Origin of the sequence: Brevundimonas faecalis (assembly GCF_040549405.1) — a bacterium.
GTDB classification, from domain to species: domain Bacteria; phylum Pseudomonadota; class Alphaproteobacteria; order Caulobacterales; family Caulobacteraceae; genus Brevundimonas; species Brevundimonas faecalis.
In genome coordinates, this window is sequence record NZ_JBEPTF010000001.1 from 1,002,086 (window position 1) to 1,220,018 (window position 217,933).

Here is a 217,933-nt window from a genome sequence, read left to right on the forward strand (position 1 = left end):
CGAAGAGCTGCTCGAGCTGGTCGAGATGGAAGTTCGCGAACTGCTGTCGTCGTACCAGTTCCCGGGTGACGACATCCCGGTCGTCAAGGGTTCGGCCCTGGCCGCTGTCGAAGGCCGCGACGCCGCGATCGGCGAAGAAGCCATCCTGAAGCTGATGCAGGCCGTGGACGACTACATCCCGCAGCCGGAGCGTCCGATCGACCAGGCCTTCCTGATGCCGGTCGAAGACGTCTTCTCGATCTCGGGCCGCGGCACCGTGGTCACGGGTCGCGTCGAGCGCGGCATCGTCAAGGTCGGTGAAGAAGTCGAGATCGTCGGCATCCGTCCGGTCCAGAAGACGACCTGCACGGGCGTTGAAATGTTCCGCAAGCTGCTGGACCAGGGTCAGGCCGGCGACAACGTGGGCGTGCTGCTGCGCGGCACCAAGCGTGAAGACGTCGAGCGCGGCCAGGTGCTGTGCAAGCCGGGTTCGATCACGCCGCACACGAAGTTCGTGGCCGAAGCCTACATCCTGACGAAGGAAGAGGGCGGCCGTCACACGCCGTTCTTCACCAACTACCGTCCGCAGTTCTACTTCCGCACGACCGACGTGACGGGCATCGTGAAGCTGAAGGAAGGCGTTGAGATGATCATGCCCGGCGACAACGCCGAGCTGGACGTCGAGCTGATCACCCCGATCGCGATGGAAGAGAAGCTGCGCTTCGCCATCCGCGAAGGCGGCCGCACGGTCGGCGCCGGCGTGGTGTCCAAGATCGTCGAGTAATCGATCGATCCGGCCCTTAACGGCCGAACAGTAAGCGTACCGGCCTCAAGCAGCGCGAAAGCGCGGTAGGCCAGAGTAAAGCGTAACAGAGCGGCCTCCGGGGAAACCCGGGGGCCGTTTTGCCGTCCGGCCTCGGGCCGGCAGGACCAAGAAGGAACAGGCGCCGGGGCTCTCTAAAGGGACTGGGGTTTCGTTCACCATGGCGGTAAACCGTGCTGAAACGGGCCTGATGTAGAGGTTTCAGGCGGAACGGAACTTGCTGTCCGATCCGGCCTGAAGGGGATCCAGAAGACGACATGACCGGCGAACTGACCGTTGATATCCGCGACATCGGCGAGCTGACGCCCGAGGACCGCGCGCAATGGTCGGCCTGGCAGGCGGCGGATCCCGATCTGGACAGCCCCTATTTCCGGGTGGAGTTCGCGGAGATTGCAGCGCGGATCGGCTTCGGCTGCAAGCTGGCGATCTTTCGGCGGGACGGGGTCCCGGCGGGCTACTTCCCCTATCAGCGGCGCGGCGGGACCGTGCTGCCGATCGCGGCGCCGATGAACGACTATCACGGCGTGATCGGCCCCAGGGACATCCGACCGTCCCTGTATGAGACGGCCTATCTGCTGGACGGGGCGCGGTTCAGCGTCAACGGGTGGGTGGGACTGGCGCCCGGGATCACGCCCAATGAAAGCTTCCGCACCACCATCCCGGACGAGGGCGGATACGACGCCTGGTACGCAGGGCGACGTGCGGCCTACGGCAAGTATTTCAAGGACAAGGAACGCGCGCGTCGCAGCATGGAGACCGAGTTCGGCGAGGTCCAGGTGCGGATGGGCGTCCGCGATCCGGTCATGCTGGACGAACTGATCCGGCTGAAGAGCGAGCAGTACCGGCGCACCAATCGCCATGACATCTTCGCCTGCGGCTGGACGCGCGAGCTGCTGCACGCCCTGATGGCGGCGGATCATCCCGACTTCGGGGCCTCCATGGCCGTGCTGACGGCGGGCGGCCAGGTGGCGGCGATCGAGTATTCGCTGCACGCCGGCAAGCGCTACCATTTCTGGTTCCCGGCCTATGTGCCGTCGCTGGCGCGCTGCTCGCCCGGCATCCTGCTGAGCATGGAGACGATCCGCATGGGGTCGGAGCAGGGATACCGGGACTTCGACTACGGCTTCGGCGGCGAGGCCTACAAGCGCTACTTCTGCGACACGGTGCAGCCGGTGGCGGAGGCCACGGTCTTCCGCCACGGCCTGTCGGAGACCATGGGCCGGGCCGCCGCCTCGCTGATGTCCCTGGCCGGCGAGGAGAGGGGGCGGCGACTGCGCCAGAGCGTGCGTCGCCGCTGGAACGTGATTGAAGCCTGCGAGCCGACGGCGACCGGTCGGCTGCGCGGCGTGGCCCAGGCGGCGAGCGCCGCCCTGGCCAAGGCCAACGGTCGCGCCAAGACGGCTTCCTGAGGAAGGGAACATCCATGTCTGAACGACGCACGCGTTATCCGGGCCCCATCGCCCAGGCGGGAACCATCCCGCACAGCCTGATCGAGCAGGGCTTCGCCGAGGACGAGGCCCTGGCGGGCGTGCTGGACCGCTATCCGGCCGAACTCTTCGACATCAACCTGTACGACTATGACGAGGAAGGTCAGGTCTCGCTGCGCACGGGCGCGCGGGGGCGGCTGAACGGCGCCGAACTGCTGGAAGCGATCAAGCAGGGCCGCCTGTGGGTCAATCTACGGGGGGTCGAGACGGGCTGGCCGGAACTGTGGGCCGCCGCCATGGCCGAGTTCCGCAAGGTGGAGACGGCCTATCCGGGCCTGAAGGCGGTGAAGAACGCCGGGCAGTTGATCCTGTCCTCGCCCAAGGCGCGGGTGCCCTATCATTTCGACGCGGCGGGGGTGGTGCTGTTCCACCTGCGCGGACGCAAGCGCATCTATGTCTATCCGGGCGACGAGGCCCATCTGCCTGAGCGGGCGATGGAGCAGGTGGTGTCGCGCCAGACGACGGAAGAACTGCCCTATACCCTGGCCTTCGAGAGCGACGCCCAGGTGATGGACCTGGAGCCGGGACAGGCCCTGACCTGGCCGCTGTATGCTCCGCACCGGGTGGAGAACCTGGACCGGTTCTGCGTCTCCCTGTCGATGGACTTCCAGACCTGGCCGTCGCGGTTCCGCAACGGCGCCCTCTACACCAACGCCGTGATGCGCAGCCGGGGCGGGGCGCCGCGCCAGACCGATTCCATGGGGCAGGCCGAGCTGGCGCTGCGCTGGGCGGCCTCATTGGGCTTGAAGCGGGCGGGCGCGCTGAAGAGCAAGATCGCCCACTATGAGCGGCAGTTCGAGCCGGAGGTCGGGGCGACCGACGGAGCGGGTGCGTTGAACAACTGACGGGGCGTGACGAAGCCCGGCGGTGCGAGGAAGGGAAGACCGTTTTCTTACAACGACTTCATGACCTCGATTTAAAATGACTTGAGACGGGCGCGGCGTCACCTTCCCCTCGAACCTTGGAGAGGGACCCCGCCATGAAGATCGCCGTTTACGCCGCCGCCTCCGCCGCCGTTCTGGTCGCCCTGGCCGCCGCCCAGCCCGCCTCGGCCCAGGACGCCGAGATCCGCCACGCCGTGGCGCGAGTCATCGTCATCCCCGAAGATCGCGCCGACATCGGCGTGGAGATCACGCAGGGTTCGGCCAACCTGCCGCAACTGCGCGTCGAGCGCCGGGGAAGCAAGGTGATGATCGACGGCGGCCTGGGCCGTCGCCGCAACCTGAACCCCTTCTCGGACAGCGGCATCCGCAACTGCAACAACGGCCCGGCCGACGCCCGTCAGCCCGGAGACGGCGCGACGATCGAGGTGCGGAGCGTGGGACGCATCCGCCTGGAGGACGCCCCCCTGATCGTGCTGCGTACGCCCCGGGACGTGGACGTCAACGCCGGCGACGGCGTCTTCGGCTCGGTCGGCCGCGGGGCGCGGTCCGTGGAACTGGGGGCGGGCGGCTGCGGCGGCTGGACGGTGGCCAATGTCGACGGGCGGCTGGAGATCAATGTCGGCGGTTCGGGTTCGGTGCGGGCGGGAACCTCGCGCAGCCTGGAGGCCAATGTCGGCGGATCCGGCTCCATCATCGCCGGAGCGACGGGTGCGCTGGACGCCGGCATCGGCGGTTCGGGCGATATCGTGGTGGCCCGCGCGGACGGAGCCGTCGACATCGCCATCGGCGGATCGGGCAGCGTGCGGGTGAGGGGCGGCTCGGCCACCTCGCTGGAGGTCGCGATCGGCGGTTCGGGCGACGTCCGCTTCGACGGAACGGCCGCCAGCCTGGATGCTTCTATCGCCGGCTCGGGCGACGTGCGGGTGCGTGAAGTGACCGGCCCGGTGTCGCGCGCCATCGTCGGATCGGGAGAAGTGCTGATCGGGCGCTGATCCACGAGGACAGCCCGATCAGGAGAAGGCCCGGGAGCGTGGAACCCCCCGGGCCTTTTTCCTGTCCGCCATCCGGGGAAGAGCGGCGAGCGCGTCATGTTGCGGCGGACATAGAAAAAGCCCCGGCGGATCGCTCCGCCGGGGCCTTCTCTTAGTACCGGTCGGGACCGGCGGCTCGATTAGAAGCCGCGGATCGCCGGGACGCCGGCCAGGGTGCGGCCGAGGTTGGCGCCGGCGCGGTCCAGCGACTGCAGGGTGCCGCCGAAGTTGTAGCGGGCGCCGATCATGAAGGTGTCGACATCCAGGTCTGTGTCGCTGATCGACGTGCGCTGGTACGAGCCGTAGACGCTGAACGGGCTGTTGGCGAACTGGTACTCGGCGCCGGCGCCGTAGTTCCAGGCGTCAGCGTCGTTCGAGTTGACCGACACGTTGTTGTACGACACGCCGGCGTTCAGGCGCAGCGACGGGTTGACGTAGTAGGCAGCGTCGCCGCCGAAGGTCCAGACGTCGGCGCCGTCCAGGTCCGTGTAGGCCACGACGCCCGTCAGGGTCGCCGAAGCCAGGTACTTCTGCACTTCGCCGCCGACCGAGAAGTAGTTCTCGCCGCCCAGGTCCGTGACGCCGACGAAGCCGCCGGCGCGCAGGTCGGAACCGAAGGTGCGGGTGGCGTGGACGGCCGCGGCGGCGGTCGTGTCGTCACCGATGTCGCTGTCCGAGTAGTTGACAGCGCCGTTCAGCGTGACGGTCCATTCCGGCGAAACCTTGAAGGCGCCGACGCCGTCCAGCACAGCGCCGTCCGACTTGAAGCCGTCAGCGTCGTTGTGGACGTAGCCGATGCCGGCCGAGCCGACAGCGTCTTGAGCGAAGGCGGGGGCGGCGATCAGGGTCGCGGCGGCGACCGAAGCGAGAAAGACGGTTTTCATTATCGTTGTCCTTTTTTCGTTTACCGAGACTCGCGTCCCGGTGACCCGACCGAGATAATGCGCCGTCGCCGGATTTGCCGTAACGAACTTGTCATCTTCAGGCGGTTTGGGGGCGATGTTGCCGACGGGTGACGCATTGAGGCACGATTGCGTCGTCAAGCGGGGCGGGAATGGGGCCGGCCCCTAACAGGGCTGTCATATGGCCTTGATCGCGCCTCAGGCGTTAAGAGGCGCGGGCTGATTCCGGCGGCGAGGACCGCCGTCGACGAAGAGGTCCGGCGGCCGTTCGTCCCACGCGCCATTCCGGATCGCCATATATATGGTGTCGCCGAACCACGGCGGGCGTCGGCGGGGCGATGAGTCCGAAACCCTTATGCGGCGGGCTTTCTGCGCTTGACGGAAACGGAATCGGCAGGCATAAGCGCCCCTCTTGTTGGACCGGCTGTGCGCTCTCGGGCGCAGACGCGGTTCGCAGGAACGACCTAAGTTACTGTTCTTTGCAGCTTCTTGGGAACTTACGGCCTTCGCGGGGGACTGCGGGGGCCAATCGTTTTTGCGGATTTGCGTTTCCTGGGGGCGTCGCCCCGAGGCTCTGGTCTTTGAAATGGTTCACAGGGACGCGGTTCCGACCGCTTGGGAATAACAACCGATATGGATCAAAGCATCCGCATCAGGCTCAAGGCCTTCGACCATCGCGTCCTCGACTTTTCGACGCGCGAGATCGTCAATACCGCCAAGCGCACCGGGGCGACCGTTCGTGGTCCGATCCCGCTGCCGACCCTGATCGAAAAGTTCACCGTGAACCGCTCGCCGCACGTCGACAAGAAGTCGCGTGAGCAGTTTGAAATCCGCACGCACAAGCGCGTGCTCGACATCATCGACCCCACCCCGCAGACCGTGGACGCGCTCATGAAGCTCGACCTGTCCGCCGGCGTGGACGTCGAGATCAAGATTTAAGAAAGAAAGAGGCGGGATCCGACATGCGCACGGGCGTGATCGCCAAGAAGCTGGGGATGACCCGCGTGTTCGCCGATGACGGCGCACACGTTCCGGTCACTGTCCTTCAGCTCGACGGCTGCCAAGTCGTCGGCCAACGAACCCAGGAGCGGGACGGCTACGTCGCCCTGCAGTTGGGCGCTGGCGTTAAGAAGGCCAAGAACACGGCCAAGGCTCAACGCGAAGTCTTCGCGAAGGCCGAGGTTGAACCTAAGGCCTATGTGACCGAGTTCCGCGTCGATGCGGAAGGTCTGCTGGATGTGGGCGCCGAGCTGTCGGCCGACCACTTCCTGGCCGGCCAGAAGGTCGACATCCAGGGCGAAACCATCGGTAAGGGTTTCGCCGGCGCCATGAAGCGCTGGAACTTCGGCGGTCTGCGCGCCACGCACGGCGTGTCGATCTCGCACCGCTCGCACGGCTCGACGGGTAACCGTCAGGACCCGGGCAAGACGTTCAAGGGCAAGAAGATGGCCGGCCACTACGGCCAGGAAGTCGTCACCCAGCAGAACCTGACCGTCGTCCGCGTGGACGCCGAGCGCGGCCTGATCCTGATCAAGGGCGCTGTCCCGGGTCACGACGGCAGCTACGTCAAGGTTCGCGACGCCATCAAGAAGACTCGTCCGGCCGACGCTCCCTTCCCGGGCGCCGTCAAGTCGACGAAGGCTGCTCAACCCGCCTCGACCCCGGCTGAAGAAGCCCCGGCCGTCGAAGCGACCGAAGGCGGTGAAGCGTAATGAAACTCTCGGTCATCAAACTCGACGGCAAGGCTGCTGGCGACGTTGAGCTGTCGGACGCCGTCTTCGGCATCGCCGACATCCGCGGCGACCTGCTGGCCCGCACCGTCAACTGGCAACTGGCCAAGCGCCGCGCCGGTACGCACAAGGTCCAGACCCGCAACGAGAATTCTCGTACGGGCAAGAAGATGTACAAGCAAAAGGGCACCGGCTCTGCTCGTCACGGTTCGCGCCGTGCGCCGCAGTTCGTCGGCGGCTCGCGCGCCTTCGGTCCGGTCGTTCGCGACCACGGCTTCTCGCTGCCGAAGAAGATCCGCGCCCTGGCTCTGCGTCACGCTCTCAGCTCGAAGGTCAAGGCCGGCGATCTGGTCGTGGTCGACAGCGTTTCGGTCAAGGAAGCCAAGACGGCCTCGCTGCGCGAGACCTTCGGCAAGCTCGGCTGGACCAAGGCCCTGATCATCGCGGGTCCGGAAGTCGACGCCAACTTCGGCCTGGCCGCCCGCAACATCCCGCACATCGACGTCCTGCCGAACGCCGGCCTGAACGTCTATGACATCCTGCGGGCCGACAAACTGGTGCTGACCAAGGCCGCCGTCGAGGCGATCGAGGCGCGCTTCGCTGAGAAGGAAGCCGCGTAATGGCCGCCGCTCAACCCACCGCCAAGCACTACGACACGATCCTGGCTCCGATCATCACGGAAAAAGCCACGATCCTGTCGGAGCAGAACAAGGTCGTCTTCCGCGTCGCCGGCACGGCGACCAAGGACGAGATCGCCGCTGCGGTCGAAAGCCTGTTCAAAGTCAACGTCCTCAAGGTCAACACCCTGGTTCAAAAGGGTAAGACCAAGCGCTTCCGTGGCATCCAGGGTCGTCGCGTGGACATCAAGAAAGCGATCGTGACGCTGGCTGACGGCCAGTCGATCGACGTCACGACGGGGCTCTAAGACGATGGCCTTGAAAACCTACAATCCGACGTCGCCGGGCCGCCGCGCCCTGGTTCTGGTCGACCGGTCCGAGCTCCACAAGGGCCGTCCCGAGAAGTCGCTCGTCGAAGGCCTGACCAAGTCGGGCGGTCGCGGGCAGGGCGGTCGCATCGCTGTTCGCTTCCGCGGCGGCGGCGCCAAGACCCTGTATCGCAAGATCGACTTCAAGCGTCGCAAATGGGACGTGGTGGGTACGGTCGAGCGTCTGGAATACGACCCGAACCGCACCGCCTTCATCGCCCTGGTGTCCTATCCGGACGGCGAGAAGACCTACATCATCGCGCCGCAACGCCTGAAGGCCGGGGACGTCATCGTCGCCGGTGAGAAGGTCGACGTGAAGCCGGGCAACGCCATGCCCCTGCGTTCGATGCCGGTCGGCACCATCATCCACAACGTGGAGATGAAGCCGGGCAAGGGCGCTCAGTTGGCCCGTTCGGCCGGCGCCTATGCTCAACTGGTCGGTCGCGATCAGGGCTACGCCCAGATCCGCCTCGGCTCGGGCGAGCTGCGCATGGTCATGGACTCGTGCATCGCCACCGTCGGCGCCGTGTCCAACCCCGACCACATGAACCAGAACCTGGGCAAGGCCGGTCGCAAGCGTCACATGGGCTGGCGTCCGCACGTTCGCGGCGTCGCCATGAACCCGATCGACCACCCGCATGGTGGTGGTGAAGGCCGTACCTCGGGCGGTCGTACCCCGGTTACGCCGTGGGGTAAGGACACCAAGGGCACCCGCACCCGCAAGAACAAGGCCACGGACAAGTTCATCATCCGTAGCCGTCACGTGAAGAAGGCTCGCTAAGAATGGCCCGCTCCTCCTGGAAAGGCCCGTTTGTCGACGGGTATCTGCTCAAGAAGGCCGACGCCGTTCAAACGTCGGGCCGCAAGGATGTGATCAAGACCTGGTCGCGTCGCTCCACCATCCTGCCGCAGTTCGTCGGCCTGACCTTCGGTGTCCACAACGGCCAGAAGCATGTGCCGGTGATGGTCAACGAAGACATGGTCGGCATGAAGTTCGGCGAGTTCGCCCCGACCCGGAACTTCCCGGGTCACGCGGCGGACAAGAAGGCCAAGAGGAAGTAATCCATGGCCCAGACCAAAAACGCCCGTCGCGTCGGGGCTACCGAAGCCCGCGCCAAGCTGGTCAATGTTCGCATCAGCCCGCAAAAGCTGAACCTGGTCGCCGCCTCGATCCGCGGTCTGCCGGTCCAGAAGGCGCTGAACGAGCTGGAATTCAGCCACAAGCGCATCGCCGGCGACGTCCGCAAGGTCCTGTACTCGGCGATCTCCAACGCCGAGAACAACCACAACCTCGACATCGACAACCTGTTCGTCGCCGAGGCCTTCGTGGGCAAGAACCTGGTGATGAAGCGCTTCGCGAGCCGTGCTCGCGGTCGCTCGTCGCGTATCCTGAAACCGTTCAGCGAGATCACCATCGTGGTCCGTGAAGCCGGCGAGGCCGCCTGATGGGTCAGAAAGTCAATCCGGTCGGGCTGCGGCTCGGCGTCAACCGCACGTGGGACAGCCGCTGGTTCGCCGGCGGCGCCGACTACGCCCGCCTGCTGCACCAGGACCTGAAGCTGCGCACGTGGCTCAAGGAACGCCTGGCCGCCGCCGGCGTGTCGCGCGTCATCATCGAGCGCCCGCACAAGAAGTGCCGCGTCACCATCTACGCCGCCCGTCCGGGCGTCGTGATCGGTAAGAAGGGCGCCGACATCGAGAAGCTCCGCAAGGACATCTCGGCTCGCACCGAAGGCGAAGTTCACCTGAACATCGTCGAAGTCCGCAAGCCGGAAACCGACGCGCAGCTGATCGCTGAAAACATCGCTCAGCAGCTGGAGCGCCGGATCGCCTTCCGTCGCGCCATGAAGCGTTCGATGCAGTCGGCCATGCGCCTCGGCGCCAAGGGCGTCCGCATCAACGTCTCGGGCCGTCTGGGCGGCGCCGAAATCGCTCGTATGGAGTGGTACCGCGAAGGTCGCGTGCCGCTGCACACCCTGCGCGCCGACATCGACTACGGCTTCTACGAAGCCAAGACGACCTACGGCATCATCGGCGTGAAGGTCTGGGTGTTTAAGGGTGAAGTGCTCGAGCACGACCCGATGGCCCAGGACAAGCGCTGGGCCCAGGAAGCTTCGGGTCCGTCGTCCAACGAAGGCCGTGAGCGCGGCCCCCGCGGTGATCGCGGTCCGCGCCGTGGTCGTGAGGGCTGATAGGCCATGTTGCAACCGAAAAAGACCAAGTACCGCAAGGCCTTCAAGGGCCGCATCCACGGTTCCGCCAAGGGCGGTTTCGCCCTGAACTTCGGTTCCTACGGCCTGAAGGCCATGGAGCCGGAACGCATCACCGCGCGTCAGATCGAAGCGGCTCGCCGCGCGATCACTCGCCAGATGAAGCGTCAGGGCCGCGTCTGGATCCGCGTCTTCCCCGACCTGCCCGTCACGGGCAAGCCGGCCGAAGTCCGGATGGGTAAGGGCAAGGGTGCGGTGGACTACTGGGCCGCTCGCGTGGCTCCGGGCCGCATCATGTTCGAAATCGACGGCGTGCCGGACGACGTGGCTCGCGAAGCCCTGCGCCTGGGCGCCGCCAAGCTGCCGATCCGGACCAAGGTGGTCACCCGCCTCGACGCCGGCGTCGCTCACCTTGAGGAAGCCGCCTGATGACCAAGATCGCTGATCTGCGGGCCCAAACCCCGGACCAACTGTCCGAAGAGCTGCTGAAGCTCAAGAAGGAACAGTTCAACCTGCGCTTCCAGGCCGCCACCGGCCAGATGGAAAAGACCCATCGGGTCTCGGAAGTGCGCAAGGACATCGCCCGTATTTCCACGCTTCTGCGTGCGAACCGCGCGGCGGGTTAAGGAAACACCTATGCCCAAACGTATTCTCGAAGGCGTGGTCGTGTCCGACAAGGGCGACAAGACCGTCGTTGTGAAGGTCGAGCGCACCCTGCTGCACCCGGTCCTGAAAAAGACGGTTCGTCTGTCCAAGAAGTACCACGCCCACGATGAGGCCAACGGCCTCAAAGTCGGCGACGTCGCGCGCATCGTCGAGTGCGCCCCCAAGTCCAAGCTGAAGCGTTGGGAAGTTCTTTCCAACGGTTCGGCTTCCTAAAGAAAAGGATCGGATCCCATGATCCAGATGCAAACTAACCTGGAGGTGGCCGATAACTCGGGCGCTCGCCGGGTCATGTGCATCAAGGTGCTCGGCGGCTCCAAGCGCCGCTACGCCTCGGTGGGCGACACGATCGTCGCCTCGGTGAAGGAAGCTATCCCGCGCGGCCGCGTGAAGAAGGGCGACGTCGTTCGCGCCATCGTCGTGCGCACCGCCAAGGACATCCAGCGCAAGGACGGCTCTGTCATTCGTTTCGACAAGTCGGCCGCCGTCATCGTCAACAAGCAGAACGAGCCCGTCGGCACGCGTATCTTCGGCCCGGTTCCGCGCGAACTGCGCGCCAAGAACCACATGAAGATCATCTCGCTGGCTCCGGAGGTCCTGTAACATGGCCGCCAAGATCAAGAAGGGCGACAAGGTCGTCGTCCTGACCGGCAAGGACAAGGGACGCACCGGCCAGGTGCTGAAGGTCCTGCCGACCGAAAACCGCGTCGTCGTGCAAGGCGTCAACATGGTTCAGCGCCACACGCGCCCGACCCAGGCTGACCCGCAAGGCGGCATCAAGAACAAGGAAGCCTCGCTTCACCTGTCGAACGTCGCGATCGCCGACGCCAACGGCAAGGCGAGCCGCGTCGGCTTCAAGGTCGAAGACGGCAAGAAGGTTCGCTTCGCCAAGACGACGGGAGACGTCATCTGATGGCCGACACCAAGTACACGCCTCGTCTGAAGACGGACTATGAGACCCGCATCCGCGGCGCTCTCAAGGAACAGTTCGGCTACACGAACGAGATGCAGATCCCCAAGCTGGACAAGATCGTCCTGAACATGGGCGTCGGCGAAGCCGTTGCGGACTCCAAGAAGGTCAATGCGGCCCTCAAGGACATGACCGCCATCGCCGGTCAGAAGGCCGTTCCGACCAAGGCTCGTAACTCCATCGCCGGCTTCAAGCTGCGCGAAGGCATGACCATCGGCGCCAAGGTCACTCTGCGCGGCGCCCAGATGTACGAGTTCCTGGACCGCTTCATCACGATCGCTCTGCCGCGCGTGAAGGACTTCCGGGGCCTGAAGGGCACTTCGTTCGACGGTCGCGGCAACTACGCCACGGGTCTGAAGGAACACATCGTGTTCCCCGAGATCAACTACGACCAGATCGATCAGATGTGGGGCATGGACATCGTCGTCTGCACCACGGCCAAGACCGATGAGGAAGCCAAGGCTCTCCTCACCGAGTTCAAGTTCCCGTTCATCAAGAACTGAGCGGGAAGGGAAGAGAACAATGGCTAAGAAAAGCGCCGTAAACCGCAACGAAGCCGTCAAGGCCCTGGTTGCGAAGTATGCCGCGAAGCGGGAAGCCCTGAAGGCTATCGCCAACGATGAGAGCCTGCCGCTGGAGGAGCGCTTCGACGCGCGCCTGAAGCTGGCGGCTCTGCCGCGTAACTCCGCGCCGACCCGCATTCGCAACCGTTGCGAAGTCACGGGCCGCCCGCGGGCTTACTACCGCAAGCTCAAGATGAGCCGTATCGCCCTGCGCGAACTCGGCAATCTGGGCCAGGTCCCCGGCCTGACGAAGTCGAGCTGGTAAGGGGAGCGAACAGACATGATGATCAACGATCCCCTGAGCGACATGATCGCTCGCATCAAGAACGCGGCGACCCGCAAGCGTTCCAAGGTGCTGACCCCCGCCTCGCGTCTGCGTCAGCGCGTCCTCGACGTGCTGCAGGACGAAGGCTACATCCGCGGCTATTCGCTGGTTCAGAACCCCGGTGAATTCCCGCAGTTCGAGATCGAGCTGAAGTACTTCGACGGCCAGCCGGTGATCGCCGAGATCGCCCGCGTGTCGAAGCCCGGCCGTCGCGTCTATTCGGCCATCGGCGATCTGAAGCCGGTCAAGAACGGCCTCGGCATCTCGATCCTTTCGACTTCGAAGGGCGTCATGTCCGACGCCGCCGCTCGCGACGCCAACGTCGGCGGCGAAGTCCTCTGCAGGGTCTACTGATATGTCTCGTATCGGCAAGAAAACCATCGCTGTGCCGAAGGGCGTGACTGTCACGCTCAACGGCCAGGACGTCACCGTGAAGGGTCCGAAGGGCGAACGCTCCTGGACCGTCGCCGAAGAAATCGAAGTCAAGCAGGAAGGCGACGAACTGTCGCTGACCCCGCGCCTGGACACCGCTCGCGCCCGCGCGATGTGGGGTCTGTCGCGCACCCTGGTCTCCAACATGGTGACCGGCGTGACCGACGGCTTCGACAAGACCTTGGAACTGGTCGGCGTGGGTTACCGCGCCGCCCTGAAGGGTCAGGCCCTGTCGCTGCAACTCGGCTTCTCGCATGAAGTCGACATCGCGCCGCCGGCCGGCATCACCTTCGCCGTGCCGAAGCAGACCGAGATCAAGATCTCGGGCAACGACAAGCAGGCCGTGGGCGAAATCGCCGCCGTCATCCGCAAGCTGCGTCCGCCGGAACCCTACAAGGGCAAGGGCGTGCGCTATCAGGGCGAAACCGTCCGGCGCAAGGAAGGCAAGAAGAAGTAAGTCATGGCACTTTCTCTGCAACAACAAGCCAAGCGTCGCGCCGAGCGCAACCGTCGTCGCCTCAAGGCTGTCGCCAACGGCCGCCTGCGTCTGTCGGTCTACCGTTCGGACAAGAACATCTCGGCCCAGATCATCGACGACGCCCAGGGCGTCACGGTGGCCGCCGCCTCGTCGCTGGAAGGCGGCAAGGGCTCCAAGGGTTCGGATGTCGCCGCTGCCGCCAAGATCGGCAAGCTCATCGCCGAGCGCGCCATCGAGAAGGGCGTCAAGGACGTCGTCTTCGACCGTGGCGGCTACATCTATCACGGCCGCGTCAAGGCGCTGGCGGAGGCCGCGCGCGAAGCCGGCCTGAACTTCTAAGGGATCGAGAAGCATGGCTCGTGAACCCCAACGCGGCGGCGGCGATCGCAACCGTCGCGACCGCAACGCTCCGGCGGCCGAGGCTCCGGAAAGCGACATCATCGAGAAGCTGGTGCACATCAACCGCGTCGCCGCCACGGTTAAGGGCGGTCGTCGTTTCTCGTTCGCGGCCCTGATGGTCGTCGGCGACGGCAAGGGCCGCGTCGGCTTCGGTCACGGCAAGGCGCGCGAAGTGCCGGAAGCCATCCGTAAGGCGACCGAAGAAGCCAAGAAGACGATGATCAAGGTTCCGCTGCGCGAGAACCGCACCCTGCACCACGACGGCAACGGCCGTTGGGGCGCCGGCAAGATCATGATGCGCGCTGCCCCTCCCGGCACCGGCGTCATCGCCGGCGGTCCGATGCGTGCGGTCCTCGAAACCCTCGGCGTCCAGGACGTCGTGGGCAAGTCGACCGGCTCGTCGAACCCCTACAACATGATCCGCGCGACCTTCGAAGCTCTGAAGGTTCAATCGTCGCCGCGTCAGGTTGCTTCGAAGCGTGGCAAGAAGGTCGCCGACCTGATGGGCCGCCGCAACGACGGCGCTTCGGCGCCTGAAGCTGTCGAGGGCTGATAGACATGGCCAAGAAAGACAAAGCCACCGTCACGCTCCGCCAGACGGGCAGCCCGATCCGCCGCACGGCCGATCAGCGCGCCACTCTGTCGGGCCTGGGTCTGAACCGCATCGGCCGCGAGTCGACGCTGGAAGACACCCCCTCGGTCCGTGGGATGATCGCCAAGGTCGCTCACCTGATCGAAGTGGTCGAAAAGTAAGTCGTTTCGCCCTCTCCCGTTCGCGGGGGAGGGCGTTTCGCACTAAAGAAGCATCTTGCGATGCAGCGAAGGGCCGCTTAGAAGCGGCCCTTCTGTTTTTCCAAACGCCGAGTCAGCGTCGTCCTCTGACGGCCTGGCGCTAGCACCCGAAAGGATCAGGCACATGAAGCTGAACGAAATTCGCGACAACGAAGGCGCTCACAAGAAGCGCATGCGCGTCGGCCGCGGCCCGGGCTCGGGCAAGGGCAAGACCGCCGGTCGCGGCGTCAAGGGTCAGAAGTCGCGCACCGGCGTCGCCATCGGCGGATTCGAAGGCGGCCAGATGCCCCTGTACATGCGTATGCCGAAGCGCGGCTTCAACAACCCGAACGCGCTGAAGCTGGCCGAAGTGAACCTGTGGCGTGTGCAAGAAGCCATCGACGCCGGCAAGCTGGACGCCAAGGCTGAGATCAACGGCGCCGCCCTGGTGGCCGCCGGCGTGATCCGTCGCGTCAAGGACGGCGTCCGCGTCCTGGGCGAAGGCGAGCTGAAGGCCAAGCTGAACCTGGTCGTCTGGTCGGCCTCGGCCGGCGCGATCAAGGCCATCGAAGCCGCCGGCGGTTCGGTCGAGCAACAGCGCATCGCCGCTGAAGCCAAGGCCGCCGCTCGCGTCGAGAAGCGCAACGCCGCCAAGGGCAAGGCTCCGGCTCCGAAGGCTCCGCTGGGCGACGCCAACAAGATCTCGGCCCGCGCCAAGCGCGCTGCGGCCAAGGCCTAAATCGATATCGTCATCCTGTGCGGGCGTCGCTGACGCGGCGCTCGCCGGGATTGTCCGCATCGGGATGACGAAAATCATGAAAGCGGCCCTCGCAAGACGGCCGCTTTCCGCCTATCTGACGACGGGCATAGTCGTGGGGACCGCCTAATGGCTTCGGCCGCTGAACAACTCGCCGCCAATATGAACATGGGCTCGTTCGCGAAAGCGACCGAGCTGCACAAACGCCTGCTGTTCACGCTGGGCGCGCTGCTGGTCTACCGGATCGGCACCTATGTTCCGATTCCGGGCATCAATTCCGAGGCCTTCCTGGCCTTCTTCCAGAACCCGGACGGCCAGCGCGGCATCCTGGACATGTTCAACATGTTCTCGGGCGGCGCCGTCGAGCGGATGGCCGTCTTCGCGTTGAACGTGATGCCGTACATCTCGGCCTCGATCATCGTCCAACTGATGGGCGCGGTCTATCCGCCGTGGGAGAAGCTGAAGAAGGAAGGCGGCGAAAGCGGCCGCAAGCAGCTGAACCAGTACACCCGTTACCTGACGGTCTTCCTGGCCCTGGCCCAGTCCTTCGGCATCGCCGCGGGCCTGAACGCCCAGGCCGGCCTGATCGACCAGCCGGGGATCTTCTTCATCATCTCGACGGTCACCACCCTGACCGGCGGCACCATGTTCCTGATGTGGCTGGGCGAGCAGGTGACGGCGCGCGGCGTCGGCAACGGCATCTCCCTGATCATCTTTGCGGGCATCGTGGCGGTTCTGCCGTCGACGGTGGCGCGTCTGCTGGGCTTGGCCCAGCAGGGTCAGATGTCGGCCTTCATCCTCTTCTTCATCGCCATCCTGGCCGTCGTGACGATCGTCTTCATCGTCTTCATGGAACGCGCCCAGCGCCGCCTGCTGATCCAGTATCCGAAGCGCCAGGAAGGCAACCGCATGACGGGCGGGGAGCGCAGCTTCCTGCCGCTGAAGGTGAACACCGCTGGCGTCATCCCGGCCATCTTCGCCTCGTCGCTGCTGATGCTGCCGACCACGGTGGCCCAGTTCACGGCCAACGCCAACCTGCCCGAGTGGCTGAGCTGGCTGCCCCTGGTCACGGCCCAACTGACGCACGGCCAGCCGGTGTTCATGATCCTGTACGCCGTCCTGATCGTCTTCTTCTGCTTCTTCTACACCTCGATCACCTTCAACCCCGAGGACACGGCCGAGAACCTGCGCAAGTACGGCGGCTTCCTGCCGGGCATCCGTCCGGGCAAGCGCACGGCCGAGTACCTGGACTACGTCCTGACGCGCCTGACCGTGATCGGCGCCGCCTACATCACCGCCGTCTGCCTGCTGCCCGAGTTCCTGGTCAGCCAACTGGGCAACAGCCTGTACTTTGGCGGAACGTCTATCTTGATCGTGGTCTCGGTGACGATGGACACTGTGGCCCAGATTCAGTCCCAACTGCTGGCGCACCAGTATGAGGGACTGATCAAGAAGGCCAAGCTGCGCGGACGCGGCCGGGGCGGTCCCGCCGCCCCCGCACGCCGCTGATGATCGGGTAGGGGAGCCCGCATAATGAATCTGATCCTGTTCGGGCCGCCCGCGGCCGGCAAGGGCACGCAAGCCAAGCGCCTGGTCGAGGAGCGGGGCATGGTCCAGCTTTCGACCGGCGACATGCTTCGCGCGGCCATCGCCTCGGGCTCGGAACTGGGCCTGAAGGTCAAGGACGTGCTGGCGCGCGGCGACCTCGTCACCGACGAGATCGTCATCGCCCTGATCGAAGCCCGCCTGCCGGAGGCCGAGGCCGCCGGCGGCGCCATCTTCGACGGCTTCCCCCGCACGGTGGCCCAGGCCGAGGCCCTGGACGCCATGCTGGCCAAGCGCGGCGCCCAGATCGACAGCGTGGTCCGTCTGAAGGTGGACGACGCCGCCCTGACCGACCGGATCGGCAAGCGTTTCGCCGAGCAGGGCCGTCCGGACGACAATCCCGAGACCTTCAAGGACCGTCTGGCCGTCTACAACCGCCAGACCGCCCCGCTGCTTCCCTATTATGAAGCCCAGGGCAAGCTGACCGAGATTGACGGCATGGGCGACATCGCCACGGTCGCCGCCGCCATCGACGGCGCCCTGGCCTGATCGGTCGAGCGTCGATCTGAAGCAAGATTGTCGGCCCGGGTGCGGAATCGCATCCGGGCCGATTTCGTTCTAGGGCACTTGAAACGCAGGTTCGGGCGTTGATGGATCGGATCTCGTTTCGACCGGAGCCTTCATGAGCCGCAGCCCGTCCCGCAATCTCCGTTTCGCCCGACTGGCGGCGGCGGTCGGCGTGTCGACCGGAGCCTTCATGAGCCGCAGCCCGTCCCGCAATCTCCGTTTCGCCCGACTGGCGGCGGCGGTCGGCGTGGGCGCAGGGCATCTGGCGCTCTTCTTCCTGCTGGGGCGGCTCCAGCCCGAACACGACAGTCCGGACGTCATGCAGCCGATCGAGGTGGAGTTGGTCCGGCCGTCGCCCGTTCCGCCGCCCGTCGCGCCGCCTCGTGCCGAATCTCAGCCTGTTAAGGCTGCGGGGGGAGGGGCGCCCGCCGCGCCCTCCGTGGTGCGGACGCCGCCGTTGAAGCGGCCGCGTCCGGCGGAGATCACGGCGCCGCCCACGCCTGCGCCGGAGCAATCCCTGATCGTGGGGGCGGCCGCCGCGAGCGATCCGACGCCCGGCCTGGGCCAGGGCGGGCAGGGGACCGGAACGGGGGGCGGCGTCGGCGCAGGTTCCGGACCGGGCGTCGGGGACGGCCCGCCGCGCCTGCTGCAGGGGCCGACGCGAGGACAGTTGCGCGACCTTCATCCGCGCGAGGCCTTTCGGCGGCGCCTGGGCGGGCGGGCGACCCTGGTGTGCCGGGTGCGGCTGGATACGCGCCTGGAAGCCTGTCGCGTGACGGAGGAGACGCCGCCGGGGCTGGGCTTCGGGCAGGCGGCCCTGGCGGCCTCGGCTCATTTCCGGTTCCGGCCGCCGACACGTGATGGGCGCCCGGTCGCGGGAGCGGAGGTCACGGTCGGGGTCGATTTCGGACCCTGACGAAAGGGCCGGCGAAGGGACCGCGGCGAACGCCGAAACGCGGCCTGCGTTGACGTAGCCAGAATCCTATGTATAAGGGCCGCTTCCGCGAAGGGCGCACACGTTCCAGGTCTGTTGACCGGAGCGGTTTCTGCGTCTGTTGAAGCGTATCTGGAGATTCTCGTGGCCCGTATCGCAGGCGTCAACATCCCGACCAACAAGCGCGTCGAAATCGCGCTTCAGTACATCCATGGCATCGGCGCGCACGTCGCCAAGGAAATCACCGAGAAGGTCGGCATCGAGCCTGCTCGCCGCGTGAACCAACTGACGGACGCCGAGATCCTGCAGATCCGTGAAGCCATCGACCGCGACTACACCGTGGAAGGCGACCTGCGTCGCGAGACCTCGATGAACATCAAGCGTCTGATGGACCTGGCTTGCTACCGCGGCCTGCGTCACCGCAAGGGCCTGCCGGTCCGCGGCCAGCGCACGCACACCAACGCCCGCACCCGCAAGGGTCCGGCCAAGCCGATCGCCGGCAAGAAGAAGTAAGAGAAAGAGCTGACCGATGGCTAAGGAACCGGGTCGCGTTAAGCGCCGCGAACGCAAGAACATCACGTCGGGCGTCGCCCACGTGAACGCCTCTTTCAACAACACCATGATCACGATCACGGACGCTCAGGGGAACGCGATTTCCTGGTCGTCGGCCGGTCACATGGGCTTCAAGGGTTCGCGCAAGTCGACCCCGTTCGCCGCCCAGATGGCTGCCGAAGACGCCGGCAAGAAGGCTGCGGAACACGGCGTGAAGACGCTGGAAGTGAACGTCTCGGGTCCGGGTTCGGGCCGTGAGTCGGCTCTGCGCGCCCTGCAGGCCGTCGGCATGACGATCACGACCATCCGCGACGTCACTCCGATGCCGCACAATGGTTGCCGTCCGCCCAAGCGCCGCCGCGTCTAAGCGAACCGCCTACCCCTTTTCCCGCTGGCTCCATCTGTCCTGAACGTGAGGACACGGAGCCGGCGAAACCCGTTCGAGGGACTCTATGATCGAAAGAAACTGGCAAGAGCTGATCCGTCCCGAGAAGCCGCAAGTCGAGGCCGGCTCCGACCCGCTGCGCAAGGCGCGCCTGGTCGCTGAGCCCCTCGAGCGCGGTTTCGGCGTGACGCTCGGCAACGCGCTTCGTCGCGTTCTGCTGTCCTCGCTCCAAGGCGCGGCGGTCACGGCCATCCAGATCGACGGCGTCGTTCATGAATTCTCGTCGCTGGAAGGCGTGCGCGAAGACGTGGTCGACATCGTGCTGAACATCAAGCAACTGGCGCTGCGCATGCACGCCGAAGGTCCGAAGCGCATGACCCTGCGCGCCACGGGCCCCGGCCCCGTGACCGCTGGTCAGATCGAAACCCCGGCCGACATCGAGGTTCTGAACCCCGATCACGTCATCTGCACCCTGGACGACGGCGCCTCGGTCCGCATGGAACTGACCGTGCAGAACGGCAAGGGCTATGTCGCCGCCGAGCACAACCGTCCGGAAGACGCGCCGATCGGCCTGATCGCCGTCGACGCCCTGTATTCGCCGGTCAAGCGCGTCGCCTATCGCGTCGAGCCGACCCGTCAGGGCCAGTCGATGGATTACGACAAGCTGATCCTGGAAGTCGAAACCAACGGCGCGGTCTCGCCGGTCGACGCGGTGGCCTACGCCGCCCGTATCCTGCAAGACCAGCTGCAGATCTTCATCACCTTCGACGAGCCCACCAAGGCGGTCGAGGCCTCGGACGGCAAGCCTGACCTGCCGTTCAACCCGGCCCTGCTGAAGAAGGTCGACGAACTGGAACTGTCGGTCCGCTCGGCCAACTGCCTGAAGAACGACAACATCGTCTACATCGGCGACCTGATCCAGAAGACCGAGGGCGAAATGCTTCGCACCCCGAACTTCGGCCGCAAGTCGCTGAACGAGATCAAGGAAGTTCTCGCGACGATGGGCCTGTCGCTCGGCATGGACGTGCCGAACTGGCCGCCCGAAAACATCGAAGATCTGGCCAAGAAGTTCGACGACCAGATCTGATCATCAACCCTCCGCCCAGCGCCCTTCGGGGCGCGGATGGGGCGGTTAGAATGAAAAGGCCCCAGGTCCCGCCCCTTTAGTTCAAGGCCGGAAACCAGGGTTGAGTAGGAGAGACCCCGATGCGCCACGGCGCCGCCTATCGTAAGCTCGGCCGCACGGTCAGCCACCGCCAGGCCATGTTCGCCAACATGGCTGCCTCGCTGATCAAGCACGAGCAGATCACCACCACCCTGCCGAAGGCGAAGGAACTGCGTCCCTTCGTCGAGAAGCTGGTCACGCTCGCCAAGCGCGGCGACCTGCACGCCCGTCGTCAGGCCATCAGCGCCGTTCGCGACGTGCCGCAAGTCGGCAAGCTGTTCGAAACGCTCGGCCCGCGCTACGCCGAACGTTCGGGCGGTTACATCCGCATCATGAAGGCCGGCTTCCGCCACGGCGACAACGCCGCCATGGCCGTGATCGAGTTCGTCGATCGCGACGTCGACGCCAAGGGCCAGGACTCGGGTCCGGTCTTCGCCATCGAAGGCGACGAGGCCTGATCGGCTTCACCGGTTTCGGTGTATGACAAAGGGGCGGCGGGTTTCAGACCCGCCGCCCTTTTTGCTTCTGGGGGCGGTCATGGACGATGAAATCCGGATGCTGGCGGGGCGGTCCGTGCTGGTCTGCGCCGAGGACGGCCCGGTGATCGCCGGCGAGGCGGACGCCCTGGACCTGATGAGCCGTCTGTGGGGGCTGGAGGGGCAGGAGGTCGAGTGGGTCGCCGTGCCGGTCGGGCGCCTGTCCGACGCCTTCTTGGACCTGAAGACGGGCCTGCTGGGCGCCGTGGTGCAGAAGTTCGTCAACTATCGGCTGCGTCTGGCCGTGGTGGGGGACGTGACGGCCCAGGTCGCGGCGAGCAAGGCGCTGCGGGACTATGTCCACGAGGCGAACCTGGGCGCCCATGTCCGGTTCGCGCCGAATCTGGCGGAACTGGAGCTCGGCCTGACGGACAAGCGGCGCAGTTGACGCATTGTCAGCGGCCGGGCGCGACGCGATACAGGCGTCATGACCCAGTTCCATGACCAGATCGTCGCCTATACGCCCGCTCACCGTGAAGCCTGGAAGACGCTGAACGAGGAATGGCTGGTCGCCGACGGCTTCGTGCTTGAGGAAAAGGACCACCGCACCCTGGGCGATCCGGAGGGCGAGATCCTGTCCAAGGGCGGGCGCATCTTCTTCGCGGAAAGGGACGGCGCGGCGGTCGGCTGCTGCGGCCTGATCGCCATGGCGGACGGCGGCTATGAGGTCACCAAGATGACCATCCGGCCCGAGGCGCGGGGCGGGGGCCTGGCCATCCGCCTGCTGGAGGCCTGTGAGGCGGCGGCGCGGGCGGAAGGGGCGCACCGCCTGTATCTGGAGACCAATTCGGCCTTGGCGCCGGCCCTGGCCCTCTACGCCCGCTTCGGCTTCGTCCACCTGCCCCCGCGTGAGACGCCCTATGCGCGCGCCGACGTGTGGATGGAGAAGCGGCTGTAGAGGCCGCTACTCCTTCGACAGGTCCTGGCGCTGGAACCAGGCCAGGGCCAGAAGGAAGGGCCCCACGGCCCAAAGAGCCAGGCCGGCCAGGGCGCGCCAGACCGCGCCGTCAGGCATGACGGCGGCGGGCATGCCGCCCAGGACGGCGGTCTTCAACACCTCATAGGCGTCGCCGGGCAGGAGCAGCATGGGCGTCAGGTCGGCTGGGCCCCAGCCGAACAGGACGCCGGCCTTGGACAGGAAGAACTGGCCCGTTCCGATCGTCAGGGGAACGAAGAGGGCCGCCAGCAGGGATCGGGTCACCACCGCCGCCAGCAGGCCGACCAGCAGGAACTGCACCACGCGGATATAGGACAGCAGGAACAGAAGGCCGAACTGACGGGCCTCTTCCCCGCCGAGGCCGAAGGCCAGGGGGCGATCGAAGATGACGCCCTTGGCGACCTCCGACAGCATGGCGGCGACCAGGAAGAGGATCAGCCCGGTCAGGGTCATCAGCTTGACCGCCCCGGCCTTGCCCATGAGCAGGTTGGGCCGGGTGTTGCGGGCCGTGATCAGGCGCCAGGTCTCCCACCGGTAGTCGCCGGCGAAGACGGTGGCGGCGCCGATCAGCAGAAAGGCGAGCAGGGCGGGGTTGGCCAGGTTCCCGGCGTTCTCGACCAGGGACCGGCCGAGATCCAGCGCACCGCCGCCCAGCGCCAGCTGCGGGGGCAGTCCGCCCTTCACGTCGGCCATCTTGGCCTGGATGAACCAGTGGCCCACGACGGTCAGGACCAGGGAGACGGCGGGGACGAAGACCAGGCTCCAGAACAGGGCGGTCCGGTTCCACAGCAGGCGTCGGGTTTCGGATCGGATGGCGTCGACCAGCATCATGGGCGATCTCCTGTCGGCGCGGCGGCGGTTTCGGTCATGAAGACGCTTTCCAGGTCGGCGCCGACCCAGCGGGCTTCGTCCACGTCCACGCCCTGTTCGATCAGGGCGCGCAGCAGGGCGGGGCCCTCGGCGCGGGGGATGGCGGCCAGGACGGCGTCGCCGTCCATGCTGCCCCTGTCGCCCAGGACGCCCATGATCTTGGCCAAGGGGGTGGCGGACAGGCGCAGGCGCTCGCCCGAGGCGGTCAGGTCGGACACCTTGCCTTCGGCGGCCAGCCTGCCCCGGTTCATGATGGCGACGCGGTCGCAGACGCGCTGGACCTCAAGCAACTGGTGGCTGGCCAGGATGATGGTCACGCCGTCGTCGTCGGCCAGGGAGCGGATCAGGGCGCGCATCTCCTGGATGCCGGGCGGGTCCATGCCGCTGGTCGGTTCGTCCAGGATGACGAGGTCGGGCCTGGTCATCAGGGCGGCGGCGACGCCCAGCCTCTGGGCCATGCCGACGGAGAAGCCCCGGACCTTGCGGTTCGCCGCCTCGGTCAGGCCGACCCGGTCCAGCCAGCGGTCGATCTCGGCCTCCGCGGCCATGCCGTGGGCCTGGGCCAGCCAGGTCAGGGTCTGGCGCGCGGTCAGATAGGGCGGGAAGCGCGGGGTCTCGATCATGGAGCCCATGCGGCGCGTCACGGCCGGGTCGCCCGTGGGCTGTCCCAGGACGCGAACCTCGCCCGCCGTGGGACGGATCAGGCCCAGCAGGATGCGGAACAGGGTGGACTTGCCCGCCCCGTTCGGCCCCAGGACGCCGTAGACCCCGCCGCGCGGGATGGAGAGGTTCAACCCGTCCAGGGCGCGCACGGCGCCATAGGTCTTGGTCAGGCCGGTCGTTTCGATAACTGCGGTCATGACGTCGAGCTTGGCCTGAGGCGGATAAGCCGACAAGCCGTCTTCTGCCTGTCGCAGATTAAGCTTAGGCAACCTTCTCAAAGCCGTCGGGAGTGTCTCTTCATGCTGAACCGTCTCGCGGGCCTGTGCCTGGCCCTGCTGTTGGCCGCCTGCGCCACGACGCCGGTCACGGTTTCGGACGAGCGGCCGCTGGTCATGCTGGTCTCCATAGACGGCTTCCGCGCCGACTATCTGGACCGGGGGATCACGCCCAACCTGTCGCGCCTGGCGGCGGAGGGGGCGACGGGGCCGATGCGGCCGTCCTTTCCCAGCGTGACCTTCCCCAACCACTACACCCTGGTCACGGGCCTGCATCCCGACCACCACGGCATCGTCGGCAACACCATGATCGACGCCGAGTTGGGCCGCTTCAGTCTGGGGAACCAGCAGGCGGTCACGGATCGGCGCTGGTGGGACCAGGGCGAGCCCATCTGGGTCACGGCCGAGCGTCAGGGCGTGAAGACGGCCACCATGTTCTGGCCGGGCTCGGAGGCCGACATTCGCGGCGTCCGGCCCAGCCTGTGGGCGCCCTTCGACAAGTCCATGACGGGCGACGCGCGCGTGGACCAGGTCCTGGCCTGGATGGACCTGCCGCAGGATCGGCGGCCGCAGCTGACCACCCTCTATTTCGACATCGTCGATACGGCGGGTCACCACAACGGTCCCGATGCGCCGGAAACCGCCGAGGCGATCCGCTCCGTCGACGCCTCCATCGGCCGCCTGGGCGAAGGGCTGAAGGCGCGGGGCCTGTACGAGCGGACGGTGATCGTCGTGGTGTCCGACCACGGCATGGCGGCGACCTCGCCGGAGCGGGTTCTGGTTCTGGACGACATCCTCGATCCGGCGGCGGTGCAGATCGTCTACGGCGGGGCCGTGACCTTCCTGAACCCGGTCGAAGGCCGTGAGGCCGAGGTCGAGCGGGCCCTGCTGGGCTCGCGACCGCACCTGGACTGCTGGCGCAAGAGCGAGATTCCGGCGCGTTTCGTCCTGGGCTCGAACCCCCGGGTTCCGGCCATCCTCTGCGCGGCCGAGCCGGGCTGGCTGTTGGCGACCCGCGACTGGCCCGTGACCAAGCCGGGCGGGGCGCATGGTTACGACAACCAGGCGCCCGAGATGCAGGCGATCTTCATCGCCCACGGGCCGGGGGTGGTCCGGGGGCGGCGCCTGCGCGACCTGGACAGCGTGGACGTCCAGCCCTTCCTGGCCCGCCTGCTGGGCGTGCAGGCGCCGCGCGGCGACGGCCGTCCGAAGGACACCGAGGCCGTGACCCGGCGCTGACCCGAAGGGGCGACGTCGGTTCAAAACTAATCGTCGCGCCTGCGCGCGCCTGCGTCTAGAACGACGGACCCCTTTCGCGAGCGCCCCATGTCCCTGCATCAGCCCAAGGTTCGTCGCGCGGCGATCGCCTTCATTCTTGTGACCGCGGTGCTGGACATCGTGGCCATGGGGATCGTCATTCCCGTCCTGCCGCACCTGATCGAGGAGTTCGTCGGATCGAACGCGCGGGCGGGCCTGTTGAACGGGGTCTTCGTGGCGCTGTGGGCGGGGATGCAGTTCCTGGCCTCGCCGGTGATCGGCTCCCTGTCGGACCAGTACGGGCGTCGGCCGGTCATCCTGATCAGCTGCGCGGGCCTGGCAGCGGACTATGTGCTGATGGCCCTGGCGCCCAACCTGTGGTGGTTGGCGGCCGGGCGGCTGATCGCGGGCGTGACCTCGTCCAGCTTCACCACCATCTACGCCTATATGGCGGACATCACCGAGCCTGAGAAACGCGCCCGCGCCTATGGCCTGATCGGCGCGGCCTTCTCGGGCGGGTTCGTCCTGGGGCCGGTGCTGGGGGGCTTCCTGGGCGAGTTCGGGCCGCGCGTGCCCTTCTGGGTCGCCGCCGGCCTGTCGGGCGTGGCCTTCCTCTACGGCCTGTTCATCCTGCCCGAGAGCCTGACGCCGGAGAAGCGGATGAAGTTCAGCTGGCGGCGCGCCAATCCGGTCGGGGCCATGATCCTGTTGAAGCGGCACGCGGAGCTGACCGGCCTCGCGGTCGTGAACTTCCTGCTCTACTTCGCCCACCACGTCTTCTCGGCGGTCTTCGTCCTCTATGCGGGACTGAGGTACGACTGGGGACCGTGGCAGGTCGGCGCCCTGCTGGCCTTGGTGGGCGTGCTGGACATGGTCGTCCAGGGCGGCCTGGTCGGGCCGATTTCCAAGAAGCTGGGCGACCGGATGACCATGATCCTGGGCCTGTGCGGAGGGACGGTCGGCATCGCCCTGATGGGGTGGGCGCCGACGGGCGTCGCCTTTATCGCCGCCATGCTGCCCAACGCCCTGTGGGGTCTGGCCATGCCGACCCTGCAGTCCCTGATGACGCGCCGGGTCAGCGAGAGCGAGCAGGGGCAACTGCAGGGCGCGAACATGAGCGTCGCCTCCATCGCAGGGGTGGCGTCGCCTCTCTTCTTCGGCTGGGTCTACTCGGTGTCGGTGGGCGAGGGAGGCGGCGCGGCGGCGAGCTGGTTGGCCACGCACGGCCTGAACGCTTTCGCTACAACAGTTGATGCGGCGCTTTCTGATCCCGGCCTGGCCTTCTACATGGCCGCCGTCGTCCTGGCCCTGGCCGCGCTGATCGGCTGGATCACGGCGCGCAAGGCGGAACGGGACGAGGTCACGTCCGTTTGATCGCGGCGACGCCCCGGGGCGCTCGACGGCCTTGATCCTGTCGAAAAGCCGGGGCGGAATGGGATGAACGCCCAAGCTTGTAGAACCGGGACGAGATGAAGACTTCCAGACTGGCCATCGCCGCCGCCCTGATGCTGTCCGCCTGCGGGCAGCCGCAACCGTCCAAGGCGCAGGAAGGCGTCTTTTCAGAGCAGCCGCGCGCCGCGCCGCGCGACGCCGCCGCCATGAAGTCCAGCTTCGCCCCCGTGGTGCGCGAGGCGGCGCCGGCCGTGGTCAACATCTCGGCGCGGGGCGTGCAGCAGGTGCGCGATCCCTTCTTCGAACTGTTCGGCGGCGGCCCGCAGTCGCGCGTGACGGGCTCCATCGGCTCGGGCGTCATCGTGCGGCCCGACGGGGTGGTGGTGACGAACAACCACGTCATCCAGAACATGCAGGAGATCCGCGTCACCCTGAACGACCGGCGCGAGTTCCCCGCAAGGGTCCTGCTGGCCGACGAGCGGTCGGACATCGCCGTGCTTCAGCTGGAACAGGTCGACGGCTCCCTGCCGACGCTGCGCATCGACGACCAGGAGCAGCAGCAGGTCGGGGACCTGGTCCTGGCCATCGGCAACCCCTTCGGCGTGGGCCAGACCGTGACCAACGGCATCATCTCGGCCCTGAACCGGACCGAGACGGGGATCAGCGATTCCGGCTCCTTCATCCAGACCGACGCGGCGATCAATCCCGGCAACTCGGGCGGAGCCCTGGTGGACATGGACGGCGATCTGATCGGCATCAACACCGCCATCTTCTCGCGCACCGGCTCCTCGACCGGGGTGGGGTTCGCCGTGCCGGCGGCCATGGTCAAGCGAGTGGTGGATTCAGCGGTCGGCGGGGCCAAGTCGGTGGTGCGGCCCTGGCTGGGCGTGAAGGGCGACACCGTCAGCGCCGACATCGCCCGCAGCCTGGGTCTGTCGCGGCCCCAGGGCCTGATCATCACCGAGGTCTATCCTCAGGGGCCGGGCGCTCGCGCCGGACTGGAGCAGGGCGACGTCATCACCGCCGTGGACGGGGCCGAGATCAATGATCAGGGCGGGCTGAACTTCCGCATCGGCACCCGGTCGCCGAACGACACGGTGGCCGTGACCATCCTGCGCGACGGCCGCAGCCAGACCGTCAACGCCCGCATCGCGGCCCTGCCGGGCGACGCCGATCCCGGGCAGGGAACCGTGGTGGGGCAGGGCGCCCTGACCGGGGTCCAGGGCGTGGCCCTGAACCCGGCGCTGGCCGACCGGCTGGGCGGAGACCCCTTCACCAGCGGGGTGGTGGTGACGGGCCTGCAGCGCAACAGCATCGCCGCCCGCATCGGCCTGCGTCCCAACGACCTGATCGTCCAACTGGACGGCCGGCCGGCCAATTCGGTCGCGAATCTGGGCCGGGCGCAGCGGGGTTCGGAACTGGTGATCGTCCGCGGCGGCCGCCGCCTGACGGGCCGGTTGCCGTAGTCTATCCTGGGGATAGCATCGCCTTTCTGTTTGCGGACGGCGGCGCCTCATGTCGAATGGCGGGATGACCTTCACGCCGTTCGCCGCCGCTCTCGCCTTGATGTCCGTCGGGGGCGTCGTTCATGATGACCCGCTGACGCAGCCGATCCCCGGCAATGCCGACTGGGTGAAACCGCAGGCGCCGCTGAAGCTCTACGGGAACACCTATTTCGTCGGTACTGGCGGCCTCAGCCTGGTGCTGATCGACACCGGAGACGGTCTGATCCTGATCGACGGCGCCCTGCCTCAGACGGTGGCGACGACGGAGGCGAACATTCGCCAGCTGGGATACCGGGTCGAAGACATCCGCTACATCCTGAACACGGAGGCCCACTACGATCATTCCGGGGGGCTGGCGGCTCTGGCGCGCGACAGCGGGGCCGAGGTGATCACCAGTCCCGTCGGCGCAGCGGCGCTGCGGACGGGTCAGGCCGACGCCCATGATCCCCAGGCCGCCAGCGTCGCCGCGCACCCGCCTGTTCCCAATGCGCGAGGGATCGGAGACGGCGAGACCGTGCGTCTGGGCGATACGGTTGTGACGGCGGTCTTCACGCCCGGTCATACGCCCGGAAGCGTCAGCTGGACCTGGAAGTCCTGCGAAGGCGCGGCCTGCGCGGACGTGGTGTTCGCGTCCAGCCTCAATGCGGTGGCCAGCGGGACCTTCACCTACAGGGCGCATCAGGATGTGACGGCGACGCTGCGGGCTTCCATCGACCGGATGGAGAGGCTGCCGTGCGACCTGCTGATCTCGGCCCATCCCGACAACTCGGGCGGCGATGTCAAGATTGCGGCCTTGCAGGCTGGGGCGACGCCCAATCCCTTCCTCGATCCGTCAGCCTGTCGCGCCTATGCCGAAAGAGCGCGGCAACGGCTTCAGGCGCGACTGGATCGCGAAGCGTCCTAGGCCTTGATCGGGCCGCCGATGGACCAGGTGTGGCCGAAGGGGTCGCGGACCTGGCCGTAGCGGTCGCCCCAGAACTGGTTCTCCAGCGGCATGACGGGGACGGCGCCGTTCGCCAGGGCGCGGTTCCACCATTCGTCGGCGTCGTCGACTTGAAGATGCAGGCTGACGCCCTTGGGCGTGATGTCGGCCTCGCCGGTCCATTCGGGGAATTCGTCGGCCAGCATCAGGCTGGCGCCGTTGATGCGCAGATGGGCGTGCATCAGCCGCTCGCCGTCCTCGGCGGGCATGCGCATCACCTCCTCGGCGCCGAAGGCGCGGGCGTAGAAGTCGACGGCGGCGGCGCCCCCGCGCGAAGGAATGGTCAGGTGCGGCGTCAGCCCGCCGCGCGGCCCCTGCTCCGACTTGGCCTGGGTCATGAGATTCCTCCTGGGGACGCCCTAGTATCGGGTGCAGTCGCTCGAACGAACGCCTATCTAGAGTGTTCCATGACTGATTTGTTCGAAGCTTCCGGCATTCATCCGCCCGACGCGCCCCTGGCCGATCGCCTGCGCCCGCAGGCGCTGGATCAGGTCGTGGGCCAGGATCACCTGCTGGGACCCGGCGGGCCGATCCGCCGCATGATCGAGGCCGGGCGCCTGGGCTCCATGATCCTGTGGGGGCCGCCCGGTACGGGCAAGACCACGATCGCCCGCCTGCTGGCCAAGGCGGCGGGCTATGAATACCAGTCGATCAGCGCGGTCTTTTCCGGCGTCGCCGACCTGAAGAAGGCGTTCGAGGCTGCAAGGATGCGACGGTCGGCGGGGCAGCAGACCCTGTTGTTCGTGGACGAGATCCATCGCTTCAACCGCGCCCAGCAGGACGGCTTCCTGCCCTTCGTGGAGGAGGGGATCGTCACCCTGGTGGGGGCCACGACCGAAAATCCCAGCTTCGAACTGAACGGCGCACTGCTGTCCCGGTCGCAGGTCTATGTGCTGAAGCGGCTGGACGACGCCTCGCTGGACCAGTTGCTGTCCCGCGCGGAAACCCTGATGGAGCGTTCGCTGCCGCTGACGCCGGAGGCGCGCCAGGCCATGCTGGCCCTGGCCGACGGCGACGGCCGCTATCTGCTGACCATGTCGGAGGTGCTGTTCGACCTGCCGCAGAGCGAGCCCCTGGACGTTCAGGCCCTGGCGGGCGTGCTGCAGAAGCGGGCCCCCGCCTACGACAAGAGCCGGGAAGAGCACTACAACCTCATCTCCGCCCTGCATAAGTCGGTGCGCGGATCGGACCCGGACGCGGCCCTCTACTGGCTGGCGCGGATGCTGAACGGGGGCGAGGACCCGCTCTATCTGGCGCGGCGCATCGTGCGGATGGCGGTCGAGGACATCGGCCAAGCCGACCCCCTGTCCCTGCTGGTCGCCAATGCGGCCAAGGACACCTATGACTTCCTGGGATCGCCCGAGGGCGAACTGGCCCTGGCCCAGGCGGTGGTTCATCTGGCGACCGCGCCCAAGTCGGTGGGGGTCTACGAAGCCTTCAAGGCGGCCAAGCGCGCGGCGCACGAGACCGGCTCCCTGATGCCCCCCGCCCATATCCGCAACGCCCCGACGAAGCTGATGAAGCAACTCGGCTACGGCAAGGGCTATCAGTACGATCCCTCGACGCCTGAGGGCTTTTCCGGCGCGAACTTTTTCCCCGACGAGATGGAGCGTCGCACCTTCTACCAGCCCAAGGGCGAAGGGCATGAGGAGAAGGTCAAGGCGCGGCTGGAACGCTGGGCGGCGATGCGCGACCGCGTGCAGGGCGAGAAGGGGTAGTCCCTTCTTCTCCTCCCCCGTTTACGGGGGAGGGGGACCGCGAAGCGGTGGAGGGGGCGACCACAGGCGCGACCGTTTGCCTGGTTTGGACCGCCGTCCCGCCCTGATCCGGAAATCGCAGCCCGAGTTTTCGCCCCCTCCACCACGCTTCGCGCGGTCCCCTCCCCCGCTTTGCAGGGGAGGAGAGGGAGGGGTCTGTCCAGCGCGGCTGTTCACGCCTAGGTTCGCGCGGAGCAATCCTCGGGAGGAATCAATGACCGACATCGTCAAGCGCGGGACGCCCTGGCATCTGTGGGCGGTCGCCGTGGTCTCGGTCGTCTGGAACGGGATCGGCGTCTGGCAATGGTATCAGAAGGTCACGGGTTCCCCGGCCTATTGGGACGCCCTGACGATGCAGCAGGTCGTCTATCTGCGCGGCGCGCCCTTGTGGACCGACGTGGCCTTCGGCGTGGCGGTCTGGTGCGGTCTCCTGGGCGCGCTGATGTTGCTGCTGCGGCGACGGCTGGCCTTCAACGCCTTCGTCGCGGGCCTGATCGCCATGCTGGCGGACAGCGTCTATGTCCATGTCCTCAGCAACGGGCGCGAGGTCATGGGAACGGCGGGCGTCCTGTTCGGCGTCCTGATCATCCTGATCTTCGCGGCCCAGATCGCCTATTCCCATTGGGCGCGGCGCAAGGGCGTGATCCGCTGAGCGCCTGATCGGCGATCATTGTTAAGGACGTCCGTTCGGGTTTAGCCTCCCTGCCATCGGCAACCTGGGGAGGGAAAAATGACCGATATCGCAAGGCGTCAGCCGACGCCCTGGCATCTGTGGCTGGTCGGCGTCCTGTCGCTGCTGTGGAACGGCTTCGGCGGCTATGACTTCATCCAGACCACGACGCGCGGGGAAACCTACATGCGCGAGTCCGGCTTCGGCGACGAGATGATCGCCTATTTCAACGCCATGCCGACGTGGATGTACGTGCCCTGGACCCTGGGCGTCTGGGGCGGGGTGATCGGATCCCTGTTGCTTCTGGCGCGCAGCCGCTGGGCGGTTCACGCCTTCGCCCTGTCGTTGCTAGGGGCGGTGGTCAGCCTGGTCTACTCCAAGTTCATCAGCCCGCCGCCGGCCCTGCCGCCCGAAATGGCGATGATGGAGTGGATGCCCTACGTCATCACCGCCATCGCAGCCTTCCTGCTCTGGTACGCTTGGGCCATAGCGAAGAAGGCGGTCCTCCGCTAAAGGCTCGGCGGGTGAAAACCCGCCAGCCCGCTTCCCTGACCGAAGAAGACATCGCCGCCGTCCGTTCGTGGGTCATCCACGAGGACGCGCACATCATCGCCTTCAACAAGCCGTCGGGCCTGTCGAGCCAGGGCGGCCGCATCCAGGCCCATACCCTGGACGACCTTTTGTGGGCCTTCGCCCGTTCAAACGGCAAGCGGCCGGAGCTGGTGCATCGGCTGGACCGGGACACCTCGGGCGTCATCCTGGCGGCCAAGACCAAGCCGGCGGCGGGCTTCCTGGGCAAGGCCATGCAGATGCGGCGGTTCCAGAAAACCTATCTGGCCCTGGTTTCCGCCGCGCCCGAGCCGAAGTCGGGCCGCATCACCGCCGCTCTGCGCCGCGAAGAGATCGGCCGTGAAAGCTATATGCGGGTGGTCGAGTTCGATGCGCCGGGCGCGCAAGGCGCCGTTAGCGGCTATCGCACCCTGGCGGCGAGCGAGGACGGCGCCCTGGTCGAGCTGTCGCCCGAGACGGGACGGATGCACCAGTTGCGGGTCCACATGGCCTCCATCGGTCGGCCTCTGGTCGGCGACGTGCGCTACGGCGGGGCGCTGACCTTCGCCGGCCGCGCCGCGCCGCGCCTGATGCTGCACGCCGCCAAGCTGTCCTTCCCGCACCCCGAAGGCGGGGAGCGCGTGACGCTGGAGGCGCCCCCGCCCGAGGACTTCGCGGCCTTGAAGGCGGCGGCGGGCCTCTAGGGCTTCGTAGAACGTCGCTTCATCTCCGGTTCAGCTTCGTCGGGGAACGATAGGGGCCGCCCGCGCGCTTTTCGGGCGTGGGAGAGATGCGATGAAACCTTTCGCCGTCGGACTGATCGCCTTTTCGGCCCTGACCCTGGGCGCCTGCGCCAGCCTGGCCCCCTATGGCCCGCAGCAGTCGGCGCGCGGGCAGGGTTTTTCCGAGCAGCGGATCGAGGGGGACCGTTTCCGCGTCACCTATAACGGCGTCGGCGCGCCCGGACCGGTGGTCGATCGCGCCCTGTTCCGCGCGGCTCAGCTGACGGTCGATCAGGGCTATGACTGGTTCGAGGTGACGCAGCGCTGGATCGACGGCCGTCCCGACAGCGCGGGCGGCGTGCGCCCCAGCGTCTCGATCGGCGCCGGTTCCGGTCGCTACGGCGGCTATCGCGCGTCCGGCGTCGGGGTCGGCCTGGGTCTGGACCTCAGCGGGCCGCAGCCGACCTCCACCACCCTGGAGATCGTCATGGGTCGGGGCCAGCGCCCGGATCGCCCGGGCGCCTATGACGCGCGCGGGGTTCAGGACGCCGTCCGGCCTCGTCTCTAGGCTCTAGAAGGGCCAGCGCGCCATGGCGGCGGCGAAGCCCAGCAGCGGAAGCAGCAGCAGGATCTCGATCCCCACGGCGCGCCGAGCGGCCGCGCGTTCGCCTTCGGGCGGGACGTAGGCGGGCGCATCGCGCCCGGCCTTGCGCCATTTCAGGATGAGCAAGGTCGGTCGGATCGAGATCAGGCCGATCAGGGAGAAGGTCGCGATCTTGGCCCAGAAGAAGGGATTGGCTTCGTAGAAGGCCCAGCCCTTGCCGCCCCACAGGACGCGGGCGGCGCCCACGGCCAGGATCAGCAGGGCCGTGGTCCCGTATCCGGCGTCCAGTCCGGCCAGACGCGCCGTCGGCGGCGCGGGCAGGCGCAGCAGGGCCAGTTCCATCGCTAGCATGGCGATCAGGCCCGCGAAGAGCAGGTGATGCGCCACGGCCAGGATCAGGTCGAGCATCAGGCGTCCCTTCGCAATCGGATGCGGAACAGTATATGTCCCCGCATCATGACACGTTTCCTGCTGGTTGCGAGCGGCGGCGCCCTTGGGGCGATGGCGCGCTATGGCCTGGGGCTGGCCGTCGGACGGCTGGCCCCCGGCTCGGCCTGGCCCTGGGCGACCCTGACGGCCAATACGGCGGGCGGGCTGCTGATGGGTCTGCTGGCCGGCTGGCTGGCGCTGAAGGCCGGCGCCCAGCAGGAGAGCATCCGCCTGTTCGCCGCCGTCGGCGTCCTGGGCGGCTTCACTACCTTTTCGGCCTTCTCGCTGGAGACGGCCCTGATGATCGAGCGACGCGAACTGGGTCTGGCCTTGGCCTATGCCCTGGGGTCGGTCGTCCTGGCGGTCGGGGCACTGTTCGTCGGCCTGATCGTCGCGCGTAAACTGTTTATCGGAGCGGGCCTATGAGCCGCGAAGTCCAGACCCTCTATGTCGCCGAGGATGAGCACGACATCCGCCTGGACCGGTGGTTCAAGCGCCGCTGGCCGCACCTGTCGCACATCCAGGTCGAGAAGATGGCCCGCAGCGGCCAGATCCGCGTCGACGGTTCGCGGGTCAAGCCGCAGGATCGCCTGACCGCCGGCGCCGCCGTGCGCGTGCCGCCGCTGCCGGAGGCCAATCCGCGCAAGCCCGGCGACGCGCACGAACTGTCGGAACGCGACGTGGCCTACGCCAAGTCCCTGGTCCTCTATGAAGACGAGATGGTCATCGCCCTGAACAAGCCGCACGGCCTGGCCGTGCAGGGCGGCACCAAGACGACCAAGCACGTCGATCGCCTGCTGTCGGCCTGGGGCGAGGGGCTGGACCGGCCGCGTCTGGTCCACCGCCTGGACCGCGATACCTCGGGCGTCCTGCTGCTGGGCAAGGGGCCGGAGGCGGCCAAGCGTCTGGCCGGCGCCTTCGCCCGGCGTCAGGCCAAGAAGACCTATTGGGCCATCGTCATCGGCAACCCCAAGCCCTCGGCGGGCCAGATCGACATGGCGCTGAAGAAGACCGGCATCAACGACTTCGAGATGATGCGTCCCGCCGATCCCAAGGACCCCAAGGGCGAACCGGCCGAAACCGCCTTCGCCACCGTCAGCCGCGCCGCCCATCGCGCGGCCTGGATGGCGCTGCGTCCCTTCACCGGCCGGACGCACCAGTTGCGCGCCCACATGGCGGCCATCGGCCACCCCATCCTGGGCGATCCCAAGTACGGCGACGAGAAGTCGCGCGAACTGTCCGGCGTGCTGAAGCTGCAATTGCACGCCCGCCGGATCGAGCTGGACCATCCGCGCGGCGGCAAGCTGATCGTCGAGGCGCCGTTGAGTCCCGAGATGAAGGCCGGATTCGCCCACTTCGGCTTCTCCGAGGACGAGGCGGAGGAAGACCCCTTCCTGGGCGTGAAGCGCCTGAGATGACCCGGTCGGGCGACCTGCGTCATGACCGCGCCGTTGTGGACGGCCTGATCGCCGCGGGTCGGTATCAGGAGGCGCAGCGTCGGCTGTCGTCCGCGTCGGGCGCGCAGGAGCAAGCCCTGGTCGCGTATCTGGCCCAGGTCGAGGCGCGACCGGCCAGCAGCGTGGCCGAACACAATCTGGCGGCCTTCCTGGGCGATCAGGGTCTGCATGCGGCGTCGGAAGGCGCCGCGCGACGGGCCTTCGCCAAGGGCGGGGATGCGCCGGAGACCTGGCTGGTTCTGGGTCGCGCTCTGGTCAATCAGTATGGTTTCGACGCGGCGGAGCAGGCCCTGCGCGGGGCGATCGCGCGGCGGCCGACCTATGGCGAGGCCCTGCGCGAACTGGCCCAGTTGATCTGGATGCGGACGGCGGATGCGGAGGCGGCGACCGCCCCCGTCCGCGCGGCCCTGGATCAGGCGCCGGGCGATGCTGGCCTGAAGCGTCTGCTGGGCCTGGTGATGGAGTTCGCGGGGGCCGATCCACGCGAGATATGGCGTGTCCTGGCCGAGGGCGGGCCGATCCAGGACCCGCAGTTGCATCTGTCGGCGGTCGGCGCAGCCCTGGGCTTCGACCGCGACCTGGCGCTGCGTCACGCCCTGGCCGCCTTCGCCGGGGCGCCGGATCATCCGGTGATCGCGCTGAAGCTGGCGGAGGTCCTGATGATGCGCGGCGACCTCGAGCGGGCGGCGACCGTCCTGGCCGACGTCCGCTTGCCGCCTGAGGATCAGAACCTGCTGGCCCATCGGGCGACGCTGGAGCGGCTGGCGGGCGCGCCGACCGGCGCCGGGTTGAACGACTACGACGCCTTCGTGCAGGGGGCGCCGATCGACGCGCCGCCCGGCTGGTCCGACCTAGCCGCCTATCTGCGCGATCTGGCGACGGCCCTGCGCGCCATGCACCGCCTGCGGACCCATCCGATCGGTCAGAGCCTGAGGCACGGCTCCCAGACTCCGGTCAACCTGACCCAGGTGGACGATCCGGCGGTCCAGGCCTTCTTCACGGCCGTGGACGGGCCGATCCGGCGCTATATGGCGCGGCTGGGCGCCGGGACGGACCCCTTGAGGCGTCGCAACACCGGGGATTATCGCATCATCGGCTGCTGGTCGGTGCTGTTGTCGCCCGGCGGCTTTCACGCCTCGCACGTCCACCCGCAAGGCTGGCTGTCCTCGGCCTGTCACATCGAGCTGCCAGAGGCGACGCAGGCGGGCGGGCGAGAGGGATGGCTGGCCCTGGGATCGCCGCCCGGCGCCTACGCCGTTCCGACCCCGCCCGAGCGGCATGAGCGGCCCGAGCCGGGTCGGCTGGTGCTCTTCCCCTCCTATATGTGGCATCAGACGCTTCCCTTCGCCGGGCCGGACGACCGTCTGACCATCGCCTTCGACCTGATTCCCACATGACCCGACCGCTCGCAGTCTTCGACATCGATGGAACCCTGGTGGACAGCCGGGCCTCGATACACCGCGCGGCGGGGGAGGCGGCCCGCGCCCTGGGCCTGCCCGAACCCAGCTATGACCGGGTGCGCCAGATCGTCGGCCTGACCCTGGACAAGGCCCTGCACGTGTTGGAGCCCGGTCTGACGACGGCCGAGCTGGCGGATTTCGTCGCCGCCTTTCAGGCCAGCTTCCGCGCCATGTACGAGGCGGGCCACGAGGAGCCCCTCTATCCCGGCGTGATGGAGAGCCTGCGACGGCTGAAGCGCGACGGCTGGCGTCTGTCGCTGGCGACGGGTCAGAACCGGCGCGGCGTGGCCCGCAACCTTGCCCGGCCGGAATGGAGCGCCCTGTTCATGTCCAGCCACTGCGCGGCGGACGGGCCGGGCAAGCCCGATCCGGCCATGCTGTTCGCCGCCATGGCCGCCTGCGGGGCGGATGCGGCCTCGACCGTCATGATCGGCGACACCAGCCACGACATGGCCATGGCCGTGAACGCCGGGGTCCACGCCCAGGGCGTCGGCTGGGGCTTTCATACCCATGAGGAGCAGATGTCGGCGGGCGCCCGCCACGTCGCCCGCGACTTTCCCGACCTGGAGGCGGCGCTGGACCGCTTCGCCTCCGCCGCCGTTCTCGCTTAGAAGCCCGCCATGTCCCATATCCCTCCGCTTGATCCCAATGTCGCCGCCCGCAAGGGCTTTCGTGAATCCGAGGAGCGCATCAAGCGCTTCTGGAAGACGGTCGAGGTCACGCAGGACGAGGGCGGCTGGACCGTGCGCCTGGACGGCCGTGCGCCCAAGACGCCGGCTGGAAACACCCTGACCCTGCCGACCGAGGCCGCTGCGCAGCTTGTCGCCGACGAATGGGCGGCACAGGAGGCGTTCCTGTCGCTGGGGACCATGCCGGCCACGCGCCTGGCCTCGACCGCCATCGACCGGGTCAGCCAGACCCGCGAGCCCGTGGCGGCCGAGATCGCCGCCTACGCCGGGTCGGACGTCACCTGCTATCTGGCCGAGACCCCGGCCTCGCTGGTCGCGCGCCAGCAGGCCGAGTGGGGACCGTGGCGGGACTGGGCGGCCAGGGAGCTGGGCGTGGCCCTGCACACGGCCGAGGGGATCGTGCATCGGCCGCAGTCGGCCGAGGCCCTGGAGCGGGTGAAGGCCCTGGCGTTGGAGCTGGACGATTTCAGCCTGACCGGCTTGGCCACGGCCGTGCCCCTGTTCGGGTCGGCGGTGCTGGGTCTGGCGGTGCAGCGCGGCGCCCTGGGCGGCGAGGCGGCCCTGGACCTGTCGCGCCTCGACGAGGCCTTCACCGAGGAACGCTGGGGCGTGGACGAGGAAGCCGCCGCCCGCGTTGCGGCCCACCGCGCCGAGGCGGCCTTGCTGCAACTCTGGTTCGAGGCGCTTTAGAGAAACTCGCTCCTCCCCTGCGGAGCGGGGGAGGGGGGCCGCGCGCAGCGTGGTGGAGGGGGCGAAGGGGCGGACCTGCGGTGTCCGGGTTGGAGCAGGAGGTCGGTGGAAGCTGGCTGGCGTGGCGGATGTGGTCGCCCCCTCCACCGCTTCGCGGTCCCCCTCCCCCGCAGGCGGGGGAGGAGTTTGGGCGCTGGCCTTACCCCTTGATCAGGGCTTCTCGCTCTTCGGCCGTGATCATGCGCCATCTGCCTTCGGGCAGGTTGTCCAGGCGGATGGGGCCGACGCGGATGCGCAGCAGGTCCGTGACCTCCAGGTCGACCATTTCGCACATGCGGCGGATCTGGCGGTTGCGGCCTTCGGTCAGGATGAAGCGCAGACGGTTCTGCTCCATGCGCGAGACCTTGGCGTATTTCAGCACCCGTCCGTCCAGCATCAGGCCGCGGCGCAGCAGGGCCAGCTTCTTCTCGGTCACGTCGCCGGCGACGCGGACCAGGTATTCCTTGTCCAGGTGCGACTGGGGTCCGATCACGGCCTTGGCCACCACGCCGTCCGAGGACAGCAACAGCAGGCCGCGTGAATCCTCGTCCAGGCGGCCGATGGGGGGCAGGGAGGCGTCCTCGTCGGGGACGGCGCCCTCGCCGACGCGGGCGGCCTCGGTCAGCAGGCGGACGGCCGGGATCTTGTCCGGCTCGGGCTGGCCCGAGACATAGCCCAGCGGCTTGTGGATCAGGATGGTGACGCCGGAGGCCAGGGCGGCCTCGGCCTTGTCGTTCAGGGTCAGGGTCTGGCCCGGCTCGATCTTCCGGCCCGCGTCTGTGACACTCTCGCCGTCGATGCTGACCATGCCGGCGGCGATCAAGGCTTCGGCCTCGCGGCGCGAGCAGACGCCGGTCTGGCCCAGCCATTTGTTGATGCGGACCGGCTCGGGGCCGTCATAGGTGCGGGTGAAAGCCATGCGGCTCTGTAGAGGGCCGGGCGGGCGGCGGGCAAGCCTCACACGCGGCGGAAGACCAGGCTGAGGTTCTGGGCCGGCATTTCGGCCCGCAGCGTCAGGGCCAGACCGTGGGCGCGGGCCAGGGCGACGACTTCGTCACGGTCGCGCAGGCCCCAGGCCGGATCGCGGGCCTTCAGGCTGTCGTCGAAGGCGGCGTTCGACGGCGCCAGGGGCCGATCTGCTTCGCGATAGGGACCATAGAGATAGAGCAGGCCGCCGGGGGCGGGCAGGACGCGTTCGGCCAGGCCCATCAGTCCCTCGGTCGCGGTCCAGGGGCTGATGTGGATCATGTTGATGCAGACCAGGGCGTCGAAGTCCTGCGTCGGCCAGGAGCCCTGATCCAGGCAATCCAGGGCCAGCGGCGGCCGCAGATTGGTCGGGCCGGCCTCGGCGGCCCAGGCGGCGATGCTGGCGCGGGCTTCGGGGCTGGGGTCGCTGGGCGTCCATTCCAGGCCGGGCAGGGCGGTGGAGAAGGCGACCGCGTGCTGGCCCGATCCGGCGGCGATTTCAAGCACGCGGCCCGTGCGCGGCAGATGGGCCCGCAGTCGCGTCAGGATGGGCTCGACATTGCGGGCGGCCGCAGGCGAGACCAGGGCCCCGGAAGGGCGTTCAGCTTGAGCGTCCATCGTCTTCACGCCTTTCCGATACCGCCTGGAGACGAGGACGGCGACCGCATTATCTATTGCGCCGCACCAAATTTATTCAGGCAGAAGTGAATTTAAGCAATGGTTGACCTAGCGTCGTCTCCGGGGCATTGCGCCTGTAACAGGGCGTGAACGCCGCCCGACTCGTCACGACGGCGGCAGATCGGCGGACGATCCGGTTTCAGGAGACCAAGAGTAGTGACTGCAGACGTATCGATTCCCGGACTACGTCCGGCGCCGACCGACCACCAGGGCCTGATCGCCTGGGTCGAACAGATCGCCGCCCTGACCAAGCCGGATCGCGTCCACTGGTGCGACGGTTCCGAAGCCGAGAAGTCGGCCATCATCGCCGACCTGATCGCCAAGGGCACGCTGAAGGAGCTGGATCAGGTCAAGCGCCCCGGCTGCTACTACGCCGCCTCTGATCCCAAGGACGTGGCCCGCGTCGAGAGCCGCACCTTCATCTGCTCGGAAGACGAAGCCGACGCCGGCCCGACCAACAACTGGTCCGACCCGGTCGAGATGCGCGACCGCCTGGACGGCCTGTTCGACGGCTGCATGAAGGGCCGGACGATGTATGTCGTCCCGTTCTGCATGGGTCCGCTGGGCTCCAGGATCTCCGCTCTGGGCGTCGAGATCACCGACAGCGGCTATGTCGCCGTGTCGATGGGCGTCATGACCCGCATGGGCAAGGGCGCGCTGGACATGCTGGGCGCCGACGGCGTCTTCGTTCCGGCCGTGCACACCCTGGGCGCGCCGCTGGCCGAAGGTCAGGCCGATGTGCCGTGGCCCTGCAACGACGACAAGTGGATCGTCCACTTCCCCGAAACGCGCGAAATCTGGTCCTACGGCTCGGGCTACGGCGGCAACGCCCTGCTGGGCAAGAAGTGCTACGCCCTGCGCATCGCCTCGATCATGGCCCGCGACGAGGGCTGGCTGGCCGAGCACATGCTGATCCTCAAGCTGACCAGCCCCGAGGGCGTGTCCAAGTATGTGGCCGCCGCCTTCCCCTCGGCTTGCGGCAAGACCAACCTGGCCATGCTGCAACCGGCGCTGGACGGCTGGAAGGCCGAGACGGTCGGCGACGACATCGCCTGGATGCGCTTCGGCGACGACGGTCGCCTGTACGCCGTGAACCCGGAAGCGGGCTTCTTCGGCGTGGCGCCGGGCACCAGCCGCAACACCAACAAGAACGCGCTCGAGACCCTGGCGACGAACACCGTCTTCACCAACGTCGCCCTGACCGCAGACGGCGACGTCTGGTGGGAAGGCCTGACGAAGGAGGCGCCGGAAGGTCTGACCAACTGGAAGGGTCAGCCGCACGATCCGGCCTCTGGCGAGCCCGCCGCCCACCCGAACGCCCGCTTCGCCGTTCACGCCGGTCAGTGCCCGTCCATCGCGCCCGAGTGGGAAGACCCCAAGGGCGTGCCGATCGACGCCATCCTGTTCGGCGGCCGCCGCGCCTCGGCCGTGCCGCTGGTGACGGAAGCCTTCGACTGGGAGCACGGCGTCTTCATGGGCTCGACCGTGGCCTCGGAAGGCACCGCCGCCGCGGAGAACAAGGTCGGCGAGCTGCGCCGCGACCCCTTCGCCATGCTGCCCTTCTGCGGCTACAACATGGGCGACTATTTCGGTCACTGGCTGAAGATGGGCGAGAAGGCCGAGGCGTCGAAGCTGCCGCGTCTCTTCTTCGTCAACTGGTTCCGCAAGGGCGAAGACGGCAAGTTCGTCTGGCCGGGCTTCGGCGACAACGCCCGCGTCCTGAAGTGGATCGTCGAGCGCCTGGACGACAAGGTCGAGGCCGTGGACACCCCGGTCGGCCGCGTGCCGTCCAAGGCCGCTCTGGACCTGTCGGGCCTGACGCTGTCGGACGCCGATCTGAAGACCCTGCTGGAGGTCGACGCCGAGGTCTGGACCGAGGAAGCCGCTCTGATCCCCGCCTTCTACGAGAAGTTCGGTGATCGCCTGCCCAAGGCCCTGTGGGGCCAGCACGCGGCCCTGACCAAGCGTCTGGAAGAGGCGCGTGCGGCCAAGCTGGCGGCCGAGTAGGACAAAAGCCGGGTTGAAATCGGGGCGCGGGCGGTCGAAGGACGGTCCGTGTCCCTTTTCAATTCCCAAGACATCCTGGTGGTCGGCGCAGGCGCGCTGGGCCTGTGCACGGCGGCGGAACTGGCCCGGCGCGGCCACGGCGTGACCGTGGTCGATCCGGGCGGGACGAACGCCTCGGCCGTCGCGGCGGGGATGATCGCCCCGGCCATGGAAAGCGCCGTCGACGCCCTGTCGCCGGATCAGGCCGAACTGCTGCGGCGCGGCCGCGATCTCTGGCCCGCGTTCGCGCAGGCGGCGGGCGTGGCGCTGGATCGCGATCCGGCCGAATGGCGGGGCGGGGACGCCGCAGGCATGGCCGCGCGGCTGGCCGCGCTGGGCTTTCGCCGGGACTTCGATCCCGTCCGCAACCGCGTGACGACGGACGAGGACTGGAAGGTCGATCCGACCCAGGCCCTGGCCGCCCTGTCGCGCGGGGTCCGCCGGATCGAGGCCCGCGCCGAGGCCCTGTGGTTCGAGGAAGACGGTCTTCGCCTGGAGACGACGGCCGGACCGGTCCGTGGGGATCAGGTCGTGCTGGCGACGGGGGCGGCCGCGCCCCTGGCCGGCCTGCCGGAGGAGGTCGGGCGCCTGCTGGACCTGGTGACGCCGATCCGGGGGCAGATCGGCCTGGTGCAGGAACGGTTGACGGATCGGGTGCTGCGCGGCCCCGGCGCCTATGTCGCGCCCATGGGAGCGGGCTCGGTCATCGGAGCGACGATGGAGCCGGGCGAGCGGTCCCTGGTTCCGGATCCGGAGCGATGCGCGCGGATGCTGGAGGCCGCCTGGGCGGTGCTGGGCGAGACGCCGCGGCCGCTGCGGATAGACTGGCGCGCGGGCGTGCGCGGGACGACGCCGGACGGCCTGCCGATGGCCGGATCGGTCGGGCGGGGGTTGCACCTGGCCGTGGGGCCGCGTCGCAACGGCTGGTTGCTGGGGCCGCTGGTCGCGGCGACGGTCGCGGACGAGATCGAGGGCCGGCCCTCGAAAGAGCCGGCCCTCGCGCCCCGTCGCTTCGCGCGAGTCTCTTAGTCCTCGGGCAGATTGAAGCGAATGGCGATGGAGACCCGGCCGCCGTCGACGGCCTGTCCGTCCACGGTGCGGGGGCTCATGCGGAAGTAGCGGCTGAGACTGACGGCCGCCCGGCCGAAGCCTTGATTGCCCGGCGTCTCGGAAACGACCGAGCAGCTGGTCAGGCCGCCGTCCACCTTGACCAGGCAACTGATGTTGGCGACGCCGCTGACGCCGCGCGACTCGGCGGCGGAGGGATAGGCGCGCATCAACTGCTCCGCCGTCGGCCGACGAACCCAGTCGGGATCGGTGATCACCGGCGGGGACCGCGGAGGATCGGCGGCGACCGCCGTCCCGGTCGACGGCGTATCGGCCGGAGCGGTGATGTTGATCGCCGGGCCCGGGTCGGTGGTGGTCACGGGCGCCTCGGGCGCCAGCAGCGGCGGCACGTCGGACGGGATGACCGTCGTCGGCCGATGAATCGGCGCCGTGGCGGCGGGCGGGACCCTGGGCGTCTCAAGCGGCTTGGGTTTCGGGCGCGGGATCAGCTCGATGATCGTGGGCCGACTTTCCACCGGCGGGGCAGGAATATCCGCCAACTGGAACTTCTGCTGATAGAGCCAGATCCCGGCGCCGACATGGACCAGGGCCGAGACCCCGATGGCCGCCCACATCCAGCGCGGCATGGGTTTCTTACGCTGACTGAAGTCTAGGGAACTGACGACGCCGTGTCCCCCGGCGATACGCATCATCATGACTTACGCGCCTCCTGTCGCAGGCCCTCCCCAGCACCCACGGAACGAAGTTCGCGCTCGCCTTGCGGCCTTATTGTGGCGCTTGGAATTCTTAACGCCGATCTCCTGTGTTAGGGTTTCGTTTACCTTGGTTAGCGACCGTCAACCTTATGAGCGTCGGAGCGATTCCATCGTCGAACGGGGTAGAGGCCGCCATCCGGCGCGCCTCCAACACCACGGGCGTGGACTTTGATTTCCTGATGAAGACGGCGCGCCGCGAGAGCGCGCTGAACCCTTCGGCGCGGGCGCCGACGTCCAGCGCCTCGGGCCTGTTCCAGTTCATCGAGCAGACCTGGCTGGCCACGGTGAAGCAGCACGGCGCCAAGCACGGCTATGGCCAGTACGCCGACCTGATCCAGCGCGGCGACGACGGGCGGTGGCGCGTGCGCGGCTCGGCCCGCAACGTGGTGCTGGACCTGCGGTTCGACCCGCAGGCGGCCTCGACCATGGCGGCGGAGCTGACGGCGTCCAACGCCGCCTATCTGCGCGGCCGGACGGGGCGGGAGCCGGGCGCGGGCGATCTCTACGCCGCCCACTTCCTGGGACCGGCGGGGGCGGCCAAGCTGATGGAGGCCATGCAGTCGCGGCCGGGCGCCAGCGCGGCGGCGCTTTTCCCTGAGGCGGCCTCGGCCAACCGATCCATCTTCTATCGCAACGGCCGCCACGCCACGGTGGCCGAGGTCCACGCCAATCTGCAAAGAACGGCAGGCGAGGGCGCGCCGGCGGCCAGTGCGGGAAGCTTCATGACGGCCAATGCGGCGCCGGACATGAGCGAGAAGGACAGGATGCTGGCGGCGCGGCTGGATCGGCTGAAACAGGACCAGAGTTTGCTGGCCCTGCTGCTCGGCCAGGACGGGCAGGGGTCCGGCGGCGGCTTCGGCGGGGCCTTCGCGCCGCCGTCCGAAACGACATCGTGAATGAACATGGTTTCGCCGCACTCCTAACGCGGCGTTAACTGTGTAACGTTAAGCGTGACGATTGATTCTTCGCCCCGCCTAGCCGCACGAGCCCTCCATGACCGCCTACCGCGCCCGATTGACGGAAAGCGACATCAGGCGACTGATCAAGTCCGACGCCGAGGACGAGCGCGCGGCCGTGGCGCACAAGCTGTGCCGCAGCATCGACCGCATGCCTCTGGACGACGCTGACCGGGCGGCGGCGCAAAAGATTCTGGCCCTGATGGCCGCCGACGCGGCGGAGTTGGTGCGCCGGGCCCTGGCGGTGACGCTGAAGGCCTCGGACCTGATGCCGCGCGACATCGCGCGTCGCCTGATCGCGGATGCGGACAGCGTGGCCCTGCCGATCATCGCCAGTTCGCCGGCCTTCACCGATGAAGACCTGATCGAGATCGTCCGCGCTGGATCGGCCGTGCGCCAGAACGCCGTGGCGGCCCGGCCCAACGTGCCGCGCGACGTGGCGACCGTCCTGGCGGCCGAGGGCTGCGAGTCCGCCGTCCGCACCCTGGCGGCCAACGACAACGCCGATATCTCCGAGGCCGCGCTGGGCGTGGTCGTCGACCGGTTCGGCCAGTCGGCGGAGGTGGTGGCCGCCGTCGCCTATCGTCAGGTCCTGCCTCTTTCGATCACCGAGCGCCTGGTGGCCCTGGCCAGCGACGCGGTGCGCGAGCACTTGGTGACGCGCCACGCCCTGGCGCCGGAAGTCGCCATCCAGTTCGCCGATTTCGCGCGCGAGCGGGCGACGATCGACCTGATCGACCAGGCGAGGGTCAGCAATGATCTGCCGGCCTTCGTCGTCGGACTGCGGGCGCGCAAGGCGCTGAACGGCTCCCTGCTGCTGCGGGCCCTGGCGCGGGGGCAGATGGCCCTGTTCGAGCACGCCCTGGCCGAGTTGGCGGGCACGCCGCATCATCGCGCCTGGCTGATGGTCCATGACGCCGGCCCTCTGGGGCTGAAGGCCATCTATGACCGCGCGGGCCTGCCGCCGCGCCTGTTCCAGGCCTTCCGCGCCGGGGTGGACACCTGGCGCGCCCTTCAGGCCGAGGGCGGCGACGTCGGCGGCGACGTCTTCCGCCAGCGCATGCTGGAGCGTTTCCTGAGCCAGCGGCCCAATGCGGCGCGCGAGGACCTGAACTACCTGATGGAGCGGCTGGACCGTGCGCCGAAGGACGAGGGCGAGGCGGCGATCCACGCCGCCTGATCGGGTTCATCGCTATCCGCTGAAATGAAAAAAGGGGCGTCCCGTGCGGGGCGCCCCTTTCGCTTTCGGCCTGTTCGATTTCTAGCCCAGATGTTCGGTCACGCGGGCTTCCAGTTCCTCGGCCAGGGAGCGGCCGACGGGATGGTCGTCGGTCTGGATCTGGTCGCGGACCACGGCGCGGATGGCGTCCACATGGGCGTCGATCAGGGAGAGGGGCGCCTTCATCCGCTTGTCGGCGTCGTCGAGGATGCGGCACAGGGAGCCGGCGATGCGCGTCACCAGCGGGTATTGGTAGGTGGCGCCCAGCCCCTTCAGGTCGTGCGCGCGAAAATACAGGGCCTCGGCCGTTTCGGGGGTGTAGCCCTTGGCGCGGATGTCCGCCTGGGCGGCGTCCAGCTTGACGATTTCATCCTGAAGCCACTGGCCGAACTGGGCGGACATGGCCTTCAGGGCTTCTTCAGCCTTGGCCACGGCGTCGGCGTTGATGCCCCCGAAACCGCCGCCGACCTTGGCGCGGAGGGGATTGGGCGGGCGGATCACTTGAGGAGGATTGCTCACTGGGGACTCCTGAATACCGACCCAGCCTAGACGGGCGAGGTTTAAAAACCCGTGACGTTCAACTGGCGAATTGTTCGGCCATGACCCGTTCCTCGTAGGAGCGGTTGGCGTCGAACAGCATGACCAGGCTGATATCGCGCCGTTCGCGCACGTCGACCCGGCTGACGCGTCGGACCTCGAAATTGTCAGCGGTGGCGCTGACGGGCCGCTTGTCCGGCTCCAGGATGTCGAAGCGGACCTTGGCCGTGTGGGACAGCAGGGCACCGCGCCAGCGACGCGGACGGAAGGCGCTGATCGGCGTCAGGGCCAGGCTGGGCGCGTCCAGGGGAATGATGGGGCCATGCGCGGACAGGTTGTAGGCCGTGGAGCCGGCGGGGGTCGCCACCATGCAGCCGTCGCAGGTCAGTTCCTCCATCCGCACCTTGTCATTGATGCTGATGCGCAGCTTGGCGCTCTGCCGCGTCTGGCGCAGCAGGGAGATTTCGTTGATGGCCAGGCCGCTGTGCACCTGGCCGCTGTCGGTCCAGGCGTCCATCTGCAGCGGATGGATGACGGTGCGGTCCGCCTCGGCCAGTCGTTGCGGCAGGTCGTCCTCCTCGTAGTCGTTCATCAGGAAGCCGACCGAACCCCGGTTCATGCCGTAGACGGGCGTTCGCAACTGCAGGTTGTTGTGCAGGGTCTCCAGCATGAAACCGTCGCCGCCCAGGGCCACGACCACGTCGGCCTGGGCCACCGGGACCGCGCCATAGCGCTCGCTGAGCCGCGCCCGCGCCTCTTCGGCTTCGGGGCGGTCGCTGGCGACGAAGGCCAGGGAAAGGGAGGCGGAGGCGGCGCGGGTCACGACGCTAGGCAAGCGGAGCAGAGGCCGCGTGTCAAACAGGAAGCGTCAGACGGAGGGCTGATCGTCGTCGATCATCAACAGGCGGAACTCATAGGCGGCCTGATCGGCGGAACGATCGGCCAGACGCCAGGCCGTTCCGTCGGGATCGAGAGGGAAGCCTTTGTTCAGCTTGCGGATTTCAGTCAGAAGCGCCGGGAAGGCCGCGCGATCCAGTCCGACGGCCAGGCAGGCCAGGAACAGGGGCCGGGCCGTGGCGCCCGACAAGGCGCGGCGTACATGGATCACGTCGAACCCGCCCAGGGTCGCCATGCCGTGGATGAAGACGCCCAGCTTCTCCTCGCGAAGGGCGCGGATCAGGTAAGCAGGGCGCAACTGACCGGCCGAATGCAGCTTGGCCGTCAGGCGGGCGTCGGCCTCGTCGGCGGCGGGATCGGCGGGGGCGCTTCCATCCAGACCCGCGACCTGCCGGGCGGCGGCCACGGCGGCCTCGGTCAGGCGTACAGGATTGATGTCGAAGCGTTCGCCGATGGCCTGGCGCAGGGCGTCGCCGACCCAGTGATAGAGGCGCAGGGCTAGGGCTTCGTCCAGGGCCGGGTGACGGGCCAGGGGCGCGCGCAGGGCGGCGGCGTGTCGGGAGTGCTCGACCAGCGCGGCGAAGTCGTCGTCGGCGATGCGGGCGCTGCGGTTCGTGGCCAGGGCGGTCATCACCGTGGGGTCGCGGCGCTCGACGATGCGGCGGGCGACGGCGGCGCCCAGGCCGGGACGCAGCGCCACCTGGATTTGATGATCCAGCGAGCAGTCGGCCAGGAGTTGCAGCAAATCCTGATCCTGCAACAGGGGGCTGGAGGCGATCACGGGGCGGGCGATCTCGATCTCGTCCGCAGCCAGCATCTTCACGAGGTCGGCGGGCGCCCAGTCGGCCTCGGACAGACGTACGGCCAGGACGCGTCGAATCTCATGCTCGGCGTCGCGGGTCAGGGCGATGAAGACGTCGGCCAGGGCGGAGGGCGCGCCGCCGACAGCCTGGGCCGCCGTGCGATAGAGGTCGGCCACGCCCAGGATCAGCCGGCCCCGATCCTGGGGCGTCCGGGCGCGCGCCAGGTTCAGGAGCTGGTCCAGCCCCTGGGGCAGGGGGTTCTGCTCCGGGATCGGTTCTGGTGCGACGACTGTGGGCACCGGCGGCTCCGCGCATCATGGAGGCGGCGACTCGGCCGCGCAGGGCATCATGGTCGTGGGACGTGAAAACAGGGTTAACGAAACCTTCCGACCGCATTTCGCCGCCGCTTGACGCGAAGCGCCGACGGGGCGACCTTCGGCGATAAGAGAACAATGATAAGGGAGGCGGAGATGGCGGACGGATCGGTTGCGTCGCTGAAATCGCGGGTGTCCGAGGCGGAGTGGAACACCCGCGTCGAGCTGGCCGCCCTCTATCGACTGGTGGCGCTGCACGGGTGGGACGACATGATCTTCACCCATATCTCGGCCCGCGTCCCGGGGCCGGAACACCACTTCCTGATCAATCCTTACGGCTGGTATTTCGATGAAATTACAGCCTCTTCCCTGGTGAAGGTCGATCTGGACGGCAATGTGGTTCAGGAAACGACCAACTTCATCAATCCGGCGGGCTTCACCATTCATTCGGCCGTCCACGCCGCGCGCGAGGACGCCAAGTTCGTCATTCACCTGCATACGGTGAACGGGGTGGGCGTGGCGGCGCAGAGGGACGGCCTGCTGCCCATCAGTCAGAACGCCTGCCTGTTGCAGCATCAGGTCGCCTATCACGGCTATGAAGGCCTGGCCCTGAACCACGACGAGCGCGAGCGCCTGGTCGCCGATCTGGGCGACAAGCCGCTGATGCTGCTGCGCAATCACGGCACCCTGGCGGTCGGCGAGACGGCGGCCCAGGCCTGGGTCGGGATCTTCTTCCTGGAACGGGCCTGCGCCCAGCAGACGGCGGCCCTGTCGGCGGGGCGGGACAATGTCCTGATCGCGCCCGATGCGGCCCAGGCCGAGACCAGGGAGCAGGGCCGAGGCATCGGCTTCGTCTCCGCCCTGGCCTGGCCCGGCGCCCTGCGCCAGCTCGCGCGCAAGTCGCCCGGCTACGACGTCTAAAGGTAAAGGGGCAGGCATGTGAGAGCGGTCGGGGGGCTGCTGATCGCACTGGGTTTCCTGGGGGGAACGACGGCGGGCGCCGCGCCCGCCTTCGCCGGAGCCTGGAACCTGCCGAAGGGGCAGGGGCAGGCGATCGTCAAATACGAGGACATGCGCGCCGATCAGGGGTTCGACCCGAACGGCGACCGCGTCGATCTGTCCGTCGAGCGGCGGGACCAGACGGCCTCCGTCTACGCCGAATACGGCCTGACGGATCGCCTGACGCTGCAGTTCAAGGGCGAGTGGCAGAGGGGACGCGACTCCTTCGTCGATTTCGAGGGAAGAGGTCCGGTGGAGATCGGGGCGCGCTGGCAGGTCTGGCGCGACGAAAGAAGCGTCGTGGCCGTCTATGGCGGCTATGCCGACGGCGGCGAGGGGCGCAACGCCGGCTACGCCCCGCCGGGCGCCGGGAACGCCGACTGGGAGGCTCGCCTCATGGCCGGTCGTTCGATGGACAGGGCCTTGGGCGGTTTGATCCAGGGAGGCTTCGTCGAGGCCCAGGTCGCGCGGCGCTGGCGTCAGGGTCTGCCGGACGAGGTGCGCCTGGATCTGACCATGGGGACGCGCATGAACCAGGATTGGACCTTCATGACCCAGGCTTTCGGCGGCCTGACGGACGGCGACGGGGCGCGCTGGCTTTCGCTTGAAACCTCGGTCGTGCGCGACTTCGGCGACTGGAGCCTTCAGGCCGGTTGGCGGCAGTCCGTGGCGGGACGTGAAACTCCTGCGGCCGGCGGGCCAGTCATCGGAATTTGGCGACGTTTTTGACGCGATTTTCCGCGACGGAAACCAAAGTTCGGCGCGTTACAGATACTTTATTTGCCTATCGCCCGTGACCCGCTAAGCGGGGCCGCTGTAAGTCGGGGAGATTGCGTCGCGTGCTCAAGCGCCATTTTTTCATTATCGCAGCGGCCTGTCTGGTCGGGCTCATGGTCGTCGCCGCGGTGCTGAAGATCGCCTTCGCCGACGACAAGGGCGGTCAGGGCGGACCGGGCCGGGGGCCGGGCGGCGGACGCGGCCAGGCCGTGGCCGAGGCGGTGGCGGCCCCGCGTGAATTCGCCGATCAGATCCGGGTACTGGGCGTGGCGCGCAGCAAGCGCTCGGTCAACATCACCTCCAATACGACCGAACTGATCACGCGGGTCATGTTCGTCGACGGCCAGCGGGTCGCGGCGGGCGCGCCCCTCGTCGAGCTACAGGCGCGGGAAGAGGACGCGGACCTGATCCAGGCGCGGGCCCAACTGGCCCAGGCCCAGCGCGAGTACGACCGCTACAAGCTGCTGGCCGAGCGGGGCGTGGCGCCGCGCGTCACGGCGGAGCAGGCCGAGACTTCCCTTCAGACCGCCCGCGCCGCCGTGGCCGCGTCGGAAGCCCGTCGCGGGGATCGCGTCCTGCGCGCGCCCTTCGCCGGGGTCCTGGGCCTGACGACGGTGACGCCGGGCACCCTGATCTCGCCAGGATCGGTCATCACCACCCTGGACGACACCAGCGCCATTCGCGTCGATTTCCCGCTGCCCGAACGCTATCTGGGCGTTCTGCAGGTGGGCACGCCCCTGATCGCCACGGCCGACGCATTCGCCGGGGAGACGTTCAACGGTCGGATCGCCCTGCTGGATACGCGGGTCAATGAACAGACCCGCGCCGTCATCGCCCGCGCCGAGTTCGCCAATCCGGGCAATCGCATCCGCCCCGGCATGATGATGCGTGTCGCCGTTCAGCAAGGACGCCGCCAGAGCCTGTCGGTGCCCGAGGCCGCCGTCCAGTACGAGGGGCAGGGCGCCTTCGTCTATCGCATCGCGCGCGGCGAGAACGGTTCGACCGCCCAGCGGGTGGAGGTCCAGGCTGGCGCAGTCGAAGGCGGCTTCGTCGAAATCCTGTCGGGCCTGAGCAACAACGACCATGTGGTCGCTTCCGGCCTGAACCGCATCCAGCCCGGCGCCCCCGTCACCGTGGGCGGCGGCGACAGCGACAAGAAGGGCGGCGCGCGCGCGGCTCAGGCGGCGCGCTGATGATGCTGTCCGATGTTTCGGTCCGCCGTCCCGTCTTCGCGGCGGTCGGGGCCATCGTCCTGTGCGTCATCGGCCTGGCGGCCTTCTTCTTCCTGCCTGTCCGGGAACTGCCGGACGTCGATCCGCCCATTGTTTCGGTCAACACCACCTATTCCGGCGCCTCGGCCGAGGTGATCGAGAGCCGGATCACGGAGCCGATCGAGCAGCAGATCGCCGGCATCCAGGGCGTCCAGCGCATCAACTCGACCAGCCGCGACGGCCGATCCAGCGTCAACATCGAGTTCTCGCTGGACCGCAACATCGACGACGCCGCCAACGATGTGCGCGACCGGGTCTCGCGGGTTCAGGGCCGTCTGCCGGACCAGGCGGACCCGCCGGAAGTGGCCAAGGCCGATTCCGACAGCCAGCCGATCATGGTCATGTTCCTGCGCTCCACGACGATGAACCGTCTGGAACTGACCGACTACGCCGACCGCTATCTGGTGGATCGCTTCGCGACCGTGCCGGGCGTGGCCCAGGTGCAGATCTACGGCGAGCAGCGCTACGCCATGCGCATCTGGCTGGACGCCGCCGCCATGGCCGCGCGCGGCCTGACCGTCAACGACGTCGAGACGGCCCTGACCAACCAGAACGTCGAACTGCCCGCCGGCTCGCTGGAGTCGACGCAGAAGGACTACACCGTCCGCGTGGCCCGTACCTATGCGCGGCCGGCCGACTTCGCCCAACTGCCGATCGGCACGCGCGGTTCGGCCTCGACCGCGACCGGCGCCCAGTCGTCGGGCACGCTCGGCGCCGCATCCGCCGCCATGACCAACGGCGTGACCGGCGCCCTGCTGGGCAACGCCGCCTATGTCACTCGCCTGGGCGACATCGCCCGGATCGAGGAGGCGCCGGCGGAGGACCGCCGCCTGTTCCGCGGCAACGGCATCGACCAGATCGGCCTGGCCGTCACCCGCCAGGCCCAGTCCAACGACCTGGCCATTTCCGAAGGGGCGCGCGCCCTGATGGAGCAGATCAAGCCGACCCTGCCGCCCGGCACCACGCTGGAAGTCGGATCCGACAACTCGGTCTTCACCTCTCACGCCATCGACGAGGTCTGGATCACCATCGGCATCTCCATGGCCCTGGTGGCCCTGGTGAACTTCATCTTCCTGGGCAGCCTGCGGGCGGCGATCATCCCCTCGGTGGTGGCGCCCATCTGCCTGCTGGCGACCTTCATCGTCCTGGCGCCGCTCGGCTTTTCGCTGAACCTGCTGACGCTGCTGGCCCTGGTGCTGGCCATCGGCCTGGTGGTGGACGACGCCATCGTGGTGGTCGAGAACATCCAGCGCCGTCTGGACCACGGCGAGCCGCCGCTGGTGGCCGCCGAACGCGGCGCGCGCCAGGTCTTCTTCGCCGTCGTGGCGACGACGGTGGTGCTCCTGTCGGTGTTCGCGCCCCTGCTGTTCCTGCCCGGATACGTCGGGCGGCTGTTCGTCGAACTGGCGGCGGCCATCGCGGCGGCCGTGGCCTTCTCGGCCTTCCTGGCGCTGAGCCTGTCGCCCATGCTGGCGTCCAAGATCCTGAAGCCGGCCGAGAGCAACGGCTGGCTGGCGCACCGGGTCGATCGGGCCATGGACGCGCTGAAGACCTCCTACGCCAACACGCTGGACGCCCTGTTGGGGCGTCGCGTCGCCGTCGGCGGCGTGGTCGCCCTGATCGTCCTGGTGGCGGCGGGGGCGACGGGCATCTTCCTGACCCTGCCCAACGAACTGGTGCCGAACGAAGACCGGGGGCGCGTAACCCTGCGGATCGCCGGGCCGGAAGGGGCGGGCTTCGACTACACCCGCAAGATCATGTTGGGGCTGGAGCCCATCCTGGCCGAGTATCGCGACAGCGGCGAGGCCAGCAACTTCCTGATTTCCGCGCCCGGCTTCGGCGGTTCGGGCTTCAGCTCGGGCAGCGCGGTCCTGAACCTGGCCGACTGGTCCGAACGCAATCGCTCGGCCGATGAGATCGCGCAGGAGCTGAACGGCAAGCTGCGCAGCCAGACGGACGCCCAGGTCAACGCCTCGACCCCCGGCGCCTTCCAGCGCGGCGGCGGCAATTCCAACTCGGTCGAGATGATCGTGACGGGGTCCGAATACGGCCCCATCTACAACTGGTTGCAGCCCATCCTGGCCGCGGCGCAGGAGTATCCGGGCTTCTCGCGTCCTCGTCTGAACTATGAGCCGAACGCGCCGCGCCTGCTGGTCGATGTCGATCCGCAGAAGGCGGCCGCCCTGGGCGTCTCGTCGCAACAGATCGGCCGGGCGCTCGAGACCATGTTCGGCTCGCGTCGCGCCACCACCTACATCAAGGGCGGTCAGGAATACGACGTCATCCTGCAGACGAACCGCGACAACCGTCGCGGCGTGTCCGACCTGGAGGCGCTCTATGTCTCGACCGGCGCGGGTCAACTGGTGCCGTTGTCGGCCGTGGTCACGACCCAGACCTCGGGCGACACGCCTGATCGTCGTCGTCTGGACCGTCAGCGTGCCATCACGCTTCAGGCCGACCTGAGCCCGGGCACCACCATCGACGACGCCGTCGCATTCCTGAACGCCGAGGTCGCCAAGCAGCCGCAAGGCCTGGCCACGATCCGCTGGGGCGGGGCGGCGCGCGATCAGCAGGAGGCGGGCAGCGCCGTGGGCTGGGCCTTCGCCCTGGCTCTGCTGCTGGTCTTCCTGGTGCTGGCGGCCCAGTTCGAAAGCTGGATCACCCCGGCGGTCATCATGCTGACCGTGCCCCTGGCGGCCGCGGGCGGCCTGTTCGGCCTGCTGATGGCGGGGTCCAGCCTGAACATCTACAGCCAGATCGGCCTGATCATCCTGATCGGCGTCGCCGCGAAGAACGGCATCCTGATCGTCGAGTTCGCCAACCAGTTGCGCGACCAGGGTCGAACGATCCGCGAGGCCATCATCGAGTCGTCGAGCCTGCGTCTGCGGCCGATCATCATGACCTCCATCGCCACGGCCTTCGGCGCGCTACCGCTGGTGCTGTGGCAGGGCGCGGGGGCGGGCAGCCGTCAGACGATCGGCGTGGTCATCTTCACCGGCGCCATGTTCGCCACCATGCTGACCCTGTTCGTGGTGCCGGTGATCTATGGCGTGCTGGCGCGCTTCACCAAGTCGCCGGAATGGACCGCCCGCAGGATCGAGGCGTGGGAGGCCCAGGAAATGGCGGACGGCAAGACGCCGGACATGAGCCCGGCGGAGTAGGAATGGAGCGGGGCGGGGCGGTTACGGCTCCGCCCTGTAGCCCGTCTCCACCTTCAGGAAGGCGATGACGTCGCGGCGGTCCGTGGCGTCGCGCAGGCCGGCGAAGGTCATCTTGTTGCCCGGCAGGAAGGACTTGGGATTCTGGAGCCAGTGATCCAGCTTCTCGGCGTCCCAGGCGAAGCCGGCGTTCCGCACGGCGTGGGAATAGCTGTACTTGGGGTCCGATCCGGCCTGACGGCCGAAGACGCCGTAGAGGTTGGGGCCGGCCATGTGCGGTCCGTTCGGCGTGATGGTGTGGCATGACCGGCAGCGGGCGAAGGCGCGCCGCCCATTCTCCAGATCTCCGGCGTCATAGGGGGCGGGCAGGGCAGCCAGCAGAGCCGCCTTTTCCGCATCCGTCAGGGCCGGAGGCGGCGGGGCCTTGGGCGCTTCGTCGGCGGCGGGCGTAGAGGCGTCTCCGCAGGCGGCGAGGGCCAGGGGAGCGATCAGGGCGGCGGTCAGGACGAGAAGGCTGCGCATGACGGCCTTCATAGGCCATGCCGCCTGGATCGCCGATGGGCATTTGGTCTCAGCATCGACGGTTATCATTACTGGACGCAGGGTCTTCGCGCCTGATAATCGCTGTCAAGAACAGTATGAGCGGCGCCGGGCGCCGTCGTAACGAGCGCCATGACCGACACCATCAAACTGAGCCAGGCCCGACGCGGCGACTGCGGCGTCATCACCCAGGTCGGCGACCACCGCCATCACATGGAGCACGAGGTCGAGCTGGAGCGCCGCCTGCTGGAGCTGGGCTTCGTCGAGGGCGCGCGAGTGGAACTGCTGCACGAAGGTCTGTTCGGCCGCGATCCCATCGCGGTGAAGGTGGACGACATGCGCGTGGCCCTGCGTCGGCACGAGGCGGCCAGCCTGACGGTTCGACTGGACGGGAGGGCCGGCTGATGGACATGGCCGTGCGCCCCGCTCGCCTTGACGTGGCTCGTTTTGCTCTGGTCGGCAATCCCAACAGCGGCAAGACCGCCCTGTTCAACGCCCTGACCGGCGCCCATCAGAAGGTCGCCAACTACGCCGGGGTCACGGTCGAGCGGAAGGAGGGGCGGGTTCACGCCGCCGACGGTCGCACCCTGTCGGTGCTGGACCTGCCGGGCACCTATTCCCTGCGGGCGCGCAGCCTGGACGAGGAAGTCACGCGCGACGCCGTCCTGGGCGCCCTGCCGGGCGAGACCCCGCCGGACGTGGTGGTCTGCGTGGCCGACGCCACCAATCTGCGTCTTGTCCTGAAGCTGGCGCTGGAGCTGAAGCAGGTCGGGCGGCCCATGGTCCTGGCCCTCAACATGTACGACATCGCCCAACGGCAGGGCCTGCGCATCGACCTGGAGAAGCTGTCGGCCGAGATCGGTGCTCCGGTCGTCACCACGGTCGCGACCCGCAAGCGCGGGATCGGCGAACTGGTCGAGGCCGTCCAGGCCCAGGCGGACCTGGCGGTCGGCGAGACCCGCAGCGAGTGGCACGCGCCGTCGGCGGCTGAAATCCGCGCCGCCCACCGCGAGGCCGAGCGCATCATGAAGGCCTGCGTCCGCCCGCCCGAGCGGCCGGACACCCTGACCGGCAGGATCGACAGCGTCCTGCTGCATCCGGTCGCCGGCCTGGCCATCCTGCTGGCCGTGCTGTTCGTCATGTTCCAGGCTGTCTTCACCTGGGCCACGCCGGCGATGGACGGGATCGAGGCGGTCTTCGCCATGATCGGCGGCTGGATCGCCGGCGTCCTTCCCGACACAGGCGTCATGGGCCTGGTGCAGAGCCTGATCGTCGACGGTCTGATCGGCGGGGTCGGCAGCGTCCTGGTCTTCCTGCCTCAGATCCTGATCATCTTCCTGTTCATCATCGTTCTGGAAGACTTCGGCTACATGGCCCGGGCGGCTTTCCTGATGGACAAGATCATGGGCGGGGCGGGGCTGCACGGCCGCGCCTTCATCCCTCTGTTGTCCAGTTTCGCCTGCGCCATTCCGGGCATCATGGCGACGCGGGTGATCGAGGCGAAGCGCGACCGTCTGACCACCATACTGATCGCGCCGCTGATGACCTGTTCGGCGCGCATTCCCGTCTACACCCTGATCATCGCGGCCTTCATTCCGAACGAGACGGTCTGGGGCTGGGCCAGCCTGCAGGGCCTGGTCATGTTCGGCCTCTATACGGCGGGCATTGTCAGCGCCCTTCTGGTCTCGCTGGTGATCCGCCGCGTCTTCTGGCGCGGGGCGGTCGAGCCCTTCATGATGGAGTTGCCGGCCTACAAGCTGCCGGATGTGAAGAGCGTCCTGTTCAATCTGTGGCTGCGGGCCAAGATCTTCATCCGCCGCGCGGGCAAGATCATCCTGCCGCTGATGATCATCGTCTGGGCCCTGGCGACCTTCCCCTATCCGCCGGAAGGGGCGACGGGACCGGCCATCGACTATTCCTTCGCCGGCATGATCGGCAAGGCGCTGGAGCCGGTCTTCGCCCCCATCGGCTTCAGTTGGCAGATGGTGGTGGCCCTGGTGCCCGGCATGGCGGCGCGCGAGGTGGCGGTGGCCGTCCTGGGCACTGTCTACTCGGTCGCAGGCGCGGAGGAGAACGTCGGCGCCCTGGCCTCGATCCTGTCGGCGGACTGGTCGCTGGCCACCGGCCTGGCCTTTCTGGCCTGGTACGTCTTCGCGCCGCAATGCTTGCCGACGCTGGGTGTGGTGCGGCGCGAGACGGGGTCGATGAAGTGGACCATGATCATGGTCGGCTATCTGTTCGGCCTGGCCTATCTGGCCGCCTTCATCGTCTACCACGTCGCCGTGGCGCTGGGCGCGGGGTAGGGGGCAGATGCTTCCTTCCTGCTGTGCGGGGAGGAAAGGCCGGGGCTCACCGCCCTGTGGTCAGCTTCACGACGATGTGCGCCGTGGTGTCGATGATGGCTTCGGCCGTATCGGCGCGGCGCATCAGGGCGAAGCCGGCGGCGACCGACTCGACCAGGTTGGCGGTTTCATAGGAAGTCAGACGGGGCGACAGGCCTTCGGGGTGATAGCCGCCCGCCTTGGCCTGGGCGATGCGGCGCTCCAGGGCCAGGTGCAGACGTCGCATCCGTTTGATCCGGCTCTCGGCGAAGCCGGGCTCGCCCTTGTCCGCCAGCATGTGCTCGACCCGCAGCACCGGGCCGTGGTCGTTCCACAGGGACAGGACTTCCAGCACATAGGCCCGGACGGATTCGAAGGCGCGATCGGCGGTCCAGTCAGCGTGGATATGCCGGGCCAGGCGCTGGAAGTCTTCGCCGGCCTCTTCGCACAGGAGCAGCAGGCCCTCTTCGACGGACTTGAAATAGGTGTAGAAGGTCGGCGCCGAGACCCCTGCGGCCTGGGCCACGTCCGCCGCGCGGATCTCGCCCAGATGCCTCTGGTTCAGCAGTTCGCGCAGGGCGTCGAGGATCGCCCGGCGGGTCCGCGCCCCGCGCGCGCCGATCTTATGGCCTAGCTTGTTGGTCGTCTCGGACATCGGCGGAAGGGCGAGGGGAAGGGGAGGGCCAAGGCCTAGTCGCTTCCCTTGTCGGTCACAAGCGCAGCTTGGCCGAGAGCTGGTCTAGAGGGCGACGCGGACCTCGACCTCGTCGCCGAAACAGCCGCCGGTCGGAATGAAGCCGAGCGCCTTGTAGAAGGCTTCAGGACTGCCTTCGCCCAGGCCGTAGCTGGTGTAGAGGGCGTCGTAGCCGCGTCGACGCAGTCTCTGCTTCACCATCTCGACTACGCGGCGACCGACGCCCGCGCCCTGATGGGGACCGGCGATCATCAGCCGCCACAGATAGGGCCCGTCGCATTCGATGCCGTCGTCCCATTCATCGCCGTCGTTGACCATGACGAAGCCGACCAGGGTTTCATCCAGGTAGATCGCCCGGAACCAGGCGGCTTCGGAACAGAAGCCTTCGGCGATGGAGACGCCGTTGTCGGCCACCTTGCCGCGTTGCCCGGGCGACAGGGTCTCGCTGAGTTCGCAGACTTCGGACACGTTTTCCGAGGTGATGCGGCGGAAGGTGATTTCACGTTCGGAAGACATGGCGGCAGGCCGATGAAGCGCCCGCGACCGTGCAGGCGGCGACATATTGCAACGCTTGCGCGCAACGCGCCTTGCGGCCGATGGCCACTCTTGGCCAGGGGACGGCGCGGATGTCGAGCGAGTAGAACGACCGCAGCGGGCGAACCTCTAGGCGGTGAACGTGGCGGCATCTGAAGGCCCGGCTCTTCGATGGGCGGGCCTTCCTTCGTGCTGTCTATAGAAGCTGTAACCCTGGGAAATGAATGCTCCCGGAAAAGATGCATTCAGGATAGGGCGGTCCAATCAGCATGTTGTCGAAGGATAGCGTTTCAGTCGAGTTGTCCCAATTGGCGACAATGGTGCCATCGCAGTTTGCAATGAGATGGGCGATTCCAATGTTCAGGAATACGGATGTCGTTGATCCTGAAATTCGACTAATTGACCAGCTTCCAGTCGTTATCATTGCGTGTCCGCAAATAATATGACCTGGCGAAAGGGATGCGGATGGAAGTGAAACTGATGTTGATGAAACGAATCCGGAGACATTTACCACGCAGGTTCCAGGCCCTTGCGTAATTGTACCAGAGCCAGAAGTTGGCCCCGTAGGTGTAAAAGTCTGTGCCTCTACACCAGTGCTAATCATTGTGATCGCTGTGATCAGACTCGCGCCAATTAGGTTACGCATCACCACCGGCCTCCCGACCCCATAGCTATCCCTAGCGGATGCACAATGAACTTTTATGTAAATATAACGGGAGTCAACGGGGCGGCGGGGTGGGGGCCAAATCTCGATCCTCTCACCCGAGTTGAGGAGGTATTCGCTTCAAACAAGCGCGGCGCAATTCAGGTGAAATGCTCTTCATTGACGATGAACTCGTGCAACTCGGGGTCTTTCGGTTGAAGGACCTCTCGCACGGATGTGAAGGCCAGGCGCTCAAACGCGGCGCGCCAGAAGGCCAGAGCCTGCCTGTCCTCGCGAAAGACGCAGACCAGCCATGGCTCGTTCGAACTCAGCATGGTCTGGCGGATCGCCTCAGATGCGACGCCCTTGCCTCGATATTTTGGAAGAACATAGAGGTCTGCGAACTCCATGATCGAACGGCCTCCAAAATTCTGATGTCCGACAATCAGAAGTCCGGCCAATTTCCCTTCGTAGCGAATAATATAGGCCCAGTCGAAGGGATCGGGCTGGCCTAATCTGCTGAGAAATCCCGATAGAGATGTGAACCTGCCTGCGTCGTCAGTGTCGTTTCCTGACCAAAAAGAAGATTCCAGTTCGTAGAACTGCCAGATTTGATCCAATAGGGATGCATCAGAGATCAGCGCGCGGATCAATTTTATTGAATTGTCCACGGCGATCCCAGTGTCTGAGCTAAGCAAAGGATGTCGAGCGAATAAGCTCGTTCCAGGCAAGGGTGAGAACCTACTTCTTCGGGGCCGTCCGCCAGCGGATAGGTGGAACGAGGTGGCCAGCTTGTCAGCTGAAGACCTCGGATTGAAGCCGAAACGACAGGCAGACGCGACCCTGCATTGAAACTGTGGGGCGGCTCTCGGGCCGCCCTTTTTCACGAGCTCATCGATCCTAGGTGATCTTCTTCGCTGCGAACACACCCATGGCGAGGAAGACCATGAAGATCACAACAGCGAGGGCTTCTCATCTGGGGGCCTTGTGGGCCTGTCTCTGCCGGCGCTGAGCTTGCCGGGAGGCGGAGGAAGCGTGGCCAAGCCCCAGCGAGTCTATGTCGAGGTCGGCGTGAACGATGATCGCTTCAACGCCTACGTGGACGGTCGTTCTGCTCCGATGGCGGCCCATGCAGGGCAGGCGGCTCTATCAGGCGCCCGTAGCCAGGTGCCGGCCTACGCTGGTGCCTTGGCGTTTGCCTTCATGCGGATGCCTGGTCCCGGAGCTTGCCCGTACAGGTTAGCGTGAGGCTGTCCTTTGATACTTCCCAGCCAAATCGTGAACGCGAGCGAAGCCAGCGTCACTAGGCCGAACCCGATCTGGTGTAGGCTCGCGTCAGCGAAAATAACTGCAATCCCGGCTGCAAACTGGACAGCGAATACCAGTAGCACCCATTTTCCAGTCCTGCCCAAGTCATGCAAGCGCATGATGTAGGCCATCGCAACAACTACCCACGTGCCGCCGCCCGCTGCATTGAAAAAGCTTATAACAAACGCAAACGCCATGATTAAGGCGATGAACAGCCAGTATGTGGCGCGATTGATGCGCTGGTTAAGAAAACTCATTCCGCCCTACGGTGAAGGTTGAGAGGGCAGGCTGCCTGGATCACTTGTCAGTGTCACCCTGAACAGAATTCGAACATGGCTCGCTTCGGCGGGCCTTTTTCTTTGCGCCCTTCAACCCTTCAGGCCCCCAGCACCGCTGGTGGGCCGTTTTCTATGGAGGCTCCATGAGCTGCAACGGAGCGGAAGCGATCCGCACGGCTGATTTCGTGCGGTCGTACATCGACCAGACCGGCAGGCTGGATTTCACCGACTACACCGCGTCCTTTCGAATCGCCGCGAGTTTCGAGGTGGTGTTGCAGACATTCGTCGTCCCGCCGTCAGGCCCCATCTTCAGAAGGTGGTCGAAATCCACCTCCTTCCCCTTGGCGCGGAGCTTGTCGGCGCGCTTGGTCGCCGCGTCGAAAATGGCCTTGGCAGACGATGGCATGCCCCAGCGGGCGGTTGTCAGGATGCGCTCTGATCATTCGCGTCCTGAGACGGCGCAGCGGCGTCAGCTTCATCGCTTGAGGCCATAGACCCCAGGAAGGCGTCGACTTGTGACCGCAGCTGCAGATGATTTCGAACTGGTCGCAGGTTAGCTTGTCGTCGATTGTCGCATCATCATCGTAGTTGCGCGCGGCCCTAACTGCCTGGATCGCTCAGGGCCTCGAAGGTCTGCCGAGCCCTGGCCGCGGCGCCTGGCGCCAGCCGTTGCAGTTCGGCCGTAGCCCGTGCCTGCATGCTGATCAGCAGAGGATCACGGCGCCCGGCCTCGCCGCAACGCCAGACCGACACCAGGCGCGCGAGCGCCGCATCAGCTTCGATAGGTAGCGCAGTCATTGCGGCCGTCCGACCAAGCGCATCCCAGCGAGCAGCCCGGTGATCAGATCGACCGTCTTTGCCGGCACATTAGGCCGCTGGCGCTGTTCTAGGTCGCGGTCGAGTTGTTCCAGATCGCGGGCGAAGGCCTCATCAGGGCCGTCAGATTGATCGTCCATATCCATCCTCCGTTGCCCGACCCGGAGCGGACTCATGCACGAGAACGAAAAGAGAACGACGATTGATTCTAGTTCGGGGCGATTTCGGGAATAGGAGCGAAATCGTCCACCATGTCCTGCATTTGTTCCGTTCACCACCCTCTCCGTAGAGGCGGCAAATGGTGTTGAAATGTAAGGGAAAAGATGGTGCCGGATGCAGGATTTGAACCCGCGACCTTCGGTTTACAAAACCGCTGCACTACCACTGTGCTAATCCGGCGCAGCCCGCCTTATGCTGGTGGAATCTCTCGAACGCAAGCATGGTTCGCCCATGCCGACGACGCCCTATCTCGCGCCCATACTGATGCTTCTGGCCTCGAACGTCTTCATGACCTTCGCCTGGTACGGCCATCTGAAATTCGGCGCCAAGCCCCTGTGGATCGTGGTCCTGGTCAGCTGGGGGATCGCCTTCTTCGAGTACTGGCTGGCCGTGCCGGCCAACCGCATCGGCCATCAGGTCTATTCGGCCGCCGAGCTGAAGACCATGCAGGAGGTGATCACCCTGCTGGTCTTTGCCGTCTTCTCGGTTTTGTATCTGGGCGAGAAGCTGACGGTGAATCACCTGATCGGCTTCTCCCTGATCGCGGGCGGCGCCTTCTTCATCTTCAAGGGACCGCTGTAGAGGCTCAGTCCAGTTCGGCTGCGATGCGGGCGGCCAGGTCCTTCAGGTGATCGGCGTCGGCCATGGGGGCGTGGCCGTGGCCCTTCATCGCGCGGTCAGCCCAGCGCGGCACGATGTGGAAATGCAGGTGGAAGACGGTCTGACCGCCGGCGTCGCCGTTGAACTGCATCAGGCTGAGGCCGTCGGGCTTCAGCGCCTTCTCCACCGCGCGGGCGGTGCGCTGGACGGCGGCGGTCAGCCTGGCCAGGGCCTCGGGCTCGATCTCCAGGATGTTGCGGGCCTGGGAGGTCTTGGACACGACCAGGACGTGGCCTTCCGACTGAGGAAAGACGTCCATGAAGGCCATGACGTCGTCGTCTTCCCACACCTTCACGCTGGGCATGTCGCCGCGCAGGATCTTGGCGAAGATGTTGTCCGGGTCGTAGGCGTCGTGCAGGCTCATGGGGAGGCTCCATCTGAGTTCGGCTCAAGCTAGCAGGGCGGAACGCGTTTCGCACGGGAGCGGAACACGGCGCCGTGCGCTATATGGTCAAGGTCAGCCGTTCGGAGGTTTCCATGCTGCGTTTCATCATCCAGGCCCTGGTCACGGCCGCGGGTCTGTGGCTGTCGGCCAAGGTCGTGCCTGGCGTGGACTTCACCTCCACCGGCTCCCTGGTCGCGGCGGCCGTCGTCCTGGGCCTGGTCAACGCCGTCGTGCGGCCGATCATGGTGATCCTGACCCTGCCGCTGACCCTGGTGACCTTCGGCCTGTTCCTGCTGGTGGTGAACGCCGCCATGATCGGGCTGACGGCCTGGTTCCTGGGCGGGTTTGCGGTGAACGGCCTGTGGGCCGGAATCGGAGCGGCTATCGTGACGGGCGTGGTCAGCTGGATCGCGGGCTCACTGTTCGGCGAAGGCGAGCGAGGCTGATCGGTCGGATTGACCTTCTTATTTTACCCGGATAAATCATCTTCATCCTGAAAGAGGAGAGGATGATGACCCAGACCTGCACCGCCTTCGCGGGACGCCGCATGATCGCCGCGGGCGCGCCGTCGGTCGTCGCCGCCGCGATCAAGCCGGCCCATGACGCGGGCGAGCAGGTTCTGGTGTTCAACGACGCCGACGCGCGACCGGTGGAGTTCGACCTGCGCGGGACCCTGGACGAGGTCGTCGCGCGATTACCCGCCGCGCCGGTCGAGAAGCGGGGGCCTGGACGGCCGAAGCTGGGGGTGACGGCGCGGGAAGTGACCCTGCTGCCGCGTCACTGGGATTGGCTGGCTTCCCAGCCGGGCGGGGCCTCGGTCGCTTTGCGCAAGCTGGTGGAGAGCGCCCTGCGCGAGGCCGAGGGGCCCGACCGCGTCCGTCGCAGCCGGGAGGCGGCCTATCGTTTCATGACCGCCATGGCCGGCGACCTGCCCCATTACGAGGAGGCGACGCGGATGCTGTTCGCCGGCGACTGGGCGGCCTTCGACGCGGCGATCGAGGCCTGGCCCGAGGATGTGCGCGACTACGCCCGGCGGCTGTCGGAAGCGTCGTGGCGCAACGGCCAAGGGCGCGTGGAAGAGAGGCGTGACGGGGGCGAGGTCAGCTCGGCCGGATGACCATGCAGGTGACGCGCCGCGCGCTCAGGGTTTCGCAGGCGGCCTGGGCGGAGGCTTCCGTCATGCCGGTGAAGCGTGAGCGATACCAGCCGTCGGCGTTCTGAACGTCGCGCTGGGCGTCGGTGAACTGGGTGCGGAAGCGGCGGCTGACTTCGTTCAGCCAGTTGCGGGCCACGGTTTCCTCGCGGAAGGCGCCGACCTGGACGGTCCAGCGACCGGCGGGCTGTCGAGCCGCGGCGCGGGTCGGGGCGGGGGGTGTGGCGTTGCGGCGAGGCGCGGCGGTCGTCGTCGCGCCCGAACCGCCGTTCAGGGCGGCCGTCATGCCCTCTGGCGTGCGGGCCTCGGCGCGCTGGGCCGAGGCGGGCGCGCGGGGCGCGGGAGGGGGCGGCGCGGCGCGGGCCGACGGGGGCGGAGTGATTTCGGTCGGCAGGGCGGCCGGCGGCGGGCCCGCGACATAGGCGACGGCGGTCGAGGAGCCGACGCCTTCGCCGTCTTCGTCCGAAAGGGAAGCGTAGGCGACCGGCGGATTGGGATCGACGCTGACGCCGTAGCCGCGTTGCTCGAAGAAGGCCTGGGCCACCTGGATCCGCTCGCCCTGGCCGCGACGACGCTGGACCTCGAAGCCGGTGTCCATCAGTTCCGCCACATGGGCGTTGCGACTGGCCGTCGAACGGCCGCCCATGACGATGGTGATGATCCGCTTGCCGTCCCGCACCGAGGAGGCGGCGAGGTTGTAGCCCGAGGCGTTGGTGAAGCCGGTCTTGATGCCGTCATAGCCGCGGCCCGTGGCCAGCAGGCCGTTGGTGTTGCGGTAGTCGCGGCCGTTGTAGAACCAGTCGTGCAGGCCCAGGTAGCGATAGTATTGCGGATAGTCGCGCATGACCGCGCGGCTCAGGATCGACAGGTCGCGGGCGGTCGTCGCCTGGCGCGTGTCGGGCAGGCCGTTGGCGGTGGTGAAGCGGGTCTGCTCCATCCCCAGTTCGCGCGCCTTGTCCGTCATCATCTGGGTGAAGCGGCCCTCGGAGCCGCCGATATGCTCGGCGATGACCACGGCCATGTCGTTGGCGCTGCGCACGGCGGTGGCGCGCATGGCGTCATCCAGGCTGATGGTCTGACCGGCGGCCAGGCCCAGCTTCGACGGCGGCTGCGAGGCCGCGCGGGGGGAGACGGTCAGGTTGTCGGTCAGCTTGACCTTGCCGGACTCCAGCGCCTCGAACGCCAGATAGAGGGTCATGACCTTGGTGATCGAGGCCGGATAGCGGCGGGCGTCGGCGAAGCGCGAGAACAGCACCTCGCCCGAGGCGGCGTCGACCACGATGGCGGCGTAGCGCGAGTTGTCGGAAGACTGGGCGACCGGCGGCGCGACGCCGACGGCGGGCGTCAGCACGACGCCCCCCACTACGAGGGCGGCCAGGAAGCGTCGGGCGAATACGGCGTTCATGGGCAGTTACTAGCCTCGTCACTATGGCGCGAAGACGACCTAAGATCACCGCGCGTTACAAAGGCTAACATCCGACTCGCGGGTTTCGGGAGGGTTAACAAGCCGTCAACGAGGTTGTGATCGCGGCGGAGGGGCAGGTGATCGACGTTAATATTGTGCATCGCACAAATTTCACTTGAAGTCATTTCGCAGATGCACCATATGCCGGTCGTCGCGATGGACCTCCCCCGTCGCGAACCCTTTTATCGCTTCAGGAGAGTCCCAATGGCCGACGCCGCCGAGACCGTGAAGAAGACCGTTGAACAAACCGCCGCCAAGGCCAAGGCCCAGGCCGAGACCTTCCAGGCCGCTGGCGCCAAGGCGTTCCGCGAAGGCGTGGACAAGTCCGTCGCCTCGCTGACTGAGCTGAACGCTCACGGCAAGAAGAACCTCGAAGCCGTGGTCGAGTCGGCCGCCGCCGCCCAGAAGGGCGTCGAGGCCCTGTCGCAGGAAGCCATCGCCTTCTCGAAGAAGTCCTGGGAAGACGGCGTGGCCGCCGCCCAGTCGCTGAGCCAGGCCCGTTCGGTTCAGGAAGTGGTCGAACTGCAGACCTCGTGGGCCAAGTCGGCCGCCGAGGCCTATCTGGCCCAGTTCGGCAAGACGACCGAAATCCTGACCGCCTCGGTGAAGGACAGCTTCAAGCCGATCAACGAGCGCGTCGCCGCGACCGTCGAGAGCTTCCAGGCCGCCCGCTAAGGCTGACCTGAGTTTCAGTAAGCGTACAGTAGCGTACGATCAGGCCCCGGCGGAGACGCCGGGGCCTTTTCGCGTCCGGTGTCAACGGCCGTCGGCGGAAACGGGCGCGTGGTCGATGCTGAAGGCGCGGGCCAGCCGCCAACGGCCGTCCTCCCATCGCCACAGGACGGAAAAGCGCGCCCGCCCGACCAGGGTTTCGGGCCCGTCGCCCTGGCGTTCGTAGAAGACGTGCCCGCCTTCCTCGACGGCGCCGACGCCGGGAATGGGGTAGACCCGCATCGTGCCGGTGACGAGTTCGCGGCGCGACCGCCAGGCGTCGGGGGCGCGGCGGGCCTCGCAGTTCTTGCGATAGTCCGCGATGAAGGCGGCGCGGGTCGCGATCAGCCCGCCCTTGTCGTGATAGAATTCGACGTCTTCCGTCACCAGATCGGCCAGGGCGGCGGGATCGCACCCGTCGAACATGACGGAGAACAGGGTCGCGTCGCGCTCGGCGATCGCCGCCTCCAGCGCGGTCTGGTCGGGAAGTGCGACGGGCGGGGAGGCGGGCGACTGATGCAGGGCGAGAGCGGCGATCAGTCCGGCGACGAAGGGCATGGGCGCGTCCAGGGGCGAAACGGGGCCTCATGGGTGCGACGGTTGCGGCGTCATGTCCCGTGAATCTTTGGTCACCCGAGCCTGCTCACGCAACGCGTGACTGGACGGACCTACAAATCAGGCCATCATCACCTATCTGATACAGGGACAACTCCCCCTCCCAAGACGGACGACGAATGCCAACCAGACGGCCAGGTGAACAAGGCGGAGGCGCAGGCGCCGCCGTCGTCGCCGAAACAAAGCCGAAGCTTCAGCGGCCCTCGCTTTATCGAGTGCTGATCCTGAATGACGACTACACGCCGATGGAGTTCGTCATCTATGTGCTGGAGCGGTTCTTCCAGAAGAGCCGCGAGGACGCGACCCGCATCATGCTGCATGTGCACCAGCATGGCGTCGGGGTGTGCGGCGTCTACACCTATGAAGTGGCCGAGACCAAGGTCGCCCAGGTCGTGGAGACGGCGCGCCGTCACCAGCACCCCCTGCAATGCACGATGGAAAAGGACTGAGAGGAACCCCCCATGCCCTCGTTTTCCCGTCCTCTCGAAGAGACCCTGCACCGCGCGGTCCACTACGCCAATGAGCGCCGGCACGAATACGCCACGCTCGAACACCTGCTTCTGGCCCTGATCGACGACGTCGACGCCTCGGCCGTGATGTCGGCCTGCAATGTCGATCTCGGCGCGTTGAAGACGGCCCTGACCCTCTATGTCGACAACGACCTGGCCGCCCTGGCCACGGCGGACGGCGACGACGCCAAGCCCACGGCGGGTTTCCAGCGCGTGATCCAGCGCGCGGTCATCCATGTCCAGTCGTCGGGCCGCGAAGAGGTGACGGGCGCCAATGTCCTGGTCGCCATCTTCTCCGAGCGCGAAAGCCACGCCGCCTACTTCCTGCAGGAGCAGGACATGACGCGCTATGACGCGGTCAACTTCATCGCCCACGGCATCGCCAAGAAGCCCGGCGCTGGAGAGACGCGTCCGGCGCGCGGCGCCAGCCCGGAGGACGCCGAGGACGCGGCCGCCGCCAAGACCGGCGGCGAGGCGCTGGAAGCCTATTGCATCGACCTGAACGAGAAGGCCCGCAACGGCAAGATCGATCCCCTGATCGGTCGTCAGGCCGAGGTCGAGCGCTCGATCCAGATCCTGTGCCGCCGGACCAAGAACAATCCGCTGCTGGTCGGCGATCCGGGCGTCGGCAAGACCGCCATCGCCGAAGGCCTGGCCCGCAAGATCGTCAACGGCGAGGTGCCGGAGGTCCTGAAGGACGCCACCATCTACAGCCTCGACATGGGGGCGCTGCTGGCCGGCACCCGCTATCGCGGCGACTTCGAGGAGAGGCTGAAGCAGGTCGTCAAGGAACTGGAGAACCACGACAACGCGGTCCTCTTCATCGACGAGATCCACACGGTGATCGGCGCGGGCGCCACCTCTGGCGGGGCCATGGACGCGTCGAACCTGCTGAAGCCGGCCCTGGCTTCGGGCAGCCTGCGCTGCATGGGATCGACGACCTACAAGGAGTATCGCCAGCACTTCGAGAAGGACCGCGCCCTGGTGCGTCGCTTCCAGAAGATCGACGTCAACGAGCCGACGGTCGAGGACACGGTGAAGATCCTCAAGGGTCTGAAGACCACCTATGAGACGCACCACAGGCTGCGCTTCACGGACACGGCCATCCGCACGGCGGTCGAGCTGTCGGCCCGCTACATCACCGACCGCAAGTTGCCGGACAAGGCCATCGACGTGATCGACGAGGCGGGAGCGTCGCAGATGCTGCTGCCGGAATCTAAGCGCAAGAAGGTCATCGGTCAGAAGGAGGTCGAGGCCGTCATCGCCAAGATGGCCCGCATCCCGCCGAAGTCGGTCAGCAAGTCGGACACGGAATCCCTGCGCGAGCTGGAGACCGATCTGAAACGCGTCGTCTTCGGCCAGGAGCAGGCGATCGAGCAGGTCTCGGCGGCGATGAAGCTGGCGCGGGCGGGTCTGCGCGATCCGAACAAGCCCATCGGCGCCTTCCTGTTTAGCGGCCCGACCGGGGTCGGCAAGACGGAGGTGGCCAAGCAGCTTGCGTCCACGCTCGGCATCGAGATGCAGCGCTTCGACATGTCGGAATACATGGAGCGCCACACGGTCAGCCGCCTGATCGGCGCGCCTCCGGGCTATGTCGGCCATGACCAGGGCGGCCTGCTGACCGACGCCGTCGATCAGCATCCGCACTCCGTGGTCTTGCTGGACGAGATCGAGAAGGCCCACCCCGACGTCTACAACATCCTGCTGCAGGTGATGGACAACGGGACCCTGACCGACGCTGTCGGCAAGAAGGTCGACTTCCGGAATGTCATCCTGATCATGACCACCAACGCCGGGGCCGCCGACAACGCCCGCGCGGCCATCGGCTTCGGTCGCGGCAAGGTCGAGGGCGAGGACGACAAGGCCATCCAGCGCCTGTTCGCGCCGGAGTTCCGCAACCGCCTGGACGCCATCGTGGCCTTCAAGCCGCTGGCCGCCGAGACGATCCGCTCAGTGGTGACCAAGTTCGTGCTGCAACTGGAAGCCCAGCTTGCGGATCGCAACATCACCATCGAACTGACGGACGAGGCGACCGACTGGCTGGCCAAGAACGGCTTCGACGAACTGTATGGCGCACGGCCTCTGGCCCGCGTCATTCAGGAGCACATCAAGAAGCCGCTGGCCGACGACATCCTGTTCGGCCGTCTGACGCGCGGCGGACACGTCAAGGTCGAGCTGAAGGACGGCAAGATCGCCTTCGACATCACCCCGGCCAAGGGCGCGGCGGTGAAGGAAGAGGAAGAAGAGACGGCCTGATTCCGGGCGGCGTCTTCGAAAGCTTGAGGCCCGGGCGGAAACGCCCGGGCCTTTTTCTTTGCCAGGTGACGCGGCATGGTCCGTGCGAGCGAAGAGGACTCATCATGACCGCAGTGCTGACCGAGCGGCAGAAGAAGTGGTTCGCCACGGTCCAGGCCAATCTGGAGAAGAACACCGGTAAGCCGCTGGCCGACTGGATCGCCATCATGAAGACCTGTCCCGAGACCGCGCCGCGCGCTCAGGCGGCTTGGCTGAAGGCGGAGCATGGCGTGGGTCAGAACCATGCGGCGCAGATTCTGGATGCTTGCCGCCCCACCGACGGCCCCGGCTGGGACGATCCCGAGGCCCTGCGCGCGGCGCTGTGGAAGGATGCGGCTTCGTTAGCGATCCTTGAGGCGGTCGAGCTGGTCGCGAACAACGTCGAAGGCGTCATCTCGGGTCAGAGGAAGGGCTACACGTCGTTTTCGCGCAGCGTTCAGTTCGCGGCCATGCGGCCGCTGAAAGGCGGTCGGGCTCTGTTGGGATTGAAGCTGGCGGTTGAGAACTCGCCGCGCCTGTCGCTCTCGGTGCGGCGGGAATCCTGGTCCGAACGACTGACGGCGACCATCGAACTGGACGCCGCCGATCGGGTGGACGCCGAAATCAGCCGCCTGCTCGCACAGGCGGCTGAAAATGGGTGACGGTCTTTCCTCCCTGTTTGCGGAGCGAATGGGGAGGTGGATCGGACGCGAAGCGGACGAGACGGAGGGGGCGACTCCACGGTTGATGTTAGCGCCGCCCCCTCCACCACTTCGTGGTCCCCCTCCCCATGAATGGGGAGGAAAGGAAAGAGTCAGCGCTTGCGGCCGAGCGCGCTGAGCAGCACCGCCGCGCCGGCGAGGATGCCGGTGGTCAGCAGGGGCTTGCGGCGGGCGAAGTCGAGGCCGCGACGGGCGGGGTCGCGCAGGTCGGCCGGGGCCTTGTCGACCATGCCGTCCAGACCGTCGATGACCCGGCCGTAGGCGTTCTGGGCCTTGCCCTTGAATTCGTTCAGCTTGCCTTCGACCTGCAGCTTGCTGTCGCCGGTCAGGCGGCCCAGGCCGTTCTGGAGCTTGCCGCCGACTTCGGTCGCGGCGCCTTCGATACGTTGATCGGTCATGTCGAACCCTATGCGATTGAGGAGGGGAGGAACGCCTGTTTCAAGCGCGTGCGCGGGCGGGCGGTTCCTCGGCATCCGGTCGTCGCGACGAATTGTCAGCCCTGGCGATAGGGCGACATCTCGTCGGCCATGGCGATCATCTCGGCCTCCACGGCCGGGCGTTCCTGGTCGAGATAGCGGGCGACCGGTTCGCGCAGAGCCGGGTCGGCGATGAAGTGGGCGGAATAGACGGGGGAGGGCAGGTAGCCGCGCGCGATCTTGTGCTCGCCCTGGGCGCCTGCCTCGACGCGGGAGAGGCCGCGCGCAATGGCGAAGTCTATGGCCTGGTAATAGCAGAGCTCGAAATGGAGGAAGGGGATGTCCTCCAGCGCGCCCCACTGGCGGCCATAGAGGGCGTCGCGGCCGATGAAGTTCAGGGCCCCGGCGATGGGCGTATCGTTGCGGAAAGCCATGACCAGGGCGATGCGGTCGGCCATGCTTGCGCCGACGCGGGCGAAGAAGTCGCGGGTCAGATAGGGGCGACCCCACTTGCGGTCGCCGGTGTCCATGTAGAAGGCGAAGAAGGCGTCCCAGCAGGCCTCGGTGATGTCGGCGCCGGTCAGGACGCGGATGTCGAGCCCGGCCTGGGCCTCACGTCGTTCGCGCCGGATGGTCTTGCGCCGGTTGGACGACAGGGCGGTCAGGAAGTCGTCGAAGCTCTGGTAGCCCTGGTTGCGCCAGATGAACTGGATGTCGCGGCGTGGCGACAGGCCCGCCTGGGTCATGGCGCGCCATTCGTCCTCGGTCGGGAAGTTGACGTGCAGGGACGAGACGCCCAGCCGATCGGTCAGGGTCAGGGCGCCCTGCAGCAGGGCCTCGCGCACCGTGGCGGCGTCCGTTCCCGGCGCGTTCAGGAAACGCGGCCCGGTTGCGGGCGTGAAGGGCACGGCGCCCAGAAGTTTGGGGTAGTAGCGTCCGCCGGCGCGCTGATAGGCGTCGGCCCAGCTGTGGTCGAAGACGTATTCGCCCTGGCTGTGGCCCTTCAGATAGAGGGGCATGACGCCGATCACGGCGCCGTCTTCGTCATGCAGGGAGAGGTGGCGCGCCGCCCAGCCCTGGGACGGGACGGCGCTGCCGGACGCCTCACAGGCGTCGAGGAAGTCGTAGGAGACGAAGGGATCGCCGCTCGGGGCCACGCAGGCGTCCCACGCGTCCCGGCCTATTGAGGCGATCCCGTCGTTGACCTGAAGGGTGAAGCTCACTTCACCTCGACGATGGCGTCGATCTCGACGGCGAAGCCCAGGGGCAGCTTGTACACGCCGACGGCCGAGCGCGAGTGCTTGCCCGCGTCGCCGAAGACCTGGACCATCAGGTCCGAGCAGCCGTTGACGACGGCGGGGATGGCCTCGAAGTCCGGGCCGGCCTGGACGAAGGCGCCCAGCTTGACGATGCGGACCACGCGCTCCAGGTCGCCGTCGAGGGCGGCCTTGATCTGGGCCAGCAGGTTGACGCCGCACAGACGGGCGGCCTCGGCGGCCTGCTCCGGCGTCACGTCCACGCCGACCGTGCCCTTGATTCCGCCGTTGGCGTCGTTCGACAGCTGGCCCGAGATGAACAGCTGGTCGCCCGAGCGGACGTAGGAGACGTAGCTGGCGACCGGCTTGGCGGGCTCAGGCAGGGTGACGCCGAGTTCGGCGAGGCGGGCTTCGATGCTCATGTCGGGACTCCGTTGAGGGGTTCGAGCGGGGGTTTAGCGCGCCGAACGTGCCGCGTCATCCGGGCTTCTTGAGCGCCCGTCCCGCCACGACGGCGGCGGCCCCGAACTTTTCGCGCAGGGCGTCGATGGCGGTCTCGGTCTTCAGGGCGCGGGTCTCGGCCGTGTCGAACAGGCCGGCCGGGGCGTCGCCGGCCTCGGCCACGTCGGCCAGGCCGACGCCGATCAGGCGATAGGGGACGCCCAGTTCGGGTTTCAGCAGGTCGCGGCCGGCGGCGAACAGGGCCCGCGCCGTCTGAACCGGCTCGGCCAGGGTGATGCGGCGGGTCACGATCCTGAAGTCGGTCTTGCGCAGCTTCAGCACCACGACGCGGCTGGATACGCCGTCGCGGCGGGCCTTTGAGGCTAGCTTCTCGCACAGGGGCCAGAGTTCGGCCTCCAGGGCCTCGGCCATGATCAGATCGTCGTTGAAGGTGGTCTCGGCGCTCATGCCGCGCCGGTCGTGGTCGGGCCGCACGGGGCGGGCGTCGCGGGCGTGGCTGAGGTCGTAGAGGCGCAGGCCCGTCTCACCGTACCGCCGGACCAGATCCTTGACGTCGGCGGCAGCCAAATCGCCGACCGTGGCGAAGCCGTCGGAGCGCAGGGTGCGGCCGAACACCGGGCCGACGCCGGGCAGGATGTTGACGGGGCGGGGCGCCAGCAGGCCCTTGGCCTCGGCCGCGCCGATGACGGAAAAGCCGCGCGGCTTGTCCATCTCCGAGGCGACCTTGGCCAGGAAGCGGTTGGGGGCCAGACCGATGGAGACGGTCAGGCCGACCTCGGTCTCGATCCACTTCTGCAGGCGGATCAACTGGAAGGCCGGCGAGCCGCCGTTCAGGCGCTCGGTGCCGGTCAGGTCGATCCAGGCCTCGTCCAGGGACAGGGTCTGGACGAGGGGCGTCAGCCGTTCCACCGCCGCGAAGATGCGGCGGCTCTCGGTCACGTACTTGCGGAAGTCGGGCTTGATGACGACGGCGTCGGGGCAGGCCTTCAGCGCCTTGAACATGGGCATGGCCGAGCCGACGCCGTGCAGGCGGGCGACGTAGCAGGCGGTGGAGACTACGCCGCGCTTGCCCCCGCCGACGATGACGGGCCTGTCGCGCAGTTCGGGCCGGTCGCGCTTCTCGACCGAGGCGTAGAAGGCGTCGCAGTCCAGATGGGCGATGGTCAGGTCGCCCAGTTCGTCATGGGCGACGACGCGGCGCGACCCGCAGGCCTGACAGCGCGCGACCTTGTCCGCGCCGGTCCACAGGCAGTCGCGGCAGACGCTCTTCACGGGACAGTCTTGGACGACAAGCAGAACTCCGGCCGGCGAGCTTCACCCCAGCTTAAGACTGGGCGGTTCATAGTGCATCAGAAGAAGGCGAAATGCCCTGCGCGGGAGCGCGATTTTAAGGCGAAACGGCCGGGTGGCGGATGTCCAAGAAAGTCCTCATCGTTGAGGATAACGAGCTAAACATGAAGCTTTTTCATGATCTGCTCGATTCCCAGGGCTATGAGACCCTGCAGACCCGCGAAGGGCTGCAGGCGCTGGCGATCGCGCGCCAGCATCGGCCCGATCTGATCCTGATGGATATTCAGTTGCCGGAGATTTCCGGGCTGGAAGTCACGAAGTGGCTGAAAGACGACGAAGAATTGAACCATATCCCGGTCATCGCTGTTACAGCCTTCGCCATGAAGGGTGATGAGGAGCGGATCAGGCAAGGTGGTTGCGAGGCCTATATCTCCAAGCCGATCTCCGTGGTGTCCTTCCTCGAGACGATCCGCAAGCATCTGGGGTAGGGCGGCATGAGCGCGCGCATCCTGGTGGTGGACGACGTCGAGACCAATGTCCGACTGCTCGAAGCCAAGCTGACGATCGAATACTACGACGTCCTGACCTGCAACGACGGGCTGACGGCCCTGGCCCTGGCCAAGACGGAGCAGCCGGACCTGATCCTGCTGGACGTCATGATGCCGGGGGTGGACGGGTTCGAGACCTGCCGCCGCCTGAAGAATGAGCCGCGGACCCGGCATATCCCGGTGGTGCTGGTGACGGCGCTGGACGGGCGGCAGGACCGGATTCGCGGGCTGGAGGCCGGCGCCGACGACTTCCTGACCAAGCCCTTGGACGACGTCATCCTGATGGCGCGGGTCAAGAGCCTGACGCGCCTGAAGATGGTCATGGACGAGCTGCGCGAGCGCGAGGAGAGCGGGCGGCGCGTCGGGGTGGACACGGCGGGCGTGGCACGGCTGAAGGGCTCGGGCGGGCGCGTCCTGGTCGTCGACGACAACGAGCTGCAGGCCGCGCGGATCGCCCAGGAACTGGCGGTCGAGCATCGGCCCCTGATCGAGGCGGACCCGGCGCGGGCGCTGGAGGCGGCGCGCGGGGCCGTGGACCTGATGATCGTCAACGTCGCTTCGGACGGGTTCGACGGCCTGAGGCTGATCGCGCGGGCGCGGTCGAAGGAGCCGACGCGGCGCCTGCCTCTGCTGGCCCTGGTGGACCCGCAGGATCGGCCCCGCCTGCTGAAGGCCCTGGACCTGGGGGCCAGCGACATCCTGACCCGGCCGATCGATCCGGAGGAGCTGGCGGCGCGGGTGCGGACCCAGGTGAAGCGCAAGCGTTATGGCGACTTCCTGCGGGAAAAGCTGGACTACAGTCTGGAGATGGCCGTCACCGACGCCCTGACCGGGCTGCACAACCGCCGCTACATGTCGACCCAGTTGCAGTCCATGGTGGGCCGGGCCAACAACGGCGGAGAGCCGGTGGCGGTGCTGGTGCTGGACATCGACCACTTCAAGGCGGTCAACGACGGCTTCGGCCACGACGCCGGGGACGAGGTCCTGCGCGAATTCTCGGTGCGGCTGGCGACCAATGTGCGGGCCGTGGACCTGCCCTGCCGATTCGGCGGCGAGGAGTTCGTGGTGGTCATGCCGGGCACCAGCCTGGAGGACGCCTACAGAATCGCCGAGCGCATCCGGCGCGATGTGGGTGCGGCCCCGTTCCGCATCATGGGCGGCCAGGCGCAGCTGAACATCACCGTCTCGGTCGGTGTCGCCTCCACGCCCAGCGGCTGGCAGGACACGCCCGAGGCCTTGCTGAAGCGGGCGGACGAAGGGGTCTACGAGGCCAAGGCTTCCGGCCGGAACAAGGTCGTGGCCCGGGCGGCCTGACTATCCTCAAGCTGCTGTAAGACAACGAAAAACGCCCGGCCGAGGCCGGGCGTTTCAAATCCTGCAGTCAGGTAGGGCGGAAGGCCTTACTTGATCTTGCCTTCCTTGAACTCGACGTGCTTGCGGACGACCGGGTCGTACTTCTTGACGACCATCTTCTCGGTCATCGTACGGGCGTTCTTCTTGGTCACGTAGAAGAAGCCGGTGTCGGCGGTGGAGTTCAGGCGGATCTTGATGGAAGCCGGTTTGGCCATCGGAATTACCTTTGCGACGGCGAAAGCCGCATGAAACAAGAGGCGCGGAACATACTCAGGCGCGGCCCAAAGTCAACGCCTGCGATGTCGCGTTGAGCAAACCATTGGAACGGCTAGGCTGCGGGCATGAAAACCATGATCTCCACAGCCCTCGCGGCCGCCGCCCTGACCCTGTTCGCTCCGGCCGCCTCGGCGCAGGCCGGGACGACCCAGGACGCCTTCTTCCGCAATCTGTCGGCCCTGTGCGGCCAGAGATTCGAAGGGAAGGTGGTCACGACCGACGCCGCCGATTCCGACTTCGCCAGCCAGAGGCTGCTGATGCATGTGCGCGACTGCACGGCCGAGGAGATTCGCATTCCCTTCTGGGTCGGCGCCGACCGGTCGCGGACCTGGGTGGTGACGCGCACGGCTACGGGTCTGAGGCTGAAGCACGACCATCGCCATGACGACGGGACGCCGGACGTCCTGCACTGGTACGGCGGCGACACGGCGGGCACGGGGACGGCGGAGCGCCAGGAGTTTCCGGTGGATCAGGAATCCATCGACCTGTTCAACGCCAACGACGCCTCGGTCTCGATCACCAACGTCTGGGCCATGGAGGTCCATCCGGCGAGGATGTTCGCCTATGAGCTGCGCCGTCCCAATCGCCACTTCCGGGTGGAGTTCGATCTGACGCGGCCGGTCGGGCGCTGAGAAGCGAAAAGACAGTCTGAATCGTCTGAAACCTCCGAATTCGCGCCGGCGAAAGCCGCGGCCGCGTTCGGCGCGTCGGAGGGCGAAAACAGGGTCTGAATCGTCTGAATGGTCTGAAAGCCTCCTTCCGCTTCACGGAGGGAGGCATGATCCCATGCGGTTGAGCCCAGGCTAGCGAAATGCCGGTTCCAGGCTGCAATCCCAACGAATTTCAGGGATTGGGGCGGGCGGTTCGGATGGCGAGGGGCGTCAGGCCCGCAGCTTTTCCAGCATTTCGGCGCGCTGAAGATCCTTGGGGCGGCCGAACAGGCGGCAGGTCTCGATCTGTTCGGCGACGGAGGGGGTGAAGACGGTGAAGTCCTCGACCGCCACCGGGACCCGGGTGGAGAAGGTCACGGGCGTCCAGTCGCCGCCGGCGCGCACGTCCATGCCGGCCATGACGTCGAGCGGCACGGGGGTGGTCAGGATCTGGCCGAAGACCTGGGAGCGGAACAGGCCCTCGCCAGGGTCCTGGGCCACCTGGCCGTGAAGGGATTCGATCAGGCGACGGGCGTCGCGCGGGCTGCACATGACGTCGATGTCCGGCACGTGCCAGTCTCGCAGGCCCCACAGGCACATGGCCGCCCCGCCGAACACCCACCACGGATCCTGCAACGCTGTGGTCGTGGAGACCAGGATGTCGAGGGCCGAGACGATGTCGTCGGGTAGATCGTCGGTCATGCGTCCTTCCTGAACAGCAGGCTGCCGTCGCCATAGGAATAGAAACGATAGCCGCTGTCGATGGCGTGGGCGTAGGCGGCCTTCATGGTCTCCAGCCCCGCGAAGGCGCTGACCAGCATGAAGAGGGTCGACTTCGGCAGGTGGAAGTTGGTCATCAGCACGTCGGCGGCGCGGAAGCGGTAGCCGGGGGTGATGAAGATGGCGGTGTCGCCGTGGAAGGGCTGGACCACGCCGTCCTCGGTCGTGGCGCTTTCCAGCAGGCGCAAGCTGGTGGTGCCGACGCAGACGATGCGGCCGCCCGCGGCGCGCACGGCGTTCAGGGCGGCGGCGGTCTCGGCCGAGACCTCGCCCCACTCGGAGTGCATCCTGTGGTCGGCGGTGTCGTCGGCCTTGACCGGCAGGAAGGTGCCGGCGCCGACGTGCAGGGTCACGGCGTGGGTCGTCACGCCGCGTGCGCGGATGGCGTCCAGCAGGGCGGGGGTGAAGTGCAGTCCCGCCGTCGGCGCGGCGACCGAGCCGTCGTGTTCGGCGAAGACGGTCTGATAGTCCTTGAGGTCCTGATCGTCCTCGGCCCGCTTGGCCGCGATATAGGGGGGCAGGGGCATGACCCCGACGTCGCGAATGGCGTCGTCCAGCGCGGGGCCGGCCAGGTCGAAGCGCAGGGTGACGAGGCCGTCCTCGCCCTTGGCGACGATCTCGGCGTCGACCAGGCCCAGGAGGCAGGCGTTGTCTTCCTCATGCCCGAAACGGACCCGATCGCCGACCTTCAGCCGCTTGCCCGGCTTCATGAAGGCGGACCAGACGTCAGGGGCGTCGCGGTGGTGCAGGGTGGCCTCGACCGGGACCGACAGAAGCTCGCCCTCCGGTCCCGTGCGATGGCGCACGCCCGACAGGCGGGCGGGGATGACGCGGGTGTCGTTGAAGACCAGGGCGTCGCCGGACTGAAGGAAGCCGGGCAGGTCGCGGATGATCCGGTCGTCCAGGGCGCCGTCCCTGACCACCAGCAAGCGCGCGGAATCGCGCGGGTCCACGGGACGCAGGGCGATGCGGTCCTCGGGCAGGTCGAAGTCGAAGTCGGCGGTCAGCATGAGGTGGGGCAAAGCGCACGGCCCGGCCTCGGGGTCAAGCGACGCGACTGGCGAAAACCGTCCCGGCCGCTATGTCTGGGCCAGCCGTGGAGTTTGAACGCATGACCGATCGCTATCTGGACGACCTGACCGTCGGCGAAAGCTGGACGGGGGAGCCCTTCGTCATGACGGAGGAGGAGATCGTCGCCTTCGCGATCCAGTTCGACCCCCAGCCCATGCACGTGGACAAGGCGGCGGCCGAGGCGGGGCGGTTCGGGGGCCTGATCGCCAGCGGCTGGCATGTCTGTTCGCGCGTCATGCGCCAGTTCGTGGACGAGGCCTATTTCGGCCAGACGCCGCTGCTGGGCATGAACGTCGACGCCCTGTGGTGGGTGCGGCCGGTGCGGCCGGGCGACGTCCTGACCGTCCGGCGCGAGATCATGGAAATCCGCCCGTCGAAGAGCCAGCCTGACCGCGGCGTGGTGCGCACCAAGACCTGGGTCACCAATCAGGACGGCGACCTGGCCATGAGTTTCGAGAACCAGATGCAGTTGCCGAGAAACGCCGCCGCCAGGCTTTAAGGCGGCGAAACCGGTGCGGCGGTTGACCCCGCGCCTGCGAGGCGTCAAAGCCCTGTGATGCTTCAGAACCTTGAAACCCTGTCCCGCGAGGCCCGTTCGTGGCCGTTTGAGCAAGCCCGCAACCTGTTGGCCCATGTGCTCAAGAAACGGCTGTCGGACGCGGAGCGGGACGCGGCCAAGCTTCTGATCGACGCGGGCAAGACGGACGAGGCCCTGGCGACCTTCGAGGCGCTGAACCGGCCGGTGATCCTGGAGACGGGTTACGGCCCGTCGGGCCTGCCGCACATGGGCACCTTCGGCGAGGTCGCCCGCACGACCATGGTGCGCAATGCGTTCCGCGCCCTGACCGGCGATCACTGGCGCACGCGTCTGATCGCCTTCAGCGACGACATGGACGGCCTGCGCAAGGTGCCCGAGGGGGTGCCGAACCCGGAGATGCTGCGCGAGGACCTGCACCTGCCGTTGACCAAGGTGCGCGATCCGTTCGGCACGCACGACAGCTTCGGCGCGCACAACAACGCCCGTTTGCGCGCCTTCCTCGACAGCTTCGGCTTTGAGTATGAGTTCATGTCCTCGACCGAGACCTATCGGTCGGGCCGGTTCGACGCGACCCTGCTGATCCTGCTGGAGCGTTTCGACAAGGTCATGGGCGTCATGCTGCCGACCCTGGGCGAGGAGCGCCGCGCCACCTATTCGCCCTTCCTGCCGATCAGCCCGATCACCGGCCATGTGCTGCAGGTGCCGACGCTGGAGCGCAACGTCGAGCGCGGGACCATCGTCTTCGACGACCCCGCCGGCGGCCGCACCGAGGTTCCCGTCACCGGCGGCCATGTGAAGCTGCAGTGGAAGCCCGACTGGGCCATGCGCTGGACGGCGCTGGACGTCGACTACGAGATGTCGGGCAAGGACCTGATCGAGAGCGTGCGCGAGAGCGGCAAGATCTGTCGCGCCCTGGGCGGCACGCCGCCGGAAGGCTTCAACTACGAGTTGTTCCTCGATATCGAGGGCAAGAAGATCTCCAAGTCCAAGGGCAACGGCCTGACGATGGACGAGTGGCTGCGCTACGGCACGCCGGAATCCCTGTCCTGGTACATGTTCCAGTCGCCGAAGTCGGCCAAGAGCCTGCACTTCAACGTCATCCCGCGCGCGACGGACGACTACCTGTCCTTCATCGAGCAGTACAAGACGCAGGAACCGGCCAAGCGGATGGACAACGCCGTCTGGCACATCCATTCGGGTCAACCGCCCGAAAGCGCCTCGCCGGTGTCCTTCGCCCTGCTGCTGAACCTGGTGGGCGTGGCCAACGCCTCCAGCAAGGATCAACTGTGGGCCTATTTCGCCAAATACCTGCCCGAGGCCACGCCGACGAACGAGCCCGTGCTGGACCGGCTGATGGGCTATGCGCTGAACTACTACGAGGACTTCGTCAGGCCCTCGAAGACCTATCGTCTGCCCGACGACAAGGAGAAGGCGGCGCTGCTGGACCTGGCGGAACGTCTGAAGGCCCTGCCGGCCGACACGACCGACGGCGAGATCATCCAGGGCGAGGTCTACGCCGTGGGCAAGGCGCATGAGTTCGAGCCGCTGCGGGCCTGGTTCCAGGCGCTCTACGAGGTGCTGCTGGGCGCCTCGCAGGGGCCGCGCTTCGGGTCGTTCGCGGCCATCTACGGCCTGCCCCAGACCATCGCCCTGATCGAGGCCGGCGCGAACGGGGATCTGGCCAAGGCCTGACCCCCTGCGCACGGGTGTTGACGTGAACGGGCGCCTGTAGCGAACTGCGCTCTCCTGAAAGGGAGAAGCCCGGTGGACTATGAGATCGACGAGGAGGCGCAAATCCTCCAGTTCGACATGGCGTCCGTCAATTCCGCCGACAAGGTGTTGGCGACCGTCCTGATGCTGATCGGGGAACGGCCCGATTTGTGCGGGTGGGACTGGATCGCCCTGGGCGACCCCTTGCCGGACGACGCCCGTCACGATCATCTGGCCCGGCTGTCCGAGGCCTGGGGACCGCCGCCGGCGGTCGAGGCGGTGACGGTCTTCGTCACGCCCGATCCCTTTCTTTATCTCTGGGCCAAGGTGATGGATTTTCAGTTCGTGCGGCGCAAGCATCTGGTGGTGCGCGACGTGGCGGCGGCTCGGAGCCTGATCGAGCGTCGCCGGGCGGCGCGCGGAGCTTGAACGTCTCAATCAATATGAACGGAAGATAACGACGCGGCGGGGGGAGCCTTCAGCTTCGCTGGCGCATTGTCTCCTCACGACACTCGATGACAGGAGAGAGACATGTCGAAAATCTTCAAGGCGGGTCTGGCCGCCACCGCTATGATCGCCGCCCTGGGTTCGGCCGCCGTGCCGATGACCGCCAGCGCTATGCCGCAAGCCAACGGCGTCACCAACTGCGACGCCCCGGGCGGTCGTCAGCAAGCGGGCGCAGGCATCGGCGCCGTGCTGGGCGGCCTGGCCGGCAGCCAGGTGTCCAAGAACGAGCGAGCCCTGGGCGCCGTGGTCGGCGCGGCGGCGGGCGCCGCGGCCGGTTCCTACATCGGCTGCAACCAGCAGCGCGCGCGTGCAGCCAACCAGGCGGCCTCCAACTCCTATCGCGCGACGTCGAACATCCGTATCCGCACAGGCCCGGGCACCCAGTACCGCCAGGCGGGCAGCCTGTCGGCCGGCCAGCCCTTCACGGCCGTCGGCTCGCAGGGCGAGTGGGTGCAGATCGCGGGCGGCGGCTGGGTCAACGCCCACTACGTCGCGCCGAACTGAGCCCTTTACGGTTCAGGCCTGGAAAGCCGCCCTTCGGGGCGGCTTTTTTGCGTGCGGCTCTATTGGCTGACCCAGAGGATGCGGGCCATCCAGCGGATGTCGGCGCGGGGCAGGGTGCGCGGCGGATAGGCGGGATTGATCGAGGCCAGGACGACCTGACGAGGGGTCAGGGCGGCGATCTCCTTGGCCATGGTTTCTCCGCCGACGGTGCGGACCACGACGCGGTCGCCCTTGCGCACCTGGGTCGATTCAAGATCGACGATGACCTTGTCGCCCTGGCGATAGAGGGGGGCCATGGAGTCGCCGGCGATCTCCAGGCTGAAGAGACTGTCCTTGGGGCGGGGGAGCTGGGTCTGCTCCCAGCCTTCGGCCAGGGGCAGGCCCGCGTCGTCGAAGAAACCGTCGGATCCGGCCTGGGCCAGGCCGAGCAGGGGAATGGCGTTCGGCGCGGGCGGGGCGTCGTCGGCCAGGGCGGCGAAGGCCGCCAGGGACAGGCCCGTGGTCTCCAGAACCCGGGTCAGGCTCTCGGTCGACGGCCAGCGGGGACGCGGCGGGTCGCCGGGGCCGAAGCGCTTGGACGGATTGAAGCTGGTGGCGTCCAGACCGGCGCGACGCGCGAGGCCGGAGGGCGAGGTCCCCTGGTGTTGGGCCAGGGCGTCCAGAGCTTTCCAGAGCTTGGCGTGGGACAGGGGCATGGATGCATCCGATGGAACGGACGGCTAGGTATAGAGGGTGTCTATAGGAATATCCACCTATTCATCCGTTTCGGCGCCTATAGCCTTGCGTTCTTGCCAGGCCCAGAAGGCGCCGATGGCCATGGCCAGGACGATGCCGTATCCGGCCATGTTAAGCACGGTATAGAAGGCTGAAATCGGCGTCTTGAGCTTCAGAATGATCATGATGTGGCTGATCACGGTCAGGAACTGCAAGGCGCAGGCCCAGACTGGCCAGGCGCGCTTGCTCTTCCACACCAAGGCGGCGAAAACCAGCACAAGCATGATGTCTATGAGGAAGACGCCCCACTGCACATTGAGCATGCCCGCGGTGCTCTGCAGGATCAGAGAGGCGAACCAGCCGAGGAGATAGGCGCCGGCGCCGATGCGTTCCGCCTGTCCCCCCTTGAAAAGGGCGAAAAGGCCGAAAAGCAGCATGAAGGCTGCGCCGACATAGGCCGCAATGGTTTCGATCACGAAAGCCCCCATCACCAGAGCGGTAATGGGGGCGACTATAACGTAAAATTATACGATATTGGAGAGCTGTTTCCGACCCTTACCGGAATTTCATGCAACCCGAAGATGATCGGCTTTGCGGCCCATGGGGCGGTTGTCCCATTCGTCCGGCTTGTTGAGGATGCCGGCTGCGTAGACGCCGTAGCCCAGGCGACGGTGGTCTTTTTCCAGCTCGGCGTGGCAGGCCACGACGGCTTCGCGGGCGGCGCTGAGAGCGGCGATGGCCTCCATCGCCTTGGCCTGGGATCCGGCGGCGGCGACCGGCGAGATCGAGAGGGCGGTGCGGGCGCCGATCATGGACTGCACCAGGGTGGTGGCGCGGATGATGGCTTCATCCACCGCCTTTTCAGCGGCGTTCAGGTCACCGGCGACGCCGGCGATGACTTCGGTGCGATCCATGGCTTACCCCTCATTACAAAGAAATGAGCCATATCCTTAACGCATGTTAAGGCTATTCGGTAGGGATTTGTTTACGAAGGTTACTTTTCGCGCCTAGGTTGAGGTCTCCTCATCCAGAAGGAAATGAGCCGTCAGGGAGGCGATCGGTTGGTCGCGGTTCTCCTGCCAGGCTTCGGCCAGGACATAGGCGACGCGACGGCCGGCCTTCTTGATGCGGGCCTGGGCGTAGACGTCCACGGGGCGGCCGGAACGCAGATAGGCGGTGGTGACGTTGATCGGCCGGGGCAGGCGCAGGCGCGGATAGCTGAGCGACACTTGGGCGATCGCCGTCATTTCCAGCAGGGCCGCGGTCGAGCCGCCGTGCAGGGCGGGCAGCATGGGGTTGCCGATCAGGCGGTCGGCGAAGGGCATGACCACGGTCAGGTCGTCGCCATTCAACTGCGTCCGCAGGCCCAGGAAGCGGGCATAGGGCAGGTTGTCGAGAAGGGGCAGGCTCACGCAGGGCCTCCTTCAGCGAGCGTCTTGCGGGGGCGCAGGTTGGCGCCGGCGCGATGATCGCCCTCGGCGCTGACGACATAGGCGGCCTGGGCGGCGGCGACAGGGTCGGTCGGGTCGGTTTCGAAGGCCCAGGCCCGGACGAAGCCGATGCTGCGGGTCAGGCGATAGCAGCGAGCCTCCGCGATCAGATCCTTGCCCGGCACGGCGGCGCGCATGTAGTCGACGCGCAGATCCAGGGTGGCGATCGGCTGATAGGCGTTCAGTCCGACCCAGACCGCCAGGCCGCCCACGTGGTCGAGCAGGGTGGTCACGAGGCCGCCGGCCAGGACGCCGGTTTCCGGATCGCCGACCAGATCGTCGCGATAGGGAACGCGCAGCCGCACCCGATCGCCGTCGAGGCCTTCATACTGGAAACCCAGGGCGTGGGTGTGGGCCGCGCCCGAGGCGAGTTGGGGCAGGAGGGCCGTCAGGAACTGATCCGGCATCGCGCATCCTTCGGTTGGGCGGCGCGATCCAGGAAACTGGGCGCGGCGCGGGATATCTTGGTGGCCCGTGCGGCGGCGACTTGTCCATAGGCGGGACGGGACGAACGTCCCGCAGGCTCAACCGGCGCGGCGCTGTTTCCGGCGTGCGGCGTCAGGCGCGGCGGCGGCGTCCTTCGACAGGGCGGCGTTCATCGCCATGCGCAGGCGTTCCGGCTTGATCGGCTTTTCGACTACGGCGGCCATGCCGACCGACAGATAGTGCTTGGCGTCGTCCGGATCGGCGTTGGCCGTCAGGGCGATGATGGGGATGTTGCGGACATCGCCGGGCAGGGCGCGGATCGCCTGGGTCGCCTGGACCCCGTCCATCCGCGGCATCTTGATGTCCATCAGGATCAGGTCGAAGGGGCGGGTCTGGACCGCTTCCAGCGCTTCCTGGCCGTCGTCCACGGTTTCGGAGGTGCAGCCGAACATCTCGCACAGGGCCTGGGCGACGACGCGGTTGGTGGCGTTGTCGTCGGCGATCAGGACATGCGGCTGGGCCGCCAGGTCCAGGTCGACCAGGGCGGCGATGTTGGAGGGCTCTTCCTGTTCGACGATGGCGCGGGGCGCGGTCAGGTCGAAGGCGAAGGTGGCGCCGCGGCCGGCGTTGTTCTCGGCCCAGATGCGGCCGCCCATGCCCTGAATCAGGTGGCGCGACACGGCCAGGGCCATGCCGCCGTCCTGGGCCGACTCCCGGTCGAACAGGCTGGCGATACGGTCCGGATCCAGGCCCGGGCCGTCGTCGCGGATGCGGGCCTCCAGGCGGACCTGATCGCCGACGACCTGGGTCTTCAGTCCCGCCTCGACCATGCCGGTGCGGGCGTATTTGAGGGCATGACCGATCAGGTTGTTGAACACCTGGGTCAGGCGGGCGCCGTCCAGGACGCCGGCCAGTTCGGTGTCGCCCTCGTAGCCGACCAGAAGGGTGACTCCATCCTGCAGGGCGCGCGGCGCCCAGGCGGACTGAATGTCGTCCATGACGGCGCGAAGGGGCGTGGGCGAGGGACGAATGTCCAACTCGCCAGCCTCTGCATGGGCCAGGTCGACCGCGTCGCGAAGAGTGCTCAGCAGGGTTTCGGAAGAATCGATGATGGTCTGGACATGAGCCAGGGCGGCGTCGTTCAAGGGCTGACGGCGCAGCAGTTCGGCCACGGCCAGGACGCCGTTCATCGGCGTGCGCATTTCAAGGCCCATGGCGTCGACGAAGCGGCTCATGGCGCGGGCGGTCGAGAGGTTCTGGGTCTTCTGGTCGCTGAGGGCGCGGACCTGTTCGGCCAGGTCGTGGTTCTGGCTGCGCTGGCCGTCGTTGACCGCGCGGAGCAGGGCGACGGCCGTGCCGACGCCGCGATAGGCGCCGTTGCGGGTGACGATGAAGCCCCGCATCAGGGCGCCTGGACCGCTTTTCAGGATGATGTCGGAGAAGGCGTCGATGCGGACGCCGGCCTCGACCACCGCCGGCTCTGGGTCCATCAGGTGGCTGATCTCGCGCGATCCGTACAGGCTCTGCCCCAGGGGGCCGGCCAGCTTCATCAGGAAGTCGCCGCGTTCGATCAAGCCGATGGGGCGGTCGCCGTCGACGACGGGGATGACCAGGGCGTCGGGCTCGCGTTCGAAGCGCGCAAAGACCTCGTTCGCCATGGCCGATGCGGCCACGGGCTCAACGCGCTCAGTCAGCACTTCGATGGTCGGCATACGGCCGGCACTCCACTATGGTTTTTTACAATCAGACCAGGCTGTTTGCGAAAGCGTTAATAACCTCGTGAAATTACGCAGTTCGGCCGAATCGCGCCGCAGGTCGTGTTTTGCGACGGGGCCAAGTCTGGCGTATAGGGATTAAGGTTCCATTCCTTCGAGACCCCTTTTGGATGCGCGCGGCCGCCGGCCGACCGCAGGTTTGTCATGAGCGTAACGTCGCAAGTTTCTGAAAAATCGGCCCTTGTCCTCTTTTCGGGCGGGCAGGACAGCGCCACCTGCCTGGCCTGGGCGCTGGAAAGGTTCGATCGGGTCGAGACCGTGGGTTTCGACTACGGCCAGAGGCATGCGGTCGAAATGCAGGCGCGCCAGACGGTGAGGGACGAACTGGTTAAGGTCCTGCCGCAATGGGCGGATCGGCTGGGAGCCGATCATGTGGTCGATCTGACCGGTTTCGGCGCCATCGGCGAGACGGCGATGACCACCGAGCGGGCGATCGAGGCGGACGCCCGGGGCCTGCCCAACACCTTCGTGCCGGGGCGCAATCTGATCTTTCTGGTCGCGGCGGCCGCCCTAGCCGATCGGAGAGGGCTGGAGGTCCTGGTCGCCGGCATGTGCGAGACGGACTATTCCGGCTATCCCGACTGCCGCAACGAGACGATCCAGACCATGGCGCGGGCCCTGTCCCTGGGCCTGGACAAGCCGGTTCCGGTCGAGACGCCGCTGATGTTCCTGACCAAGGCGCAGACCTGGGAGATGGCCGAGCGGATCGGCGGACGCGCCCTGGTCGAGGCGATCGTGGAGGCCAGCCACACCTGCTACCTGGGCGACCGGACGCACCGCCACGACTGGGGTTACGGCTGCGGAACCTGCCCGGCGTGCGAACTGCGTGCGACGGGCTATGGCGAATGGGTCGCCCGGCCGTGACCTATTCCGCCAAGGAAGTCTTTCTGACGGTGCAGGGCGAGGGCGGACAGGCTGGGCGGCCGGCCGTCTTCCTGCGCTTCGCCGGCTGCAACCTGTGGAGCGGGCTGGAGCGGGACCGCGCCACGGCCGTCTGCACCTTCTGCGACACGGACTTCGTGGGAACCAACGGCGACGGCGGCGGCAAGTTCAAGACCGCCGACCTGCTGGCCGATCACGTCGCGGGCCTGTGGCGGGGCCGAGACGGCGATCCGAGACTGGTGGTCTGCACCGGGGGGGAGCCTCTGCTGCAACTGGACGCGCTCCTGATCGAGGCCCTGCATGCGCGTGGCTTCGAGATCGCCATCGAGAGCAACGGAACCCTGGCGGCGCCCGAGGGGATCGACTGGATCTGCATCAGCCCCAAGGCCGACGCCCCGGTGGTCCAGACCTCGGGACAGGAACTGAAGCTGGTCTTCCCTCAGCCGCTGGCCATGCCCGAGCGGTTCGAGAGCCTGGACTTCGAACGCTTCTGGCTGCAACCCATGGACGGTCCCGACCAAGCCGCCAACACCGCCGCCGCCATCGAATACTGCCTGACCCACCCGCAATGGCGGCTGAGCGTTCAGACGCACAAGTATATCGGGGTGCGATAGGGGCGGAGCGGGCGTTCTGGATGTCCGCCATGGGTGGAAAGGGGGCACTCGGCCGGAACATCGTGTCGGTCCGGTGTGCGCAATTTGCGGACATTGATACCTAGCCGATGAAGCGCATGATGCCCGGCCAGATCATCGTTCACTCGGGGGAAACAGAATGAATGACAGGCTAGATCACGTCGGAAAGCTTCGGGCGCAGTTTGCAAGTATCGCGACCGAACCGGTCACGGCCCCGCTGACATTGCAGACCTTCACCGATCACACGTTCTCGATGGCGTGTACGGCGATGCTGGCCAAGTGCATCGAGTATAACGTCGCGGCCAACCACGAGGGGGCCCTCCCCATCTCCCACGCCATCCTCAGCGCAGGACTTCGGGGGATATGTGAGGATTTGATCGCCCTCAAATACCTCAAGCGATTTGATCCCACCGTCGCAAACGAGATCGTGCTCTCGGCCTCCATGGTGGAGGTACACACGGGCGTCGAACGCCAGCGAGATTTCATCTACCGCAACAGCCCGACCCAACTCTTCGTCGGAGCAAACCGGTCTGGTACGACCGTGCTCGCGAATGTGAAATCAGCGAAGGCGAGGCTCAAAGCGGCTTGGCATAAAGCTGGTTTGAAGGATCGCCCGACCATCAAGGCCATGGCGGAAGCGACTAGCTTGGAACGTCTCTATTCGTTCCTGTATTTCGCGACGTCCAACCATGTGCACCACAACATCAGGACGCTTTTCATCACGGCATGGTCGCCGGAAGAAGGCCCGGTCGGGTTCTCGTCCACCAACCTCGCCGACTACTATAACGCGTTCAACAGCTTCTACGGTGCCTTGCTCTACTGCGGCATCGTTTGGAGCGGATTGCCGATCCACACGATGCCCGCACACCAGGAACGCGCCGCCGAGATCGAGGTGATCCTGCAAGATGTGAAATGGTGGCCGGAGACTGTCACGCGGGACGAAATGAACATGGGGAAGATCAGCGCAATCGACGTGCTGAACAATCTGGTCATGCGGGAGATGGAGCCGGCTACCGGATTGAGCATCTTCGAAGAGCTGAAGATCGCGATTTGATCTAGGCACGTTCGACTATCAACCGCGTGATGAAGTTCCGCCATGTGCCGTTATTTCGAGCGTCTACAATGAGCCCGAAGCGGTCGTTTCCGTCCAGGAACGCCAATGTCATCTAAGGGTCGAAAGCGGACCTAAGCCGCCAGCGTTTTCCCATCCGCCAGATAAGGCTCCACCGCCGCCATCGCCCGCGCGACGTATTCGGCCTTCTCGCCGACCGGGGCGACGTAGTGGATGGCGTCTTCGGCGTCCTGAACCGTCGCCATGCGAGCGATCATCCAGGCGGCGAGGTATTGCGAGGCGAGGCAGCCGCCCGCCGTGGCCACGTCGCCGTGGGCGACGAAGGGGGCGTCCACGACGTTGACGCCGGCTTCTATCACCCAGGGCTTCGTCGTCAGGTCGGTGCAGGCAGGCAGGTCGCCGATCAGGCCCAGTTTGGCCAGCAGCAGGGTTCCCGAGCACTGGGCGCCGATCAGTTGGCGCGACGGATCCAGTTCCAGTTGCGACAGGAAGGCGGGATCGGCGGCGTAGTCAGGGGTCTTGATCCCGCTGCCGATCAGGACGGCGTCTGCTTCGGCCAGGAAGTCCAGCGGCTTCTGGCGCTGGATCGTCACGCCGGCCATGGAGGTGACCTCGGGCGTGGGGCAGGTGATGTGCGCGGCCCAGCCCTTGGCCTTCATCCGGTTCAGGATGCCCGCCGCGATGAAGCTGTCCAACTCGTTGAAGCCGTCGAGGGTGAGGATGGCGATCTGCATGGCGGGCTCCGGCAGGCGAGGGGAGAGGGCAGCAGCCTAGGTTGATCGCGCGATGTTTCGACAGGGCCGGTCGGCGACAAGCGGCCTGAAATCAGCAGGCCTTGCCCTGGCGCTGGAGGCGTTCGCAGCGGCGTTGCTCGCGCTCGTATTCGCGCTGTTCGCGCTCGCGCTTGGCGCGGGTTTCCTCGTCCGAGGTGGTGACGGCGTCGACGCCGGCGCCGATGACCGCGCCGGTCGCCTTGGCCGTGCCGCCGACCACGGCTGCGCCGGCGCCGACAGCGGCGCCGACGACGCAGCCCTGAAGCATGAGCGAACCGCTGAGGACGGCGAGAAGGGCGGCGGACCGCGCGAAGGGTCTGATCATGGGCGTCTCCTGACCTTCAGTCTGGCAGGCGGAGGTGAACAGAGACTGACGGGGCGGGCGATTGTGAGGCGGGGGGGGGGGGCGGCCTAGCCGATCTGGGCGCGGTGGCGCAGCTTGGCGTCGGCCAGGACGATGGCGGCCATGGCCTCGACCACCGGGACGCCGCGCAGGGCGACGCAGGGGTCGTGGCGGCCCTTGGTGCGCAGGTCGACCTCCTGGCCGTCGCGGTCGATGGTCTGGCGCAGGGTCAGGATGGAGGAGGTGGGTTTGAACGCCACGCGGGCCGTGACGGGCTGGCCGGTGGAGACGCCGCCCAGGACGCCGCCCGCCCTGTTGGACAGGAAGACCGGCAGGCCGTCGTCGCCCAGACGCATTTCGTCTGCGTTGTCCTCGCCTGACAGTTCGGCGGCGGCGAAGCCCGCGCCGATCTCGACGCCCTTGACCGCGTTGATGGACATCAGGCCCGAGGCCAGTTCGGCGTCCAGCTTGGCGTAGAGGGGGGCGCCCCATCCGGCGGGAACGCCCGTGACCTCCAGCGCCACGACGGCGCCGATGGAGGAGCCGGCCTTGCGCACGCCGTCCAGATAGGCCTCCCACGCCGGGACGACTTCAGCTGAGGCGGCGAACAGGGGGTTGTCGTAGACGGCGTCGAAGTCGATCGCCTCGTCCGGGATGCGGTGCGGGCCGAGCTGGACCACGCCGGCGCGGATGCGGACGCCGTCGCCCAGAACTTTTCTCGCCACGGCGCCGGCCGCGACGCGGCTGGCCGTTTCGCGGGCCGAGGAGCGGCCGCCGCCACGGTGATCGCGGACGCCGTACTTGGCCTGATAGGCGTAGTCGGCGTGGCCGGGACGGAAGGCGCGGGCGATCTCGCCATAGTCCTTGGAGCGCTGGTCGGTGTTCTCGATCATCAGACTGATCGGGGTGCCGGTCGTGACCGGTCCGTTTCCGTCGTCGAAGACCCCGGACAGGATGCGGACCCGGTCGGCCTCCTGCCGCTGGGTGACGAAGCGGCTGCCGCCGGGCTTGCGCAGGTCGAGCCAGGGCTGGATGTCGGCCTCGGTCAGGGGGACCAGCGGGGGGCAGCCGTCGACGACGCAGCCGATGGCCGGGCCGTGGCTTTCGCCCCAGGTGGTGATACGGAACAGATGACCGAAGGTGTTGTGCGACATGATAGCGACGCTTAGGCCGCGATGCGCTCCGGCGTCCAGACCCGAGTGAAGCGCAGCAGCAGGTCTTCGGCCGCGGAGGGCAGGTCGGCGGAGGCTTCCAGCTTGACGAAGAGATCGCCGGCCGGGCGTCGGCCGCGCGCCGGCAGGCCCAGTCCCTTGAGGCGCACGCGCACCGGATCGGCCATGCCGGGAACGACCCAGGCCGTCTGCGGCCCGGCGTGGGTCAGGATCTCGACCCGGCCGCCGTCCTCCATGGTGCGGCGCGGGGCGGCGCAGGTCATGAACAGGTCGCCGCCCAGGACGGACAGACCGTCGGCCGGGCGGATCAGCACGGGCAGAAGCACGTCCGCGCCGTCGGGGCCGCCCTGCGCCAGGCGGATGCGGTCGCTGGTGCGCAGGCCCGGCGGGATGTGGACCAGCAGGACGCGTGCGCCCAGCTTCACCTGCATGCAGCCGCCGCTGACGGCCTGCATAGGGGTGACCACGAGGAGAGGGGCGGGGATCGGCGGGGCGACGAAGGGTCTGGCGCGCGGGGCCGGCAGGGCCAGGGTCTGGGCTTGCAGCAGACGGTAGGCGGCGATGACGCGCCGGAACCGCTCGGCGTCGCCGCCCGGATGGTCGGGGCGGGCCGCCTTGACCGCCGCGCGGAAGGCCGTGGTCAGGCCGTCGGCGCCCACGGGGCCGGAGAGGCCCAGCAGCGACCGGGCGTTGTCGAGGGTCAGGATGTCCGCGCTCATGGGGGCGAACAGTCGGGGGCATATGGTCAATACCGGGTTAACCGTGACGGCGATCCGGACGCGCAGAAGCGATCGGATGTCGCATCTTGTCCACGGCTGATGACGTGGAGCGGGAGGGGGGCTATAGCTGGCGCGCCATGACCCAGTCCGTGATCCCGCCCAGTCCTTCCGCGCAAGATTACGCCGCCCAACTGGCGGCCAATGGAGACGAGACCATCTTCGAGCGGGACGATCCTTTCGCCCTGTTCGTCGAGTGGCTGGAGGCGGCCAAGGCCTCGGAGCCGAACGACGCCAACGCCATGACCCTGGCCACGGTGGACGACGACGGCCTGCCGGACGCCCGCATGGTGCTGCTGAAGGACGTCGACGGCCGCGGCTTCACCTTCTATTCGAACCGCGAGAGTGCCAAGGGACAGGAGCTGTGGTCCAACCCGGCGGCGGCCCTGCTGTTCCACTGGAAGTCGCTGCGCCGCCAGGTGCGGGTGCGCGGCCGGGTCGAACCGGTCAGCGAGGCCGAGGCCGACGCCTATTTCGCCAGTCGCGCGCGGGAAAGCCGCATCGGCGCCTGGGCCTCGGACCAGTCGCGTCCCTTGGCCAGCCGCGCGACCCTGGAGGCCGAGGTGGCGGCCCAGGCGGAGCGCTTCGACGGGCAGGAGGTGCCGCGCCCCGGTCGCTGGACCGGCTGGCGGATCGTCCCGGAGCAGGTGGAATTCTGGCGCGACCGTCCGTTCCGCCTGCACGACCGGCTGAGGTTCGACCGCGCGGGCGAGGGCTGGACGCGGACGCGCCTCTGGCCCTGAGGCCGAGCTTCGGATTCTGAAGCTTCAGGCGCCGTAGCGGGCCAGGAATGTCTCGACGGCGTCTTCCGCGATCTGGCGGACGCTGCGGGAGGCGAGGACCTCGTCGCCGGTGACCAGGGGGACGAAGAAGACGGGGTGTTCGATCATCCCCATCAACTGACCGGCGGCCCAGGACGGCTTTTCGACCTTCAGCAGGCCGGCTGCGGTCATTTCCGTCAGCATTCGCATCAGGACGGCGCCGAAGTCGCTGCGGCCGCGTTCGAAGAAGCGCGCGGCCAGGGCCTCGAAGCGGTGGCGCTCGGCCAGGACCAGACGGAAGACCGAGCGGACGAAGCTGTCGCCCATGAACTCGGCGTAGGCGGCGATGAAGGCGGTCAACTGCTCGCGCGGGGCGCCGACGTCGGCGTGGACGGCCGAGATGTGGCGATCGAAATCGACCGAGGCGTTCTCGATCACGGCCTCGAACAGCACGGCCTTGCTGTCGAAGAAGGCGTAGAGGGTGGCGGTGGAGACGCCCGCCTCTCGCGCGATGGGCTCCATTCGCGTGCCGGCGTAACCTTCGGTTATGAAGTGCTGCCGCGCCTGTCGCACGATGGCGTCCCGACGTGGGTCATCGAGGTCGTGCACATAAGTCGTCATAGGCGGGCATCACCCAAGGATTCAGGGTGACTGAATCTGCCTTGGAATCGCCATGTTTGCAACGGGGAACAAAGTTCCCTCACGCCCAAATCGCTTATTTACGCCATTGGCTTAGAAGCGGGTGAGACAAAACAGGCGCCGCCAGCCGGATCACGGCCTGCGGGTCCTCCAGCCGCACGGCGGCGGTGGCGTCGGCGACGATGAAGTCCGCATGGACACGCGAAGGTTCGGTCAGCCGTTCGTGGCCGGGGCGGACGGTCAGCAGATACTGGTGGATCACGGAATCCGCCGTTCGTCCACGCTCCGTCTGATCACGAAGCAGGCGTCGGATGAAGCGGATGTCGGCCGGGGTGTCGACGAAGACCTTGATGTCGAACAGGGCGGTCAGGGCGGAGGTGCACAGAACATGGGTGCCCTCGACCACCACGACCTCGGCGGCGGGAACGGGTTCGCCGCCCGGATCGCGGCCGTGATGGATGAAGGAATAGAGGGGCGCCATGATCGGCCGACCGGCCTTGAGATCGGTCAGGTGAGCGATCAGAAGGTCGTGATCGCGGGCGGCCACGTCGTCGAAGTCGTGGGTGTCGGCGTCGAAGCCCGGCACGCCGGCGGCGTCGCGGTAGTAGGAATCCTCGCGCATCAGGGTCGCCGTCCCGGCGGGCAGGGAGGCGACCAGGGCTTCGGCCAGGGTGCTCTTGCCCGAGCCGGAGCCTCCGGTGATGGCGATCAGGATGGTCATGCGAGGTCTCCGTGCGTTCGACGGCCTTCTAGGCCCGGGAGAGACGATTGACCATTCGCCCGACGTGGTTTCCGCGCGTCGGGTGCGACCATTTCACCGCCCATGGATGCGACCATCTTTCCCCTGCGTCACGTTGCTTATCGCCGTTTTCCTAGGATAGCGTCGTCCCATAGAGCGCCGCATGTCAGACGGCGCCGGACGAGGAAATGCGATGCTGGGTTTGATGCAGGACTGGCCGCTGACGGTCGACAAGATTCTGGACCATGCGAAGAACTGGCACCCGAACCGGGAGGTCGTGACCCGGTCGGTCGAGGGGCCGATCGAGCGCACCACCTACGGCGCGATCCATGGCCGGGCCAAGCGGGTGTCCAATGCGCTGAAGGCCTGGGGCGTGCAGCCCGGCGACCGCATCGCCACCCTGGCCTGGAACACGGCCGACCACATCGAGACCTGGTACGGCATCATGGGTATCGGCGCGGTGTGCCACACCTTGAACCCGCGTCTGTTCCCGGAACAACTGGTCTATATCATCAATCACGCGGGCGACCGGATCATCTTCGTCGACCTGACCTTCGTGCCGCTGCTGGACGCCATTCTGGCTCACTGTCCGTCGGTCGAGCGGGTGGTGATCATGACCGATCCTGACCACATGCCGCAGACCAAGCTGCCGGTGGTCGACTGCTACGAGACGGTGCTGGAGCAGTCGTCGGAAGACGTCGAATGGGGCGGCTTCGACGAACAGACGGCCTGCGGCCTGTGTTACACCTCGGGCACGACGGGGAACCCGAAGGGGGTGCTCTATTCGCACCGCTCGAACTTCATCCACACCCTGCTGGGCCTGCAGTCGACGGTCCTGGGCGCGACGCCGAAGGAGGTGATCCTGCCGGTGGTGCCCATGTTCCACGCCAACGCCTGGGGCATCGCCTTCGGCGGGCCGGCGGCGGGGTCCAAGCTGGTCATGCCGGGCGCCAAGATGGACGGGGCCTCCATCTATGAACTGCTGGAGACCGAGGGCGTGACCTTCTCGGCCGCCGTGCCGACAGTCTGGCAGGGGCTGCTGGCCCACCTGCGCGAGAACAGGCTGAAGCTGTCGACCGTGAAGCGGGTGCTGATCGGCGGCGCCGCCGTGCCGGAAAGCCTGATCCGCGCCTTCAACGACGAGTTCGGGATCGAGGTGCTGCAGGGCTGGGGCATGACCGAGACCTCGCCCATCGGCACCCTGTCGAACATGACGCCGGAACTGGCCGCCCTGCCGTTCGAGGAGCAGTTGAAGTGGCGGGTCAAGCAGGGCACGCCGCCGCTGGGCGTCGAGCTGAAGCTGAAGAACTACGCCGGTCAGGAGATGCCGCACGACGGTTCGACCTATGGCCGGCTGATGATCAAGGGGCCGACCATCGCTCGCGCCTACTTCCGCGACGAGGGCGGCGAGATCCTGGACAACGAGGGCTTCTTCGACACCGGCGACGTCTCGACCATCGACGGCCAGGGCTTCATGCAGATCACCGACCGGGCCAAGGACGTGATCAAGTCGGGCGGGGAGTGGATCAGCTCCATCGAGATCGAGAACCTGGCCGTGGGCCACCCGAAGGTCGCCCTGGCCGCCGTCATCGGCGCGGCACACCCCAAATGGGACGAGCGCCCGGTCCTGCTGATCAAGCTGAAGGACGGCGAAACCGAGGACAAGCAGGAGCATCTGGACTTCCTGCAGGGCAAGATCGCCAAGTGGTGGATGCCCGACGACGTGGTCTTCCTGGCCGATATTCCGCTGGGCGCCACGGGCAAGATCGACAAGAAGCTGCTGCGCGAGCAGATGAAGGACTATCGTCTGCCCACCGCAGGTTGAGAGACTTCAGGAGGGCCGCATGGCTGAACCGTCTTCGTCGTCGACGCGCGCCGGCCGCCGGCCGGAAGGTCTGATGCGGCTTCTCCTGCTGGCCGCCCTGGCTGCGCCGTTGCTGGTTCTGGTCGCGGTGTTCGGGACGCGGTTCGGTCTGTGGAGCGCGAACTTCGGCCTGGAGGTGCTGACGCTGAAGATCGGGCGCATCCTGGCCTTCGCGGGATTGGCGGCGGCCCTGGTCGCCGTGCTTTTGGCCCTCAAGGACATGAAGCGGCGCGGCCTCTATGCGGCGGCGGCCCTGGTCGTCGCGGGAGCGACCGTGGCGACGTTCCAGGTGCAGGAGCGTCGTTTCGCCGTTCCGGGCGACAACGACGTGACTTCCGATCCGGCCGAGCCGCCGGCCTTTTCCCGCGCCATGCAGGCCCTGAGGATAGGGGCGGACAGGACGGCGTCCGTCGGTTGCGAGGGTCTGGTCTCCGTTCCGCATCAGGTAGCGCCGGAGACGGCCTCGGCCGCCCTGGAGGCTGCGGGCTTCACCGTGCGGGGGGCGGCGGCCTTCCGCGCCGACGGGTCGAAGGAAGGTTTCTGGTTCGGCCTGACCCATGACGCCGCCGTGCGCATCCGTCCGGGGCGCACTGATGTCCGTGTCGCCGCGCGCCGGGACGTCAAGGTCGGCGACGAGGCTTGCCGCCTGGCCAAGGCGGTGGCGGAAGGGTTGAAACCGTAAACCCTCTCCATTTCGGATTGTCGCGTTTTCTGATCTGGCGTTAAGGTCATGAAAACGGGGGATTTCGATGACAGATTCAGTTCTGGACGACGGCGCGCCTGACGACGGCCTGGGGCCGCTTCATGGGCGCTACGGCGGCGCGGGCGAGGAGGGGGAGGTTCTGCGCTTCTCGTCGACGATCGAACCCAAACGCTTCCTGGGACTGAGCCTTCGCAACGGCTTGCTGAACATCGTCACCCTGACCCTGTATCGGTTCTGGGGAAAGACGGAGGTGCGGCGACGGGTCTGGCAGGGCGTGCGGCTGAACGGCGACGCCTTCGAATACACGGGCAGGGGCGTGGAGCTCTTCATCGGCTTCCTGCTGGCCCTGGTCGCCTTGGGTCTGCCCTTCCTGCTGATCGTCTTCGGCGTCCAGTTCGGTCATCCGGGCCTGATCCTGCTTCTGTACCCCCTGCTGTATCTGGGTCTGTTCTGGCTATGGGGGTTCGGCGTCTTCACGGCCTTCCGCTACATGGCCAGCCGCACGACCTGGCGCGGAATCCGGTTTCGGCTGGGCGGTTCGGCCAAGGCCTATGGTCTGAAATACCTGGGCGCGGTCTTCCTGAGCGGTCTGACGATGGGCTGGTACTGGCCCGTCGCGCAAAAAGGCTTGGCCGAAAAGCTGTGGGATGAACTGCGTTTCGGCGATCGGCGCATCCGCTTCCGCATGGGACGGGCGGACAAGGTCGGCGTCTATGGCTGGTTCGCCCTGGGCTGGTTCGGGACGGGCGTCCTGTACGTCCTGCTGATCGCCGTCATGTTCGCGGTCATGTTTGCGACGAAGGCGTTCGATAATTCGACGGCCTCGCCGAGCCTGACGACGACGCTCGCCCTCTATGGCGGGATGCTGGTGCTGGCGCCGCTCTATTTCCTGGTCTGGGCGCCCTATCATGCGGCCATGATGCGCGCGATCAGCGCCGGGGTGACGCTGGACGGGGCCGGTTTCTTCCTGGACGTCAAGCCCATGGGGCTGTGGTGGCTGACGGTGTCCAACCTGTTCCTGCTGCTGATCACCCTAGGCTTCCTGGCGCCCTGGGTGCAGGCGCGGACGGCGCACTATCTGGTGACGCGCCTGAGCGCGGCGGGAACGGCGCATCTTGACCTGGCCCGTCAGGCGGGCACGGGGCCGGGCGCTGGCGAGGGCCTGGCCGACGCCTTCGGTTTCTCGCTGATCTGATGGCCGCGGGACGTTTCCACGACGGGTTGAGCGCGAGGCCGATCCCGGTCGAGGTCAAGTGGGCGGACGGGGGTGTTCGCTTCGTTCAGGCCGATGGAAAGGCGCTGGTCTGGTCCGACGAGGGCCTGAAGGTCGTGCGCGAAGGCGGTCAGACGCGGCTGTCTCACCCCTCCTCGCCGGACGCTCGACTGGTGCTGGACGAGGCGGATTGGGTCGCCATGGGCGGGACGAGCGTCGCCGTCGTCGAAAGGCGCGGACGCGTCCGGGAGACGCGGCTGGTGATCGGTCTAACGGCAGCGGGCCTGTCGGTCACGGCCTTCGTCTTCTGGGGCGTGCCCCTGCTGTCCGGGCCGCTGGCGCGGGCGACGCCGGTCGATATGGAAAGGCGGATGGGCGAGAATTTCGACGCCCAGATGGGGACTCTGTTCCATGCCTGCGAGGGAGAGGCGGGTCAGCAGGCCCTGCAGGATCTGGGCGCGCGGCTCGCGGCCCGCGCCGATACGCCGTTCGAGGTGCGGGTGCGGGCGGTGCAGGCGCCCTTCGTCAACGCCTTCGCCCTGCCGGGCGGCCCGGTCCTGGTGACGGACGACCTGATCCGCGAGGCTGAGACGCCGGATGAACTGGCGGCCGTGGTCGCCCACGAAGTGGCCCATATCGAGCGTCGCCATGTGATGCAGGCCGTTTGGCGCAGCCTGGGCGTCGGCCTCTTGCTGGACGCCGTCGTCGGCGGCGGGACGGGGGCCGGTCAGCAGGCCGTGATCCTTGCGGGGCAGGCCACGGACCTGAGATACGGACGCGACGCCGAACTGGAGGCCGATGCGCGAGGCCAGGCCTTGTTGGCGGAGGCCGGGTTGTCGTCCCGGGGGATGGCGCCCTTCTTTGAGCGGATGCACGGCGCCGTCGAAAAGGACGGGCGGGTGGCCTCCGCCGAGGAGTTCATCTCCACCCATCCCGATTCCGCGCGTCGGGCTCAGCGCGCCCGGGAGCGGGAAAAACCGGGCGCGGCAGCCCTGTCGCCTGGCGCCTGGACCGCCGTGCGGGCCAGTTGCGGCGCGGGGTCAGAGGATCCGGTAACGCGCCTCAAGAACCGGTTCGGGGGCGGCCGCGACAAGGCCGCGTCGCACCAGGGCGATCAGGTGGGACAGGACGGACAGGCTGGCCGCCGGCCATAGGCGCCGGTCGACCGCGGCGTAGAGGGCGGGCACCATCTCGGCGATGGTTTCATCTCCAGCGGCGAGGCGGGCCATGATCTGCGCCTCGCGCTCCAGACGGTGGTCGCGATAGGCCCTGAGGAAGGGGGCGACCTGGGTGATCGCCGGGCCGTGCGTGGGCCAGAGGGTCGAGAAACCGCGCTGAAGCACCCGGTCCAGGCTGTCCATATAGGCGTTCATGTCTCCGTCGGGCGGGGCGACGACGGTGGTGGACCAGCCCATGACGTGGTCGCCGCTGAACAGGGCGTTCTCGTCGCGCAGGACGAAGGCCATGTGGTTGGAGGCATGGCCAGGGGTAGCCATGGCCTCGATGGTCCAGCCGTCGCCCGCGATCAGTTGGCCGTCCGTCAGGACGACGTCGGGAACGAAGGCGTGGTCGTCATCCTCGTCCAGGGCGCCGGAGGCGTGGGTCTCGTGGCTGGGCGGAGCAGCGGCCAGGACGGGCGCGCCGCCGACCGCCTCGCCCAGGGGGCGGGAGAGGGGGGCGTGGTCCCTGTGGGTGTGCGTGACCAGGATGTGGCTGACGGTCCGCCCCTTCAGCGCCCGCAGCAGGGCGTGCAGGTGGCTGTCGTCCGCCGGGCCTGGGTCGATGACGGCGACGCCCGCGCCCGGAACATCGCGGCCCACGATGTAGGTTCCGGTGCCCGTGAAAGTGAAGGGACCGGGATTATCGGCGATGACCCGCTGGATCAGGGGCGAAACCTGATCGCGGCGCCCGTAGGTGAAGTCGAACTGACGGACATAGGGGATCACGACGCGCGGCTCTCGCGACGTTCAGAGAGGCAGACGGCTGAGATCATAGCCCGCCGCGTGAGCCTGGGCGCGCAGGGTCTCGGCATCGACGCCGCGCAGGCGCTGGGCCAGGGCCCAGGTCGCGGCCGAGCGCATGCCCGAGCGGCAGAACAGCAGGGTCGGGGCGTCGTCGATCAGGGCTTCATGCACTCGCGCCACGGCGACCTCGTCGGGAAAGCCGCTGACGGGCGCTGCGACATAGTCCAGCCCGGCGGCCTCGGCCGCGGCGCGGACGTCCTCGCCGGTCGGCTGGCCAGGTTCTTCGCGGTCCGGGCGGTTGTTGACGATGCGGCGAAGGCCGAGCTCCGCCGCCAGCGCCGGGAGGTCGTTCGGGTTGATCTGGCCGGACAGCCAGACGGTTGGATTAAGAGCGATCGGGAGGGGCATGGAGCGGCTTTCTAAATGGCGGAGCGACTCAGTCCACGACCAAGACCGCACTGATGAATATGTCGTCAGGGTTGCATCCCTCGCATACCCAATCCGTCAAAAGACGCTCCAGAGCAGTATCGTTTTATCTGTTGTGAAGGTCGAGCGGTCGGTTCGCGCGTGTGCCGGCCCTAGTAGGATCGTGGATCGTTTTCCTTCCATTCATTTCCTCATTTTGAGGTGAAAATTGTCAATCCATTGAATGTGTTTCGGTAGTTTTTCGCCTTTGTTTTCTGACGGTGGAATATTTTTTATGGCGAAAATGGGCCCTAAGGCGCCCGTTCGCAGGTATGGCGTGGCGATTTTGCGACAGACTGGGGGCGACTTTGTTTCGGTTCTGTATTTTCGCTGTTCGTATCCCGCGACGCACGAGTAACTTCGCGCCGGTTTATCGAGCGCATAAGTCGCATCGATAAGGCTGTGGTCGGCAGGCGGGGCGATGCTTCGCCGTTGTCGAGCACAACACTTGGAGGGTAAGAATTTGAAATTCAAAATCAAACGTGAGCGGTTGCTGGCGTCGACGGTGATGGCGGGGCTGGCGTTCGCCGGCATGGCCGCCCCGGCGATGGCCCAATCCGCTGGCCAGGAATCGGCGAGTCAGGTGGAAGACATCGTCGTGACCGGTTCGCGCATCGTGCGCCAGGACTATGTCGCCAACAGCCCGGTCTCGACCATCGGCGTCGAGCAGATCCAGGCACGCGGCGACGTCAACGTCGAGCAGATCCTGAACCAACTGCCGCAGGTGGTTCCGGGCCTTTCGGCCAACTCCAACAACCCGGCGAACGGCGCCGCCACGGTCGACCTGCGCGGCATCGGGCCGAGCCGCACCCTGGTGCTGGTCAATGGTCGTCGCTTCGTCCCCTATGACAAGTCCAACGCCGTCGACCTGAACAGCATCCCCGCGCCGCTGATCGAGCGTGTCGAAGTGATGACCGGCGGCGCCTCGGCGACCTATGGTTCGGACGCCCTGGCCGGCGTGGTGAACTTCATCTTCAAGCAGAATTTTGAAGGTCTGGCCTTCAACACCCAGTACGGCATCTCCGGCTTCGGCGATGGTGAACAGTTCAACGCCTCGCTGACCTTCGGCGCCAACACCGGCGACGGCCGCGGCAATGTGACGGGCTTCATCGGCTACGCCGATCGCGACGGTTTCCTGCCTAACGAAGACCGCGCTTGGTCGCTGGTCGCCAACAACGGCGGTTCCGGCACCGGCATCTACGGCGGCCTGAACAACATCGTCACCAACCCGTACACCGCCGCCGGCTGCCCGTCGGCCAACCCTTGCCGTCGCTCGTTCCGCACGGCGGGCGTTCCGGGCGTCTTCAACAACGGTTTCGGCCTGGGCCCGACCAGCGATCGCTACGACTTCGCTCCGGTCAACCTGCTGCAGTCGCCGTCGGAGCGCTTCAACACCGCTCTGCTGGGTCGCTATGACATCAGCGACCGCCTTGAGGCGTTCGGCGAGGTCTTCTACACGACCACCCGCAACAACATCCAACTCGCGCCGACCCCGGCGACGGGCATCGAGATTCCGGCCGGCAACTACTTCGTCCAGAACTCGCCGGATCTGCTGAACTACATCAACACGCGCGCCAACCCGAACGCGCCGCTGAACTTCGACCGCCGTATGGCCGAGGTCGGCGCCCGCGTCGAGAACCACGACACCCACGTCGCGCAGGTCAACACCGGCCTGCGGTATGATCTGGGCGGCGACTGGAAGGTCGAAGGCGTCTACGCCTATGGCCGTACCGAGCTGCGCACCTCGATCCGCAACGACGTGTCGCGTTCGCGTATGGCCGCGGCCCTGGCGGCCGGCGGCACGGCGACGGCCTGCGCCCCGTCGTCTCTGCAACTCATGCCGGGTTGCAAGCCGATCAACCTGTTCGGCGCCGGCACCATCACGCCTGAAGCGGCCGCCTTCGTCCGTCTGGACTTCTCGGACCTCAGCATCTTCGAGCGTCAGAACTTCACCCTGAACGTCACCGGTACGGCCATGCAACTGCCGGCTGGTCCGCTGGGCGTCGCCTTCGGCGCCGAGTATCGTGAGGACACCCTGTCCTTCACGCCGGACGAAGCCAAGCGCACGGGCGACATCTACGGCTTCAACGCCGAACGTCCGGTCAGCGGTTCGACCACGTCGAAGGAACTGTACGCCGAAGCCGTGGTGCCTTTGGTTCGCGACGTGGCCTTCGCCAAGTCCCTGGAACTGGAACTGGGCGTCCGCATGTCGGACTACGACACCGTGGGCAAGGTCTGGGCCTACAAGGCCGGCGGTTCGTGGGAGCCGGTTGAAAGCCTGCGCCTGCGCGGTCTGTATCAGCGCGCCGTTCGCGCCCCGAACGTCTTCGAGCTGTTCCAGGCCAATGACCAGGGCTTCCCGCAGGTCGTCGACCCCTGCTCGACGCGCAGCCTCAGCACGGGTAACCCGATCACGCTGTCGGCCAAGACGCGGGCGTTCTGCACCCTGCAGCTCGGTGCAGACCCCGTCACGTCGGGCTTCGTGGCTCTGAACTCGCAGACGGAGTCCTTCTTCTACGGCAACCCGAATCTGTCGGAAGAAGAATCCGACACGATCACGCTCGGCGCTGTTTGGCGTCCGACCTTCGTGCCGGGCCTGACCCTGACGCTCGACTACTATGACATCAGCGTCGACGGCTACATCGGCACCATCGAAGGCGGCGTGTCGGGCATCGTCGCGGCCTGCTTCGATGCGGCGGATCTGAACTCGGCGGCCTGTAAGGACCCGACGGTCGGCGCGCTCATCTATCGTGATGCTGCGGGCAACCTGAAGGCGCGCGCGCCCTTGGGCAACGTGTCGGAGCTGAAGACCTCGGGCGTCGACTTCTCGGCGCGCTATGGCTGGAATGTGCCGTGGAGCAGCGACTTCTTCGGCGACAAGCTGGATGTCGGCCTCAACCTGACCTACCTGGACAGCTATGAGCTGGACGGCATCGACTACAAGGGTACGGCCGGCGCTTACAACATCAGCGCCACCCTGCCTGAGTACAAGGCCAACCTGACCCTGGGTTACGACCTGGGTCCGGTGCGTGTGAACTATTCGGGCACCTACATCGGCTCGATGGACAACCAGGGCAATATCCCGGCCATGGGAGACGACAGCGGTTACAGCGGAGTCGATTCCTACTGGTACCACGACATCAGCGCCTCCTATGACCTGAACGATAATGTTCAGTTCTTCGGCGGAATTCGTAACCTGACGGACAAAGAGCCGCCGGTGTTCGATAACTCGCCGGACGGAAACACCGACCCGAACGCCTATGACGTGGTCGGCCGTTACTTCTTCGTCGGCGCGCGTCTGAAGTACTAAGACACTCAGATCGTTAGACGAAGGGCGACGAGGCTTCGGCTTCGTCGCCCTTTTTCTTTGCTCGATGCAGCCATAGAAATGCAGTGGACGATATGCCATGCTCGCAAGGACGCCATGCTTGCGGCGCCCGCCCGCGCTCATCAGCCCTGCTGAAATTCTGGTGATCCAAGCGCACTGCGGCGGTGCTAGCCGGCGGGGATCAAGGTTTCGACTGGGCGTGCGACAGCCCAGCGGGCGTCCTTGTTGGCTGAACCAGGTTCAGAAGCGTGCAGCGAGACGTTCGGCTTCTTGTTCGATCTGCCGAGCGGAGGCGAACATGTGGCTCGGCGCCGCGAGGTCGTTGTCACGCCGCCCGTGACGCCAAAGGAGGCCGAACTGAAGGCGAAAGCCGAGGTCCAGGCGACGATGCGACCCGCCGCCTGAATCGACTCAAGCGGCGCTGTCGCGCGCGGCTGCGTAGGGGTCGTAGTTGAGGATGGGGGCCAGCCAGCGTTCGACCGCGGCGACCTCCATGCCCTTGCGGACGGCGTAGTCCTCGACTTGATCGCGGTCGATCTTGCCGACGCCGAAATAGTGGCTGCCCGGATGACCGAAGTAGAGGCCGCTGACCGAGGCCGGGGGCGTCATGGCGAAGCTTTCGGTCAGGGCCATGCCGGCGTTCTCGCCTGCGTTCAGCAGGCGGAACAGGGTCGCCTTTTCCGTATGGTCGGGCTGAGCCGGATAGCCGGGGGCGGGGCGGATGCCCTGATACTTCTCTTCGATCAGGTCCTGAACCGAGGCCTGTTCGTCGGCGGCGTAGCCCCAGAGCTGGGTGCGCACCTCCTTGTGTAGGCGCTCGGCGAAGGCCTCGGCCAGGCGGTCGGCCAGGGCGGTGGCCAGGATGGCCGAATAGTCGTCGCCCTTGGCCTTGAACTCCGCCGCCTTTTCCAGCTCGCCGTGACCGGCGGTGACGGCGAAGGCGCCGATATAGTCCTTTCCGTCCTCGGCCACGAAGTCGGATAGGGCCAGGTTGGGCTTGCCGTTGGACTTGGCGATCTGCTGGCGCAGGGTGTGGAAGCGGGCGATCTCGGCGGTGCGGCTCTCGTCCCCGAACACCACCACGTCGTCGCCGACGGCGTTGGCGGGCCAGAAGCCGACCACGCCCTTCGCCGTGAACCACTTCTCGTCGATGATCCGCTTCAGCATTCCTTGCGCGTCGGCGAACAGGTCGCGGGCGGCCTCGCCGACGATCTCGTCCTCCAGGATCAGGGGATAGCGGCCGATCAGTTCCCAACTGGCGAAGAAGGGGGTCCAGTCGATGTGGTCGGCCAAATCCTGCAGGTCCCAGGCGTCGAAGGCGCGCACGCCCAGGAAGGAAGGGGTGGAAGGGGGGGACTGCCCGTTCTCGGGCCGCCAGCGGTTGTCGCGGGCCTGCTGGAGGGAGGCGCGGGCCTTCACCTCCTGCCCACGGGCGTACTGTTCGCGGATGCGGATGTACTCGTCGCGCGTCGCCTGCTCGTTCTTGGCCTTGTCGGTGGAGGACAGGAGGCCGGAGACCACGCCGACGGCGCGGCTGGCGTCGATGACATAGGTGGTTGAGCCGCGACGATAGGCCGGTTCGATCTTGACCGCCGTATGGGTGCGGCTGGTGGTGGCGCCCCCGATCAGCAGCGGGATGTCGAAGCCGCGCCGTTCCATCTCGGCGGCGACGAAGACCATCTCGTCCAGCGACGGCGTGATCAGGCCCGACAGGCCGATGATGTCGCAGTCGCTGGCCTTGGCCTCGTCCAGGATGCGGTCGGCCGGGACCATGACGCCCAGGTCCACGACCTCGTAGTTGTTGCACTGGAGCACGACGCCGACGATGTTCTTGCCGATGTCGTGGACGTCGCCCTTGACCGTCGCCATCAGGATGCGGCCGTTGGAGGAACGGGGCTGGCCCGCCTTTTCGGCCTCCATATAGGGTTCCAGATAGGCCACGGCCTGCTTCATCACCCGGGCGGACTTCACCACCTGCGGGAGGAACATCTTGCCCGAGCCGAACAGGTCGCCGACCACGTTCATCCCGTCCATCAGCGGACCTTCGATGACGTGCAGGGGCCGCTCGGAGGCCGCGCGGGCCTCTTCGGCGTCCGCCTCGATGAACTCGGTGATGCCGTGGACCAGGGCGTGTTCGATCCGCTTGGCGACCGGGGCTTCCCGCCACTTCAGGTCCACGACCTTGGCTGCGCCCTTTTCGCCCTTGTAGGACGGGGCCATGTCCACCAGCCGCTCGGTGTTGGACACGTTTGTCCGCTGCGGCCGGTTCAGGATCACGTCCTCGACCGCCTCGCGCAGGACCGGGTCGATGTCGTCGTAGACCGGCAGGTCTCCGGCGTTGACGATGCCCATGTCCATGCCGGCGTTGATGGCGTGGTACAGGAAGACGCTGTGGATGGCCCGGCGCACCGGCTCGTTGCCGCGGAAGCTGAACGAGACGTTGGACACCCCGCCCGAGACGCGGGCGTAGGGCAGGGTGGTCTTGATGACCTTGACCGCCTCGATGAAGTCGACGGCGTAGTTGTCATGCTCCTCGATCCCCGTCGCCACAGCGAAGATATTGGGGTCGAAGATGATGTCCTCGGGCGGGAAACCGACCTCGTTCACCAGGATATTGTAGGCGCGGGTGCAGATCTCGATCTTGCGCGCGGCGGTGTCGGCCTGGCCGACCTCATCGAAGGCCATGACCACGACGGCGGCGCCGTAGCGCAGGCATTTGACCGCATGCTCGCGGAAGGCGGCCTCGCCCTCCTTCATCGAGATCGAGTTGACGATCGGCTTGCCCTGAACGCACTTCAGGCCCGCCTCGATGACCTCCCACTTGGAGGAGTCGATCATGACCGGGACGCGGGCGATGTCGGGCTCGGCCGCGATCAGGTTGAGGAAGGTGCGCATGGCGACGGCGCCGTCCAGCAGGCCCTCGTCCATGTTGATGTCGATGACGGCGGCGCCCGCCTCGACCTGCTGGCGGGCGACGTCGAGCGCAGCGGTATAATCGCCATCGACGACCAGCTTACGGAACTTGGCCGAGCCGGTGACATTGGTCCGCTCGCCGACGTTGATGAAGACGGGGCGCATCAGGCGTAGGCCGCCCAGCCGCGCCACGAAAGGCCCTGGAACACGGCTTCGATTCCGCTGAAGCCGGCCTCATGCAGGAGTTGTTCATCGCGCGCGGGGCCGACGCAGTTGAGTTGGGTGCGCACGCGTTGGTGGGCCTTTTCAAGAATTTCGGGGTCGAGGCCGCTGTCGCTGGAGAAGCGAATGTAGCGGTCGAATTGGCGGTCGGAAGCGGGGTCGTTCTTGTCGATGCTGATATGGGCCATGACGAAGGGCGCGCCCGGCTTCAGGCGGCTATGGATGGCCTTCAGGGTTTCCAGCTTTGCGCCGTCGTCGGGTACGAAATGCAGCGTCAACATGCAGGTCGCGGCGTCGAAGCGCGTTTCCGGCGCATCGAAGACATAGCCTTCGATCCAATCCACGGAGGCTGGGTCGCCAAGATAGGCCTTGCCCTGGGCGACCATTTCCGCAGACGGATCGACAGCGCAGAACCGGCCTTCGGGTAGGGCGTCGATCAGGGTTTTCAGCTCGAGACCGCCGCCTCCGCCGACCACCAGGGTGTTCGCCGGCGATGCTTCGGCGATCAGTTGCGCCATGATGCGATGCAGTCCGTCGAAGCCGGGAACGATCTTCTTCGGGCGCTCGGCATAGGTTCTGGCGTGTTCAGGGTCCTTGAACAACTCGGCCATCTTGTCGGTCATCGTCTCGTCCTCAGGCCACCAGTTCGAACGGTTCCAGGCCGGCCAGACGCATGGCCACCGGACGTTGCGGGATCTCGCGGGGCTTCAACGGAGCGACTTCTTCGGCGACGTGCCTGATGTGGTCGGGCGTGGTGCCGCAGCAGCCGCCGACGATGTTGACCAGGCCGGAGGCGGCCCATTCCTCGATGAAGTGGGCGGTTTCGTGCGGCTGCTCGTCGTACTGGCCCATGGCGTTGGGCAGGCCGGCGTTGGGGTAGGCGGCGACCAGGGTGTCGGCGACGCGGCTCAGTTCGGCGATGAAGGGGCGCATCAGGTCGGCGCCCAGGGCGCAGTTGAAGCCGACGGCGAACGGCTTGGCGTGACGCACGGAGTTCCAGAAGGCCTCGGCTGTCTGGCCGCTGAGGGTGCGGCCCGAACGGTCGGTGATGGTGCCGCTGATCCAGATGGGCAGGGGCTCCAGACCCTCGTCCTCCAGGTCCTTGATGGCCTTTATGCAGGCCTTGCAGTTGAGCGTGTCGGTGATGGTCTCGATCAGATAGAGGTCGACGCCGCCCTCGTTCAGCGCCTTCACCTGATGGCGATAGGCCTCATAGACCTCGTCGAAGGTCACCAGTCGCGCGCCGGGGTCGTTCACGTCCGACGACATGGACAGCATCTTGTTCAGCGGGCCGATGGAGCCGGCGGCGAAACGCGGCTTGTGCGGTTCCTTCGCCGTCCAGCGGTCGGCGGCGGCGCGGGCCAGCTTGGCGCCTTCCAGATTGATGTCCCACACAGCCTGGGCGTCCAGTCTGTAGTCGTCCTGGGCGATGACGGTGGCCGAGAAGGTGTTGGTTTCCGAGATGTCCGCGCCAGCGCCGTAATACTGGTCGTGCAGGTCGGAGATGATGTCGGGGCGGGTGATGCAGAGGATGTCGTTGTTCCCCTTCATCTGCTCCTTTTCGTTGTAACCGTTCGCCGTGACGAAGCGGTCGCCACGGAAATCGGCCTCGGTCAGGCCCCGTCGCTGGATCATGACGCCCCAGGAGCCGTCGAGGACCAGGATGCGTTCCTTGGCCGCCGCATGCAGGGCGGCGATGCGTTCAGGGCGAGACAGGGGAGTGGTCATTTACGCAACAGCCTTGGTTTCGCGCACGCCCAGCACCCGACAGATCGCATAGACCAGCTCGGCGCGGTTCAGGGTGTAGAAGTGGAAGTCCGAGAAACCTTCCTCCTGCAGGCGGGCGCAGGTCTCGGCGGCGATGGAGGCGGCCAACAGCTTGCGGGTCTCAGGATCGTCGTCCAGGCCGTCGAAGTGGGACGCCAGCCAGTCGGGCAGGGCCGCACCGCAGGCCGCCGTCATTCGCTTCAGTCCGGCGAAGTTGGACACGGGCATGATCCCCGGGATCAGGGGAATGGTCACGCCCGCCGCCCGCACCCGGTCGCGGAAGCGCAGGAAGGCCTCGATGTCGAAGAAGAACTGGGTCACGGCGCGGGTCGCGCCCGCGTCCACCTTGGCCTTCAGCACGTCGATGTCGTGGTCGATGGACGGGCTTTCGGGGTGCTTTTCCGGATAGGCGCCGACCGTGACCTCGAACCCGCCGATGCGGCCGATGGCGGCGGTCAGTTCGGTTGCGTTGGCGTAGCCGTCGGCTCGGGGCGTATAGGCGCCGCCGATGCCGGCCGAACCCGGCGGGTCGCCGCGCAGGGCCACGATGTGATCGACGCCGATGGCCTTGTAGCCCGCGATTACCTCATCAACTTCGTCCCGGCCGGCCTCGACGCAGGTCAGGTGAGCGGCGGGACGCAGGGAGGTCTCGCTGATGATGCGATGAACCGTGCGGTGGGTCCGCTCGCGCGTCGAGCCGCCCGCGCCATAGGTGACGGAGACGAAGGCGGGGTTCAGCGGCTCCAGCCGACGGATCGCCTTCCACAGGTTGGCCTCGGCCTCGTCCGTCTTGGGCGGAAAGAACTCGAAGGAGACGTTGACGGCGTTGCGGTTCGAACCCGCGCGCGCCACGGGACCCAGCGGCGACAGCAGCAGGGCGCGGGCTTCGGCGAGATTGAGAGAGGCGGAGGAGGCCATCAGGCGATCTTTCTGGCGGGCTGGGCGGCGCGTTCGCCGGTCCAGATGTGGACGGTCAGGCCTTCGGTGTCCGGCGGCAGGGCGACGGGGGCGGACGGCGTCAGGCCCGCCTCGTGCAGCCATTCGCGGATCTCGGCGTCGGGGAAGCCCAGGCGACGGTGTTGGTGCGCCTCGCGCAGCTGTTCCAACTTGTGAGGGGCGAAGTCGACGATCAGCAGTCGTCCGCCGGGCATGACCAGACGCGCGGCCTCGGCCACGGCGGCGGCGGGGTCGGCCAGATAGTGCAGGACTTGATGCACGATCACCAGATCGGCGCTGCCGTGCGGCAGGCGGGTCGAGAAGATATCGCCGTGGCGCAGTTCGACCTTGTCCAGCCCCGCCTTGGCGACATTGGCGCGGGCGATGTTCAGCATGTTCTGCGACAGGTCGAGACCGACCGACATCTTCGCCTTCTTGCCGAACAGGGTCAGCATCCGACCCGAGCCGGTGCCCAGATCGACGACGCGTTCGAAGGGGCCTGGACCGGCCGCCTTTTCAATCGCCGACTCAACCGCGCTTTCGCAGACATAGAGGCTGCGCATCTGATCCCACTGGGGCGCGACCTGTTCGAAATAGCGGGCGGCGTCGGCGGCGCGCTCCTTGCGCACCTCGTCCAGGCGGCGATGATCCGCTTCGCCCTCGGCGTCGTCCAGCAGGTCCAGGACGGTGTCGATCAGACGGCGCGACAGGGCGTCATGCGACAGGCGATAGAAGACGCGGGCGCCGTCGGGGAATCGCTCGATAAGGCCGGCGTCCGCCATCAGCTTCAGGTGACGCGAGACGCGGGGCTGGCTCTGATCCAGAACCCGCGACAACTCCATGACCGACAGTTCCTCGGCGGCCAGCAGCGACAGGACGCGTAAGCGGGTCGGTTCGCCGACGGCGCGGAGGGCTTCGACGGTTTGGTCGGCAGTCAGTGTCATGCGTCGTATAAAGATATCCTTATACGATTATGCAAGCGAAAACTGACCGCAAGCAGGCGCGATCGCCTATCACGGTGCACGGATTGTCCACAACGTGGGCGAAGTCGGGCGGCGGTCTGCTTTCCTCCCTCTGGAATAGGAGGAAGGAGACGTGCTCAGGTCGTGACAGGCGTCTTCAGCGACTCGCCCGCGAAATGGGCCGACAGGTTCTGCAACAGAAGCATCAGCATGCCCTGCACGGCCTCGGTCGTGGCGCCGGCGGTGTGGGGCGTCAGCACCGTGTTGGGGACGCTGGTCCAGCGGACAGGATCGGTCGGCTCGGTCGCGAAGACGTCCAGGGCGGCGCCGCCCAGGCGGCCGTCGCGCAGGGCGGCGATCAGGGCGTCTTCATCCACCAGTTGGCCGCGCGCCACATTGACCAGAAGGCCGTTGGGACCCAGGGCCTCGATCACCTCGGCCGAGATCAGGCCGCGATTGGTCTCGTCGGCGCGGCAGGCCACGACCATGACGTCCGAGGCGCGCGCCAGGTCGACCAGGCTGTCGGCGCGAGGCCAGGCGGCCTCCTTGGCGCGGGGCGCCCACCACCGGATGGTCATCCGCATGGCCTCGGCGCGGCGGGCTATGGCCTCGCCTATGGCGCCCAGGCCGATGATCCCCAGGGTCTGTCCGCCGAGGGAGGGGGTGATGGTCTTGGAATCGGGCGTCCAGCCCCCGGCGCGCAACTGCCGGTCGCCCTCGGCGATCTGGCGACGCGCGGCCAGGATCAGACCGATGGCGTGGTCGGCCACGTCCTCATGATTGACGGCGGGGGCGTGGGTGACGGGCAGGCCGCGCGCCCGGCACCATTCGACGTCGATCCCGTCGTAGCCCGAGGTGAAGCAGGCGATCAGCGACAGGTTGGGCAGGCGCTGGATCAGATCCTTGTCCAGTTCGAACTCGCCCGCCACGACCAGGGCCCGAATGTCGTGGGCAGCCTCGATCGGCGGTCCTTCCCAGAAGCGATAGACGTCGTAGGCGCTTTCGAGAAAGACGCTGAGCGGCGCGAGGTGCCGCTGCATGATCAGGATGGCGGGGCGCTGGGTCATGGAAGGCAGACTAACCCGGATCGAAGACGGCGCCAGCGCAAAGAAAAACGGCCTCCCGAGCGGATCGGGAGGCCGTTTCCTGTTCAGAATGATCGCTGAATCAGCGGCCGAACTTCTGGTGCTGGATGCGCTTCGGAATGATGCTGTCCGCGCCCAGGCGGCGCATCTTGTCCTGTTCGTAGGCTTCGAAATTGCCCTCGAACCATTCCACGTGGCCGTCGCCCTCGAAAGCGAGGATGTGGGTGGCCAGACGGTCCAGGAACCAGCGGTCGTGGGAGATGACCACGGCGCAGCCGGCGAACTCTTCCAGGGCCTCTTCGAGGTTCTGCAGGGTTTCGATGTCCAGGTCGTTGGTCGGTTCGTCGAGCAGGATCAGGTTGCCGCCTGAAGCCAGGGTCTTGGCCAGGTGGACGCGGTTGCGCTCACCGCCGGACAGTTGGCCGACCTTCTTCTGTTGGTCGCCGCCCTTGAAGTTGAAGCTGCCGACATAGGCGCGAGTGTTGATTTCGCGCTTGCCGACCATCATCACGTCGGTGCCGCCGGAGATCGCCTGCCAGATGGTTTCATCCGGCTTCAGGTCGTCGCGCGACTGGTCGACATAGGCCAGCTTGACGGTCTCGCCGACCTTGATCGTGCCGCCGTCAGGGGTTTCCTGGCCGGTGATCAGCTTGAACATGGTCGACTTGCCGGCGCCGTTGGGGCCGATGACGCCGACGATGCCGTTGGGCGGCAGCTTGAAGGTCAGGTTGTCGAACAGGGTCTTGTCGCCGAACGACTTCTTCAGACCCTCGACTTCCAGAACGACATTGCCCAGGCGCGGGCCGGGCGGGATCTGGATGTGGGCGTGGGTTTGCGCGCCGCGCATCGATTCCTGCTCGTCCACCATCCGCTCATAGGCGGCCAGACGGGCCTTGGATTTGGCTTGACGGGCCTTGGCGCCCGAACGGACCCATTCCAGTTCGCGGGTGAGGGCGCGCTGACGGGCTTCGGATTCCGACTGCTCCTGGACGACACGCTTCTGCTTGGCTTCCAGCCACGAGGAGTAGTTGCCCTCGTGCGGGTGGCCCTTGCCGCGGTCCAGTTCCAGCGTCCACTTCGTCACCTGATCCAGGAAGTAGCGGTCGTGGGTGACCAGGATGACGCAACCCGGGAAGTTCTCCAGGTGATGCTGCAGCCAGGCGACGGATTCGGCGTCCAGGTGGTTGGTCGGTTCGTCCATCAGCAGCATGTCGGGCTTGCTGAGCAGCAGGCGGGCCAGGGCCACGCGGCGCTTTTCACCGCCCGACAGGTTGGTGACTTCCCAGTCGTCCGGCGGGCAGCGCAGGGCGCCCATGGCCTGGTCGATGCGGCTGTCGATGTCCCAGACGTCGCCGGCGTCGATCTTCTCCTGGAGGGCGGTCATCTCCTCCATCAATTCGTCGGTATAGTTTTCGCCCAGTTCGTTGGCGACTTCGTTGAAGCGGTTGACCCACTGCTTCTCTTCGCACCAGGCCTCGACGTTCTGGCGAACGTTCAGGGCGGGATCCAACTGGGGCTCTTGCTCCAGGTAGCCGCGCTTGACGCCGTCGGCCGCGCGGGCTTCGCCCTGGAACTCGCTGTCCAGGCCGGCCATGATCTTCAGCAGGGTGGACTTACCCGAGCCGTTGACGCCGACGACGCCGATCTTGGCGTCGTTGTAGAAGCTCAGCCAGATGTTCTCGAAGATCTTCTTGCCGCCGGGGAAGGTCTTGGTCAGACCCTGCATCTGGAAAATATATTGCTGCGCCATGCGTCGCGTCGCGCCTTTGATTCAAGTGCGGATGAGGGGAGTTGACGGGGGATGTAGCGACTGGGGCGGCTTTGGGCAAATCTTCGGAAGCCGGGGCGGCGTTCCGGCGCGGGTCAGCGGGCCGGCAGCACGGCCTGCAGCGCCCGGGTGAAGCCCACGGGCGCAACCGTCAGGTGATCCTCGTCCTCCAACACGACCGAGCGAACCTTCAGACTGGGATAGCCGCGCGATTCCAGGGTGCGTTGCAGGTTCCGCATGTCCCCGACCATGTCGGCCTCGCTGTTGCGGCGAGTGGGGCCGGGAACCTCGTGTCCGCCCACGTACATAAAGACGTCGGCGTCCAGGTCGCGGTGCGTGCGGGCGTAGGCCGCTTCCACGCCCGTCATGTGGTGCTTGTCGAACCAAAGGGAGGGGCTGCCCAGGACATAGCCGTGGAACATGGCCGGGTCGGTGAACAGGATCTGGGCGCCCAGCAGGCCGCCGTAGGAATGACCCAGCAGAACGCGGCGGGTCGGGTCGGCGCGGAACTTCTCTTCGATGAAGGGCAGGACCTGGCACTTCAGATAGGTCTGATAGGCGGAGCCGCCGCCGTGGACGGCGTCGCGGGAGTTGCGCGGTCCGTTTGGCGTGGGGGTGTAGTCGCGACGGCGGCTGTCGGCGCCGTGGTCGCCCTCCGCATAGGACAGGCCGACCAGGATGAACTCCTCGATCACCGGGCCGTCCAGATTCACCCGGCGAGCGATCTGGCGGATGATGGGGAAGGCGTAGTCGGCGTCGGTGACGTAGAGCACCGGATAGCGGCGGCCGCTGTCGGCCTCATAGCTGGCGGGCAGGCTGACGAAAACCTGGTAGCGGCGTCCGGAGACAGGGTCGGGCACGTTCCAGACCTGGGTTCCCTTCAGCACATAGGGGGCGCCTTCGGCTAGCGGCGCGTCGGTCGTCTGAGAGCCTGTTGTCTGGGCGTCGGCCTTCTGGCCGCAGCCGCCCAGAACCGCCGCCATCGCCATCGCGACCACTGTCGCCGAACCGAAAACCCGCATCACGCCCTCCAAGCTCTGCTTTTACGAGCGGCAAGGGTTCCGGGGTGAATGCGGCGAAGGAAGGGCGAGACTGGAGGTCAGGCGTAGTTGAAGCTGATGGAGATGCGCTGCTCCTCGGCGCGGTTGGCCGGGACTTCGTGGCGCAGCCAGCTTTCCCACATCAGCACTGCGCCCGGCGCGGGCGTCAGATAGACGAAGGGCCGTTCGTCCTCGCCCGCCGCCTCCGTCAGGCCGGGACGCGCCATCATCATGGCCAGTCGCGGGTCCTCGATCTTCAGCGAGGAGGCGCCGTCGGGAACATGGATGTAGAGGGTGCCGGAGATGATCGCGTGCGGGTGGATGTGGCCGGTGTGGCCGCCGCCGGGCATCAGGACGTTGACCCACAGATTGTCCAGCCGGGGCTTGCGCGCCAGATCGAAGTTCAGCGCCCGAGCGTAGTCCGCGGCGTGCCGGTCCAGCAACTTCTTCAACTCGGCGAACTCGGGAAAGCGCTGCGGCAGGTCGTTGATCGAGCCGTAGGAGGTGTAGCCGGGATAGTGGTTGGTCCGGCACCATTCGATTCCGGCCTCGTCCTCCTCGGCCATCACCAGGCAGAGATCCAGAATCTCTTCGTGCAGTTCGGTCCAGCCGCGCGCGGCGGCCAGGGAGGCTTCGTAGACCTGGGTGGGGAAGAGGGGGCGCAGGGACATGGCCCCGCCATAGCCTGTCTGATCCCTGGGGGCCATGAATCTTGGGCGCATGAGAGAAGCGGTAGTCAGCGTCGGGGCAGGTCGCCCAGTTGCCGCAGGCCTTCCCACAGGGCGATGCCGGCGCTGACCGACAGGTTTAGCGAGCGGGTCTCGGCGCGGATCGGGATGAAGACGCGTGCATCGGCGGCGGCGTGGACGTGATCCGGCGCCCCGGCGCTTTCCTTTCCGAACAGAAGGATGTCGTCGGGGCGGAATTCGAAATCGGGCAGGGGCGTGGCGCCGTGCGTGGTGAACAGGACCAGGCGGCCGGGACCGCGATCACGCTGGAAAGCGTCCCAGTCGGCGTGGCGCGTCATGTGGGACAGGGGCCCGTAGTCGAGGGCGGCGCGCTTCATGGCGCGGTCGTCGAATCGAAAGCCCGTGGGCTCGATCACATGCAGTTCGACGCCGAAACAGGCGCTCTGACGGATGCAGGCGCCCACATTCTGCGGGATGTCAGGTTGAAAAAGGGCGAGACGCATTCTAAGGCCGTCATACGCGCGGGGCGGGGTCTTGTCGCGGTCTTTGTTGCGACTGTTTCGCAAGTTGTGTCAGCGACTTGCGGCGATTGCGGTAAAACAAGGGCCGTAGGCGTCTTCTGCCGTTCCGTAGGGACGATCCATGCCGACGACTAACCCCTTTCGGGGCGGGCGATCGGGAGTGCAGAGGTGAGAGCGTGGCCGAATCGGTCGTGAATGCTGAAGGGCCCGAGGGCCAACACGGGGGCGACGACGCCACCCGCCGCGATTTCATCCACATCGCCGCCGGCGCCGCCGCGGTCGGTGCGGGCGTGATGGTGGCCTGGCCCCTGATCAACCAGATGAACCCCGCCGCCGACACCCTGGCTCTGGCGTCGATCGAATTCGATCTGACCAAGGTTCAGGAAGGCCAGCAGGTCGTCATCAAGTGGCAGGGCAAGCCGGTCTTCGTGCGCTATCGCACTCCGGCCGAGCTGAAGCGCGTCATCGCCGACGACCACGCCTCGGACCTGAAGGAACCGCAAACCGACGCCGAACGCACCAAGCCCGGCCACGAGAAGTATCTCGTCGTCATCGGCTCCTGCACCCACCTGGGTTGCGTTCCGACCTTCAACGCCGGGGACTACGGCGGCTGGTTCTGCCCCTGCCACGGCTCGCACTACGACGCCTCGGGCCGTATCCGTAAGGGACCGGCGCCCAAGAACTTGGTGGTGCCGAACTACGAATACATGTCCGACACCCGCGTGAAGATCGGCTGAGGACGGACAGAGGACCCATGAGCGATCACGAATCCACCTACGTCCCGAAGACCGCCATCGAGCGGTGGATGGACACCCGCCTGCCGATCATCCGCTTCGGCATGGACTACGCCAACCTGCCGACCCCCCGTAACCTGAACTACTGGTGGACCTTCGGCGGCATCCTGGCCCTGTGCCTGATGACCCAGATCATCACCGGCGTCGTCCTGGCCATGCATTATACGCCGAACACGGCCCTGGCCTTCGAGTCGGTCGAGCGCATCATGCGCGACGTCAACGGCGGCTGGCTGATCCGCTACGTCCACGCCAACGGCGCGTCGATGTTCTTCATCGCCGTCTACCTGCACATGCTGCGCGGCCTCTACTACGGCTCCTACAAGGCGCCGCGCGAGATGATCTGGATCGTCGGCTGCCTGATCTTCTTCCTGATGATCGCCACCGCCTTCCTGGGCTACGTCCTGCCCTGGGGCCAGATGTCCTTCTGGGGCGCTGAGGTCATCACCAACCTGATCGGCGCCATCCCGGTCGTCGGCGAGCCGATCCTGATCTGGCTGCGCGGCGGCCCGGCGATCGACAACGCCACGCTGAATCGCTTCTTCTCGCTGCACTACCTGCTGCCGTTCGTCATCGCCGGCTGCGTGGTGCTGCACCTGTGGGCCCTGCACGCCGCCGGTCAGAACAACCCGGTCGGCATCCTGATCCCCAAGGATCGCCAGAAGAAGGACATGCTGCCCTTCCACCCGTACTTCACGGTCAAGGACGGCTTTGCGATCATCCTCTTCCTGATCCTGTTCGCGGTCTTCGTCTTCTATCAGCCGAACGCCCTGGGCCACGCCGACAACTACATCCCGGCCAACCCGCTGCAGACCCCGGCGCACATCGTGCCTGAGTGGTACATGCTGCCCTTCTACGCCATCCTGCGCGCCATCCCCGACAAGTTCGGCGGCGTGGTGGCCATGTTCGCGGCGATCGGCGTCCTGTTCGTCCTGCCCTGGCTGGACACGTCCAAGGTGCGCTCCATGCGCTACCGCCCGACGATGAAGACCTTCTTCATCATCTTCCTGTTCGTCTGCTTCGGTCTCGGCTGGTGCGGCGCGCAACTTCCGGACGCCCCGGTCATCGGCAGCTTCAAGACCTTCACCCTGATCGATGGCGACCTGAACTCCTATCTGTGGCTGACGCGTTTCCTGACGGCCTACTACTTCATCTTCTTCCTGGTGCTGATGCCGATCATCGGCCTGCGCGAGAAGCCGCTGCCGATCCCGGCGACGATTTCCGAGCCGGTCCTGTCGGGCGACGCCGAGCAGAAGGGCTGAGCGCGATGATTTCCAACGAGAAGAAAACCGTGTCCTTCCGCAAGACCTTGGTCGTTCTGACGGCCGCCCTGGGCCTGGTCGCCGTCGCCGCTCCGGCGATGGCCGCCGGCGGCGCCAAGCACCCGCGCAGCGGCGGCTTCAGCTTCGAGGGGCCGTTCGGCACCTATGACCAGGGTCAGCTGCAGCGCGGCTACAAGGTCTACAAGGAAGTCTGCGCCTCGTGCCACAGCATGAACCTGGTGCACTTCCGTAACCTGGGCGACAAGCACGGGCCGTTCTGGAACCCGGAATATCCGAACCCGAACGACAACCCGGTCGTGAAGGCCTTGGCCAAGGAATCCCAGGTTCCGGACATCGACAGCGAGACGGGCGAGGCGCTGATGCGCGACGCCACCACCGCCGACAAGTTCCCGTCGCCCTATCCGAACGCCACGGCCGCGGCCGCGGCCAACGGCGGCGCGGCCCCGCCGGACCTGTCGGTCATGGCCAAGGCCCGTCACGACGGCGCCAACTACATCTACTCGCTGCTGTCGGGTTATGTGACGCCGCCCAAGGGTCTGAAGATGACCTCGGCTCAGCACTACAACCCCTATATGGCGGGCGATCTGACCCCGTTCTGGGAAGGCGAGGGCCATGCGCCCAAGGGCGGCTTCATCGCCATGCCCGCGCCGCTGCGCGAAGGCCAGGTGACCTATGACGACGGCACCAAGGCCTCCGTCGACCAGATGGCCAAGGACGTGGCCGCCTTCATCGCCTGGACCTCGGAGCCCAAGGCCACCGAGCGCAAGCAGACCGGTTTCGGCGTGCTGATCTTCCTGGTGCTGTTCGCGGGCCTGACCTACGCCAGCTACCGCCGCATCTGGAAGGGCGTCGCCCACTAGGGCTTCGTATCCAGATCGGAAAAAGAGATGACCCGCCGGAGCGATCCGGCGGGTTTTTTCGTGCGTCGGGCGCCAGGTTCCGCCATCGACTCGCGGGAAAGCGGCCTCTACGGTCCCGGGCGTTGTTTTCCTGAGGGGATCTGTAAACCATGCGTCTGACGACCTCCGCCGCCGCCCTGCTGGTCGCGGCCTCCCTGTCCACCGTCGCCACGGCCCAGACCTTCGACGCCGCCCGGATTTCCGAGGACATCCGCGTCCTGGCGGACGACAGCTTCGAGGGACGCGGCATCGCCACCCCGGCCGAGCAGAAGGTCATCGACTACCTCAGCCGTCAGTATGCGGCGGCGGGCTTTGCGCCGGGCGGCGAGAACGGCGGCTGGACCCAGGCGGTGAGCCTGAACCGATTCTCCGTCTCCAATGTCTCGGGACGGCTGAAGGTCGGCGACTGGACCCAGGCCCTGGCCCAGGGTCAGCAGGCGACCATCACCACCCGCCTGCCGGGCGAAGCCGTCCATCTGGCAGGCCTGCCCCTGGTCTTCGTCGGCTACGGGATCAATGCGCCCGAGCGTCAGTGGAACGACTTCAAGACCGACGTGAAGGGCAAGGTCATCGTCGTCCTGGTCAATGACGCCGATTTCGAGGATCCCTCGCTGAACACCTTCGGCGGTTCGGCCATGACCTACTACGGCCGCTGGACCTACAAGTACGAGGAGGCGGCGCGTCAGGGCGCGGCGGGCGTGCTGATCGTCCACGAGACCAAGCCCGCCTCCTACGGCTGGACCACGGTGGCCAATTCCTGGGGAGCGCCGCAGTTTGACATCGTGCGCCAGAACCCGACGGCCGAGCGCGTGCCGATGGAGGCCTGGCTGCAGCGCGACGTGACGGTGGAGCTGTTCCGCCAAGCCGGTCTCGACTTCGACCAGGAGAAGCTGAAGGCCCGCAGCCGCGACTTCCAGCCGGTCGAACTGAAGGGAGCGACCATCGACGTCGACTTCGACGTCAAGACGGACGGCATCACGACCCACAATGTGGTGGCCAGGCTGGAAGGGGCGACCCACCCGGACGAGACCATCCTCTACACCGGCCATTGGGACCACATCGGCGTGGGCGCGCCCGACGCGACCGGCGACCGCATCTTCAACGGCGCGGTGGACAACGCCTCGGGCACGGCGGGCCTGTTGGAGCTGGCGCGTCAGTGGTCGGCCGGTCCGCGCCCGCAGCGCAGCATCGTCATGATCAGCTTCACCGGCGAGGAAAGCGGCCTTCTGGGCTCGGAATTCTACGCCGCCAATCCCCTGTACCCGCTGGAGACCACGGTCGCGGGCTTCAACCTGGACGCCAGCAATGTCCTGGGCCGGATGAGCAAGCTGGGCGTGACCGGCTACGGCCATTCGGATCTGGATGAACGGGTGGTGGCTCTGGCCGCGGCCCAGGGCCGTGGCTTCGTCGGCGATGCGGGCGCGGCCGCCGGCATCTACTTCCGCTCGGACCACTTCCCTCTGGCGAAGCGCGGCGTGCCCATGGGCTACCTGTCCTCGACCGGCGAATATGTGGACGAGCCGATCGCGCCCCGTCAGGCGGCGGCTGCCGAATACGGCGCAAACCGCTATCACCAGGCGGCCGACGAGTGGGAGCCGAACTGGGACTATCGTGGCATGATCCAGGACCTGGAGGTCGTCTTCAAGGCGGGCGAGGCCCTGGCGAACAGCCGCGACTGGCCGCAGTGGAAGCAAGGCTCGGAGTTCGGTCCGGCCCGTACGGTCAGCGACGCCCAGCGCAAGTGAGGCTCGTCTGACCCGCTTCGGCGCAACATGACAAAAATGTAAGGGGCGGTCCCATGCGGGGCCGCCCTATGTTTTTGGCGAGACGCCCCGAGGGGGAGGGCGAAGGAGTACAAGCCATGCATCGTCGGCTCATCAGCGGCGTCGCCGCAGCCGCCATCCTGTTCGGAGCGGGCCTGGCGTCGGCCCAGGACTTTTCGGCCCAGCGCCTGTCGGAAGAGATCCGGCATATCAGCAGCGACGACTTCCAGGGGCGCTATCCCGGCACGGAAGGCGAGAAGAAGACGCTGGACTGGCTGCAAGCCCAGTATGAAGCCATGGGGCTGGAGCCCGGCGGGCCGAACGGCCAATGGCTGCAGGTGATCGATCTGAAGCGCTACACGCCCGTCGCCGATGCGACCCGAGCCAGTTGGACGGGGGCGGACGGTCAGGTTCATGTCCTGACGCTGGGAGCCGACATCGCCCTTCGGGCGGTCAGCAACGACGGCAAGGTGGCGATCACCAATGCGGGTCTGGTCTTCGTCGGTTACGGCATCCACGCACCGGAGCGCGGCTGGGACGACTACGGCGACCTCGACGTGACGGGCAAGATCGTTCTGGTCGTGGGCGGAGAGCCGGACGGCGACCTGTTCAACGGGCCTTATGCGACCAACTACCAGTCGGGCGCCTACAAGGCGGACGAGGCCAAGCGCCGCGGCGCGCTGGGGGTCATTTCGGTGTCCAGGACGGCTGCGACCGACGCCGGCTGGACCCGCATGACCCAGGGCAATGCTCGCACCCGCACCCTGACGCCCGGCGCGGCGGATCTGGAGTTCTCGGGCGCGATCAATGCGGATACGGCCAAGGCCCTGGGGCTGGACGTCGCCGATCTGGCCTCGCGCATCGGCACGGGCGACTTCCGCGCCTTCGTCGTGCCGAACGTGACGATGTCGGTCGAGACGGCCGAGACCATCGACACCCTGCGCACCCACAACCTGCTGGCCCGGATTCCGGGGGCCAAGCGGCCGAACGAGACCATCATCTATTCAGCGCACTGGGATCATGTCGGCGTCAACGAGCATGCGGCGGGCGACGACAAGATCTTCAACGGCGCTTGGGACAACGCCTCGGGCACTATCGGCGTGCTGGAGATGGCGCGCCAGCTGAAGGCCGCGCCCGCGCCGGACCGTACTATCGTCTTCGCCCATATGGCCGCCGAGGAGATGGGCCTGCTGGGCGCCTACGCCTATGCCGCCGATCCGGTCTATCCGCTGGAAACCACGGTGGCCGACATCAACATCGACATGCTGCCCCTGTCGGGCCCGACCCGCGACGTGCCGATCTTCGGCAAGGGGCAGAACAGTCTGGAGGACGACCTGCAGGCCCTGGCCGAGAAGGAAGGCCGCTATGTCTCCGACGACGGTCAGCCGGAGCAGGGCTTCTACTATCGCTCGGACCACTTCCCCTTCGCGCGCGCGGGGGTTCCGGCCCTGATGCCCTGGCACGGGGTGGATTGGGTCGAGGGCGGGCGTGAAGCCGGTCTGGCGGCGTGGAAGGCCAAGTTCGGCGCCGACTACCACCGCCCCAGCGACGAGTGGTCAGCCGACTGGGACCTGCGTTCGGCGGTCGAGAACCTGACCCTGCTGTACCGCCTGGGCCTGCAACTGGCCAACGGCGACGAATGGCCGACCTGGAAGCCGACCTCGGAGTTCGGTCCGGTGCGCGCCCGCAGCGAGGCCGCGCGGCGGCGGGACTGAAACGAAGAAGGCCCTCCGTCCGAGGGTGGACGGAGGGCCTTTCGCGGAAGCGCGCAGGGGATGGGCGCGCGCCTCAGCGTTTCGTGGCGTCCTCGATGATGCGGCGACCCTGGGCGATGGCCGCATCCTGGGTGATCTCGCCGTCCTGGATCTTCTGCGCCAGGTCCATCAGCGGCATGCCGGTGACGACGCCCGTATCCGCTTCTTCTTCGACATGAACGCCGTTTCCGCGCGCGATGGCGGCGTCCCAGGCGTCGCGGATCGCGGCCCAGTAGTCCTTGGTCGCGGCCCAGTAGTCGTCGCCCGGCTTGGCCGAATAGCCGTCCCAGCGGCTGTAGGTGTTGGTGACGTCCTCATGGACCACGGCGGTGGGTTCGCCCCCGTCGCCCTGGGCCGGCGCCATCTTCAGATTGTCCTGGATGTGCACCCAGCCCGCCGGGGTCAGGGCGTGGCGGTTCGAGCCCAGGTAGCGGTCGTAGACAGGGTTGCGCACGGCGTCGCGGCGGGCCAGCGGCCGCCAGGTGACGTTGGACGTCCACTCGGCCATGCCGTTGTCGTAGTTCCAGCGGCCCACGCCGCCGTAGCGGGGCGAGTCATCGGTCTGCCAGACGGTCTGGGACCAGGCGCCGGTGCGATCCGCGTCCGAGACCGACGTCAGGGTCCATTCGTCCGGACCGGCATAGGTCAGGACCTGGGTCGGCTGATAGACCCAGTCCTGACGCCAGTGCTTGATGACCATCGACTTGCCGTCGTGCTCCATCACCAGGATGTGCTGCAGGCTGATGCGGTCGCCGTGATCGTAGACGATGCGGACGATCTCGTTGCCGCCGGACAGCTTCTCGTCCAGGGCCTCGTAGCCGGCGCGGAAGACGGCGTTTTCACGCATGTCGAAACGAACGCGGTACTGGCCGGCCTGGGCCAGGATGGACTGGCGATCCCGCTCGAACTGGGCGTCGCGGGCGGGGGCGGTCGAAGGCGCGACCGACTGGGCGGCCGCCGTGGCCGCAGGGGCCACACCCGTCAGAAGGGCGGCGGCGATGAGGATGGCGCGCATGGGCTTATCCATAATGAGAGTCGTTTGCATTAAAGGCGCTTCCCCTTACAGGCGCAAGCTCAGGGAGACGCCGAAATTGCGACCTGGCTGGGTGAAGGCGTCCAGCGTCGCCGGCGGCCCGCCCGCCGTCGACCGGTTCAGGCCGCGCACGTCGCTCCACCAGGCGTACTTCTCGTCGAAGAGGTTGAAGGCGCCGGCGCGCAGGGTGGCGCGCTCGGTCACGTTCCAGAAGGCGGTGACGTCCATGATGGCGAAGGATTCGCCTGGCCAGCACTGGCCGCCGCCGCAGTCGTAGTTCGACTTTTCACCGGACCAGGTGACGGTGGCGCCTCCGCCCCAGACGCCCGAGGGGGCGGCATAGTTCAGGCCTGCAACCAGCTTGACCGGATCAATGCTGGTCAGGGCGCCGGTTCGACCGTTCGTCTCCTGCTCGCCCTCGGCGTAGGAGGCGGCGACGATGGTCGAGAAGCCGTTGTCCCAGCGAATGTCGCCGCGTGCTTCCAGCCCGCGAATCCTCACCTTGGTGCGGTTGACGTACTGATAGATCAGCGGGTCGACGCCCGGCACGCCCGTACCGCGTACGACGATCTGATCGATGAAGTCGTCGTAGTCGGTATGGAAGGCCGTGGCCTGGGCCGTCATGCGGCCGCCGAAGGCGTTCAGGTTGCGGAAGCGCAGGCCGCCCTCGAAGCTGGAGCTGGTCTCGGGCTTCAGGTTCGGGTTGGGAATGGACTCATAGCCGAACACCGGGTTGGCGAAGAAGTTGTTCACCTGCATCGGCGAGGGCGCTTTGAAGCCCTGGGCGTAGTTGGCGAAGAGGCCGAAATGGTCCTCGACCCAGTAGATGGCGCCGATCTTGGGCGACAGGTGGCTGTCGCTCTGGCCTTCGGCCGGGGCGGGGAAGAGAGCGTCCTTCTTCGGCGTCAGTTCATACCAGTCGTAGCGTAGAGCGGGGATGATGCTGAGGCGGCCGTTCAGCATGGAGATTTCGTCCTGAATGAACAGGCCGGCCAGGCTGAACTCGGTCTTGGGGAAGGGACGAGCGGGGAAGGGCTCGCCCATCGGGGGGACCGTGCCGTTGCGGATGCCTTCCTGATTGGTGTGCGACCAGTCGCCGCCGATGGTGACGCGATGCCGAAGAGCTTCGCCGCCAAAGCTCTTGGAGCCCTGAGCGGAGAGACCCCAGATAGAGTTGTCGAAGGTCACGTCGCGGGTGCGATCAACAGCCGGAGTGCGGTCTTCATAGGTGAACTGGCGGGTGGTCGAATCCTGCCAATAGGCGGCGACGGAGCCCGAATCGAGACCCAGGAAGTCGGTGAAGCGCCAGTCCAGGCTGACCCGGTCGCGTTGGGTCTCGTCCTGAGCCGTCAGACCGATCACGGTGGCGGAATAGCTGCTGAGCGCCTCGCCTTCCATGTCCTGGTCGAAGTGATCATAGGTCAGGCGGAGGGTATGATTGTCGTTCACGTCCCAGACCAGCTTGCCGAGGACGGCGTTGCTGGAGAAGTCCTGAGGATTAGGCAGGGTGCGGGCTGCGCCTACGCCGCCCGTCTTGGCCATGTTCTCCGTTTCCTGGGCATCGCGGCGGGTGTAGGCCAGCAGGCCTGACAGGGAGCCGCGGCGGCCGGCGAAGGCCACGCCCTCGCTCCAGCCCTCGTCGGCCGAGTTATAGGCCACGCGGGCGCGGGCGCCGAAGTCGCGGCCCGCCGAAAGGAAGTCGACCGGGTCCTTGGAGGTGAAGCTGACGGCGCCGGCGATGCCGTCCGATCCATAGAGCGCCGAAGCGGGGCCGCGCAGGATCTCGACGGACTTGACCAGGTCCAGGTCATTGTAGCCGCCGCGACCCACGGCCTGGGCGCCGAAAGCGAAGCCGTCGGGCACGCGTACCCCGTCCTGGACGATCAGGACGCGATTGCCGCCCATCCCGCGAATGGTGAAGCCCGAATTGCCGTCGCGGCCGGCGCCCGACAGGGCGGCGGAGAAGCGGGCGGGGCTGGTGGGAACGCTGACGCCCGGCTCGAACCGGATCAGGTCCTTGATGTCGGTGACCAGATTGGTCTCGATGGTTTCGGCGGTGATGACGCTGACGCTGGCGGGGACTTCGTCCACGCGGCGCTCGGTGCGGGTGCCGACGACGGTGATCGGGGCCACGCGCACCGGTTGCTGAAGATCGACGACCTCTTCGGCGGCGGCGGGGAAGGCGGCGGCCGAAAGGGCGGTCAGCCCGGCGGAGAGGAGGAGGATTGAGCGCATGGGTACGGCCCCGATTGAGAGAGGGCTGCGCAATTACTGCGAACGATTATTAGAATCAACCGCAACCTTGGCGTGGTCTTTGAACCTGGGCGTCCGCGCGGGCGTTTCCCAGGCATGAGAACCGTGATCCTGCTCAGTCTGCTGTGTCTGGCGACGGCCGGTTGCGACCGGGACGGGGGCGTGAATCCGCCGACTGAACCAGGACGGCCGGTCGAGGGGACGGCGGTCCTGCCGCCGCCTGGAGAAAAGCCGCCCGGCGTAGAGGCCGCGCTGCCGGGAGCCGGGCCGCCGAACTTCGTGGGCCGATGGGCGGCGGAGGCGGAGTGGTGCTTCGAGCCGCGCGGGGATCGCGTGCCGATCGAGATCACCACCACGGAATTGCGCGGCTATGAGAACCGTTGCGACATCCAGCGGATCACTCAGATCAGCACGGGCTATGAGGCGGCGCTGAAATGCGATGGGGAGGGCAGGTCGCGCTATGAGCGCATCCGCCTGGCCGCCGGCGACCGGACCTTGGACATCACATGGATGGACCGCAGCAGCGACCGGCCGGTGCGGCTGCTGCGGTGCTCGACCCTGGCGGGCTAGGGTTAGGCGGCGGCCAGGGCCTGGTCCAAGTCGGCGATCAGGTCGTCGATGTGCTCGATGCCGACCGACAGGCGGACGGTGTCCTCGGTGACGCCCGCCTTCTGCAGTTCTTCAGGCGAAAGTTGGCGGTGGGTGGTCGAGGCCGGGTGGCAGACCAGGGACTTGGCGTCGCCGATATTGACCAGGCGGGTGAACAGGGCGACCGCGTCCTGGAACCGGGCGCCGGCTTCGCGACCGCCCTTGACGCCGAAGGTCAGGAGACCGGATGCCTTCCCACCGAAGTATTTCTGAATCAGTGGGTTGGAAGGATGATCTTCCAGTCCGGAATAGTTGATCCAGGCGACCTTGGGGTGGGCTTTCAGCCATTGGGCGACGGCCGTGGCGTTCTCCACGTGCCGGTCCATGCGAAGGGCTAGCGTCTCCAGCCCTTGAAGGATCAGGAAGCTGTTGAACGGCGAGAGGGCGGCGCCGGTGTTGCGCAGCAGGACGGTGCGCGCCCGACCGATGAAGGCCGCCGGGCCCAGGGCCTCGGTGTAGACCACGCCGTGGTAGCTGACCTCCGGCTCGTTCAGGCGACGGAAGCGGGCCTTGTGCTCGGCCCAGGGGAACTTGCCGCCGTCCACGATGGCGCCGCCGATGCTGGTGCCGTGGCCGCCTATGTATTTGGTCAGGGCGTGTACGACGATGTCGGCGCCGTGTTCGATCGGGCGCGTCAGGTAGGGGGTCGGCACGGTGTTGTCGACGATCAGCGGCAGGCCCTGCGCGTGGGCCGCGTCGGCCAGGGCGGCGAAGTCCACCACATTGCCCAGGGGGTTGCCGATGGACTCGCAGAAGACCGCCTTGGTTCGGTCGTCCGTATTGGCCGCCACGGCTGAAAGGTCGTCGGCGTCGATGAAGCGCACCTCGATCCCGTACTGGGGCAGGGTATGCGCGAACAGGTTATAGGTGCCGCCGTACAGGGTGCTGGTGGCGATGATGTTGTCGCCGGCCTCGGCGAGGGTCAGGATCGCATAGGTGATGGCCGCCATGCCCGAGGCGACCGCCAGGGCGGCGATCCCGCCTTCCAGGGCCGCCAGACGCTGTTCCAGAACGTCCGAAGTCGGGTTCATGATGCGGGTGTAGATATTGCCCGACACCTTCAGGTCGAACAGGTCTGCGCCATGCTGGGTGTCGTCGAAGGCGTAGCTGGTCGTCTGATAGATGGGCACGGCCACCGAACGGGTGGTCGGGTCAGGCGAATAGCCGGCGTGGACGGCGAGCGTATCGAACTTCATGCGTTTCCCCCGGGAAAGCAGGCGCGTCGATCACGCCTGACTTTCCCGAGGCTTAGCAAAAGCCGCTCGGCAATGGGATTTCAGATTTTCTGCAGGTCGGGTCAGATTTTCTAACCTGGCCCAGTCACCGGGTCAGTTGTTGAACAGGAAGTGCATCACGTCGCCGTCCTTGACGACATAGGCCTTGCCTTCAGCCCGCATCTTGCCGGCTTCCTTGGCGCCCGCTTCGCCCTTCAGCGCGACATAGTCGTCGAAGGCGATGGTTTCGCCACGGATGAAGCCCTTTTCGAAGTCGGTGTGGATGACGCCGGCGGCCTGGGGCGCGGTGGCGCCGACCGGGATGGTCCAGGCGCGGGCTTCCTTGGGACCCACGGTGAAATAGGTCTGCAGACCCAGCAGCTTGTAGGCTTCGCGGATCAGGCGGTTCAGGCCGGGCTCTTCCAGACCCAGGGTCTCGAGGAACTCCTTCTGCTCCTCGTCGTCCAGGACAGCGATTTCCGACTCGATCTGGGCCGAGATGACCACCGAGTTGGCGTTGTCCTCGGCGGCGCGCTTGGCGACCAGATCCGACAGGTCGTTGCCCTTGTCGGCCGAGCCTTCCTCGACGTTGGCGACGTAGAGGGCGGGCAGGGCGGTCAGCAGCTGCAGCATGTCCCAGGCCTTCTTGTCCTCCTTGGACACCTCGGCCAGACGCGCGGGCTTGCCGTCGCGCAGCTTCTCCAGCGCGGCGTCGATCAGCTTCAGCGTCAGTTGGGATTCCTTGTCGCCGCCCTTGGCGCGCTTCTCGACCTGAACGCGACGGCGCTCCAGGCTTTCGAGGTCGGCCAGCATCAGCTCGGTCTCAATGATTTCGAGGTCCGAGATGGGATCGATGCGGTTCTCGACGTGGGTGATGTCGTCATCGACGAAGCAGCGGGCGACGAAGGCCACGGCGTCGCAGTCGCGGATGTTGGCCAGGAACTGGTTGCCCAGACCCTCGCCCTTGGACGCGCCGCGCACCAGGCCGGCCACGTCGACGAAGGTGATCCGCGCGGGGATGATCTCCTTGGACCCGGCGATGCCGGCCAGGATGTTCAGGCGCTCTTCCGGCACGGCCACGTCGCCGGTGTTCGGCTCGATGGTGCAGAACGGATAGTTGGCGGCCTGGGCCGCCGCCGTCTTGGTCAGGGCGTTGAACAGGGTGGACTTGCCGACGTTGGGCAGGCCGACGATCGCGACTTTAAGAGCCATGGGATTCCTCGTGAGCGCGAGCCTTTAGCGGGTTCGGGTCGGTTTGTCAGGTGCGAGGGCATATCGAGCTTTCCTCCCCATTCCATGGGGAGGTGGCGCGGCGGCGCAGCCGACGTGACGGAGGGGGCGACTCGACGGCTTACGTCTGCGTCGCCCCCTCCACCGCTACGCGGTCCCCCTCCCCACGAGTGGGGAGGAAAGATGCGGTTCGACTACTCTTCTGAATCCACCACCGGCGGCTGTTTCACAGCCGCGTGGACGCCGATGGCCGGGGCCTTTTCAAAGGTCAGGGTGAAGGAGGCGACGCCGCCGTCGACCAGCGGATCGCGCAGGCCCATCAGCATGACGTGGGTCGAGCCCGGCTTCAGCTCGACCTTCTGACCGGCGGGCAGGGGCAGGCCGTCCTTCAGCTCGCCCATGCTCATGACGCCGTTCTCCATCTTCATCTCGTGGATCTGGGCGCTCTCGGCCAGGGCGGTGGAGACGCTGAGCAGACGGTCGTCGGACCCGGCGGTCAGGGTGACGTAGCAGCCGCCGACCTTGGCGCCGTTCGGCGTGGGGCGACACCAGGCGTCGGCGACCGTCACGGTCCCCGGCGCGGCGACGGCCTCGGCGGGTTTTTCCGCAGGCTGGCCGCAGGCGGCGAGGACGAGGGTCGCGGCGGACAGACCGGTCAGGGTGAGCAGGGTTTTCATGAGAGTCTCCTTTTTCAAGAGGCTGCGACGGTCTTGGACCCGGCGAACGCCCGTACGGCTCGATCGAGCAGCAGGGCGGCCACGAGGCTCAGTCCCGTCAAGGGATAGAGGATGGACAGGGGGATGACGATGCACAGCACGGCAATTCGCGCACGGGGACCGGGCGGTGCGGGCGGGGCGCCGGTGCGGCGGGACGACAGGCTGGGCGGGCGGCGCTTCCACCACATGACCAGGCCGCTGAGCGCCAGAAGCCAGACGGCGATGCAGCCGGTCAGCATGAGGATGCGGTTGATCCAGCCGTACTGCATCCCCTGGTGGACGGCGATGCCCCATTCGAAGCCCTTGGCCATGGCGCCGAACTGTTCCCAGCGAAGGTCGGCCTTCACCGCGCCGCTGACGCCGTCGACATAGAGGCTGCGGGCGTCCTCGGCCTTGCGGGTCTGGCGGGCCACGGTCCAGGCCAGGTCGGGGGACTGGGGGATGCTGACGATGAAGGGGCGGGGCAGGTCTTCCGTCTGGGCGGTTTCGAGAACGCGAGTCAGGCTGGCGACGCCGTGTCCATGCACGGGCAGGACGGCGTTCTCCAATGTCCAGCCGACGCCCGCCGGGGCGTCGTGGGGCTTGGCGTGGCTCCAGGGGCCGGCGGCGGCGGGCGCGGGCGGGCGGCCCAGACCCGTGCCGCGCATGACGCCCATGAACCGATCGCCCCAGACGGCCGACCAGGGCATGCCGGTGACCGCCAGGAAGACGATCACGCCGCCGACATAGAAGCCGGTCAGGGCGTGCAGGTCGCGCCAGAAGGGGCGGCGGCGCGCGTCCGTCTCCTTCGGCAGCAGCACGGCGCCGGAGCGGCGGCGCGGCCACCAGAGGTAGAGGCCGGTGGCGCACAGGATGACGGCCCAGCCCGCGACGATCTCGACCAGGATGTTCAGCGCCGTTCCGACCGGCCCGCCGAACAGGGTCAGGGAGTGCAGCTTCTTGATCGTCTCGGTCACGCCGCCATGGGCGGTGACGCCGGTGACGGCGGCCGTGTGAGGATCGACGAAGACGGTGCGCTGGGCGCCGTCGGGCCGATCGACGCGGATGCGCACGGCCTGATCGGCGCGGGCGGGGATGGTGATGTTCGCGGCGCGGCCTTCGCCCGCGCGAGCGGCGGCGGTCAGCCACTGGTCGGGATCGGCCTGGCGAGAACGGGCAGGAACCTCGATCATGGAGCGATAGACGGCGTGGTCGATCTCGTCCTTGAACAGATAGAGGCCGCCCGTCAGCGTCAGCAGCATCAGGAAGGGCATGACCAGCACCCCGGCGTAGAAGTGCCAGCGCCAGACGGCCCGATAGGCGCCGGACATCACGTCCGGCGCCTTGTTCTTGAGGGGGGCGGTCATCAGTAGGCCAGCCGCAGGCCGACGAAGACCGAACGGCCCTCGCCGGGGAGGAAGACGGCCGTCTGCGCCGCGCGGGCGTCGGTCACGGCCGAGAACTCGCCGACGTAGCGCTTGTCGGTCAGGTTGCGCGCGTCGACATAGACCGAAGTGTTCGGGCCGATGTTGAAGCCGCCGGTCAGGCCCAGGACGGCGTAGTCCGGCGCCTTCAGGGTGTTGGCGTAGTCGACATAGGGGCTGGATATCCGCCACTCGACCGACGGCGTGACGAAGACGCCCGTCGGATGACGCCAGGTCAACTCGGCCCGGTACTGATGTTGAGGCACGACTGGCAGGCGGTTGTCGCCCCAGCGGGCGTCGCCGTCGAAGCGGAAGTCGCTCCAGTTATAGACCTGACGCAGCATCAGCGACCCGTCCGCCAGTTCGAGGGGGAGGGTCCAGTCCAGCCCGGCCTCGATTCCCTGGTGGATGGTCTTCTTGGCGTTGAAGGTGGCGGCGGGGATGTCAGGGCCGGTGATGAAGTTCAGCATCTCGCCGTCGATCCGGCTGCGATAGGCGACAACATCCCAGGCCAGGGGCCCGCGACGGCCGCGCGCGCCGATCTCGCCGGTCCAGGCGTCCTGGACCTCGACCGGGGTGAAGCCGGTCAGCGGCGCCTGCACCAGGGCGCCATAGGTCGGCGGCTCGACCGAGCGGGTCAGGTTGGCGAAGACCTGGGCGCCGTCCTCGGCCTCCCACAGCAGACCCAGACGCGGCGAGAACCAGTCATAGTCCTGGCTGGCGTCGTTGGCCGGGGTCATGCGGTCCAGATAGTCGCGCGTGGCCCGACCCCACGACCCGCCCGCGACGACGGCCATGCAGTCGGTGACGAACAGCCGCCCCTCAGCGAAGACGTCCAGGCCGGAGGCTTGCTGCCGAGCGTCGGCGGTCCTGGCGCCGCGTCGGCCCGCTAGGTTCACATAGCGCAGGGCCTCGACCTCTCCGTCTCGCCAGGAAAAGCCGTAGAAGGCGTCGGCGCGCAGACCGCCGACCTGTCCGGTCCAGTCGATGCGGGCGAAGGCGCCGCGCGTCGTGCTGTCCTGATCCATCACCTGGAAGATCGGGTGATAGAGCGACTTCTCCCAGCCCCAGACGGCGCCCTCGAACAGGGTCGACGGGTTGAAACGCCAGCGGGTCTGGAGCGTCAGCCGCTTGACCGTCAGGTCGCGAGCCTGATCGCCGGACAGGGCGCTGCCTGAGGCCATGCGCGGCGTCTTCAGGGCCTGATCCAGGGTCAGGGAGCCTGGGATGTCCTGCTTGATGTCCGCCGCCTGGGCGATCAGTCGCACCTCGCGATCCTCGCCGAAGGAACGGCCCGCATTGACGGTCAGGCGGCCCTGCGACTGCTCGCTATGGTCGCGCCAGCCGTCGCCCTGCATGGCGGTGGCGGCGGCGTAGAGGTCCCAATCGCCGTGCGTCCCGGCCACGGCGGCATGGCCGCGCACGAAGCCGTAGCCGCCGCCCTCGACCTGCATCAGGGCGCGCTGACGGGCCGTGCGGCCGGTAGGGGTGACGAGGTTGATCGCCCCGCCCAGTTGCGCCCCGCCGAAGCGCAGGGTGTTGGCGCCCTTCCATACCTCGACATAGCGGGCGCTGAGCGCGTCCAGGCTCTGGAAGTCGGAGAAGCCGTCGGCGTCGGCGAAGGGCACGCCGTCCTGGGCGAACAGGACGCCGCGCTGGTGGAAGCCCTGGGCTATGCCCGAGCCGCGAATGGAGAGGCGGCTTTCCTCGCCATAGCGTTTCTGGGCCAGGACGCCGGGGACGTTGCGCAGGGTGTCGGAGAAGCCCTGAACGAAGCGGTCGGAATAGCTTTCGGCCGACACCACCGCCACGGCGCCGGGCGTCCGGCTGAGGCGGTCGCGCGCTTCGGCGACGACGGCCGGGTCTTCGGGGTTGCGGCGGCCGGTGACGATGATGCTGTCGACCACGACGGGATCGTCAGGCGAAGCGGCGGTCAGGTCGCCAGCATGGGCGAGGGAGGGCGCCAGAAGGCAGGCGCCGATCAGCAGCGCCTGAGGCGCCGCATGGAATTTCAATGACATGGATATCAATCCTGAAAACAGATGTGCGGTCGCACGCGACGTCCGGCGTCGGCGCGATCAGGGCAGGGTCTGGTTTTCAGGCGTGGGGAGGCGCGCGGGACGGCGGTCGCGGCGGCGCCCGGGCGGGCGGCGGGGGACTGGCGACGAAGGGAGCGTAGACCACGGCCTGGGTCGTGCGCAGGACGGGCGCGGGTTCCGGCGCGGACGGCTCCGGCAGGGCGGCCAGAAGCGGCATGACGCAGGCGGCGCACTTGGCCCCCACGTGTTCCTTGATCGGGCCGTCCAGGCCGCCGGTCTGGATGGTCTGCAGGCCCTCGGCCGAGCACAGGACGATGGGTTGGCCGGGCTGGACCGCCGCCATGGCCGCGAAGGGCATCAGGCTGCCGATCACGATGGCGAAGACCGCGGCCAGGAAGGCCAGCGATCGCGTCAGCGACCAGTTTTCGCTCTGGGACCGGGTCACGACCGGGGCTTAGCCGGTTCGCGGGCCGCCCGCCAGAGCGACATGCGGCCGCGCGGCCTCGACAAGGCCTGTTTTTCCATGCCAGCGTGGCGGTCGGACAGCCACTCGAGGGACTTCATGATCCGCGCACTCGGCCCCTTCGCACTCGCCTTGTTCTTCGCCGCCCCTGCGGTCGCCCAGCAGGTGGAGGAGGGGCCGGGCGGTCCCGACCGCGTCTCCTTGACCATCTACAACCAGAACATCGCCCTGGTGGAGGACATGCGGAACCTGAACGTGCCGGCGGGCCGTTCACGGCAGGAGTTCCCGGGCGTCTCGGCCAGCATCCGGCCCGAGACGGTCGGCCTGTCGGGGCGCGGGCTGTCGGTGGTGGAGCAGAACTTCGACTACGACCTGCTGACGCCGGGCAAGCTGATGGAAAGCGCTGTCGGCAATGAGATCGGCATCGTCCGCACCAATCCCGGTTCGGGGACCCAGACGACGGAGCGCGCCCGCGTCCTGGCGGCGAATCAGGGCGTGGTGCTGCAGATCGGCGACCGGATCGAGGTGCTGCGCGACGACGGCGTGCCGACGCGGGTTATCTTCGACCGGGTGCCGCAGAACCTGCGCCCGCGCCCGACGCTCAGCGTCACCCTGGACGCCGAAGGGGCGGGACGGCGCGAGACGATCCTGTCTTATCTGACCAGCGGTCTGGCCTGGAAGGCGGACTATGTCGCCCGCTTCGATGAGAAGGCGGGCAAGCTGGACCTGACCGGCTGGGTGACGATCACCAACAACTCGGGCGCGACCTTCAGCAACGCCCAGACCCGGGTGGTGGCGGGCGACGTCAATCTGCTCAACCAGGGCGGCTATAACGCCTATGGCCAGCCGCAGCGTTCGACGCGCGGGAACGGAACCCAGACGGGGGGAGAAGGCGCCTTGGCCGACGTCTATGTCTATCCCCTGCCGGAAGCCGTCACCGTGGCCAACGCCCAGACCAAGCAGGTCGGCCTGATTGATGCGGCGGGCGTGCCGGCGACCAAGCGCTACCTCAACGTCTTCGACGGCTTCTATACGGCCGAGGAGCCCATCGCGGCCGAGGTGGGGGTGATCTTCTCCAACGGCTCCGGAAACGCGGCGCGCGCCCTGCCGGCCGGGGTGATGCGGGTCTACGTCAAGGACGAGGCGGGTGAGCCCCGCTTCATCGGCGAGGATCAGGTGGACCATTCGCCCGCCGGTTCCGAGATCGTCATCACCACGGGCGAGGCCTTTGACGTGACGGTCCAGCCCCGCCTGGTGTCGTCCGAGCGCGTGTCGAAGCGGCTGGTGGACTATTTCCGCACCCGCCATGTCATGGAGTACACGGTGCGGAACGCCCGGCCGCAGCCGGTCACGGTCGAACTGCGCCAGCGGGGCCTGGGCCGCGACACCGAGTTGTCGGACCAGAGCATCGAGGGCGAGATGCGCGACGCCCGCACTGTGGTCTGGCGCGTGCCTGTGCCGGCCAACGGCGAGACCAAGCTGACCGCGACCATCACCACGGGCGGCTGATCCCATGCGCCGCCTGCTGGCGATCACCACGGCCCTGACGCTCCTGGCGCCTTCCGCCTGGGCGCAGACGGAAAGCGTGTCCGCCCGCCCCGACAAGGCGACGGTGGTCATCTATCGCGACCAACCGGTCGACACCGTCGATCTGATGGAGCGGTCCCGGCAGTCGTGGAGCCGTCTGGACCGCGAGGGTCTGGCCCTGATCATCGAAACCCGGACCGTGGATCTTCCGGCGGGCGAAGGCGTCATCCGTTTTCGCGGCCTGGCCACCGGCGTCGTGCCGCAGAGCGCGGTGCTGGAAGGCCTGCCCGCCCATGTGGTCGAACGGAACGCCGACTTCGACCTGCTGACCCCGGCCGCCCTGATGGAGAAGTCGGCGGGGGAGGTGGTGCGGGTCGTCCGCACCAACCCGGCGACGGGCGAGCAGGTCGAGAAGGCCGCGGTGATCCGTTCGGGCGCGCAGGGGACTGTGCTGGAGATCGACGGCCGGTTCGAGGCCCTGGACTGTTCGGGCCAGACCGAGCGCGTCATCTTCGACCGGATCCCGGAGGGGCTGGGCGATCAGCCGGTCCTGTCGGTCCGCACCCGGGCGGAGCGGGCGGGACGCCACACCGTCACCCTGGCCTATCTGACCACGGGGCTGCAATGGTCGGCGGACTATGTGGCGCGCCTGGACCCGACGGACGGGACGCTGGACCTGACGGGCTGGCTGACCCTGGCGAACTTCGGCGGGACGGGCTTCCCCGATGCGCCGGTCCAGGTGGTGGCCGGGACGCTGCGCAAGGATGGGGGGACCGTGCCGGTGGAACCCCTGATCCGTTATCAGCAGAACGAGTGCTGGCCGCAGGGCACGACGACCCTCGGTTCGGGCGAGAGCTATGGAATTCCGCCGCCGCCTCCGCCTGCACCGCCGCCTCCACCGATGATGGCGGGGCCGGTCGCCGAAATGGCTCGGATGGCCGTGGACGAGATCGTCGTCACCGGCAGCCGCGTCGCGCGTCAGGGCGAATTGGGCGACTACAAGATCTACACCCTGCCCGAGCCGACGACCGTCGCCGCGCGTCAGACCAAGCAGGTGCGCTTCCTGGAGAGGGAAGGCGTGGCCTATCAGCGAGTCTATCGGGCGAACGTCCTGAACGACGACGATGAATCGCGCTCGACGGCGATCGTCATGAAGTTGAGGAACGAAGAGGCCGCTGGATTGGGCGTGGCCCTGCCGGGCGGGTCGGTGGCGGTGATGCAGCCGGATGGAGCGGGCGGCGTCCTGCTGGCCGGTCAGGACCGCTTCGTGGACAAGGGCGTGGGCCTACCCGTGCGTCTGTCCTTCGGCGAATCGCCTGACGTGCGGGTGCAGACCCGGCTGGTGAAGTCCGACAGTTCGACACGGGGCGCCGTCACCACCGAACGCACGGAGGTTGAGGCCACGATCACCAACGCCCGCTCTGAACCGGTCACCGTCGAACTGGTCGCTGACGAGGCCATGTCGCGCGGTTTCCGCATTCGCAGCCAGTCGATCCGCAGCCGCATCGACGACACCGGTTATCCGGTCTGGACCCTGAGCGTGCCCGCGAACGGCGCGGCGACGCTGAAGGCGGCCTGGACGACGACGGATTGATCCACCCTCTCCCGATGGGAGAGGGCTATTCGCCCCGCGCCGCCTGCCTCGGGCTGAACTTGGGCGCGGGAGCCAGACGCATGACTTCGCCCTGGTAGCGTTCGTCGTCGCCGTTCACAGCGAACGGCAGGGCGTCGGCGCAGGCTTGCAGCATGGCGTCCAACCAGGGTTTGTCGGCCTTGTGGAAGTCGCCCAGGACGTGGGCGTGGACCAGTTGGGGCTCGCCGGGGTGGCCGACGCCCATGCGGGCGCGGCGGAAGTCGGCGCCCAGATGGCTGATCAGGCTGCGGACGCCGTTCTGGCCCGCTGCGCCGCCGCCCTTCTTCATGCGGAAGCGACCGGGCGCCAGGTCGATCTCGTCGTGGAAGACGATGACGTGCTCGGGCTTCACCTTGTAGAAGCGCGCCGCCTCGCCGACGGCTCGGCCGCTCTCGTTCATATAGGTCTGGGGCTTCATCAGCAGGACCTTGACCCCCTCGACCTCGCCCTCGCTGACGATGGACTGATACTTGGCCCGCTCGGGACCGAAGGACCAGCGGCGCGCGATCTCGTCGGCGGCCATGAAGCCGATGTTGTGGCGGTTCTTTTCGTATTTGGCGCCCGGATTGCCGAGCCCTGCGATGATGATCATGCGGACCTCATGCCCCGCGTCGAGGGCAAAGAAAAGCCCCGCCGAGCGAACCCGGCGGGGCTGATTTCCTGTCTTCGCTTCCCTTCAGGCCGCCGTGCGGGCGAGGGGAGGCGGAGAGCCTTAGGCTTCGGCGGTGGTGTCGCCGGCGTCCGACTGGGCCGCGGCCGAGTTCTTGATCGAGGCGATCATGAAGTCGCGGTCGCCGATGGTCGGGGTCGCGCCTTCCGGCAGTTGGATGTCCGAGATGCGGATGTTGTCGCCGATCTCACGGCCCTTCAGGTCGACGACCAGCTCTTCCGGGATACGGTCGGCGCGGACCAGGATTTCGACCGAGTGACGGACGACTTCCAGCATGCCGCCCTGACGCGAGTAGGGAGCTTCGTCGGCGTTCTTGAAGTGGACCGGGATTTCGATCTTCACCGGAGCAGTTTCGTCGACGCGCATCAGGTCGAAGTGCAGCGGGCGATCCGAAACCGGGTCGAACTGAACCGTCTTGGCGATGACCGGCTGGGTCTCGTCGCCATACTTCAGGGTCACCAGGTGGCCCAGCAGCTTGCCGGTGTAGAGCGACTTGCGGAAGTCCTTCTCGTTCACCGAGATCGAGACGGGGGCCTTGTCGCCGCCGTACAGGATGCCGGGCACGGCGCCCGAGCGACGGACAGCGCGCGCGCTGCCGGTGCCTGCGCCTTCGCGGACGTCAACGTTCAGAATGATCTCGGCCATCGGGCTCGCCTCAACAACAACAGTAACGCCGCGCCAACTTAAAGGGCCCGCGCGGCGGGGTCATGAACCCTCGAATTCAAGAGCGCGGGCTATTACACGGATCGGGGACGGTGTGCAACCGCTCCCGGACCCAAACCGGCTTGATCCGGCCTGATCCGCCCGCTTCGGCTTCAGTTCATCGCGGTTCCGGACGGCGGCGTGGTCGATGCGACCGCGACCGGCGGGGTTTCCGGAACCGGCGTCGCCACGGGCACGGGGCCGGTGTACTGGGCCGTGCAGGTCGCCAGGTCGCGCACGATGTGGCGGCCGGTGCAGAACATGTCCTCATAGCTGGGGCGCGAAGCCGCCAGGCACTGGAACAGCATCAGCTTGGACATGTTCAGGCAGAATTCGTTGTTCGATTCGGTCGTCAGGGCGTCCGTATTGACCTTGGCGTCCTCGCCCGCCGCGCCCAGGGCCGCCAGGGCTGCGATGGCCAGGGAGTTGACCACCGCCGGGGTGAAGGGCGCGCCGCGCTGAGCCGGCGCCAGGCCCAGGCCCGAGCCGCTGTTGGCGGCGGCGAAGAGACGGGAGCTTTCCTCGGCCGAAGGCAGGCGTGCGACCGACAGGGTCTTGGCGCCTTCGAGACGGCCTACGCGGTCGGCCACGGGCTGAACGGCCCAGCGGCGGCGCGGATCGCGGCGTTCCTGGATGGTATAGGCGTCGCCTTCGACCGCCTCGGCGATGGCGGTCAGAGAGGCGATGTCCTTGCCCATGGTCGAGGTGATCAGGCCGGCGGCCGAATCGGCGCCGGGCAAGGTGGCGGCGTAGGCCGGGTCGGCGATGATCCGGGCGACCATCTGCTGACGCTGGGCCGGATCGGCGGCGAATTGACGAACGCCGGCCACGTATTCCGGCGACTGCAGGGCCAGGATGGAGCCGTAGGCGATCATGGCGCGCGACAGCTGAGCGGGTTCATAGGCGGCGCCCTTGCGAATCGCGGCCTGGATGGATTCCGCGTCGGGGAAGCCGGCCTGGATCGAACCGACGTCACGCACGAAGGCCACATAGACCGAGGCCGCCTGGGCCACGCTCTCGTTCAGGGCGACGGCGGGCGGCGGAGGCGGAGGCGGCGCGGGCGGCGGAGCGGCGGGCTCCGGCGTCGAGCAACTGGCCAGGACGGCGGCGGCGGCGATGGCGGCGACGGACAGGCCGCGGCGCGAGAAGGCCTGGAACATCGGCGGATTCCCTCGTGTCGGACGCGGGACGCCCGCAGGCGTCCCAGGAACTGGAAGCGGATTATATCGCTGAGGGAATGGTTATTCGAAGGTTAATCGAAGAGCTTCGAGACCGATTCCTCGTTTGCGATGCGGCGGATAGCTTCGCCGATCAGAGGCGCCACGGAAACCGTGCGGATCTTCTTGCAGTTCAAAACTTCGTCAGGCTGTTCGATGGAGTCGGTGATCACCAACTCCTTCAACGGGCCGTTGGTGACGCGCTGGACGGCCGGGCCCGACAGGACGCCGTGGCTGATGTAGGCCGAGACTTCCGTTGCGCCGCGGTCGATCAGGGCCTGAGCGGCGTTCACCAGGGTGCCGCCCGAATCGACGATGTCGTCGAACAGGATGCAACGGCGGCCTTCGACGTCGCCGATGATGTTCATGACCTCGCTCTCGCCCGCCTTGGGGCGGCGCTTGTCGACAATGGCCAGGTCGGCGTCCAGACGGCTGGCCAGCGAGCGGGCGCGCACCACGCCGCCGACGTCAGGCGAGACGATCATCAGGTCGTCGCCGCGCGGATAGTTTTCCTTGATGTCCTGAGCCAGGACAGGGGTGGCGACCAGATTGTCGGTCGGAATGTCGAAGAAGCCCTGAATCTGGCCGGCGTGCAGGTCCATGGTCAGAACCCGGTTCGCGCCGGCGCGGGTGATCAGGTTGGCGACCAACTTGGCCGAGATCGGCGTGCGTCCGCCGGTTTTCCGGTCCTGACGGGCATAGCCGAAATAGGGCATGACGGCCGTGATCCGCTTGGCCGAGGCGCGCACCAGCGCATCGGTCATGATCAGCATTTCCATCAGATTGTCGTTCGCCGGATAGGAGGTCGACTGGATGATGAAGACATCCTCGCCGCGGACGTTCTCCTCGACGACGGCGAAGACTTCGTTGTCGGCGAAGCGTTTGACCTGGGCCTTGGTCAGGGGAGTATCCAGGTGGGTGGCGATGGACTGAGCCAACGTCCGGTTCGAATTGCCTGCGAGCAGCTTCATTGACCGGTCATCCTTTCGCCGTCATCGCTCCGCCATTAATCGCGGGCGCGTTTCTGGACGCGCTCTCTAGGCGGCGAAAACGACGGCGTCCAGCCGTGTTCCTGTCGGATCGCAGATTTCGGCGGATTGGCTTGGGCGCGGTCGCTGTTATAGAGAACGCATCTGCAGATGCGGCGCTTTGGGCGTGCGCGTCCCGTAAGGCATCATGAGAGGTCGCCCTTGCCTGCTTCGAAGTCCCGTTCCGGCCTGATCCTCATGACGGTCGCCGTCGCCGCCTTGACGGTTTCCGCCTGCGCCGGGAACAAGCCGCGCCAGCGGCTGGCCTATGAAGAGCGTCCTGTCGAGGCTCTCTACAACACCGGCTATCAGCGCCTGCAGTCCAAGCGCTGGACCGACGCCGTCGACTATTTCCAGGAGGTGGAGCGCCAGCACCCCTATTCGGAATGGTCGCGCCGGGCGATCCTGATGCAGGTCTACGCCTATTATCAGAACGGCAATTATCAGGACGCCATCGCTGCGGCCGACCGCTTCATCGCCCTGTTCCCCGGCAATCCGTCCGCGGCCTACGCCTTCTATATGCGGGCCGTCTGCAACTTCGAGCAGATCGTGGACGTCGGCCGGGACCAGGCCTATGCCGAGGCCGCTCTGGTGGGTCTGCGCGACGTGGCGCGCCGCTATCCGGGCACGTCCTACGCCACCGACGCCCGCGTCAAGATCGACATGGTCAACGACCAGTTGGCGGGCAAGGAAATGGCCGTGGGCCGCTTCTATCAGCGCGCCAACCAGCCGCTGGCGGCCCTGAACCGCTATAAGACGGTCATCGGCAACGAGGCCTTCCAGCGCAGTTCGCATACGCCCGAGGCCTTGTATCGTCTGGTCGAGGTCAACGTCGCCCTGGGCCTGACCGAGGAGGCGACGCGCAACGCCGCCGTCCTGGGCCACAACTTCCCGGGCAGCCCCTGGTACGCCGAGGCCTACGCCCTGCTGGGCGAGCGCGGGCAGCAGCCTGAGGTCAAGCCGGAAGGCAAGCGCGAGAGCTGGCTGCAACGTCTGATTCCCGGCGGCGCCTGATCCTTTCGCGGATTGGTTGCGGAAAGGCGCTGCGTTCCCCTTCTGTTTCCAGCTAGATTGGGGCGTAACGTCGAATCACGCGGGCCATGCTGACCACTCTCTCGATCCGTGACGTCGTCCTTGTCGACGCCCTCGACCTGGAGGTCGGTCAGGGCTTGACCGTGCTGACCGGGGAAACCGGCGCCGGCAAGTCCATCATTCTGGACGCCCTAGGTCTGGCGCTTGGCGCGCGGAGCGACGCCGGCCTGGTGCGCAGCGGCGCCAAGCAGGCGGTGGCCACGGCGGTCTTCACCGCGCCGGATGATCCGAACCTGATCGAACTCCTGGCGGAGCGCGGCTTCGAGGTCTCGCCGGGCGAGGATCTGATTCTGCGCCGGGTGGTTTCCGCCGACGGCCGCAGCCGGGCCTATGTCAACGACCAGGCGGCAGGGGTGACGGCCCTGCGCGAGATCGGCGCCCTGCTGGTCGAGGTGCACGGCCAGCATGAGACAGTCGGCCTGCTCGACTGGAAGACCCATCGCGCCCTGCTGGACAATTACGGCGGCCTGCAACCTCAGCTTGGCGGCGTGGCCGCTGCGGCCGAGCGGTTGAAGGCGGTTCAGTCACGGCTGGAAGAGCTGGAAGCCTCGGCCGCCGAAGCGGCCGCCAGGGCCGAAGAGATCGCGCTGAACCTGGCGGAACTGGACGCCCTGGACCCGCAGCCGGACGAAGAGACGGAACTGGCGGGCGAGCGCGCCATCCTGGGAGCGGCGGAAAAGGCCGTGGCGGACCTGGCCGACGCGCGCAACCTGCTGGGCGGGGACAAGTTGAGCCAGCGCTTGGCCTCGGCCTTGCGCGCCGTCGAGCACGCCCGTCAGAGGGCCGCGCAGGCGGGCGCCGAAGGCGACAACCCCATCATCGTCAAGCTCGGCCTTGCGGCGGAGGCCGTGGATCGGGCCCTGGTCGAGGCGACCGAGGCCGTGGCCGCCGTCGACGCCGCCGCGGACGCCTTCGACTTCGAGCCCGGTCGTCTGGACAAGGCGGAGGAGCGGCTGTTCGCCTTGCGCGCCGCGGCTCGCAAACTGAACACCACGGTGGACGCCCTGCCGTCCCTGCGCGTGCGTCTGCGCGAGCAGCTTCGCCTGATCGAGGACGGGGAGGAGGCCCTGACCAACGCCCGTCGCGACGTGGCCGTGGCGATCGAGGCCTATGACGTCGCCGCCATGCTGCTGACCTCGGCGCGCGAGGCTGCGGGGGATCGTCTGGTCGCGGCCGTCATGGACGAACTGGGGCCGCTCAAGCTGGACCGCGCCCGTTTCCGCGTGACACTGGAGCCGATCGAGGGCCGTCGTGGGCCCCTGGGCGTCGAGACGGTGCGGTTCGAGGTGGCGACCAACGTCGGCACGCCTTTCGGACCGCTGGACACCGTGGCGTCCGGCGGCGAGCTGGCGCGCTTCGCCCTGGCCATGAAGGCGGCCCTGGCCGGCCGCGAGGATCAGCGCCAACCGGTCATGATCTTCGATGAGGTCGATCAGGGCGTAGGCGGCGCCGTGGCCGAGGCCGTGGGCGGTCGCCTGCAACGCCTGTCGAACGGCGCCCAGGTCCTGGTCGTGACCCACAGTCCGCAGGTCGCGGCGCGCGGGCACGCCCACTGGAAGGTTCGCAAGGCCGACGTGGACGGCCATACCCGCACCTCCATCGACGTGCTGGAGCCGCACCCGCGTCAGGAAGAGATCGCTCGAATGCTGTCGGGAGCGGAAATCACCGACGAGGCGCGGGCGGCGGCGCGGGTTCTGATCGGGTAGAGCGTTGTCTGTCTCCCCTATGGGAGAAGGTGAGGCCGAAGGGTTCGGATGAATGAGGGGCAGCGCGATGGCTGAAAAGCCTGCACCCCTCATCCGTCAGGCTACGCCTGCCACCTTCTCCCACAAGGGGAGAAGGAAAGGCTCAGACTCCTAGAATCCAGCCTTCTTCGTTTTCGACCTGGGCCACCAGGACTTCGTCCGAGGTCTTCGGCGGCGCAAACGCTTTCTGCAGGTCGCCGGCGTCGTCCATCTGGGCGAAGGCTTCGGCGGCGGCGCGGACCTGGGCCTGGGTCTTGTATTCCTTGACGCCCTCGGCGCTGACCTGACGCTTGGCGTCGAACAGGGCGGGCCAGACCTCGACCACGACGGCCGACAAGGGCTCGACGTCGGCTTCAGTCAGTTCACGCCAGCCGGTGTTGAAGGGCCAGACGGCGGCCGAGGCGCCCAGCTTGTCCAGCAGGCGGCGCAGCATGGGCACGCCCAGCAGGGTCAGGCCGCCGACGGCGCCCGCGCCGTGCATCTGCCAGACGCTCTTGGGCGGCAGCTTGTCCTTGCGCGCGGCCAGTTCGGTGGCGCGGAACTCGGGGATGTCGGCGCCGGCGCCTTCGGGCGGCTTGGTCGTGGTCAGCCAGCGTTGGGCTTGGCTGGCGGGCGCGCCCCAGAAGGGCCAGGGCTGATCCGTCATCAGTCGGTTCATCTTGGCCGCGACCTGATAGCGGTTGTTGGTGTTGTCGGCCTTGTCGACGATGTTGGCGGCCAGGAACTTGCCCATGGCGTCCCACGGACGGCCGTCCAGCTTGAGCCGTTCAGCCGTGCCGGCGGGGAAGCCGAAGTCGAAGTCGAAGCCGACCAGGACGCGGTCGCCGCGCTTGCGGTGTTCCGCCAGCAGGTCGGCGAGCAGGGTCTCGCCCTCGGCGCGCGTGGCGACGTTGTGAGTCTCGGTATAGAGGCGGAAGCGCACGTCGCGCTTGGCCACGCCGACCCACAGGGTCTGCTCGCCCAGTTTCTTGCCTTCGGCGGCGGTCCAGTCGGCGATGATGTAGGCGTCGAAGAGACGGGCCACGGCGGGCTCCTGAGAACACGGTAAACAGTAGAGGCGGGGGTTCTAGCCTTCCGGGGCGCAGCCGGGAAGGGCGATCAGCGCTTCATCAGGGCTTCGACGTGCGACAACCAGCGACGCCCCAGCCGCAGGGCTTCGGTGGGTGAACCGGCCGAGGCGGGCAGTTCAGCGTTCCACAGGGAAAGTTCGAACTCGGGATGGCGCGGGTCTGCGAACATCAGCCGCAGCACCACCTGTTCGGCCTCGGGTACGACGACGTCGAGATCCTTGCGCGCAGCGCCGCGACGGGCGCGGGCCACGACATGGCCGTCGACGATGATCTCGCCGCCTTCGACCTCGTCAAAGGCGTAGACAAGGCCCTGGGCGCCGCGCTTCCACAGGACGACGACCTGCCCGCCGTCGAAGTCCAGTCCGGCCCCGCGGCCCTCGGCGGTCGACAGGGCGTCGGTGTCGGCCTTGACGCCCAGCGCCTTCAGCATGGCCCGTTTCAGTCGCCGTTCCGGCTCCATCCACCAGGACAGCAGCAGGGCGCCGGTGGTCAGGAAGGCGGCGGTCAGGGCGATCAGCAGGATGACCCTGAACGTCTCGCCCATGGGTCAGGCCTCCAGATCCAGATCGACCACCACGGGGACGTGGTCGCTGGGTTTTTCCATGTCGCGGGCGTCGCGGTGGGTCTCGATACCCCGGAAGCGGTCTGTCGCCTGGGGCGACAGCAGGGCGTAGTCGATGCGGATGCCGTTGTTTCGCTGCCAGGCGCCGGCCTGATAGTCCCAGAAGGTGTAGGTTCCCTTGGGCTCGCGGCCCAACTCATGGGCGTCGGCCAGGCCCAGCCACTTCATGGCGTTCAGGGCCGCACGGGTTTCCGGTTGGAATAGGGCGTCGTTGGCCCACTCCTCGGGCTTGGCCGCGTCATCCGGGGTCAGGATGCAGTTGTAGTCGCCGCACAGGGCCAGAGGCTCCTCAAAGGCCAGCAGAGCCTTGGCGTGGTCGTGCAGGCGCTGGAACCAGGCCAACTTGTAGGGAAATTTCTTGGTGCCGACGGGATTGCCGTTGGGCAGATAGATGGACGCCACGCGCACCGGGATCGGAGCCTCGATCAAGGCTTCCAGATAGCGGGCCTGTTCGTCCGTATCGTCGCCGGGCAGGCCGCGACGGATGTCGGACAAGGGAAATTTCGAAAGGATGGCGACGCCGTTATAGGTCTTCTGACCATGGGTCTCGACGTTGTAGCCCAGGCTTTCGAAGGCTTCGCGCGGGAATTTCTCGTCCACGCATTTGATTTCCTGGAAGCAGACGACGTCGGGATGGGCCGATTCCAGCCAGGCCAGCACGGTGGGCAGGCGGGCGTTGACCGAATTCACGTTCCAAGTGGCGATGCGCATGACCGCAAGGCTAAGGCGAGCCGCGTTCACCGTGAAGGGGGCGCTGAAAACAAAGACGCCGCCGGATCGCTCCGGCGGCGCTTCGTTTGATGATCAGATGTCGATCAGGCTTCCGGCGTCGCGGCCGGAGGCGTGGTTGTCAGCTTGCAGCCGCCGCCGATCGGTTGAGCTGTGGCGCAGGGATAGACTTGCTGCACGGCCTTTTCGGCGTTGAAGCGGACGATGACGCCATCGGCGCCGGCGCAGCTCGCTTCGTAGAAGACGCCGTTGGCGTTCTGGCCCATGAAGCGGGATTGCTGAACATCGCAGTTCGCGGCTTCGCTTCCGGCCAGCCAACCCTTCAGAGTCGCGGCCAGCTCGGCGGGCGTGGTGAACCGGCAGGCGGTGTTGACCGAGGCCAGCTCGAAGCAGGACGAGCGCGTCCAGCCCGTGGCGGATTTCTGGATACGAGCGCCCTCGGTTCCGGCGCAGCCGATTTCATAGACGATGGCGCCGTCCGAGGCCGCGCCGACGATAGCCGCGCCGTCGATGGCGCAGTCCATGCCCGCTTCCTTGGCGTAGGAGGCGAAGACGGCCTGAGCATTGTCATTGGCCGGCAGGGTGCATTGCGTGCCGACGTCGGCTTCGGGATCGCGAGCGCGGGTCTGTTGGGCCGAGGCGGCGAGGACGAGGCAGTCGGTCGCCGACGGGGGCGTGGAACCCAGTAGAATATAGCCGGGACCTGTGGCGCAGGCGATTTCGTACATCGAGGTCTTGTTGGCGTCGGCCGACTGACCCAGCAGCTTGGCCTCGGAAATCTGGCAGGTATTGCCCAAGGCGGTCAGGTGGCCTTGAACGTCGGCGCGGACCCGTTCAGGGCTAGGACCGCGGGGGGCGCGTTCGCTACGTCCGCGATTGGCGCGGCCGCCTGAACCTTCAGTCGCCTGTGGTTCGTTGGGGTTCTGGCTACGTTGAGCGAAGGCCGGCGGAGCAAGGGTCGAGGTCAGGGCGACCGCAGCGAGCACGGCCAGGAAACGAGGGTACAGAGCCACGGGTGACGCTCCTGTCAAAGGGAGGAAATCTCCTGCCGTTCATCCGGGGCCGGGTCAAGGCGATGGACGGAATGAGGTTCGCCCCATAAAGAGATGGTTTCGATAGGAGACGGACTTGGCGGACGGCGTCGCAATGGAAGAAGGTCGCGTGGAGCGGGGGCTGACCTATCCGTTCGCGGATATTCCTGCGGCGGGCGAGGCGGTCGAGGCCGCGCCGGGCGTTCTGTGGCTGCGTCTGCCGCTGCCGATGACGCTGAACCATATCAACGTCTATGCCCTGGCGGACGGCGACGGCTGGACCCTGGTGGATACGGGGCTGAAGACCAGCGCCTCTCGCGAGGGTTGGGAGGCGGCGCTGGCCGGGCCTTTGGGCGGCAAGCCGGTCAAGCGCGTGATCTGCACCCACATGCATCCGGACCATATCGGGCTGGCGGGCTGGCTGTGCGCGCGGTTCGATGCGCCGCTGCTGATGTCGCGACTGGAATATGTGACGGCGCGGATGCTGATCGCCGACGAAGGCCGGCCGGCGCCGGACGAGGGCGAGGTCTTCTACCGCGCGGCCGGCTGGAACGATGAACAGATCGCGCGCTGGCGAACCGGATACGGCGGCTTCGGCAAGGCGGTGGCGGCCATGCCCTCGGCCTATCTGCGCCTGTCGGAAAACGACGTCCTGCGTATCGGCGACGACGACTGGCGGGTGGTGATCGGCGAGGGGCATTGCCCGGAACATGTCTGCCTGTGGCGCGAGAGCGACGGCGTCATCCTGGCGGGCGATCAGATTCTGCCGCGTATTTCCTCGAATGTCTCCGTCTGGCCGACCGAGCCGGAGGGCGACCCCTTGGGCGAATGGTTGCGGTCGTTGGCGGCGCTGAAGGAGCGGCTGCCGAGCGACCTGCTCGTCCTGCCGTCGCACGGCGAGCCCTTCTATGGCGTCACGACGCGGTTGGAGGCCCTGATCCGTGGGCATGAGGTGGCGCTGAAGCGGCTGGAACGGACGCTGAAGGCGCCGTGCAGGGCCGTCGATGTGTTTTCGGCCCTGTTCGCGCGCCCGGTGGGCGACGAGGTGCTGAGCATGGCGACCGGCGAGGCCGTGGCGCATCTGAACTATCTGGCCCGCGAAGGGCGGGTCCGACGCAACCGCGACGAAGCGGGCGTCGACTGGTGGACACTGACGGAGGCAGGCCAATGAGCGAATACATCAAGATCGACCTGGACGGCGGCGTCCTGACCGTCGCCTTCAATCGGGCGGACAAGAAGAACGCCATCACCCAGGCCATGTATTCGGCCCTGGCCGACGCGACCGAGCGGGCCAAGACCGACGACGCGGTGCGGGTCATCCTGTTCCGCAGCGAGGGTGACTCGTTCTCTGCGGGCAACGACATCGCAGACTTCATCTCCCTAGGCTCGCAGAACGAGGGCGATCTGGTCCAGATGGGGGTGTTCCGCTTCCTGAAGGCCCTGGCGGATCTGGACAAGCCGGCCGTGGCGGCGGTGCGCGGGCGGGCGGTGGGCATCGGCCTGACCCTGCTGCTGCATTGCGACATGGTGATCGTGGCCGAGGATGCGCTGCTGTCCGTGCCCTTCGTCAACCTGGCCCTGGCGCCGGAGGCCGCGTCCTCCCTGCTGTTGCCGGCGACCATCGGCCATCAGCGAGCGTTCGAACTGTTCGCCCTGGGCGAGGCCATCGACGGCCGGACCGCCCTGGCCTGGGGCATCGCCAATCGCGCGACGCCGGCGGATCAGGTCGAGGCGACGGCGCGGGAACTGGCGGACAGGCTGGCGGCGCGCGCGCCCAATTCGATCCGCAAGACCAAGGCCCTGATGCGCGACGCCGAAACCCTGTGGGGCCTGATGCAGCGCGAGGCCCAAGCCTTCGGCGCGCAGATGCGCAGCCCCGAAGCCATGGAGGCCTTCATGGCCTTCAGCCAGAAGCGGGCGCCGGATTTCTCCAAACTGGGCTGAAATCACGGAATCACGATTGATTCGCAGGGGCAGGGGGGCTAGGCGCCGCGCATGAACGCCGTCGCCGCCCCTGTCCTGGCTGAAACCGTCCCGCCTGTCCGCATTCTGCGAGAGACGGCCGGGGATGCGCGTGCGATCGACGCCCTGGTTCTGGCAGCCTTCGGGCCGGGCCGGTTCGCCAAGACAGCCGAGCGTTTGCGTGAGGCGGCGGCCTTGGCTGCGGGCTTTTCCGCCTTCGAGGGCGAGCGGCTGATCGGGTCGGTGCGGCTGTGGTCCATCACGGTCGGCGCGGCGCGTTCGGTCTTCCTGGGACCCATAGCGGTCGAGGCGTCCAGCCGTCGCGGGGGCCTGGGCGCGGACCTGGTGCGGGCCTGTATCGAGGAAGCGCGCAGGATGGGGTTGGGCGGCGTGCTGCTGGTGGGCGACCCGCCCTATTTCTCGCGTTTCGGCTTCGTGTCCGCGCCCGAGGCGATCCTGCCCGGGCCGGTGGATCAGCGGCGGGTGATGTGGTTGCCGATCTCGGATGTGTTCCCTGTCGGGCCGGTGCGGGCGGCGGGCTGACCCCTTTCCCCAGAGGGCGGCGCGCCCCATAGTTCGCAGATGACGAACCAAGCGACATCGTCCGGCCTGTCCGGCGTCGCCGAGGCCGCGCGACAGGCGCCGGGGCGCGGCTTGCCGCCCGTCCACCTGTGGAACCCGGCTCATTGCGGCGATATCGACATCCTGATCCGGGCTGACGGAACCTGGATGCATGAAGGCTCGCCCATCGGCCGGACCGAACTGGTGCGCCTGTTCTCGACGGTGCTGCGCAAGGACCCGGACGGCTATCATCTGGTGACGCCGGTCGAGAAGCTGAAGATTGGCGTCGAGGATCTGCCGTTTCGTGCGACGACGGTGCGGGCGTCCGAGGACGGGTTGAGCTTTACGACCGACGTGGGCGATGAGGTCACGGCCGGACCGGATCATCCGATCGTGGTGGAGACCGATCCGGCGACCGGCGAGCCCGCGCCGCGCGTTCATGTGCGGGCCGATCTGTGGGCGCGGATCGCGCGTCCGGTCTTCTACGAACTGGTCGAGCGCGCCGAGGTCGTCGACGGGCGGCTGGCGGTGCGGTCGGGGGACGCCGTCTTCGCACTCGGGCCGGAAGGGGCGGGTCTGGAATGAGTTGCGACAGTCTGAGGAAGCGGCTGGAAGCCCGGCTGGAGCCTGTCGAATCCTGGTCGCCGGAGCGGAAGGCCAGGCGGTCGGACTATGACCTGAATCCGGAGCTGGAGCGGCCGGAACGGAGCCTGCGTCCGGCGGCGGTCCTGATCCCGATCATCATGCACGCCGACGGGCCCATGGTGTTGATGACGCGGCGGTCGGACACCCTGGCCAGCCATACCGGACAGATCGCCTTTCCCGGCGGTCGGTTGGACCCGGGCGAGACCGCCGGGCAGGCGGCCCTGCGCGAAGCCTTCGAGGAGGTGGCGCTGGATCCCGCCGTGGTCGAACTGATCGGCCTGGGGGATCCGTATGAGACGGGGACGGGCTTTCTCGTCACGCCGGTGGTCGGCTGGCTGACCGCGCCGCCTTCGGTGACGCCGTCTCCGGCCGAGGTGGCCGAGGTGTTCGAGGCGCCGTGGGACTTCCTGATGGATCCGGCCAACCACAGGCGTGACTATTATGATCCCGAGAGCGGGCCTCGGCGCTGGTTCTGGGCCATGCCCTATCGCGAGCGCTACATCTGGGGCGTGACGGCGGGCATCCTGCGCGACCTGTTCCATCGGCTGTACGGGGACCAGGCCGCGCCCCTGGCGGCGGCGGCCGAGGACGCCGCGTGAGCCGCAGGCTGGAGGGGCAGGAATGGCTGACCGCGCCCGCGACGCGCGCGGTCATGGAGGCCCTGGCGGTCGCAGGCGGGCCGGATTGCGCCCGCTTTGTCGGCGGTTGCGTTCGGAACGCTCTGATCGGAGCGCCGATCGATGACGTGGACATCGCCACTGTCCTGCGGCCCGAGGCCGTGGTGGAGGCGCTGAAGGCGGCGGGCCTGCGCTCGGTTCCGACGGGGATCGAGCATGGCACGGTGACGGCCATATCCGACCGGGAGCCGTTCGAGATCACCACCCTGAGGCGGGATGTCTCGACAGACGGGCGTCGGGCCACGGTGGCCTTCACGGACGACTGGGCCGAGGACGCCGGGCGGCGCGATTTTCGCCTGAACGCCCTCTACGCCGACGCGCAGGGCGTGATCCTGGACCCCACGGGACGCGGATATGACGACGCTCTGGCCGGCCGCATCGTCTTCGTCGGCGAAGCGGAGCAGCGGATACGCGAGGACTATCTGCGCATCCTGCGCTTCTATCGCTTTCACGCCTGGTATGGACGCGGGGCGCCGGATGCGGAGGCGGTCGCCGCCTGTGCGGCCCTGGCCGAGGGCGTGGGCCGATTGTCGGCGGAGCGCGTGTCGAAGGAGTTGCTGAAGCTGTTGGCCGCCCCCGACCCCAGGCCCGCGGTTCGATTGATGGATCAGGCCGGCGTGCTGGCCCAGACCATTCCGCAGCCGGAGAGCCTGTTCCTGTTCGAGGTTATGGTCGAGCGGAGCGCCGATCCCGTCCTGAGATTGTCGGCCCTGTTGCCCGATGATCCGACGGCCGTGAATGAAGCGGCGCGGGCTCTGCGTTTATCCAACGCACAGCGCGATCGCCTGGTCGCCGCGACGACGACAAAGGCGAAGACCGACATGTCGGATCGAGAGGCGAGGGCGGCGCTCTATCGCGACGGCGTCCAGGCGTTTTCGGACCGCGTCATGCGAGCCTGGGCGGCCGGAGGCGATCCGGCGGAGGGGCAGCGGTTGCTGGCCCTGGCCGAGGGATGGGAGCGGCCCGCATTGCCGGTCGGCGGGCGCGACCTGGCGCGACTGGGGGTGAAGCCGGGACCGGAGACGGGGCGGCTGCTCAAGGCCTTTGAAGAGGGCTGGATCGCCGACGATTTCCCGACGGACGGCCATGAGGCGCGGCTCAGGGCGCTGGCGGCGCCGCACGGGTGAACCGGGTGACGACCGGCCTGTGATCCGAGCCGGTCTTTCGGCCCAGGCGACGCTCCAGAAGGGCGAGGTCCGGCGAGCGCCAGACCTGATCGATGGTCATGCCCATGCCGGAGGGCAGGGCGGCAGGCCAGGTGCCTGGCCAGGCGGGCGCGGGGATCAGGCCGGTCTCGGCCTTGATCTGCTTGCCGATGCGGGCGCTGGAGACGCTGTTGAAATCGCCGGCGGCGATGACCGGGCCGGTCAAGTCGCGACGGATGTCGGCCAGAGCCGCAGCCTGGTTGATCTGACCCCACTGATACTGGAAGGGCCAAGGGCGCGTCAGGTGAACGCCCAGGACATTGACGGGTCCCAGGGGCGTGCGGACCACGGCGCCGACCGAGACTAGTCCATCCGCGCGATCCGGTATGGCCGTCAGCGGCCAGCGTGAGGCGACGGCCGCGCGGGCCGCGCCGCTGGGCCTGTCGACCCGGGCGTTCAGGACACGGTGCGGATAGGCCTTCAGCACCCGGTCCAGCTCCGCCGAAGGCGCGTCGCCCAGTTCGACCAGGACGACGATGTCCGCATCCGCTTCCGCGATGGAACGGGCGATGGCGTCCACATCGCGGTTCCAGGCCCACAGGTTGGCGGAATAGAGGCTGACGGTCGGCGCGCCGGGCGCTGGGCGGGCGCCGCCGCGCGGAAACCACTGGGGCCACAGGGCCAGCACCAACAGAGCCGTGACGATCAGGCCTGCAATCACGGCGGGCCTCAATCGCAAGAGGGCGAAGATCAGGGTCGCGACCAGGGTTCCCGCCAAGGCGGGCGCCGGAAACTGGGCCAGGATGTCGACCCAGCGATGGCCGATACCGCTGAGCCCCGCGAGGGCGACGGCCAGGGGCGCAGCCAAAACAGCCAGGGCGCCGAGGTGAAGCAGGGCGCGGATCAGGGTCTTAAAGTCAGGCGACAAGCAGGCGTCCTTAGCGGCTTCCAAGGCTAGGCCTATCCGACTGGAGGGCGGGGTGTCGAGGGGCGGTCATGCGAGGCATGAGGCGAACGTCTTGCATAATCGCATGCGCCAATCCCAAGGATTTTCAGGGATTGGCGCGCGTTCGAGGCTTTTCGCCAGCCAAGGTCGTTGGGGCGAACAGACTGGATGTCCAAACCCTGGAGATCCTGAGATGAGCGATGACGCCAGCGCCCGGTTGAACCTGCCCTATCTGGCGGCGGGCCAACTGCAGAAGCATGTGACGTTGAACGAGGCCCTGACGCGACTGGACGCCCTGATCCAGACCGCGGTGGTCAGCCGCACCCTGGCGGTCGAGCCGACGGCTGCCGACGACGGCGCCCTCTATATCCTGCCCGAAGGCGCGACGGGCGCGGACTGGGCCGGTCGCGCCGCCGGAACCCTGATGCGCGCCGAGGCGGGCGGCTGGCGGTCGGTGGAGGCGCCCGAGGGCCTGCTGGCCGTGGTTCTGGACAGCCAGGAGGTGCTGGTCCAGCGCGGCGGGGCATGGGCGCCTCTGCCTCTGGGTGAAAAGGTCCTGCAGCAGTTGACCCGACTGGGGCTCAATACGGACGCGGACGCCACCAATGTGTTTGCCGCGCGACTGAACAAGGCGCTGTGGACGGCGCTGGAGAGCGAGAGCGGCGGCGACGGCGATCTGCGCTTCACCTTCAACAAGCAGGGGGCGGGCGATGTCCTGTCCCTGCTGTTCCAGAGCGGCTGGGGCGGGCGGGCCGAGTTGGGTCTGATCGGCGACGACGACCTGAAATTGAAGGTCAGCGCCGACGGAGGAACCTGGCGTGACGTCTTCGCCGTCGACCGAACCACGGGGCGCATGTGGCTGCCCCAGGGCGCCATGCGACGCGAGGCGGTCGTCATGACCTGGAACGGCGACTGGGTCCCTCCGGTCTGGGCGCAGTGGGTTCAGGCGACATGCGGCGGCGGCGGCGGCGGCGGAGGGGTCGGCGCGCATGGGCCGTCCGGGACGGCGCGCCATGGCGGCGGGGGCGGCGGAGCCGGAGGCGTGACGGCGGCGGTCTGGCCCATCGCGGCCGTGGCCGACGGCCTGTCCGTCGTCATCGGCCAGGGCGGCGCGAGCGGTACGGCGGGCGGCGAGAGCACGATCACGGTCGGGGGCGTGCGTTTCCTGACTGGTGAAGGCGGGCAGGCCGGAGCGGCCGGTTCGGCTTTGGGGGCAGGCGGCGCAGGCGGGGGCGGGCTGGTTCGCGCCAATGCAGGCGGAACGGCTTCGGTCGGCGGCATCGCGGGCGCGGGACAGGCTGAGGACCGTCCTGACGGATCGGGCGGCGGCGGAGCGGGCGGCGGCGTCAGCGCCGCTGACGCGGCCCATGCCGGCGGCGCAGGAGGGATCGGCGGCCTGCTGCATCTGCGCGCCGAGGGCGGGGCAGGTTCCGCGGGCGCAGGCGGCGATGGCCGGGATGCGCCCGCCGTGGACATCGGCTTCGCGGGCGGCGGCGGAGCGGGAGGCGGGGCCTCGGGGTCAGGCGCGGGACACAGGGGCGGCGACGGCGGCCTTTACGGCGCGGGCGGAGGGGGCGGAGGCGCGGGCCTGACAGCGGGAGGCCTCGGCGGATCGGGCGCGGCGGGCGTAGTCCTACTGACGGCGATCGGGTGAGCCGCCATGACCCGTTATCTTGACCGTATCATCGAGCCCGACCTCGACTCCGAAGTTCCGGACGAGGAGGTCTGGGACAACCCCGGACGACTGACCGCTGACGATTGTTTCGAACAGCTAGGGCGCGACTGGCGGCGTCCGTTTCATTCTCGAGACCAAGAAACCGAGGAATGAGCAGGGTCGTACAGCCGTTGTTGCGACCGAATTTGAAGCAAGATTGTAAGATAATATTCCTATCAACGATCACGTGTTACGGCATGAACGACAGGATCTGCGCTCCTCGTCGTCATGGCCGATCGGGTGAGGAAACCCGTCACGTTACGGGAGAAAAGGAGGCGACGACATGGGGCGTAGACCGCCCGTCTGGTGGCCGGAGGTGATCAACCTGCCGCGCACCACAACCATCCTCGCGTTGGGGTTTCTGGCCGGCAATGTCTTGCTTCTGCCGGTCATCGCCCTGATCGGACGCCATGTGCCGGCGCCCTACGAGCCTGCCGTCCTGACGGTCACGAGCTTGTTCAAGGACGGCATGCTGTTGATCCTGGGCTTCTACTTCGGGCGCAATCAGCCCGGCGAAGCTGAAGCCTGATCCGCCATACAAACTGAACTGGAGACATCATGGGCTTTGCCCTCGGTGCGCGGTCGCGCGCCAATTTGAAAGGGGTTCACCCGGATCTCGTCGGCGTCGTCGAAGAGGCGATCAGGCTGACCGAGGTGGATTTCACCGTCACCGAAGGGCTGCGCTCGAAAGAGCGTCAGGCCGCTCTGGTCAAGGCGGGCGCCAGCCGGACCTTGAACAGCCGTCACCTGACCGGCCACGCCGTGGATGTGGCGGCTCTGATCGAGGGTCAGGTGCGCTGGGATTGGCCCCTCTATGGCCGGATCGCGGCGGCCTTCAAGGCGGCGGCGAAGAAGCGAGGAACGCCTCTGATCTGGGGCGGCGACTGGACGAAGCTTCGGGATGGGCCGCACTTCGAACTGGATCGGAGCAAGTATCCGTGAGGTGGCTCCGAACCCTGACGGCGACGGGTTGGCTGGCGCTGGCCTGCCTCGTCCTGTTGCTGACCCTGCTGACCTGGTGTGCGTCGAGCGATCGTCAGGACGCGGCCGAGACCCTGAGACGTACGCAGGCGGACAAGGCCTTGGCTGATGGCCGCACCGCCGCGGCCCAGGACGCCGGCGCCATCCGCGACAAGGCGGACGCACGCGACCAATCCACCACCACCATCATCACCCAGGCCGAAAAGGAAATCCGCCATGCGCATGACCGCAATGCTGCCGCTGATGCTGCTCGCCGGAGCGTGTGCCAGTTCTCCGACTATCGTGATCCACAGTGCGCCGTGTTCCGCTCTGATCCCAGCCGGGTGGACTGAGTCTGTTTCACCGGCTGCCCTGCCGGCAGAGCCTTCGGACCAACTAGAGGGGGCGCTTTCCTCTGTCCGAATTTGACGTAAGGATGTAGGATAATATTCCTGTAATCGACATTTCAGCGAACGACGCTGCATTCCTCCTGTCGCATCGGCGAAGGGGGAACTCGCTGGAAATTCAGTGTGTTGATCTGAAAATAATTCAGAGAAAATCGTTCTCCTAGGGAACCTGGGAAAACATCTAAAGGCTCGCTTCGGCGGGCGGTTTTTTATGGAGCCCACATGAATTGTAACGCAACGGAAGCTCCTCGCAAGACGCTCGTCATTATCGGGTCGTCTAATGGCGCGGGGATGGGTGCATCGACCTATACCGGTGACCCGGTTGGACCGCTTTGGGACTCGCCATCGACGTCCTGGGCTGGGCTGCTGACGGCTGCCCTCAAGGCTGCTGATCCGACATGGCAGGTGTTCAACCGATCGATAAGCGGTGCAGGCACGGCCAACTCGGTCGCGCGCTTCTTCGCGGATGTTGCGCCTCATAAACCAACGCATGTGCTGCTGTGCAATCACCCAGGAAATGATGGATTCAATGTGCAGGCCACGCGCCAAGCCACCTTGGCGTTTGCAGTTATGTGCGAAAGCATCGGCGCGATCCCGATTATCCGGGGCGGCTACCCGTATCCAGACATCACTGACAAGACCTACAAAGACTTGCTCATGCTCAACGCCGTGTTGGATCAGTGCGGATATCACCGTATCGATCACATGTCGGTTCTGGATGACGGAGCCGGCCACTTCAAGGACAGCGGACTGACCACGACGGACGGCTTGCACCTGACGGATGTGGGCCAACGGCTCTTCTATAATACGATCGATCTGTCGCTTTTCCTCTTCGCTGCGGCAAAACCATCGCTTCAGGACGCGAAAGGCTCTTGGCAGATCGTCGGATCTAGCGGAGGCGGGATGTTCCTCGACGCGAGTGGAGGGATCATCAACAAACCCATGGACTTCACGGTCAGAGTGAGAGCACGCGCTGCGCCAGGGGCTATTTGGCCAGCGGGGGTTTGGGGCGTTGATGCTCAAACGACCGGCGGCGACCAATGGCTACGCGTCCGCTGCGGCCCGACTGCTGTGATCGAGTTGGTTCGCGATGGGGGTGTCGTGGCTGTGGGCAGCACGGTAGCGCCCAACGCCGACAACCTCGTGCATGAATACGTAGTCACGCTTCGTCGGACACCGGGTGACCCCAGCACAGGCCTCATCTCGCTCTACATTGATGGCGCGCTCATCGGTTCGCAGACGCTCTCCAACCTCTACACCGATGGCGTCAGGCAAATGACTTTCGGGGCGGCGCCAGGCTTCCTGGGTACAGGTTGGGAGTACAGCGGGATATCCGTATGGAACACCGCCAAGCCCGCTGCTGAGGTGCTCGCCATGGCCAAGACTGGTCGGACGCGGCGAGCTTCGCAACTGATCGAGTGCGATTTCGCGTCGGGTCCATACAGCCCCGTTTCGTCCTTCAATGTGACGGTTGGCGTTCCGAACCTAACAACCAACGGGATGGCTATTTCGCAGGGCCAAGCGGCCTGGGCGTGGGCCTGAGGCTAGATGATCGACAGACCCCGCCGCCTTCCGAACGCCCCATGCCTAGAACCCGACGCAGCGGTCAGGATGGCCACGATGGAGCGGATTGCTGACAGCTTGGACGAGTTGAAGCCGGCGGCCTGAAGGCTGCGATTTCCGCCCTCGCGGGCTGATCCCTCCTCACAACCTGAACTGGAGACATCATGGGCTTTGCCCTCGGTGCGCGGTCGCGCGCCAATTTGAAGGGGGTTCACCCCGATCTCGTCGGCGTCGTCGAAGAGGCGATCAGGCTGACCGAGGTGGACTTCGCCGTCACCGAAGGGCTGCGTTCGAAGGAGCGTCAGGCCGCCCTGGTCGATGGTCAGGTGCGCTGGGATTGGCCCCTCTATGGCCGGATCGCGGCGGCCTTCAAGGCGGCGGCGAAGAAGCGGGGCGTGGCTCTGACCTGGGGCGGCGACTGGATGAGGTTGAGGGACGGCCCGCACTTCGAACTGGATCGGAGGGCCTATCCGTGAGGTGGCTGCGAACCCTGACGGCGACCGGCTGGCTGGCGTTGGCCTGTCTCGCTTTGTCGCTGATCCTGCTGGCCTGGTGCGCCGTCACGGCCCCCGGCCGCGAGCGGGCGAAACAGGATCGCGCCGTCGAGGCGGCCAACGCCCAGGCCCGAGCCGCGGACGCCACGGCTCGCGATCACGCGGCCGACAAACGGTTGACCGACCTGAAGACCAACACCCAGCTTGAAAAGGATCTGATCAATGCGGTTTCTCCTCTGCCGGACGCCCGCCCTTCTGCTCGCCGCCTCGCTCTTGCTTGCGCCAGGTTGCGCCATCAGGGAGCGCGTGACGCCGATCTACCCGCCGAGTGCCGATCTGGCGGTTGAGCCCAAGCCGCGCCTAGACCCCGCCGCCCTGCAGAGCGAAGCCGCTCTGGACGCCCACGACATCGCCCTGGAGACCTGGGGAGAGCGCGGCTGGGCGGCGGTGGCGCGGCTGTGCGGGTTCTATCGGACGATGGGGATGAAGGGGCTCGATTGCCCAGCGGAGGTTCGTTCCCCCATCTAACAGGAGTTTAACTGGCGCCACTTGAAGATCGCAGTCCAGTCTCGCCGTGCGTTGAGGTCATGGATTGCAATGAATTCGCCTCTGTCGCGACAAAACAGCCAGAGGATGAATCCATGAAGTCCGCATCTATTTCCAAGCTGCTCAACCCGGCGCCGATCGCAGCATTCAGCCTCGTCTTGAGTTCCGCTGGCATTGCAAACGCGCAAACTGCCCAGGGCGAACTGCCCGCTGAAGGGGTTATCTCCCTCTATCAATCAGATAATCGCGTGCTGGTTATGATGCAGATCGGCGATGGCGAACTGGTACCTATGGTGTTCGATACCGGTTCTGATGGGCACTCAGTCGATCAGTTGCTTGTTGCTCGTCACAACCTTCCACGCGTCGGCGACGTAATCGAGGTCGACGGCACGACTGGCAAGGAGCGCCTATTGCCGCTCGTAGCGATCAACAACGTCTCGCTCGGCGGCCTCAAAGTGGGCTCTATTGAAGCATCAGCACTCGATTATGATCGAACGGATGCCATGGGCATCATCACGCCAGAAATGTTCACCCACAGCCTTGTCTATCTAGAGCTAGGTAAAAACCGCGTCCGACTATTGCCTCGTGAAACGACGCCGCTTCCAGAGGCACCGCCGGTGCCCTACGTCCGCGACATCGCGACAATTGATATCCAAATGCCTGACGGAACAACCCTGCCAGCGCATTTCGACTCCGGCTACAATGCTTCCCTCAGCCTGCCGATCAGCATGATGGACAAGGTCTCACTGGTCGAGCCTGCACGCGTCGTCGGTCGCTTCAAATCGATCAATACGGAAGGCGAAGTCTACGGCGGCCAAATCCGGGGGAATATTCGTATAGGTCCCGTCGTGCTTGAGAGCCCCGAGGTCACCTTTCTTGGCGAACTTGCCAATATAGGCCTGCCTGTAATTCGCCAGGTCACGCTAGTAATAGACCCGGCCAACAAGCGGAGCTGGACGCTGGCTTCAAATGCGCAAGCTGCTTCTCCGTCTGCGGTGGAACGACCTGCTTCCCAGAAGTAAAATGTCGTACTCAGGATGTCAGAGAGCGAGTGGATTCGTCCTCAAGCTCCACCAATAAGTCCGCTCCGGTTCGCCGGGGCGGGCCTTTCTTCGTTGTAACTGGCGGCTTCACGGCTGCGGCTCTTAAAGGGCTTGGTCGTGGAACTGCTATTTAGAACCTGACGCAAGCCTGTTGAAAGCAAAGCTGGCGAGCTTGCCCACCGTCGAGCCCTTAGATTCCGCTATCGAGGCCCGCTCTCTACGGAGGGCGGGCCTTCGTCGTTTCAGGATGGGTCAGCGGGGTGGGCGTAGTTGGTCAGGTCTTTGTAGAGTGGTGGGTAAAATTTACCGACTAGCTCGGCAGTTTTTGCCCCACATCAAGCGCTAGGCAGGTTCTGCAGCCTGATGGGGGTATTTAAAGTCAGTTATTTCAGTATCTTATCTTGATTGACCTTCGGGGCGTGTCTGGCCTCGTCCTTGCTTCTTGTGTCTCCGAGCAGAAAGCTCCCGGCAGCCAAAATGGCGTCGGACATGTCGAAGACACAAGGACGGCCAAAATGGCTAACAGCATCAACACGAATGCTGGCGCGCTCATCGCGCTGCAAAATCTCAATGCGACCAGCCGTGACCTCAACGTCACGCAAAACCGCGTGAACACAGGCCTGAAGGTTTCCTCGGCCAAGGACAACGGCGCGATCTTCGCGATCGCCACCAATCAGCGCGCCGAGATGGGCGCCTTGGACGCCGTCAAGAATTCCATGCAGCGCGGCCAGTCGATCGTCGACGTGGCCCTGGCCGCCGGCGAGACCGTGGTCAAGGCGCTGGAAGAGCAGAAGAGCCTGGCTGTCGCCATTTCGAACGCCACGGGCGACGCCCTGAAGGCCTACGTCACCGACTACAACGCCCTGGGCGCGGAAATCACCAAGGCCCTGGCCGGCGCGACCTTCGACGGCGTCAACCTGTGGACCGACACCACGGCCGCCGGCGCCACCATCAGCGTCAAGACCGGCACCGGCGCCACCGACAACTTCGTGCTGAAGGGCGGCGCGACCGCCACGACCGCCACGGCCCCCGCCAGCGCCACCGCCCTGGTCATCTCCAACTACGCCGCGCCTGTCGCCGCCGACATCACGGCCATGCAGGGCCTGACCGGCGTGGTGGACGGCGCCATCAAGGCTTTCACGGCCGAACTGGGCGCCATGGGCACCAAGTCCAAGTCGCTGGAGCGCTCGCTGATCTTCACCAACAAGATCCAGGACGCGGTCGAGGTCGGAATCGGCAATCTGGTGGACGCGGACCTGGCCAAGGAAAGCGCCAAGCTGACGGCCCTGCAGACCAAGCAGCAACTCGGCGTCCAGGCGCTGGGCATCGCCAACCAGTCCAGTTCGATCCTGTTGGGCCTGTTCCGCGGCTGAGGCCGCCTGATTTCATCACTCCCCAGAGCAGAAAGCTCGCGGCGATCAGAACGACGCCGAACACAGTCAAAAGACAAGGAAAGCCAAAATGGCCAACAGCATCAACACCAACGCCGGCGCTCTCGTTGCCCTTCAGAACCTGAACAACACGAGCCGCGATCTGAGCGTCACGCAGAACCGCGTGAACACGGGCATGAAGGTGTCATCCGCCAAGGACAACGGCGCGATCTTCGCCATCGCCACCAACCAGCGCGCCGAAATGGGCGCCCTGGACGCCGTGAAGCAGTCGATGCAACGCGGCCAATCGATCGTCGACGTGGCCCTGGCCGCCGGCGAGACCATCACCAAGGCGCTTGAAGAGCAGAAGAGCCTGGCGGTGGCGATTGAATCCTCCGTCGCCGGTTCGGCCGCCGAAACCGCCTACCTGGCCGACTTCAACGCCCTGGGCAATGAAATCACCAAGGCCCTGGCCGGCGCCACCTTCGACGGCGTCAACCTGTATGCGCTCCAAACCGTGGATGCTGAGGTCAAGACCGGTACGGGGTCGACCGACAAGTTCGTCCTTAAGACCGTGGCGGCGGGCGCCACCACTGTCGCCACGGCGGGCGGCGCAGTCGCTCGTGCAGGCGCCACAGCCACCGCCGTGGATACGGCGCTGAAAGCCTTCACGGCTGAACTGGGCGCCCTGGGCACCAAGTCCAAGTCTCTGGAGCGCTCGCTGACCTTCACCGGCAAGATCCAGGACTCGATCGAGGTCGGCATCGGCAATCTGGTGGACGCCGACCTGGCCAAGGAAAGCGCCAAGCTGACGGCGCTGCAGACCAAACAACAACTCGGCGTCCAGGCGCTGGGCATCGCGAACCAGTCGAGCTCGGTCCTGCTGGGCCTGTTCCGCGGATAAGAATTGAAAGCGGGCCTTCGGGCCCGTTTTTGATGAAGGAGACCACCCTGAGCAGAACGCTCGCGACGCCAAAACGACGTCGGAAATGTAAAAAACAAAGGAAAAGCCAAAATGGCAAACAGCATCAACACCAATGCGGGCGCGCTTATTGCTCTGCAAAACCTGAACAACACGAGCCGTGATCTCGCGATCACGCAAAATCGTGTGAATACAGGTCAGAAGGTGTCGTCCGCCAAGGATAACGGCGCCATCTTCGCCATCGCCACCAACCAGCGCGCCGAAATGGGCGCTCTGGACGCTGTGAAGAACTCGATGCAGCGCGGTCAATCCATCGTCGACGTGGCCCTGGCCGCCGGCGAGACTGTGGTCAAGGCGCTGGAGGAGCAGAAGAGCCTGGCGGTCGCCATCTCCAATGCGAGCGGCGACGCCCTGAAGGCCTATGTCACCGATTACAACGCCCTGGGCGCTGAAATCACCAAGGCCCTGGCCGGAGCGACCTTCGACGGCGTGAACCTGTTCACGGACGCGACGGCCGCCGGCGCCCCTATCAGCGTCAAGACCGGCACGGGCGCGACCGACAGCTTCAACCTGAAGGGCGGCGCCGCGGCGGCTGCAGCGACCACCGTGGCCACCACCACGGCCGTCACCGTGGCTGACTATAGTGCGCCGACCGTCGGTGAAAGGACGACCCTGACGGGTCTGACGGCCGCCGTCGACGGAGCCATCAAGACCTTCACGGCTGAACTGGGCGCCCTGGGCACCAAGTCGAAGTCGTTGGAGCGGTCGCTCAACTTCACCAGCAAGATGCAGGACGCGCTTGAAGTCGGCGTCGGCAACCTGGTGGATGCCGATCTGGCCAAGGAAAGCGCCAAGCTGACGGCCCTGCAGACCAAGCAACAGCTGGGCGTGCAGGCGCTGTCGATCGCGAACCAGTCGAGCTCGATCCTGCTCGGCCTGTTCCGTTAACCCGATTAGGGGCGGGGCCTCGGCTCCGCCCCTGATGAGACGACCCCGAGCAGAACGCTCCCGACCGCCAAAACGGCGTCGGACCTGTCAAAGACAAAGAAGGAAAAGCCAAAATGGCCAACAGCATCAATACCAACGCAGGCGCCCTGATCGCCCTGCAAAACCTGAACAACACGAGCCGTGACCTCGCGGTGACGCAAAATCGTGTGAACACCGGCCAGAAGGTGTCGTCCGCCAAGGACAACGGCGCCATCTTCGCCATCGCCACCAACCAGCGCGCCGAGATGGGCGCCCTGGACGCCGTGAAGCAGTCGATGCAACGCGGCCAATCGATCGTCGACGTGGCCCTGGCTGCCGGCGAAACCATCACCAAGGCGCTTGAAGAGCAGAAGAGCCTGGCGGTGGCGATTGAATCCTCGGTCGCCGGTTCCGACGCCGAGAAAGCCTACCTGGCTGACTTCAACGCCCTGGGCAATGAAATCACCAAGGCCCTGGCCGGCGCCACCTTCGACGGCGTCAACCTGTTCTCGGCGACGACGGCTGACGCCATCAGCGTCAAGACGGGCACCGCTGCGGGCGACATCTTCACCCTGAAGGCGGCCTCGACCGCCGCTACGGCGGTGACGACGGCGGGTGGTTCGGTCCTTCGGGCCGGCGCCACGGCGGCTATCGTCGATACGGCTCTGAAGGCTTTCACGGCTGAACTGGGCGCCCTGGGCACCAAATCCAAGTCGTTGGAGCGGTCGCTCAACTTCACCAGCAAGATGCAGGACGCGCTTGAAGTGGGCGTCGGCAACCTGGTGGACGCCGACCTGGCCAAGGAAAGCGCCAAGCTGACGGCCCTGCAGACCAAGCAACAACTGGGCGTGCAGGCGCTGTCGATCGCGAACCAGTCGAGCTCGATCCTGCTCGGCCTGTTCCGCTAACCCGATTAGGGGCGGGGCCTCGGCTCCGCCCCTGATGAGACGACCCCGAGCAGAACGCTCCCGAGCGCCAAAACGGCGTCGGACCTGTCAAAGACAAAGAAGGAAAAGCCAAAATGGCCAACAGCATCAATACCAACGCAGGCGCTCTGATTGCTCTGCAAAACCTGAACAACACGAGCCGTGACCTCGCGGTGACGCAAAATCGTGTGAACACCGGCCAGAAGGTGTCGTCCGCCAAGGACAACGGCGCCATCTTCGCCATCGCCACCAACCAGCGCGCCGAAATGGGCGCCCTGGACGCCGTGAAGCAGTCGATGCAGCGCGGCCAATCGATCGTCGACGTGGCCCTGGCCGCCGGCGAAACCATCACCAAGGCGCTTGAAGAGCAGAAGAGCCTGGCGGTGGCGATTGAATCCTCGGTCGCCGGTTCGGCCGCCGAAACCGCCTACCTGGCTGACTTCAACGCCCTCGGCAATGAAATCACCAAGGCGCTGGGCGGCGCCAGCTTCGACGGCGTCAACCTGTTCTCGGTCGCGGCCGCGGACATTCAGGTGAAGACGGGCACGGGTTCGACCGACCTGTTCACCCTGAAGGCTACCGGTGCGGCCACTACGGTGGCGACGGCCGGCGGCGGGATTGCCCGCGCAGGCGCCACGGCTGCGGCCGTGGATACGGCTCTGAAGGCCTTCACGGCCGAACTGGGCTCCCTGGGCACCAAGTCGAAGTCGCTGGAGCGCTCGCTCAGCTTCACCAGCAAGATGCAGGACGCGCTTGAAGTCGGCGTCGGCAATCTGGTGGACGCCGACCTGGCCAAGGAAAGCGCCAAGCTGACCGCCCTGCAGACCAAGCAACAGCTGGGCGTGCAGGCGCTGTCGATCGCGAACCAGTCGAGCTCGGTCCTGCTCGGCCTGTTCCGTTAATAATGTGGTCGGGGGCGGGTCTTCGGGCTCGCCCCCGCTCGCACGCTGGAGACAGGAGGCGCGGCGTCGCCGCGTTGAGGAGAAATGGCGGATAATGTCGCAAGATTGCCGAGCGTGACCCTTGTTCAGCCCGACGCCTATGGTCAGGGCGTCGAGGCGCAGCCGAAGCCAGTGCAGGCCGAGCCTGACGCCGGGCGCTATCGGCTGACGATCGAAGAAGGGCCGAACGGCTTTGTTTACAAGACCTTGGATCGCGTCACGGGTGAAGTCATCCGACAACTGCCGCGCGAAGAGGTCGTGAAGATGAGCGCCAGCCCGACCTATGGCGCGGGCGAAGTGATCAAGACCAAGGTCTGATCGCGTGGCCAGTTCGAACTTTTCACGCCGCCGGCTCGCCGGGCGGCGATATCTTGGTTTCCGCGCCGTTAACCATACGCTCAGGAATCATGCGCATTCTGGCCACCAGAATTTGAACTGGGGCTAGAAGCCATGTCTAACAGCGTTCTCACCAATGCCTCCGCGCTCGTCGCGCTCCAGAACCTCAATTCGACAAACAGCAAGCTGGCCGCGACCCAGGGGCGTGTGAACACGGGCCTGAAGGTCCAGGGCGCCAAGGACAACGCCGCCACCTGGGCCATCGCCCAGAACCAGCGCGCCGACACGGGTGCGCTTGAATCCGTCAAGACCAGCATGAACCGGGCCACCTCCCTGGCCGACGTGTCGCTGGCCGCCGGGGCGCAGATCTCCGACCTGCTGATCGAACTTCGTGAAAAGGCGACGGCGGCCGCCGACCCTTCCGCCACCGCCGCATCGCGCAAGGCCTATAACGACGAGTTCCAGTCGCTGCTGAAGTCGCTGGATTCCTTCGCGAAGAACGCCACCTTCGACGGCGAGAACATCCTGAACGGCCTCAGCACCACGCCGTTGGACTTCCTGGCCAACGTCAGCGCCACGGAAACCATTTCGATGAACCGCCAGAACCTGACGCTGAACGGCGTCGGCCTGCAACTGGCGGCGCGGGCCGCCAGCGCTGGCCCGCCGGTGGTTACGGCTCGCCCGGCCGGCCCGCCTCTGCTGGACACGCAGGAAAACGCGCAGGAGGCCTTCACGGCCGTCGTCGCCGCCCTGGACACCGCCAACGCCCGCCTCGCTGAACTGGGCGCTCAGTCCAAGCAGATCGAAAAGCACAATATCTTCGTCAGCAAGCTGATGGATTCGCTCGAGGTCGGCATCGGCAACCTGGTGGACGCCGACATGGCCAAGGAAAGCGCCCGCCTGCAGGCGCTTCAGGTCCAGCAGCAGCTCGGCGCCCAGGCTCTGTCGATCGCCAACCAGGCGCCGCAGATCATCCTGTCCCTGTTCAAGGGCTGACCTATCTGAGGGATCGGGGCAGGCCGTGGCCGAGGGAAATCGGCGGCGGCTTGCGCTTCACCGGGCGCGGCATCAGCCCGTAAAGGCTGGCCAGTCTCAGAAGCAACCAACGCACGTACGACATGGGCGTATGATCCCCTTGCCAGTGGTTCCTTGGAACGGGAGGTTAATCCTCGCTGTTCCGGATGCAATCTTAAACACTTCGTTACCAGCTTGGCGGCAGACTGAACGCAGGAGCGTCGGACTGTGATCAACAACAGCTATCTTCTGGGTTTGTACGGCGGGACTTCGACCTTCTCCGGAGGGTTGGGCTCGACGCCGACCGCCGTGAAGAAGCAACCGACCGCGCCCTGGTCCACTTCGGTCAAGCCGCAGAGCCAGTCCGACCTGCTGCGCGCGGCGCTTAGCGGCCGACGTCTCGTCAACGAGGGCAATACGACCCTCGACGTGAAGAACGCCTCGGCCGGCGACTATCGCAAGATCTTCGCCATGTATCAGGGCCTCTCCATGCTGGAGGCGGTCGCGGATCGCGCCGGGCAAAAGAATCTGACCGCCCTGGAGCGGTCGCAGCTGACGACGCGCATGGACGCCGGCCTGGCGGAAATCGCCGCCTATCTGGGCGAGGCCAAGTTCGACGGCGTGCGGATCGTCCAGGGCAAGTCGGAAACCAAGGCACAGACCGGCGCCGCCGTGCCGCGCGATACGGCCAAGTACGTCACCGGGGCGATCCACACGGGCGCCGTCACGGACGAGGTGGCCGCCTTCCAGGGCGACGTGAAGTTCAACATCACCATCAAGAGGGCGGGCGGGGACAAGGTCGTCGCCGTCGACCTGACCGAGATGGGAAGCGAGCCTCGCACGCTGCAGTCGGTGACGGCCTTCATAAACGGCAAGCTGGAAGCGGCCGGGGTCGAGACCCGCATGGGTCGCGAACAACTGCCGTCCGAGCCTCGGGTCATCAAGAGCGGCGACAAGACCATCACCCTGCCGGCCGGTCCCGACAAATGGGCGCTGAACCTTCAGGGCGTGTCCTATGAAAAGGTCAGCTTCACGCCGGTGACCTCGTCCGACGCCGTCTATGTGGTGCAGGGCGTCGGCAAGAGCGGCGGCCATGAGGTCCTGAAATTCCAGGAAGGCGCGGGCCAGACCAGTGGGCAGGCTTTCTGGGTCGACGGACAGATCGGTCAGTCGGGTCTGCCGGACGGGGTGGAGACCGTGCGCGCCAGCGCCACGGGGCCGGACGGGTCCATGTGGATCGTCGCCGACATCAGCGCCGGAACCTCGACCCAGCCGATCAAGGGGCAGGGCGACGTGGTCCTGATGAAGCTGGATTCGGCGGGCAAGGTCGTGCTCAGCCGGGCCCTGGGCGCCGCCTCGAAGGCCAGCGGCTACGCCATAGCCGTGGGCGCTGACGGCCGGGTGGCCGTGGCGGGGTCCGTGACGGGCGCGCTGGTTCCCGGCGCGGCGGGCGCGGACGCCAATCTGGCCGACAGTTTCGTAACCGTGTTCGACGCCAAGGGCGTGGAGCAATGGACCCAGCGTCGCGGCGCCAAGGCCGCGGATGAGGCCACGGCCGTGTCGTTCGGCGCCGATGGTCGCGTCTATGTCGCCGGGCGCTCGCAGTCCTCCATGCCGGGCGCGCTCGGATCAGGCGGTTGGGACGGCTATGTCCAGGCCTTCAGCGAGAACCAGATTCACAGCCTGGCGCCGATCACCGCCTCGGCCACGGGGATCAACCAGTTCGGCACGGCCGGGGACGACAGCGTCCAGGCCATGACCACGGTCGGAGACAAGCTCTATACCGCCGGGGTCGAGAACGGCCGCATGGTGGTGCGCCAGTTCCAGGTCGACGCCACGGGGTCGCCGACGCTTCTATCCAGCCGGGATCTGGGCCACGCCAGCGGCGAGGTCGCGGGCATTTCGGTGGTCAACGGCCAGGTGGTCTTGGCCGGAACGACGCGCAACGGCGCCCTGGACATCGGCCAGGTCAACAAGGCCCATTCCGGCGGCACGGACGCCTTCGTCGCCGTGATCAACAGCGACCTGAGCGCCTCGGCCAACGACCGGCTGACCTATTACGGCGGGGCGGGCGACGACACCGCCGCCGATGTGAAGATCGTCGACGGCAAGGTCTGGCTGACCGGGATTTCGGATCGCGCGGTCGGGGCCAAAGCCGAGGACCCGACCTCGGGCTATCTGGCGCGCCTCAACCCCACGACGGGCGCGGTGGAATGGAGCCAGACCTGGACGGGCGCGGATCGTCAGGCCGCGCCGACGACCATCGCCGTGGCCTCGGGCGGGGCCAGCGTCCTGGATCGGCTGGGTCTGCCGCAGGGCGAGATTCCGCAGTCGGATTCCAAGCAACTGGTGGACGCCACCTCGCTGCGGGCCGGTGATCGCTTCTATGTCACCTCCGGCACGACCGGGCGTTCGGTCGCCGTGACCATCGACGCCAAGGAGACCCTGCAGACCCTGGCGCGCAAGATCGAAACGGCGTCGGGCCGGACCCTCAAGGTCACGATCAAGACCGACAAGGACCATGTCACGGGCCTGGACGGCGACACCAAGATCACGGCGGGCGGCGTGCAGCGCCTGTCCATCACCTATGCCGACGGCCGCGAAGGCGCGGTCCTGCGGGCGGGGGAGGCGGGGCGCGACGCCCTGGCCGGTCTGGGACTGACGCCCGGCTATATCGGCCCCAGCAAGAGCGAGTTGAAGACCTTCGGCGTGGACCTGCCCAAGAGCCTGAGCCTGAAGGACGCCGAGGCGGCCAAGGCGGCGACCAGCACCATCCAGTTGGCGATCAAGGCTTTGCGCGACGCCTACAAGGCCCTGGACCCCGACAGCAGCAAGCCCAAGCCGACCGGACAGGCGCCGGCCTATCTCAAGGCGCAACTGGCCAACTACCAGGCCGCCCTGGCTCGATTGACGGGCTGACGCCGGCGCGAGGCGACTTCTCCCCAGCCGATCAGGCTGAAAGGGCGGCGGGCCGCGCTTTCGGTTGACGCATGGCGGGCCGCCGGGGTTATTGGGGGCTTCACCGGCGTTGAGTCCCGAATGGCCTTTCCGAAAGACAATCGCATCGTCCTGATCGCCGGCGGCGGGGTGGCCGTCGTGGCGGCCGTCGCAGCGGCCATGGTCTTCAGCGGCGGGCGTGGAGACGCGCCGGTCGAGGCTCCGCCCGCCTCCAAGGGCGGCCTGACCATCGACCTGGCCGAGGCGCCGACCCTGGAGCCGGCGCGCGAACTGCGCTGCTTCGTCAACGGTCAGTTCGTCGGCATGGCGACCTTGGCCGATTGCGCCCGCCGCAACGGCGTGGCCACCAGCGCCCTGGACGTGGGGCTGGACGCGACGGGGGCCCTGGCCGCCGCGCCGACCGCCGCCTTCGCCCCTCCGCCCGAGCTTCCGGCATCGCCTCCGATCGAGGTCGCGCCGCCTTCAGACAGGGGCGCGGAACCCGTGGAAAGCGCACCCGCGCCCAGCCAGGCGTCAGCCACGGCCTGCCTGCGTCATACGGGCTCGGAATGGCGCGCCGTGTCCAACGGCATGAGCCTGAACGCCTGCGTCCAGGCCCTGTACGCCGGCACCTGCGTCCGTCCGGGCGAGGCTCTGTACGGCCGCTGGGGCGACGTGACCCTGCGCCTGGTCCCGCGTCGGGTGGAGCAGTCGGGCGACAACACCCGCTTCCGCACCCTGGCGCAACAGGATCGGAGCTGTCAGTTCCCGGAGCTGGGCCGATGAGCCGCAAGTTTTTCGCCGTCGCCGCCCTGAGTCTGACCGCCGTGCTCGCCGCAGGCTGCAGTTCCAATGCGGTCGAGGCGCCGCGCGACGAGGGCGTCTGCTACCACGTGGTCCCGGCCGAGGACGGCAAGTCGCCGCCGCGCATCAATGTCCTGGCGCGCGAACAGCCGCAGATCGAATTCTGCGCCGCCCGCCTGGAGGAGATGCGCCTGCGCTTCCTGCGTCTGGGCGGCAGCGCTCAGGACATGATCGGCGCCTATCAGGGGCAGTTCATCTTCATCGACCGCAAGGGCGTGCAGTTCGGCAAGTCCCTGACAGGCCAGCGCTATTTCGCCCTGGCTCGAACGGGCGACGGTCGTCTGGCCATTCCCGGCGCCATCCAACGCCAGATCGACGGCCGCCCCGTGGCTGTGGCCCCCAACTAGACGTCTCGCCCGTTTGGGTGTGAACAAAACTGGAACGTTCCGTTAATCTCGGCTAGGGATCAGCGGCAAGAAGAACAAGATAAAGGACATCGGTCATGGCCGGCAGCGTCAACAAGGTCATCCTCATCGGCAATCTGGGTCGCGACCCGGAAATCCGCTCGCTGAACAACGGCGACCGCGTGGCCTCCCTGCGTATCGCGACTTCGGAGCAGTGGCGCGACAAGAGCACAGGCGAGCGCAAGGAGAAGACCGAGTGGCACTCGGTCGTCATCTTCAACGAGAACATCGTCAAGGTGGCCGAGAACTATCTGAAGAAGGGCTCGACGGTCTACATCGAGGGCTCGCTCCAGACCCGCAAATGGACCGACCAGCAGGGCGTCGAGAAGTATTCGACCGAGATCGTGCTGCAGCGCTTCAACGGCACCCTGACCATGCTGGGCGGTCGTAACGACGGCGGCCAAGGCGGTGGTTACGGCGGCGGCGATCGCGGTGGTTACAGCGGCGGCGGCGGTCGCGACGACGACTACTCCTCGGGCTTCTCGACCGGCGGCGGCGCCAACAAGCCGTCGGGGCCTAAGGAAAGCTACGACCTGAACGACGACATTCCGTTCTAAGAGCCTTCTGAACGACGTGGGCCGGGGGGCTTACAGTTACCGCGACGACCCGGCCGTGCCGTCCTTTCCGGACGACCGGCCGCTGGTCCTGTTCGACGGCGAGTGCGCCCTCTGCTCCCATTCCGCGCGGACCCTGCTGAAGCATGGTCCGCGTTTTCGTCTGGCGCCGACGCAGTCGGACCTGGGCCAGGCCCTGCTGCTCCACTACGGCCTGTCGCCCGACGATCCCTCGACCATGCTGGTGATCGAGGACGGACGCGCGATCAGCCGCTCGGACGGGGTGCTGCATCTGGCGGCGTCGTTGCCGTTTCCTTATCGCGCCGCCGTGGCGGCTCGGCTGATCCGTCGACCGATCCGCGACTTCGCCTATGGCCTGGTCGCGCGGTACCGGCGGCGGTTTCCGGGCCAGGCCTGGTGCGCCCTGCCGCCCTCGGGGGCGGGTATCAAAGACCGAATTCTGGGATGAGCGAATGACCGAAGGGCGACGGGTTCTCGTTCTGGGAGCCAATGGATTCATCGGCTCGCATCTGGCCGCCGCCTTGTCGCGCGAGGGCTGGTCGGTTCGCGCCGGCGCCCGCCGTCCCGCCGAGGCCGCGCGACGGGCGCCGGCGTTCGACTGGGTCTCCGCTGATTTCGCCCGACTGACGACGGTCGAGGCCTGGGCGCCCTTGCTGGACGGCGTGGACGCCGTGATCAACTGCGTCGGCGTCTTGCAGGACGGAGCAGGGGACAGCACCCGCCTGGCCCATGTCGACGGTCCGCGCGCGCTTATCGCCGCCTGCGAACGCGCGGGAGTGCGGCGTCTGATCCACATTTCAGCCGTGGGCGCGGACGACGCGGCGGGTACGGCCTACGCCCGCACCAAGGCCGAGACCGAGCGTCTGGTCGAGGGCAGCGCCCTGGACTGGTTGATCCTGCGGCCGTCGCTGGTGGTGGACCGCACGGCCTTTGGCGGAACGGGCCTGATCCGGGCCTTGGCGGCCTTTCCTCTGTTCAGCCCCGTGGTCGGCGGCGACCAGATCTTCCGGCCCATCGCCCTGGGCGAGCTCGGCGCCGCCGTCATCGCGGCGCTGAAGCCGGACGCGCCGAACCGCGAGACCTTCGACATGCCGGGACCCGAGGCTGTGACCATGGTCGAGACCGTGCGCCTTTACCGCGGCTGGTTGGGCTTGGCCCCCGCTCCGGTGCTCCGCGTTCCTCGCATGCTTGCGGCGCCGGCCCTGGTGATCGGCGACCTGTTGGGCCGGCTGGGCTGGTCCTCGCCGATCCGCACCACGGCGATCCGTCAGATGGATCATGACGTGTCCGGTCGGGACAGCGGCTGGGTGGAACGTCTGGGCGTTCAGGCGAGCGGCTTCTCGCGCTTTCTGGCCGAGACGCCGGCCTCGGTTCAGGATGTCTGGCACGCGCGGCTGTGGTTCGTGCGGCCGGTGTCGATCCTGACCCTGGGTCTGTTCTGGCTGATCACCGGCCTGATCAGCTTCGGGCCGGGCTGGAACGACGCCCTGGCCGTTCTGCACGAGGGCGGCCTCGGGCGCTGGGCTGTGCCGATCGCCTGGTGGGGCGCGTTGCTGGACGTGGTGTTGGGACTGGCCCTGTTCGTGCGCCCATGGACGGCGCGCGTGGCCGTCATCATGTTCCTGTCGACCATCGGCTACCTGATCGCGGGGACGCTCAGTCTGCCGCACTACTGGGTCGATCCGCTGGGGCCGTGGCTGAAGGTGCTGCCTATGATGGCCCTGTGCCTGTTCGTGGCGGCGACGGATGCGCGGCGATGACGGCCCATCTGATCCTGAAGATCGCCCACATCCTGTCGGGCGCGGTCCTGTTCGGCACGGGGGCGGGCATCGCCTTCTTCATGCTGCGCGCCCACATGACCAAGGACCCGCGCACCATAGCCTCGGTCGGGCGGATGGTGGTGCTGGCCGACTTCGTCTTCACCTCGACCGCCGTCGTGATCCAGCCGCTCAGCGGTCTGGCCCTGATCCATCTGCAGGGTTACGCCCTGACGGAGCCGTGGCTGGTCGCGGCCTATGTTCTCTACGTCCTGATCGGCGTCTGCTGGTTGCCGGTGGTGTGGATCCAGTGGCGGATGACGCGGCTGGCCGAGCAGGCGGCGCGGGACGGAGCGTCCCTGCCGCCCCTGTATCACCGCCTGTTCATGGCCTGGTTCGCCCTGGGCTGGCCGGCCTTCGCGGGCGTGATCGCGGTCTACGCCCTGATGGTGGCCAAGCCTGTCTTCTAGCGGGCGAACCGGCCTTCGGTCGCGGCCTTGGCCAAGCGTTCACGCACGGCGGCGGTCAGTTCCGCCATGGTCCGCACCTGCCTGACGCCATAGGCCTGGGCCGTGATGTCGACATTGCCCTTTCGCCAGAAGCCCTCGGGAGCCAGGACGACCAGTTTTCCGCCGCGCGCGTGCAGGCCCATTTCCAGCAGGCTGATGGGACTTTGCGTGCCCGGTGCAAAGTACATGACGATGACGTCGGCGGATTCCAGGGCCGCCAACTCCCATTCGACCTGACGGCGGAACTCGGGTTCGTCGGCTTCGGGCCGCCAGTCGGGATTCCAGTCCGGGCGGCGAGGATTCAGGATGGTCACGTCCATGTCGGACAGGGCCGAGGTCATCGCGGCCTGCCAGTCGGGCGCGCCGCCCATGTCGATGCTGCCGCCCAGGAAGACGCGCGGGCGCGGGGCGTCGATGGGCAGGGGCTGGGGCGAGGTCACGACGGTCGGACCGGTGCGCGGCGTCTGGGCGAGGGCAGGCGCCGCCAGAGCGGCGACGGCCAGGGTCAGCGCGACCAGGGTTTTCGGCATCGGTTCAGTCCCATCTTCAACCTTCGGGGGCATAGCATTCCTGATCGCAAAGGGCAGGCAGGCCTAACGGAAAAGAGCGGTCATCGAACGTGAGGGGCCAAGTGACGTCGCCTGTGGCATCAGAGGAGCGTGACCAGCCAACGCCATTCCCCGCTTAGCCTGCTCGAGATCGCCGCCATCGTCGCGGTCATGCTGATCTGGGGGGTGAACAACGCCGCGGCCAAGGTCGCGACCGAGTTCATGCCGCCCCTGATGGTCGGCGCCCTGCGTTTCGGCATAGCCGCCGCCTGCCTTGTCTGGTTCGTGCGGCCGCCCTTTCCGAACTGGAAGAGCCTGCTGATCATCGCCGTGGTGGGCGGTCCGATCCACTATGGCCTGATCTATCTGGCCTATTGGCTGGCCAATGACGTCAGTCCGGTGACTGTGGCGACCCAGTTGTGGATTCCCCTGACCTCCCTGTTCGCCTTCTTGATGCTGGGCGAGCGTCTGTCGCGCGGGGCGGCGGTCGGCCTGGTCATCGCCTTCGTCGGCGTGGCCTGGATGACCCTGGACGCCCATGCTCTGCAGGATTGGAGGGCCATCCTGGTCGGAGCGCTGGGGGCGTCGGCCTGGGCGCTGACGACGGTGATCGCACGGCGTACGACCTCCATCCCGCCGTTGAAGATGCAGGGGCTGCTGGCCCTGATGGCGTTTCCGACCCTGGCCCTGGGGTCCGCCCTGTTCGAGACCGGACAGTGGGAGGCGGCCCAGACGGCGCCGCCCCTGGTCTGGGGGACGCTGTTGTGGGCGGGGCTGGTCTCGTCCGTCTTCGCCACCAGCCTGGTCTTCTGGCTGGTGCAGCGGCGCGAGGCGGGACGGGTGACGCCCTATCTTCTGGGGTCGCCCTTGGTCTCCATCCTGATCGGCTGGCTGTGGATGGGCGACGTCCTGACGCCGCAGATCGTCACAGGTGTGGCCATCGCCCTGGGCGGGGTGGTGACCGTCGCCCTGGCCGAACGCGGCTTGCGCGCCGGGGCCGCCAAGGCTTGAACTACCGGCTCAACGTCGGAGTTTGAGCATGAGCCACGCCCACGATCCCGAGCATCTGTCGCGCCGCTGGTTCGGAAAGTCGTCCAGGGAACTGGCGGAGGCGGAACGGCGCGTCATCGAACGGGCCAGCGCCCGACAGCCTGTGTCGCGCGACGTCAACGCGGGGATCAGCACCGCGTCGACCTTTGGAGAGAGGCTGGCGGACCGTGTCGCCTCGTTCGGAGGCTCGTGGGCCTTCATCAGCCTGTTCGCCCTGAGTCTGCTGGCCTGGACCGGACTGAACCTGGCGCTGCGAAAAGAGGCGTTCGACCCCTATCCGTTCATCTTCCTGAACCTGGTGCTGTCGATGCTGGCGGCGGTGCAGGCGCCGATCATCATGATGAGCCAGAATCGTCAGGCGGCTCGCGATCGTCTGGACGCCGCCAACGACTATGAGGTCAATCTGAAGGCCGAGATCGAGATCATGGCCCTGCATGAGAAGCTGGACGAAATGCGTGACCGTCAGATGCAGGACCTGATCCTGCGTCAGCAGGAGCAGATCGAGATCCTGACCCAACTGGTGAAGCGTCAGGCCGACGAAAGGCCGGCCTGACGCCCGATTCTTAGCGAGCCGACAGCACCGCGCAGGCCACGCGATCGCCCGCGCCGCCGATAGGCTGGCTGCTGTGATCGTCGGGGTTGGCGTGGATCACCAGGGCCGAGCCGTCGGCGTCCCACAGCCACTGGCCGGCGCCGTCCTGGCTGATGCGGGCCTTGGTGGTGAAGAACTCGCCGCGGGCCGAGCCGTCGGCGGCGGCGTAGAGGTTGGGCAGGTCGCCGTCGTCCGGGCCTTGAGCGTTCAGCAGGCCGTGCGGGGTCTTCGGATCCGTATGGTTGATGTGGGCGCCCGCCGAGGTGAAGGGGGCGGCGCACTGGCCCGTGGCGTGGATGTGGATGCCGTGCCAGCCGGGCGTCAGGCCCGTGGTCTCGACCTTGATCAACAGGCCGGTGGCGCCTTGCGTCAGGGTCGCCTTGCCGATTTCCGCGCCCTGGCCGTTGATGATCGCGGCCTGGGCCGTCTGGCCGGGCGTGGCGCGCGGAATCATGGCGGAATGATCGACGGCGGCGGCCTGAGCATGCGCGGCGTGGCCCATGGCGGCGTGATCATGAGACGGGCTGGAGCTCTGCGCCGAGGCCCCGGCGGCGACGGCGGAAGCGGCGGCGAGGGCGGCAAGGGAGGCGAGGGTCAGACGCATGGTTTTCCTGTCCTTTTAGGCATGGGGATATCAGCGGCGTTTCTTTGCCACAACGACCCCTGGATGCTAGAAACCGGAATAGCGGATCACGTTCCGATTCCGGCCATTTAAAGCCCGATTTCCTTGACCGACGACAGCTACGACAACGCCGCACCTTCGGCGCCCGGCGACATCTCCGTCATCACGATCGAAGACGAGCTTAGACGCTCCTACCTCGACTACGCCATGAGCGTGATCGTCAGCCGCGCCCTGCCGGACGCGCGCGACGGTCTGAAGCCCGTTCACCGTCGCATCCTCTATTCGATGCACGACCTGAACATGACGCCCGAGCGGGCCTATTCGAAGTGCGCCCGCGTGGTCGGCGACGTGCTGGGCCGTTTCCACCCGCACGGCGACGCCTCGGTCTACATGGCCCTGGTGCGGATGGCGCAGCCCTTCTCCATGGGACTGATGCTGGTCGACGGCCAGGGGAACTTCGGCTCGGTCGACGGCGATATGCCGGCCTCCATGCGTTACACCGAGGCCCGGATGTCTCCGGCGGCGGTGGCCCTGCTGACCGACATCGACAAGGACACCGTCGATTTCCAGCCGAACTACGACGAGAAGGAACAGGAGCCCGTCGTCCTGCCGGCGCGGATTCCGAACCTGCTGGTCAACGGCGCGGGCGGCATCGCCGTCGGCATGGCGACCAATATCCCGCCGCACAACCTGGGCGAGATCGTCGATGCGGCCGTGGCGCTGCTGGACAATCCGGACATGGGCGACGAAGCCCTACTGGACATCGTGCCGGGTCCCGACTTCCCGACCGGCGGCGAGATCATGGGCCGCACGGCCCCGCGCAACGCCCTGCGCGACGGTCGCGGTTCGGTCATCGTGCGCGGTCGCGCCTCGATCGAGGAGATCCGCAAGGACCGCGAAGCCATCGTCATCACCGAGCTGCCGTTCCAGGTGAACAAGCAGACCTTGATCGAACGCATCGCCGAAATGGTGCGCGAGAAGCGTCTGGAAGGCATCGCCGACGTTCGCGACGAATCCGACCGCCTGGGCATGCGGATCGTCATCGAGCTGAAGCGCGACGCTTCGGGCGACGTCATCCTGAACCAGCTGTTCCGCTATACGGCGCTGCAGTCCTCGTTCGGCGTCAACATGCTGGCCCTGAACCGGGGACGTCCCGAACAGATGGGCCTGCGGAAGCTGCTGGAGCTCTTCCTCGAGTTCCGTGAGGAAGTGGTCGTCCGCCGCGTCAAGTTCGAGCTGGCCAAGGCTCGCGACCGGGGCCACGTCCTGGTCGGTCTGGCTGTGGCCGTGGCCAACATTGACGAGGTCATCCACATCATCCGCAGCTCGGCCGACCCGGCAGAGGCGCGCGAGCGGCTGCAGGCCAAGGCCTGGCCGGTCGGGGACATGATGGCCTTGGTCGAGCTGATCGCTGACCCGCGCACGGTCCTGGTCGAGGGCGAGAAGATCCGCCTGACCGACGAACAGGCTCGGGCCATCCTGGCCCTGACCCTGTCGCGTCTGACCGGCCTGGGCCGCGACGACATCTTCGGCGAGGCGCGCAGCCTGGCCGACACCATCCAGGGACACCTGACCATCCTGTCGGACCGCGCCAACGTCCTGGCCATCATCCGCGAGGACCTGCTGGCGGTGAAGGATCAGTTCGCCGTGCCGCGCCGCACCCTGATCGGCGAGGGCGATGCGGAGATGGAGGACGAGGACCTGATCCCGCGTGAGGACATGGTCGTCACCGTCACCCACGGCGGCTACGTCAAGCGCGTCGCCCTGAACGCCTATCGGACCCAGCATCGCGGCGGCAAGGGCCGTAGCGGCATGGCGATGAAGGACGAGGACGCCATCACGGGGGTCTTCTCGGCCTCGACCCACACCCCGGTCCTGTTCTTCGCCACCAACGGCAAGGCCTACAAGCTGAAGACCTGGCGCCTGCCGCTGGGCAATCCGCAGTCGCGCGGAAAGGCCTTCGTCAACCTGCTGCCCATCGAGCCGGGCGACAGCATCATGAACGTATTGCCCCTGCCCGAGAACGAGTCGGAGTGGGACAACTACGACATCATGTTCGCCACCAAGTCGGGCGACGTGCGGCGCAACAAGCTCAGCGACTTCGCCACGGTGAACCGCGCCGGCAAGATCGCCATGAAGCTGGAAGACGGCGACCGGATGGTCGGCGTGGCCATCTGCAACGCCGAGGACGACGTCCTGCTGACCACGGCCCTGGGCCGCGCCATTCGCTTCAAGGCGGACGACGTACGCGTCTTCAAGGGGCGGGATTCGACCGGCGTGCGCGGCATTCGCCTGCAGGACGGCGATGAGGTCATCTCCATGGCCATCCTGGGCCGCGTGGACGCCTCGCCCGAAGAGCGCGCGGCCTACGTCAAGCACGCCAACGCCATGCGCAAGGCGCTGGCCGGCGCTGACGCAGAAGAAGACGTCGTCGCGGTCGAGGTCGACGACGAGGACGCGGGCGACGCGGCCTTGTCGGTCGAGCGCATTGCGGAATTGGGCGCGGCCGAGCAGTTCATTCTGACGGTCACGGAAACCGGCTTCGGCAAGCGGTCTTCGGCCTATGAATATCGCCGCACCGGTCGCGGCGGGCAGGGGTTGACGGCCCACGGTCTGGGCGGTCGCGCGGGTGTGCGTCTGGCCGCGGCCTTCCCGGTCGAAGAGTCGGATGACCTGATGCTGGTCACGGACGGCGGCCAGATGATCCGCACCCCGGTCGGCCAGGTCCGCATCGTCGGCCGTTCCAGCCAGGGCGTGACCATCTTCCGCACAGGCAAGGACGAGAAGGTGGTCTCGGTCGAGCGTCTGCCCGACTCGGGCGGCGATGACGATGCGGACGAAACCGCTACGGAGGAGGGCGGCGAGGCCTGATCCTCGTCACTCTTCCAGCGGCTGGACCAGGGCTCCCAGTCCAGCCGCCGACGCCGCGCGCGCCAGGCTCTGATCCAGGGTGACCAGGGTGCAGCCCTCGGCTTCGGCCAGGGCCAGATAGACGGCGTCCTGGATCGGCATCTGATGTCGGGCGACCAGGTCGAAGGCCTGCGTTGTCAGTACGCCCGTGGGAGCCAGCCGCTGCACGAACTCCGTGACCATGTCCGTCGCCCTTCGCGCGACTTCGATCGAGGCCTCCTGACGGCGAATCTTGCCGGCGGCGATCTCGGCGATTTGGAGTTGCAACAAATCCGGCGCGATCAAGGACGGCCCGCGCCGGAGAAAGGCGCGAGCCTTTTCCGAATCCGCCTCGTTGAAGAAGGCTGCGCCCAGGACCGAGGCGTCGACGACGAATCTATCGGGCGTCACGATCGGCTCGGATCAGTTCGGCGCTGCTGACGGCGGAGGGCGCAGTGTTTGCGGCGAACCAGTCCAGCGTGTCGCGCCGACGGGCTCGCGCCGCCTGATTGATCATCAGGGCGATGGCGTCCGAGGCGCTGATGTCCTGTTCCTCGGCCACATCCTGAACCAGGCGTCGGGCGCAGGGTTCCAGCAGGCCCATGAGCGAGGCTTCGTCTTCGCTCGCTACATCGGCGAGGGACTCGTCGCGAATGAAGGCGACCGTGTTGTGAAGCGGGTCCAGTCGCACGCGACGCTTGGCCTGAAGCCAGGCGCGCGCTTGATTCACCGATGTGCTGTTGGCCCACCATTGACGCTTGTTGTCGCCGTAGGCGGTGGGCGGAAGAGGGCGGTGCAGAATGCGCTCGATCTCTTCGTAGGAAAGTTCGACGATGTCTTCGGTGCGCTGGGAGAGGTAAGTCTGGAGTGGAGTATAAACGCCCATGTCGCACATCGTTAAGTTGAAATCATGTATACTATAAGTTATATTGACAAATATGTCAAGTATAGGTGAGCAATGGCGGGCGTGTTTCGGCTGTGGGTCGACGGAGTTCCAGCTTCTTTCGAAGCGTTGGCGCATCAGGCTCTGTTCAACTACGGCGCCTTGACGTCGCTTGTCGTGGAAGACGGCGGCGTGCGGGGGCTGGATCGCCACATGGAGCGCCTGAAGCATTCGGCCGTCGAGTTGTTCGGCGCAGCGCCCTCGGCAGAGAGCTTGCGCGATCAGATGCGGGTGGCCCTGGCGGGGCGGTCTGACGCCTGGCTGAGGATCAGCCTGTTCTCCGACGAACTGTCCCTGCGACGTCCGGACTGGATCGGGACGCCGCGCGTCATGATCAGCGTTTCCGAGCCGCTTTCGCCCTTGCCGGGCGGAGTGCGGCTGCAGAGTCAGGCCTATGGGCGCGAGGCGCCGCACCTGAAGCATGTCGCGACCATGGGGCTGTTGCGGGCCCGCCGCACGGCGCGGCTGGCGGGTTTCGACGACGCCCTGTTCACCGGCGTGGAGGGGCGGATTTCCGAAGGGTCTCTCTGGAACATCGGTTTCATCGAGGGCGAGGCGGTGGTCTGGCCGAGGGCGCTCATGCTGGAGGGAGTAGCTCAGGGCTTGATCCGCAACGCCCTGGATCGGGCAGGGGCCTTGCAGCGGATCGAGCCTGTCGCCCTGTCGGATCTGTCGCGCTTCGACGGCGCCTTCCTGTGCAACAGCGCGACGCCGGCGGCGGAAATCGCCGCGATCGACAGCCATGTCTTCAGCGGCGCAGCGGAGGGCGTGGCGCGGATCGGCGCGCTTTGGCGGTCAAACCCGCTTCAGCCGATCTAGGCCGTTGATTTCGCACCTGCTAAACGGGATCAAACGCAGGGAGGCGAAAACCATGCGCATCGGCTTGTACCCGGGCACCTTCGACCCGGTCACCAACGGCCATCTCGATATCATCGGGCGGGCGATCAAGCTAGTCGACCGCCTGGTCATCGGCGTGGCCAAGAACGACGACAAGGGCCCCTTGTTCTCGACCGACGAGCGGGTCGAGATGCTGAAGGCCGAGGTGGCGCGGTTCGGGGCGGACATCGAGGTGCAGCCCTTCTCCAGCCTGCTGATGCATTTCGCCGAGGAACTGGACGCCAGCGTCATCATTCGGGGGCTGCGGGCCGTCGCGGACTTCGAGTACGAGTTCCAGATGACGGCGATGAACCAGCGCCTGAACAGCGAGATCGAGACGGTCTTCCTGATGGCCGATCCGCGTCATCAGGCCATCGCCTCGCGCCTGGTGAAGGAGATCGCCAGGTTGGACGGCGCGATCGAAAGCTTCGTCAGCCCCGCGGTGGCCGCCCAGGTGCGGGCCAAGGTGCTGCGCTAGACATTCCCTAGGATATTCCATGACCTTGAAGACGCTTCTGGCCGCTGCGGCCGTTTCCATGCTCGCCGGCGCGGCGGCGGCCCAGTCGGCTTCGGACTGGCGCACCGTATCGCCCGAGAACCTGCTGGTGATCGATACGGCCAAGGGCCGGGTCCTGGTCGAGCTGGAGCCGCGCGCCGCGCCGAACCATGTGGAGCGCATCCGCACCCTGACCAACCGGGGCTTCTACGACGGGCTGAAGTTCCACCGGGTGATCCCGAACTTCATGGCCCAGACCGGCGACCCCCAGGGGACCGGCGCGGGCGGCAGCGACCTGCCGGACGTCAAGGGCGAGTTCGCCTTCCGGCGCGGGCGCGACAGCGGCTTCGCTCCGGTCGAGAACAGCGGCCCCGGACTGCGGGGGATCATGGGCTCCATTCCGATCACGACCCAGCCTGACGCCCAGATGTTCGTGACGGCGGACTTCAAGACCACGGCCCAGGGTCTGTTCTGTCCCGGCGTGGCGGGCATGGCCCGCGCCGGATCGCCGGACAGCGCCAACAGCCAGTTCTTCCTGATGACGGGCCAGAACGACATGCTCAACGGCGGCTACACCGTCTTCGGCCGGGTGCTGCAGGGGCTGGACGCAGTCAAGGCGCTGAAGGCGGGCAGCGAGGCCGAGGACGGCAAGGTGGCCGACCCCGACGTCATGACCAAGGTGCAACTGGCCTCGGCCATGCCGGAGGGACAGCGGCCGACGGCGCGCGTGGCCGTGCCCGGCTCGGCGCCCTTCAACGCCGCCGTGGAGGCGGCCCGCACGGCGCGCGGCGCCCAGTTCGGCATCTGCGACGTGCAACCGGTCGTCCAGATCACCGGCGGCTGATCTTTCTGGCAGGGGAGGGAAGAGGGATGCGCTTTTCAATCGCGTGGGCGGCCGCGTCCGTCCTGGCTTTGGCTGTAAGCGGCGTCGCTGCGGCGCAGGAGACGCCGGCCGGTCCGGCGCCCGCCCCCGCCGTCGCCGCGCCTTCCGAATGGCGAACGGTGGCGCCCGAGAACCTGATGGTGATCGACACCGGCAAGGGCCGCATCCTGGTCGAGCTGGCGCCCGAGGCGGCGCCGGGCCATGTCGCGCGCATCCGCCTGCTGTCGGGGCGCGGCTTCTTCGACAACCTGCCCTGGCACCGGGTCATCGACTACTTCATGGCCCAGACCGGCGATCCCCTGGGCACGGGCGAGGGACAGAGCCCCTATCCGGACCTGAAGGCGGAGTTCACCTTCCGTCGCGACGCCTCGACCCCGTTCACGGCCGTGGCGGCGCCGGCTGGATCGGTGGTGGGCTTCATCCACTCCCTGCCGGTCCAGACCCAGCCGGACGCCCTGATGGCGTCGACCGGGGACGGCAAGGTCCATGCCTGGGGCCTGTACTGCCCCGGCGTGGCGGGCATGGCGCGGGATGAGGCGCCGGACAGCGCCAACAGCCAGTTCTTCCTGATGCGCCAGCCCTATCCGGCCCTGGAAAAGCGCTACACCATCTGGGGGCGCGTGGTGTCCGGCCTGGACGTGGTGCGGGCGCTGAAGTTCAGCGCCAACGCCGACGGGATCGTGGCCGAGCCTGACCGCATGACCCGCGTCCGCATCGCCTCGGACCTGCCTGAAGGCGAGCGGCCGCGCGTGCGGGTGCTGGATACGCGCTCGGAGCGGTTCAAGACCCTGGCCGAGACGGTGCGTCAGGCGCGGGGCGCGGACTTCTCGGTGTGCGACATCGACCTGCCGGTCGAGACGAACTAGCCGTCAGGCTGGAGTTCCCGCGCCGTTTCCGCCGCCGCCTCTGCGCCGGCGGCGCCGACGCCGGGGCTTCTGGCGATCCTCACGCATGCGCTGCAGCAGCAGACCTTCGCGCAGGCCCCGGTCGGCGACGCGGACGCGGTCGCAGGGCCAGGCGCGCTGAACCGCCTCGAGGATGGCGGCGCCCGCCAGCACCAGGTCGGCGCGATCCGGCCCGATACAGCTTTCGGCCGCGCGTCCGGCGGGGCCGAGGGCCTTGAGCCGTTCGGCCGCCGCCTCGCAGTCGGCGCGCGTCATCCACAGGCCGTCGACCAGATCCCTCTGGTAGCGGCGCAAGCCCAGGTGGATGCCGGCCAGGCTGGTGATGGCGCCCGAGGTGCCGACCATGTGGACCTGGCCGCTTTCGAACAGGGGGCGGACGCGATCATCGTTCGGACCGCCCTGGGCCAGGACGGCGCCGACGTCGGCGACCATGGCCTCATACCAGGCTTCGACTCCCTCGGCCGGTTCCGGGTGGCGTTCGGCCAGGGTGACGACGCCCAGGGGAGCGGACATCCAGCCGCGATTGTCGAAGCCCTGGGACCCCCGGGTCAGCCAGGACAACTCGGTCGAGCCCCCGCCCACGTCGATGACCAGGACGGCCTCCGCCTGAGGGTCGAACAGGTTCAGACAGCCAGCGACAGACAGCCGGGCCTCCTCGGCCGGGTCGATGATCTTGAGCTTCAGTCCCGTGCCGCGACGGACGCGGTCGACGAAGGCCGGGCCGTTCTCGGCGGCGCGGCAGGCCTGGGTGGCGACGGCGGTCAGGCGGGCGGGCTCCAGCCCCTTGCGGGCCACGCGTTCGGCGCACAGGGCCAGGGCGTCGTAGGCCCGGTCCATGGCGCGGTCGTCCAGCCGCCCGGTTCGGGTGAGGCCTTCGCCCAGACGGACGATTCGACTGAAGCTGTCGACCACCCGGAAACCGTCACGCGCGGGGCGCGCGATCAGCAGGCGGCAATTATTGGTCCCCAGGTCGAGCGCGCCATAGAGAGGCGCATCGCGACCGGAAGTCCCTGTATTCCGGGACCTCGTGGGCTGGGACCTCGCGTCGCGCCGTCGGGGCGCGCCAGGGGTCTCCGGCATGGGCATGCTTTCATGTGGGCGGTCCGAACCGGCGCCCGTCCCCGTCAGGTTAGACCGGAGGCCGCCGCCAAGCCAAGACATTCTGTCGCATCCTGACGGAAGAGGCGTCGCCAGGATGGCGGCGCGCAAAGGCCGTGCGTGACGAGGGCCGGGACGCGCGCTAATCTGCCCTCAACGGCCGTCAGAGCCGAGAGGAGCGTTCCCATGTCCGACTTCGAGCACGTCTTCGAGCAGCCGCCGGAAGGCGCCGCCGCCGACTGGACCATCCCGCAGAACTGGGGGGCCTATACCGAGGTCGAACACGAGACCTGGAACACACTCTACGCCCGGCAGATGAAGATCCTGCCGGGGCGGGCCTGCGAGGCCTATATGCGCGGGCTGGACGCCCTGGACCTGAACACCGGCGGCATCCCCGACTTCGAGGTGATGAACCCCAAGTTGCAGGCCCTGACCGGCTGGACCGTGGTCTGCGTGCCGGGCCTGGTGCCGGACGAGGTCTTCTTCGATCACTTGGCCAACCGACGCTTCGTCTCGGGCCAGTTCATCCGCAAGCCGGATCAGCTGGACTACCTGCAGGAACCCGACATCTTCCACGACGTCTTCGGTCATGTGCCGATGCTGACCGACCCTGACTTCGCCGCCTATATGGAGGCCTACGGCAAGGGCGGGCAGAGGGCGCAGTCCCTGGGCATGCTGAAGAACCTGGCGCGCCTCTACTGGTACACGGTCGAGTTCGGTCTGATGAAGGAGGCTGACGGCCTGCGCATCTATGGGGCGGGCATCGTCTCTTCGGCGACCGAGAGCGTCTTCAGCCTGGAGGACCCGTCGCCCAATCGCCTCGGCTTCGACCTGGAGCGGGTCATGAAGACCCTGTACCGGATCGACGACTTCCAGCAGGTCTATTTCGTCATCGACGGCCTGGAGCCGCTGAAGCAGGCGACCTTGCAGGACTTCGGCCCGCTGTATGAGCGCCTGAAGGGCGCGGACGACCTGCCGATCGAGACCGTCCTGCCCGAGGATGTGGTCTTCACCCACGGCACCCAGGCCTATGCGCGCAAGGGCGGCCGGTTCGCGGCGTGAAAACAGGGTCTTTCTCCTCCCCTGCGAAGCGGGGGAGGGGGACCGCGCGTAGCGTGGTGGAGGGGGCGAAGGGTCGGGTGCTGTTTTCCGGGTTCGGGCAGGACGGCGGTGAACCTCATTCAATGTCGGCGGCTGCGGTCGCCCCCACCACCACCTTCGGTGGTCTCCCTCCCCCGTGAACGGGGGAGGGGTTTGGGTGTGAAAAACAGGGTCTGAATCGTCTGAAAAGTCTGAAATGGGCGCTTGGGGTCGGCTTGATCTGGGCGCGCTCAGGCTATCACGGGCGACGACCCAGGCTGGGAGATCGGAACCGCCGACGAGCAATCCCTTGGTTTCAAAGGGATTGCTTTGCGAGATTAGGCGGGCGGCGTGGTTTTCCCTCTCTGCAAGCGAGGGAGGAGATGGGGATCAACCGCGTTGGAAGGGGTAGAAGTCGGTTCCCAATCCCAGGATCCCCGTCAACTCGTCCAGGGCGCCGAGCGTTTCGTCCAGCAGGGCGGGGTCGGCGAGGTCCTGGGCGGTCAGGCTGTCGCGATACCAGCGCGCGCCCCAGACGCTGAGGGCGCCATGCAGTTCGTCGGTGATGCGCATGGACGGGTTGGTTGCGGCCAGTTCGTCCTCGGTCAGGACGACGCGCAGACGCAGGCAGGCGGGGCCGCCGCCGTTGCGCATAGACTGGCGTACGTCGACGTACTCGACCCGACCGATGGGGCCGTTGGAGGCGGCGATGCGTTCGGCGACCGCATGGCTGCGGGCGTTGTCGCGCGTCTCAGTTGGGCAGATCAGGGTCAGACGATCCTCGCCCGGAACTTGAATCAGCATGGAGTTAAACAGGTAGCTGCTGATCGCGTCGGCCAGCGGCAGGTCGGCGTTTGAGACCTCGACGAACTGCGGCTCGAACAAGCCGTCGGCGGCGCGGCGGATGGCGGCCTTGGTGGCGTCCGTGTCCTCAAACGCCAGCTCGTGGAAGAAGAGGGTGTCCAGGGCGCCGACGCAGACCACGTCGTTGTGGAAGGTCCCACCGTCAATGGCAGCACGCGACTGCTGGGCCAGAACTGGACGGCCGGCCTCATGGCGGCGGACAATGGCCTCGGAGGCCTCGCGGGTCTGGCGGGCGGGGAAGCGGCCTGCCCAGGGTTCGAAGGCCTCGCGACCCCAGACCAGAAGATTGACTCCGCGACCGCCGTGCTCGGCGCACAGGCGGACGTGGTTGGCGGCGCCCTCGTCGGCCAGATGGGCGACGGCGGGAAGGGCGTCATGAACGGCGAACTTGCGTGCGTCGGGGAAGAGGGCGTTCAGCGCCCGCTTGGTCTGGGCGTGCTCCAGCGAGCGGTGCAGGTTGGTGTGCAGGTTGGCGGGCGTGAAATGCACTCGACCGTCGGCGGCGTCGGCGCTGGGCGTCACCGTCGCGGCGTTGGCGGCCCACATGGGCGAAGCCGAACAGGCGGCGGCGGCGAAGGCCGGGGCGTCGCGCCAAGCCTTCGCCAGCACCGTTTTGTCATCGCCCGAAAAACCGAGCGACCGTAGGAAGGGGATGTTGGGCCGTTCGTGCGGCGGCAGGACCAACTGGGGCAGGCCCAGGTCGGCCAGCCGCTTCATCTTGTCGAGGCCCTGAAGCACCGCCGCGCGCGGGTTCGAGGCCTCGCCCTTGTTCAGGCTGGAGGCGAGGTTGCCGGGCGACAGGCCCGCGTAGGAGTGGGTCGGCCCGATCAGGCCGTCGGCGTTGGCTTCGATGGCCTTCATGTGCGTGCTCATGAGCCTTCCCCCTCGAGGGGGAGGGCTTTTGTGTGTGGAAGGTGGCGCGGTGAGAGGAAATCAGCGCAGCCCCTTGATCTCGCTTTCGATGTTCTTGACCGCGCCGGCCTCGAAGCTGGCGACCGGGTAGGCGCAGTAGTCGGCGGCGTAGTAGGCGCTGGGGCGGTGGTTGCCGCTGGCGCCGAGGCCGCCGAAGGGCATGTCGCCGGCCGCGCCCGTGGTCGGGCGGTTGAAGTTCACTACGCCCGCGCGGATGCGGTTGATGAAGCGGTCCCAGTTCTTCGTATCGTGGCTGACCAGACCGGCGGACAGGCCGTATTTGGTGGCGTTGGCGGCGGCGATGGCGGCGTCGAAGGATGGGACGCGGATGACCTGGAGGAAGGGGGCGAACATCTCTTCGTCCAGGACGTTCAGGCCGGTCACGTCGATGATCGCCGGGCGCACAAAGGCGCCAGACAGGTTGTCGACCGGACCCGAGGAGCGGATGACCTTGGCGCCCAGGTCGATGCGTTGCTGCAGGGCCTGCAGGGCGGCTTGAGCGGCCTTTTCCGAGATCAGGGGGCCAGCGTAGGGCTCAGGGTCGCTGTCCCAAGGGGCGAAGTTGAGGCGGTCGGACATGGCGGCGACCGCTTCTATGATCGCATCGCCCTGCGCGCCTTCCGGCACGATCAGGCGGCGCGCGCACGAGCAGCGCTGGCCGGTGGTGACGAAGGCGGACTGAACCACGATGCCAGCGACGGCTTCGGCGTCGGCGGCGTCCCAGACGACCAGCGGGTTGTTGCCGCCCAGCTCCAGCGCCAGGATGACGTGGGGATCGTCGGCGAACTTCTTGCGGAAGTGCGCGCCGGCCGCGCCCGAACCGGTGAACATCAGGGCGTCGATGGGCTGGTCCAGCAGGGCCGCGCCGGTCTCGCGTCCGCCCTGGACCATGTTGAACACGCCCTGGGGCAGGTCGGCGGCGTCCAGGCATTCGGCCATCAACTGGCCGGTCAGGGGCGTTTCCTCGGACGGCTTGAACACGACTGTGTCGCCCGCGAGCAGGGCCGGGACGATGTGGCCGTTGGGCAGGTGGCCGGGGAAGTTGAACGGGCCGAGCACCGCCGAGACGCCGTGCGGACGGTGGCGCAGGGTCGCGCGGCCGAAGGCGGTGTCGGTGCTGCGCTCGCCGGTGCGCTCGTCGTAGGCGCGGATCGAGATGTCGACCTTGCCCGCCATCGAGGCCAATTCGGTCTTCGTCTCCCACAGGGCCTTGCCGGTTTCGCGGCTGATGGCCTCGGCCATTTCCGGGGCGCGTTCCTTGAGCACGGCCTGATAGCGTTTGACCGCGTCGATGCGGTCCTGACGCGGGCGGTCGGCCCAGTCGGGGAAGGCGGTGCGGGCGGCCTCGACGGCGGCGCCGACCTGTTCGACAGAGGCGGCCTCGCCTTCCCAGACGGTTTCGCCGGTGGCGGGATTGGTGGAGACGAAACGGGTCATGGCGGGTACTCGGCTCAGGATTTCACACGGACGGTCGCGCCGTCCTTGATCTTCAGGGCGGCGGCGACGTCGGGGGTCATGCGGACCGCGTCGCCGTCGACCAGGACGCGGGCGCGGACGGCGCGGAAGGCGGCGATGTTGTCGGTCGAGACCAGGCTGGGCAACTCGACCTCGACTTCCTTCTCGATGCGGGCGGTCAACAGGCGGGCGTCGCGGACGGTGCGGATGTTGTCGCGGCCGCAGGCCACGGTCGGACCAGCGTCGAAGATGTCGACCAGGCCGTTGGGGCGGAAGCCCTCGCTTTCCAGCAGAGCCATGGCGGGAACGCCCTGCGGGTGGACCTTGCCGATCACGGCGCGGGCCGGTTCTGGCAGGAGTTCGACGTAGATGGGATGGCGCGGGGCCAGGTCGAGGATGAACTGCTTGTCGGTCGAGCCGCTCATGCGGTCGGCGTCGTCAAAGTCCATGGGGAAGAACTTGTGCGCCACATGGTCCCAGAAGGGGCAGTAGCCGTCGGGCGTGAAGACGCCGCGCAGTTCCGCCAGGACGTTTTCCGCGAACAGTTCCGGCTGGGCGCCGATCAGCATGTAGCGCGACTGGGCCAGCAGGCGCCCGGCGCCGCCCTTGCGCCGGTCGGCCTTGAGGAAGAGGGAGCCGACCTCGGTCCAGCCGGTGCATTCGTTGACCAGGACCAGGGTCTGGTGGTCCAGCTTGACGCCCAGCGAGGGCGACTGGACCGTGTTGTTCACCACGCGGAACGAGAAGAAGGGCCGCTTCAGCCCCACCGTCGCCTTGACCGAGCCCACGCCGTCGATGTCGCCGGTGTCGCTGTCCTCCAGCATCAGGGTGTACCAGGCCTCTTGCGGCGGCACGCGACCCTCGAAGCTGGCCTGGCTCAGTTCCAGGCGCTCGCTCAGGACGTCGGCGTCCTCGGGCAGGCTGGTGAAGCCGGGGCCGGACAGGATGGCCAGTTCGAGCAGGTGATGGAGGTCGGCGGGGCCGGCGGGGCGAACAACGAGCATGCGGTTACATCGTCTCCAGTCGGAGCTGTTTCAGTTTGAGGGCGTCGATCTCGCCCGAGGCGATCTTGCACAGGATCAGGGCGGACAACTGGGCGCGTTCGACGAAGCTGGCGGGCCAGGCGAACTCCTGATCCGAGTGGATCTCGCCGCCGACGACGCCGAGGGTGTCGACATTGGGCAGGCCCGCGGCGTGCAGGTTGTTGCCCTCGCAGACGCCGCCGGACGGCTTCCAGGCGATGGTCTGGCCCAGCAACTCGCCCGTGTCGCGGACGGCGTGGAACAGAGCGGTTTGCGACGCGTCCATCGGCTTGGGCGCGCGGGTCATGCCGCCGTGCAGGTCCAGCGTCAGGCCGGGGAAGGGGGGCTCGGCGGCGATGGCGCGCACCGTCTCGTCGATCCAGGCGGAGGCCTGGGCGTCCGGCACGCGGACATTGAAGCGGACCACGGCGTTGTCGGCCACGACGTTCAGCGGGCCGCCGCCCGCGATCTTGGCCACATTGACGGTGACGCCCTCGCGCTGGCCGTTCAGACCGTGCAGGCGCGCGGCGATCATGGCGGCGCCTGCGACGGCGTTGGCGCCTTCGTGGAAGGCGCGGCCGGCGTGGGCGGCCTTGCCCGTGACGATCAGGTGAAAGTTGCCGCTGCCCTTGCGCTCGCCCGCCAGGGTCCCGTCGGACAGGGCCGGCTCATAGGTCAGGCCGACATGGCCGCGCGCGCCCAGTTCGGCCAGCAGGGGGGCCGAGGCGGGGGAGCCGATTTCTTCGTCGGGGGATAAAAGCACGGTCCAGCCGACGCGGGCCTTGTCCGGGTGGGTCTCGAAGGCTTCCAGCGCGGCCAGCATGACGCTGATGCCGCCCTTCATGTCGGCGACGCCGGGGCCGTTCAGGGCGCCGTCGGGACGCGTCTCGACGGTCTGGAAGGCGCTGTCGGCGGGGAAGACGGTGTCGTAATGGCCGGTCAGGATCACCTGGATCGGCGCTTCGGGCCTGATGCCGATCTTCAGGGCGTCGGCATAGGATGCAGGGATGACGGCGCCGTTGTCGGCCACGGTGGTCGCGCCCTGGGTCGCCAGGCGTTCGACGGCGGCGTCGGGCAGGCGACGGGCCTGGGCCTCCAGCACGTCGAGCATGCGCGCCAGCCCGGCGGCGTTGCGGCTGCCGGAGTTGATGTTGGCCCAGTCGATGGTCCGCGCGACGATGGCGTCGCCCTGGGCCGCGACGTGGTCGAGCACGGCCTGATCTTGAGGTTCGATCCGCATGGCCGGGACACTAATCCCTGTCGGATCAAAGGTGAAGGCGAGGCGGTTTCTCTCTCTCGCTCTTGGGAAAACGGCGACGCGCAGGATAGGTTTGCCGCCGTATTCGAGGAGTCGCGCATGAACCGTCGTTTCCGCCTTCCCAATCCGTTCGGGCCTGTCGATTCGGGGGCGACGGCGCACGCCATGGCGCGCCTCAGCGCCGCGGCTTTCTGGCTGTGGGGAGCGGTGGGCATGCTGCAGGCGGGATTGGTCTGGTACGCGTCGGACGCGGCCTATGCCGAGTTTCGGGGCGCGACGACGGGATTCGCGATCTTCTTCGCCCTGGTCGCCGCTGGCCTGGGATGGGCGCAGTGGCGAAAGTCCAACCGCATCCTGCCGGTCTTCGGACTGGCCTGGGCGCTCTATGAGTTGAGTTCGACGGGCGTCAGTCTGATGGTCGGGGCGCCCCTGGGCGTGGCCGGCGTGCCGGTCTGGGGCAGTGCGATCGCGGTGACGGCCATGCTGGTTTGCGCGGTTCTGCACGTCGGCGGTCTGCGCGGCGCGGCGGCGCTGGCGCGTGGCGACCTGAAGTCCTAGATGCCGAGGTTGAAGAACAGGAGCCTTCCATGACCGTCACCCTCTTCCACAACCCGAAATGCTCGACCTCGCGCAAGGCGCTGGAGTTGCTGCAGGAGAAGGGCGTTCAGCCGGTGGTGGTCGAGTACCTGAAGACCGGCTGGGACGCGGCGACGCTGGATCGGCTGGCGAAGGAAACGGGCGTCGGCCTGTCGGGCCTGTTGCGCAAGCGCGAGGCGAAGACGGGCGAACTGCTGGAAAGCGGTGCGTCGGACGATGTCATCCGTGCGGCCATGATCGCCGAGCCGGTGCTAGTCGAGCGGCCGATCGTCGAGACCGACAAGGGCGCGCGGATCGGCCGTCCGGTCGAGGCGGTGCTGGAAGTCCTGTAGCCTGAGTATGACCCTCTCCTGTCGGGAGAGGGTCTAGCGTCTGCGTCGTTCGCCGGGTTCGCCGCCGGGGCGCGCGCCTTCGCGACGCCAGCGGATGGACAGGCTGGCGTCGCCTTCGCCGCCGAACTTGGAGCTGACGGCCAGGTTGCGGCGAACCTGCCATTCGACATTGACCGCCGCCCCGCCTTCGCCGCCGCCGATGACTTCCAGATAGACGTCGTCGGTGATGTAGCGGCCGCCCGCGACCGTCAGGCTGGAGGCCTCGCCGCTGAAGGACAGGCGATCCAGCCCGGCCAGTTCGCGCAGGTTGCCGATGACGTCGAAGCCGCCGCCGCCCGCGAGCGAGGCCACAGCCGAGGCTAGCTGGGCCGCCTCGAACGGAGACAACTGGGCCGCGGAGCGGCCGAACAGCACCTGCGACAGGATCTCGTCCTGGGGCAGGGCGGGGGTGGAGGTCAGCTCGATCTTGGGCGCGGCGGCCGTGCCCGTGACCTTGATCACAGCCGTCAGGGCGGGGTCCTCGCGCACCGCCGCCAGGTTCAGGCGGATGCGGGCCGGATCGGTCGACAGGCTGACGGAGCCGGTGTCGTCGAAGACGAAGCGCTTGCCTGCGAACTCATAGTCGCCGCGGACGACATTGGCCGTGCCGGTCAGTTGAGGTTCGGCGATGGTGCCGCGCACCCGGGCGTTGGCGACCAGCTCGACGTTCAGCCCCCGGCCGCGCACGTGGATTTCACGTCCGGTCAGGTTCAGATTCAGGCCGATGCTGGGGCCGCCGCGCGCCTTCTGCTCGGTTTCGACAGGGTCGCCGCCGGGGCGGTTGATCTCGACCACATCCATCTTCACCACCCCGTTGGAGCCGGGCAGGTTGGGCGAGATCTGGGCGTCGTCGATGTCCAGATTACCGGTCAGCTGGATATTGCCGTCCGCGCCGCGCACGGCGGTCAGGGTTCCGTTCGCCCTAGCTTCGGCGATGTCGTTGTCGATGAGGCGGAAGCGGGTCAGCTCCAGCCGCAGGGTCGAGCCGGAGCCCTGACGCAGGCCCAGGTTGCCGTTGCCGGTCACGGTTCCCTTGACGCCGTCGGCGGCTTCGAATCTCTCGATCACGGCCTGGCTGTCGTCGAAGCGGCCGGCCAGGGTCACGTTTTCCAGGCGCAGGCCCGTGATGGTGTCGCGGAAGGCGCCTTGAGCCAGGTCCAGGCGGCCGTTCAGGCGCGGGGCGTTCAGGCTGCCGCCCAGGGTCGCGCGGGCGTTGACCTGGCCCGACAGGGATTGGGCGCCGCCCAGGAACAGGTCCCAGATGGGCTGGATCTGGCCGTTGATCGCGACCTGGCCTGACATGTCGCGGGTTCGGGCCACGGCCAGGCGTAGCGGCGCGGCCGAGGCCTCGACCGGCAGGGCGACGTCGGCGGAGGCCTGGACCGCCGTGCCGTCGTTGGCGCGGGCCTGAAGCCGCAGGACATTGTCGTCCAGCACGGCGTTGAGCGAGCCGTCCACCGCCAGGCCGCGCGGGGCGTCCACGCTGCGAAGTTGCTTCAGATCGACGTCGGCCGAGCCGGTCAGGCGGTCGCCCGCGCCCTGGAGCGAGACGCGGCCCGTGACCTGACCGCGCAGATCGGGAGCCAGGGAGCCCATTTCGACATTGGTCAGGTCGGCCTGGATGACGCTGCCCTTGCTGTCCTGGCGCAGTTCGCCGGTCAGGACGCCGCCGCCGAGACCCAGGTCGACCCGGACCACGCGGCCGTCGCCGTTCAGGGCCAGGACAGCCGGAGTACGGGTGGTGAAGGCGACCTCGCGCACGCGGCCGCCGCCGCGCAGGGTCAGGCTCTGCGCCGGCCCCTGACGGGAATATTCGCCCGAGCCGTTGAACTGAACCGGGGTGGCGCCGCCCACGTCGGCGGCCAGGGTGAAGGGCAGGCGGTCCAGCGTGCCCTGGCCCTTGAGCGCCAGGTTGCGAATGGTCCAGGTCGAATTGACCAGGCGGATGTCGCGGCCCGTCACGTCCAGCACGGCGCTCTGATCGCCGCCTCCATCGGTCAGGCGCACCCGGCCGTCGGCCTGGCCGGAGGCCAGGAAGGCGCCCTGACGCGCGGTGAAGGTCAGGTCGGCGCTGGAGGGGAAGTTGTTGGACAGGGCGACGGCCCCCTGGGCCGTGATCCCGCCGGCGTTCAGGTCCACCTCGGTCAGACGGATGCGGTCGCCGCCCAGGAAGAAGTTCCCGGCCGCGCGCGCGGGACCGTAGTTGGAGCCGGAGTTGATGACGATCCGCCCGTCGGAGGCGTCGGTCCCCTTGCGGAAGCTGAGGATCATGTCGGCGTTCGTCAGGATCAGGCCGGCGGCCGAGACCTTGTCGAAGGCGGCGCGCAGGTCGGCGCGCGGCTGGGCCAGGGTGCCGGTTAGGGCGCCGTCGCCGCTCATGGCGCCGTCGATGGCGACAGGTCCGACGCCGAAGGGACCCTGGGCGTTCCAGTTCAGCGCCAGGCGCAGTTTCGGCCCCTCGATCAGGCCCTTGGCGCCCATGCGTCCGGCCGCGCCGGTCAGTTCGCCGCGATCGACGGCGACCACGCCCTTGTTCAGCGAGCCCGCCAGTTGCAGGCGCGGCGTCTGGCCCAGCAGGCGGTCCAGTTCGTCCATGCCGACGGCCATGCGCGAGCCCCGACCGTCGAAGGTCAGGGTCCAGGGCGCGCCGGGACGGGCCGAGGCCGCGCGGATCGGACCGCCGAAGGCGCCGCGCGCCCCGGGGTGGATGCGGCCCAGATCGGTCAGTTCGGCGCGGCCGGCGAAGTTGAGCCCGCCTGTGATGCTGCGCCCGCCGGAGCCGGTCAGGGTCAGGCCCTGGCCACGCGCATCGACCTTTTTCAGCAGATAGGCGCCGTCCGCGGCGCGCGAACCTTCCAGTTGGACGCGCGGCTGGGCGCCCAGCAGGGCGCCGATGATGCCGGCGCTGGAACCGCCGACGGCGCGGATGTCGGCCGTGACGTCATAGCGGCCCTTGTTCGCCGCGACGCCGACCGGGCCGGAGATGCGCGTGGCGCGATAGCTGGCGATGTCGGCGGCCAGCAAGCTGGCCGAGCCCTGCAGAGTCCAGGTCTGGGCGTCGCCCTTGAACACGCCGGTATAGGCCGAGGCGCCGGCGACGGGGCTGCCGATCAGGCGGCTGAGCGACGGCGTGGTCAGCTCCAGGCTGATCCCGTCGGGGGCGGTGCGATCCTTCATGCGGATCATGCCCTGGGCGCTGGACTGGATGTTGTCGGCCGTCAGCTTCCAGGCCACGCCCTGCCAGTCTTCGCGCGTGCGGTCCGGCACGGCGGCGAAACCGAAGCGAGCGGTGCGGCCGATGCGCTCCACGAAGGGGGCCAGGAGCTCGGAGCCCGAGAAGTCGGCGTAGCCGGCGATGCGGGCGCCCTCGTCCTTGCCGTAGCGGCCCTTGACCGACAGGGGCGTGAACTGGCCGGTGCGGACGACGACGTCCACGATCTCGCCGTTGACGACGGCGACGGCCGAGAAGGGCTGGTTCGGCGAATAGCCCAGGGAGCCGGCGATGGGTCCGCCCTGGGCCTCATTGGCGCGCAGGTTGAGGCGCAGGTCCTCCGGCTTTTCGCCCATGACGGCGGCGAGCCGCAGATAGTCGCCTTTGCGGCTGAGGCTGTAGGCGTTGACGTTGGCCGACTTGGGACCCTTGCGCGGAATTGCGGCGTCGCCGCTGAGGGTCCAGCGGCCGTATTCCTTGGAGAAGTTCTCCATCAATTCGACGTTGGCGCTGAAGCGGTCGATGTCGATGGACAGGGCCTGGGGACCGCCTGGCTCGGTCGGCGGCTCCAGCACCGGCTGGCGGATCAGGCGAATCTGGTCAGCGGTGATCTCGGTCGCATGGAAGCGGCGCAGCAGCAGGGGCCAGTAGGACCAGTCGACGCGGACGTTCTTCGCCTCCAGCCAGACGCCCTTTTCATCCGTGACCGTGACACGGCCCAGGGTGAAGTCGTCGAACAGGTCGCCCTTCAGTCCCTCGACATTGATGCGGCCGTAGCGGCTGATCTTCTTGCCGGCGACGAAGCTGGTGATCAGGTCGCGGCCGGAATCGGACACCAGGTACATGCGGCCGCCGACGGCGCCGATGACGATCAGGGCGACCAGGGAGGCGACCACGATCCCGGAGATGAAGGCTAGCCATTGCAGGCGCGTGCGCTTGCGCTTCGCCTTCTTCGCGGGCGTGTCGGCGGGGGCTTCCGCTTCGGGGTCCTGAGGCGGAGGGAGGTCGGTCAAAACGCCTGGCCGATGCTGATGTAGAGTTGGAAGCCGGAGTCGCCCTCGCGCTTGTTCAGCGGGAAGGCCACGTCGGCGCGGACGGGGCCGAACGGCAGCTTGTAACGCACCCCGACGCCCGCGCCGTAACGCATGTTGGTCAGGTTCGGCGTTTCCTGGAAGCCGATCGCCCCGGCGTCGACGAAGGCCACGGCCTGGAACTTCTCGCCGATGTCGCGCCGCACCTCGAGCGAGGTTTCGAACAGGGACAGGCCGCCGCGCGGCTTGTTGTTGGGCAGACGGGGGTTGATGCTCTGATAGGAATAGCCGCGCACCGAACCGCCGCCGCCGGAATAGAAGAGGCGATCCGACGGCACCGTCAGTTCCTCGCCGCCGATGATGGAGCCGATGCGGGCGCGGCCGGCCAGGACGGTCTTGGCCCCATCCTGCAAGGGCAGATAGGCGGTGGCCTGGCCTTCGGTCTTCAGGAACAGGACCGTGTCCTCGCCCGCCACGGCGGTCGGTTGGGCCGAGACATAGAGGCGGAAGCCCCGCGTCGGATCCAGCGGATCGTTCGAGCGATCCATGAAGGCGATGGCGCGACCCGTCAGTATGGCCAGGTCGCGGTCGAAGGTGATCGGCGCCTGGGTGACCGGATCAAAGCGGTATTCGGTGTACTGGCCCGCGTCGACGCCCAGGCCGTAGGTGAAATAGGAGGTCTTGCCGATGCGCTGGGACAGGTCGGCCGACACGGTGATCGCGCTGCGGTCGTAGGCGTCGGTCTGTTCGTTGACGAGGTAGGAGGACAGCTTCAGCGTCCGTCCCGGTCTGCGCCAGTGCGGGAAGCTGGCCTCGCCGCCCAGACGACTGTCGATGCTGGCGAAACGGCCGCCGTATTTCAGCGTGGCGGCGCGACCGAAGCGGTTGTAGCGCGTCTGGAAGACGTCCACGCCCGCGCCCTCGGCGGTCGAATAGGTGGCGCCGGCCTCGAGCAGGCTGCGCGGCCGGTCAGCCAGGGAGACGACGACGGGACGCAGGCCTTCGGCGTCCGTCTCCTCGATCGGAGCCAGGGAGACGCCGACGCCGTCATAGACGCCGGTGTCCAGCAGGCGGCGCTCAAGTTCGGCCACGTCCTCGGGATCATAGCGGTCGCCCTTGGTCCATGGGGCCAGGTTTGCGACCCAGTCCGGATTCGTCGGTCCGCGCGTGCGGACCTGGATGCCGTCCAGCCGCACCAGGGCGCCCGAGGCGATGTTGAAATTCGGCTGGACCGTGAAACTGGCGTGATCGACCACGACGCGACGGGGTTCGGCCCGGGCGTCGGCGTAGCCTTCGCGGGTCAGGGTGGCGACGATCCGACCCTCGGCTGCCAGGACGTCGGCGGCGCGACCGGGTTCGCCCGGCTTCAACTGGATGTCCTCGAAGGTCGCGCGGGCCGTGTCGGCGTCGGGCGGCGGGGCGCTCCAGTTGATATGGACGTCGGACAGCATGAAGCGCCGGCCGGGCGTGACCGTGATGATCGCGACCGGCTTGTCTTCCCCTTCCACCTCATCCTGCAGGGCGGACTGGTAATAGCCTTCCGAACGAAGCAGGGCTTCGGCCGCCTCCATGGCGCCGCGGGCGCGACGGCGCGCCTCGAAGCGGGAGGAGGGGGCAGCGTCGACCTGACCCACGGCCTGTTCCAGCTTGCGGCGCAACTCGGCGTCGATCTCGCCGCGGATCTGGGCCTTGGGCTCGGCCGCATGGGCGGCCTGGCCGGCGAGAACCCAGAGCGCCGCTCCGGCGAGTAGGATATGGAGCCTGGACGTCAAACGAGAGCCTTGGGTCAGGACGGCGGGGCCGCGGGCTTCAGGCGACTTCGCGATCAGCGAAATCAGTAGAAGAGGGTTTCGCTTTCAGGCTGTACCGATTCCTCGGAGGTGCGTTTCTCGGGCGGCAGGGTTTCGACCGGCGGCGGGGCGTCGGTGGGGATAGCCGGAACCTCGGCCACGGCGGGTGCGGCGGAGTCCTCAGCGGCAGGCGCCGCGTCTTCCTCGACCTGAACCTCGACGGCGCCGTCGTTCTGGTCGTGGCTGGGCTCTCCGCAGGCGGCGAGGGCGGTGGCGGCGACGCCGAGGACGGCCGCCAGCAGCAAAGGTTTCGCGTTCAAGGTCTTCATCTGTCTTCAAATTCCCCCTGTGGGTGGCAAACGCCGCTTAAGGGGCCGGGTTCCTGTCCTTTTGTTGCCCGAAGCCATGTGAACCGCAACTGAACCTTTCGCCGAACGATCGGATCAGGGGCGACGCCAGTCCTTCAGGGCCTGGTCCAGCGACAGGAACGGCCGGTCGGGGGCGACAGAGGCGGCTGCGCCGTCGAAACGGGGCGCGGGAGCCGGCTGGACGACGCCCGATTCGACGAAGGTTCCGCGCGCCTGATTGTGCGGATGAAGCGGCGCCTCCTCCAGGCTGAGGACCGGAGTGACGCAGGCCTCGGTTCCCACGAAACGGGCGGCCCAGTCGTTGCGGTCGCGTGTGGCGAAGACGGCGGCGAAGCGGTCGTGCAGGGCGGGCCAGGCCGAGCGGTCGAACTGGGGCGCCTCTTCCGGCGTCAGGTCCAGGCCCGCGATCAGGGCGGCGTAGAAGCGCGGCTCAAGCGCGCCTACGGCGACGAAGCGCCCGTCGCGACAGGCGTAGCAGCGATAGAAGGGCGTGCCGCCGTCCAGCAGGTTGGCGCCGCGCGCCGCGCCGTCCCACAGGCCTCGCGCCTTCAAGGCGTGGAACAGGCCGGTCAGCAGGGCCGAGCCGTCGGTCATGGCGGCGTCCACCACCCGGCCGCGCCCGGTGGTCTTCGCCTCCAGCAGGGCGGCCAGGACGCCCGTGACCAGCATCATGGCCCCGCCGCCGTAGTCGCCGACAAGGTTCAGGGGCGGGGCGGGCGGTCGGTCGGCCTCGCCCATGGGGTGCAGGGCGCCGGACAGGGCCAGGTAGTTGATGTCGTGGCCGACCTGATCCGCCATCGGTCCAGTCTGGCCCCAGCCGGTGACCCGACCGTAGACGAGGCGCGGGTTGCGGGCGGCGCAGGCGTCGGGACCCAGGCCCAGCCTTTCCATGACGCCGGGCCGGAAGCCCTCGATCAGGGCGTCGGCGTCAGCGATCAGGTCCAGCACCTGCCCTCGGTCCTGGAGGGATTTCAGGTCCACGGGGACGGCGGCGCGGCCCCGATGCAAGACCTCGCCGCCGACCTCGTCGAAGACGGCCGCGGGAGCCGCGCCGCCGCGCGTCAGCCGCAGCACGTCGGCCCCCATGTCGGCCAGAACCATGCCCGCGAAGGTGACGGGGCCCAGCCCGTCGATTTCGATGATGCGCAGCCCGGAGAGAGGTCCCATGAGGGCAGGCTAGACCGGAACGGCGTGTGATGAACAGGGCTCGGAAAGCATGCGACATTTTCCTAAAAAACCGGCTTGCCGCCGTGAAATTCCGCCCCTATGTTCCGCGCCGCTTCGCAAGAGCGATGTGCGCCCCTAGCTCAGTTGGTTAGAGCATCTGACTTTTAATCAGAGGGTCCTCGGTTCGAGCCCGAGGGGGCGTACCACTCCCTTTTCCAATGGATCGGCGTGTATTTCCGCAATCCGTGAAAAGTCATGTGCAGTTGCACTCGTCACCGCATGTTTTGAGTTCGGTCCGGCTGCGGACTTGGGTGTGTCGCTGGCCTTGTCCTCGCCGAAACCCACTGCGGCGATCGCGCCTACATTTTAGTACGCTGTCTGATGGGAAACGAAGGGGTGTGTCCGATCCTGGCGTAGCGCCGCGCTAACCTTAGCAAGGTTCACGCAGGAGACGATGATGACCATCAATGAGGCTGATACTGGAACTTTGGCCGTCAGCGATGATCCGCGAATTGAAGCGGTTACCGAGAAGGCGGATGTAGACGGCGGCAATCTGAGCGACGGCGACAAGGCGGCGTTCATCGGCGCCCTGCAGGTCTCGAAGGGCGGGTTCTGGACCGATGAAGGTCCGGGCGCTGTTGTCTGGCGTGTTCAGGATCGGTTTCTCTTTGGCGACGCCGTTCAGTACACAGGCGGCCGTTTCGGCGCCGGGGCAGGGCTGGGGACGGACTGGCTGACGACGCGCGGCGCGAACTACTTCGCGAAAAACGCTCAGGTCATGGGTCTGACAACCAATCGCATCGGCGCGCTGTACGGCTCTTGGACGCCGCCCGGCGTCGCCGCCAATATCAATATGGGCTTTGGGGCGGTGACGCTGAACGAAGGCGCCGGCGCTTCCTTCGGCCGAGCCGGATACTTCGAGGCTTTGCATTACGCGGAGGGAGGAGCCAGCGCAGGGATCGAAGTTCAAGGCGGCAATTTCACGACGGTTCGACCGACGCCCAGCGCCTATGGCGTCGGAAAAGGCTATCATGGTCTCTATTTGGCCGTGCAGGGCGGCGTGGGTTATGTCGTCGGCAATGCGAACACGCCGATCCCGGTTCCCACGCAGCCTAGCGGCACCGCCATTGACGTGGCGGGCGGGGAGGAAGGCTTGGCGGTTCAGCGATGGGTCACTGGGCTGACCTTCCGTAACGGCGGCCTTTACCGAGGCGTGGATGGACTGACGGGCACGGCAAAGGCTGTCAGCATGGCGATCGGCCATGAGTTGGTTTGGGAGGTCAACGCCACCCAGCGCGGCGCCACGATCAGATCCGATGTGACCGGCGGAACTGCTGCGGCCACGGGCCTTATCTTTACAGACAGCGTCTCGACCTTCGTCGGCAGCGCCGAAGTTCCAGTGTTCCGCGCGCGGCACACGCCAAACGGCGTCAACTATATGGTGGTGCAGAACGCCACGACGGGCAGTGGGCCTTTGTTGAGCTTCATCGGGTCTGATGCAGACGTCCATGGCGTGGTCCAAACCAAGGGCGCGGGCATCCTGTCCTTTAGAACGCAGGGAGGAGCCAGCGAGGGGTTGCGCGTCGCCGGCCCGACGACCGCCGCGGCCACGAACTATATTTCCGCGACGGCTGTTGTGAGTGGCGGGAACCCCTACCTGATCGCCGCCGGGACAGACGCTAACGCGGGTATCGACATTCGCGCCAAGGGAGGGGGCGCAAATCGGCTGATTTCTGGCGATGGGACGAGCAAGGTCGCGGTCAACAACACCGGACTCGGCTTCTTCGCAACGGCGCCGGCAGCCAAGCCTGTCGTTACAGGATCACGAGGCGGTAATGCCGCTCTCGCCAGCCTGTTGGCCGGTCTTGCGGCGCTGGGGTTGATCACAGACAGCACGACGGCCTGAGCCATGGATTTGTAGCTGCAAACAACTCTCAACCCAGTCTCACTCTTTCCGGGCGGACTGTCGCGCCCGGAGTCAGGTGATTGAAAAACCCCGCCGGCGGCTCCGGCGGGGTTCGGCTCGGGGCGAGGGCGCTAGGCCTTCAGATGCCAGGCGCGGGAGTCGCGACGGAACTGCTCGAAATGACCCTCGGCGATGGCGACGACCTATGTCGTGCAAGGCGGGACGATCGACTTCGACGCCTGGATCTTCAACGCCGGCGCCACTTGGGAGGTGATCGACAGTTATGAACGGGGGTGGCGCGGCCGGTACGACCGCCTGTCGACATCGATCGCGGCCTTCCGCACGACCTCGGACTTCGGCGACGTGCAGAGCTTCAACAACGGCCTGATCCTGCTGCGAACCGCCGAACGCATCAACGGGGTCGAGGCGCTCGCATGGCCTTCTGTCCATGACGGCGAGGCCTGGTCGCCGCCTGGGCCGCGAGAAGGCGTCAATGTGACAATTTGCCGTTTTGATATTGCAAGTCCTTCTCACTAACACGCTCCCAACTTGACCGTGCGTTGCGATCCGTTCTCAGATTGAGGGGCGGGCGCTTCCTCCCCCAGGAACCGGAGTCCCGATTTGTCCAGTCTGTTGCCGCCCATGTCCGCCGCCCTGTTGCTCGCTGTCCCCGGCGCGGCCATGGCCCAGTCCCAGACGTCGGGAGCCGCCAAGGCCCATGAGGTCGATGAGGTCGAGGTGATTGGACGCCGGGCCGGCGAGCCGACCGGGCCGCAATTCACAGCCGCCCTGCTGGATACGCCCAAGAGCGTCACCGTCATCAGCCGTGAACTGATCGAACAGCGTGGCGCGGCCTCGCTGTCGGATGTCCTGCGCACCACGCCCGGCATTTCTCTCGGCTCCGGCGAAGGCGGCACGCCGGTCGGCGACCGACCCTTCATCCGCGGCTACGAAGCCAGCACCGACATCTTCATCGACGGCGTCCGCGACCTGGGCCGTTTCGCTCACGAAGCCTTCAACATCGAGCAGGTCGAGATCATCAAGGGGCCGGGTTCGGCCTACAGCGGCCGCGGCTCGACCGGCGGCAGCATCAACATGGTCAGCAAGCGCCCGCGCGCCGAGAACTTCATCTCGGGATCGGTCGGCGCCGGCACGGATCAATATCTGCGATCCACGCTCGACCTGAACCGGATGATCACGGACAAGGTCGCCGTGCGCTTGAACCTCATGAGCCACCAGGCGGACACGCCCGGCCGCGACCATGTCGACGCGGACCGCTACGGTCTCGCTCCGTCGATCGCCTATCGCCTGTCGGACAGCACGAGCATCCACCTCGGCTACTACATGCTGCGCGCCAAGGATGTGCCGGACCTCGGCCATCCGTTCGCCCTGGGCGCCAACGCCGAACCGGCCAAGGTGCGCCGTGACAACTTCTACGGGGTCGTGGGCCGCGACGCGCGTCGCAACAACGCCGACATCGGCACCCTGACCCTGGAGCATGAATTCTCCAACGGCTTCCAGTTCACCAACGTCACTCGCCTGGCGGAATCGACCAGCCAGTACATCATGAGCCGGCCGACCATCCACGCCGCTTCGGGCATGGTGAACCGCGACGTCCGGACCGGCAATCGCCGCAGCGAGACCTGGGCCAACCAGTCGGCCCTGCGTGGCGGCTTCAACCTGGCGGGCACGCGCAACCAGTTCGTGGCCGGTCTGGACTTCTCGGAAGAAAAGCTGCTGACCGGCGCCACGCCTGCGAGCGCGCTGTTCGCCGTCGGCCGCACCAGCCTGGCGAACCCGAACGCGAACGATCCCGTCTATCGGGGACCGACGCTGAAGGACTTCAGCGACCGTTATGACGCGCTGAGCAACCGGACCCGCACCCAGGCGGCCTATATCTTCAACACCACCGACTTCAATGACAAGTGGTCGCTGAACCTCGGCCTGCGCTACGACGACTATGACGTCACCGACGGCGTCGTCTCCAACCGCTCCAAGTTCTGGAACTATCAGGCGGGCCTGGTCTACAAGCCGCGCGAGAACGGCAGCATCTATCTGTCCTACGGCACCTCCTCGAACCCGTCCGGCGAAACCGCGGGACAGTCGGGCGGCGCCGACGGCTCGGCGGGCGGCGGCCTGGGCGGCTCGCGCCCGAACCTGGATCCGGAAGAGAACCGCAGCTTCGAGCTGGGCACCAAGTGGGACGTGTTCAACAACCGTCTGTCGCTGACCGCGGCGATCTTCGAGACCGAGAAGACCAACCAGCGCGCCACCGATCCCGTCACTGGCGAGGTCGCCCTGATCGGCAACAACCGCACGCGCGGCTTCGAACTGGGCTTCTCCGGCAATGTGACGGACGCCTGGGCCGTCTACGGCGGCTACACCTACCTCGATCCGGAAATGCTGGACGACGGCGCCGGTACGAACGACGGCAAGCGCCTGAAGTTCATCGCCCAGAACAGCTTCAGCGTCTGGAGCACCTATACGATCCGCAAGTTCACCGTGGGCGGCGGCGCCACCTACATGTCAGACCGCTGGATGAACGACGCCAACACCCTCGGCGTGCCGTCCTACTGGCGCTACGACCTGATGGGCTCCTACGCCATCGACGAGAACGTCAACGTCCGCGTCAACATCCAGAACCTGACCGACGAGACCATCTACGAAGGCTCTCACGTGGGTCTCTTCGCCAACGTAGGCGCCGGCCGCTCCGGTTTCGTGACGTTGAACTTCAACTTCTGATCCCGGTCTAGGCAAGCCCCGTCCCCGCAAGGGGGCGGGGTTTTCCTTTGACCCGTATGCGTGAGAATGCGAGTGGATCGCGAACGGGCGGGCGTTTTCCGTGTCGAGCGTCGTCCCCGCATTCTGAGAGACATTCAGCCATGTTGCTGCAAATCCGGAACGTCCTGAGCCGTGATCAGGTCAAACAGTTTCGTGCGCTGATGGACGCTGCCGAATGGACGGACGGCAACCAGACGTCGGGCGCCCAGTCCGCCCTCGCCAAGAACAATGCCCAGTTGCCGGAAGGTTCGCCCCTGGCCAAGCAACTGGGCTCAATCATTCTGGACGCCATCGGAGCCTCGCCGCAGTTCGTTTCGGCCGCCTTGCCGCTCAAGGTCTTTCCGCCCCTGTTCAACCGCTATCAGGGCGAGCAGTCGTTCGGCGTGCACATAGACAACTCCATACGGATTCTTCGCGGCACGGATTTTCGCATTCGCGGAGACCTGTCTTCGACCCTGTTCCTGTCGGATCCAGACGAGTACGACGGAGGCGAACTGATCATTCAGGACACCTTTGGCGAACAGAGGGTCAAACTGCCTGCGGGCGATCTCATCCTCTATCCCGCGTCGAGCGAACACCTGGTGACGCCGGTGACGCGCGGAACACGTGTCGCTTCGTTCTTCTGGACGCAGAGCATGGTGCGGGATGAGGGAGCGCGACGTATTCTTTATGAGATGGACAACGCCATTCAGGGCCTTGTTCCAGTTTTGGGCAACGACGACCCTCAAGTCATCAAGCTGACGGGCGTTTATCACAATCTTCTTCGCCGCTGGGCCGAGTGCTGAAGGCGCTGTTCGGACCAGACGGTCGGCAGCGCCCCGCCGCTATACGGCCTGACGGAAGACCTCCCTACCGCCTACGGAGGCTTTTGAAAGGGACAGGTCGGGGGCGCTAGGCCTTCAGGTGTCGGGCGCGGAAATCGCGGCGGAACTGCTCGAATCGGCCTTCGGCGATGGCGGCGCGCATGGCGGCGGTCAGGGCCTGGAAGAAGGCGATGTTGTGCCAGCTCAGCAGGACCTTGCCGAGGATTTCGTCGGCGCGGATCAGGTGATGCAGGTAGGCCTTTGAATAGTCGTTGGATGCGGGGCAGGGCACGCCCATGTCCAGAGGGTCCTGGTCCTCGGCGAAACGGGCGTTCTTGATGTTGATCGGGCCGTCCCAGGTCCAGGCCTGGCCGTGGCGGCCGGCGCGGGTCGGCAGGACGCAGTCGAACATGTCGACGCCGCGATAGACGGCTTCCACCAGATCGATCGGCTTGCCGACGCCCATCAGATAGCGGGGGCGGTCCTTCGGCAGGAACTCGGGGGCGAAGTCCAGGACCTCGCACATGGCCTCGTGGCCCTCGCCGACGGCGAGGCCGCCGATGGCGTAGCCGTCGAAGCCGATCTCCTGCAGGCGTTCCGAGGATTCGCGGCGCAGGTTCTCATAGGTCGAGCCCTGCTGGATGCCGAACAGGGCCTGCGCATCGCGGGCGCCGAAGGCGTTCTTGGAGCGCAAGGCCCAGCGGGCGGAGAGCTCCATGCCCTGACGAGCGCGTTTTTCCTCGGCAGGCCAGGCGACGCATTCGTCCAACTGCATGACGATGTCGGAGCCCAGACGGTCGGCCTGGATCTGGATCGAGCGTTCCGGGGTAAGGACGTGCTTGGAGCCGTCGATGTGGCTGGAGAAGGTCACGGCCTCCTCGGTCAGCTTGGAGATGCCCGACAGGCTCATGACCTGGAAGCCGCCCGAGTCCGTCAGGATCGGTTTGTCCCAGCGCATGAAGTTGTGCAGCCCGCCCAGGCGCTCCATCCGCTCCGGGCCGGGACGCAGCATCAGGTGGTAGGTGTTGCCCAGGATGATGTCCGCGCCGGTCTGCTGGACCTGATCCACCGTCATGGCCTTGACCGTGGCGGCGGTGCCGACGGGCATGAAGGCCGGGGTGCGGATGTCGCCGCGCGTGGTCTTCAGCACCCCGGTGCGGGCGCGGCCTTCGACGGCGGAGATTTCAAACGGGAAGGGCAAGGGATACTCCGTTGACCCCGCGGGGAGGCGGGGGTCCGGTGGGGCCGCGAGGGCGGCCGGCTTCTGGCTGGTTTCTGGGCGGTGCTGAAACACGGATGGGGCGGCTTGTCACCTGTGGAAGGCGCAAGGGCGACGGTCGGCGACGGGCGAAACGGGTCTGAATCGTCTGAAAGGTCTGAAACCGGCGGCGATGAAGGCGGGCGGTGAAGAAAACCGAGTCTGAAAGGTCTGAATCGTCTGAAACGAGGGTCCGCTTCGACGAGGCGTTCGTCTTTCGGAAAACGGGTCTGAATCGTCTGAAATCCCCCCCTGGTTCGTGGAAGACCATGATGATCCAGGTCGCGGGTCAGGCTGGCGAAAAGGCGTGTCGGCGGCGCAATCCCAATCGATGTCAGGGATCGGCGCGTCGAAATAGGAGGGCGGGCCCTCAGATTCCAGCCCAAGGGGCGAGAGGGCGGACGGTGGCGCAGACGGGGGAGCCGTCGCGACCGCGACCGGGCAGGCGGAGCTCCAGGGGGCGGCCGTCGCGGGCGGCCTGGAGCAGGTCGGCGGGGATGTCGTGGATGTCGATCTTGGCGCGTCGGTCCCAGGGACTGTCGGGATCGCCGGCGTGCTTGCCTATGGCGATGTAGACGAAACGACGGGTCGCGCCCTCGCGACGGACGAAGGGGCCGGTCAGGCGGCCGTCGTCGTTGAGCGTGACGGGCGCCTCGAAGGACAGGGGCGCGTCCGAGGCGGTCGCGGCGTCGACCGGCTCGCCCTCCTTGCCTTGCAGGCTGTAGCGGACGCCGGGGACGGGGTCCTGGATCGTCAGGCGGAGGCGGATGTCGGTCCTGGCCATTTCAGTCCCGGTGTTCGACGACGTGGCGGCCCCGGACCATACGGACGAAGGGCAGGGGACGGTCAGGGCGACGCAGGCGCTCGGCGACCTCGCCCAGGACGAAACGGGTGATGGCGGGCAGGTCCAGCCCCTGGGCCTCGTCCAGGGGCAGCCAGGCGATCTCGTCCAGTTCGCCGGAGCCTTCGATCCGGTCCGGATCACGCAGGGCCTCGACCGGGGCCATGAAGAAGCGGGCGTCGAAGCGGCGGGTGCGGCCCGGCGGGGTGATGGCGCGGGCGACATAGGACAGGACCGAAAGGTCGGGCAGGGCGCCCGCCTGGCGATATTCGCGCCAGGGACCGGCGACCGAGGCGGAGGGGGCCGGGCGGCCGAGGATCAGGCCCGTCTCCTCGAAGGTTTCGCGCACGGCGGTCAGGGCCAGGGCGCGGGCGCGGCGGGCGGGCAGTTCGGCCGCCAGGCGCCGGGCGGCGTCGGCGGACAGGTCGGCGATCGAGGCGGCGGCGAAGTCCGACCGGTCGATGCGGCCCCCGGGAAAGACCCATTTCGACGCCATGAAGACATGGCCCGGAGCACGGCGGCCCATCAGGACCTCGGGCTGGTCGGAGCCGCGCGTCAAAATCAGGGTGGCGGCGTCCTTGGGCCGCTGGGCGCCGCCGATACGCGGGGCGTCGGCCAGATCCTGAGCGGCGTCGAAGGGCTGGGGGGTCACCGCCGCTTGCCCTTTCGGACGCCTTTGAGACCGCCCGAGGGTTTGCCGCCGTTGCGGGGCTTGGGGCCGCCGGGGCGGTTTTTTCCGCGCATCGGCGGGCGGTCGCCGCCGCGTCCGCGGACGCCGTAGCGCGGGGCCGGAGCGTTGGGGTCGCGCGGATCGGGATCGGATAGCATTTCCAGCACCAGGCCGCCGGTGACGGGGGTGGCTTCGCGCAGGCGGACCTCGACGCGGCGGCCGAGGACGTAGCGCTGTCCGGTCCGATCCCCGACCAGGGCGTGGGCGCGGTCGTCGTGGGTGAAGTATTCCTCGCCCAGAGAGGAGACGGGAACCAGGCCGTCAGCGCCGGTCTCATCCAGGCGCACGAAGAGGCCGAAGCGGGTGACGCCGGTGATCCGGCCGCTGAAGGTCGCGCCGACATGGTCTTCCAGGAAGGCGGCGATGTAGCGGTCCATGGCGTCGCGTTCGGCGGCCATGGAGCGACGTTCGGTCTCGGTGACGTGTTCGGCGATGCCGCCCATTTCGGCGATCTCGCGGTCCGTCAGCCCGTCCGAGCCCAGGTTGAGGCCCCGGATCAGGCCGCGGTGGACGATCAGGTCGGAATAGCGCCGGATCGGCGAGGTGAAGTGGGCGTAGCGGTCCAGGTTCAGGCCGAAGTGACCGACGTTGTCCGGCGAATAGATGGCCTGCATCTGGGTGCGCAGGACCACCTCGTTCACCACCTCGGCGTGGGGGCCGTCGCGGGTCTCTTCCAACAGCTTGTTGAACCGCTTGGTGTTGGCCGGTTCGCCCTTGTTCCACGGCTTGCCGATGGTGTGCAGGAAGTCCGCCAGGTTGAAGATCTTTTCCTGGCTGGGCGCTTCGTGGACGCGATAGATCAGGGGCGTGCGCGTCTTTTCCAGGGTCTCGGCGGCGCAGACGTTCGCCTGGATCATCATCTCCTCGATCAGGCGGTGGGCCTCCAGCGACTTGCGCGGCTCGATGGCGGCGATGCCGCCGTCGGGGGACATGATGACGCGACGTTCCGGGCTTTCGATGGCCAGGGGGCTGCGCTTGCGGCGACCTTTCAGCATGGTCGCATAGGCGTTCCACAGCGGATGCAGGACGGCGTCCATGATGGGGCCGGTCGCGTCGTCGGTCTGGCCGTCGACGGCGGCCTGAGCCTGTTCGTAGGACAGCTTGGCCTGGGATCGCATCAGGCCGCGCACGAAGCGGTGGCCGGTCTTCCGGCCGTCCCTGTCGAAGACCATGCGCACGGCCATGCAGGCGCGGTTCTCGCCCTGCTTCAGGCTGCACAGGCCGTTGGACAGGATTTCGGGCAGCATGGGCTCGACCCGGTCGGGGAAGTAGGTCGAGTTGCCCTTGGCCCGCGCCTCGCGGTCCAGGGCCGTATTGGGGCGGACATAGGCCGCGACGTCGGCGATGGCGACCCAGACGATCCAGCCGTCCGGGTTCTTGGAGTCTTCGTCGCGCTGGGCGTAGACGGCGTCGTCATGGTCGCGGGCGTCGGCCGGATCGATGGTGATGAAGGGGATGTCGCGCAGGTCCTCGCGCCCCCTGAGGCTGGGCAGGGCCTGATCGGCGGCCTCGCTCTCCACCGCCTCGGAGAAGCCGACGGGGACGCCGTGGCTGTAGATGGCGATCAGGGAGGCGGCGCGGGGGTCGTCCTCGCGGCCGATATTCTCGAGGATCTTGCCGCGCTTGGGTCCGTAGCGGTGCTCGCCCTTTTCGACGGCGGCCAGGACGAGGTCGCCGTCGCGCAGATCGCCGGCCAGGGCCGAGGGGATCAGCAGGACATCCTTGGACCGGCGATCCACCGGCTCGACCCGGGTTTCGCGCGCGGACTTGCGGATCACGCCCAGCAGACGGTCGGCGCCCGTGTCCAGCCGCTTGACCAGACGCGCCTCCCAGCCGTCGACGCCGCGGCTGAACTTGACCAGCAGGCGGTCGCCCATGCCGGGAGCGGGGCCGCGCGCCTGGCGGTCGGGCATGAGGAGGGCGCGAGGGGCGTCGTCGCCGCCCTTGACCAGTTCGACGTACAGTTCGCCGTCCGCGTCGCGATCGACCACGTCGGCCACGCCGACGGGCGGCAGGGCGCCGGCCTCGGTGAAGCCGCCGCGGCCGCGTTTGCCCAGGCTGCCGTCAGCCTCCAGCTCGCGCAGCATTTCGCGCAGGGCGCGGCGTTCGGCGCCCTTGAGCCCGAAGGCGCGGGCGATGTCGGCCTTCTGGGCCTCGCCGGCCTCGCGCAGGAAGGCGATGAGGGATTCTTTGTCGGGCAGGCCCGCCGGGGGGCGTTTCGGTGTCTTGACCATTGCGCCCTCTGTAACGCGCTTCGCGGCGAAAGGGTGAAAACTTGCGTGAGTTGACCGTGAAGGGGGCGAGGCCCAGCTTCATTGGAAATCGCCCCATACGGAGCCCGCCTGAATGTCGATGTCCGACGCCCCCGTCCTGTCCCGCCCCGCCAAATCCTTGCTGGACCTGATCGGCAAGACGCCGATGGTCGAGGTGACGCGGATCGACACCGGCCCCTGCCGCCTGTTCCTGAAGCTGGAGAGCCAGAACCCCGGCGGTTCGATCAAGGACCGCATCGCCCTGTCGATGATCGAGGCTGCCGAGAAGGCGGGCTGGCTGAAGCCGGGCGGCACCATCGTCGAGGCGACGGCGGGCAACACCGGTCTGGCCCTGACCCTGGTCGGCAAGCAGAAGGGTTACAATGTCCTGCTGGTCATCCCCGACAAGATGTCGAAGGAGAAGATTCAGCACCTGCGCGCCATGGGCGCCGACGTGCGCCTGACCCGCTCGGACGTGCCGCATGGACATCCCGAGTACTACACCGACATGGCCGAGCGCCTGGCCCAGCAGATTCCGGGCGGCTATTTCGTCAACCAGTTCGCCAACGACGCCAACTCCGAGGCCCACTTCAAGACGACCGGGCCGGAGATCTGGGAACAGATGGAGGGCGACATCGACGCCTTCGTCGCCGGCATCGGCTCGGGCGGGACGATCACGGGCAACGCCCAGTACTTCAAGTCGCAGGGTTCGAAGGCGAAGATCGTTCTGGCCGATCCGGTCGGCTCAGCCCTGGCGGGCCTGATCAACGACGGCGTGGCGGGGCCGGACGGCAGCTATACCGTTGAGGGCATCGGGCAGAACTTCATGCCCGAGACGACCGATCCCGACCTGATCGACGTCGCCTATTCCATTCCCGACGCCGAGGCGATCGCCACGGTGCGCGAGTTGCTGCTGAAGGAAGGCATTCTGGCGGGCTCGTCGTCCGGCACCCTGATCGCCACGGCCCTGCGCTGGTGCCGCGAGCAGACCGAGCCTAAGCGGGTGGTGACCTTTGTCTGCGACACGGGCGCCAAGTATCTGTCCAAGGTCTACAACGACGCCTGGCTGGCGGATCAGGGATTGTCGCAGCGCGAGATCCAGGGCGACCTGTCGGACCTGATCAACCGGAAATACGTCGCCGGCGACGTGGTGGTCATCGGCCCCGACGACACCCTGGACACCGCCTTCAAGCGGATGAAGGGCGACGGGGTGTCGCAACTGCCGGTCATTCAGGATGGACGCCTGGTCGGCATCCTGGACGAGAGCGACATCGTCCACATCATGAACACTGACGAGATCACGCGTAAGGAACGCTTCGCCAAGCCGGTGTCCTCGGCCATGACGCGCGATCTGGATACGCTTCAGGTCAGCGAGACGCTGGACGCCCTGATCCCGATCTTCGACCGCGACCGGGTGGCTATTGTTCTGGACGGCGAGACCTTCGTCGGTCTGATCGCCCGCACCGACCTGATCAACCACCTCAGCCTGAACCGGTAAGCCTATGTCGGAACTGAAGAACAGCCAGGGATTTTCGACCCGCGCCATCCATGCGGGACAGAAGCCCGATCCGACCACGGGCGCAGTGATGACGCCGATCTACGCCACCTCGACCTACGCCCAGGAAAGCCCGGGCGTGAACAAGGGCTATGAGTATGCGCGCGGCAAGAATCCGACGCGCGAGGCCTTCGAGGCCTGCATCGCCGATCTGGAGGGCGGGGTTCAGGCCTTCGGCTTCGGCTCGGGCATGGCGGCGACCTCGACGGCGCTGGAGCTGCTGGACGCGGGGTCGCACATCGTCACCGGCGACGACCTGTATGGCGGCTCGTGGCGGCTGTTCGAGCGTGTGAGGCGGCGGTCCATGGGGCTGGACTTCAGCTATGTGGATCTCAGCGACCTGAGCGCGGTCGAGGCGTCTATCACGGAAAAGACGCGGATGCTGTGGGTCGAGACGCCCACCAACCCGCTGATGAAGCTGGCCGACATCGAGGCCCTGTCGAAGATCGCCAAGGCGCACAGGCTAATCCTGGTGGTCGACAACACCTTCGCCACGCCGTGGAGCCAGCAGCCGTTGGCCTTGGGCGCCGACGTGGTCATGCACTCGGCGACCAAGTATCTGAACGGCCACTCCGACATCGTCGGCGGGGTTTTGGTGGCCAAGGACGCCGAGACGGCGGCGCAGCTGAAGTTCCTGCAGAACTCCATCGGCGGCGTCATGGGGCCGTTCGACGCCTTCCTGGCCAACCGCGGCCTGAAAACCCTGGGCCTGCGCATGAAGGCGCACAATGAGAACGCCATGGCTGTGGCCCGCTGGCTGGAAGGCCGGGCAGGCGCAGCCAAGGTCATCTATCCGGGCTTGGTCAGCCATCCGCAGCACGAGTTGGCGGCGCGCCAGATGAACGGTCGCTTCGGCGGCATGGTGACGGTGCTGATCGACGGCGATCTGGAACGCACCAGGCGCGTGCTGGAGCGGGTGCAGGTCTTCACCCTGGCCGAGTCCCTGGGCGGCGTCGAAAGCCTGGTGAACCACCCGGCCATCATGACCCACGCCAGCGTGCCCAAGGAGGTGCGCGAGGCGGGCGGGGTCACCGACAACCTGATCCGCCTGTCGGTCGGGGTCGAGGATGTGGACGACCTGATCGCCGATCTGGATCAGGCGCTTTCCTGATCAGGCACGAAAAAGGGGCGCTCCGGCCAGCCGGAGCGCCCCTTCGATGTCTTCGCCGGGGCTAGAGCCCTGGCGAGGCCGAAATCAGCCTTCGGTCTTCAGTTGACCGGCCGATTCCTTGCCCGAGCGACGGTCGCGCTCGATTTCGTAGGAAACCTTTTGGTTCTCGTCGAGGCCGCGCAGGCCGGCTTGTTCGACGGCCGAGATGTGGACGAAGACGTCCTTGCCGCCGTCATCGGGTTGGATGAAGCCGTAGCCCTTGGTGGAGTTGAACCATTTGACAGTGCCGGTAGCCATTTTCAGGACCTCCGTTGGATATTAGCCTTAGGGGACATCCCTGAAGGCCTGTCGGGTCTGAAAGGATCGGCTTGGTCCTCGGTGCGCAGAGCAAAGGGGCAGCAGCGTTACGCAGAGAGATCGACGTCGCTAAAATGGACGTTGAACGCGCCAAAGGCAAGACGCGATGCGGTCAGCCGTCGGATTTCGCGGGCGAGGGCGGGCTCGCGACGAAGTTGGCCTGGCACAGCTTGCGCAGGGCGGAGGTGATGGAGCCGCCGTAGAGGGCGTCGCGAACGCGGTCGTAGCCTTCCTGCGCGAGGGCCTGCTTGACCTCGCCCACGGTGCGGCAGGCGCCGCTTTCAGCCAGTTGATAGGCGCGTTCCAGGGTCGTCGGGCGGTCGATCATGCCCAAGCTTACGACCTTGGCGACCCGACCGCCACCCGCGACGGCGCCGGATCAGAAGGAGACGCTGATCCCGGCGACCAGGGCGCCTTTGTACTGCTCGCCCGGAACGTCGGCGTCGGTGTCGTGCCAGCGCAGATGGGCTTCCAGGTTGCGGGTCAGGGCGTAGGAGGCGCCGATGTTCCAGCCCGTGTAGTCGACGCTGTTATCCTGATCGCGACGTCCGACCTCGGCCGAGACGTTCAGCTTGTCCGTGAAGTCCCAGCCGCCGCGCAGGGCGACCCAGGTCCAGGCCTTGGTCGAGCCCGTGCCGTCGGGCGAATGTTGCAGACGCAGGCGGGCGCTGGCCGGGCCGATCGACCGCTTCATGTCGGCGGTGAACTCCCAGGCGTCGTCGTCATAGCCGGGGTTGGCGTCGAAACGATACTTGTGCGCGACGTTCAGGTCGAAGTCGAAACCCGCGAGTTCGGGCCGGACGCCGACCACCAGTTCCGACTCCAGCTTGGAGCCGCCGCCGTCGATGGTCTCCAGACCACCCGAGCCGTAGAAGAGGCCGCTGGCGCTTTCCCATTCCGCCACGCCGTAGACATAGGGATCACCGTCCGACTTGGAGGCGTCCTTGGAGCGGTTGTCGGTCGCCGCGCCGAGGGTGAAGGACCACTTGCCTGCGCTCTGGCCCGCGCTCTGGCCCGCATCCTGGGCCTGGGCTCCGGAAGCCAGAAGGAGCGCCGGGGCGGCGGCGAGGAGGGCGGCGTTCGTCAGGGTGCGGATCATGGCGAGCCTCGTTTAGGGACGAGGTCGCCTCTAGAGGCGCTTCTTGTCGAATTTATCACAGGCCTGTGAAAACTCGTCCGTCAGCCGAGCGACAAGCTGGGCCGTGGAGGGGGCGTCGTGGATCGATCCCGATCCCTGGCCCGCCGACCAGATGGTCTTCCAGGCCTTGGCCTCCTCGCCCATGTCCAGCTTGTGCTCGGGCAGGGACTTGGGATCGATCTTGTTCTCGATCAGGGACGGGGTCAGGAAGTTGGCCGGAATGCCCGAGACGGCGGGGGTGTAGGTGATGTCGGCCGAGCCGGAGGCCACGATCAGGTCCTTGTAATGGGACTGGGCCTCGCTCTCCTGGGTCGCGATGAAACGGGTGCCCATATAGGCGAAGTCGGCGCCCATCATCAGGGCCGCCGCCACGTCCTGGCCGGTGGAGATGCAGCCCGCCAGGATGATGGTCCCGTCATAGAAGCTGCGAACCTCGTTGATCAGGGCGAAGGGATTGACCACGCCGGCGTGCCCGCCCGCGCCGTTAGCGACCAGGATCAGGCCGTCGACGCCCGCCTCCGCCGCCTTCCGGGCGTGACGGACGTTGGCGATGTCGTGGAAGACGACGCCGCCGTAGCCGTGGACCGCATCCACCACGTCGCGCACCGCACCCAGGGAGGTGATGATCAGCGGCACCTTTTCCTCGACCGAGACCATCATGTCGGCCATCAGGCGCGGATTGGTCGGGTGGACGATGTGGTTGACGCCGAAGGCGGCGGCGTCGGGCGTCAGTCGCGACTTGATCTCCTGAACCCAGTCCCGATAGCCCTCGGTCGTGCGCTGGTTCAGCGAGGGGAAGGTGCCGATCACGCCCGCATTGCAGGCCTCGACCACTAGGTCCGGACCGGACACGAGGAACATGGGCGAGGCGATGACCGGCAGCTTCAGGCCGGACTGCAGGGAGGCGGGAATGGCCACGGGTCGTTTCCTCGGATCATGCGGGTTGCTTTTAGGGACGCTAACCGGCTGTCGCCGGGGAAGGCAATCACTCAGCTTCCTTCTCCCTCAAGAGGCGTAGGGACAAAACGCCGATTGCCGTCGCCCGGTCGTCGGGCCAGGATTTTCTTTGGCGGGCCGAGCGACTAAATGGCGGGTATGACGCACTATACCGACAGCCTGTCCCAACTCGGCGTTCAGACCGCCGCCCCGACGAACCCGGAAGAGGCGGTGCTGGAGCGGGTGCCCAATCCGCACGCCGACACGCTTTATGTGGCGCGCTTCACCGCGCCGGAGTTCACCAGCCTGTGCCCGGTGACGGGCCAGCCCGACTTCGCCCATATCGTGATCGACTATGTGCCGGGCGACTGGCTGGTCGAGTCGAAGAGCCTGAAGCTGTACCTGACCAGTTTCCGCAACCACGGCGCCTTCCACGAGGACTGCACCGTGGCCATCGGCAAGCGCCTGGCCGATCTGTTGCAGCCGAAATGGCTGCGCATCGGCGGCTATTGGTATCCGCGCGGCGGCATCCCCATCGACGTCTTCTGGCAGACGGGCGCGCCCATCGAGGGCGTCTGGCTGCCGGATCAGGGCGTGGCGACCTATCGCGGGCGGGGGTGAGGGCCGACGGGGCGGTTTCGCTCGACGGGATGATGTGACAGGGACCGTTCAGTATCGGTTCGGGGCGTGTGGAAACCTATGGCCTGGTTCGGCAAGGTAAGATTGGTCGACTATGGGGCGGGCGCACGGATCGACGCCCATGCCCACAGGGACGCGAGCCTGAGCCTGATCATAGGCGGCGGCTATTGCGAGCATATCCAGGGACGGGACGCGGCCCATGTCAGCGGCCACATGCTGTACTGCCCCGCCGACGCCGAGCACGCCCAGGTGTTCGACCGCGACGGCGCCCGGCAAGCGCAGATCAATTTGACCGCGGAGGGCCTGGATTTTCTGGGCGACGCCCTGGACCTGTCCGCGGCCTCGTTCACCGGGGGCGCGGGGTTCAGCGCCCTGGGACGGCGCATGGCGGTCGAGGCGCGCCGGAACGACCGGTTCACGCCCTTGGCGCTGGAGGGGTTGGTTCTCGAGGCGGTCACTCTGTTCGCGCGTACGTCGACCGCCCTGCGCGGGCCGTCGAAATGGTTGTCGGACGTCCATGACTATGTCCTGAGCCGGGCGTCGGAGCCTTTCACTGTCGACGAGGTGGCCCGCGCCGTGGCGTGCCGGGCGGAAGAGATCGGTCCGGCGCTCAGGAAGGCCTACGGCCTGTCGCTGGCCGGGTTGGCGCGTCGTTGCCGGCTGGAGAACGCCGCCAGGATGCTGGCGGCTGACGAGGTGCCGATCTGGGCGATCGCGCTGGATTGCGGGTTCAGCGATCAGGCGCATCTGACGCGCGCCTTCAAGGCGGCCTACGGCGTGACGCCGGGCGGCTTCAGGCGGACGAAAATCTTGCCCGCGCCGCGTTCAAAACCGGCCTGACGTTCAATACGGGTCGACGCCGCTTCGCTAGCTTCATGGCCTTCTCACGATTTTTGAGGCGTCCATGTCCTTGCATTCATCCCTGATCCGCGGTGCGGCGGCGATCGCGCTGCTGACGGCCGGCGCGCCTGCGCCCGACGCGCGCGGAGCCTGGTCCGCGGACTATCTGGCGTTGAAGCAGGGGATGGAGGCGCAGTACGCCAACCTGACCTGGTTCGCGTCGCCTGAGAGCGGGCGGGACCTGCCCGCCCTGGACCGTCGGACGCGCGCGGCCTTGGAGGCGGCGACGACCGAGGACGAGGCGCGCGCGGCCTTGATGGCCTTTCTCGGCGCCTTCCGCGACGCGCACCTGGTAGGGCGGCCCGCGCTCGCGCCCGCCCTGCCGGAGACGAAGGAGCCGGAGGAGCCAGACATCAAGTCCGCCGACCCGGCCAACCGCGCCTGTCCGGCCCTGGGGTACGGCGGGACGCAGGCGCCGTTTTCCCTGCCGATCGAGACCCTGGCCGGGTTTGAACTGGAGACGGACGGGGAGGAGGGGGCGTTCCGTTCGGGCGTCATGACCGTGAACGGGCGCCGTGTCGGCGTGGTCCGCATCCCCAGCTTCTCGATGGATCGATATGTCTCCCTTTGTCGTCAGAACTGGACGGCCGAGGGCGTGGACAAGGGCGGAGACGTCAATCTGAGCGCGCTGGAACGGGCCATGACGGCAGGCTGGTACAGGGAACTGGCCGGTATTCTGCGCGGCTTTGCGGATCGCAAGGTCGATGCGGTTCTGGTCGACATCGGCGGCAACGGCGGCGGGGACGATTCAGGCGACATCGCCGCCCGTCTGTTCACCGACCGGCTCATCAAATCCTCGCCCCTGCTCATCAAGAAGGGGGCGGCGGCGGAGGCCTATCGCACGGAACAGGTGGAGGAAGTCGAACGCGGTCTGAGCCTGGAGCCCGACGCAGGCGGCGAGCGCATCCTGTCGCAGGCGCTCACACAATTGCAGAACGTGAATCCGTCCCTGCCTGCGGGGTGCGACCTGTCGTGGGTCTGGCGGGAACAGCGCGCGTGGACTCCGTTCGGTGCGTGCAGCGACCTGGTCCAGATCGGAACGGCCGGCGGGCCGCTGGAAAACCTGCCGGCGGAGGCGATTCCACAGCCGCGCATCGCTCGGCGGGTGTCGTGGTCAATTGACGCGCGCGACCACTGGGGCGCCTGGTCAGGTCCGGTCTATGTCCTGATGGACGGTCGCACGGCGTCCTCGGCCGAGATGTTCGCGGCGACCTTGCAGAACAACGGCGTCGCCCGCCTGGCCGGGGTCGAGAGCGCGGGAGCGGGCTGCGGTGCGATGGGGCCGGACGGGAAGGTCAGCCTGCCGGCCACGGGCCTGGTGTTCAACTTCCCGACCTGCGTTCGCCTGCGCTCGAACGGAGAGGACGAGGTCGCGGGCCTGAGCCCGGACCTTCCGCTTCGCCAGACGCAGAACGAGAGCCGCAGGGCCCGCGCCGGGCGGCTGTTCGCGCGCATCGCGGACGAGGTCGCGGCGAAGGCCGCGCCTTGATGAAAAGGCGTCGGCTCTGAAAACAGACGAGCCGACGCCGGGTCCGGTTACAGCGTCTCCCTGAAGAAGCGGACCACCTCCCGGTTCAGGGTTTCGTGGAAGGCCGCGCGGTCGAAGCCGGGCGTGGGGGCGCAGATCATCGGGGCGGCGGCCGCCAGTTGCGGCGAGCAGGGCGGCAAGAAGTCGAAGTGGGCGGCGCCCTCGACGCGGCGGTATTCGGGCGGCGTGGGCAGGGCGTCGCGGACCGGCTCGACATAGAAGGGGGCGGGCAGGATCTGGTCGGCGCCGGCCTGCCACAACTGGACCGGCTGCGTGACCTTGCTCAGGCCCTCTTTGGCGAAGGTGAAGCCCAGGGCCGGGGCGGCGACGGCCAGGGCCTTGATGCGGGCGTCGTGCGGCAGGCGAGGGGCGGCGGCGCCCGCCTTCATGGTTCCCGCATGCTCGCCGATCAGGCGGCAGTCGTAGAAGCCGGGGTTGTCGCGGCAGTGGTCGGCCAGCCGGCCCAGGTCGGGATCGCCGCCCGCCGCCGCCAGGACCGTGAAACCGCCGGCGGAAAAGCCGAAGGCGCCGATGCGGTTCGCGTCGATCCCGTCACGGGCGCTCCAGTCCCGGGTCATGTAGTCGATCAGCACCGACAACTGGCGTGTACGGTCGACGAGGTCGGTGGCGCGGCTCTGATCGCGCCAGTTGTCGCCGGTGTGGGTCAGGGCGGCGACGACGAAGCCGGCCTTGGCCAGGGCCGCGGCGGTGTCGTGGTGGCTGCGGAAGTCGCCGCCGTTGCCGTGGGAGATGACGATCAGGGGGTAGGGGCCGTCGGCGGCCGCCTCGGTCGGAACCCAGACGCCAGCCTCGATGGCGGGATGATCGCCGTCGGGAACGGTCAGGCCCATGGAGAGCACGCCGTCGCGGACCACGGGGGCGGCGGCCTTGGACTGGACCAGGGGCGCGGAGGCGGGAGCGGCGGTCGCGGCGCAGGCGCCCAGCAGGACGGAGGCGGCGGCGATCAGGGCGGCGGTGTTCATGTATCAGGCCTTCAGGCGACGAGTGATGAGGCTGTGTGAGGCCTCGGAACGCCGCCGCGCCAGCGGATATGGGCGAATGGGCGAATGGGTTCGCGGCCCGGCGAACGGCTGTCATCGGCGGCGGCGCTTGCTAATCTGGCGT

233 protein-coding genes and 2 tRNA genes (1 of these 235 only partly in view) are annotated in these 217,933 nt (G+C 67.2%); 142 read left to right on the forward strand and 93 right to left on the reverse strand.

Features of this window, described 5'->3' with window-relative positions:
* The 4 genes from tuf to ABIE19_RS04855 all read left to right on the forward strand — a co-directional run.
* Positions 1-763: the 3' portion of an elongation factor Tu gene (gene tuf / locus ABIE19_RS04840; RefSeq protein WP_354087954.1), read on the forward strand. 428 nt of this gene lie to the left of the window's left edge; the window shows 763 of its 1,191 coding nt (coding positions 429-1,191); its start codon lies beyond the left edge, outside the window; it ends in the stop codon at positions 761-763.
* 296 nt (positions 764-1,059) lie between these two features.
* A complete protein-coding gene (locus ABIE19_RS04845; protein ID WP_354087994.1) occupies positions 1,060-2,211 on the forward strand; it encodes a GNAT family N-acetyltransferase in 1,152 nt (383 codons plus the stop codon).
* Positions 2,212-2,225: 14 nt separating this feature from the next.
* Positions 2,226-3,134, forward strand: coding sequence for a cupin-like domain-containing protein (locus ABIE19_RS04850; protein WP_354087995.1), 909 nt, complete (start codon positions 2,226-2,228; stop codon positions 3,132-3,134).
* A 134-nt stretch (positions 3,135-3,268) separates the two neighbouring features.
* The gene (locus ABIE19_RS04855; RefSeq protein ID WP_354087996.1) at positions 3,269-4,165 is read left to right on the forward strand and encodes a GIN domain-containing protein; all 897 of its coding nucleotides are present in this window, start codon (positions 3,269-3,271) and stop codon (positions 4,163-4,165) included.
* 179 nt (positions 4,166-4,344) lie between these two features.
* Here the strand turns inward: ABIE19_RS04855 and ABIE19_RS04860 are convergent, their stop codons facing one another.
* The gene (locus tag ABIE19_RS04860) at positions 4,345-5,088 is read right to left on the reverse strand and encodes an outer membrane beta-barrel protein (RefSeq protein ID WP_354087997.1); all 744 of its coding nucleotides are present in this window, start codon (positions 5,086-5,088) and stop codon (positions 4,345-4,347) included.
* Positions 5,089-5,739: 651 nt separating this feature from the next.
* On the opposite strand from ABIE19_RS04860, the gene rpsJ reads away from it, so the two are divergent.
* The 30 genes from rpsJ (at position 5,740) to ABIE19_RS05010 (ending at position 21,971) form a co-directional block, all read left to right on the forward strand.
* Complete coding sequence (gene rpsJ, locus ABIE19_RS04865; protein WP_105563630.1) at positions 5,740-6,045, forward strand: 30S ribosomal protein S10; 306 nt, start codon at positions 5,740-5,742, stop codon at positions 6,043-6,045.
* Between the two features lie 23 nt (positions 6,046-6,068).
* On the forward strand, positions 6,069-6,818 hold the full coding sequence (gene rplC, locus ABIE19_RS04870) for a 50S ribosomal protein L3 (RefSeq protein ID WP_354087998.1): 750 nt from the start codon (positions 6,069-6,071) through the stop codon (positions 6,816-6,818).
* Positions 6,818-7,456 (forward strand): 50S ribosomal protein L4, encoded by a 639-nt coding sequence (rplD, locus tag ABIE19_RS04875; RefSeq protein WP_354087999.1) that lies wholly within the window; start codon positions 6,818-6,820, stop codon positions 7,454-7,456. The genes rplC and rplD overlap by 1 nt, the downstream gene beginning before the upstream one ends.
* A complete protein-coding gene (locus ABIE19_RS04880; protein WP_354088000.1) occupies positions 7,456-7,761 on the forward strand; it encodes a 50S ribosomal protein L23 in 306 nt (101 codons plus the stop codon). Before rplD ends, ABIE19_RS04880 begins: the two co-directional genes overlap by 1 nt.
* 4 nt (positions 7,762-7,765) lie before the next feature.
* Positions 7,766-8,602 carry a 50S ribosomal protein L2 gene (rplB, locus tag ABIE19_RS04885; protein WP_354088001.1) on the forward strand — a complete coding sequence of 279 codons (837 nt, stop codon included), beginning with the start codon at positions 7,766-7,768 and terminating at the stop codon, positions 8,600-8,602.
* A gap of 2 nt (positions 8,603-8,604) precedes the next feature.
* Positions 8,605-8,883 (forward strand): 30S ribosomal protein S19, encoded by a 279-nt coding sequence (gene rpsS, locus ABIE19_RS04890; RefSeq protein ID WP_184272436.1) that lies wholly within the window; start codon positions 8,605-8,607, stop codon positions 8,881-8,883.
* Between the two features lie 3 nt (positions 8,884-8,886).
* On the forward strand, positions 8,887-9,267 hold the full coding sequence (gene rplV, locus ABIE19_RS04895; RefSeq protein ID WP_354088002.1) for a 50S ribosomal protein L22: 381 nt from the start codon (positions 8,887-8,889) through the stop codon (positions 9,265-9,267).
* Positions 9,267-10,013 carry a 30S ribosomal protein S3 gene (rpsC, locus tag ABIE19_RS04900; protein WP_354088003.1) on the forward strand — a complete coding sequence of 249 codons (747 nt, stop codon included), beginning with the start codon at positions 9,267-9,269 and terminating at the stop codon, positions 10,011-10,013. Before rplV ends, rpsC begins: the two co-directional genes overlap by 1 nt.
* 6 nt (positions 10,014-10,019) lie before the next feature.
* Positions 10,020-10,460, forward strand: a complete 441-nt coding sequence (gene rplP, locus ABIE19_RS04905) for a 50S ribosomal protein L16 (protein ID WP_354088004.1) — start codon at positions 10,020-10,022, stop codon at positions 10,458-10,460.
* On the forward strand, positions 10,460-10,657 hold the full coding sequence (gene rpmC / locus ABIE19_RS04910) for a 50S ribosomal protein L29 (RefSeq protein ID WP_354088005.1): 198 nt from the start codon (positions 10,460-10,462) through the stop codon (positions 10,655-10,657). The genes rplP and rpmC overlap by 1 nt, the downstream gene beginning before the upstream one ends.
* 10 nt (positions 10,658-10,667) lie before the next feature.
* Positions 10,668-10,910, forward strand: a complete 243-nt coding sequence (gene rpsQ / locus ABIE19_RS04915) for a 30S ribosomal protein S17 (protein WP_181543515.1) — start codon at positions 10,668-10,670, stop codon at positions 10,908-10,910.
* Positions 10,911-10,928: 18 nt separating this feature from the next.
* Positions 10,929-11,297 (forward strand): 50S ribosomal protein L14, encoded by a 369-nt coding sequence (gene rplN, locus ABIE19_RS04920; protein ID WP_021698481.1) that lies wholly within the window; start codon positions 10,929-10,931, stop codon positions 11,295-11,297.
* A gap of 1 nt (position 11,298) precedes the next feature.
* Entirely contained in the window at positions 11,299-11,607 is a 309-nt protein-coding gene (gene rplX, locus ABIE19_RS04925) for a 50S ribosomal protein L24 (RefSeq protein WP_354088006.1), read from the forward strand.
* Positions 11,607-12,167, forward strand: coding sequence for a 50S ribosomal protein L5 (gene rplE / locus ABIE19_RS04930; protein WP_354088007.1), 561 nt, complete (start codon positions 11,607-11,609; stop codon positions 12,165-12,167). Before rplX ends, rplE begins: the two co-directional genes overlap by 1 nt.
* 19 nt (positions 12,168-12,186) lie before the next feature.
* The gene (gene rpsN, locus ABIE19_RS04935) at positions 12,187-12,492 is read left to right on the forward strand and encodes a 30S ribosomal protein S14 (RefSeq protein WP_354088008.1); all 306 of its coding nucleotides are present in this window, start codon (positions 12,187-12,189) and stop codon (positions 12,490-12,492) included.
* Between the two features lie 15 nt (positions 12,493-12,507).
* Complete coding sequence (rpsH, locus tag ABIE19_RS04940; RefSeq protein ID WP_292088333.1) at positions 12,508-12,906, forward strand: 30S ribosomal protein S8; 399 nt, start codon at positions 12,508-12,510, stop codon at positions 12,904-12,906.
* 1 nt (position 12,907) lies between these two features.
* On the forward strand, positions 12,908-13,441 hold the full coding sequence (gene rplF, locus ABIE19_RS04945) for a 50S ribosomal protein L6 (protein WP_354088009.1): 534 nt from the start codon (positions 12,908-12,910) through the stop codon (positions 13,439-13,441).
* A gap of 3 nt (positions 13,442-13,444) precedes the next feature.
* On the forward strand, positions 13,445-13,801 hold the full coding sequence (rplR, locus tag ABIE19_RS04950) for a 50S ribosomal protein L18 (RefSeq protein WP_354088010.1): 357 nt from the start codon (positions 13,445-13,447) through the stop codon (positions 13,799-13,801).
* Between the two features lie 13 nt (positions 13,802-13,814).
* Entirely contained in the window at positions 13,815-14,414 is a 600-nt protein-coding gene (rpsE, locus tag ABIE19_RS04955) for a 30S ribosomal protein S5 (protein WP_354088011.1), read from the forward strand.
* A gap of 5 nt (positions 14,415-14,419) precedes the next feature.
* A complete protein-coding gene (gene rpmD / locus ABIE19_RS04960) occupies positions 14,420-14,614 on the forward strand; it encodes a 50S ribosomal protein L30 (RefSeq protein WP_354088012.1) in 195 nt (64 codons plus the stop codon).
* 163 nt (positions 14,615-14,777) lie between these two features.
* Positions 14,778-15,371, forward strand: coding sequence for a 50S ribosomal protein L15 (gene rplO / locus ABIE19_RS04965; RefSeq protein ID WP_435521131.1), 594 nt, complete (start codon positions 14,778-14,780; stop codon positions 15,369-15,371).
* A gap of 147 nt (positions 15,372-15,518) precedes the next feature.
* Positions 15,519-16,898 carry a preprotein translocase subunit SecY gene (gene secY, locus ABIE19_RS04970; RefSeq protein WP_354088013.1) on the forward strand — a complete coding sequence of 460 codons (1,380 nt, stop codon included), beginning with the start codon at positions 15,519-15,521 and terminating at the stop codon, positions 16,896-16,898.
* A gap of 24 nt (positions 16,899-16,922) precedes the next feature.
* The gene (locus tag ABIE19_RS04975; protein ID WP_354088014.1) at positions 16,923-17,483 is read left to right on the forward strand and encodes an adenylate kinase; all 561 of its coding nucleotides are present in this window, start codon (positions 16,923-16,925) and stop codon (positions 17,481-17,483) included.
* 133 nt (positions 17,484-17,616) lie between these two features.
* Positions 17,617-18,417, forward strand: coding sequence for an energy transducer TonB (locus tag ABIE19_RS04980; RefSeq protein ID WP_354088015.1), 801 nt, complete (start codon positions 17,617-17,619; stop codon positions 18,415-18,417).
* A 162-nt stretch (positions 18,418-18,579) separates the two neighbouring features.
* Positions 18,580-18,948 carry a 30S ribosomal protein S13 gene (rpsM, locus tag ABIE19_RS04985; protein WP_354088016.1) on the forward strand — a complete coding sequence of 123 codons (369 nt, stop codon included), beginning with the start codon at positions 18,580-18,582 and terminating at the stop codon, positions 18,946-18,948.
* A gap of 16 nt (positions 18,949-18,964) precedes the next feature.
* Entirely contained in the window at positions 18,965-19,354 is a 390-nt protein-coding gene (gene rpsK / locus ABIE19_RS04990) for a 30S ribosomal protein S11 (protein ID WP_354088017.1), read from the forward strand.
* An 85-nt stretch (positions 19,355-19,439) separates the two neighbouring features.
* Complete coding sequence (locus ABIE19_RS04995; RefSeq protein WP_354088018.1) at positions 19,440-20,459, forward strand: DNA-directed RNA polymerase subunit alpha; 1,020 nt, start codon at positions 19,440-19,442, stop codon at positions 20,457-20,459.
* A gap of 119 nt (positions 20,460-20,578) precedes the next feature.
* Positions 20,579-20,995, forward strand: coding sequence for a 50S ribosomal protein L17 (gene rplQ / locus ABIE19_RS05000; protein WP_354088019.1), 417 nt, complete (start codon positions 20,579-20,581; stop codon positions 20,993-20,995).
* A 79-nt stretch (positions 20,996-21,074) separates the two neighbouring features.
* Positions 21,075-21,461 (forward strand): DUF4180 domain-containing protein, encoded by a 387-nt coding sequence (locus tag ABIE19_RS05005; RefSeq protein ID WP_354088020.1) that lies wholly within the window; start codon positions 21,075-21,077, stop codon positions 21,459-21,461.
* 39 nt (positions 21,462-21,500) lie between these two features.
* Positions 21,501-21,971, forward strand: a complete 471-nt coding sequence (locus ABIE19_RS05010; RefSeq protein WP_354088021.1) for a GNAT family N-acetyltransferase — start codon at positions 21,501-21,503, stop codon at positions 21,969-21,971.
* Between the two features lie 6 nt (positions 21,972-21,977).
* Here ABIE19_RS05010 and ABIE19_RS05015 read toward each other — a convergent pair whose 3' ends face one another.
* Together ABIE19_RS05015 and ABIE19_RS05020 are read right to left on the reverse strand one after the other, a co-directional pair.
* Positions 21,978-22,841, reverse strand: a complete 864-nt coding sequence (locus ABIE19_RS05015) for a hypothetical protein (protein WP_354088022.1) — start codon at positions 22,839-22,841, stop codon at positions 21,978-21,980.
* The gene (locus tag ABIE19_RS05020) at positions 22,838-23,740 is read right to left on the reverse strand and encodes an ABC transporter ATP-binding protein (RefSeq protein ID WP_354088023.1); all 903 of its coding nucleotides are present in this window, start codon (positions 23,738-23,740) and stop codon (positions 22,838-22,840) included. Before ABIE19_RS05020 ends, ABIE19_RS05015 begins: the two co-directional genes overlap by 4 nt.
* A gap of 102 nt (positions 23,741-23,842) precedes the next feature.
* Here ABIE19_RS05020 and ABIE19_RS05025 point away from each other — a divergent pair, with 102 nt between their 5' ends.
* The 4 genes from ABIE19_RS05025 to bla all read left to right on the forward strand — a co-directional run bounded on the left by ABIE19_RS05025 (position 23,843) and on the right by bla (position 28,876).
* Positions 23,843-25,057 (forward strand): alkaline phosphatase family protein, encoded by a 1,215-nt coding sequence (locus ABIE19_RS05025; protein WP_354088024.1) that lies wholly within the window; start codon positions 23,843-23,845, stop codon positions 25,055-25,057.
* An 87-nt stretch (positions 25,058-25,144) separates the two neighbouring features.
* Positions 25,145-26,449, forward strand: coding sequence for a TCR/Tet family MFS transporter (locus ABIE19_RS05030; RefSeq protein ID WP_354088025.1), 1,305 nt, complete (start codon positions 25,145-25,147; stop codon positions 26,447-26,449).
* A gap of 95 nt (positions 26,450-26,544) precedes the next feature.
* Positions 26,545-27,933, forward strand: coding sequence for a Do family serine endopeptidase (locus tag ABIE19_RS05035; RefSeq protein WP_354088026.1), 1,389 nt, complete (start codon positions 26,545-26,547; stop codon positions 27,931-27,933).
* A 64-nt stretch (positions 27,934-27,997) separates the two neighbouring features.
* Positions 27,998-28,876, forward strand: coding sequence for a subclass B3 metallo-beta-lactamase (gene bla / locus ABIE19_RS05040; protein ID WP_354088028.1), 879 nt, complete (start codon positions 27,998-28,000; stop codon positions 28,874-28,876).
* Here the strand turns inward: bla and ABIE19_RS05045 are convergent.
* Positions 28,873-29,292 carry a VOC family protein gene (locus tag ABIE19_RS05045; RefSeq protein WP_354088029.1) on the reverse strand — a complete coding sequence of 140 codons (420 nt, stop codon included), beginning with the start codon at positions 29,290-29,292 and terminating at the stop codon, positions 28,873-28,875. The genes bla and ABIE19_RS05045 overlap by 4 nt on opposite strands.
* Positions 29,293-29,361: 69 nt before the next feature.
* Here ABIE19_RS05045 and ABIE19_RS05050 point away from each other — a divergent pair, with 69 nt between their 5' ends.
* From ABIE19_RS05050 to ABIE19_RS05070, 5 genes are all read left to right on the forward strand, one after another.
* Positions 29,362-30,672 carry a replication-associated recombination protein A gene (locus ABIE19_RS05050; protein WP_354088031.1) on the forward strand — a complete coding sequence of 437 codons (1,311 nt, stop codon included), beginning with the start codon at positions 29,362-29,364 and terminating at the stop codon, positions 30,670-30,672.
* A gap of 253 nt (positions 30,673-30,925) precedes the next feature.
* Positions 30,926-31,363: a hypothetical protein gene (locus tag ABIE19_RS05055; protein ID WP_354088032.1), complete on the forward strand. Its 438-nt coding sequence runs from the start codon at positions 30,926-30,928 to the stop codon at positions 31,361-31,363.
* A gap of 78 nt (positions 31,364-31,441) precedes the next feature.
* Positions 31,442-31,894: a hypothetical protein gene (locus tag ABIE19_RS05060; protein ID WP_354088033.1), complete on the forward strand. Its 453-nt coding sequence runs from the start codon at positions 31,442-31,444 to the stop codon at positions 31,892-31,894.
* 11 nt (positions 31,895-31,905) lie between these two features.
* Complete coding sequence (locus ABIE19_RS05065; protein WP_354088034.1) at positions 31,906-32,634, forward strand: RluA family pseudouridine synthase; 729 nt, start codon at positions 31,906-31,908, stop codon at positions 32,632-32,634.
* Positions 32,635-32,725: 91 nt separating this feature from the next.
* Positions 32,726-33,220 (forward strand): CC0125/CC1285 family lipoprotein, encoded by a 495-nt coding sequence (locus ABIE19_RS05070; RefSeq protein WP_354088035.1) that lies wholly within the window; start codon positions 32,726-32,728, stop codon positions 33,218-33,220.
* A 3-nt stretch (positions 33,221-33,223) separates the two neighbouring features.
* Here the strand turns inward: ABIE19_RS05070 and ABIE19_RS05075 are convergent, their stop codons facing one another.
* A complete protein-coding gene (locus ABIE19_RS05075) occupies positions 33,224-33,664 on the reverse strand; it encodes a DUF2214 family protein (RefSeq protein WP_354088036.1) in 441 nt (146 codons plus the stop codon).
* A gap of 48 nt (positions 33,665-33,712) precedes the next feature.
* Here ABIE19_RS05075 and crcB point away from each other — a divergent pair, with 48 nt between their 5' ends.
* The 5 genes from crcB to ABIE19_RS05100 are packed head-to-tail and all read left to right on the forward strand — an operon-like array spanning position 33,713 to position 37,981.
* Entirely contained in the window at positions 33,713-34,111 is a 399-nt protein-coding gene (gene crcB, locus ABIE19_RS05080) for a fluoride efflux transporter CrcB (RefSeq protein WP_354088037.1), read from the forward strand.
* Positions 34,108-35,103, forward strand: a complete 996-nt coding sequence (locus tag ABIE19_RS05085; RefSeq protein WP_354088038.1) for an RluA family pseudouridine synthase — start codon at positions 34,108-34,110, stop codon at positions 35,101-35,103. The genes crcB and ABIE19_RS05085 overlap by 4 nt, the downstream gene beginning before the upstream one ends.
* On the forward strand, positions 35,100-36,539 hold the full coding sequence (locus ABIE19_RS05090; protein WP_354088039.1) for a putative 2OG-Fe(II) oxygenase: 1,440 nt from the start codon (positions 35,100-35,102) through the stop codon (positions 36,537-36,539). Before ABIE19_RS05085 ends, ABIE19_RS05090 begins: the two co-directional genes overlap by 4 nt.
* The gene (locus ABIE19_RS05095; RefSeq protein ID WP_354088040.1) at positions 36,536-37,213 is read left to right on the forward strand and encodes an HAD-IA family hydrolase; all 678 of its coding nucleotides are present in this window, start codon (positions 36,536-36,538) and stop codon (positions 37,211-37,213) included. Before ABIE19_RS05090 ends, ABIE19_RS05095 begins: the two co-directional genes overlap by 4 nt.
* 9 nt (positions 37,214-37,222) lie before the next feature.
* A complete protein-coding gene (locus ABIE19_RS05100) occupies positions 37,223-37,981 on the forward strand; it encodes an ATP12 family chaperone protein (RefSeq protein ID WP_354088041.1) in 759 nt (252 codons plus the stop codon).
* 199 nt (positions 37,982-38,180) lie between these two features.
* Here ABIE19_RS05100 and ABIE19_RS05105 read toward each other — a convergent pair whose 3' ends face one another.
* Together ABIE19_RS05105 and ABIE19_RS05110 are read right to left on the reverse strand one after the other, a co-directional pair.
* Positions 38,181-38,939 carry a pseudouridine synthase gene (locus ABIE19_RS05105; protein WP_354088042.1) on the reverse strand — a complete coding sequence of 253 codons (759 nt, stop codon included), beginning with the start codon at positions 38,937-38,939 and terminating at the stop codon, positions 38,181-38,183.
* A 38-nt stretch (positions 38,940-38,977) separates the two neighbouring features.
* Positions 38,978-39,604 (reverse strand): DUF938 domain-containing protein, encoded by a 627-nt coding sequence (locus tag ABIE19_RS05110; RefSeq protein WP_354088043.1) that lies wholly within the window; start codon positions 39,602-39,604, stop codon positions 38,978-38,980.
* Positions 39,605-39,820: 216 nt separating this feature from the next.
* On the opposite strand from ABIE19_RS05110, the gene ABIE19_RS05115 reads away from it, so the two are divergent.
* Together ABIE19_RS05115 and ABIE19_RS05120 are read left to right on the forward strand one after the other, a co-directional pair.
* Positions 39,821-41,671, forward strand: coding sequence for a phosphoenolpyruvate carboxykinase (GTP) (locus ABIE19_RS05115; RefSeq protein ID WP_354088044.1), 1,851 nt, complete (start codon positions 39,821-39,823; stop codon positions 41,669-41,671).
* Positions 41,672-41,719: 48 nt separating this feature from the next.
* Positions 41,720-42,739 carry an NAD(P)/FAD-dependent oxidoreductase gene (locus tag ABIE19_RS05120; protein ID WP_354088045.1) on the forward strand — a complete coding sequence of 340 codons (1,020 nt, stop codon included), beginning with the start codon at positions 41,720-41,722 and terminating at the stop codon, positions 42,737-42,739.
* On the opposite strand, the gene ABIE19_RS05125 is transcribed toward ABIE19_RS05120, so the two are convergent.
* Complete coding sequence (locus ABIE19_RS05125) at positions 42,736-43,473, reverse strand: TonB family protein (RefSeq protein ID WP_354088046.1); 738 nt, start codon at positions 43,471-43,473, stop codon at positions 42,736-42,738. The genes ABIE19_RS05120 and ABIE19_RS05125 overlap by 4 nt on opposite strands.
* Before the next feature lie 149 nt (positions 43,474-43,622).
* On the opposite strand from ABIE19_RS05125, the gene ABIE19_RS05130 reads away from it, so the two are divergent.
* The gene (locus tag ABIE19_RS05130) at positions 43,623-44,429 is read left to right on the forward strand and encodes a transglycosylase SLT domain-containing protein (protein ID WP_354088047.1); all 807 of its coding nucleotides are present in this window, start codon (positions 43,623-43,625) and stop codon (positions 44,427-44,429) included.
* Between the two features lie 97 nt (positions 44,430-44,526).
* Positions 44,527-45,669, forward strand: coding sequence for a SpbR family protein (gene spbR / locus ABIE19_RS05135; RefSeq protein ID WP_354088048.1), 1,143 nt, complete (start codon positions 44,527-44,529; stop codon positions 45,667-45,669).
* A gap of 81 nt (positions 45,670-45,750) precedes the next feature.
* Here the strand turns inward: spbR and ABIE19_RS05140 are convergent, their stop codons facing one another.
* The 3 genes from ABIE19_RS05140 to ABIE19_RS05150 are packed head-to-tail and all read right to left on the reverse strand — an operon-like array spanning position 45,751 to position 48,244.
* On the reverse strand, positions 45,751-46,227 hold the full coding sequence (locus ABIE19_RS05140) for an Hpt domain-containing protein (protein WP_354088049.1): 477 nt from the start codon (positions 46,225-46,227) through the stop codon (positions 45,751-45,753).
* A gap of 58 nt (positions 46,228-46,285) precedes the next feature.
* A complete protein-coding gene (locus ABIE19_RS05145; protein WP_354088050.1) occupies positions 46,286-47,068 on the reverse strand; it encodes an NAD kinase in 783 nt (260 codons plus the stop codon).
* A 45-nt stretch (positions 47,069-47,113) separates the two neighbouring features.
* A complete protein-coding gene (locus ABIE19_RS05150) occupies positions 47,114-48,244 on the reverse strand; it encodes a DUF2336 domain-containing protein (protein ID WP_354088051.1) in 1,131 nt (376 codons plus the stop codon).
* Between the two features lie 171 nt (positions 48,245-48,415).
* On the opposite strand from ABIE19_RS05150, the gene ABIE19_RS05155 reads away from it, so the two are divergent.
* The 4 genes from ABIE19_RS05155 (at position 48,416) to ABIE19_RS05170 (ending at position 54,467) form a co-directional block, all read left to right on the forward strand.
* Positions 48,416-49,180 carry a class II aldolase/adducin family protein gene (locus ABIE19_RS05155; RefSeq protein WP_354088052.1) on the forward strand — a complete coding sequence of 255 codons (765 nt, stop codon included), beginning with the start codon at positions 48,416-48,418 and terminating at the stop codon, positions 49,178-49,180.
* An 18-nt stretch (positions 49,181-49,198) separates the two neighbouring features.
* On the forward strand, positions 49,199-49,987 hold the full coding sequence (locus tag ABIE19_RS05160) for a hypothetical protein (protein WP_354088053.1): 789 nt from the start codon (positions 49,199-49,201) through the stop codon (positions 49,985-49,987).
* A gap of 110 nt (positions 49,988-50,097) precedes the next feature.
* Positions 50,098-51,228, forward strand: coding sequence for an efflux RND transporter periplasmic adaptor subunit (locus ABIE19_RS05165; protein WP_354088054.1), 1,131 nt, complete (start codon positions 50,098-50,100; stop codon positions 51,226-51,228).
* 2 nt (positions 51,229-51,230) lie between these two features.
* Entirely contained in the window at positions 51,231-54,467 is a 3,237-nt protein-coding gene (locus tag ABIE19_RS05170) for an efflux RND transporter permease subunit (RefSeq protein WP_354088587.1), read from the forward strand.
* Between the two features lie 21 nt (positions 54,468-54,488).
* Here the strand turns inward: ABIE19_RS05170 and ABIE19_RS05175 are convergent, their stop codons facing one another.
* Positions 54,489-54,986 (reverse strand): c-type cytochrome, encoded by a 498-nt coding sequence (locus ABIE19_RS05175; RefSeq protein ID WP_354088055.1) that lies wholly within the window; start codon positions 54,984-54,986, stop codon positions 54,489-54,491.
* Between the two features lie 150 nt (positions 54,987-55,136).
* Here ABIE19_RS05175 and ABIE19_RS05180 point away from each other — a divergent pair, with 150 nt between their 5' ends.
* Both ABIE19_RS05180 and feoB read left to right on the forward strand, forming a co-directional pair.
* Positions 55,137-55,409 carry a FeoA family protein gene (locus ABIE19_RS05180; protein WP_354088056.1) on the forward strand — a complete coding sequence of 91 codons (273 nt, stop codon included), beginning with the start codon at positions 55,137-55,139 and terminating at the stop codon, positions 55,407-55,409.
* Positions 55,409-57,307: a ferrous iron transporter B gene (gene feoB / locus ABIE19_RS05185; RefSeq protein WP_354088057.1), complete on the forward strand. Its 1,899-nt coding sequence runs from the start codon at positions 55,409-55,411 to the stop codon at positions 57,305-57,307. The genes ABIE19_RS05180 and feoB overlap by 1 nt, the downstream gene beginning before the upstream one ends.
* A 46-nt stretch (positions 57,308-57,353) precedes the next feature.
* On the opposite strand, the gene ABIE19_RS05190 is transcribed toward feoB, so the two are convergent.
* From ABIE19_RS05190 to ABIE19_RS05205, 5 genes are all read right to left on the reverse strand, one after another.
* Positions 57,354-57,980 (reverse strand): TetR/AcrR family transcriptional regulator, encoded by a 627-nt coding sequence (locus tag ABIE19_RS05190; RefSeq protein WP_354088058.1) that lies wholly within the window; start codon positions 57,978-57,980, stop codon positions 57,354-57,356.
* 84 nt (positions 57,981-58,064) lie between these two features.
* Positions 58,065-58,535, reverse strand: a complete 471-nt coding sequence (locus ABIE19_RS05195; protein WP_354088060.1) for a GNAT family N-acetyltransferase — start codon at positions 58,533-58,535, stop codon at positions 58,065-58,067.
* Positions 58,536-58,749: 214 nt separating this feature from the next.
* The gene (locus tag ABIE19_RS17510) at positions 58,750-59,199 is read right to left on the reverse strand and encodes a PraA/PraB family alkane oxidation protein activator (RefSeq protein WP_494337638.1); all 450 of its coding nucleotides are present in this window, start codon (positions 59,197-59,199) and stop codon (positions 58,750-58,752) included.
* Positions 59,200-59,357: 158 nt separating this feature from the next.
* Positions 59,358-59,849, reverse strand: a complete 492-nt coding sequence (locus tag ABIE19_RS05200; protein WP_354088061.1) for a GNAT family N-acetyltransferase — start codon at positions 59,847-59,849, stop codon at positions 59,358-59,360.
* Positions 59,850-60,371: 522 nt separating this feature from the next.
* Entirely contained in the window at positions 60,372-60,761 is a 390-nt protein-coding gene (locus ABIE19_RS05205; protein WP_354088062.1) for a DUF805 domain-containing protein, read from the reverse strand.
* Between the two features lie 164 nt (positions 60,762-60,925).
* Between ABIE19_RS05205 and ABIE19_RS05210 the strand changes: the two genes are divergently transcribed.
* Positions 60,926-61,276: a hypothetical protein gene (locus ABIE19_RS05210; protein ID WP_354088063.1), complete on the forward strand. Its 351-nt coding sequence runs from the start codon at positions 60,926-60,928 to the stop codon at positions 61,274-61,276.
* 106 nt (positions 61,277-61,382) lie between these two features.
* Here ABIE19_RS05210 and ABIE19_RS05215 read toward each other — a convergent pair whose 3' ends face one another.
* The 3 genes from ABIE19_RS05215 to ABIE19_RS05225 form a co-directional block, all read right to left on the reverse strand.
* Positions 61,383-61,580, reverse strand: a complete 198-nt coding sequence (locus tag ABIE19_RS05215; protein WP_354088064.1) for a hypothetical protein — start codon at positions 61,578-61,580, stop codon at positions 61,383-61,385.
* Positions 61,577-61,738 carry a hypothetical protein gene (locus ABIE19_RS05220; protein ID WP_354088065.1) on the reverse strand — a complete coding sequence of 54 codons (162 nt, stop codon included), beginning with the start codon at positions 61,736-61,738 and terminating at the stop codon, positions 61,577-61,579. The genes ABIE19_RS05215 and ABIE19_RS05220 overlap by 4 nt, the downstream gene beginning before the upstream one ends.
* 184 nt (positions 61,739-61,922) lie before the next feature.
* Positions 61,923-61,997 (reverse strand) — tRNA-Thr (locus tag ABIE19_RS05225).
* A gap of 51 nt (positions 61,998-62,048) precedes the next feature.
* Between ABIE19_RS05225 and ABIE19_RS05230 the strand changes: the two genes are divergently transcribed.
* The gene (locus ABIE19_RS05230; RefSeq protein WP_354088066.1) at positions 62,049-62,399 is read left to right on the forward strand and encodes a DMT family protein; all 351 of its coding nucleotides are present in this window, start codon (positions 62,049-62,051) and stop codon (positions 62,397-62,399) included.
* 4 nt (positions 62,400-62,403) lie between these two features.
* On the opposite strand, the gene ABIE19_RS05235 is transcribed toward ABIE19_RS05230, so the two are convergent.
* On the reverse strand, positions 62,404-62,841 hold the full coding sequence (locus ABIE19_RS05235) for an HIT family protein (RefSeq protein ID WP_354088067.1): 438 nt from the start codon (positions 62,839-62,841) through the stop codon (positions 62,404-62,406).
* Positions 62,842-62,954: 113 nt separating this feature from the next.
* Between ABIE19_RS05235 and ABIE19_RS05240 the strand changes: the two genes are divergently transcribed.
* Both ABIE19_RS05240 and ABIE19_RS05245 read left to right on the forward strand, forming a co-directional pair.
* Positions 62,955-63,308 carry a phage holin family protein gene (locus tag ABIE19_RS05240; protein ID WP_354088068.1) on the forward strand — a complete coding sequence of 118 codons (354 nt, stop codon included), beginning with the start codon at positions 62,955-62,957 and terminating at the stop codon, positions 63,306-63,308.
* A gap of 65 nt (positions 63,309-63,373) precedes the next feature.
* Complete coding sequence (locus ABIE19_RS05245) at positions 63,374-63,979, forward strand: DUF2239 family protein (RefSeq protein WP_435521135.1); 606 nt, start codon at positions 63,374-63,376, stop codon at positions 63,977-63,979.
* On the opposite strand, the gene ABIE19_RS05250 is transcribed toward ABIE19_RS05245, so the two are convergent.
* Positions 63,963-65,420 carry an SPOR domain-containing protein gene (locus ABIE19_RS05250; RefSeq protein WP_354088070.1) on the reverse strand — a complete coding sequence of 486 codons (1,458 nt, stop codon included), beginning with the start codon at positions 65,418-65,420 and terminating at the stop codon, positions 63,963-63,965. The two genes, ABIE19_RS05245 and ABIE19_RS05250, sit on opposite strands and share 17 nt — an antisense overlap.
* Positions 65,421-65,684: 264 nt before the next feature.
* On the opposite strand from ABIE19_RS05250, the gene ABIE19_RS05255 reads away from it, so the two are divergent.
* Positions 65,685-66,155 (forward strand): phasin family protein, encoded by a 471-nt coding sequence (locus tag ABIE19_RS05255; protein ID WP_354088071.1) that lies wholly within the window; start codon positions 65,685-65,687, stop codon positions 66,153-66,155.
* A gap of 81 nt (positions 66,156-66,236) precedes the next feature.
* On the opposite strand, the gene ABIE19_RS05260 is transcribed toward ABIE19_RS05255, so the two are convergent.
* Positions 66,237-66,749, reverse strand: coding sequence for a nuclear transport factor 2 family protein (locus ABIE19_RS05260; RefSeq protein ID WP_354088072.1), 513 nt, complete (start codon positions 66,747-66,749; stop codon positions 66,237-66,239).
* A gap of 176 nt (positions 66,750-66,925) precedes the next feature.
* Here ABIE19_RS05260 and clpS point away from each other — a divergent pair, with 176 nt between their 5' ends.
* The 3 genes from clpS (at position 66,926) to ABIE19_RS05275 (ending at position 70,251) form a co-directional block, all read left to right on the forward strand.
* Positions 66,926-67,255 carry an ATP-dependent Clp protease adapter ClpS gene (gene clpS, locus ABIE19_RS05265; protein WP_354088073.1) on the forward strand — a complete coding sequence of 110 codons (330 nt, stop codon included), beginning with the start codon at positions 66,926-66,928 and terminating at the stop codon, positions 67,253-67,255.
* A 12-nt stretch (positions 67,256-67,267) separates the two neighbouring features.
* Complete coding sequence (gene clpA / locus ABIE19_RS05270) at positions 67,268-69,571, forward strand: ATP-dependent Clp protease ATP-binding subunit ClpA (RefSeq protein WP_354088074.1); 2,304 nt, start codon at positions 67,268-67,270, stop codon at positions 69,569-69,571.
* A gap of 104 nt (positions 69,572-69,675) precedes the next feature.
* On the forward strand, positions 69,676-70,251 hold the full coding sequence (locus tag ABIE19_RS05275) for a DUF4287 domain-containing protein (RefSeq protein WP_354088075.1): 576 nt from the start codon (positions 69,676-69,678) through the stop codon (positions 70,249-70,251).
* Positions 70,252-70,403: 152 nt separating this feature from the next.
* Here the strand turns inward: ABIE19_RS05275 and ABIE19_RS05280 are convergent, their stop codons facing one another.
* The 4 genes from ABIE19_RS05280 to ABIE19_RS05295 form a co-directional block, all read right to left on the reverse strand.
* Positions 70,404-70,709 (reverse strand): CsbD family protein, encoded by a 306-nt coding sequence (locus ABIE19_RS05280; protein ID WP_354088076.1) that lies wholly within the window; start codon positions 70,707-70,709, stop codon positions 70,404-70,406.
* Between the two features lie 95 nt (positions 70,710-70,804).
* Positions 70,805-71,950 (reverse strand): GNAT family N-acetyltransferase, encoded by a 1,146-nt coding sequence (locus tag ABIE19_RS05285; protein WP_354088077.1) that lies wholly within the window; start codon positions 71,948-71,950, stop codon positions 70,805-70,807.
* Entirely contained in the window at positions 71,947-72,405 is a 459-nt protein-coding gene (locus ABIE19_RS05290) for a RidA family protein (RefSeq protein WP_354088078.1), read from the reverse strand. The genes ABIE19_RS05285 and ABIE19_RS05290 overlap by 4 nt, the downstream gene beginning before the upstream one ends.
* Before the next feature lie 55 nt (positions 72,406-72,460).
* Positions 72,461-73,717 carry a DNA polymerase IV gene (locus ABIE19_RS05295; RefSeq protein WP_354088079.1) on the reverse strand — a complete coding sequence of 419 codons (1,257 nt, stop codon included), beginning with the start codon at positions 73,715-73,717 and terminating at the stop codon, positions 72,461-72,463.
* A 140-nt stretch (positions 73,718-73,857) separates the two neighbouring features.
* On the opposite strand from ABIE19_RS05295, the gene ABIE19_RS05300 reads away from it, so the two are divergent.
* Positions 73,858-74,223: a response regulator gene (locus tag ABIE19_RS05300; protein ID WP_184273318.1), complete on the forward strand. Its 366-nt coding sequence runs from the start codon at positions 73,858-73,860 to the stop codon at positions 74,221-74,223.
* A gap of 6 nt (positions 74,224-74,229) precedes the next feature.
* Positions 74,230-75,597: a PleD family two-component system response regulator gene (locus ABIE19_RS05305; protein WP_354088080.1), complete on the forward strand. Its 1,368-nt coding sequence runs from the start codon at positions 74,230-74,232 to the stop codon at positions 75,595-75,597.
* A gap of 86 nt (positions 75,598-75,683) precedes the next feature.
* Here ABIE19_RS05305 and rpmG read toward each other — a convergent pair whose 3' ends face one another.
* Positions 75,684-75,851, reverse strand: coding sequence for a 50S ribosomal protein L33 (rpmG, locus tag ABIE19_RS05310; protein WP_003164451.1), 168 nt, complete (start codon positions 75,849-75,851; stop codon positions 75,684-75,686).
* Positions 75,852-75,986: 135 nt separating this feature from the next.
* On the opposite strand from rpmG, the gene ABIE19_RS05315 reads away from it, so the two are divergent.
* Positions 75,987-76,544, forward strand: coding sequence for a hypothetical protein (locus ABIE19_RS05315; protein ID WP_435521136.1), 558 nt, complete (start codon positions 75,987-75,989; stop codon positions 76,542-76,544).
* 249 nt (positions 76,545-76,793) lie between these two features.
* Here ABIE19_RS05315 and ABIE19_RS05320 read toward each other — a convergent pair whose 3' ends face one another.
* Together ABIE19_RS05320 and queA are read right to left on the reverse strand one after the other, a co-directional pair.
* Positions 76,794-77,264, reverse strand: a complete 471-nt coding sequence (locus tag ABIE19_RS05320; protein WP_354088082.1) for a hypothetical protein — start codon at positions 77,262-77,264, stop codon at positions 76,794-76,796.
* On the reverse strand, positions 77,261-78,352 hold the full coding sequence (gene queA, locus ABIE19_RS05325; protein WP_354088083.1) for a tRNA preQ1(34) S-adenosylmethionine ribosyltransferase-isomerase QueA: 1,092 nt from the start codon (positions 78,350-78,352) through the stop codon (positions 77,261-77,263). Before queA ends, ABIE19_RS05320 begins: the two co-directional genes overlap by 4 nt.
* Positions 78,353-78,453: 101 nt before the next feature.
* Between queA and ABIE19_RS05330 the strand changes: the two genes are divergently transcribed.
* From ABIE19_RS05330 to ABIE19_RS05345, 4 genes are all read left to right on the forward strand, one after another.
* Positions 78,454-78,912 (forward strand): MaoC family dehydratase, encoded by a 459-nt coding sequence (locus ABIE19_RS05330; RefSeq protein WP_354088084.1) that lies wholly within the window; start codon positions 78,454-78,456, stop codon positions 78,910-78,912.
* Between the two features lie 57 nt (positions 78,913-78,969).
* Entirely contained in the window at positions 78,970-80,643 is a 1,674-nt protein-coding gene (locus ABIE19_RS05335) for a lysine--tRNA ligase (RefSeq protein ID WP_354088085.1), read from the forward strand.
* Positions 80,644-80,715: 72 nt separating this feature from the next.
* Positions 80,716-81,090, forward strand: a complete 375-nt coding sequence (locus ABIE19_RS05340; protein ID WP_354088087.1) for a hypothetical protein — start codon at positions 80,716-80,718, stop codon at positions 81,088-81,090.
* A gap of 102 nt (positions 81,091-81,192) precedes the next feature.
* The gene (locus ABIE19_RS05345) at positions 81,193-81,672 is read left to right on the forward strand and encodes an SH3 domain-containing protein (protein WP_354088088.1); all 480 of its coding nucleotides are present in this window, start codon (positions 81,193-81,195) and stop codon (positions 81,670-81,672) included.
* 59 nt (positions 81,673-81,731) lie between these two features.
* Here the strand turns inward: ABIE19_RS05345 and ABIE19_RS05350 are convergent, their stop codons facing one another.
* The 6 genes from ABIE19_RS05350 to ABIE19_RS05375 all read right to left on the reverse strand — a co-directional run bounded on the left by ABIE19_RS05350 (position 81,732) and on the right by ABIE19_RS05375 (position 86,014).
* Positions 81,732-82,367, reverse strand: coding sequence for a S24 family peptidase (locus tag ABIE19_RS05350; protein ID WP_354088089.1), 636 nt, complete (start codon positions 82,365-82,367; stop codon positions 81,732-81,734).
* Positions 82,368-82,424: 57 nt separating this feature from the next.
* Positions 82,425-82,862, reverse strand: coding sequence for a hypothetical protein (locus ABIE19_RS05355; protein WP_354088090.1), 438 nt, complete (start codon positions 82,860-82,862; stop codon positions 82,425-82,427).
* 90 nt (positions 82,863-82,952) lie between these two features.
* On the reverse strand, positions 82,953-83,300 hold the full coding sequence (locus ABIE19_RS05360) for a hypothetical protein (protein WP_354088091.1): 348 nt from the start codon (positions 83,298-83,300) through the stop codon (positions 82,953-82,955).
* A 93-nt stretch (positions 83,301-83,393) separates the two neighbouring features.
* Positions 83,394-83,798 carry a PaaI family thioesterase gene (locus tag ABIE19_RS05365; RefSeq protein WP_354088092.1) on the reverse strand — a complete coding sequence of 135 codons (405 nt, stop codon included), beginning with the start codon at positions 83,796-83,798 and terminating at the stop codon, positions 83,394-83,396.
* On the reverse strand, positions 83,795-84,283 hold the full coding sequence (locus ABIE19_RS05370; protein ID WP_354088093.1) for a PaaI family thioesterase: 489 nt from the start codon (positions 84,281-84,283) through the stop codon (positions 83,795-83,797). The genes ABIE19_RS05365 and ABIE19_RS05370 overlap by 4 nt, the downstream gene beginning before the upstream one ends.
* A 117-nt stretch (positions 84,284-84,400) precedes the next feature.
* Entirely contained in the window at positions 84,401-86,014 is a 1,614-nt protein-coding gene (locus tag ABIE19_RS05375) for a response regulator (protein WP_354088094.1), read from the reverse strand.
* A 207-nt stretch (positions 86,015-86,221) separates the two neighbouring features.
* Between ABIE19_RS05375 and queC the strand changes: the two genes are divergently transcribed.
* The 3 genes from queC (at position 86,222) to ABIE19_RS05390 (ending at position 88,645) form a co-directional block, all read left to right on the forward strand.
* Positions 86,222-86,941 carry a 7-cyano-7-deazaguanine synthase QueC gene (gene queC, locus ABIE19_RS05380; RefSeq protein ID WP_354088095.1) on the forward strand — a complete coding sequence of 240 codons (720 nt, stop codon included), beginning with the start codon at positions 86,222-86,224 and terminating at the stop codon, positions 86,939-86,941.
* Positions 86,938-87,573, forward strand: a complete 636-nt coding sequence (gene queE / locus ABIE19_RS05385) for a 7-carboxy-7-deazaguanine synthase (protein WP_354088588.1) — start codon at positions 86,938-86,940, stop codon at positions 87,571-87,573. The genes queC and queE overlap by 4 nt, the downstream gene beginning before the upstream one ends.
* Positions 87,574-87,730: 157 nt before the next feature.
* A complete protein-coding gene (locus tag ABIE19_RS05390) occupies positions 87,731-88,645 on the forward strand; it encodes a DUF5677 domain-containing protein (RefSeq protein WP_354088096.1) in 915 nt (304 codons plus the stop codon).
* Positions 88,646-88,776: 131 nt separating this feature from the next.
* Here the strand turns inward: ABIE19_RS05390 and ABIE19_RS05395 are convergent, their stop codons facing one another.
* From ABIE19_RS05395 to ABIE19_RS05410, 4 genes are all read right to left on the reverse strand, one after another.
* On the reverse strand, positions 88,777-89,397 hold the full coding sequence (locus ABIE19_RS05395) for a DJ-1/PfpI family protein (RefSeq protein ID WP_354088097.1): 621 nt from the start codon (positions 89,395-89,397) through the stop codon (positions 88,777-88,779).
* A 91-nt stretch (positions 89,398-89,488) separates the two neighbouring features.
* Complete coding sequence (locus ABIE19_RS05400) at positions 89,489-89,761, reverse strand: hypothetical protein (RefSeq protein ID WP_354088098.1); 273 nt, start codon at positions 89,759-89,761, stop codon at positions 89,489-89,491.
* Between the two features lie 86 nt (positions 89,762-89,847).
* A complete protein-coding gene (gene aroC / locus ABIE19_RS05405; RefSeq protein WP_354088099.1) occupies positions 89,848-90,933 on the reverse strand; it encodes a chorismate synthase in 1,086 nt (361 codons plus the stop codon).
* A gap of 11 nt (positions 90,934-90,944) precedes the next feature.
* The gene (locus ABIE19_RS05410) at positions 90,945-91,670 is read right to left on the reverse strand and encodes a DnaJ C-terminal domain-containing protein (RefSeq protein ID WP_354088100.1); all 726 of its coding nucleotides are present in this window, start codon (positions 91,668-91,670) and stop codon (positions 90,945-90,947) included.
* A gap of 137 nt (positions 91,671-91,807) precedes the next feature.
* On the opposite strand from ABIE19_RS05410, the gene pdxH reads away from it, so the two are divergent.
* Positions 91,808-92,470, forward strand: coding sequence for a pyridoxamine 5'-phosphate oxidase (pdxH, locus tag ABIE19_RS05415; RefSeq protein ID WP_354088589.1), 663 nt, complete (start codon positions 91,808-91,810; stop codon positions 92,468-92,470).
* A 24-nt stretch (positions 92,471-92,494) separates the two neighbouring features.
* Here pdxH and ABIE19_RS05420 read toward each other — a convergent pair whose 3' ends face one another.
* On the reverse strand, positions 92,495-93,097 hold the full coding sequence (locus ABIE19_RS05420; protein WP_354088101.1) for a TetR/AcrR family transcriptional regulator C-terminal domain-containing protein: 603 nt from the start codon (positions 93,095-93,097) through the stop codon (positions 92,495-92,497).
* A 106-nt stretch (positions 93,098-93,203) separates the two neighbouring features.
* Positions 93,204-93,848 (reverse strand): uridine kinase, encoded by a 645-nt coding sequence (gene udk / locus ABIE19_RS05425; RefSeq protein ID WP_354088102.1) that lies wholly within the window; start codon positions 93,846-93,848, stop codon positions 93,204-93,206.
* Positions 93,849-94,059: 211 nt separating this feature from the next.
* Between udk and ABIE19_RS05430 the strand changes: the two genes are divergently transcribed.
* From ABIE19_RS05430 to ABIE19_RS05445, 4 genes are all read left to right on the forward strand, one after another.
* Complete coding sequence (locus tag ABIE19_RS05430) at positions 94,060-95,691, forward strand: long-chain-fatty-acid--CoA ligase (RefSeq protein ID WP_354088590.1); 1,632 nt, start codon at positions 94,060-94,062, stop codon at positions 95,689-95,691.
* A gap of 19 nt (positions 95,692-95,710) precedes the next feature.
* Positions 95,711-96,412 (forward strand): DUF1499 domain-containing protein, encoded by a 702-nt coding sequence (locus ABIE19_RS05435; RefSeq protein ID WP_354088103.1) that lies wholly within the window; start codon positions 95,711-95,713, stop codon positions 96,410-96,412.
* 67 nt (positions 96,413-96,479) lie between these two features.
* On the forward strand, positions 96,480-97,628 hold the full coding sequence (locus ABIE19_RS05440; protein WP_354088104.1) for a YjgN family protein: 1,149 nt from the start codon (positions 96,480-96,482) through the stop codon (positions 97,626-97,628).
* On the forward strand, positions 97,628-98,800 hold the full coding sequence (locus ABIE19_RS05445) for a M48 family metallopeptidase (protein WP_354088105.1): 1,173 nt from the start codon (positions 97,628-97,630) through the stop codon (positions 98,798-98,800). Before ABIE19_RS05440 ends, ABIE19_RS05445 begins: the two co-directional genes overlap by 1 nt.
* Here ABIE19_RS05445 and ABIE19_RS05450 read toward each other — a convergent pair.
* Both ABIE19_RS05450 and ABIE19_RS05455 read right to left on the reverse strand, forming a co-directional pair.
* Complete coding sequence (locus ABIE19_RS05450) at positions 98,687-99,592, reverse strand: MBL fold metallo-hydrolase (RefSeq protein ID WP_354088106.1); 906 nt, start codon at positions 99,590-99,592, stop codon at positions 98,687-98,689. The genes ABIE19_RS05445 and ABIE19_RS05450 overlap by 114 nt on opposite strands.
* Before the next feature lie 21 nt (positions 99,593-99,613).
* Complete coding sequence (locus ABIE19_RS05455; RefSeq protein ID WP_354088107.1) at positions 99,614-100,018, reverse strand: protein tyrosine phosphatase family protein; 405 nt, start codon at positions 100,016-100,018, stop codon at positions 99,614-99,616.
* A 520-nt stretch (positions 100,019-100,538) separates the two neighbouring features.
* On the opposite strand from ABIE19_RS05455, the gene ABIE19_RS05460 reads away from it, so the two are divergent.
* Positions 100,539-103,385, forward strand: coding sequence for a TonB-dependent receptor plug domain-containing protein (locus ABIE19_RS05460; RefSeq protein ID WP_354088108.1), 2,847 nt, complete (start codon positions 100,539-100,541; stop codon positions 103,383-103,385).
* A gap of 429 nt (positions 103,386-103,814) precedes the next feature.
* Here ABIE19_RS05460 and metH read toward each other — a convergent pair whose 3' ends face one another.
* The 10 genes from metH to ABIE19_RS05510 form a co-directional block, all read right to left on the reverse strand.
* Positions 103,815-106,481, reverse strand: coding sequence for a methionine synthase (gene metH / locus ABIE19_RS05465; protein WP_354088591.1), 2,667 nt, complete (start codon positions 106,479-106,481; stop codon positions 103,815-103,817).
* Positions 106,481-107,161: a class I SAM-dependent methyltransferase gene (locus ABIE19_RS05470; protein WP_354088109.1), complete on the reverse strand. Its 681-nt coding sequence runs from the start codon at positions 107,159-107,161 to the stop codon at positions 106,481-106,483. Before ABIE19_RS05470 ends, metH begins: the two co-directional genes overlap by 1 nt.
* A 10-nt stretch (positions 107,162-107,171) precedes the next feature.
* Entirely contained in the window at positions 107,172-108,266 is a 1,095-nt protein-coding gene (locus ABIE19_RS05475; RefSeq protein WP_354088110.1) for a homocysteine S-methyltransferase family protein, read from the reverse strand.
* Positions 108,267-109,223, reverse strand: coding sequence for a methylenetetrahydrofolate reductase [NAD(P)H] (metF, locus tag ABIE19_RS05480; protein WP_354088111.1), 957 nt, complete (start codon positions 109,221-109,223; stop codon positions 108,267-108,269). It lies immediately after the preceding gene.
* Positions 109,223-110,185: an ArsR/SmtB family transcription factor gene (locus tag ABIE19_RS05485; RefSeq protein WP_354088112.1), complete on the reverse strand. Its 963-nt coding sequence runs from the start codon at positions 110,183-110,185 to the stop codon at positions 109,223-109,225. The genes metF and ABIE19_RS05485 overlap by 1 nt, the downstream gene beginning before the upstream one ends.
* 155 nt (positions 110,186-110,340) lie before the next feature.
* Positions 110,341-111,270 carry a 2-hydroxyacid dehydrogenase gene (locus ABIE19_RS05490; protein WP_354088113.1) on the reverse strand — a complete coding sequence of 310 codons (930 nt, stop codon included), beginning with the start codon at positions 111,268-111,270 and terminating at the stop codon, positions 110,341-110,343.
* Positions 111,271-111,370: 100 nt separating this feature from the next.
* Positions 111,371-113,038 (reverse strand): energy-dependent translational throttle protein EttA, encoded by a 1,668-nt coding sequence (gene ettA, locus ABIE19_RS05495; protein WP_354088114.1) that lies wholly within the window; start codon positions 113,036-113,038, stop codon positions 111,371-111,373.
* A gap of 113 nt (positions 113,039-113,151) precedes the next feature.
* A complete protein-coding gene (locus tag ABIE19_RS05500; protein ID WP_354088115.1) occupies positions 113,152-114,078 on the reverse strand; it encodes an alpha/beta hydrolase in 927 nt (308 codons plus the stop codon).
* Positions 114,079-114,155: 77 nt separating this feature from the next.
* Complete coding sequence (locus ABIE19_RS05505) at positions 114,156-114,767, reverse strand: TIGR02466 family protein (RefSeq protein ID WP_354088592.1); 612 nt, start codon at positions 114,765-114,767, stop codon at positions 114,156-114,158.
* 65 nt (positions 114,768-114,832) lie between these two features.
* Complete coding sequence (locus ABIE19_RS05510; protein ID WP_354088116.1) at positions 114,833-115,288, reverse strand: tRNA (cytidine(34)-2'-O)-methyltransferase; 456 nt, start codon at positions 115,286-115,288, stop codon at positions 114,833-114,835.
* Positions 115,289-115,482: 194 nt separating this feature from the next.
* On the opposite strand from ABIE19_RS05510, the gene petA reads away from it, so the two are divergent.
* From petA to ABIE19_RS05535, 5 genes are all read left to right on the forward strand, one after another.
* Positions 115,483-116,043, forward strand: coding sequence for a ubiquinol-cytochrome c reductase iron-sulfur subunit (petA, locus tag ABIE19_RS05515; RefSeq protein WP_354088117.1), 561 nt, complete (start codon positions 115,483-115,485; stop codon positions 116,041-116,043).
* A 17-nt stretch (positions 116,044-116,060) separates the two neighbouring features.
* Entirely contained in the window at positions 116,061-117,359 is a 1,299-nt protein-coding gene (locus ABIE19_RS05520; RefSeq protein WP_354088118.1) for a cytochrome b, read from the forward strand.
* A gap of 5 nt (positions 117,360-117,364) precedes the next feature.
* Positions 117,365-118,240, forward strand: a complete 876-nt coding sequence (locus tag ABIE19_RS05525) for a cytochrome c1 (protein WP_354088119.1) — start codon at positions 117,365-117,367, stop codon at positions 118,238-118,240.
* A 149-nt stretch (positions 118,241-118,389) separates the two neighbouring features.
* Positions 118,390-120,024, forward strand: coding sequence for a M28 family metallopeptidase (locus ABIE19_RS05530; RefSeq protein ID WP_354088120.1), 1,635 nt, complete (start codon positions 118,390-118,392; stop codon positions 120,022-120,024).
* Positions 120,025-120,140: 116 nt separating this feature from the next.
* Positions 120,141-121,757: a M28 family peptidase gene (locus tag ABIE19_RS05535; RefSeq protein ID WP_354088121.1), complete on the forward strand. Its 1,617-nt coding sequence runs from the start codon at positions 120,141-120,143 to the stop codon at positions 121,755-121,757.
* A gap of 73 nt (positions 121,758-121,830) precedes the next feature.
* Here ABIE19_RS05535 and ABIE19_RS05540 read toward each other — a convergent pair whose 3' ends face one another.
* Complete coding sequence (locus ABIE19_RS05540; RefSeq protein ID WP_354088122.1) at positions 121,831-122,811, reverse strand: DUF6607 family protein; 981 nt, start codon at positions 122,809-122,811, stop codon at positions 121,831-121,833.
* 45 nt (positions 122,812-122,856) lie between these two features.
* Positions 122,857-125,064 (reverse strand): TonB-dependent hemoglobin/transferrin/lactoferrin family receptor, encoded by a 2,208-nt coding sequence (locus ABIE19_RS05545; RefSeq protein ID WP_354088123.1) that lies wholly within the window; start codon positions 125,062-125,064, stop codon positions 122,857-122,859.
* Positions 125,065-125,178: 114 nt separating this feature from the next.
* Between ABIE19_RS05545 and ABIE19_RS05550 the strand changes: the two genes are divergently transcribed.
* On the forward strand, positions 125,179-125,652 hold the full coding sequence (locus ABIE19_RS05550; protein ID WP_354088124.1) for a hypothetical protein: 474 nt from the start codon (positions 125,179-125,181) through the stop codon (positions 125,650-125,652).
* Between the two features lie 2 nt (positions 125,653-125,654).
* Here the strand turns inward: ABIE19_RS05550 and ABIE19_RS05555 are convergent, their stop codons facing one another.
* The 6 genes from ABIE19_RS05555 to ABIE19_RS05580 all read right to left on the reverse strand — a co-directional run bounded on the left by ABIE19_RS05555 (position 125,655) and on the right by ABIE19_RS05580 (position 132,777).
* The gene (locus ABIE19_RS05555; RefSeq protein ID WP_354088125.1) at positions 125,655-126,926 is read right to left on the reverse strand and encodes an O-acetylhomoserine aminocarboxypropyltransferase/cysteine synthase family protein; all 1,272 of its coding nucleotides are present in this window, start codon (positions 126,924-126,926) and stop codon (positions 125,655-125,657) included.
* A gap of 132 nt (positions 126,927-127,058) precedes the next feature.
* On the reverse strand, positions 127,059-128,156 hold the full coding sequence (gene ychF, locus ABIE19_RS05560) for a redox-regulated ATPase YchF (RefSeq protein ID WP_354088126.1): 1,098 nt from the start codon (positions 128,154-128,156) through the stop codon (positions 127,059-127,061).
* A 212-nt stretch (positions 128,157-128,368) separates the two neighbouring features.
* Positions 128,369-128,851, reverse strand: a complete 483-nt coding sequence (locus ABIE19_RS05565; RefSeq protein WP_354088127.1) for a copper chaperone PCu(A)C — start codon at positions 128,849-128,851, stop codon at positions 128,369-128,371.
* Between the two features lie 14 nt (positions 128,852-128,865).
* Complete coding sequence (locus tag ABIE19_RS05570; RefSeq protein WP_354088128.1) at positions 128,866-130,236, reverse strand: PepSY-associated TM helix domain-containing protein; 1,371 nt, start codon at positions 130,234-130,236, stop codon at positions 128,866-128,868.
* Complete coding sequence (locus tag ABIE19_RS05575) at positions 130,236-132,314, reverse strand: TonB-dependent receptor family protein (protein ID WP_354088129.1); 2,079 nt, start codon at positions 132,312-132,314, stop codon at positions 130,236-130,238. Before ABIE19_RS05575 ends, ABIE19_RS05570 begins: the two co-directional genes overlap by 1 nt.
* 76 nt (positions 132,315-132,390) lie before the next feature.
* The gene (locus tag ABIE19_RS05580) at positions 132,391-132,777 is read right to left on the reverse strand and encodes a DUF2946 family protein (protein WP_354088130.1); all 387 of its coding nucleotides are present in this window, start codon (positions 132,775-132,777) and stop codon (positions 132,391-132,393) included.
* Positions 132,778-132,894: 117 nt separating this feature from the next.
* Between ABIE19_RS05580 and ABIE19_RS05585 the strand changes: the two genes are divergently transcribed.
* Together ABIE19_RS05585 and ABIE19_RS05590 are read left to right on the forward strand one after the other, a co-directional pair.
* Complete coding sequence (locus ABIE19_RS05585; RefSeq protein ID WP_354088131.1) at positions 132,895-134,304, forward strand: DUF4139 domain-containing protein; 1,410 nt, start codon at positions 132,895-132,897, stop codon at positions 134,302-134,304.
* A gap of 4 nt (positions 134,305-134,308) precedes the next feature.
* Positions 134,309-135,916, forward strand: a complete 1,608-nt coding sequence (locus tag ABIE19_RS05590) for a DUF4139 domain-containing protein (RefSeq protein WP_354088132.1) — start codon at positions 134,309-134,311, stop codon at positions 135,914-135,916.
* A gap of 25 nt (positions 135,917-135,941) precedes the next feature.
* Here ABIE19_RS05590 and pth read toward each other — a convergent pair whose 3' ends face one another.
* The 4 genes from pth to ABIE19_RS05610 form a co-directional block, all read right to left on the reverse strand.
* A complete protein-coding gene (gene pth / locus ABIE19_RS05595; RefSeq protein WP_354088133.1) occupies positions 135,942-136,547 on the reverse strand; it encodes an aminoacyl-tRNA hydrolase in 606 nt (201 codons plus the stop codon).
* 120 nt (positions 136,548-136,667) lie between these two features.
* Positions 136,668-137,270 (reverse strand): 50S ribosomal protein L25/general stress protein Ctc, encoded by a 603-nt coding sequence (locus tag ABIE19_RS05600; protein WP_354088134.1) that lies wholly within the window; start codon positions 137,268-137,270, stop codon positions 136,668-136,670.
* Between the two features lie 170 nt (positions 137,271-137,440).
* A complete protein-coding gene (locus tag ABIE19_RS05605; RefSeq protein ID WP_354088135.1) occupies positions 137,441-138,487 on the reverse strand; it encodes a hypothetical protein in 1,047 nt (348 codons plus the stop codon).
* A gap of 92 nt (positions 138,488-138,579) precedes the next feature.
* Complete coding sequence (locus ABIE19_RS05610) at positions 138,580-139,515, reverse strand: ribose-phosphate pyrophosphokinase (RefSeq protein WP_354088136.1); 936 nt, start codon at positions 139,513-139,515, stop codon at positions 138,580-138,582.
* A gap of 255 nt (positions 139,516-139,770) precedes the next feature.
* Here ABIE19_RS05610 and ABIE19_RS05615 point away from each other — a divergent pair, with 255 nt between their 5' ends.
* Together ABIE19_RS05615 and recN are read left to right on the forward strand one after the other, a co-directional pair.
* A complete protein-coding gene (locus tag ABIE19_RS05615; RefSeq protein ID WP_354088593.1) occupies positions 139,771-140,586 on the forward strand; it encodes an outer membrane protein assembly factor BamD in 816 nt (271 codons plus the stop codon).
* An 86-nt stretch (positions 140,587-140,672) separates the two neighbouring features.
* Positions 140,673-142,370, forward strand: coding sequence for a DNA repair protein RecN (recN, locus tag ABIE19_RS05620; protein ID WP_354088137.1), 1,698 nt, complete (start codon positions 140,673-140,675; stop codon positions 142,368-142,370).
* Between the two features lie 142 nt (positions 142,371-142,512).
* Here the strand turns inward: recN and ABIE19_RS05625 are convergent, their stop codons facing one another.
* The 4 genes from ABIE19_RS05625 to ABIE19_RS05640 all read right to left on the reverse strand — a co-directional run bounded on the left by ABIE19_RS05625 (position 142,513) and on the right by ABIE19_RS05640 (position 145,843).
* A complete protein-coding gene (locus ABIE19_RS05625; protein WP_354088138.1) occupies positions 142,513-143,433 on the reverse strand; it encodes a cobalamin biosynthesis protein CbiG in 921 nt (306 codons plus the stop codon).
* Positions 143,434-143,507: 74 nt separating this feature from the next.
* Positions 143,508-144,023 carry a hypothetical protein gene (locus ABIE19_RS05630; RefSeq protein ID WP_354088139.1) on the reverse strand — a complete coding sequence of 172 codons (516 nt, stop codon included), beginning with the start codon at positions 144,021-144,023 and terminating at the stop codon, positions 143,508-143,510.
* A gap of 3 nt (positions 144,024-144,026) precedes the next feature.
* Entirely contained in the window at positions 144,027-144,812 is a 786-nt protein-coding gene (xth, locus tag ABIE19_RS05635) for an exodeoxyribonuclease III (protein ID WP_354088140.1), read from the reverse strand.
* Between the two features lie 104 nt (positions 144,813-144,916).
* Positions 144,917-145,843 carry a hypothetical protein gene (locus tag ABIE19_RS05640; RefSeq protein WP_354088141.1) on the reverse strand — a complete coding sequence of 309 codons (927 nt, stop codon included), beginning with the start codon at positions 145,841-145,843 and terminating at the stop codon, positions 144,917-144,919.
* A 115-nt stretch (positions 145,844-145,958) separates the two neighbouring features.
* Between ABIE19_RS05640 and ABIE19_RS05645 the strand changes: the two genes are divergently transcribed.
* From ABIE19_RS05645 to ABIE19_RS05670, 6 genes are read left to right on the forward strand one after another with little or no spacing between them, the layout of a single operon-like run.
* Positions 145,959-147,032 (forward strand): MBL fold metallo-hydrolase, encoded by a 1,074-nt coding sequence (locus ABIE19_RS05645; protein ID WP_354088142.1) that lies wholly within the window; start codon positions 145,959-145,961, stop codon positions 147,030-147,032.
* The gene (locus ABIE19_RS05650; protein WP_354088143.1) at positions 147,029-147,805 is read left to right on the forward strand and encodes an enoyl-CoA hydratase; all 777 of its coding nucleotides are present in this window, start codon (positions 147,029-147,031) and stop codon (positions 147,803-147,805) included. Before ABIE19_RS05645 ends, ABIE19_RS05650 begins: the two co-directional genes overlap by 4 nt.
* Positions 147,806-147,856: 51 nt before the next feature.
* Positions 147,857-148,366: a GNAT family N-acetyltransferase gene (locus ABIE19_RS05655; RefSeq protein WP_354088144.1), complete on the forward strand. Its 510-nt coding sequence runs from the start codon at positions 147,857-147,859 to the stop codon at positions 148,364-148,366.
* Positions 148,367-148,405: 39 nt separating this feature from the next.
* Positions 148,406-148,969, forward strand: a complete 564-nt coding sequence (locus ABIE19_RS05660; protein ID WP_354088146.1) for a DUF1285 domain-containing protein — start codon at positions 148,406-148,408, stop codon at positions 148,967-148,969.
* Complete coding sequence (locus tag ABIE19_RS05665) at positions 148,966-149,628, forward strand: CoA pyrophosphatase (RefSeq protein ID WP_354088147.1); 663 nt, start codon at positions 148,966-148,968, stop codon at positions 149,626-149,628. The genes ABIE19_RS05660 and ABIE19_RS05665 overlap by 4 nt, the downstream gene beginning before the upstream one ends.
* Positions 149,625-150,833: a CCA tRNA nucleotidyltransferase gene (locus ABIE19_RS05670; protein WP_354088148.1), complete on the forward strand. Its 1,209-nt coding sequence runs from the start codon at positions 149,625-149,627 to the stop codon at positions 150,831-150,833. Before ABIE19_RS05665 ends, ABIE19_RS05670 begins: the two co-directional genes overlap by 4 nt.
* On the opposite strand, the gene ABIE19_RS05675 is transcribed toward ABIE19_RS05670, so the two are convergent.
* A complete protein-coding gene (locus tag ABIE19_RS05675; RefSeq protein ID WP_354088149.1) occupies positions 150,805-151,779 on the reverse strand; it encodes an endonuclease/exonuclease/phosphatase family protein in 975 nt (324 codons plus the stop codon). The two genes, ABIE19_RS05670 and ABIE19_RS05675, sit on opposite strands and share 29 nt — an antisense overlap.
* A 211-nt stretch (positions 151,780-151,990) precedes the next feature.
* Here ABIE19_RS05675 and ABIE19_RS05680 point away from each other — a divergent pair, with 211 nt between their 5' ends.
* The 24 genes from ABIE19_RS05680 (at position 151,991) to ABIE19_RS05795 (ending at position 172,006) form a co-directional block, all read left to right on the forward strand.
* Positions 151,991-153,451, forward strand: coding sequence for a DUF2793 domain-containing protein (locus ABIE19_RS05680; RefSeq protein WP_354088150.1), 1,461 nt, complete (start codon positions 151,991-151,993; stop codon positions 153,449-153,451).
* Between the two features lie 6 nt (positions 153,452-153,457).
* Positions 153,458-153,625, forward strand: coding sequence for a hypothetical protein (locus ABIE19_RS05685; protein ID WP_354088151.1), 168 nt, complete (start codon positions 153,458-153,460; stop codon positions 153,623-153,625).
* 169 nt (positions 153,626-153,794) lie between these two features.
* Positions 153,795-154,040, forward strand: a complete 246-nt coding sequence (locus ABIE19_RS05690; RefSeq protein ID WP_354088152.1) for a hypothetical protein — start codon at positions 153,795-153,797, stop codon at positions 154,038-154,040.
* Positions 154,041-154,069: 29 nt separating this feature from the next.
* A complete protein-coding gene (locus ABIE19_RS05695; protein ID WP_354088153.1) occupies positions 154,070-154,453 on the forward strand; it encodes a M15 family metallopeptidase in 384 nt (127 codons plus the stop codon).
* Complete coding sequence (locus ABIE19_RS05700; RefSeq protein ID WP_354088154.1) at positions 154,450-154,824, forward strand: hypothetical protein; 375 nt, start codon at positions 154,450-154,452, stop codon at positions 154,822-154,824. The genes ABIE19_RS05695 and ABIE19_RS05700 overlap by 4 nt, the downstream gene beginning before the upstream one ends.
* 276 nt (positions 154,825-155,100) lie before the next feature.
* Complete coding sequence (locus ABIE19_RS05705) at positions 155,101-156,420, forward strand: SGNH/GDSL hydrolase family protein (RefSeq protein ID WP_354088155.1); 1,320 nt, start codon at positions 155,101-155,103, stop codon at positions 156,418-156,420.
* Between the two features lie 185 nt (positions 156,421-156,605).
* On the forward strand, positions 156,606-156,917 hold the full coding sequence (locus ABIE19_RS05710) for a M15 family metallopeptidase (RefSeq protein ID WP_354088156.1): 312 nt from the start codon (positions 156,606-156,608) through the stop codon (positions 156,915-156,917).
* Positions 156,914-157,282 (forward strand): hypothetical protein, encoded by a 369-nt coding sequence (locus ABIE19_RS05715; RefSeq protein WP_354088157.1) that lies wholly within the window; start codon positions 156,914-156,916, stop codon positions 157,280-157,282. Before ABIE19_RS05710 ends, ABIE19_RS05715 begins: the two co-directional genes overlap by 4 nt.
* Positions 157,242-157,463 carry a hypothetical protein gene (locus tag ABIE19_RS05720; RefSeq protein WP_354088158.1) on the forward strand — a complete coding sequence of 74 codons (222 nt, stop codon included), beginning with the start codon at positions 157,242-157,244 and terminating at the stop codon, positions 157,461-157,463. Before ABIE19_RS05715 ends, ABIE19_RS05720 begins: the two co-directional genes overlap by 41 nt.
* 113 nt (positions 157,464-157,576) lie before the next feature.
* Positions 157,577-158,503 carry a retropepsin-like aspartic protease gene (locus ABIE19_RS05725; RefSeq protein ID WP_354088159.1) on the forward strand — a complete coding sequence of 309 codons (927 nt, stop codon included), beginning with the start codon at positions 157,577-157,579 and terminating at the stop codon, positions 158,501-158,503.
* A gap of 536 nt (positions 158,504-159,039) precedes the next feature.
* A complete protein-coding gene (locus ABIE19_RS05730) occupies positions 159,040-159,897 on the forward strand; it encodes a flagellin N-terminal helical domain-containing protein (protein ID WP_354088160.1) in 858 nt (285 codons plus the stop codon).
* Between the two features lie 88 nt (positions 159,898-159,985).
* A complete protein-coding gene (locus tag ABIE19_RS05735) occupies positions 159,986-160,798 on the forward strand; it encodes a flagellin (protein ID WP_354088162.1) in 813 nt (270 codons plus the stop codon).
* Between the two features lie 111 nt (positions 160,799-160,909).
* Entirely contained in the window at positions 160,910-161,764 is an 855-nt protein-coding gene (locus ABIE19_RS05740) for a flagellin (RefSeq protein WP_354088163.1), read from the forward strand.
* Between the two features lie 113 nt (positions 161,765-161,877).
* Positions 161,878-162,690 (forward strand): flagellin, encoded by an 813-nt coding sequence (locus ABIE19_RS05745; RefSeq protein WP_354088164.1) that lies wholly within the window; start codon positions 161,878-161,880, stop codon positions 162,688-162,690.
* A gap of 113 nt (positions 162,691-162,803) precedes the next feature.
* On the forward strand, positions 162,804-163,610 hold the full coding sequence (locus ABIE19_RS05750) for a flagellin (protein ID WP_354088165.1): 807 nt from the start codon (positions 162,804-162,806) through the stop codon (positions 163,608-163,610).
* A gap of 114 nt (positions 163,611-163,724) precedes the next feature.
* Positions 163,725-163,967: a flagellar protein FlaG gene (locus tag ABIE19_RS05755; RefSeq protein WP_354088166.1), complete on the forward strand. Its 243-nt coding sequence runs from the start codon at positions 163,725-163,727 to the stop codon at positions 163,965-163,967.
* A 132-nt stretch (positions 163,968-164,099) separates the two neighbouring features.
* Positions 164,100-164,981 carry a flagellin N-terminal helical domain-containing protein gene (locus ABIE19_RS05760; RefSeq protein WP_354088167.1) on the forward strand — a complete coding sequence of 294 codons (882 nt, stop codon included), beginning with the start codon at positions 164,100-164,102 and terminating at the stop codon, positions 164,979-164,981.
* Positions 164,982-165,227: 246 nt separating this feature from the next.
* Complete coding sequence (locus ABIE19_RS05765; RefSeq protein WP_354088168.1) at positions 165,228-167,918, forward strand: transcriptional regulator; 2,691 nt, start codon at positions 165,228-165,230, stop codon at positions 167,916-167,918.
* Between the two features lie 120 nt (positions 167,919-168,038).
* Positions 168,039-168,722: a hypothetical protein gene (locus ABIE19_RS05770; RefSeq protein WP_354088169.1), complete on the forward strand. Its 684-nt coding sequence runs from the start codon at positions 168,039-168,041 to the stop codon at positions 168,720-168,722.
* Positions 168,719-169,147 (forward strand): hypothetical protein, encoded by a 429-nt coding sequence (locus tag ABIE19_RS05775; RefSeq protein ID WP_354088171.1) that lies wholly within the window; start codon positions 168,719-168,721, stop codon positions 169,145-169,147. The genes ABIE19_RS05770 and ABIE19_RS05775 overlap by 4 nt, the downstream gene beginning before the upstream one ends.
* 95 nt (positions 169,148-169,242) lie before the next feature.
* A complete protein-coding gene (ssb, locus tag ABIE19_RS05780; RefSeq protein ID WP_354088172.1) occupies positions 169,243-169,761 on the forward strand; it encodes a single-stranded DNA-binding protein in 519 nt (172 codons plus the stop codon).
* Between the two features lie 16 nt (positions 169,762-169,777).
* Positions 169,778-170,227 carry a thiol-disulfide oxidoreductase DCC family protein gene (locus tag ABIE19_RS05785; RefSeq protein ID WP_354088173.1) on the forward strand — a complete coding sequence of 150 codons (450 nt, stop codon included), beginning with the start codon at positions 169,778-169,780 and terminating at the stop codon, positions 170,225-170,227.
* A 4-nt stretch (positions 170,228-170,231) separates the two neighbouring features.
* Positions 170,232-171,539 (forward strand): SDR family oxidoreductase, encoded by a 1,308-nt coding sequence (locus tag ABIE19_RS05790; RefSeq protein ID WP_354088174.1) that lies wholly within the window; start codon positions 170,232-170,234, stop codon positions 171,537-171,539.
* On the forward strand, positions 171,536-172,006 hold the full coding sequence (locus ABIE19_RS05795) for a DUF2269 family protein (protein WP_354088175.1): 471 nt from the start codon (positions 171,536-171,538) through the stop codon (positions 172,004-172,006). Before ABIE19_RS05790 ends, ABIE19_RS05795 begins: the two co-directional genes overlap by 4 nt.
* Here the strand turns inward: ABIE19_RS05795 and ABIE19_RS05800 are convergent.
* Positions 172,003-172,575 carry a nucleoside 2-deoxyribosyltransferase domain-containing protein gene (locus ABIE19_RS05800; protein ID WP_354088176.1) on the reverse strand — a complete coding sequence of 191 codons (573 nt, stop codon included), beginning with the start codon at positions 172,573-172,575 and terminating at the stop codon, positions 172,003-172,005. The two genes, ABIE19_RS05795 and ABIE19_RS05800, sit on opposite strands and share 4 nt — an antisense overlap.
* A gap of 129 nt (positions 172,576-172,704) precedes the next feature.
* On the opposite strand from ABIE19_RS05800, the gene ABIE19_RS05805 reads away from it, so the two are divergent.
* Complete coding sequence (locus ABIE19_RS05805) at positions 172,705-173,604, forward strand: DMT family transporter (protein WP_435521132.1); 900 nt, start codon at positions 172,705-172,707, stop codon at positions 173,602-173,604.
* A 28-nt stretch (positions 173,605-173,632) separates the two neighbouring features.
* Complete coding sequence (locus ABIE19_RS05810; protein ID WP_354088177.1) at positions 173,633-174,196, forward strand: DUF1003 domain-containing protein; 564 nt, start codon at positions 173,633-173,635, stop codon at positions 174,194-174,196.
* A 10-nt stretch (positions 174,197-174,206) separates the two neighbouring features.
* Here ABIE19_RS05810 and ABIE19_RS05815 read toward each other — a convergent pair whose 3' ends face one another.
* Positions 174,207-174,737: a superoxide dismutase family protein gene (locus ABIE19_RS05815; RefSeq protein WP_435521137.1), complete on the reverse strand. Its 531-nt coding sequence runs from the start codon at positions 174,735-174,737 to the stop codon at positions 174,207-174,209.
* A gap of 225 nt (positions 174,738-174,962) precedes the next feature.
* Here ABIE19_RS05815 and gyrA point away from each other — a divergent pair, with 225 nt between their 5' ends.
* Positions 174,963-177,728 carry a DNA gyrase subunit A gene (gene gyrA / locus ABIE19_RS05820; protein WP_354088178.1) on the forward strand — a complete coding sequence of 922 codons (2,766 nt, stop codon included), beginning with the start codon at positions 174,963-174,965 and terminating at the stop codon, positions 177,726-177,728.
* Positions 177,729-177,734: 6 nt separating this feature from the next.
* On the opposite strand, the gene ABIE19_RS05825 is transcribed toward gyrA, so the two are convergent.
* Complete coding sequence (locus tag ABIE19_RS05825) at positions 177,735-178,157, reverse strand: type II toxin-antitoxin system VapC family toxin (RefSeq protein WP_354088179.1); 423 nt, start codon at positions 178,155-178,157, stop codon at positions 177,735-177,737.
* Positions 178,144-178,632, reverse strand: coding sequence for a DUF7662 domain-containing protein (locus ABIE19_RS05830; protein WP_354088180.1), 489 nt, complete (start codon positions 178,630-178,632; stop codon positions 178,144-178,146). Before ABIE19_RS05830 ends, ABIE19_RS05825 begins: the two co-directional genes overlap by 14 nt.
* A 72-nt stretch (positions 178,633-178,704) precedes the next feature.
* On the opposite strand from ABIE19_RS05830, the gene ABIE19_RS05835 reads away from it, so the two are divergent.
* Genes ABIE19_RS05835 through ABIE19_RS05850 form a run of 4 tightly spaced genes read left to right on the forward strand, consistent with a single transcriptional unit; the run spans position 178,705 to position 181,810 of the window.
* Positions 178,705-179,508 carry an aminotransferase class IV gene (locus tag ABIE19_RS05835; protein WP_354088181.1) on the forward strand — a complete coding sequence of 268 codons (804 nt, stop codon included), beginning with the start codon at positions 178,705-178,707 and terminating at the stop codon, positions 179,506-179,508.
* A 52-nt stretch (positions 179,509-179,560) separates the two neighbouring features.
* Positions 179,561-180,043: a pantetheine-phosphate adenylyltransferase gene (gene coaD, locus ABIE19_RS05840; RefSeq protein ID WP_354088182.1), complete on the forward strand. Its 483-nt coding sequence runs from the start codon at positions 179,561-179,563 to the stop codon at positions 180,041-180,043.
* Between the two features lie 19 nt (positions 180,044-180,062).
* Positions 180,063-180,905 carry a peptidylprolyl isomerase gene (locus ABIE19_RS05845; protein WP_354088183.1) on the forward strand — a complete coding sequence of 281 codons (843 nt, stop codon included), beginning with the start codon at positions 180,063-180,065 and terminating at the stop codon, positions 180,903-180,905.
* Positions 180,906-180,931: 26 nt separating this feature from the next.
* Complete coding sequence (locus ABIE19_RS05850) at positions 180,932-181,810, forward strand: peptidylprolyl isomerase (RefSeq protein ID WP_354088184.1); 879 nt, start codon at positions 180,932-180,934, stop codon at positions 181,808-181,810.
* Positions 181,811-181,813: 3 nt separating this feature from the next.
* Here the strand turns inward: ABIE19_RS05850 and ABIE19_RS05855 are convergent, their stop codons facing one another.
* Entirely contained in the window at positions 181,814-182,929 is a 1,116-nt protein-coding gene (locus ABIE19_RS05855; RefSeq protein ID WP_354088185.1) for a Ppx/GppA phosphatase family protein, read from the reverse strand.
* A gap of 204 nt (positions 182,930-183,133) precedes the next feature.
* On the opposite strand from ABIE19_RS05855, the gene phhA reads away from it, so the two are divergent.
* A complete protein-coding gene (gene phhA / locus ABIE19_RS05860) occupies positions 183,134-184,009 on the forward strand; it encodes a phenylalanine 4-monooxygenase (RefSeq protein WP_354088186.1) in 876 nt (291 codons plus the stop codon).
* A gap of 408 nt (positions 184,010-184,417) precedes the next feature.
* On the opposite strand, the gene astB is transcribed toward phhA, so the two are convergent.
* The 4 genes from astB to ABIE19_RS05880 form a co-directional block, all read right to left on the reverse strand.
* Complete coding sequence (astB, locus tag ABIE19_RS05865; protein ID WP_354088596.1) at positions 184,418-185,752, reverse strand: N-succinylarginine dihydrolase; 1,335 nt, start codon at positions 185,750-185,752, stop codon at positions 184,418-184,420.
* A gap of 72 nt (positions 185,753-185,824) precedes the next feature.
* Positions 185,825-187,240 carry a succinylglutamate-semialdehyde dehydrogenase gene (astD, locus tag ABIE19_RS05870; RefSeq protein ID WP_354088187.1) on the reverse strand — a complete coding sequence of 472 codons (1,416 nt, stop codon included), beginning with the start codon at positions 187,238-187,240 and terminating at the stop codon, positions 185,825-185,827.
* 14 nt (positions 187,241-187,254) lie between these two features.
* On the reverse strand, positions 187,255-188,262 hold the full coding sequence (locus tag ABIE19_RS05875) for an arginine N-succinyltransferase (RefSeq protein ID WP_354088188.1): 1,008 nt from the start codon (positions 188,260-188,262) through the stop codon (positions 187,255-187,257).
* 4 nt (positions 188,263-188,266) lie between these two features.
* The gene (locus ABIE19_RS05880) at positions 188,267-189,520 is read right to left on the reverse strand and encodes a hydrolase (protein WP_354088189.1); all 1,254 of its coding nucleotides are present in this window, start codon (positions 189,518-189,520) and stop codon (positions 188,267-188,269) included.
* A gap of 117 nt (positions 189,521-189,637) precedes the next feature.
* Here ABIE19_RS05880 and ABIE19_RS05885 point away from each other — a divergent pair, with 117 nt between their 5' ends.
* Both ABIE19_RS05885 and arsC read left to right on the forward strand, forming a co-directional pair.
* Positions 189,638-190,096: a hypothetical protein gene (locus tag ABIE19_RS05885; protein WP_354088190.1), complete on the forward strand. Its 459-nt coding sequence runs from the start codon at positions 189,638-189,640 to the stop codon at positions 190,094-190,096.
* 29 nt (positions 190,097-190,125) lie between these two features.
* Positions 190,126-190,467, forward strand: a complete 342-nt coding sequence (arsC, locus tag ABIE19_RS05890) for an arsenate reductase (glutaredoxin) (protein WP_354088191.1) — start codon at positions 190,126-190,128, stop codon at positions 190,465-190,467.
* Positions 190,468-190,500: 33 nt separating this feature from the next.
* Here the strand turns inward: arsC and ABIE19_RS05895 are convergent, their stop codons facing one another.
* The 4 genes from ABIE19_RS05895 to ABIE19_RS05910 all read right to left on the reverse strand — a co-directional run bounded on the left by ABIE19_RS05895 (position 190,501) and on the right by ABIE19_RS05910 (position 198,073).
* Complete coding sequence (locus ABIE19_RS05895) at positions 190,501-194,730, reverse strand: translocation/assembly module TamB domain-containing protein (protein WP_354088192.1); 4,230 nt, start codon at positions 194,728-194,730, stop codon at positions 190,501-190,503.
* Positions 194,727-196,520, reverse strand: coding sequence for an autotransporter assembly complex protein TamA (locus tag ABIE19_RS05900; RefSeq protein ID WP_354088193.1), 1,794 nt, complete (start codon positions 196,518-196,520; stop codon positions 194,727-194,729). Before ABIE19_RS05900 ends, ABIE19_RS05895 begins: the two co-directional genes overlap by 4 nt.
* 62 nt (positions 196,521-196,582) lie before the next feature.
* A complete protein-coding gene (locus tag ABIE19_RS05905; RefSeq protein WP_376853907.1) occupies positions 196,583-196,867 on the reverse strand; it encodes a hypothetical protein in 285 nt (94 codons plus the stop codon).
* A 114-nt stretch (positions 196,868-196,981) separates the two neighbouring features.
* A complete protein-coding gene (locus ABIE19_RS05910) occupies positions 196,982-198,073 on the reverse strand; it encodes a CaiB/BaiF CoA transferase family protein (protein WP_354088195.1) in 1,092 nt (363 codons plus the stop codon).
* A 129-nt stretch (positions 198,074-198,202) separates the two neighbouring features.
* On the opposite strand from ABIE19_RS05910, the gene ABIE19_RS05915 reads away from it, so the two are divergent.
* The 5 genes from ABIE19_RS05915 to ABIE19_RS05935 all read left to right on the forward strand — a co-directional run bounded on the left by ABIE19_RS05915 (position 198,203) and on the right by ABIE19_RS05935 (position 203,545).
* Positions 198,203-198,279: transfer RNA gene (locus ABIE19_RS05915), tRNA-Lys, on the forward strand.
* Positions 198,280-198,527: 248 nt separating this feature from the next.
* Positions 198,528-199,979 carry a hypothetical protein gene (locus tag ABIE19_RS05920; RefSeq protein WP_354088196.1) on the forward strand — a complete coding sequence of 484 codons (1,452 nt, stop codon included), beginning with the start codon at positions 198,528-198,530 and terminating at the stop codon, positions 199,977-199,979.
* A 192-nt stretch (positions 199,980-200,171) separates the two neighbouring features.
* Positions 200,172-200,516: a hypothetical protein gene (locus ABIE19_RS05925; protein WP_354088197.1), complete on the forward strand. Its 345-nt coding sequence runs from the start codon at positions 200,172-200,174 to the stop codon at positions 200,514-200,516.
* An 84-nt stretch (positions 200,517-200,600) separates the two neighbouring features.
* On the forward strand, positions 200,601-202,721 hold the full coding sequence (locus tag ABIE19_RS05930) for a TonB-dependent receptor (RefSeq protein ID WP_354088198.1): 2,121 nt from the start codon (positions 200,601-200,603) through the stop codon (positions 202,719-202,721).
* A gap of 140 nt (positions 202,722-202,861) precedes the next feature.
* Positions 202,862-203,545, forward strand: coding sequence for a Fe2+-dependent dioxygenase (locus tag ABIE19_RS05935; RefSeq protein WP_354088597.1), 684 nt, complete (start codon positions 202,862-202,864; stop codon positions 203,543-203,545).
* Positions 203,546-203,651: 106 nt separating this feature from the next.
* Here the strand turns inward: ABIE19_RS05935 and tgt are convergent, their stop codons facing one another.
* The 4 genes from tgt to rnr all read right to left on the reverse strand — a co-directional run bounded on the left by tgt (position 203,652) and on the right by rnr (position 208,626).
* The gene (tgt, locus tag ABIE19_RS05940) at positions 203,652-204,764 is read right to left on the reverse strand and encodes a tRNA guanosine(34) transglycosylase Tgt (protein WP_354088199.1); all 1,113 of its coding nucleotides are present in this window, start codon (positions 204,762-204,764) and stop codon (positions 203,652-203,654) included.
* A 427-nt stretch (positions 204,765-205,191) separates the two neighbouring features.
* A complete protein-coding gene (locus tag ABIE19_RS05945) occupies positions 205,192-205,605 on the reverse strand; it encodes a DUF5990 family protein (protein ID WP_354088200.1) in 414 nt (137 codons plus the stop codon).
* A gap of 1 nt (position 205,606) precedes the next feature.
* A complete protein-coding gene (locus ABIE19_RS05950) occupies positions 205,607-206,314 on the reverse strand; it encodes an NUDIX hydrolase (protein ID WP_354088201.1) in 708 nt (235 codons plus the stop codon).
* Entirely contained in the window at positions 206,311-208,626 is a 2,316-nt protein-coding gene (gene rnr / locus ABIE19_RS05955; protein WP_354088202.1) for a ribonuclease R, read from the reverse strand. Before rnr ends, ABIE19_RS05950 begins: the two co-directional genes overlap by 4 nt.
* Positions 208,627-208,738: 112 nt before the next feature.
* On the opposite strand from rnr, the gene ABIE19_RS05960 reads away from it, so the two are divergent.
* Both ABIE19_RS05960 and ABIE19_RS05965 read left to right on the forward strand, forming a co-directional pair.
* Positions 208,739-210,142 (forward strand): pyridoxal-phosphate dependent enzyme, encoded by a 1,404-nt coding sequence (locus tag ABIE19_RS05960; RefSeq protein WP_354088203.1) that lies wholly within the window; start codon positions 208,739-208,741, stop codon positions 210,140-210,142.
* 4 nt (positions 210,143-210,146) lie between these two features.
* Positions 210,147-211,310 carry a cystathionine gamma-synthase gene (locus ABIE19_RS05965; RefSeq protein ID WP_354088204.1) on the forward strand — a complete coding sequence of 388 codons (1,164 nt, stop codon included), beginning with the start codon at positions 210,147-210,149 and terminating at the stop codon, positions 211,308-211,310.
* Positions 211,311-211,394: 84 nt separating this feature from the next.
* Here the strand turns inward: ABIE19_RS05965 and ABIE19_RS05970 are convergent, their stop codons facing one another.
* The 4 genes from ABIE19_RS05970 to ABIE19_RS05985 all read right to left on the reverse strand — a co-directional run bounded on the left by ABIE19_RS05970 (position 211,395) and on the right by ABIE19_RS05985 (position 213,723).
* A complete protein-coding gene (locus tag ABIE19_RS05970; RefSeq protein ID WP_003164457.1) occupies positions 211,395-211,607 on the reverse strand; it encodes a cold-shock protein in 213 nt (70 codons plus the stop codon).
* Between the two features lie 172 nt (positions 211,608-211,779).
* Positions 211,780-211,995 carry a hypothetical protein gene (locus ABIE19_RS05975; RefSeq protein WP_354088205.1) on the reverse strand — a complete coding sequence of 72 codons (216 nt, stop codon included), beginning with the start codon at positions 211,993-211,995 and terminating at the stop codon, positions 211,780-211,782.
* 51 nt (positions 211,996-212,046) lie between these two features.
* Positions 212,047-212,766, reverse strand: coding sequence for a TorF family putative porin (locus ABIE19_RS05980; protein WP_354088206.1), 720 nt, complete (start codon positions 212,764-212,766; stop codon positions 212,047-212,049).
* Positions 212,767-212,796: 30 nt separating this feature from the next.
* Complete coding sequence (locus ABIE19_RS05985) at positions 212,797-213,723, reverse strand: NAD(P)H-dependent flavin oxidoreductase (protein WP_354088207.1); 927 nt, start codon at positions 213,721-213,723, stop codon at positions 212,797-212,799.
* Between the two features lie 177 nt (positions 213,724-213,900).
* Between ABIE19_RS05985 and queF the strand changes: the two genes are divergently transcribed.
* The 3 genes from queF to ABIE19_RS06000 all read left to right on the forward strand — a co-directional run bounded on the left by queF (position 213,901) and on the right by ABIE19_RS06000 (position 216,769).
* Positions 213,901-214,362 carry a preQ(1) synthase gene (gene queF, locus ABIE19_RS05990; RefSeq protein WP_354088598.1) on the forward strand — a complete coding sequence of 154 codons (462 nt, stop codon included), beginning with the start codon at positions 213,901-213,903 and terminating at the stop codon, positions 214,360-214,362.
* Positions 214,363-214,440: 78 nt separating this feature from the next.
* Complete coding sequence (locus ABIE19_RS05995; protein WP_354088208.1) at positions 214,441-215,220, forward strand: helix-turn-helix transcriptional regulator; 780 nt, start codon at positions 214,441-214,443, stop codon at positions 215,218-215,220.
* Positions 215,221-215,284: 64 nt separating this feature from the next.
* Positions 215,285-216,769 (forward strand): S41 family peptidase, encoded by a 1,485-nt coding sequence (locus ABIE19_RS06000; RefSeq protein ID WP_354088209.1) that lies wholly within the window; start codon positions 215,285-215,287, stop codon positions 216,767-216,769.
* 47 nt (positions 216,770-216,816) lie between these two features.
* Here ABIE19_RS06000 and ABIE19_RS06005 read toward each other — a convergent pair whose 3' ends face one another.
* Positions 216,817-217,791, reverse strand: coding sequence for an alpha/beta hydrolase family protein (locus ABIE19_RS06005; RefSeq protein ID WP_354088210.1), 975 nt, complete (start codon positions 217,789-217,791; stop codon positions 216,817-216,819).
* Positions 217,792-217,933 lie beyond the last annotated feature (142 nt).

What these genes read in the sequence shown, in the direction of transcription:
- ABIE19_RS04845 (WP_354087994.1), top strand. Translation starts at nt 1,060, where the DNA reads ATGACCGGCGAACTGACCGTTGATATCCGCGACATCGGCGAGCTGACG.
- ABIE19_RS04850 (WP_354087995.1), top strand. Translation starts at nt 2,226, where the DNA reads ATGTCTGAACGACGCACGCGTTATCCGGGCCCCATCGCCCAGGCGGGA.
- ABIE19_RS04855 (WP_354087996.1), top strand. Translation starts at nt 3,269, where the DNA reads ATGAAGATCGCCGTTTACGCCGCCGCCTCCGCCGCCGTTCTGGTCGCC.
- ABIE19_RS04860 (WP_354087997.1), bottom strand. Translation starts at nt 5,088, where the DNA reads ATGAAAACCGTCTTTCTCGCTTCGGTCGCCGCCGCGACCCTGATCGCC.
- rpsJ (WP_105563630.1), top strand. Translation starts at nt 5,740, where the DNA reads ATGGATCAAAGCATCCGCATCAGGCTCAAGGCCTTCGACCATCGCGTC.
- rplC (WP_354087998.1), top strand. Translation starts at nt 6,069, where the DNA reads ATGCGCACGGGCGTGATCGCCAAGAAGCTGGGGATGACCCGCGTGTTC.
- rplD (WP_354087999.1), top strand. Translation starts at nt 6,818, where the DNA reads ATGAAACTCTCGGTCATCAAACTCGACGGCAAGGCTGCTGGCGACGTT.
- ABIE19_RS04880 (WP_354088000.1), top strand. Translation starts at nt 7,456, where the DNA reads ATGGCCGCCGCTCAACCCACCGCCAAGCACTACGACACGATCCTGGCT.
- rplB (WP_354088001.1), top strand. Translation starts at nt 7,766, where the DNA reads ATGGCCTTGAAAACCTACAATCCGACGTCGCCGGGCCGCCGCGCCCTG.
- rpsS (WP_184272436.1), top strand. Translation starts at nt 8,605, where the DNA reads ATGGCCCGCTCCTCCTGGAAAGGCCCGTTTGTCGACGGGTATCTGCTC.
- rplV (WP_354088002.1), top strand. Translation starts at nt 8,887, where the DNA reads ATGGCCCAGACCAAAAACGCCCGTCGCGTCGGGGCTACCGAAGCCCGC.
- rpsC (WP_354088003.1), top strand. Translation starts at nt 9,267, where the DNA reads ATGGGTCAGAAAGTCAATCCGGTCGGGCTGCGGCTCGGCGTCAACCGC.
- rplP (WP_354088004.1), top strand. Translation starts at nt 10,020, where the DNA reads ATGTTGCAACCGAAAAAGACCAAGTACCGCAAGGCCTTCAAGGGCCGC.
- rpmC (WP_354088005.1), top strand. Translation starts at nt 10,460, where the DNA reads ATGACCAAGATCGCTGATCTGCGGGCCCAAACCCCGGACCAACTGTCC.
- rpsQ (WP_181543515.1), top strand. Translation starts at nt 10,668, where the DNA reads ATGCCCAAACGTATTCTCGAAGGCGTGGTCGTGTCCGACAAGGGCGAC.
- rplN (WP_021698481.1), top strand. Translation starts at nt 10,929, where the DNA reads ATGATCCAGATGCAAACTAACCTGGAGGTGGCCGATAACTCGGGCGCT.
- rplX (WP_354088006.1), top strand. Translation starts at nt 11,299, where the DNA reads ATGGCCGCCAAGATCAAGAAGGGCGACAAGGTCGTCGTCCTGACCGGC.
- rplE (WP_354088007.1), top strand. Translation starts at nt 11,607, where the DNA reads ATGGCCGACACCAAGTACACGCCTCGTCTGAAGACGGACTATGAGACC.
- rpsN (WP_354088008.1), top strand. Translation starts at nt 12,187, where the DNA reads ATGGCTAAGAAAAGCGCCGTAAACCGCAACGAAGCCGTCAAGGCCCTG.
- rpsH (WP_292088333.1), top strand. Translation starts at nt 12,508, where the DNA reads ATGATGATCAACGATCCCCTGAGCGACATGATCGCTCGCATCAAGAAC.
- rplF (WP_354088009.1), top strand. Translation starts at nt 12,908, where the DNA reads ATGTCTCGTATCGGCAAGAAAACCATCGCTGTGCCGAAGGGCGTGACT.
- rplR (WP_354088010.1), top strand. Translation starts at nt 13,445, where the DNA reads ATGGCACTTTCTCTGCAACAACAAGCCAAGCGTCGCGCCGAGCGCAAC.
- rpsE (WP_354088011.1), top strand. Translation starts at nt 13,815, where the DNA reads ATGGCTCGTGAACCCCAACGCGGCGGCGGCGATCGCAACCGTCGCGAC.
- rpmD (WP_354088012.1), top strand. Translation starts at nt 14,420, where the DNA reads ATGGCCAAGAAAGACAAAGCCACCGTCACGCTCCGCCAGACGGGCAGC.
- rplO (WP_435521131.1), top strand. Translation starts at nt 14,778, where the DNA reads ATGAAGCTGAACGAAATTCGCGACAACGAAGGCGCTCACAAGAAGCGC.
- secY (WP_354088013.1), top strand. Translation starts at nt 15,519, where the DNA reads ATGGCTTCGGCCGCTGAACAACTCGCCGCCAATATGAACATGGGCTCG.
- ABIE19_RS04975 (WP_354088014.1), top strand. Translation starts at nt 16,923, where the DNA reads ATGAATCTGATCCTGTTCGGGCCGCCCGCGGCCGGCAAGGGCACGCAA.
- ABIE19_RS04980 (WP_354088015.1), top strand. Translation starts at nt 17,617, where the DNA reads ATGAGCCGCAGCCCGTCCCGCAATCTCCGTTTCGCCCGACTGGCGGCG.
- rpsK (WP_354088017.1), top strand. Translation starts at nt 18,965, where the DNA reads ATGGCTAAGGAACCGGGTCGCGTTAAGCGCCGCGAACGCAAGAACATC.
- ABIE19_RS04995 (WP_354088018.1), top strand. Translation starts at nt 19,440, where the DNA reads ATGATCGAAAGAAACTGGCAAGAGCTGATCCGTCCCGAGAAGCCGCAA.
- rplQ (WP_354088019.1), top strand. Translation starts at nt 20,579, where the DNA reads ATGCGCCACGGCGCCGCCTATCGTAAGCTCGGCCGCACGGTCAGCCAC.
- ABIE19_RS05005 (WP_354088020.1), top strand. Translation starts at nt 21,075, where the DNA reads ATGGACGATGAAATCCGGATGCTGGCGGGGCGGTCCGTGCTGGTCTGC.
- ABIE19_RS05010 (WP_354088021.1), top strand. Translation starts at nt 21,501, where the DNA reads ATGACCCAGTTCCATGACCAGATCGTCGCCTATACGCCCGCTCACCGT.
- ABIE19_RS05015 (WP_354088022.1), bottom strand. Translation starts at nt 22,841, where the DNA reads ATGATGCTGGTCGACGCCATCCGATCCGAAACCCGACGCCTGCTGTGG.
- ABIE19_RS05020 (WP_354088023.1), bottom strand. Translation starts at nt 23,740, where the DNA reads ATGACCGCAGTTATCGAAACGACCGGCCTGACCAAGACCTATGGCGCC.
- ABIE19_RS05025 (WP_354088024.1), top strand. Translation starts at nt 23,843, where the DNA reads ATGCTGAACCGTCTCGCGGGCCTGTGCCTGGCCCTGCTGTTGGCCGCC.
- ABIE19_RS05030 (WP_354088025.1), top strand. Translation starts at nt 25,145, where the DNA reads ATGTCCCTGCATCAGCCCAAGGTTCGTCGCGCGGCGATCGCCTTCATT.
- ABIE19_RS05035 (WP_354088026.1), top strand. Translation starts at nt 26,545, where the DNA reads ATGAAGACTTCCAGACTGGCCATCGCCGCCGCCCTGATGCTGTCCGCC.
- bla (WP_354088028.1), top strand. Translation starts at nt 27,998, where the DNA reads ATGACCTTCACGCCGTTCGCCGCCGCTCTCGCCTTGATGTCCGTCGGG.
- ABIE19_RS05045 (WP_354088029.1), bottom strand. Translation starts at nt 29,292, where the DNA reads ATGACCCAGGCCAAGTCGGAGCAGGGGCCGCGCGGCGGGCTGACGCCG.
- ABIE19_RS05050 (WP_354088031.1), top strand. Translation starts at nt 29,362, where the DNA reads ATGACTGATTTGTTCGAAGCTTCCGGCATTCATCCGCCCGACGCGCCC.
- ABIE19_RS05055 (WP_354088032.1), top strand. Translation starts at nt 30,926, where the DNA reads ATGACCGACATCGTCAAGCGCGGGACGCCCTGGCATCTGTGGGCGGTC.
- ABIE19_RS05060 (WP_354088033.1), top strand. Translation starts at nt 31,442, where the DNA reads ATGACCGATATCGCAAGGCGTCAGCCGACGCCCTGGCATCTGTGGCTG.
- ABIE19_RS05070 (WP_354088035.1), top strand. Translation starts at nt 32,726, where the DNA reads ATGAAACCTTTCGCCGTCGGACTGATCGCCTTTTCGGCCCTGACCCTG.
- ABIE19_RS05075 (WP_354088036.1), bottom strand. Translation starts at nt 33,664, where the DNA reads ATGCTCGACCTGATCCTGGCCGTGGCGCATCACCTGCTCTTCGCGGGC.
- crcB (WP_354088037.1), top strand. Translation starts at nt 33,713, where the DNA reads ATGACACGTTTCCTGCTGGTTGCGAGCGGCGGCGCCCTTGGGGCGATG.
- ABIE19_RS05085 (WP_354088038.1), top strand. Translation starts at nt 34,108, where the DNA reads ATGAGCCGCGAAGTCCAGACCCTCTATGTCGCCGAGGATGAGCACGAC.
- ABIE19_RS05090 (WP_354088039.1), top strand. Translation starts at nt 35,100, where the DNA reads ATGACCCGGTCGGGCGACCTGCGTCATGACCGCGCCGTTGTGGACGGC.
- ABIE19_RS05095 (WP_354088040.1), top strand. Translation starts at nt 36,536, where the DNA reads ATGACCCGACCGCTCGCAGTCTTCGACATCGATGGAACCCTGGTGGAC.
- ABIE19_RS05100 (WP_354088041.1), top strand. Translation starts at nt 37,223, where the DNA reads ATGTCCCATATCCCTCCGCTTGATCCCAATGTCGCCGCCCGCAAGGGC.
- ABIE19_RS05105 (WP_354088042.1), bottom strand. Translation starts at nt 38,939, where the DNA reads ATGGCTTTCACCCGCACCTATGACGGCCCCGAGCCGGTCCGCATCAAC.
- ABIE19_RS05110 (WP_354088043.1), bottom strand. Translation starts at nt 39,604, where the DNA reads ATGGACGCTCAAGCTGAACGCCCTTCCGGGGCCCTGGTCTCGCCTGCG.
- ABIE19_RS05125 (WP_354088046.1), bottom strand. Translation starts at nt 43,473, where the DNA reads ATGATGATGCGTATCGCCGGGGGACACGGCGTCGTCAGTTCCCTAGAC.
- ABIE19_RS05130 (WP_354088047.1), top strand. Translation starts at nt 43,623, where the DNA reads ATGAGCGTCGGAGCGATTCCATCGTCGAACGGGGTAGAGGCCGCCATC.
- spbR (WP_354088048.1), top strand. Translation starts at nt 44,527, where the DNA reads ATGACCGCCTACCGCGCCCGATTGACGGAAAGCGACATCAGGCGACTG.
- ABIE19_RS05155 (WP_354088052.1), top strand. Translation starts at nt 48,416, where the DNA reads ATGGCGGACGGATCGGTTGCGTCGCTGAAATCGCGGGTGTCCGAGGCG.
- ABIE19_RS05170 (WP_354088587.1), top strand. Translation starts at nt 51,231, where the DNA reads ATGCTGTCCGATGTTTCGGTCCGCCGTCCCGTCTTCGCGGCGGTCGGG.
- ABIE19_RS05175 (WP_354088055.1), bottom strand. Translation starts at nt 54,986, where the DNA reads ATGCGCAGCCTTCTCGTCCTGACCGCCGCCCTGATCGCTCCCCTGGCC.
- ABIE19_RS05180 (WP_354088056.1), top strand. Translation starts at nt 55,137, where the DNA reads ATGACCGACACCATCAAACTGAGCCAGGCCCGACGCGGCGACTGCGGC.
- feoB (WP_354088057.1), top strand. Translation starts at nt 55,409, where the DNA reads ATGGACATGGCCGTGCGCCCCGCTCGCCTTGACGTGGCTCGTTTTGCT.
- ABIE19_RS05190 (WP_354088058.1), bottom strand. Translation starts at nt 57,980, where the DNA reads ATGTCCGAGACGACCAACAAGCTAGGCCATAAGATCGGCGCGCGCGGG.
- ABIE19_RS05195 (WP_354088060.1), bottom strand. Translation starts at nt 58,535, where the DNA reads ATGTCTTCCGAACGTGAAATCACCTTCCGCCGCATCACCTCGGAAAAC.
- ABIE19_RS17510 (WP_494337638.1), bottom strand. Translation starts at nt 59,199, where the DNA reads ATGCGTAACCTAATTGGCGCGAGTCTGATCACAGCGATCACAATGATT.
- ABIE19_RS05205 (WP_354088062.1), bottom strand. Translation starts at nt 60,761, where the DNA reads ATGAGTTTTCTTAACCAGCGCATCAATCGCGCCACATACTGGCTGTTC.
- ABIE19_RS05210 (WP_354088063.1), top strand. Translation starts at nt 60,926, where the DNA reads ATGAGCTGCAACGGAGCGGAAGCGATCCGCACGGCTGATTTCGTGCGG.
- ABIE19_RS05215 (WP_354088064.1), bottom strand. Translation starts at nt 61,580, where the DNA reads ATGACTGCGCTACCTATCGAAGCTGATGCGGCGCTCGCGCGCCTGGTG.
- ABIE19_RS05220 (WP_354088065.1), bottom strand. Translation starts at nt 61,738, where the DNA reads ATGGACGATCAATCTGACGGCCCTGATGAGGCCTTCGCCCGCGATCTG.
- ABIE19_RS05230 (WP_354088066.1), top strand. Translation starts at nt 62,049, where the DNA reads ATGCCGACGACGCCCTATCTCGCGCCCATACTGATGCTTCTGGCCTCG.
- ABIE19_RS05235 (WP_354088067.1), bottom strand. Translation starts at nt 62,841, where the DNA reads ATGAGCCTGCACGACGCCTACGACCCGGACAACATCTTCGCCAAGATC.
- ABIE19_RS05240 (WP_354088068.1), top strand. Translation starts at nt 62,955, where the DNA reads ATGCTGCGTTTCATCATCCAGGCCCTGGTCACGGCCGCGGGTCTGTGG.
- ABIE19_RS05245 (WP_435521135.1), top strand. Translation starts at nt 63,374, where the DNA reads ATGACCCAGACCTGCACCGCCTTCGCGGGACGCCGCATGATCGCCGCG.
- ABIE19_RS05250 (WP_354088070.1), bottom strand. Translation starts at nt 65,420, where the DNA reads ATGAACGCCGTATTCGCCCGACGCTTCCTGGCCGCCCTCGTAGTGGGG.
- ABIE19_RS05255 (WP_354088071.1), top strand. Translation starts at nt 65,685, where the DNA reads ATGGCCGACGCCGCCGAGACCGTGAAGAAGACCGTTGAACAAACCGCC.
- ABIE19_RS05260 (WP_354088072.1), bottom strand. Translation starts at nt 66,749, where the DNA reads ATGCCCTTCGTCGCCGGACTGATCGCCGCTCTCGCCCTGCATCAGTCG.
- clpS (WP_354088073.1), top strand. Translation starts at nt 66,926, where the DNA reads ATGCCAACCAGACGGCCAGGTGAACAAGGCGGAGGCGCAGGCGCCGCC.
- clpA (WP_354088074.1), top strand. Translation starts at nt 67,268, where the DNA reads ATGCCCTCGTTTTCCCGTCCTCTCGAAGAGACCCTGCACCGCGCGGTC.
- ABIE19_RS05275 (WP_354088075.1), top strand. Translation starts at nt 69,676, where the DNA reads ATGACCGCAGTGCTGACCGAGCGGCAGAAGAAGTGGTTCGCCACGGTC.
- ABIE19_RS05280 (WP_354088076.1), bottom strand. Translation starts at nt 70,709, where the DNA reads ATGACCGATCAACGTATCGAAGGCGCCGCGACCGAAGTCGGCGGCAAG.
- ABIE19_RS05290 (WP_354088078.1), bottom strand. Translation starts at nt 72,405, where the DNA reads ATGAGCATCGAAGCCCGCCTCGCCGAACTCGGCGTCACCCTGCCTGAG.
- ABIE19_RS05300 (WP_184273318.1), top strand. Translation starts at nt 73,858, where the DNA reads ATGTCCAAGAAAGTCCTCATCGTTGAGGATAACGAGCTAAACATGAAG.
- ABIE19_RS05305 (WP_354088080.1), top strand. Translation starts at nt 74,230, where the DNA reads ATGAGCGCGCGCATCCTGGTGGTGGACGACGTCGAGACCAATGTCCGA.
- rpmG (WP_003164451.1), bottom strand. Translation starts at nt 75,851, where the DNA reads ATGGCCAAACCGGCTTCCATCAAGATCCGCCTGAACTCCACCGCCGAC.
- ABIE19_RS05315 (WP_435521136.1), top strand. Translation starts at nt 75,987, where the DNA reads ATGATCTCCACAGCCCTCGCGGCCGCCGCCCTGACCCTGTTCGCTCCG.
- ABIE19_RS05320 (WP_354088082.1), bottom strand. Translation starts at nt 77,264, where the DNA reads ATGACCGACGATCTACCCGACGACATCGTCTCGGCCCTCGACATCCTG.
- queA (WP_354088083.1), bottom strand. Translation starts at nt 78,352, where the DNA reads ATGCTGACCGCCGACTTCGACTTCGACCTGCCCGAGGACCGCATCGCC.
- ABIE19_RS05330 (WP_354088084.1), top strand. Translation starts at nt 78,454, where the DNA reads ATGACCGATCGCTATCTGGACGACCTGACCGTCGGCGAAAGCTGGACG.
- ABIE19_RS05335 (WP_354088085.1), top strand. Translation starts at nt 78,970, where the DNA reads ATGCTTCAGAACCTTGAAACCCTGTCCCGCGAGGCCCGTTCGTGGCCG.
- ABIE19_RS05345 (WP_354088088.1), top strand. Translation starts at nt 81,193, where the DNA reads ATGTCGAAAATCTTCAAGGCGGGTCTGGCCGCCACCGCTATGATCGCC.
- ABIE19_RS05350 (WP_354088089.1), bottom strand. Translation starts at nt 82,367, where the DNA reads ATGCCCCTGTCCCACGCCAAGCTCTGGAAAGCTCTGGACGCCCTGGCC.
- ABIE19_RS05360 (WP_354088091.1), bottom strand. Translation starts at nt 83,300, where the DNA reads ATGGATCGCACCGAAGTCATCGCCGGCGTCGCCGGTGACCTGAACGCC.
- ABIE19_RS05370 (WP_354088093.1), bottom strand. Translation starts at nt 84,283, where the DNA reads ATGCCGGATCAGTTCCTGACGGCCCTCCTGCCCCAACTCGCCTCGGGC.
- ABIE19_RS05375 (WP_354088094.1), bottom strand. Translation starts at nt 86,014, where the DNA reads ATGCCGACCATCGAAGTGCTGACTGAGCGCGTTGAGCCCGTGGCCGCA.
- queC (WP_354088095.1), top strand. Translation starts at nt 86,222, where the DNA reads ATGAGCGTAACGTCGCAAGTTTCTGAAAAATCGGCCCTTGTCCTCTTT.
- ABIE19_RS05390 (WP_354088096.1), top strand. Translation starts at nt 87,731, where the DNA reads ATGAATGACAGGCTAGATCACGTCGGAAAGCTTCGGGCGCAGTTTGCA.
- ABIE19_RS05395 (WP_354088097.1), bottom strand. Translation starts at nt 89,397, where the DNA reads ATGCAGATCGCCATCCTCACCCTCGACGGCTTCAACGAGTTGGACAGC.
- ABIE19_RS05400 (WP_354088098.1), bottom strand. Translation starts at nt 89,761, where the DNA reads ATGATCAGACCCTTCGCGCGGTCCGCCGCCCTTCTCGCCGTCCTCAGC.
- aroC (WP_354088099.1), bottom strand. Translation starts at nt 90,933, where the DNA reads ATGTCGCACAACACCTTCGGTCATCTGTTCCGTATCACCACCTGGGGC.
- ABIE19_RS05410 (WP_354088100.1), bottom strand. Translation starts at nt 91,670, where the DNA reads ATGAGCGCGGACATCCTGACCCTCGACAACGCCCGGTCGCTGCTGGGC.
- pdxH (WP_354088589.1), top strand. Translation starts at nt 91,808, where the DNA reads ATGACCCAGTCCGTGATCCCGCCCAGTCCTTCCGCGCAAGATTACGCC.
- udk (WP_354088102.1), bottom strand. Translation starts at nt 93,848, where the DNA reads ATGACCATCCTGATCGCCATCACCGGAGGCTCCGGCTCGGGCAAGAGC.
- ABIE19_RS05430 (WP_354088590.1), top strand. Translation starts at nt 94,060, where the DNA reads ATGCTGGGTTTGATGCAGGACTGGCCGCTGACGGTCGACAAGATTCTG.
- ABIE19_RS05435 (WP_354088103.1), top strand. Translation starts at nt 95,711, where the DNA reads ATGGCTGAACCGTCTTCGTCGTCGACGCGCGCCGGCCGCCGGCCGGAA.
- ABIE19_RS05440 (WP_354088104.1), top strand. Translation starts at nt 96,480, where the DNA reads ATGACAGATTCAGTTCTGGACGACGGCGCGCCTGACGACGGCCTGGGG.
- ABIE19_RS05445 (WP_354088105.1), top strand. Translation starts at nt 97,628, where the DNA reads ATGGCCGCGGGACGTTTCCACGACGGGTTGAGCGCGAGGCCGATCCCG.
- ABIE19_RS05455 (WP_354088107.1), bottom strand. Translation starts at nt 100,018, where the DNA reads ATGCCCCTCCCGATCGCTCTTAATCCAACCGTCTGGCTGTCCGGCCAG.
- metH (WP_354088591.1), bottom strand. Translation starts at nt 106,481, where the DNA reads ATGCGCCCCGTCTTCATCAACGTCGGCGAGCGGACCAATGTCACCGGC.
- ABIE19_RS05470 (WP_354088109.1), bottom strand. Translation starts at nt 107,161, where the DNA reads ATGACCGACAAGATGGCCGAGTTGTTCAAGGACCCTGAACACGCCAGA.
- ABIE19_RS05475 (WP_354088110.1), bottom strand. Translation starts at nt 108,266, where the DNA reads ATGACCACTCCCCTGTCTCGCCCTGAACGCATCGCCGCCCTGCATGCG.
- metF (WP_354088111.1), bottom strand. Translation starts at nt 109,223, where the DNA reads ATGGCCTCCTCCGCCTCTCTCAATCTCGCCGAAGCCCGCGCCCTGCTG.
- ABIE19_RS05485 (WP_354088112.1), bottom strand. Translation starts at nt 110,185, where the DNA reads ATGACACTGACTGCCGACCAAACCGTCGAAGCCCTCCGCGCCGTCGGC.
- ABIE19_RS05490 (WP_354088113.1), bottom strand. Translation starts at nt 111,270, where the DNA reads ATGACCCAGCGCCCCGCCATCCTGATCATGCAGCGGCACCTCGCGCCG.
- ettA (WP_354088114.1), bottom strand. Translation starts at nt 113,038, where the DNA reads ATGGCGCAGCAATATATTTTCCAGATGCAGGGTCTGACCAAGACCTTC.
- ABIE19_RS05500 (WP_354088115.1), bottom strand. Translation starts at nt 114,078, where the DNA reads ATGCGGGTTTTCGGTTCGGCGACAGTGGTCGCGATGGCGATGGCGGCG.
- ABIE19_RS05505 (WP_354088592.1), bottom strand. Translation starts at nt 114,767, where the DNA reads ATGTCCCTGCGCCCCCTCTTCCCCACCCAGGTCTACGAAGCCTCCCTG.
- ABIE19_RS05510 (WP_354088116.1), bottom strand. Translation starts at nt 115,288, where the DNA reads ATGCGTCTCGCCCTTTTTCAACCTGACATCCCGCAGAATGTGGGCGCC.
- ABIE19_RS05520 (WP_354088118.1), top strand. Translation starts at nt 116,061, where the DNA reads ATGAGCGATCACGAATCCACCTACGTCCCGAAGACCGCCATCGAGCGG.
- ABIE19_RS05525 (WP_354088119.1), top strand. Translation starts at nt 117,365, where the DNA reads ATGATTTCCAACGAGAAGAAAACCGTGTCCTTCCGCAAGACCTTGGTC.
- ABIE19_RS05530 (WP_354088120.1), top strand. Translation starts at nt 118,390, where the DNA reads ATGCGTCTGACGACCTCCGCCGCCGCCCTGCTGGTCGCGGCCTCCCTG.
- ABIE19_RS05535 (WP_354088121.1), top strand. Translation starts at nt 120,141, where the DNA reads ATGCATCGTCGGCTCATCAGCGGCGTCGCCGCAGCCGCCATCCTGTTC.
- ABIE19_RS05540 (WP_354088122.1), bottom strand. Translation starts at nt 122,811, where the DNA reads ATGCGCGCCATCCTCATCGCCGCCGCCCTTCTGACGGGTGTGGCCCCT.
- ABIE19_RS05545 (WP_354088123.1), bottom strand. Translation starts at nt 125,064, where the DNA reads ATGCGCTCAATCCTCCTCCTCTCCGCCGGGCTGACCGCCCTTTCGGCC.
- ABIE19_RS05550 (WP_354088124.1), top strand. Translation starts at nt 125,179, where the DNA reads ATGAGAACCGTGATCCTGCTCAGTCTGCTGTGTCTGGCGACGGCCGGT.
- ABIE19_RS05555 (WP_354088125.1), bottom strand. Translation starts at nt 126,926, where the DNA reads ATGAAGTTCGATACGCTCGCCGTCCACGCCGGCTATTCGCCTGACCCG.
- ychF (WP_354088126.1), bottom strand. Translation starts at nt 128,156, where the DNA reads ATGGCTCTTAAAGTCGCGATCGTCGGCCTGCCCAACGTCGGCAAGTCC.
- ABIE19_RS05565 (WP_354088127.1), bottom strand. Translation starts at nt 128,851, where the DNA reads ATGAAAACCCTGCTCACCCTGACCGGTCTGTCCGCCGCGACCCTCGTC.
- ABIE19_RS05570 (WP_354088128.1), bottom strand. Translation starts at nt 130,236, where the DNA reads ATGACCGCCCCCCTCAAGAACAAGGCGCCGGACGTGATGTCCGGCGCC.
- ABIE19_RS05575 (WP_354088129.1), bottom strand. Translation starts at nt 132,314, where the DNA reads ATGTCATTGAAATTCCATGCGGCGCCTCAGGCGCTGCTGATCGGCGCC.
- ABIE19_RS05585 (WP_354088131.1), top strand. Translation starts at nt 132,895, where the DNA reads ATGATCCGCGCACTCGGCCCCTTCGCACTCGCCTTGTTCTTCGCCGCC.
- ABIE19_RS05590 (WP_354088132.1), top strand. Translation starts at nt 134,309, where the DNA reads ATGCGCCGCCTGCTGGCGATCACCACGGCCCTGACGCTCCTGGCGCCT.
- pth (WP_354088133.1), bottom strand. Translation starts at nt 136,547, where the DNA reads ATGATCATCATCGCAGGGCTCGGCAATCCGGGCGCCAAATACGAAAAG.
- ABIE19_RS05600 (WP_354088134.1), bottom strand. Translation starts at nt 137,270, where the DNA reads ATGGCCGAGATCATTCTGAACGTTGACGTCCGCGAAGGCGCAGGCACC.
- ABIE19_RS05605 (WP_354088135.1), bottom strand. Translation starts at nt 138,487, where the DNA reads ATGTTCCAGGCCTTCTCGCGCCGCGGCCTGTCCGTCGCCGCCATCGCC.
- ABIE19_RS05610 (WP_354088136.1), bottom strand. Translation starts at nt 139,515, where the DNA reads ATGAAGCTGCTCGCAGGCAATTCGAACCGGACGTTGGCTCAGTCCATC.
- ABIE19_RS05615 (WP_354088593.1), top strand. Translation starts at nt 139,771, where the DNA reads ATGACGGTCGCCGTCGCCGCCTTGACGGTTTCCGCCTGCGCCGGGAAC.
- recN (WP_354088137.1), top strand. Translation starts at nt 140,673, where the DNA reads ATGCTGACCACTCTCTCGATCCGTGACGTCGTCCTTGTCGACGCCCTC.
- ABIE19_RS05630 (WP_354088139.1), bottom strand. Translation starts at nt 144,023, where the DNA reads ATGGGCGAGACGTTCAGGGTCATCCTGCTGATCGCCCTGACCGCCGCC.
- xth (WP_354088140.1), bottom strand. Translation starts at nt 144,812, where the DNA reads ATGCGCATCGCCACTTGGAACGTGAATTCGGTCAACGCCCGCCTGCCC.
- ABIE19_RS05650 (WP_354088143.1), top strand. Translation starts at nt 147,029, where the DNA reads ATGAGCGAATACATCAAGATCGACCTGGACGGCGGCGTCCTGACCGTC.
- ABIE19_RS05655 (WP_354088144.1), top strand. Translation starts at nt 147,857, where the DNA reads ATGAACGCCGTCGCCGCCCCTGTCCTGGCTGAAACCGTCCCGCCTGTC.
- ABIE19_RS05660 (WP_354088146.1), top strand. Translation starts at nt 148,406, where the DNA reads ATGACGAACCAAGCGACATCGTCCGGCCTGTCCGGCGTCGCCGAGGCC.
- ABIE19_RS05665 (WP_354088147.1), top strand. Translation starts at nt 148,966, where the DNA reads ATGAGTTGCGACAGTCTGAGGAAGCGGCTGGAAGCCCGGCTGGAGCCT.
- ABIE19_RS05680 (WP_354088150.1), top strand. Translation starts at nt 151,991, where the DNA reads ATGAGCGATGACGCCAGCGCCCGGTTGAACCTGCCCTATCTGGCGGCG.
- ABIE19_RS05685 (WP_354088151.1), top strand. Translation starts at nt 153,458, where the DNA reads ATGACCCGTTATCTTGACCGTATCATCGAGCCCGACCTCGACTCCGAA.
- ABIE19_RS05690 (WP_354088152.1), top strand. Translation starts at nt 153,795, where the DNA reads ATGGGGCGTAGACCGCCCGTCTGGTGGCCGGAGGTGATCAACCTGCCG.
- ABIE19_RS05695 (WP_354088153.1), top strand. Translation starts at nt 154,070, where the DNA reads ATGGGCTTTGCCCTCGGTGCGCGGTCGCGCGCCAATTTGAAAGGGGTT.
- ABIE19_RS05705 (WP_354088155.1), top strand. Translation starts at nt 155,101, where the DNA reads ATGAATTGTAACGCAACGGAAGCTCCTCGCAAGACGCTCGTCATTATC.
- ABIE19_RS05710 (WP_354088156.1), top strand. Translation starts at nt 156,606, where the DNA reads ATGGGCTTTGCCCTCGGTGCGCGGTCGCGCGCCAATTTGAAGGGGGTT.
- ABIE19_RS05725 (WP_354088159.1), top strand. Translation starts at nt 157,577, where the DNA reads ATGAAGTCCGCATCTATTTCCAAGCTGCTCAACCCGGCGCCGATCGCA.
- ABIE19_RS05730 (WP_354088160.1), top strand. Translation starts at nt 159,040, where the DNA reads ATGGCTAACAGCATCAACACGAATGCTGGCGCGCTCATCGCGCTGCAA.
- ABIE19_RS05735 (WP_354088162.1), top strand. Translation starts at nt 159,986, where the DNA reads ATGGCCAACAGCATCAACACCAACGCCGGCGCTCTCGTTGCCCTTCAG.
- ABIE19_RS05740 (WP_354088163.1), top strand. Translation starts at nt 160,910, where the DNA reads ATGGCAAACAGCATCAACACCAATGCGGGCGCGCTTATTGCTCTGCAA.
- ABIE19_RS05745 (WP_354088164.1), top strand. Translation starts at nt 161,878, where the DNA reads ATGGCCAACAGCATCAATACCAACGCAGGCGCCCTGATCGCCCTGCAA.
- ABIE19_RS05750 (WP_354088165.1), top strand. Translation starts at nt 162,804, where the DNA reads ATGGCCAACAGCATCAATACCAACGCAGGCGCTCTGATTGCTCTGCAA.
- ABIE19_RS05760 (WP_354088167.1), top strand. Translation starts at nt 164,100, where the DNA reads ATGTCTAACAGCGTTCTCACCAATGCCTCCGCGCTCGTCGCGCTCCAG.
- ABIE19_RS05770 (WP_354088169.1), top strand. Translation starts at nt 168,039, where the DNA reads ATGGCCTTTCCGAAAGACAATCGCATCGTCCTGATCGCCGGCGGCGGG.
- ABIE19_RS05775 (WP_354088171.1), top strand. Translation starts at nt 168,719, where the DNA reads ATGAGCCGCAAGTTTTTCGCCGTCGCCGCCCTGAGTCTGACCGCCGTG.
- ssb (WP_354088172.1), top strand. Translation starts at nt 169,243, where the DNA reads ATGGCCGGCAGCGTCAACAAGGTCATCCTCATCGGCAATCTGGGTCGC.
- ABIE19_RS05790 (WP_354088174.1), top strand. Translation starts at nt 170,232, where the DNA reads ATGACCGAAGGGCGACGGGTTCTCGTTCTGGGAGCCAATGGATTCATC.
- ABIE19_RS05795 (WP_354088175.1), top strand. Translation starts at nt 171,536, where the DNA reads ATGACGGCCCATCTGATCCTGAAGATCGCCCACATCCTGTCGGGCGCG.
- ABIE19_RS05800 (WP_354088176.1), bottom strand. Translation starts at nt 172,575, where the DNA reads ATGCCGAAAACCCTGGTCGCGCTGACCCTGGCCGTCGCCGCTCTGGCG.
- ABIE19_RS05810 (WP_354088177.1), top strand. Translation starts at nt 173,633, where the DNA reads ATGAGCCACGCCCACGATCCCGAGCATCTGTCGCGCCGCTGGTTCGGA.
- ABIE19_RS05815 (WP_435521137.1), bottom strand. Translation starts at nt 174,737, where the DNA reads ATGGGCCACGCCGCGCATGCTCAGGCCGCCGCCGTCGATCATTCCGCC.
- ABIE19_RS05830 (WP_354088180.1), bottom strand. Translation starts at nt 178,632, where the DNA reads ATGGGCGTTTATACTCCACTCCAGACTTACCTCTCCCAGCGCACCGAA.
- ABIE19_RS05835 (WP_354088181.1), top strand. Translation starts at nt 178,705, where the DNA reads ATGGCGGGCGTGTTTCGGCTGTGGGTCGACGGAGTTCCAGCTTCTTTC.
- coaD (WP_354088182.1), top strand. Translation starts at nt 179,561, where the DNA reads ATGCGCATCGGCTTGTACCCGGGCACCTTCGACCCGGTCACCAACGGC.
- ABIE19_RS05845 (WP_354088183.1), top strand. Translation starts at nt 180,063, where the DNA reads ATGACCTTGAAGACGCTTCTGGCCGCTGCGGCCGTTTCCATGCTCGCC.
- ABIE19_RS05850 (WP_354088184.1), top strand. Translation starts at nt 180,932, where the DNA reads ATGCGCTTTTCAATCGCGTGGGCGGCCGCGTCCGTCCTGGCTTTGGCT.
- ABIE19_RS05855 (WP_354088185.1), bottom strand. Translation starts at nt 182,929, where the DNA reads ATGCCGGAGACCCCTGGCGCGCCCCGACGGCGCGACGCGAGGTCCCAG.
- phhA (WP_354088186.1), top strand. Translation starts at nt 183,134, where the DNA reads ATGTCCGACTTCGAGCACGTCTTCGAGCAGCCGCCGGAAGGCGCCGCC.
- astB (WP_354088596.1), bottom strand. Translation starts at nt 185,752, where the DNA reads ATGAAGGCCATCGAAGCCAACGCCGACGGCCTGATCGGGCCGACCCAC.
- astD (WP_354088187.1), bottom strand. Translation starts at nt 187,240, where the DNA reads ATGACCCGTTTCGTCTCCACCAATCCCGCCACCGGCGAAACCGTCTGG.
- ABIE19_RS05875 (WP_354088188.1), bottom strand. Translation starts at nt 188,262, where the DNA reads ATGCTCGTTGTTCGCCCCGCCGGCCCCGCCGACCTCCATCACCTGCTC.
- ABIE19_RS05880 (WP_354088189.1), bottom strand. Translation starts at nt 189,520, where the DNA reads ATGCGGATCGAACCTCAAGATCAGGCCGTGCTCGACCACGTCGCGGCC.
- ABIE19_RS05885 (WP_354088190.1), top strand. Translation starts at nt 189,638, where the DNA reads ATGAACCGTCGTTTCCGCCTTCCCAATCCGTTCGGGCCTGTCGATTCG.
- arsC (WP_354088191.1), top strand. Translation starts at nt 190,126, where the DNA reads ATGACCGTCACCCTCTTCCACAACCCGAAATGCTCGACCTCGCGCAAG.
- ABIE19_RS05905 (WP_376853907.1), bottom strand. Translation starts at nt 196,867, where the DNA reads ATGAAGACCTTGAACGCGAAACCTTTGCTGCTGGCGGCCGTCCTCGGC.
- ABIE19_RS05910 (WP_354088195.1), bottom strand. Translation starts at nt 198,073, where the DNA reads ATGGGACCTCTCTCCGGGCTGCGCATCATCGAAATCGACGGGCTGGGC.
- ABIE19_RS05920 (WP_354088196.1), top strand. Translation starts at nt 198,528, where the DNA reads ATGATGACCATCAATGAGGCTGATACTGGAACTTTGGCCGTCAGCGAT.
- ABIE19_RS05925 (WP_354088197.1), top strand. Translation starts at nt 200,172, where the DNA reads ATGGCGACGACCTATGTCGTGCAAGGCGGGACGATCGACTTCGACGCC.
- ABIE19_RS05935 (WP_354088597.1), top strand. Translation starts at nt 202,862, where the DNA reads ATGTTGCTGCAAATCCGGAACGTCCTGAGCCGTGATCAGGTCAAACAG.
- ABIE19_RS05945 (WP_354088200.1), bottom strand. Translation starts at nt 205,605, where the DNA reads ATGGCCAGGACCGACATCCGCCTCCGCCTGACGATCCAGGACCCCGTC.
- rnr (WP_354088202.1), bottom strand. Translation starts at nt 208,626, where the DNA reads ATGGTCAAGACACCGAAACGCCCCCCGGCGGGCCTGCCCGACAAAGAA.
- ABIE19_RS05960 (WP_354088203.1), top strand. Translation starts at nt 208,739, where the DNA reads ATGTCGATGTCCGACGCCCCCGTCCTGTCCCGCCCCGCCAAATCCTTG.
- ABIE19_RS05965 (WP_354088204.1), top strand. Translation starts at nt 210,147, where the DNA reads ATGTCGGAACTGAAGAACAGCCAGGGATTTTCGACCCGCGCCATCCAT.
- ABIE19_RS05970 (WP_003164457.1), bottom strand. Translation starts at nt 211,607, where the DNA reads ATGGCTACCGGCACTGTCAAATGGTTCAACTCCACCAAGGGCTACGGC.
- ABIE19_RS05975 (WP_354088205.1), bottom strand. Translation starts at nt 211,995, where the DNA reads ATGATCGACCGCCCGACGACCCTGGAACGCGCCTATCAACTGGCTGAA.
- ABIE19_RS05980 (WP_354088206.1), bottom strand. Translation starts at nt 212,766, where the DNA reads ATGATCCGCACCCTGACGAACGCCGCCCTCCTCGCCGCCGCCCCGGCG.
- queF (WP_354088598.1), top strand. Translation starts at nt 213,901, where the DNA reads ATGACGCACTATACCGACAGCCTGTCCCAACTCGGCGTTCAGACCGCC.
- ABIE19_RS05995 (WP_354088208.1), top strand. Translation starts at nt 214,441, where the DNA reads ATGGCCTGGTTCGGCAAGGTAAGATTGGTCGACTATGGGGCGGGCGCA.
- ABIE19_RS06000 (WP_354088209.1), top strand. Translation starts at nt 215,285, where the DNA reads ATGTCCTTGCATTCATCCCTGATCCGCGGTGCGGCGGCGATCGCGCTG.
- ABIE19_RS06005 (WP_354088210.1), bottom strand. Translation starts at nt 217,791, where the DNA reads ATGAACACCGCCGCCCTGATCGCCGCCGCCTCCGTCCTGCTGGGCGCC.